This is a genomic window from Rania fehmarnensis (genome assembly GCF_056494185.1).
In genome coordinates this window covers 6187463-6418148 of record NZ_CM151398.1, presented here as the reverse complement: position 1 = coordinate 6418148, position 230686 = coordinate 6187463, and the positions used below count along the sequence as shown (strand labels likewise).

Below are 230686 nucleotides of genomic sequence, written 5' to 3'. Positions count from 1 at the left end.
GGAGATCAACAGGCTGCTGCGGAATTGTTGCCTCTCGTCTATCAAGAGTTGCGGCGCCTCGCGACCGCGAAAATGGCGCATGAAAAACCAGGTCAAACTATCGATGCTACAGGGCTGGTCCACGAGGCCTACTTAAAGCTGGTCGGCGACCGGGGATTTAATGACCGGCATCACTTCTTCCGAGTTGCCGCGGAGGCCATGCGTCAAATCCTCGTCGACCGTGCGCGAAAACGCAAACGCTCGCGGCATGGTGGCGATCGCCAGCGAGTCAGCTTGTCCGAAGCGGCAAGTCTCGCCGAAATGCCTGACGATGATCTGCTGGCCCTGGATGAAGCTTTGTCGCAGTTTACCCAGCAAGATCCACAGAAATCAGAACTGGTAAAGTTGAGATACTTCGCGGGTTTGTCAGAACAGGACGCTGCCAATGCCTTAGGTATCTCGAGAGCCACTGCCAGTCGCCATTGGGCGTTCGCCAGAGCATGGTTGATTCAAGCCATGGCGGCTAACAGCTAGCGATTATCTGCGAGCGAATTACGGCTACCTGGACAAGGGAGCCACAAAACGCAGAGGATCGCAGAGAAGACCCCTGCCAGATAAGACCCCTGCCGGAAAAGACTCAGATGACTAGAGCGACAACAAATCAGCCACCATTGTGAAGGTTAGAGATTGTGAGTCATGTCCTTTATCTGTTGGGTCGCGATGCCAATGGGGCGATCGAGCGGGATGCCAGCGCAGGCTAGGATCGTGGTGAGCAGGTCGCCTTGATTGCCTTTGGTGTCTGGCAGGAAGCGGCCCGTGTTGATCGTGCCACCACCCTTGCCGGCGATGATAAAGGGGAGGTTGTCGCGCGAGTGTTTGTTGCCATCTTCGAGGCCCGAGCCCCACATCATGATGCAGTTGTCGAGCAAAGTGCCGTCCCCTTCGCGGAGACTGGCCATCTTCTTGACCATGTAGGCGAACTGGGCGATGTTGAACGCAGTGATCGCGGCGACTTTCGCGACTTGCTCGGGCCTGTTCTCGTGGTGAGTCTGAGAGTGATGCTCGTCATTGAACCCAAGCTCGGGATAGGACACACCGTTGGGCGTGGAGCCGATGTAGGTGCTGACGCGAGTTGTGTCGGTCTGAAAGGCGAGCACGTTGAGGTCGCACATGACCTGCATGTATTCGCTGCGTTTGTCGCCTACAGGAATCTTGATTTCGATCGGTGGGGAATCGGAGGCATTGCGTTTGCTCGCAGCTACTCCGGCCTTTTCCAGCGCGGCCTCCTTTTGAAGATACTCGATGGCGGCGATGCGACGCTCCACGGCGCGCACGCTGTCAAGGTATTCATCCAGTTTGTGCTGGTCGTCTCGTGGGAGTTTCCGGCGCAGATTTTTGGCGCCATCAAGAACCAAATCGAGCATCTGACGATCGAGCGGGTCTACTCTTTCGAGTTGTCCAGGTTGATCAGTTTTGCCGAACAGTCGGTTGAGTACGTTGCGAGGATTCGTTTCGGCAGGGACTGGCTGCGTCGGCGAACGGAAGCTGCAGTGCGTGTAGTATCCTTCGTTCAAGCCTTCCTGGTTCTCTTTGTGCGTCTGCGGCATCGTAGCCAACTCCAGCGAACGCAGCGAAGTGAAACCACCTACAAAGTTGGCCGCGATCTGGTCCGCAGATATCGCTATGTTGATCTGGCTTCGCGTGTCCGCATCGGGTAGCTGCGCCGTGAGCCAAGTCGACAGCTCCAGCGCATGCGGCGCGCCACCGAACGGCATGATCGGTACGCCCGAGATGCCCTTCATGAGCAAGCACTGATCAAGTATGGGCCGCAGCGATTCCAAAGCAGGCGGCGGCGAACTCAGAAAACTCTCCGCACTGGCCGGCCAGAACTGATCTGGAATGACACCGTGCGGCATGTACATGAAGCTAAGTCGGACGGGTGGTTTGACGCTCTCATCCTTGTGTTCATCAGCCCAGCCCATCGTTTCCAAAAGCGGTAGCGCTAGGGCGGCGCCGAGGCCTTTCAAATGTGTACGACGATCGATACGGAATTTATTGACCATTGGTCTGCGTGGCCTCGGGTTCATGAACGCGGCGATTAATGAATGGATAACTGGTGACGATCTCAGAAATCAAGTCCTGCATGCGGTAGCCATCGTTCGCGATGGCCTCCATCAATTGATCGACCACGATCTCATCGTAGCCTTCGAGCTGGCGGCACAAGGCATAGGCGAGCAATTTTCGAGTGAGGTTCCTAGCCAACTCTTCCTTGCGCGCGGCGATGATGGCTTTCAGTTCGCGTGGCGATGAAAAATGTTGGTCACCCGGTAACTCGCCCGCGGCGTCGATTGCGCCGCCCGTATCGTCTTGATCTCGCCAGCGGCCGATGGCATCAAAGTTCTCCAAACCAAAGCCGATCGGGTCGAGAATCTTGTGGCAGTTCGCGCACACGGCGTTTGTTCGATGGAGTTCGGTGCGCTGCCGCAGAGTCAGACTCTCCACCGCTTGCTGGTCTTGCTTTTCCAATGGCGGAACGTTCGGCGGCGCCGGCGGCACGTGTTCTCCGAGCACTTGTTCAAGCACCCACACGCCGCGCTTCACGGGACTGGTCCGATTCGGGAAAGAGGTCGTCGCCAGGATGCCGGGCATGCCGAGGATTCCGCCTCGATTCCTGTCCTCCAGCTGTACTTTGCGCATCTCGGGGCCAGTAACCGTTTTTTCCAGACCGTAGAGCGCGGCCAGAGTGCCGTTGAGGAAAGTGTAATCGCTATCTACGAAGTCGATCACGCTGCGGTTCTCGCGGACGATACTGTCGAAGAACAACCGCGCCTCGTCCACCATCGCCGCGCGCATCTCGGCTGTCATTTGAGGAAACATCGCGGTATCAAACGTCTTGCTCTCCAAGTCCATCATGCCAAGCCACTGCGCGCCGAAGCCATCGAACAGCGCCCGCGACCTGGGATCGGCGAGCAACCGCTTCACCTGTGCGCGGAGGACCGACTGGTCGTGAAGCTTCCCCGCATCTGCAAGCGCGGATAGTTCCGCATCGGGCATCGTCGCCCAGAGCAGATACGACAGGCGCGAAGCGAGTTGATAGTCATCCAGCGGCGCAATGGTCTGTCCCACCTCCGGCTCCTTCTCCGGTGTGATGAACAGGAACTGAGGAGAAACAAGGACTGCCTTGAGCATCAGACGCAGCGACGCTGCGTAGTCGAGCTCGTTCTCCTGCGCCAGATCGAAGACCTGTAGCAACATTTCCAGTTCCGCTTCCGATGCTGGCCGGCGATAGGCGTTGCGGGCCAAGCGGGTCGCGACCGTTCTGGCGGCCGCGCGGAGATCGCTGCCTGGCGCGGGCGTGTCACCAAAAAGACGCTGTTGTATTTCCGTTGGTGGCTGATCTTTGGTCGCCAAAATATTGTTTAGCACTTCATTGGCGATGGCGAGATATTGTTCCGATTGAAGCGGCGATAGCGTATTGAGATACCCCTCGCCGAACACCTCATCTGGCAACGCTGCGGCGATGGCCGGATCCACTCCGAAAAGATCCCGCAGGGTGTTGCCATATTCCATCTTGGTCAGCCGACGGATTACAAACGCGCCTGGGTCCTTCGGGCTGAGAAATTTAATCGTATCCATCCAGTCTATGAACATCTGCCGCTCGTCATCGGTCGGCTGCATCTTCGCATCGTCGGGCGGCATGTCGTGCGCCTTGATATTGGCGAGTGCCTGCTTCCAAGTTTTGGTCGAGGAAGATGCTCCGGGTGCTGCTAGCGTCGGGGCAAAGTTGATACCGCCCTCCATTCTGTGAATACCATGGCAGTCCGTGCAGTAGGACTTGAAGAAGGGCGCGACGCGCTCCTCGAAGACCTTCTTTGTCTCAGCCTCGAGCGCCACAAAATCTTGCTCCTGGGCCGTTGCAGCCGCGGCCATGGTCAGGGTCAATAAAAAGCACAGGAAGTTTCTCAAATTTGCATCTTGAAGAAAGTGTCAGGAAGTAGGCAGGGCGGAAAGGTGGCGGGGTTGTTCCATCATAGCAACTCGGCTTGCCTTAGTCATCCTGCTTGGGGTGCAGCTCATGTTCCGGGGATTTTTCATTCATTGGTCGGTTTGTTGCCTGAGAGTTGCCAAAAAGAACGGCTCGGCACTACCGCCGCTTGCGAATCCCCCGATTGCAGCCTCGTTAATTGCTTTACGCGTAAATGATTGATGCGTAAAGTAATGGTGCTCGATTCCTTGCGTATCTTGCGTGGGTGGGAGCATGACTCAATTTACCCATGCTAGTTTCCAAGTTTCGAATGCCGGGTGGGCGTGCTGGCCCAAGTTCTATTAAAATGGGCTCTCAACTCCCCAAGGCCCTTTTGCAGAAAGCTCATCATGCGTGCGTCGATCGTTTTATCGCTGTGTGTGCTGTTTCCCATCAGTGAGGATTTGGGCCGTCGCCTAATCGCTCAGGAAACAACTCCCGACGATCTGAAGAAGCAGACCACAACTGTGGTGACATTCTCTACTCAAGACGATCATCGCGATATGCAGCAGCAACTCGGCATCACGAAGTTGCGTCCTGGTCCAAGTGGTGATCCAGACAATCCCAATGCAGCCAATACCGACGAAACGAAAGCCAATCCTTTTCCGAACCTCCCGGAACTCATGACGTTGAAAGACGGCACGAAGGTCACCACATCCCAGCAGTGGTGGAAGCAACGTCGTCCAGAAATTGTGGAAGACTTTGAACGCGAAGTGCTTGGGAGAATTCCCAGTGGTGTGCCTGCCGTTAATTGGAAAGTGGTAAAGTCGATAGAGAAGAAATTGGGCGAGACCGACGTCATCGAGAAACGACTGGTTGGTCAAGTTGACAACTCTGGTTGCCCAGAGATTGAGGTCAACATCATGATGTCTATCATCCTACCGAAAGAAACCCAAGGGCCGGTGCCTGCCTTGATGCAATTCGGTTTCACTGCTTGGGGTCTCGATGGGGAAGATGTTAACTTTGGCGGTCGCAGATTCGGAGAACCTCGTCCGGGTGGCCCGCCTTCGAAAGAACAGCAACTGGTCGAAGCCGGGTGGGCGGCTGTGACCATCAATGCCAACAGTATTCAGGAAGATTCCGGAGGCGAACAACAACGACGATTTGGCCCACCTCGGCCAGCAGGACAGACCGGCGGCGGTTTGACTCGCGGCATCATCGGCCTTTCCAACAAAGGGCAACCGCGCAAACCGGATCAGTGGGGTTCGCTGCGCGCCTGGGCCTGGGGAGCTTCTCGCGGACTTGATTACCTTGAGACCGAGCCGGCAGTAAACGCGAAGAGGGTCGGCATTGATGGAGTCTCGCGTTACGGCAAGGCAGCACTCGTTACCATGGCCTTCGACGAACGATTCGCCATGGCACTTGTCGCTTCGTCAGGTGAAGGCGGTGCGAGTCTCTATCGCAGGAACTTTGGTGAAGCCGTCGAGAACCTGACAGGTTCGGGTGAATATCATTGGATGGCTGGCAACTTCTTGAAATACGGTACGGCTGAATCTACGTTTGGCTCGAAGAACGCCAGCGATCTACCCGTTGATGCTCATATGTTGATCGCGTTATGTGCTCCGCGAATGACTTTCATCAGCTATGGCGTTCCCGAGAAGGGAGACGCATTGTGGCTGGATCAACAAGGCAGCTTCATGGCAACCATCGCAGCTCAACCAGCTTTCCGCCTACTCGGCGCGCGAGACCTGGGCCGCAGCGACGACTACAACAACGAGAAAATGCCGCCGGTCAATACGGACCTGCTCAGCGGCGAACTGGCCTGGCGGCAACATGATGGTGGTCATACCGATGTGCCAAATATTCCACACTTTATCAAGTGGGCCAATCGGCTGTTTGAAGAGTCGAAAGCCAAGTCGCGACTACAGCCGCAGCCAATCGTAACCTATCCACTGGGCGACCAATCGAAGGTGGACGGCGACTTGAGAGGCAAGCTGAACGGCCCTTTCCTGTTCCACAGCCAGATCCTTGAAAACACCGTGCGGAAGTATTGGGTCTATGTTCCTTCGACCTATACCGCAGACAAGCCAGCGGCCGTGTTGGTATTTCAAGATGGTGCCCGGGCCACCAATCCCAACGGCGTCTTGAGAGTGCAAAATGTCTTAGAGAATCTGAGTGTCAAGAATCAGATACCGACAACCATTGGCATCTTCATAACACCAGGTCAACGTGGCGCTGAGTTTCCCGAGGACATTGGCACAGGCAATCCCAATAATCGCGATCGCGAGTACGACGTACTCGACGACAAGTACGCGCGGTTCATTATCGAGGAGATGTTGCCCGAAGTTGGCAAGAGTTACAACTTGACATCCGATCCTGCCTTGCGAGCCATTGGCGGATCGAGCAGTGGAGCGATCTGCGCTTTCACCGTTGCCTGGCATAGACCTGATCAATTCAGAAATGTCGTCAGCATGATCGGTAGTTTTACCAACATCCACGGCGGGCATGTCTACCCTGACCTTATCTTAAAAGAGCCGAAGAAGCCGATTCGCATTTTCTTGCAGGATGGAATTCATGATCTGCGTAGTCCTCAGAACTTGGAACGCGATTGGTATCTTCAGAATCAAAAGATGAAAGCGGCGTTTACAGAAAAAGGTTACGATTTTGCGTTTGTCTTAGGCGAGGGCGGCCATTCCGACGATCACGGCGGCGCGATGCTGCCTCAAATGTTGCGATGGATTTGGCGAGACGCGCCGGGCATCGAGCCGCCCACCGACGACTTGGTGGCAGAAGCGGCCGCAATCAAACCCAACATTGCAGACCCGTTCCCAGGCTTGGATGAATCCAAGTCAGTGGACATGACTGGAACGTGGAAGTGGGAAAGAACCTTTGGCCCCAATCGAACACAATTCACTCTTGAGCTCACGATGGCGGGCGACAAAGTATCTGGAATTTTGATAACAAAACGCGGTGACGAAGAGCCTGCCTCACAGTCGATTTCCAATGTCGAACTTAACGGCAACCAGCTCGTCTTCGATGCTAATAGCCAGTTCCGCAATGTGAATGTTCCCACAACGTACGCCGCGATTGTCACAGATAACAAGATGGTTGGTTGGACGATGAGTGAATTCAACGGCAGCCAACGTGACACTCGCTGGGAGTGCAATCGGCAGTAACCCAAGCTTACCGCAGCCTGCTCGAACCAGGTTACTCCAAACTTTCAGAGTGACTCAGGCTGCGGCATAGGACTTTACTTACATCAAAGCGGTGCCAGGTGGCCCCGCACTCCAAAGGTGACTCCTTGGAGTGCTGCGGCGCAGCCGTAGCTTTGATGTGATAACCAAACTATACCGCGGCCTGCTCGAACCAGGTGACTCCAAACTTCCAGAGTGACTCAGGTTGCGGCTAAGGACTTTAGTTACATCAAAGCGGTGCCAGATGGCACCGCACTCCAAGGCTGACTCCTTGGAGTGCTGCGGCGCAGCCGTAGCTTTGATGTGAGAACCAAACTATACCGCAGCCTGCTCGAACTAGGTGACTCCAAACTTTCAGAGCGACTCAGGTTGCGGCTAAGGACTTTAGTTACATCAAAGCGGTGCCAGATGGCCCCGCACTCCAGGGGTGACTCCTTGGAGTGCTGCGGCGCACCGTAGCTTTGATGTGCTAAATCAAGGACAGGTCAAAAGGTCGATGTGTGCCTCAGCTATAATCAGTCTCATCTGCACCGGCAACCGCGAGAACAGTTAGAAGATAATGTGAATTGATCCCTGGCCGGCTGGTCGGATCTGCAGTCGTATCTACCGTAGGATGATGCTGAATGTCGAGTTACCCGCTCACCTATATCGAACACCCTGTGGATGGCCCAGTTGGCGATCTTCTTCTGTGTGGCTGGGAATTTACTGCCGACAGCAACTTGCCGGGTGTTTACGCACATCATGTTGTACCAGATGGCTGCGTAACACTGCTTTACAAAGCATATCCTCAACTGCCTCATGCGTTTCTGATGTTCATGGGGCCTCGCACCCGCGAGCACCGTGTTGATATTCGGGCGGGCGATCATTATTGCGGCATTCGCTTTTGGCCGGATTGTGGTGGTTTGATATTGGGCGTCTCCGCTCTTGAACTATTCGAAAGGTCCGAGCCATTGGTGAATCTGGCGCCCCATCTCTCAGGAGCTCTTGAAGAACAACTCCGCAATTGTCGACCACTAGATGCGATTTCGATCTTGTGTCGGTTTGTGGCTCGACGTCGCGATCAATGTCCAGTCGTAGATCCAATTGTTCGACGTTGCTTACAGGCGATTCAAGCGAGTGATGGAAACTGCTCGATACGTGAGATCGCGGATCAACTAGAAATCAGCCCACGCCAGTTGCAACGTCGCTTTCGAACCCGAGTTGGGATAACACCTAAAGAGTACTGCCGCATTCGGCGAATGCGTCACGCTTTGTCCAACGTCGTGCAGCCCAAACCCAAGGGTTGGAGCATTGTCGCCGCGGAAAGTGGTTTCGCCGATCAATCGCATCTGACGCGTGAAGCGATCGACCTAACAGGCATGTCGCCGTCGCGTTTTGAAGATCGTGTCCAGCCCATTCACCATCGCAATATCAAACCGTGAATCAGACTGTGGATGTCGCAATTATTCAAGACATCGCCAAACCCTGACGGAATAATATCTCGAACGTTCATCGCAGCGCTGTGTGATTTCAACTCGCTATCGTGCCCGTGCATCCAAGCCACGTCCGAAAGTAGAGGTCGAAAATTGCTGCAACTGAACCAAATCTGTCTCACGATTTGATAGTCATCGCTTCCCAAAATTAGGAGTTCTACAGATGCAGTCGATCCGCTGGTTCTCGCTCTTGATCCTCCTCAGCCTTGTCTCGCTACCACTTCACTTGGTCCGCGCTCAATCGAATCCTAATCCGGAGGTTGGCAAAACAGCTATGGCTAAACTCTCGTCACTCATCGGACGCTGGGAAGGCGAGGCAACGATCATGCAAGGTCCAGGTCGCATACTAAAAGTCAAGCAATCCGAGGTCGTGCAGAAGAAACTCGATGGTAATGTCCTGCTGATTGAAGGAACAGGGCGCGAGAACTCAGCTACAGATGGCGAGAAGATCGTATTTCAAGCCTTAGCCGTTTGCAACTTCGATCCCATCAGCCAGAAGTATAAGTTCCATGCCTTTCGAGATAACGGGATGTCGATTGTGGCAGATGCCGAGCTGACCGATACCGGCTTTATCTGGGGCTTTGAAGATGGTCGTGGAGGAAAGATCCGCTACACCGTGACGCTCAAGGGCGATACTTGGACAGAAATCGGTGAATATCTCGTCGAGGGCCAACCCGCACGAAAAACTTTTGAAATGACGGTAAAGCGTATTTCGGAAGCTCGTTAATCGCCGCGTAGTCAATGGTCTAATGGAAACAAAGCCTGGCCCTTGCGCAACTGGGCGTCAGCCTTGGGCTAGGACGCATGCCTCAAAAATCAGCGCCAAACTTTTAGCTTGCCAAATGAAATTTCCCCACCTGGCAATTTCGTTTACGAATGCGATAAGGGACAAGCGCCAGCAGTCCGGTGGCTATTAGGAACATCGAAGAAGGCTCCGGTACGGTATGAACCCCACTGGCAAAGCCCACCTGTGGATCCGTTAAACTGTTTACTGCACCCATTCGTCGGTACAGAGGAACTGGCGGATTAAGTGGAGGCGGAATATGACTACCGCTCGGCGGCAGAGTAGTGATGCCCGGCAAGGACAGCGTGTGGGGAATGCGATTGTAGAAGGTGCTACCACCTGCATCGACTTCGAAAAAAACATCAAAGAAGCTATCGCCTGATACAAAACCGGTTGGACCAACAAGCACAGGCAAGCCGATCGGCGAAGAGACCACGTTGGTGATCTGGCCCAATGTGGGCGCCTGCTGCACGCCGTTGTCCGCCCCGATCCGCACAACCATGGGCCCGACATTAACACTGGTTCCCGTCAATGTCAAACCGAGAATCTCCGTATCAATGAAGCTAGACGCCGTACCATCGCCTAAACCTTGTTGCTGTTGTCTGACAATGGAAAAAGGACCCGAAGTCAGTGTGACCAATTCAGTAAAACCACCCGGAAAAAATGGATCGTTGATTTGAATGGTAAAGTCAGCTGTCGAATTGGTGACTGTATCAGTGCCCGCGATAACGATACCAGCCCTCGCTAACGATGGCATCTGACTTGCCATCCCAAACATACATACGAAAGCAATAAGTCGACTCGTGCAGTTGCTCATCGCCTTTTCCCGTTTGGAGTAGAGATTTTTGTGGACGCGTGGCAAGACGTCATGGCCGCGTAGAGTTTCTTTCGCTCGGCCCGACGAGCTACCAACACTTCAATCACTTCGAACATCTAGATCATTCTTACGACAAATGCGTCCGACCGGAATCAATAGACCTGCCAAAACGTGCATCGAGAAATCCACCATAATTCGAAAAAAATGGGGCAGGTCTGGGTCAGGTCTCATTTAATGGAGCATTGATCCTCCTCGCTAGTGATGGTTCGATTGGTGATGGTCAGTTCCGCTTACGTTTCGGGAACGCCAAGCAGTCGTTCGCATAATTTTTAACCAGGTCAGTTACATTCACAGAAGACCCTCGCGACCGACCATTTACGATGGGGTTGATCCATTGTTATCCGAACGTTGTGGTGTCCTCCAAACAAGGCGGAATCTTGTACCACCGTCACTGCGTGCGACGAGTTTAGAATGACTTGGACGTAAAAGCCGCTAGAATTAGCAGTCGGGGATTCAAGTCTGCCCTGCATTACTCGTGGAGCGTATGCAGATTTCAGACTGGATCGGGTCAACGTAAGCTCTCACTTTCGATAGCAGTAGAACATGTGCGATCAAGATCATTTTGACGAAGATGTAAAAAAGTACTCCCGCAGAGATTTAGGCGTTATGGTTTCAGCCGGAGTTGGGGCCGCCCTTTTGTTACCGAAATCGGCTTTTGCCGCGGAAGTGGCTGAGAACGAAGTAGAAATCAAAACGCCGGATGGTGTTTGTGATGCGTACTTCGTAACACCTAAAGAAGGCGCCCATGCAGCAGTGATTGTGTGGCCCGATATCTTCGGCTTGCGTCCGGCGTTCAGGCAGATGGGCAGGCGGCTAGCCGAATCTGGTTACAGTGTTCTGGTAGTCAATCCATTCTATCGATCCAAGAAAGCGCCTGTCGCCACGGACGCTAGCAGCACACCGATTCAAGAGGTCTTTCCGCTAGCGAGAACTTTGAGCGAGAAGACGCACAACGTAGATGCCAAAGCACTGATCGAGTGGCTGGACGCCCAGCCGCAAACCGACAAGAAAAAGAAGATCGGTACGATCGGCTATTGCATGGGGGGCCCCATTGTCATGCGAACCGCAGCGGCCGTACCTGAACGAGTTGGTGCTGGTGGGACATTTCATGGTGGTGGACTCGTTACCCAAAAGCCAGATAGTCCTCACCTGTTGATACCCAAGATGAAAGCTCAGTTTCTGATTTGCATTGCCGAGAACGATGACCAGAAAGAACCAGAAGCTAAGGATGTGCTGAAGGAGTCGTTTGCTCAAGCCAAGCTTCCTGCGGAGATCGAAGTCTATAAAGCTGGGCATGGATGGTGTCCACCTGACACGAAGGTCTACAACCAGGAGCTCTCCGAAAAGGCTTGGTCTCGTTTGCTTGTTTTGTTCGAGAAGGCGTTGGGGTAATTTTAGTGGGTGGACGCTTTCAACTGGCAGGTATCGGCACGCAAGATCGCGGCAAACCTTTTGAGGAGGTCCGAAAGTGTGCAAGTCGGGGCCTGACCCGGGCCTGACCCCGTTTATTCAAAGTTTGCGATCTTTGTTTGCACCGCTTCGAAGCAAAGTTCGCGCAAAGTCTGCCGGATTCCAGAGCTAACCACAGAGGCACTGAGACACAGAGAAAAACCCTGTTGCGGCAGAGTATATCCGGCCGGAACCCGCAACACACTCTCACTCCAAGGCGCTGACGCGCAAAGGCGGAAGCACGAAGCTTTGCGCCTTGGCGCCTTGGCGTGAGACCTCTTCACAATGCCTTTACTGCCATATTGTTTTCCTCTGTGTCTCTGTGTCTCTGTGGTTAACTCTTCGCTTGCTCAATTCTGGCATCGTGACGAGTCAGGTACTCAAAGTTTGCGATCTTTGTTTGCATCGCTTCGAAGCAAAGTTCGCGCAAAGTCTGCCGGATTCCAGAGCTAACCACAGAGGCACTGAGACACAGAGAAAAACCCTGTTGCGGCAGAGTATATCCGGCAGGAACCCGCAACACACTCTCACTCCAAGGCACTGACGCGCAAAGGCGGAAGCACGAAGCTTTGCGCCTTGGCGCCTTGGCGTGAGACCTCTTCACACTGCCTCTACTGCCATATTGTTTTCCTCTGTGTCTCTGTGTCTCTGTGTCTCTGTGTCTCTGTGTCTCTGTGGTTAACTCTTCGCTTGCTCAATTCTGGCATCGTGACGAGTCAGGTACTCAAAGTTTGCGATCTTTGTTTGCACCGCTTCGAAGCAAAGTTCGCGCAAAGTCTGCCGGATTCCAGAGCGAACGTCAACTCTTGTCACCTGTCCCTGCCGAACACGGCTTGCCCGTGAAATGTACGGTATCTCAATTGATACTTTTTCCGAGATTTTTTTTAATTCTCGGTGCCAAAACCGCTAAAAGGTCTTGGCAGGTTCCCTATAAAACAGTGTAGCCGCGTTGCAAGCTGCAAGATGTGCGTGGCACAATGCTGGCACAAATGCTGGCAAAAATGCTAGCCATGTTTGGACCCTTTCCCGAAAGGATGCCTGGCCGATGTTGGCGAAACTGAAGACGCTCTCGCTGTTGGGAATTGATGCGCCGCAGGTGGAAGTGGAAGTCGATGTCTCGCCGACATCGATGCCCAAGACCATGCTGGTCGGTTTACCGGAAGCGGCCGTGAAAGAGAGCACACATCGCGTTGAGCGGGCCTTGGTCAACAGCGGCTTCATGCGCGCCAGTGATCGCATCGTTATCAACCTTGCGCCGGCTGAGCTGCCCAAGCAAGCGGCTTCGTTTGACCTGCCCATCTCGCTAGGGATCTTGGCCGCTAGTGGTCAGATGCAGTCGGAGAAGTTCGATGACTATGCCGTCGTGGGAGAGCTGGCGCTGGAAGGTGCGACTCGGCCAGTGAAGGGTGCGCTATCGATGGCGATGGCCGTGCGCGAAGCGGGTTTGAAAGGGATTGTGGTCCCCAAAGAAAACGCCGGCGAAGCTTCGGTAGTTGAAGAAATCGAAGTTATCCCAGTGGCGTCGCTCACCGAAGCTGTGGGCTTCTTTACCGGTATGCTGGACATCGATCCTCATCCGTCGAATTTGAACGAACTGTTTGCAGAGTACAGTCGCTATGACATCGACTACGCCGACGTCCGCGGCCAAGACGTCGCCAAACGAGCTCTTATAATCGCCGCCGCGGGCTCACATAATTTATTAATGCTAGGGCCACCAGGGTCAGGCAAGACAATGCTGGCCAAGCGTTTGCCTACAATTATGCCTACGCTGACGGCTGAAGAATCCATTGAGACCAGCCGGATATATAGTGCGGTGGGGCGTTTGCCACCTGGTCAACCGTTGATGGCGACTCGACCGTTTCGCTCGCCGCATCATACGATTAGCGATGCGGGTCTGGTTGGTGGCGGCAGTCCGCCTTCGCCCGGTGAGATCAGTTTGGCTCATCATGGTGTGCTGTTCTTAGATGAACTGCCCGAGTTCAACCGGCGGACGCTCGAAGTGATGCGGCAACCGCTGGAAGATCGCATCGTGACCATCTCGCGAGCCCTGCGCAGCACGACCTTTCCCGCTAACTTTATGTTGGTGGCTGCGCTTAATCCGTGTCCGTGCGGTTTTCGCACCGATCCACGCCGGACATGTAACTGCACACCCGTGCAAGTTGAAAGATACATGGCTCGCATCTCGGGTCCGCTGCTCGATCGCATCGACATTCACATCGAAGTGCCCGCTGTGCCTTTTCAAGAACTATCAGCCGGCACGCCGGGCCAGTGTTCCCAGGAGATGCGCACCGACGTGTTGACAGCTCGCCAGTTGCAATTGAAACGTTTCAAAGGCGAGTCAATTCAAACCAATGCGCTAATGAATAGTCGTCAACTGCGTCAATATTGTGTGCTCGACAACATCTCGCGCAACGCGCTGCGTGACAGCGTACACGAGATGGGATTATCAGCTCGCGCCCACGACAAGATCCTCCGCGTGGCCCGCACCATCGCCGACCTTGCCGGCAGCGACTCCATCGAACTTCACCACCTCCACGAAGCCATCAACTATCGCATGCTCGATAGACAACTCATGCAATAAATGGGGCAGGTCTAGACCTGACCCCGTTTATCGCGCTGGAAACGGTGTTGCGACATCTGCGGAATCGCCACCGGAAGATTTGATGGCTAAGTGTTGAGCTACCGAGTTACACCTGGAACTGCTTCACTGTGGCTCGTTCGCCATTTTCTCGAGGACTTCGCGTACACCCTTGTTGGCATTGCCCAGGAACTTCTTTTCTTCGTCACCTGCGAGCTCCAGATAATCCTCCATGGTCATGTCTTCGTCCATTCTCGCCTGGAGCACGAACAGCACTTCCAGTTGCTTTATGCTCAGGTTCTCAAATAAGTTAAGTCTGGGCGGCGGGGTAATCTCTTTCGGTGGTTTTCTCAGAACATCGGCTTCCAGAAACTTCTGCTTCTTGATCTTATTGACAAGCTGCTCCTGCTGTTCTTCACTGAGCTTGCCTAAACGCCAAAAAGCAGCTGAGTAAAAAATTGCTAAACCAAGGTCCCGAGCGTTTTCTGTAATAAAGGCAGCTTGTTGATCTGGAGGCAGCGCCTCGCTAATTAGCTCGCTCATCTTCAACTCAGAGTCAATTTCATCTGCGACGACCTTGGTCCAAAACGCTGTATCAGTCTTGCTTAGTTTTTCGGCCTCGGTCATGTGAGTTTTGCGTTTGTCCAAACAACGTTCCACTTGCGCGCGAAGCTGACTTCGAGCCTCTCGCTCAAATTTCCAACCACGACCTGAAATCCTAACGCCTTGCAAAATTAGCGTTAGTCCACCATTCGATGCGTAGAATGTCTTTAGTTGAAGTGCGGGTGCCATCGGCTGGTCCTCCGTACCGAGCGCGACTGGCTGGGATGGGTCTTGGGATTTCGACTGAGATGCAAGAGTCGCCAAAACCAGAGTACATGCAACGAACGCAATCGCTTTTGAGCAGACCATCTGAATAGACTTCCATCTCTATTTACTCATATACTCATCGGTACGGAAGTTGCGAAATAGGCGAGTTTTGTCTTGATAACCAGCGAAAACCAAAGTACCTGTAAACTTGTCATATGTCCAGATCGGCACTTGTATTCTGAGGGTCACTAAGTAGACGCGATGTGTTTTCTTCGTTGCAGCGAAACAATTTGTGTGGTGCATTCTGCTGCAGACACTTCCACTTCGGTAACGAGCCCCCTCCCGGAGCCTAGCTTAACGCTGGCTCCGACCTCCCCCAAGCAAAGCTTGGGAGAGGTGACGTAAAGCCCTCCGCACAACTGACTGAAAAGCTGTACGATCTGAGTACATTGTAGGAAAAGGAGAGAACCGGTGACCACGCATTAGTTTACACATAAAGCAATTGCCAATGAAAGTAACTTGATTGCATTACGCATAAAGTATGAGCTAACCGCACGGGCCGTCTTTCTACCCTTTGTAATCAAAGGGGAAAAGGGAATTGAAGGGTTTCGCGTTCATGGGGATTAACTCTTGTTCTGGCGAAGTTCATGGAAAGAAAAAGCATAGCGCAATCAAGTTGAAGCAGAGATGTTAAGCTTTATAAAATGTTCTGCAAATATCCAAAGTTTATGAGCGCTAGCAAGTTGGAATTGTGTTATCTTGCGTTTTGGTCTGCTGGTTTTCCAAAAGGACATTCGAATCCGATACGGTTACCCACAATTTTATATATTGGGCTGTACCGGAGGGTGTGCGAGTGATCTACCCTTGGTTTGGAGCAAAAGCATGTTTCGATGTGCTATCGCGTTTCTGCTCGGTGTATTGGCATGTCCCGTCTTGGCAGTCGATCCGATTCAGTATCAAACAGCGTATTTGCAGAATGGGCAAGAAGTTGAGTTTGCTTTAGACGATGCAGCGATACGCAAGACGCATCGAATATCCCTTCAAGGAGTGCTCGGCGGTAAAGGTAGGTTGCTACTAGATGGCAATGTCTGTGCAACCAATGGGTTCGGTGATACGAACGGCTGCACGAAAGTTTATTTTCCCCCACTAGATGTGGAGCTCCTGGAACTGCAGGTCGACGACCCGCTGGTGCTGAACAGAAAGCTCTATGCTGTTAACACGTTCGGGAAGGTCAAGAATTACACGCTGCGTCTGGTTGTTCCCGCTGACGCATCCGCTGCACCCAGGCTACTGTTGAATTCGCACATTGCGCCGGACATCGTGCTACGCACGTTAACGTTGGAACCAGGCGTGGTGAAACCGGAGCAGCGCGGCGGTGGTAACGGCGAAACGAAGGTGGTCACGATCGCTGACTTTGCTTTCTCACCTCCAATTGTGACGATCCATGTGGGAGACTCGATCAAATGGGTCAACAAGGATGCGAGCATTCACACCGCGACCAGGGAAGACGATCCGGCATTTGACACCGGAGCTCTGTCGCAGGGCGAAGAGAAGACGATCGTCTTCAACGAGTCGAGCGGCGAATCTGGATTTGAATATATCTGCTCGCCTCACCCATTCATGAAAGGCCATGTCGTCGTGCTGTCGGCGCCCTCCAGCACGGATGGCATTGAAAGGCATTCCCAAGGGTTAGAGCTAGCTCGCAAGCATGGTTGCCTGAAATGCCATTCGCCCGACCAGAAAAAAGTGGGGCCAGCCTATTCGGCTGTCGCCGATCGTTATCGCGACAGTGCCAAAGCGGAGGAACTGTTGACGAACAAGATTCTCGGCGGAGGTAAAGGCAACTGGTCCGAAGTCACCGGTGGCGTGTTGATGCCACCGCATTCTCGCTCGCTCTCAGACGATGAGGTGAAAGAGCTGATCGCTTGGCTGTTGTCTCAGTAGTTGAGCAGGCCGAGCACGACTGAAGAAGTTTAGATAACGCGAACACCCGGTAGTATGAGGATTGAACTCGATGGCGATTTTCAGTCATAAGTTGTACAACGGTATTCTGCCTTTGGTCACCCTGGCCGTTAGTTGCGGGATGCTGGCCAAGTTGGCATCGGCTGAAGACTTGAAGGTCATCTTCTTTGGGTTAGGAGAAGGGACTGTTACGTCCTCGCCTGGGGGCGTCAATGCGCCGGGGGATTGTGACGAGTCCTTCGGTACTGGTGCAGCGGTCACCTTAACGGCCACTGCGTCGCCTGGTTCATCGTTTGTCGGATGGGAAGGCGATGCGTCGGGGGCGGCCAATGTCGTCACCGTGACAATGGATGCAAACAAAGCGGTGAGAGCGGTGTTCGCGCTCGACACACCGATTCCGACTCTGCGCGACTTCTTGAAACAGACCTTCGAAGACAGCGACGTGGACATCGGATCGGACGTGATCACGATACCAGGTCATGGACTGGCTGACGGACAGAAAGTTCGCTTTGAATCGGCTTCGCTTCCGCCAGGGATTCAGGCCAATACAACGCATTTCGTCAGGCGTGTCGATGCTGATCGGTTTGGAATCGTGGCTTGGTCTGTAGCACCTCCAAGGAGAATGGCTGTCGATATTACCGCTGCCAGCACCGGCGCGATTCACACAGTTTATCCCGAAGGGCCATCGCCCGAACAACTGCAACGCTACTTGGATGCCAACCCGATCGTCACTACAGCAGATCGCTTTCTGGCCGCGCTCGATCCAGAATACAAGTTCAACTGGATTTTAATGACTCGTTCAGAAAGTCTGCAAACGGGCGTAGCCAAGTATCCACGCATCCTGTTGCCCAGTAGTCGAGCGGACTTTGTGTTTACGATTGGGTTGGTGACGCACGGTTCGTTTCCTGGGTCACATCCCAACGCAGTGGAATATATGCAGTGGGATCCGGGTGAGAAGAACTTCAGGTTCCATGAAGTCGTCCTGAATACTATTCCAGACCTGCCCATCGGCGGCCCCACTGATTTCCCTGCTCGCGTGCGCGGTGTGATCAAGGATGACACCAAGTGCTCCAAATGCCATTCGACCAGAAATGTTTTTAATGATGACAGCAGGCACGGTGGGACGACTGGATTTCCGGTTGGATTGGTGAAGGTCAAGAACAAGCCCAACTGGGATGCTTACGACAGTTGGGGCGGGATGTTGCCGTTTAATCGCGATCGAATTTATCAAGGCACGGTGGAAGCGGCCGCGTTTCGGCAGATCTTTAATCTCTGGAACTGGCGCAACAGTTCCGAAAACGACTCGATCCGGCGCATCCTCGAGCAATTAAGGCTACAGGCGAATGATGCGGCGGATCAACACAAGATCACGCGTCTAGCCGACGGTCGAATTCGATTCGGATTTGATCCTGAAGATCCGCCAAGCGAGGAACTACTTCCGGTTGGCTCTTTTCCGGATGTGATGATCAACTACAGTTTCAACCGCAATGTTGGTACTGGATCTGGCACGGAGGTAAAACGAGGCGGCAGCTTTGTCACGCTGCAGCATTCCGACTTCCCAAGTGATGAAGGCAGAGGTGTACAGCTGTTCGATTTTCTCGGCGGTTTGGACGGGCAATACAGTGCTTATCCAAACCAGACGCGCGTCGCTGACGAAGTTATCTCTCATAAATATGCACTTGGCAACGTACCGATCGATGTTCGTCCGATTGCCTTGGCGGTCACGCGTTTCGCGCGAATGGGCGGCAGTGCTCAAATATTGCAAATTAGCGGTTCCAATGTGATCAGCGCTGTACCGGGAGCGCCACTCCGCATTGATATGTCATTTTTTGATGATAGGAGTGGATTAAACATCGAGCAGATGATTCAAGACACACGGACGCGGGCACAGGTGTTGGCACCGCAGCGCGATCGTGCGCAAAGCCTAACTCGTCGCCGAGCGGATATCCAGAAACTGAATCTTGATCGGACGGGTGATTTTTATTTGGATCGGACACCCATGCCGGGTGAAAATCAAAATGGTCTGATTCAGCAATATGGCGAATTCACAATGCAGAGGGACAGCACGGGCATTGACAGATTGCGCCAGGAAGTATTTCGTCGTTTCTCAGATCTTAGCTTGGCTATAGAGGGTAGCATCACTTCACCCGACCAGTCGGAGATGGGAGGCTACTATGTTGATCGTGAAGAGTACTCCAACAATATCCAACCGATGGCTCTGTACCGATACTTTCTGGAGCCACTGGGAGTTTCGGTTGACAAGTGGTCGATGAGCGTACGCGGACGCTCACGTGCCTACAATTTTGCCGATATTTTTGGGACGTATACCAATATCCTCAATGGCGATTTGAGCGATAGCTTGACCAACCAATACAGAGATCCAGCGGATCCGATGCGTTTCTTGGATCCCAATGTGCCAAAGGACTTGATTGAGATGGTCAATATCACCTTGGGTTCTCTGCCAGACCCGAGTGAGGTGCCCACTTTCACTGACATCCAGCGGATCCTTAACAAGAGCTGCATCGAATGCCACGGCGGACTCAACTATCCGCCTTACAGCAATGCAGGCAGGTTTGTCGATCTGTCCGAACAAGAGAACCCGCCAACGTTGACCCCTGTGGAAGATTCTCGATTGTCGCGGTCCCATACACGCACATCCGCCCTGGCCGATCGAATTCGAGACCTGCTCAGTCAAACCAGTGAGGACTGCGAAATTGGCGGCAGTGTCCCCGATGACCTGATGCCCTGCCAAGGCCCACCGCTAACAAGAGCCGACATTCAGACGTTTGGGCGGTGGGTGGACGGGGGCAGTCCGTTTTCGCATGGCGATCCGCATTTGCGAACTGTCGACGGGACACGCTACGACTTTCAAGCCGCTGGTGAGTTCGTTTTGCTGAGCGGGCTAGGTACCGAAATCCAATCACGCATGACAGCGGTCAACACTGCCGGACCATTGGGGCCCGACGGTCACACGGGACTGACCACGTGTGTCAGCGTCAACTCGGCTATAGCAATTCGCACTTTTAATGATCGTGTAACGTACCAACCGAATTTGAGTGGTCAGCCAGATTCAAAGGGAATGCAGTTGCGAGTCAACGGTAAGTTGGTGTCGCTGAACGACCTGCCGATGCGTTTGCCGTCGCGTGGAAGAATTGTACGCACCGACAGCCAACACGGGATCCAGGTCCATTTGTTCGGTGGCGGTTCAATCATTATCACGCCCACCTGGTGGCCGCACCAATCGATTTGGTACATGAATATCGATACCCTGAACATACGCGCCACGCGTGGACTGATGGGTGTGATTGCCCCCAAGAACTGGCTGCCTGCGTTGCCCGGCGGCGAGTTGCTGGGACCAAGACCGGCGGATTTGAACGATCGATTTCAGATGCTGTATGAGAAATTTGGAAACGCCTGGAGAGTCACCGACGATACGACACTCTTCGACTATGCTCCGGGTACCTCGACAGCTACGTTCACTGAAAAGTTGTGGCCACGAGGTGAATCAGGCGATTGCAAAGCCCCAATCCCCGGCCGTGCCCCAGTACAGCCGCTACCGCCGATTGCGCGAGAAGAAGCCACGAAACTAGCGGCCGACATTGTAGATCCTGCTCTCCGGGAGAACTGCATCGCTGACTTGATGGCCACCGGCGATCGAATTTTCTTAGAAACCTATCTCCAAGCCGATAAGATCCTTCGAAGTCGACCCGCAGCTCCGACGCTGATTTTTCCGATCGACAACCTGGCGGCTTTGTCAGCACCGATCGACTTTCAGTGGGCTCCACTGGCAAACCAGGACGTGGATGGCGTGACCTACAAACACTACGTTTGGCCGGTCGAAGAAATGCCGGATGATAACGACGCAGTCCCGATTGCATTGCCGGAAGGTGAAATCAAAAATTCCTTTACCAGGACACTTGGTAAATTCGATCCAGGAAAGTCCTATTACTGGAAGATCATCGCTGAAGACAAACATGGATCGCGCAGCGAAAGCCAAATACGTCGCTTCCAGTTGAGGCCACCGAAAGCTCCTAGTCCATAAACGGAATTGTAGGACGGGTCTCCAGGCCCGTCCGAGTTGCATGTAGTTTCTGTTCTCGACTTGATCGTTCACGTTCGTGCCGATGCGCCATGGGATCCACCATGAATGGATCGTCCTGATTTGAAAAACGGGGTCAGGACTGGGTCAGGACTCAATTGCAGTCCGAAAGCGTGCAAGTCGAGACCTGACCCAGACCTGCCCCCACTTTCTCAGCGAAGGCTTGGAATTGGGAAAATCTCAGCCCGTTCGATTGGATTTATGCACACCAAGCCCTGAACTGCTCCCTATAAGATAGTGCCGCAGTTAACGCGTAGCTGAATTTGAGAGATTGATGGCAGGTTCGTAGCTCGACTGGTAAGAGTTCAGAGGCTCGAGCTGCGCGCATACCGCGGGCGATTCCCGCCTACCTTATGCTCGATAGGCAACTGATGTAATAAAAGGGGTGACCCAGATTTTGCTATGCGCCGAGTCAAAAACGGGTCGTTCTTCTTTTTGCTTAACTAATTGCATCGATCCGGTTCCTTGCTTCAGGCCGCCGTGCGCCCCTCATCCCCCGGCCCCTTCTCCCCCAATGAGTACATTGAGGGAGAAGGGGAGAACCGAGTCCGTTGCACTAGTTTACACATAAAGTAATCACAAACTGAAGTAAGCTTAGTTACTTTACGCATAAAGGAAGAGCTAACCGCAGGAGTTTAGGCAACCGGCGCTTTGGTTGGATCGTGCTGGACCCACCAGTCATTGACACAGCCAGGCACGGGGATAGCAGTCGCGTTGGGCAGCTCGATCATGAACGCTTTGTCGATGATGTGCAGCTTGAGTTGATGCACTGCCGAATCATGAACATGCTTCAGAACGCTCGAGCGCAAGTCAGGCGTCGGGTCCGATGCCAGTTTAGCTCTAGCGACGATATTTAGAATTACTGCATGAGCCTGGATTGAGCGTGGAATCAGATGCAGCACGGCTCGGCCGGCGATCACCAGGTAGATCCGTAATGCATCAGCCGTCCACACCGAAAATATGTGCGTTGCCTGCTGCTTGAACGCTGCATCCAACAGACGCGTCACCAATTCATCTATCTCGTTATCCATCTCGCGTAAAGCTGGGCTCACGGCACCAAGACTTTGCAGAACGTGAGGTACCTTGCGCGATAATCGAAACTTGGGGCCCCGCGGCTCTAGCTTGGAACTATCAAGGCTGTCAAGATCGAATGGTGCCACATGCTCATCGCATGAGACTATGTTCTCGGGGACAGTGTCGTAATTCGGAGGCATACTGCCGAGCGATAGGAAATCTCTACGGGCGAAACTCGAAACGGCACCGCATGAAATATCCCCGCACAAATCGTCTTCAACTTCGTTTTGATGGTCTTTCGTGGAGATCAGGCTAGCCGAATCAAGTTGAGGGATAAGCATATCCCAGCCTTCGGGCATTTCGCTCGGCACGACAACTGAGTGGAGCGGGCCAACTGACCTTACCTGGTGGGTATGGTCCACCGCGACGAAAGCGGTCAGTCGCGACAAAACATGGCACTCGAGCGAGCAGGCTACAATGTCTCGCTGCAAGTGCTTGTCACTCCTGGCAAGCGAACACAACCGATCCTCCAGGCTCCGCACCCGCTCTTTGCCCCAGAGCGGCAAGAGAATGGATGCTGTCGAGCCCGAGAGACTCTGTGCACCAACCTGCTCGTCATACCACTTGCCATCCGACAAGCGCCCGCGAACCTTTATTGACAATTGCTCCGGATTTCGACAACGCCCATAAATGACCTGAGTGCGACCTTCGTATAAGGTATTGATACCCAGAGGGGCCAAATCTAACGACTCATTTGAAGTGTTGGTAATGGTAACTTCGGTAAGCGCCGGGTTGCCAATTTCGTTGCCGAATCGGTTGAGAGCAGCTATCATCCGTGCTTCGGATTCCACCAACTCGGCAGTACCAGAAGTGCGATCGGCAATTCTCTTCAAAAGCCCTCCGTTGACTGCTTCATCGATTCCGAGGCAATACATTCGCGGCAAACATTCTTGCGGCAACGCCTCGATGACGCGGAGAATGGAGTCTTCGCCAGTTATCTGGCCATCGGTGATCAGTACGATCGCACCAGATCGCTTGTCACTGAAGGATGGTTGACTTTGGAAGACCGAAAGGCCAGCGTGAATGGCAGTGCCCAGTTCGGTACCACCGTTGGCATCAATCGTACGCAACCAGGTGCGGGCCTGCAGAATAGTCTGATCGGTTACCTCGATCCAATCTTCCGTGCCTTTGCTGTGATGGGCTGCGTGATATGCATCCAAGCGGTCATCAAAGGCAATTAAGCGAAAGCGGTCACCTGGTTGCAAGCTACCGAGAAGGTCGGCCACACCGCGTCGCGCCGCGGCGATTTTCCAACCCGACATGCTGCCGCTGCGATCGATCAGGTACAGGACGTCTTTGTGCTGAACACCACTGCGACGAGGTGGAACGAGCGTCAAAGCAAAGGCTGCGCGTTGATCTGTGCCTGCACTGGATGCGGTTGATTCACATACCAGACTACTAGCCATTCGATCGGTCAGAAGCTGGCCCCGGAGAATGAAATCGCGATTGACGCGTTCGCCGGGGTTGATTTGCAATCGACAAGTCTTACCGCCGCCTGGTTCGCTGGTGGCAGTTTCTTCAATGACCACCGTATGCAAACTGCTGGTCACCTGCTCGATCCAATTCTCGACGCACGGCAACTGTCCCATGTCCAGATCGACGACGATGCGCAGATCGATGGGGCTCTTAAAGCCCTTCAACCAAGTTGGTGGAGTTACGGTCGAGGCATCGGGCACCTGGTCCGTATCGGCGGTCACACCCGGGCCACTCGCAGATCGAGGTAGCGGAATGCCGGAGGTATAGCGAGGCGCTACGACCAGTGGTAGCCTTAGCGTCCATTGGCCATCGACCGCCGTCAATTGATGCACGGTCTGGATGCAGACCTGTACCGCTTCCCCGGGCGCGATGTTACCGACTGACATCAGAAATGTTTCGGGGCGATTCTCTTCCAACAGCGCTGCACGATGTCCGCTTTCAATCGCCTGCTGGTATTTCTTGCGAGCGGCTTGACGCTCCTTCAATTCGGCCACGATAACGCGCTGGCCAACTCGCATCTCGCAAGCTACGACCGCTTGACCGATCGCCATCGGAAAGAGGTACTTTGCTTCGATCGATTCGCTGAACGGATTGACAAAGGTTTGCACAAGCGTGGTGTGCGTGGCCAGGGCCAGCATACGCGTGTGATAACTCAACTGGCGCAGCGGTAGATTTCCGCAGTCAGATTCCAAGGCGCCAAAACCACGGGCAGGTTCAGTTGAGCTATCGTCAAGAAACTGATTGAACTGAATATTCATTCGCAGGGCTTCCAACGCAACGGGTAGAAACAAAGTCATAACCAAATTACGCGCTTAGGGTCGAATGAGTTTTTGTCGAATCAGCTCCTCAATAAGTGGTTGGGCTGCGGCTTGGATAGCAGCAGCATCTATTGCCGGCTGGTCGCCGCTAGCAGTTAGCGTAACATTCAGCCGAACACCTGTCCTGAGCCACAATTCCACCGTGGCCTGCACCTGCAGTGGCTGAACGCTACCTGAGAGCCCTTCAGCCACGATGGGCTTTGTGCAACTCTCAGGTAGCGCCGCGGGCGTAAGCCAAAAAGGCTCATCAGCCGCTGAGGGAGGGGCAGCTACAGTCTCAGTCGTTTTGGACTTCTGACGAAATCGATCGGTTCTTTGTCGCTTGCGTTTCTCCAGTTGCTTATCGGCCGCTGTCCAAAAATCCGCGGGTAGTCCCGCCAGGCTGGCCAAGCGACTGTTGGGCAGTCCCACCATTCGCTGCTGAATGTCGGACAGTGACATCTCCTGAGCTTGCAGACGCTTGATGGCCACCAACTGCAGGACATGCGATTCGTTATACAGGGCCGTCCTGCCTTGCATTTTTGCAGGCGGCTTGAGCAATCCCAGCGTCGTGTAGTAGCGAATCGTTCGCGTATCGGGCACTGGCCGAATGCGAGCCGAGTCGGCCGGCGAATAATCGCCGCTAACGAGCGCCGAAGCCACCAACTCTTGCAAGTCCGACATCCCGAACAGTCTACTCATGCCCGGTATCTTACACTGTCATATGACAGTGTCAATAGACCTGACGACCTCTCGCCAATCGCTTGGTTACTCACCGCGAGCGTGTCGCCAAATGTCTCCCACGACCGTCAGTCGCTCTTTGCATGGACCGCTCAGGATGAAGTCATCGCCCATACGCCGAGCGTCATCCAGATTTTTGACGGCACCGATCCTGTAGATCGGTAGGCTATTGGCGTGCGCGTCGACAGCACGTAAGTCGAAACACAGCCCTTCTTCAGCCCGGGCACCAAGCTGTTGGCGATCGCCTCTTCCGCCTTCTGATAACCAACATGATTTCAGCAAACGTAATCCCACTAATCCAATACCATGAATTCTCTTTGTATAGGGAAATCATGTTAGAGAGTTTTGGATATGCCAACTGCCGTGGGTCAGGCATGCGTCTTCCTTCTGGCTATCGTTGTTCCATTCGTTAAGGTTGCCCGATGAGCAACTCGGAGAGACGCTGCTGCTACGTGGCACGTAGCCGAGTCTCTCCGAGACTCGAATCGCGAATGATCGCAAGACTCTGCCAGTAGATAGTCAGCGTCTCGGAGAGACGCTGCTACGTGGCTTACTCGTAGCGCAGGGCGTCGATGGGGTCCAAGCGACTGGCGCGCCAAGCTGGATAGTAGCCAAAACCTACCCCAACCAGGGCTGAGAATATCAGAGCGCCAACCGCAGCCATGTAACTAACGACGATCGGCCAGGGCCGGCCCGACGAGATCGCATTGATCAAAGTCGTCAAGCCTACCGAGGCACCGATACCAATCGCAATTCCGATGATGCCACCGATCATCGATAGCACCATCGATTCCACCAAGAACTGCATCAAGATATCCCGCGGCGTCGCGCCCACGGCCATGCGAATGCCAATCTCGCGCGTGCGTTCAGTGACGGAGACCAGCATGATATTCATAATGCCCACGCCGCCGACCATCAGCGAAACACCCGCAATCGCAGCGAGCAACATGGTCATTGTGCCCGTGATGATGCCGAAGACGTTGGCGATCTCGGTGGTGTTGGCCACTTCGAAATCAGCCGGTTCACCCGGGGCGATCGAATGGCGATCAAGCAGAATAGATTTGATCTCCATTTCAGCCGACTTCATTAGCTGTGTAGTTCGCGCCGATGCCAGGATAACATTGACTGTATCAAAGTTGTTGCCTTGAAGTCGTTTGCGAACAGTGGTGTAAGGCATGATCAAGACATCGTCTTGATCTTCACCAACCATGTTGGCGCCTTTGGTTTCCAGCACGCCGATTACTTCGAACGGGATGTTCTTGACACGAATGACTTGTCCCAAGGGATTGCTGGTCTGAAACAGATTCTTGACGACCGTCTGTCCGAGCACGCAAACTTTATTGCCGCTAGCCACATCACGCTCGGAAAAGAAGATGCCCGAACGCACGTTCCAGTTGCGCACCGTGGTGAATTTCTCGTCGACGCCAAACATCTCCCGAGCGGTCCAGTTGCTGTTGCCGTAGATGGCCGGCGCGGTGGTTACCACGACCGGAGTTGCAGCCAGCACGCTAGGACATTCTTTCTCGATCGCCTTGGCATCCAACGGCCGCAGCGACTGAATTTGGCTGCGCACGCCACCGCGCGTTTGTTCGTTACCAGGAATGACCACGATAACGTTGGTGCCCAAGTTAGCGAACTCGCCTTGCACTAAAGCGCTGGCCGAGAGACCAACTGAGACCATAGCCGTGACGGCCGCGATACCGATGACCACACCCAGAATGGTCAATCCAGCTCGCATCTTGTTCTTGCTCAAGGCGCGAAGGGCAATGCGAAGCGTGGCGTTCATAGGATTTTCGATTTTAGATTTTAGATTTTAGATTTCAGATTTGCTGATGATAAGTCTCAGATTTCAAATTGCAAATCATGTAGCGATGGCCGCGCGCAGTTGGCGGACTTTTTCGACCGCTTCCTCTGCCGAGTCGGCAGTGCAGGTCAGGTGCCCCATCTTGCGTCCGGGCCGCGGCTGAGCTTTTCCGTAGAGATGCAAGTGAGCATCCGGGGTACTGAATATTCGTTCCCATGCAGGTGCTTCTTGCTTGACGAACCACAAATCTCCCAGCAAATTTGCCATCGCGGCTGGTCGAAAATGATCGGTTTTGCCCAGCGGCAAATTGCAGGTAGCGCGAAGTTGTTGCTCGAATTGGCTAGTCGGAAAAGCTTCGATCGTGAGATGCCCCGAATTGTGCGGTCGGGGTGCAATTTCGTTGACCATCAAGCCCCGGCGGGCATCGATAAAAAACTCGACGCAAAAGATGCCTTCCACTTCGAAGCGCTGGGCAACTCCAGACACGATCTCACGCGCCTCAGCTTCGTAACGCATGAGTTCAGGGCTGACCGGACAGCGTGAGACATCCAAGATGTGATTGGAGTGTGCGTTCTCCACCAGCGGATAGGTGACCACTTGCCCGCGTGCATTGCGCGCCCCGAGCATCGAAACTTCCGCGACGAAATCAATCCGCTGCTCAGCGATGGCATCGTCGGTCTTGAGCGATTCCCACGCGGCGGCGACCTCGCTGGCCGAGCGCACGACGGCTTGCCCTTTTCCATCGTATCCCGAACGACTGGTCTTCAAGATGATGGGCCAGCCAAGCTTTTCACCCGCAGCCAGCGCGTCGGCCGGTTGACGAACAGGTGCAAAGGGCGTCACTGGAAAACCAGCCGCTTGTACGGCGGTCTTTTCCTTGACGCGATGCTGACAGATTTCAAGAAACTCAGCTGCCGGTCGAGTAACTGTATGTTTGACCGCCGCGCGCAACCAGTGGCTGGGTACATTCTCAAACTCTAGCGTGATGGCTTGCACGCCTTGAGCAAATGTCTCGACCAGGTCCAGCACATCGCCCTGGACATCCGTTGGACACAAGTGGCGATCCGCAGCTTGGGCTGCAGGACAATTCGGCTCGATCTCAAAGACCACCACGTGATAACCACACGCCTGCGCCGCATGCGTAAACATGCGTCCCAGTTGTCCGCCGCCGAAGATACCGAGCCAACTGCCTGGATTGATCTCTGTCAACTTAGCGACCGCTCCCTTAGCTCAACTCGTTATCCGACATGACCGCTTGCGTCTGCTCAGTCGCCCAAGCTTGATAGCGTTTGGTCAAGGCCTGGTCATTTAAAGCCAAGATGCGTGCCGCCAAAAGACCCGCGTTCTTGGCACCGGCTGTTCCAATGGCCAAGGTACCGACCGGTATGCCACCTGGCATTTGCACGATTGATAACAGCGAATCTAAACCGCTTAGCGTCTTGCTCTGCACCGGCACACCCAACACTGGCAGATGCGTCATCGATGCCACCATGCCCGGCAGGTGTGCCGCTCCGCCCGCGCCGGCAATGATGACTTGTAGTCCACGATCGGCCGCCGACTGCGCATATTCAACCATCCAGGCAGGGGTCCGATGAGCCGAGACGACTCGACATTCGCAAGCAATCTGCAATTGTTCTAAAACCTCGGCTGCCGCTTGGAGCGTTTCCCAGTCCGAACGACTGCCCATAATGATTCCAACGGCAGGTTGAGCGGAAGATGTCATGGACGAGATTTTACAAAGCGGAGCCGAACTAGAGAATAACTCTCGGAATTGTATAGTCTCGCCCGCATCCGCGAAAGCAGTCGTTAGACTCGACTAAGCCGTAGGCGTTAGCCTCGGTTGCCTCTTCACTAACGAGATCGTACAGCTTTTAACTTTGGAAATTTAAAGGACTTCGGGTGGCACTGGCAATGCGCAGCATAGGGCTAACGCCGTCGGTTTAGAGGGCTTCGAACTTTTGCTCGGCGAAGGCTTTGAAATTGTCGGCGATCTTGGCTGCTTTCTCATCGCCTGCGTGCAAGATCACTCGGTAACGGAACGTTAGCTCTTCGCCCTGCTTGATGCGTGCACCGTCGGTCATCTCTTTGGCATTGATGAAATGAGACACACCAAAGGGATTCGCGGCAAACAGTCCATAGGTGCGCACGTGCCAGCGGTTGGGATAGTGAAAGGTCGTTGGATGACACAGGATGGCAATCCCGACCGTCTTGTCAGCCACCGGTCCATGATAGTCAACCCAGTCGGCCGGTCGGCCCCAAGCTTGACCATCGGTTTCACCTTGACTGTTGATAATTTTGCCGCCCTGCTTGGCTTCGACCTTCATCGACTCGGCCACGCGCACCGCGAAAGTGCCTTCTTTGGTATCACCGAAATGCAGATCGCCTTCGCTAGCGATCAGTAGTATTTCGCAATCAACAAAGCGGCTGCCTTCGGCAGTTACTCCAAAGGTAAAGCGGCGTCGATCGCTCAACACCGATTGGCCGTCGGCCGATTTCCAAATGTTCTTGGAAGCCACTACGGCTGTCTTGCCTTCTGAGAGTTGAGTGAACTCCACGTGATGAGTCTTACCCATCTTTTCGCCTTCGGCCCAAAAGTCGATGCCGTTCACTTCACCGTGAGTAAACCACAGCGATCGATGGTGAGGATGGTCATGAGCTTCGTTCTGGCTATCTTTGACCATCGGATAATCGCGAGTCATCTTCTGGCCATCGGGTCCCAGCAGTGGCCACAGGATCGGCTTGGGACCGTTATTAATGGCATAGTCGGCGATCAGTTTGTCTGATTCCAACACCCGCACCCCGCCCTCGTGTTTCTCAACGCGAAACTGAGCCAGCGCGGGAACCGCAACCAACGATAAGGTGACCGTAAACAATAATCGCAGCCAAGAATGTGTGCGGTTCATGAATCACAAGTCCTGTGGGGTGATGAAACTAGGTGGGTGATGAGATAAAATCAAGCTGCATGTCCGGGTCAGGAGCAGCTTCCTTCAAAGCTGGATGGTTCGTCGACTTTAGAAGTTGAACAACTACCGCTCGCACTTCGAATAGCATACCCTGTCCAGCTCCACCAAACAAACAACCTACCTACAAACGCATTTCGATGCGCGGTGTCGTGCACAACTTCGCACCGCGTTGCATCTCTTCTCACCCCCCACGGCTATCGGAGTCCAGCTATGCCCTGCCTCGGAGATCGGCCTGTGCCTTTTTCGACAATAGTCCTTTGCTTGATAGTCTGGACCATCTCCAGCAGCCTGGCGAGCTCAGTTATGGCGCAGACCAAAAAGTTCGAAGCCAACTATGACGAGGCCAAGGTGGGCAACTACCCACTGCCGCCCCTTTGGGATAAGGCTCCGTCCTCAGATTCAACCGATATCAACGCGGCTTGGAACAAGCGCCGAGCGGAGCTGTTGGAACTATTCACCAGCGAGATGTTTGGCCGCGCACCCAGCCAACCGGCGCGGCTCGAGTGGCAAGTAGTTGAAGAAGGCACCGCCTTCGACGGCGCAGCCCAGCGCAAACAGATTCGTGTGACGCTCAGCACCAGCGCTGCTGCGGTACCAATCGATCTGCTGCTGTACACTCCTGCCAAGAAGAGTACCCCATCGACAACTTTTCTGGGACTGAACTTTCGCGGCAACCACGCCGAGACCACCGATCCGGCCGTATTGATTCCCAGTTCGTGGGTCACCGACAGTACGAAAGATGGCACCTCCGATGGTAACAAGGCCATCGAAAAAGGACGTGGCTCGCAAGCCCATCGTTTGCCGGTCGAGTTGATTATTGGTCAGGGGTGCGCCGTAGCCACAGCCTATTACGGCGACATCGATCCGGACTTTGATGATGGTTTCAAAAATGGCGTGCATGCACTTTTCCCAGATCATGTCTGCGATGAAGCCCATCCCGATCGCTGGGGATCGATCGCCGCGTGGGCTTGGGGACTTTCGCGTTTGCTGGATGTTCTCGAGAAACAACCCGAAGTCGATGCACAAAAGGTGATCGTCTACGGCCATTCGCGACTAGGTAAAACATCGATTTGGGCAGGCGTTACCGATCCACGTTTTGCCGGGGTGATCTCCAACAACTCTGGTTGCGGTGGCGCGGCGCTGAGTAAACGCATTTATGGCGAAACTGTGTGGCGCATCAACAATTCTTTTCCGCATTGGTTCTGTCGCAACTATCGTCAATACAACGACAACGAAGCCGAGATGCCGTTTGATCAACATCAACTGCTGGCCCTGGTGGCTCCACGGCGGCTGCACGTCGCTAGCGCTACTGAGGACCAATGGGCCGATCCGTATGGTGAATTCCTGGCCACGCAGTTGGCTGAACAGATCTATGTGCAATTGGGAGTCTGTGAGGCCAAACTGAAACAGTACCCTGCCGCCGATCAGCCGATCCTTGGCCCGGTCAGCTACCATCTGCGCACCGGCAAACATGATTTGACCGCCGACGATTGGCAACAATACTTGCACTTGAAATAGTGTCTCCTTTCGCTCCGCGAAAGGCCCACAGCAAAAGGCGATTTGCGTAAGCTACCCAGCGTAAGGCGGCACTTAAGTCATCCATAATGCAACTCATGCAACGCAGAAATTTTCTCAATTCGATCGGCAACGGCTTTGCAGGCCTGGCACTGTCGCAAATGCTGTTGCGTGAAGGGTGTGGAGCAGGAGAGGAGCTGCCTGGTGGTTTGCATCACCCTGCCAAGGTCAAGCGGGTGATCCAGCTATTCATGACCGGTGGCGCTAGTCCGATGGACTTGTTCGACTACAAACCGATGCTCGACAAGTTGCATGGACAAATGCTGGGCCCCAAAGAGAAACCCGAAGGTTTCGTGGCCCCGGCCGGCGCGATCATGAAGAGCCCCTTTCGCTTTGCACAGCATGGCCAGTGCGGACGCTGGGTCAGCGAACTGTTTCCGGAACAGTCTGCCCACGTCGATGATATGGCATTCTTGATGGCTATGGCATCCAAGACCAACGTCCATGGTCCCGGCACTTACATGATGAACACCGGTTTTCTCGTACCGGGTTTTCCCTGTTTCGGTGCCTGGATCTCGTACGGTCTGGGCAGTATCGTCGATAACTTGCCCACGTTTATCGTGCTGCCCGATCCCAAGGGTTTGCCGTATAACCAGAAAGGCCCCTTCAGCGCAGGCTTCTTGCCAGCGGTGCATCAAGGCACTGTCATCGATTCCGGTCGACCAGAACCAATTAATGATCTGTTCCCCAGCCCACAATTCCCTGAAGCTTCGCGCCGGGCCAGCGCGGCGGGACTGGAAACACTTAGACGGCTCAATCAAGAACATGCGCGACTGCGCTCCAGCGGTGATCTCAATCGCGACGATTCGCGGTTGCAAGCACGCATCGCAACGTTTGAACTGGCCGCCAAAATGCAGTTGAGTGCCCCAGAGGCTTTTGATCTCACGGGTGAAACAGCTTACACGCAGCAGGCGTACGGCATCGATCAAGCCGAGACTGCTGATTTTGGGCGGCGCTGTTTGCTGGCACGTCGATTGATCGAACGAGGTGTTCGATTTGTGCAGTTGTGGAGTGGTCCACAAGGCGCAACGGGTAACTGGGACAACCATGCCAACATTCAAACTGAACTGCCGCCGATGGCCCGCAGCGTCGATCGACCTATCGCTGGCCTGCTACAAGACCTGAAGGCTCGGGGACTGATGGAAGACACGCTGGTCGTTTGGACCACTGAGTTTGGGCGCACTCCATTTGCTCAAGGATCATTGGGCCGCGACCACAATGGCGGCAGCTTTGTCACTTGGTTAGCAGGCGCAGGCGTACGCGCCGGCACCACTTACGGTCAAAGCGACGATTGGGGATATCAAGCCGTGGAAGGCAAAACGTTTTGCTACGACTTGCACGCTACTTTATTGCACCTAATGGGCATCGACCACAAACGCTTGACCGTTCGCCACAACGGCATCGACCGCCGTCTAACCGACGTCCACGGTCATGTGATTGGCGATATTTTGAGTTAAGCAGTACGTTTCCACCGTCTGGCGACGGTGGCTACGGGTTTACTTGCGTTCCCGCAACAAACTTTCCAGTTCGGCGACGCGTTGTTCGAGCGTCATCATCTGCTCGCGAGCTTCTCTCAGCTCGCCACGCAGACGCTGCACTTCGCTGGCGTCACCGATAACGGGACTGGGAACTGTGTTGTCTTGTGACGCGATCATGGCCGCATCAAACGGATCCGCCAGCACAGGTCGCTCGGCGCTGGTGGGCATTAGCTTGGGATCGCCACCAAGTGTGGTCTCCAGCAGAGTCGAGCGTGTGCCGCGCATGACGTTCAGTTTGACAACTTCCCCAGGGCGTTTGCTGGCCATCCAGTCCAATAAATCGCGGGCTGATTCGATCGGACGGCTATCAGCGCCCACGATCGCATCGCCCGGTTGGATTCCCAACGCATCAGCTGGCGAACCTTTGGTAACGTTGGTCACTGCGGCTGCACGATAGGTGCGCAAGCCAAACTGATTGCGAAACGCATTGGACAAGTCGGCCACCACCACGCCCAGCCAGGCACCACCGCTGGGTGTCAGTGGCGAGGGGATGGGCGAGTTTGGATTTACCCCGTGCAGGCGCTGCGCTAAGTTGGCGTCTTGCAGCACCGCAGTCAGCTCGACATTTTTGTTGGCTCGCAAGAGCAACACGCGAATAGTGTCACCAGGCCGGCGCAGCGATAATCGATCGACCATCGTATCCAGATCGGCAATGGCAAAGCCGTCGATGGCCAGTATCGTATCACCCACTTTGAACCCCGAACGCCAGGCGGGCGAGTTTTCGGTCACGCGGGCAACTCGCACTCCAATACCACCGCCAGTCAGCGATTCGGCTTCCAAGCCCAGGTAAATTCCGCCTGCTGCAGGCTCTTCGTCGGGCGTCGGCTTGGCAGCTTTGACATTGGGATTATCCGAACCCAGCAGCGGTGCGTCTAAGATGCTGCGCGGACTGGCTGGGGTCGGCGGAGGCGGTGGTGTCCGCTTGCCGCTACCTGTGTTGGTAGTACCTGCGGGTTGTGTTGGAGCAGGCAATTCATTGTCGGCTGCATTGTCTTGCGCGGTCGCCGTTTCATTCGAACTATTCAGTTCCAGTCCATCGCGAACCTTCTGCTCGAGCTGTTCCAGAATGGTCTGGGCCCGCACTGTATAGGTGGTCATACCTGACCCCATGCAGGCTAGAGTCACGACCAAAGCGCGATTCCAGTAGTGCAACATTCTGAAACTCCATCGATTTGAATGCGTTATGAGGCCGAGGCGTGAATACTCAGCTGACGCTTTCATTGTACGACTCTGGACTTTTTGAGTCGAGCGCAATGATGCGAGGTTCTGTCTCACCTGTGATCAGCCGCGCCGCCCGATCGCGCGTAAAGAATGTCCAACCCCATTGGACCAACACCAGCAGACGGTTGCGAAACTGGGTAATCTCGATGATGTGAATCACCAACCACATCAGCCAGGCTATGATGCCAAAGAACTTGCGTTTTCCAACCTGCGCGACTGCTTGGTACCGGCCAATAACAGCCATCGATCCGCGGTCGTTGTATTGAAAGGGAGGAGTTGTTCGTCCGCCGAGCGAGTTCTCGATGCGCTGGGCGCAGTACCGGCCCTGTTGCATGGCCACTGGAGCCAGGCCTGGCAGCGGTTTGCCGTCGTGCATACATGTGCACATATCACCCACGACCAAGACATTCGGAAATCCCGGCAGCGACAAATCGGCGTTGACAGCTACACGACCGGCGCGATCGGTGGTTGTTCCACAAGCGGTCGCCAGTTTGGCTGCCAGTGCCGAAGCTTTCACACCAGCGGCCCACACGACTGTTTCGGTTTCAATGCGTTCGCGCTTGCCCCCTGATTCCAATTCTACGTAGTGGTCTTGAATGTCGACCGCTTTGGTTAGCGTGCGCACTTCTACGTGCAGCTTGCGTAGCGCATCGAGTGATCTAGCTGGCAAGTCACCAGAGTAGACATCCAGCGGATATTGGCTGGCCTCGACCAAAACGATGCGGGCTTCTGACGAGCGGATGCTGCGGAAGTCATGACGCAGCGTGTAATGTGCGATATCCGACAAGGCACCGGCCATCTCCACGCCGGTCGGTCCACCACCGACGATGATAAAGGTCAACCAGGCTCGGCGTCGCTGCGGATCATTTTCGGCTTCGGCGGCTTCGAAAGCATAGAGAATGCGCTTACGAATCTCCGTCGCATCTTCGATCGTCTTCAAGCCAGGTGCATACTTGGCCCATTCATCGCGACCAAAGTAACCGTGAGTTGCGCCCGATGCGACGATTAGCCAATCATACGCAATCGGATCGCCTTCCTTCTGCAACACTCGTTTACCTGCCAAATCGAAATCGACCACTTCGCCCAGTAAAACTTGGGCGTTGCGTTGATGACGCAAGATTCCACGCAGCGGTGAGGCAATGTTGGCAGGCGAAAGTACGCCAGTAGCAACTTGATATAGCAGTGGCTGAAACAAATGATAATTGCGTCGATCGAGCAGCGTCACTTGCACCGGCACCGACCGCAGTCGTTTCGCCGCCGCCAGTCCTCCGAAACCACCACCGACTATCACCACCTTGGTTGCTGCTGTCATCGCGTTGCCCGTTCTAAGGTTGCTGTTTCGGAAGCTGCTTCAGCCAGGCTCGCAGATCGTCACCTTCATAGAACCGTAGAAAACCGCTGACTTCAACCGTCTGGCCCGGGTCGCAATCTGGAAACACAGGATCGGAGTGAATGCAGGGGACCGGCGGATTCTGCCATACGCGATCATTGGGTAGCCAACTGGTAATCAGCCAGCGATTGGCGTCGCGACTACGCACTGCAATCATGGCACCTTCGGTATGCGATTCCAATGGCTCTTGGTTGTTGAAACCAATTAAGCCGCCGAGCATCGTGCAAACTTGTACTCGCAAGCCACGCAATTTATCCGCGGTTCCATTGGTCAGTTGTATGCGCATCTGTACAGCTTCGTTTTCGATGCTGACCTTCGAAGCAAAACTGATACCGTTTGGCAAGCGGCGATTAAGCGAAAGACCGTTTGGACCATCTTGCCACTCAAGCCTCGGAAGCTTGATCTTCTGCTCGTCCCAGATCGTGGGGATGTGCTGATGAGCCAGATACGTCAGCCCCAAATTCGAAAAGATCGCTTCGGGCACATCAACCACTACATACCCCGCTTCACCACCTTTGTCCCAAGGTGGAAATACACTGACTTTGGTCTCGCGTTCTGGATTGATCGCTCCATCCAAAAAACCACGTCGAGGATGCCGACCGCCTGGATACGGAAGAATCCGCAGGCCACTCTGCTCAGGTCCATACGCTGCGCCCTTGTTCGGAGCAGCGCGATCCAGTGGTAACCCCGTGGCAGCTCGAACTTCATCGGCGCTCAAGCGGTGCATCTCGAAGTTGCTAGTCCAGCGCAAGGCATCCGCCTTGCCACCCAGCGGTCGCCCCGAAGCGTACACTTCAACTGAATCATCGTACATCGGCAGCGATTGATAGTACTTCAAACCTGCTTCGTATTCCGACAATGCAGCGGAGCTGAGCACATCGCGCGAACGCTCCAGCTCGTTCGACATACGCTCTATCAAATATTGCTTTTCATAGTTCCGTGGCTTCACTGGTTGCTTATCGACTTCGAAGTACCACGGCGCGGTGTGTGCAAATCGCACCTGGCCATCGGGCGACTGCTGCCAGAATTTGATGGCGGCCCAGCCAGAACGCGTGGGGGCAATCGAGTGACGGATGAGCGTGCGATAAACGCCATCGATATCGGTCTTGGCATTCTGCGCACGCAGCAACAGCTCGGGGCGACCGTTGATGATCACTTCCCCGTAGAGCAGCGGTTGCAGCGAATCGACTTGTATATTCAGTTCGATACTTTGCGTTTGGTCGCTCGACCAGCGAAAGACTTCGCCCGGTTGCTGGCCGTTGGCAGTTGCCAATAGCATCGGTCCAGTGGTAACAAAGGATCGACCGGCCTTTAATCCCTGCATCCACTTGTCAAAAGAAAACTCATCGGGCACCTGCACATAAACTCTGCCAAAGCCTGCGGGTACTGGATGCACTCCATTGGCTGTGCCTGCCGAAGGTGGCAAGCGCAGGCCACAATTGAGCAGCGTGTAGTACATGCCATGGGTATAGTCGAGCCACTGACGATGGTCGCCTGAATTGGTACCGTAGGGTGGCTGCAAGAAGTTGGGGGCAGGTGAATTCCATTGCCGAAAGGCAAACTCGGTTTGCCACACATGGTTGTTAGCCAGTTCGTAAAGCGCATGCGGGGCCAGCGTGGGCAAGAGCATGGCGAAAGGCCAATCGAGCTTGTCCATGTCCAAAGCGACATTTGAATTCTGCTGGAGCGACGATTCGATAACCGTCTTCCAAGGCGGCACACCTTGCTGCAACTGTTGCTGATGACCGAGCACAAAGAGAGCACCTAACGTGTGCGCCTTGCCGCCCACGGTGAAGATCTCGTATTCCGTGTTCTGCGGCCAAATCACATGCAACGGATCAACGGCGATCAGGTCCGATCGCGCCGCATCAGCGATGTTCTTGTCGCCGCTGGTAGGTGGCTTGCCAGCGATCGTGACCCAATTGGTCAGCGGCAACACCACGTTTAAGTCTTCAGCCAGAACAACGTTTCGCAGCTCTTCAACACCGCGATGGATATGCGTATCACCGGCATACCAACCGGCGGCTGCGGGATTAAGCCAGCGCTTTAGCTGAATGTCGATCCGCTGATCACGCTCCACGGAAATTGTCTGGCGATACGGTATATAGGCATGGCCGTGATCGACCGACAACAGATATTCGCCCGACGGTACTGTTGCCACGGCCGAATGCGCCGAGAGTGTGGTATGCCGTTCGATCGAGCGCTGGTTGATCCAGTTCTGCTTGTCGTAAGTTACCGCAGTCCCGTCTGGATGCTCGCTTTGAAAGAAATAGTAGGTTTCGTCTGGGCCAGTGGATTTGAGCGTTACCCGAGCAGGCAACGGCTGAGCCGTATCCACATCATTGACAGCCACTCGCACGGCGAAGGACTGCGCCCAAATCTTTTCAGGCACAGTCAGTAGCGCGATTAATGTCAGAAGTATGGCCAAGCGCTGATTGTTCATGAGCGGGTGCTCACTCGTCTGCGGCCCGCAAGCATGGAGTCAGACGCAACTCATGCTCGCAGATCTCGTCGGGCTTGAAATAAAGCTTCAGTTCACGGGCGGCGCTCTCTGGACTATCTGAGGCGTGAACCAGGTTCATCTGCCGCGAGCTCGAAAAGTCACCGCGAATGGTACCCGGTGCAGCCTTCAGGCCATTGGTTGCCCCCAACATTTCACGGATCACTCGAATCGCATCCAGTCCTTCGATAGCCAAAGCCATGATGGGTGCCGAGGTGATGAAGTCTTCCAGGCTCTTGTAAAAGGGCTTGGAGACGTGTTCGGCGTAATGTTCCTTGCTCAGCTCGGGCGTCACGCGCAGCATCTTGGCAGCGACGATGTTGAAGCCCTTGGCTTCGAACCTCGCTATGACCGTGCCCATCAAACGACGCTCAACGCAATCGGGTTTCAGCAAAACAAGCGAACGTTCCAACATCAGCGGCCTCCAGGGTCTTGGGCATAATCGGGTGGTTTAAGTATCGCACCAAATTGTGCCCGCTGAGGCCACTTGCGCGAAGTGGGCGGCGGAAATTCAGTTCGCAGTCGGATATGCCTACTGCTGCAGAATTGAAACGACCGGCCGACGGCCAATTTGCGTCGGGGTAGCAACGCTCTCTTGCGGTGAGAGCATGATATAGGCCCCGCGCTGGTCGCTTGGCGAACTGTCGTTTAGCAGACTATCGTTATCCTCAGGTGTCGAGGGAGCAGGAGTCACCGCTGGCTGAGAGGCCGGTGGTTGAGAGGCCGGTGGTTGATCTTTCAGGAAACCTTTCAGCCAGGTAGGTGGCGGCACCACGGGCTTGACGGGCTCAGCGGGCGGCGCCGGCACAAACGACTGGCCCCCCATGTTCATAGGCTGCGCCGTCATGGGCTGTGACAATTGTGGAGCCAACATGGGCGTTCCCATCGAACTGGTGCTGGGCTGGCCATATATGACTCCTGGCTGGACATGACCATAAGCAGCGGGCATAGCGGGCATAGCGGACATGCCGCGGGGCGGCTGGGGCACAACGTTATGAGTGGGGACATAGCGATGCATGCCGAAGCGGCTTTCAGCTTGCGCATGGTAGCCCGCGCTGTAACCAAACCCGAAGAAGCGGCCGATAGCATTGGCCACAGGCGCTCGTTCCTCTTGGCCCAATACCTGATTGCCAGTCGAAAAGCTTGCCCCTAAGAGGCTTAACGCCAATATTGCTCGACGCATCGCAACTGACTCCATTTCGCTAGCATCAGAAAAATTAACCCATCCTGGCCTATCGTTTGCAATCGGCAGGCTCTGTAGGTCCGCAGCAGCGGTATAAGAAATTCTCGGCCGGCTCCCAGTGAGTGCGGGTCAAATAGTCCGCTAGGGCAAAAGATTAGCTTTGGCCGTCAGGTCAAGCCACTGGACTTTTGGGCACGATTTTCAGGCGCAACTTGCGCCCCAATTTAGCCACGCTCGGTGCAAATTTCATTCCAGCGGAGCTTGTCTGCGTGCTTCGAGCTGTAAAAATGGTATAGTTGATGGGCACCGCGAGCTCGGGTGGCGACTGGTTGCCAGCTCGCTACGTGATAGTTTTGGATCAGCGGAAATGAATCGCCTTTAAACCGTTAGGGCGCGTGAGGAAACGAAAATGCGTTTGTCATTCGGCATGGAAACCAAGCAACTGCAGACGCAGAAGCTGGCCCCGAAAATGATCCAATCGATGGAAATCCTGCAGATGCCCGTGATGGCTTTGCAAGAACGCATCGAACAGGAGATGAACGAGAATCCAATGCTCGAAGCGTTGGAAGCCGATCCCAATCTGCCCGAAGAGATCGATGAAGAAGACGAGCAGGTCGATCCCAATCGCCCAGCTGAAGATGAAAGAGAATTGGTTGTCCAGGACAACCAGTCCAACTCAGAGGACTTTGAGCGCCTGGCCAACATGGATTCGGAAATGCCCGATTCCTTCGACGACTTTCGTCGCTCTAGCAACCGCATGCAGGAAGCTCAGGATCGTCAGCATGATTTGATGGCCAATGCCCTCGAACGGCCCGAGTCCCTCAACGATTATCTCGATCACCAATTGGCTGAACTGGATATTGATAGCGACGTGGAGAAGTTGGCTGAGCGTATTATCTCCACGCTTGATGCACGCAACGGTGGCTACTTTAAAACCAGTTTGCGCGATCTGCTTCCACCCGAACATACTAGTGAAGACTTGAAACGGGCCGAAGAAGCTTTACTGATCGTGCAATCGCTCGACCCACCTGGCATTGCCGCCCGTGACCTGCGCGAGTGCTTGCTCAATCAGCTTAAACCCGACACCTATCTCTACGAGGAGTTGAAGGTCCTGATTCAGGATCACTTGGAAGACCTGGCTGAAAATCGGTTGCCCCTGATCGAAAAGAAGACGGGCTTCAGCATCGAGATGATCCAAGCAGCTCGCGAAGAGTTTCATCATCTCAATCCCAAACCCGGTGCGGCTTTTCTGGAAGCTTACGTGCCGATCGTAACACCGGACGTTATGGTCGAAGCTGATGCTGACGGCAAGTACACCGTGCGTTTGGAAGACGATCGTTTACCGCCGCTGCGAATCAGCGAATATTATCGCCGACGTCTGGCCGATCCCGCCGCAACGACGGAAGAAAAAGAATTCATTCGCCGCAAAATCGAAGCCGCCAACTGGCTGATCGAAGCCATTCAGCAAAGGCGATCGACCGTTCTAAAAGTATCGCAAGAGATTGTCGATTATCAAAAGCGATTTCTAGATGACGGTCCTGAGTTCATTGAGCCGCTGAAGATGCAGCAGATTGCCGACGCCGTTGGTGTCCACGTGACTACCATTTCGCGAGCCGTCGATGATAAGTGGATTCAAACTCCACGCGGTATCTTTCCACTGAAGCGATTCTTTGTCGGTGGTACGCGCAGCGAAGATGGCGAAGATGTCGCCTGGGACACGATTCGCATCCGGCTGAACGAGCTGATCGACAAGGAAGATAAGCAAAATCCGTACAGCGACGACGACCTGGTGAAAGAGCTGGCCAAGCTGGGTCTGACCGTGGCTCGACGCACCATTACCAAATATCGCAAGAAGATGGCCATCCCCAGCAGCCGTCAGCGTAAAGACTGGTCGAAAGTGAATCATAAGTGACCGAGCCTGAGAGTTCTGCCAACTCGGGACGAGCGAGCCATAGCCCAGCGGCCCAGCATCGACAGCAAAGCGCAGGCAAGAGCCTGCGCATTATGGTGCTGACGGTCAGCGACTCGCGCACTCTGGAGACCGACACCAGCGGTCAACTGCTCGTCGATCGCTTCAGTCAAGCTGGACATGCAATTGTCGATCGCCGCATCGTGAAAGATGAAATCGAGGCCATTCGAGCTGTCGTCGCCGAATCGCAAGTCTTCGATGCCGATGCGCTGCTGATCACGGGTGGCACTGGTGTAGCTCCTCGCGATTGCACTCCCGAAGCCGTAGAGCCGATGATGGAAGTCAAACTGCCCGGCTTCGGCGAATTGTTTCGCATGCTCAGCTACGCCGAGATCGGCGCCGCTTCGATGCTCAGTCGAGCCATGGCTGGCCGTGTCGGCAAGGTGCTTGTCTTCTGCCTTCCCGGCTCAACCAACGCCGTGCGCTTGGCCACCGAAAAGCTTCTGCTATCTGACCTGGCACACTTAGTCCACCACTCCCGTTCATAGTCACCTCTTTCCCAGGCTTTGCCCTGGGGAGGGTGAAGGCTCCTTCGCCCTCCCGGACCAACGGTCGGTGAGAATCTGGTTAACAGGATCCCATATTTAAACGCAGAGACGCAGAGGCCCGCAGTGAAAATTCTCAGCGGACTCTGCGGACTCTGCGTTTCAATAAGCGGCATCCCCGGGACATTGTCCGTGCTTCAGAGCAGTGTTTGGCTCAGGAGGACCTTCGCCCTGCCGGCGGAACAACTAAGATGGAGATGATCGTAAAACTTCTTCTTGTCTTTGGGTCGGTATATGTTTCAAGCACTTCTTCGCAGATGGCTGCGCAAATTTTCGTTGGCTGGTCGTGGGCTGGTCTTTGGGGTAGAGGATCAGAACAGTTTCTATGTCCATTTCTCAGTGGCTGCCTTGGTGCTGATCGTGGCCAAGATCTTGCATGCTCAGTTGTGGCACTGGTGCGTGCTCATTCTGTGTATAGGGATGGTGTTGGCTGCTGAACTGGCGAATAGCGCGATCGAAGAGCTAGCCGCTGGCTTGTGTCGCGAGCATAACGCGAAAGTTGGGCGAGCGCTCGATATATCGGCGGGCGTCGTTTTGCTGGCCAGCATCACGGCCAGCTGCATTGGCCTGCTCATCATTGGTTCTTTGTTGTTGACGACCACACGTGGCAACCTCCCATAAGGCTCAACTTGGTCATATCGAGTGGCTTGAGGCCCACGCTGACCTTGATGCGGCGCGCCCTTTGCGATTGCACAGCAACCTATCAACGCTCGTAGTTTTGCAAGCGTTCCCAGGTCCCCTTGTCTGTCACTCTAAAAGGAGTTTCGCACATGCTTCGTTCAATCAGCCGTTTGGCTCTCGTCGCTGCCATCGCTAGTACAACCTCGTTGGCCACAGCCCAACAACCTGGTGCTCAGGTTCCCGCTCAATCGCCAACACAGCGTCCCACAGCACCAGTTCAATCAGCCCAAGATCCCGCTGGACGTCCAGCTGCTCAAGCCCAGGCCGGTCGCGCCCAAGACGCTCAAATGGCTCAGGGCGTTAGCCTCAATGCCTTCATCGCACACAAGCTCAAACGCGGTAACGAAGCCGAAGTCGAACTCGGTCAGTTGGCCTCAGAACGAGCACGTACTGACAGCGTGAAGCAATTTGCCCAGATGATGGTCAAAGAACATCAGCAAATGATTCAGCAGTTAGAACAATTCGACCAAGGCGTAGGCAATCCTCGCCGCTCGGCCGATGGCAAGTCCACCAACGTGCAACCAGGCCTGCGCAATCCCAATGACAACCCAGCCGCAGATCGTGCCGGCGATCAGCCAAATAAGGACCTGCAGGAGCGAGCGCGAAATCAAGATAATACTCGGAACTCGGATTCCAATACCGATGGTCAAAATCGTGACCAACCTCGCACCGCAGCCCAAGATCCAGGTGCTGCAATCAATCCAGGCACTGCGCCCATTACGCAGTTGCAGGGTGGTCTGAACGACAATCGAGTCCAAAGCAACATGAGCGGCAATGTCCCGCAACAACTGGTCGCGTTAACCGATCAGACATGCGACATCGAACTACAAATGACCCGCCAAATGCTCGAAAAGCATGAAGGTGGCGATTTTGAGATGGCCTATATTGGGCAACAGATTGTCGCTCACACCTGCATGCTGGCGCACCTGCAAGCCTTGAAGAATTCGGGACCGCAAGAGCTTCAGCAACTTGCCACCAAGGGCGAGCAATCGACACGCCAACACCTGGAACAAGCTCAAAAGATTGCCATGTCGCTAGCCAGCCATGGCGAAAAGGGTGACAGCCAGAAAGATAAGCAAGACAAGAGCGACAAGAACGATAAGTAATCGTCAGCTCAATCAATGTGGCAACCTTCAGCGTAGCGATTGAAGTATACGTTGAAAGCCATTTGACTTAATTCAACTTGAGGTTTGGAACAATGCGATTCCAAATCTCAAGTGAACTTAACTGTAGCTGCAGTTGGATTCAACGCTTCCACCGTCTGGCGACGGTGGCTACGGCTTATACATGCAGCTCGACAATATCTTTGTCCAACGGCTGGTAGTCGGGTTTGACGGTGGTCCCGTCGTGCACAGCTTTGCCCCACACTCGCGCGCCTTTGAGCGAATCGACCATCTCGCGATGCACGCACTCTGCGACCTCGACTAGGGTTTGACCCTGTCGAATGGTAAACGGCTTGGTCATATCCGGGTCTTTCTGCTTCGGATGTTTGGTGTATACGCGTACGATTTCCAGACACTCGAATACTCGTTGCCGCAGTTTCTCCAGTCCGGTGCCTTCGGTGGCGCTAACTTGAAAACGTTCCATCTTCATGGGGCCGAGCACATATTCATCCAACATCTCTAAGCGCTCGTTGGCGCCGGGATCATCGCACTTATTGAGCACCATAAAAGTACGCGTGTAGCAGACACCCAGGTCATCTTCATCCAAATAACTTTCGGCTGCCAACCTGGTCTTGGCATCAAAGCGTGCCAACACGGCTTGCGTATCCTCCAGCACACTATCGCTTGCCAAATCAATAACCAGAAAAACAATATCGGCGCCGCGTACCAGTCCAATGGTACTTGGGTCCATGAAGTCAGCGGTTACTGGCGGCATATCGATCAGTTGAAAGGGACAATCTTCGAACAACATCATGCCCGGCATGGGACTTTGGGTCGTGAACGGGTAAGGTGCGATCTCGGGTTGCGCGCGGGTCAGCGCGGCTAGCAGTTGACTCTTACCCGTATTGGGCGCTCCAATCATGATGATGCGACCAGCGCCTTGCCGCGGAATTTTGGTAGCCGCCTTGCCCGTGGCCGGACTGGAGGCGGCTTTCAGCACTTCCGTTTTCAGCTTGGCAATCTTGGCTTTTAAATCCGCTTGTAGTTTATCGGTGCCCTTGTGTTTGGGAATCTCGCGCAGCATAACTTGCAGACAATCGAGTTCCTCCTGCGGGCTTTGCGCTTGTCGATAGGCAGCCTCGGCCTTGTGATATTGCGGAGTTAGATTAGCGGGCATACTCAAGTTCTTCCTGTGCGCGCCATAGCCAGCGGACGCCTTGATTGAGTGGCGCCGTTACCAGAACGCGGACTGTCTCGTCACTAAACTGTTGGTTGAGCTTTTCCGCGGCGCTGGTCGCTGCCAACTCCGTGGGAGCAAAACCAAACACGGTTGGTCCCCAACTACTTTGTCCAACTGCAGCCAAACCGGCTTGACGCATCTTCTCGACGCGCTGGGTTGTCACTTCATCGCGATAACGCCCTGCTTGCACAGGCGCAAACAAGCGAGCCGCCAGTTCCATGTATTGATCAAGTGCCTGCGTAAAGGCTTCGAAGTGCTGGTTGCTGGCCGCCTCCGCGCAGGCGCTCGCTAGCGCCAACATCTGCGCGCGATTGGGATTGGGCGCGATCCCAGCTCGATCGATCAAGCGATCTTCATGCACTCCACACATATCACCGGTACACACCGATGTTAGCAGCACAACTCGCCATTGATTGGGCATCGCCGTCGACTGTGTATGGATTGGACGCACCGCTGGGGTAGGGCTGGAGTCGGAGCGTGGGAAACTATTGTATCCCAGGTCCTTGACCAGGCCACCGAAGAGAAAACCGTGCAAGCCAATGGCCGAGCGTTTGCCGCGACCCGCCAGATGCGCCAGCCTGGCCACTGCCTGTTCTATGCGCTCGGCACTGGATGAACCAAAGCGTGGCAGTGGCACATCCGTCCACTTGAGCAAGTAAGCCCGCTCAACGAGTGTCGCCACAGCGGATGCCAATTGAGTGCCGACGCCCAAACCACTATGCATCGGTGGACAATCGATCAACTTGATGTGTGGTTTCCATGAGTCGGCTGCGCCCAATGCTTCGAGCGTGTGCCGCGTGGTCATCTCAATGCGCCGCTGCACTTCGGAATGGTTACCCGGCTGAATTGGTGGCTGTGTAGGGTACTGGTCTGACAGACGGAGTTGGAGACTGGGCAAATCGATCATCATGCCCAAACCACCATAGCGGTTGGGCTGGTTCTCGGCCAATTCCAAGAGGCCAAAATGCAAACGCGAGCCAGTCAGCACATGCAACACGTTGGAAGTATTCCCTTCTCCAACTTCAGACAAGTTTCAAGCAGCTCCGCGACGGCTGGCAAAACCAGCCAGGCCCTCGAGAATCTTATTGGTCGCTTGGGATTTGTTCAGCACATAAAAATGAACGCCCGGCACGCTGGCATTCATCAACTCTTGCACTTGAGCGCGAGCGTATTCAACGCCGACTTCGAATTGCCACTGCTCATCTTCTTTTTGAGAGAGACGATTGACAAAACTGTCCGGCAATTTGGCTTTGCACAAGGCAGTGATGCGCTTGATTTGGGCCAGGTTGGTCACTGGCAGAATGCCTGGCACGATAGGCACATCGATTTTGGCTTTGATGCAGGCATCGCGGAAGCGATAAAAATCTTCGTTGTCGTAGAACAGCTGCGTGATCACGATATCGGCACCGGCATCGACTTTGCGTTTGAGGTTTTGCAAGTCGAGCTCGGCATTGGTGCACTCCTGATGGACTTCGGGATAACCGGCTACCGCGATTCCCAAGTTCTTGAACTCAGCCCGAATCATCTCGACCAGTTCGTTGGCGTACCGCAGACCGCCTTCGGTCATCTGAAAAGTGCTTTCACCTTTGGGCGGGTCGCCGCGCAAGGCCACGATGTAACTGATGCCGCGCTCGATCGCTGTATTCAGATAAGCTCGCAATTCATCGCGTGTCGATCCAACACAGGTCAGGTGCGAGGCGACAGGTACCCCAAACTTTTCAAGCACGCTGGTGGCCACTTGCAACGTGCGATCGCGAGTTGATCCGCCGGCGCCATAGGTGCAAGTCATGTAATCGGGACGAAATCGCATCAGTTCCGAGACGGTGGTCAGCAACGTTTCCATCAGTGCATCGGACTTAGGTGGAAACAGCTCAAACGAAAGGGCACATCGCCCCGGTGCGTAGAACTGAGCTAACTGCATCTAAAATCACCTCTAGCGTAAATTCGCGGGCCCAAAACAGGGTAGGTCGAAGGCCGACCCATAGGTGCCTCATTTTAGTCGTGGCCAGCCAGATTGTCGAAGCGCCCGTCGGGGTCTGAGATTTCAAAATTCTATATTCTGGCGGGATTGCTCGGATTGCTCCAAGCGATCGGTCGACTTGGCCAGGATTTCTGCCTGCCGGGCCAGACTTGCCGAGCTCCACTCGCCGATTTCCCGGCGTGACCGACCGCACCCGATGCATATATCCTTGCGATCAAGTTGGCAAATACGTTTACAGGGTGACGGCACACTAGATTGGTCCATGGTTAGCTTCGATTGTAAACCGCAAGCCAAAAGTTGCCACAACCGTTCACCAGCGTACCGCGGCTTTACCGGCCGGCAACAGAGCCAGGAACTGCCGTTCGCTCAAGACGCGAATGGTAGGCGTCGCGGGCGATGGTGGTTGAGTGCTCAGCATTTGATTGGCATCGTCCAGCAACACGCCACCACAGGCCACAACGTAATCTACCTGCGGACCGATGGCCGTGTGCAGTTGACCACCCAAGGCCTCGATCAATATCCGCGTCTCGTCCAACGTCAAACCTCGCAGGGTTCCCAAGCACACAATCGACTTGCCAGCCAGTGGCCGATTGCCGGCTGCGGCATCGATAATCGTCAGCGGATCGATGGTGCCGCGACTGGTTGGTCGCGCTCGATGAAATCCAGCTGGGGCAGTCGCGGGTGCATCTGTGGCCAGCGACAGACCGGGCTGAACATGCGCGTGCGGCCTGATCGCGTGGGCCGAAGGCGGCGACAAGCTAGTGGTGCTTCTCAGGAGCGGCCTGCGCCCGATGGCTTTAGGTCCGCTGATTCGACCCAAGCTATATTTGCCGCGCGATAGTCTCAACCGCTGCTCGAAATCCGCAAACGACGAAAACGCTTCGGACGCATAGGCCTGGGCGGCGGCCAGCGCGATTTGCGCGCAGCAGCGTGCATCTTCCAGCGCGTCATGATGTTTGAAGTCGATGCCCAGCCACGTGCCCAGTGGCTTGAGTCCGTAACGACTGCGTCCCGGCCACGCGCTGCGGGCGATGGCCCGCGTACAAGAAAATTCGAGATACGGACAAGCGATATCAAATGCCGCCAGGCTAGCGACCAAAACGCCAATATCAAAGCCGGCGTTGTGAGCCACTAATAACTGACCATCGATCAGCGGCTGGATCTGAGGCCAGAGCTGCTGCATGTTGGGGGCACGCTGCACATGGTCGGGCTGGATGCCATGGATCATGATATTGCGTGGCGAGAAATACATGCGCGGAGGACGCACCAACCAGCAATGTTCATCGACGATCTGGCCGCCTTGCACAACTACCATGGCCAGTTGACATGCGCTGTCGGATCGGCTGTTGGCCGTCTCAAAATCCAGGGCGATGAAATCCATTTGCTTGCCTCAAAGTGTGGCATAGGCTTCTAGCCTATGTCACATCAACACGTTCAATTCGACCCAAACGAACCAACAGAATTTAAATCAAAAAGCACCGAAAGTGCGGTCGGTGGTTAGAAAAGCTCGTGCTCATTTCGATAAAAGTTGTGTGAGGAAATTTCTTTCGCCACGGAGTTGTCCGCCCGCCGGTGAGGGTTTAGGTGCGCGTTGAATCCACCGAAACAGGCGTTTTATCCAAGGCCGCCAGTTTTCGGGCTGCCAAAGCTTCGCTGCGCCAAGTGCGCACTTTCATCAAGGCCGTGGTCAATAACCCCAACCCGTACCCGATGATCAACGCTCCAAGTAGTAGTGCGGCCAACGGCGGCTGCACAGTCCAGATAAGCACGTTGGTTTTGACCGGTTCCCAGTTCTGGAGCATGAGCAAACCGGCAACTAACGTCAAAACGATGAGCGCTATCAGCTTAACTTGCCGCATTTATCCTAACCTGTCTTGAACGCAAGAATTCTCCCGTGCCAGTTTAGCACACCCGCCTTTGGTAACAAAGCTCGGAGTGTGGTTGCCCTTCGGTGCGGGAAGTTTATCATACTGCAGTATAGAGATCCTGCTCTGATTAACTTGCCCAGCAACCCGAGGGTTTTATGGCTGACAACTCGAATTCATGGTCCAAACTGGAAGAAGGCTTCTTCAGAAACGTCGACCAGAAGCTGCTTGATAACCTTCGAGCTCAGGCAGCCAACGAAGAACGCGCTGCAGCCATTCAACGTTTGACGGGCCTGGAGAGCGACAAAGTGTGCCAGGCGATCGCCAAGCACAATATTTCAGTCGAAACGCTAGCAGCCTTGCGACTGATCCCCCTGGTCGCCGTCGCCTGGGCCGATGATCGGCTGGAAGAAAACGAACGTTTTCGACTGTTGCAAGCAGCGGAAAAGGCAGGCATGTCCACCGAAGATCCATCGTACCAGTTGCTCAAGAGCTGGATGTCGACTCGCCCACCGCTAGAACTGTTTGAGACGTGGGTCGAATACGCCAAGTCGCTGGCTCGTTCGCTCGACGGCGAATCGCGCGAGAACTTGCAAATGACCATCATGCATCAAGTCCGCTGCATCGCCACCGCCTGCGGCGGCCTCTTCGGATTCGGCAGCATCAGCCCGAGCGAACAAAAAATCATCGACGCGGTAGAAAACGCGCTGAATTAAACGTCCTTGGAGTGCTGCGGCGCAGCCGTAGCTTTGATGTGATAACCCAACGTTACCGCAGCCTGCGCGAACTGGGTTACTCCAAACTTTCAGAGTGACTCAGGCTGCGTTTCGAGACTTCTCTTACATCAAAGCGGTGCCAGATGGCACCGCACTCCAAAGGTGACTCCCTGGAGTGCTGCGGCGCAGCCGTAGCTTTGATGTGATAACCCAACTTTGCCGCAGCCTGCACGAACTAGGTGACTCCAAACTTTCAGAGTGACTCTGGCTGCGTTTGGAGACTTCGCTTACATCAAAGCGGTGCCAGATGGCACCGCACTCCAAGGAAAAACTCAGCTTCTTTCGCGCACTGGTCTGTAGGCTAACCTAAGCTAGACCAGGAACTCTCTACCGGTTCATCGACTTTTCCAACCTTAACGGTTGTACTGTGGCAAACGCATACCAGCTGGTCGAATTCGAGACGCAAGCTGCGATGGCTTGGGCCGCATAAACACTGGCTGGAAGCCTATGCCACCCCAATCACCCCGCATTAATTCAGATCATCAACGTCGGGCTGCCGAACTGCGTAGACGATTGTCTGTGCCGCAGTCGACGGGACTGGAAGCCTGCGAGCCACGCCTGGTCCTGTCGGCACAGCTGCTGAGCGATGTCGTTGATCCCTGGCAACTGCAGCATCACGGTCTGTTGGGGTCGCAATTTAATCCCACTGCTGACCTGACTCTTCCTAGCAGCGAAATTGGTTCCGCTCCTGGCCTTGAACCGCAATCCTCCAATGCTCATCAGCAGACCGGTTGGAACTCTGTGCAACAAGAGTTCGGACTGAAAGGGACTGGTCAGACAGTAGCCGTCATTGATAGCGGCATCGCCTGGAATCACGTAGCCCTGGGCAAGGGTTTTGGCGCAGGCTACCGCGTGGTGGGCGGTTGGGATTTCGCAGAGAACGACAGCAATCCTTACGACGATGGCCCGACTGGCTTTCATGGCACTCACGTCTCGGGCATCATCGGTAGCGATAGCGCGCAGACACCTGGCGTGGCCCCAGATGTGGACCTGGTTGGACTGCGTGTCTTCAACGATGCCGGTCAAGGCAACTTGGAATGGGTCGAACAAGCCTTGGCGTGGGTGCATCACAATCGCAATTCGTTTGCCAATCCTATCACGACCGTTAACTTGTCATTGGGCTCGACCTGGAACGCAGATACCGTTCCCGGTTGGGCAACGCTGGAAGACGAACTGCGGCAACTTTACAACGATGGCATCGTCGTTACGGCTTCGGCTGGCAACGCCTTTAAACAATACAACGCTCCTGGCCTCAGCTATCCGGCCGCCAGTCCTTATGTTTTGCCCGTGGCCAGCGTCGATGACAATGGTTCGCTGAGCGACTTCAGTCAGCGCAGCCAGCGTGTCCTGGCCGCGCCTGGTCGCAATATTCTGAGCACTGTGCCTGATCATGTGCTCGGTCGCGATGGCAAGATAGACGACTTCAGCACGGCCACCGGTACCAGCATGGCTGCTCCTTACGTGGCAGGCGCATCGGTACTGGTGCGTGAAGCCATGGAGATGGTCGGAGTCGAAAACATCACGCCCGCTCGCATCATGGATTGGTTGCATACCACAGCCGATACGGTTTACGATTCGATCACCGGTGCCAACTATGATCGACTGAATCTGCAGCAGGCCATCGACTCACTGATTCCAGATGACAACGTCGGTGCAAGCGCTGGAACTGCGCAAGCTCTGTCGCTCTCTACTAAGTCTTTTGATGGGTGGATCAATCATCTGGGTGATACCGATGTATACCGCTTTACAGCCGATCAATCCGGTCGCTTGACGCTGGATGCCAACAGCGACTGGCTGGATGGTTTGCAGTGGAATTTGACTAGCGGTGATCGAACGTTGGCCAGCGATTCACTCGCACCTCAAACTTTGAATATCCAAGCGGGGCAGAGCTACGAACTGCGAGTTGTTGCCGATCGGGAGATTGGACCTTTCCAATTCAATCTGGCTTTCCAAGCCGATCAGAGCCCACCTGTTAATCCCAATCCGAATCCACCGCCCGGTTCTGCTCAAGACTTGGGCACCGTTGATCTGCTGTCGCGCGATGTATCTGCCGGCACGCTTTATCGCGCGGTGGCTCGTCATGATGGCATCTTTACCTTCCAGTGGCACAATCCAGATGCTGCCAGCGGTGCCTTGGCGGTGCGCGATGCCAGCGGCGTTTGGCATAACGATACAACCTGGTCCGATGGCAGCCTGCGCTTGGATTTGAATGCCACGGTAGGTCAGTCGTTTGATATTCTGCTGCCCGGACCTGCCAACGATACTGGTCATTTGACTCTAGTCGACTTGGTGCAGTTGAAAAACAACGAACTGACGGTTCGTGATACGGCCCAAGCTGACAGAATCGATGTCGACTTGAGTCACAATGTGGCGCTGCAAGTTGGCAATGTGCAGTACGACTTCCTCAACAGTCAAGTCAGCCGCATCTCGATCGATGGCACAGCCAATAGCGATACGCTGAACGTAATCGGTTCGGCGCTGGCTGATAAGGTGGAGATGAAGCTCGGATCCTTTACGCTGGAGAACACGCAACTGGTTCTCACGGCGCAATCGATCGAGATGGTGAACTTCGATAGTGGACTGGGCGTCGAAGACCGCCTGGCCATGTTCGATTCGGAAGGCGACGATATCCTGACGGTGAATTCAGACCGCGCCGAGATGACTGGCTTGGGGTATAAATTCACAGTTCAAAATATGGATCGCTACCTGGTCAACGCCACCGGCCAGGGCCAAGATGTGGCCTACATGTACGATTCGGTGGGCGATGATCGTTTGAGCGTAAGGCCGCAGTTCACCAGTTTGTCCAGCGACAATTACTTCGTATCCGTGCGCGGATTTGAACGTGTCTTTGTGTACGCCAACTCAGGCGGATTCGACACGGCCGACTTGTACGATTCGGTTGGAGATGATCGATTCGCCACCAGTGGTGATGCCGCTTCGATCATCGGTCCCGGCTTTCACAGTTCGACCAAGTACTTTGAACAAGTCTACGCACATGCCAGCGCCGGCGGTCGCGACATTGCCCAGTTGTTTGGCTCGAGCCAAGAAACTCAGTGGCTGCGCGGAAGTGACTTCGTGAGCTTTAGCGAAGGCAGTTGGAATCGCAACGCACAAGGCTTTGAACAAACCGAAGCCTTTATCAATGGCCTGGCCCAGTCAATTCCCGATGCCTCCGCACTTCACCGGCAATCGATCGACACTACTACTTCAAACTCTAACTTGAGTGATGCTGAATCCTCGCCCATAACGGCAGCACCCATGATCGAAGCGAATGCGTCAGCGGTTGATTTCCTAGGCATAGATTCAGGTCAGTCGAACTTCATCGCGGCTGAGTCCATTGCACAGATGTCGCTGCAAGATGTCGATGAAGTCGACCTGGCTTCGCAAATCTTGATGGACGTGATGGAGCTGCAGGAAATCTCGCGGGGCGCAACAGCCGCAGAAGATCTGCAATATCACCACGACCCCGAAGCCGAACGCGACTTGTTAGATCAGATCTTCGCGGATCTCTAATATCTCGTAGCGGAAGCCGTCAAGGCTTTCGATCTTTCGAGATGCTGCCCGAAATGCTTGACGCATTCCGCTACGGGTTCACTTGCGAATGAGGATCAGGCTGCGAAGTTCCATGACTTGTTGGCCGACGACCTGGGTGGCCTTCAACGTTAAATCATGGCGACCGGCGTTCAGTTTGATTTCACCCACGCGCATGGGGCGGAAATCTTTGACCAGTGATTCGCTGTCCCGCGGCGCGCGGTCGTTTTCGTTGCCACGAGCCGGTGGTTGGTGAGCTTCACTGACCACTGACTTCAGCTGAGCTGGTCCGCACTGAACCACAAACTCACTGCCTACATCGCTGGCTGGACAAGCGTACATGATGCTGACTTCGTAGTTGCCGCTGCCGAGTACTTCCACCGGCCAGACGATCGAGTCTTCGGTGCTCTTCCAGTTGGTAAAGTACGAGCAGTTGGGTGCCTTGGCAGAGCGCTGGACATTGCCTGTGCCCCGACCATCACGGGCAGGCAACTGAGTGTAGATAAAGTCAGGGTGACCGACTGGGAATGGTCGTTCGTCAGTCGGTGGCAATTCTCCCAGCACGTTGAACTTGAATTGGTTGACCTGAACTTGCAACTCGTGGGTTATGTCCGGAAATTTGGTTGTTACATCTTTCTTCTGCCCCGGGTCGGTCGTCATATCGAACAGCTGCCCAGAATCATCCAATCGGAACTGTTGCGTGCGAGCGCTGACTTTGCCGGCCCAAGTTGAAAAGAGCGTTCGCTCGGGAATGGCAGCAGCCGTACCTTCCAGTAGCACTCGCAAACTTGAACCATCCAGCGGTTGCGTACCAATGACTGGTACTTCAGCCAAATCAGTTAGCGTGGGCAAGAGATCTATGGCTCCAGCGATTTGTGTGATCAAACGCCCCGGTGCGATTCGTCCCGGCCAACGCACCAGCAGCGGTGAACGCACACCGCCTTCATCGGTCGAACCCTTGCGGCCCTTCATGCCGCCATTCCAGCGATCACTGTTGGGACCGTTATCACAAAAGAATACAACGATTGTGTTCTGATCGAGCTTCAAATCTTTGAGTCGATTCAACACGCGGCCGACGTTCCCATCGATATTCTCCACCATCGCCAAGGCAGCGCGAGTGAAATTGACGTCTTCTTTATCGCTGCCCTTCATCGCCAATGGTCGCTGCCGAAACTTGTCCCAATACTTGTCGGGCACTTGCATGGGCGAATGTGGCGTGTTGAATGGCAAGTACAGAAAGAATGGATGCGTTTGATTGTTGTCAATGAACTTTAGCGCATGGTCGGTCAAGTCATCGGCAATAAAACCTTTGCCGGTCGTCGGCCAGCCATCTTCCTCCAGCGGCGGCGCAAAGTAATCGCCCCAGTGTCCAGAGGTGAACCCATAATACTGATCGAACCCCCGGGCTAGCGGATGATAAGGATACTGCGAACCGTTATGCCACTTGCCAATCGCAGCGGTGCGGTAACCAGCTGCCTTGAATAGCTGCGCCACCGTGCGCTCATCCAAGTCCAAACGCTCGCCACCGGTTGATGTCGCATACACGCCGCCGCGAGGGTGATAACGACCGGTCAGAAATTCCGCTCGAGTTGGTGAGCACACTGGACAAACATAGAAGCGATCGAAACGGGCGCCATCCCGCGCCAGGGAATCGATGTTGGGCGTCGACAAGTTGGAATTGCCGTTCAGACTCAAGTCACCCCAACCTTGATCGTCCGTCAAAATCACAACGACGTTGGGTCGCGCAGCTTGCGCGTTGGCTTTGCCAGCAATCAGTAGTTGGCAGAGAAGAGCACAGAGCAGGATCGGCAGAATTCGCATAGCATAGCAGTCCAAAGAGAAGATCGATGCCGATATTATAATTGGCTATCCTCTCGGTTCGACTGTGTTTACTTGCCTAGCACGTCGACACGTCCAATTCGGGATTAGGGCACAAACAGGAATCGAGGACGGTGGCATGAACAAACCAATTCCGCGGTGAACAACACTTAGACAGCGTAAAAATACCCAATAAAGCCTAGAGGCCTCATGGCGTGAAGTTCGTGGCCACTATGGCCCTGCACGGCAAGTCCATGAGGTGGTCGAAGATCGGCATGTTCGACCAGCAAAAGATCTTCGGATTGTAGCTCAGGTTGGTTACGAGGCATCTTCGTGGTCAGGTGGTATTCCCAAACCACCGCTTTGCGCCCTGACTTCGACCTCATCTGTCGGCAGAACACACTTTCAATTTTTTTGTCTTAGATTGTTTGGTTCGTCCTGGGCTTTACTCCCCCTGACGCGAAGAGTGCCCTAATCCCGAATTGGACGTGTCGACGTGCTTAGTCAAAAAACCAACCATATCGCTACTGGACATGGTATTTGCTTGACGGACAACGCCACCCTGGGTGTCGAGAATGAAGATGGCCGGGATCCCCTGCACTTGATATCGGTTGACCAGACTTTCATTTTTGGCCTCGTCCACATCGATATAAACTGGCACATAACTGGCCTGAACGGCCTGGCCGACCGCCGGGTCGGGCCAGACTTCCTGTTTCATGCGCTTGCACGGCGGACACCAGCTGGCGCTGAAGACTACCAGCAAGTTTTGCTGTTTTTCCTCGGCGATCTTCTGGGCAGAGGAATAATCATGCTGCCACGTGAAGGCTGGTTCGGGAAACGTCTCAGGCCAGACCATCGATTTGATCTTCGGCCACTGCAACGCTAGCAGCATAACCGCAAACAGCAGAATTGGCGTGACATAGCTAGTTTTGGATGGGGTGCTCATATCTTTAAGTTTATTCTCGTCATACCCATCGTGTACAGTAGTCAAATAGTCCTGCGTTCCTACTCCTAATCGTCGTCGTACTCGACTCGAGACCATTTCGAGCACGAGCACGAGTAGGAGTAGGAGTAGGAGTAGGAGTAGGAGTAGGAGTAGGAGTAGGAGTAGGAGTAGGAGTAGGAGTAGGAGTAGGAGTAGGAGTAGGAGTAGGAGTAGGAGTAGGAATCACTCCCGGGTTAGCGCTTCGTCCAGGTTCAGCAGCGCCAAGCAGACTTGCGTCATGGCGGCGTGTTGTGGGGCCGGTAACGACCTTTCGCGCGTGGCAGCTCCGACGCTCAGCAATTGTTCACAGGCTGATTGGTCACCAACGTAAATGGTCAATTGCTTGTCATAAGCTCTGGTCAGCATGTCCAATTCGGTACTGGTTATTTGCCGACATAAGACGCGCTGAGCGGCGAAGCGCAATTGTGCGGGCAGATCACTAGCATGTTGCAGAGCGTGCTGGGCTAAGACGCGGGCCGCTTCAACCCACGTCGGGTCATTTAGCGTTGTCAAGGAGTGCAGTGGCGTACTGGTCGTAGACATGCGCACGCGGCAGGTCTGTCGACTCGATGCATCGAACATGTTGACCGGACCAACTGTTCTGCGCCAGAACGTGTACACGCTGCGTCGATACAAATCGGCACCACTGGATGCAGGGTAAGTGAAGTCGCGTTCTTTGGTTATGGCCAGCGCTTCCCAAACTGCTTCGGGCTGGTACGGATACACCGGTACTCCGCCCAAACGTCCGTCGAGCAGTCCACTGGCGGCCAAGGCCCAGTCGCGCAGCAACAAACTGGGCATGCGAAAGCGCGTGGCCCGTGCAAATAGTTTGTTATCGCTGTCGAGCGATTTCAGTTCAGGCGATACGCGACTTGTTTGGCGATAAGCCGCGCTTAATACAATCTTGCGATGCATCCACTTGCTACTCCAACCGCTGTCGCGAAACTCAACCGCCAACCAGTCGAGCAATTGACCGTACAGTGGATATTCACTCTGCACTCCTAAGTCTTCCGTTGTTTTGACGATGCCCAAGCCAAAGAAGTGTTGCCACATCCGATTGGTCTGAACGCGCGCCGTGAGCGGATGATCTGGCGCCATCAACCATTGGGCGAACCCCAGTCGATTGGGCGGTGCACCGTCGGGCAAAGGCGGCAGAAACTCCGGGGTGGCAAACGATACTTTAGTCGTGGGGTTGAGATATTCGCCGCGCTCCAAGATGGCGGTCTCGCGCGGTTTGTCATCGCTCATAATCATCGCGCGCGGAATCTGATCGGCTTTGTATTCCGCCAACTCTCTGCGTAAGGATTCTTGCTTGGCCAAGTCGGGCAACTTGGCCAAAAGCGTGGGACGAACTTTTTCGTCAAAGTATTTTCGCAGCCCACCATCGAGCTCCTTCTTTTCATCTTCTGTTCGTTCGGCCTCGGCTTTCTTTAAAAGCTCCTTCGCACGCTCAGGCAAATTCTTCACCGCCTCGGCGGTTAGCTCAGATGTTATGGCAGCGAGCCAACCACTCCAAGCAGCCTCGATCTGTACTGCGGCGCTGGGTTGAAGGGCGTTGATCTGCTGTTCGAAGGCGGCGATGCGAGCGTTGTTTTCTGCGGTGGGCAATTCGATCAGCGGCGGAGCCACACGAATGCGCGATGAAAAACGTTGTGGAGTACCCGATTCGGGAACGCGATTAAACGCGTCCAACATGCTGTAATAGTCTTTCGAAGTTAGCGGATCATATTTGTGATCATGACACTGCGCGCATGCCATCGTCAGCCCCAACCAATTGGTGGCGGTCGTATCCATGCGATCGAATAAATTGACCCAGCGTTGCTCTTCGGCAATTGCTCCGCCTTCGCCATTCAATAAGTGATTGCGATTGAAGCCGCTGGCTATCTTTTGATCTTCGGTCGCATTGGGCAAGAGGTCTCCGGCCAGTTGCCAAATCGTAAAATCATCGAAGGGCATATCGGCATTCATCGCGCGCACGACCCAGTCACGCCACAGCCATTGCCAGGTATCGCCATCTTGTTGAAACCCGTTGCTATCGGCATACCGCGCTGCATCCAACCATGGCAGCGCCATGCGTTCGCCGTAACGCGGACTAGCTAATAAGCGATCGACCAACCGCTCATATGCATCGGGGCGGGGATCTTGTTCGAACTCTTGTACCTCGACGATGCTCGGCGGCATGCCCAGCAAGTCGATCGACAGGCGTTTATAAATGGTCGCCCGCGAGGCCTCGGGGGAAAGCGTCAAGCCATGGCTATCCAACTTGCTTAAGATAAAACGATCGATGGCCGATGCGGCGGACAGTGGACTGTCAATCTCCGGCAGGGTTGGACGGCTGGGAGTAACGAATGCCCAGTGCTGCGAGTAACCCGCTCCCTCATTAACCCAGCGCTCGAGCAACTGCTTTTGCTCGGCAGTCAGCCGACGATTCGACTTAGGTGGTGGCATCAACGTGTCAGGATCGGCGCTGCCAATGCGGGCGACCAGGCTACTGGCGGCCGCGTCACCTGGGACAATCGCTTTCGCGTTAACAGCCGCCTCACGCACATCCAGTCGCAAATCGGCTTCGCGTTTATTGCCGTCTTGGCCGTGGCAATAGAAGCAGTTCTCGGACAGAATCGGACGAATATCGCGATTGAAATCAAGCGGCTCTTCGGCAGCGATCGGCACGGCCCACAAACAGGCCAGCGTCAGGAAGGTGGTTCGCAGAATCATAGGTGGGATCGGTAGGGTGGGTGGGGAATCGGCGATCTTCCTTTATTATAGTCCAAGTCGGCCACTTCGGGCTGCCAAAATCGCTCACGCATTCTGGTGGCCCACTAGCGCTCCGGCGCCATTGTCCCCTAGGCTTTGCCCGGAAACAAAAGGAAAGCGACCTTCGTTTAATGACTGCGGAATTAATCACCGATCCGCTGCGCGCGGCCGAAATGCTCCGCTCAGGCAAACTGGTCGCGTTTCCCACCGAGACCGTTTATGGCTTGGGCGTGGATCCAACGGACGCTCGCGCGGTCGAGCGACTGTTCAGCGTCAAAGGGCGACCGACGAACAATCCACTCATTGTCCATCTGCCCGCCCTCGGACATATTGTGCTGGCGGCCCGCGACATTCCCCAAGTCGCGTTTGACCTGCTGATGCATTTTGCCCCAGGGCCGCTTACAGTCGTGGTGCCCAGACGTGACGATATCGTGCCCGCAGTCACTGCAGGCTTGGGAACTGTCGGCGTGCGTATCCCCGATCATCCATTGACGCTGGCCATGTTGGAACTAGCCACGATTCCTATTGCGGCCCCGAGTGCCAATCGCTCCGGACGTCCCAGCGCTACGACCTGGCAAGCCGTACTGGAGGACTTTGGCAATGCCATCGACGGAGTGCTGATCGGCGATCCAGCCCGAGTGGGATTAGAGTCGACCGTGGTGGATTGTATGAGTGATCCGCCACGCATCTTACGGCCAGGTAGCATATCGCTGGCTGAGCTACGGCAAATCGTGCCGTCGATGATCATGGCTGGCTCCATAGCCCAGAGCGGCGAAAATTCGCCGGGACGTTTGCATCCCCACTATCGTCCACAAGCCCAAGTGGAACTGGTCGATCATGCAGGCCAGGTTCCAGCGGCTAGTGACACCGCTTATGTCGGCCTGGAACCACATACGGCAGCCGCAGAGTTTGGGTGGGTCGAGATCTTTGCCACTAGCGAACAGTATGCGCATCGGTTGTACGAAGCCTTGCGCGAAGTTGATCGTCGTGGATTGCGCGTCGTGTATCTGCAGCGCGTGACACCCGAGGGCATCGGCGCCGCCCTGAACGATCGCATTCAGCGGGCTGGTGAGAAGTAATACTAAGGCACTGCAAAACAATAAACTACCGGACTTATCGTAACGGGGTAACTTGTCTTAAATTCAAACTTGTTGGCGTTCATGGTTCGATGCAGATGATCCAACCATGCCGAACATCATACTGTGGCTACAGTCGCGTCAAGCGATCCACTGCCGCTTCGCTTTTTCCGCAAACTGCATTTTGACTTCGTTTTTCGCAGATAGAATTCAACTGAACTGGCTTTGATGTCAACATCATTCGAGTCTCGAGCACTGGGTGTCCGGTAGTTTATTGTTTTGCAGTGCCTTAGCAGCGTGGGAGTATCCACACTGCTCAAGCTCGCGATCAGTAGGCCCACTTCTTCATCGTCTGAATATTCTTTTCAATTTCAGGGTTGCCTTTGCCAACGTAAACCGCCATGTCACTATCGTACATGGCTTCGGACTCGGGGCCCTGATCGCGCGTGCTGGTCATCCAGTCGTCCAGTCGCTTACGCATATTGGCCAAGGCGGCGGCGTGCTCGGTGTCACCGGCCAGGTTGGTGATTTGCCACGGATCGGCTTGCCAATCATACAGCTCTTCGGACGGACGTTTGTCGGCGAACAACAACTGCTCAGACAATGTTGATAGTGAACCCGCTTGGTGTAACTGGCGCAGTTCTTGGATGATGCTCTTGCCATCTTTATAGGCGTTGGGTTGCAAGTGCGGCTGATCGGGATAGAAGTTGCGAATGTACAAGTAGCGATCGGTACGGACACTGCGCAGACGCTCGATGGTCTCGTCGCAGCGATCGCGAGCTGCGAACACTGCTTCGCGCGGTTGATATTCTTTGGCCAGAATGTCTCGGGCCTGCATGGTCGGAGGCAATGGAATGCCGGCAGCGGCCAAGGAGAGGGCCGCCAGATCGATATGTTCGACCATGTCATCGCGGACCTGGCCCGGTTGCAGCCTGGCCAATAGTTCTGGGAAGTTACGCGGCCCGCGCATAACCAGTGGGACATGCGTACCTTCGTTGTACAGAAACTGCTTTCCGCGCGCATGACTGATGCCATGGTCAGTCATGAAGATAACCAAGGTATCTTCCAACACTCCCTCGCGTTCCAACCGCGCGAGCACCTGGCCAACATGTTTATCTGTGAAACGCACAGAATCGAGATAGGCGGCCCAATCGCGGAGCATAATGGGTGAGCGCGGATAAAACGGTGGCAGGCTGACTGCTTCAGGCGCAACTGCCTGGCCAAATTCTTTCTCGGCGCGGGTCGAGAGCCTTTTGCAAGACACATCGGTGCCGCCGCGCAGTTTTCCACCCGGCAACTGAACTTGCATGAAGAAAGGCTGGTCCGCCTGGCGCCCCGACCAATCACTGGCATCATACATGCTCAGATCGTGTTGAAAGTTGTAATCCGTTTTGCCGAGCGGCTGCTTTGCCGAAAGGCCATCGCCAATGCAGGTGTAGTAGCCCGCTGCGTGAAAGAGTTCGGGAATCGGCCGCACACCTTGAGGCAGTTCGATCTTCAACTCGCCACGACCGCTGCGATGTTGATGAGCCCCAATCGAAGTTTGGTACATGCCGGTGATGAGTGCCGATCGACATGGCGAACAAACCGGCGCGGTAACAAACGCGCGAGAAAAGCGCACGCCTTCGCGGGCGAGGCGATCGACATGCGGCGTCGTAATTGTGGACTCGCCATAACACGAGAAGTTGGCCGACATATCGTCGACGATGAACCATAAGACATTGGGCCGCCGGCTCTGGGCTTGCGCCGGAGCAAACGAGGCATACATAGCCCAACACAAGCAGCCGATGAGAATCGCGCGAATCATGAGTAGTCTCCTTTGGGGGTGTCCCTGTTTATAACGCGCTCTGAGCCGCGCGGCACCGTGTGGTTCGCAGATAGAATCGAGCCGGTATAATGCCACCTCGCCAGGGGAAGAGGTCGTCCAGCTATTCCTGCGCATACTTACGAGTACGAGTAGGAGTAGGAGTAGGAGTGTCACCTCCCCCGGCGAAGCTGGGGGAGGTCGCAGACGAGGCGTTAGCCGAAGTCTGCGGGAGGGGGCCCGTTCCGAAGCGGAAGTGTTCTGCAGCCAGAATGCAAGGAGAGAATTATTAACGAGTTTTTGGGTATCTTAGTTCTGGTGCTGATTGTCGCCAAAGTTTGCGGTGGGCTAGCGCAGCGTTTGGGCCAGCCTAGCGTGTTAGGTGAACTGGTCGCTGGCGTTATTCTGGGCGTGTCTGGTATGCAGATTTTGGACACGCACGATCATGTATTGCACTTTCTGGCCGAGCTGGGCGTTATGATATTGCTGTTCGAGATTGGACTGGAGACCGATCTGAAGCAACTCTTGCGAGTCGGTGGCAGTTCGATCGTGGTGGCTATCGTCGGTGTGGCCCTGCCGTTTGTGTTTGGTTACATGGTTACTAGTTGGTTAGGTTACTCTAGCCTGGTATCAATCGTGGCGGGCGCGACTTTGACGGCGACCAGCGTGGGCATCACTGCCCGTGTATTGTCGGATCTCAATCGATTGGGCGAAGCCGAGAGTCAAATCATTTTAGGGGCGGCGGTCATTGACGATGTGATCGGCCTGGTCATTCTGGCTGTCGTTGAAAAGTTGGCTGATGGTGCCGAGGTCGATGCGTGGATGATTGGTCAAACCACGCTAGTGGCCTTTGGATTCTTGCTGCTGACTTTGCTAGTTGGAACACACGTCTTGCCGCGCTTAATCGATTGGATAGAGCGCAGTCGCTTTGCCGGGACGCCCACATTGATGGCGCTGATATGCGCGATAGGTTTGGCGTTCTTGGCGTATAAAGCAGGTTCAGCGACGATCATCGGAGCGTTTGCCGCCGGCCTACTGCTGCGCAAGTCGGATAACTCGCATGCCATTGAACATGGTGTAGCACAGGTCGGGCAGTTCTTTGTGCCGATCTTTTTCGTTTTCGTCGGGGCTTCGGTCGATATTCGAGTACTCAATCCGTTTGTGACTGAAAATTTAGCGACGATCAAGATCGGTAGTCTGCTGATCGTGGCGGCCATCCTGGGTAAGTTTCTGTGCGGCTATGCGCCGTTTTGGTTTAAAGGCAAGAAGCACGTCATTGGTATCGGCATGATCCCGCGCGGGGAAGTGGGACTGATCTTCGCACAGAAAGCCCTAGCCACCAAAATCTTCGACACCGGCATGTTTAGCGCTGTAACCATTATGGTCATGGTCACCACCTTCATCGCCCCGCCGCTGCTGCGCTGGACATTCCCGCCTGCTAAACCAACCGGTCCCAAAGAAGAACAAGGCATCGAAACCTTGGTCAATTAGCACCCGTAGCGGAATGCGTCAAGCATTTCGGGGCGTAGCGGAATGCGTCAAGCATTTCGGGAATTCCCGAAACCCCGAAAGCCTTGACGGCTTCCGCTACAAAGCGGTGAAAGCCTATTTGCAAAAGTCCTGGCGTTTTAGGACAATGCACCATTCTAGTTTGACTCCTCATACTTCCCTCCTGCCCTACGAAAGGCTCTGCTTGATGAACCTTCCTCCTGAGAAGGCCGATTTGTCGCGTCGGCTGTTTGTGAAAGAAACTGGCATTCTGGCTGCCGCGGCAACCATGATCAGTGCGCCTCGCGTGCATGCTGCCGAAGACAACACGATTCAAGTTGCCTTGATTGGTTGCGGTGGTCGTGGCACGGGTGCAGCTACCAATGCGCTGCGCGTGAACAATGGTCCCATGAAACTGGTCGCCATGGCTGATGTGTTTCCCAATAAACTCAACAGCAGTCTCGCACAGCTCACCAAGGATACCAACGAGAAACTCGATGTTCCCGAAGATCGACGCTTTATCGGCTTTGATGGTTACAAAAAAGCCATGGACGTGCTCAAGCCTGGTGATGTGGTGATTCTAGCCACACCTCCTGCGTTTCGTTGGGTGCACTTCACCTACGCCATCGAGAAGGGCTTGAACGTCTTCATGGAGAAACCTGTCACGGTCGACGGCCCGGGCAGTCGCCGGATGCTCGAGCTGGCTAAGAAGTCAGTCGAGAAGAATCTGAAGGTAGGCGTCGGTCTGATGTGTCGTCACTGCGCAGCTCGCGGTGAACTATACGACCGCATCAAGGCTGGCGAGATCGGCGATATCGTGTTGCTGCGAGCCTATCGCATGGCTGGCAAGACCGGCAACTCCGATGTGCTACCCAAGCCCGAAGGCGAATCGGAACTGCTGTATCAGATTCGTAACTTCCACGGCTTCTTGTGGGCCAGCGGCGGCGGTTACAGCGACTTCTTAATTCACAACATCGATGAATGCTGTTGGATGAAGGATGCCTGGCCCGTTGAAGCCAAGGGCAGTGGTGGTCGCCACTTCCGTGGTGATTATGTCGATCAGAACTTTGACTCGTACTCCGTCGAATATACCTTCGATGACGGTACCAAGTTGATGCTCAACGGTCGCACCATGCCTGGTTGCCACAATGAGTTTGCCAGTTATGCGCACGGCACTAAGGGATCAGCGATTATCTCGACCGCTTCCCACACGCCTGCCAAGTGCCGCATTTACAAGAGTCAGAAACTCAGCGGCAAAGACAACCTGGCTTGGCAATATCCACCCGATGAACCCAACCCCTATCAACTCGAATGGGATCATTTGATTGCGGCCATTCGCGAAGACAAGCCTTACAACGAAGTCGAACGTGGTGTGAAGGCCAGCGTCGTGACTGCCATGGGACGCATGGCCAGCCATACCGGTCAAGTCATCACCTATGACGACATGCTCAACTGCGAACATGAATTTGCACCGGAGTTGGACAAGCTGACCATGGAGAGCGAAGCTCCACTGAAGGCCGACAAAGATGGCAAGTATCCGATACCGCAACCCGGTATTATCACCGAGCGCGAATTCTAACGGTCGATCCGTCGCTGATGAGAGCGTGCAGCTTTTAACTATCGTAATTTAAAGGACTTCGGGTGGCACTGGCAATGCGCAGCATAGCCAGTGCAGGGAACGAAGTGGTGCAGTTGGCGGGCTCTGTGACTGTACCAATGGTAGCGAAGTTTTTGATACAGCATCCTTGGGTACTGCCTGTGACGGGTTAGTTCCTTGGCCAATGAGCCCAGTTAGGGTGCTTGGAAACTTCGGTTGCATTGGCGTGGTCAACCGCAGGAGCAAATCGGAACGCTTCGTTTGGAACACTGGCTATGCTGCGCATTGCCAGTGCCACCCAAACCTTAAACACCTTACTGCAAGCTGCTTTACACGCAGGGCGCGCTGAAGGAATCGCTTCAGCGAGCCCTGCGTTTTTGATTATTGCGATAGACGGTTCGCCCACGGCATTACCCATAATTCCTGTTGGTGCCCTTATCCCGAATTGGACGTGACGACGTGCTGAGTCCCGATACAGGATTGGTGTTGGCAACCTACGCGCTGCAACTGGGCTTGCTATCGCGCGAGCAACTGTGCCAGGCTCTGCAGCTGTGGCTTCAAGACACCACGCGGTCCATTGGACAGGTTTTAGTGGAACACCGCTTCTTGTCTGAGGACGATCGACAGACGCTGGAGACCCTTGTGCAGCGGCATCTGCGGCAGGGAACATCAGTGGTCGAAGAATCATTGCGTTTGCTGCAGTTTGGATTGGCGGCTTCGTCCGACGTGCCTGACGAACCTGACCGGCCTGCGATCGCAACCGAAGTTGCCAAGCGGCCGGCGGAGAGTCCTGAAGAGATGGCCCGGTCCATCATTCGCACACTGCGCGACGATCGATCTGCCGCGCAGCGCAGCCGCAAGATTCCGCTCTCGGTGCTGAACGTTTCGCATGAACGTTTCCGCGTGCTGCGTCCGTATGCGATGGGCGGGCTGGGTGTAGTTTCGATTGCGCACGACATCGAGCTGGATCGCGAAGTTGCCATCAAGGAAATGTTGCCGGGCAATGATAACGGCGCCGATGAACTGCAGCGTTTTCTGTTGGAAGCTCGACTGACCGGCCAGCTCGATCATCCGGGTATTCCACCCGTGTATGCGCTAGGCTATTTCGAAGATGGTCGGCCGTTCTATGTCATGCGACTGATTGAAGGTCAGACGCTACGCGATGGGATCAAAGCATTTCATCAACGCTACCCGTACCCCAATCGATCGCGGCAGCGCACGCTGGAACTTAGGAAGTTGCTAGGCTGCATCGTCAGTGTCTGCAATACGCTGCGCTTTGCTCATTCGCGCGGCATCTTGCATCGCGATGTCAAGCCATCGAACATCATGCTGGGTGATTATGGCGAGACGATTGTGTTGGACTGGGGGCTGGCCACAACTCGCGAGCAAGCCAAGCCGCTGTCGATCGTGGAACCCAAAGCGAACCAAGGGCGGCATCGCGCCAGCGAACTCGAAAGTTCAGAATCAGGCTCGGTGATGGGGACGCCACACTACATGAGCCCTGAACAAGCCAAGGGCGAAATGGAATTGATCAACGTTCGCAGCGATGTCTATTCCGTGGGCGCGACGCTGTATCATCTGCTGACCGGCAAGGCTCCGTTTCATGGTTTGACGCGCGATGCGATCTTTGAACGCTTGAAACTCGGCGGGCTTCCCAAACCTTCATCGCTCGACACACGCATCGCTCCGGAACTGGAAGCCATCTGTTTGAAAGCCATGGCCCCCGAGCGCAGCGAACGCTTTGCCACCACTGGTGAAGTGGCTACCGAACTGGAGCACTGGCTGGCCGACGAACCGGTGAAATGCTACCGCGAACCACTGGTCAAGAGCTGGGGACGCCAGTTGAAGACTCATCGAGTACTGGTCGCTTCACTCATGGCGCTTATGGCCACCGGCCTGGTGGCCCTCACCGTCGGTACGGCGATCGTCACTTGGGAACGCTTCGAAGCGATCAAACAAGCGGATCTGGCCAGACAAGCCAAGAATCAAGCTGAGCAAGTTGCTGATGAATCTCGAGAAATCATCTCTAAGTGGCTCATTCTGGGGTACAACAGCCGAGTCGAGCACATCAAGGGCACCGAGCCTGCCCGCTTAGAATTTCTAAACAAGACTCTGCCACTATTAGCGAAGCGGGCTATAGAGGTGCCGTATGATGTAACCAGTAACGTCGACTGGGCGCTGACGATCAGCGAGCGCGCGAGGATTAATTTCGCACTGGGTCAGTTGGATGAAGCCTGGCAAGACTACGCCCAGGCCATCTCGATCCTTCAGGATCTGAAAGAACCTATCAAGGACACGGATACCGGATTCGTCAAGTACAACCAACTCTATCTAATGATTGAACTTGCCGAGTTCTTGCACGCCACCGAACCCGATTCGGCACGCACCTACAATCAAATTGCACAAGCACTCCATGCCGCCCGCATTACCTATGAGAGCCATCCCACCGTCGAAAACGCTATGTTCGCTTATTGCCGCGCCCAAGTGCTGGTAGCGATGAGCTCGCAGAGAAGCCAACCAACGCAAGCCCTCAGTCATGCTAGTGAAGCTAGCACGATTCTCTCAAAGCTCAACTTAAACTGCACCGAGTTGAACCGGCGTATGATCGATGGCTGCCGCACTTCTCGCGAGCTTGCTTGCCGATCTGGAGCCCTTGAAGCAACGATTGTCGCGGATCTAAACCAACCTGCTTTAGCAATCGAAATCGCAAAGAAGTCTTTGGCTATATCGAAAGCTCTGAGCGCTGAAGCTCCGGAGCTACTCGACTTGCGGCCACTCCAATGGAATTTGCAGTTATTGATTAACAGAATAGAACGAAACACATCGTCCACTCCAGAGGATCATCGCGTCGCTTTGAAGGTTCTTTGCAAAGAAATTGACAGGAGCGAACAACGCTTGAGCGAACTTGGAACTAGAGCGTCGCTTGAGCTTGCTGAATCAGAATTTGCCGCGGGCCGCCCGGCTTCAGCGGAACGCGAACTCATGAGGGCTCATGTCAATCGCTCTGACACGAACCTATTTACCATCAGGTTTGATGCGCTAATGGCGCATCTGTCGAATCTCTTAGGTGATGCCCTTCAACGCGAATTGCATCAACACTCGATGGATCATCAAATGTTCGAAATGAAGGAGAGCGTGAGCGAAAGCAGATCAATTCGTCTGCTCTCGCCATCAATAGAACGTCAGTATTCTCAAGGCCTAATCGAGTAGCGGAAGCTCGAAATAGGCACCTTCAATTTCGGTTAAGTCCACGCCACGCGTATAAAGGTGGACATAGCCTTCGCCAGGGTTGCCAGTGGCATAAGCAACTATATAGACGGAATTTGGGCTAGCCGAGACTCCTTGAACTGACCATAAGATTTCTGGCCCAGAGTCCAGTTCGATTTCTGTGACGCCCTGCAGATTGCTGCCGTGCAGCAGAATTTCGATCGGGGTTCCCGTTTCGATGTCGAACGACAATGGAATCACGTCGCCAGTCGACAGTTCTACACTGGTTACGGTCGGTTTGGGCACGGTCTGCTTCTCCAAGATTTCAGGACTGAAAACCACCCAATGGTGGTGCATGGCTGTGTTGTGTACTTATTCCAGACAAAAGTCAAGTCCAGAAGTTGGTTACATATTTGAGCACAAATCATACTTTCGGCAAAATCAATCCAGCCGTACAGTCTATTTAACCGATAAAGTTTACCAGGCAGTGCTTTTTAGTCCCTTTTGCAAAACCAGGTGATTCACTGTGTCTACCGAGCTCGGTCGCGCGAAACAGCCTACGCTGCTCTCAGGTTGGGTAGGCGACTGGGGCGGCGTGGCCATCGACGCGATCAACACGGTTGGCGACATGGCGATTTTCGCCTGGAAAATGTTTGTCTGGCTGTTCACCGCCCGCCCGCGCCGCGGCACTATTCTGCCGAATTTCTATCATGTCGGCGTCCTCAGTTTGCCGGTGGTAGCCCTTACCGGCACCTTCATCGGGATGGTTTTGGCTGTGCAGAGCTTTCCTCAGTTCAACGAGATTGGACTGGAGACGAAACTGGGCGCAGTCATTAATAGCTCGCTGGTTCGCGAACTAGGACCAGTGTTGGCCGCCACGATGTTGGCTGGGCGCGTCGGCAGTGCTATGGCAGCCGTCTTGGGCACGATGCGCGTGACCGAACAGATCGATGCCCTGATCAGCATGGGTGCCAATCCAATTCACTACCTGGTTGTGCCGCGGTTCTTGGCATGCATCCTGCTAATCCCCGCGCTAACGATCATGGCTGATTTCATGGGTATAGTCGGCGGATACTTTTACAGCGTCGTCGTCTTGGACATCGATCACTATCAGTACCTAAACAACTCGCGCAAGTTTGTGGGCAGCTGGGACTTCTTTACCGGAATCTTCAAGAGCTTCTTTTTCGGTGGTACCATCGCGATTGTCAGTTGCTATCGCGGGTTTCACTGCCAGGCAGGAGCTGAGGGTGTCGGCCGCGCAGCCACCGCTGCTTTCGTTTTCAGTTTCGTGTTGATTTTGGCCTTGGATTTGATGTTGAACATTTTCCTCAACGGAGTGTACGACAGAATCTGGCATCGCAGCCCCGGACTGTTTTAGTCAGCACTTACACCAGACAAACAATGAACGCCAAAGACTTAGCCCTCGACGAATTGACCGCTCCCGATGGACGACCGGTGCCGACGCCACCGAACCGACCCCTAGTCGAACTGCGCGATGTGACGATCCGCTTTGGCAAACAGATCATTCTGAACAAGATCAACCTTTCCATACCGCGTGGGGAAACGCTGGCGGTAATTGGTGAAAGCGGTTGTGGCAAAACGATGCTCCTGAAGATCGTCGTGGGTCTGGCCAAGCCGACCAGTGGGCAAGTGCTTTACGATGGCGAAGACTTGACGCAACTGTCGGATGTCGAACTGACCAAGATGCGTCGCAAGTTTGGTTTTGTGTTTCAGAACGCCGCCCTCTTTGACAGTATGACCATTGGTCAGAACGTTGCGTTTCCCCTGCAACAACAAGGCCTCTATGGTGGTCGCCGCGCCGAACAAATGGTGCTGGAACGCTTGGCCGAAGTTGGTTTGCCCGATAACGTGGTGCCCAAGCGTCCCGCACAGCTATCTGGCGGCATGCGCAAACGCGTGGGCTTGGCACGGGCACTCATCTTGCAACCCGAACTGATGCTCTACGACGAACCGACCACGGGACTCGACCCGATTATGAGCGACGTGATCAATGAACTGATCACACGCACGCGACAACGACAACCGGTGACCAGCATCGTCGTAACTCACGATATGCACTCGGCCCGCAAAGTGGCGGATCGCATCATCATGTTTTATCCCTACGCTCGTGTGCGACCAGGCGAGAGTCAAATCGTTTACGACGGACCGCCCAGCCAGATTGATCGCGCACCGGATAAACGCGTACGTCAATTTGTTAAAGGCGAAGCTGGTGAGCGTTTGATGGAGATGCGTCAAGCGGCGCAGAATCATCTCGACGAAACCCCAATGTTTGACGCCCTTACTTAGAGAGCCCGTTCATGGACGAACAGCGTTATCGCTTTGGTGTCGGCGTCTTGGTTGTCGCCTCGGTGGTGATCGGCGTCATCCTGATCATGTTTTTCGGTGCCGCACCGAATTTCATGACCAGTCGCTATCGCGTGACCGTCAACTTTCCAGCTGCCCCAGGTGTCGAACAGGATACACCTGTCCGCAAAAATGGCGTGGATATTGGTCGCGTCAAGTTGGTCAAACTGTTGCCCGATGATAATGGCGTGGATCTGGAACTGGAACTTGATTCCGCCTTTCAAATCCGTAGCGGCGAACAGTGTCGCGTGGCCACCGGCTCGTTGATTACCGGGGAAGCGGTAATTGAATTTGTTCCCCCTACTCAAACCAGCTTGATCACGCGTTTCGATGGACGCGATGGAGTAGCGCCTGACGGCCAATTGAGCGAAGTGGAAAAGGAGATCGCAGCCGCCTACCTGAAAGACAGCGATTTTGTCCGGGGTGGCACCGTCGCTCCCGATCCGCTAGCTTCGTTTGTAACCTTGCAAGAGAAATTCACGCCCACGTTTATGGCCGTCGAGCAAGCCGGTAATCAAGTGGGACTGCTGGCTCGCGATCTGCGCTCGTTAATCAATGGTGACTCAGGCCAGCTCCGTCAAATCGTCCAGAAGACCGAACAAACGATTGACAACTTCAATCAAACGCTCGACGCTATCGAAGGCGTCTTCGGTGATGAGAAACTGCGTCAGTCGCTGCAAACATCTGCCGAACGTTTGCCCCGGTTGCTCGACTCAGCCGAAGGCGTGTTGTCGGAAACCAAACGCACGATCGCTTCCTTCGAAGGCGTGGGCAAGGCGGCGGAAGAAGCCATGCAGAATGTGGCTGCCTTTACCGAACCGCTGGGTGAAAACGGCGAGCGCCTGGTCGGAGATGCCATGCGGACCATCAACAACTTGGATGGTCTACTGTCGGATCTGCGCACGATTTCCGTGCGACTCAACAGTGGTCAGGGCACGCTCAATCGGCTTATTAACGACGACGAGATGTACTATACGCTCAAGTCCACCTTGGAGAATGTGGAGCAGTTGACCCGTCGCCTGCAACCAGTAGTGGACGATGTCCGCATTTTCTCGGACAAAATCGCTCGCGACCCACGGCAACTAGGCGTCGCCGGAGCCATCCAGGGCCGCACGATAGGGCTGGGAACCAAGTGATCTTTGGGGTAGGATTTTCTTCCAAGCATTCTCAACCCCATGACACGCCAGCGGTCCTACAGCTTTCTCGATAGAACAACTTGAGTTCCCATGAAATTCACCAAAATGCATGGCGCCGGCAACGACTACGTCTATGTCGATTGCTTTGCACAGGCCACTCCGCTTAATCCCGACAAACTAGCAATCGATATATCGCATCGTCGCTTCGGCGTGGGCGCTGATGGGCTGATTCTGATCGAACCGTCCAAGATCGCCGATGCCCGCATGCGGATGTTTAATGCTGATGGCAGCGAATCGAATATGTGCGGCAACGGCATTCGTTGCGTCGCCAAATTCGTTTACGACCATGGTATTTGTCAGCGCGAGAGGCTGACGATTGAAACCGGCGCAGGCCTGCGGCACTTGCATCTACAAATCGAAGGCGGCAAGACGCAGTTGGTAACCGTCGATATGGGACAACCGCAAACCAATCCTGACTTGGTGCCCACCACACTCTGCACCAGTCCCGTAGTTGACCTGCCAGTAACCTTTGGAGGTCGCGAGTTCCGAGTCACTTGCGTCTCGATGGGCAATCCGCATTGCGTGATTTTTGTGCCGGAGGCCACCGATGAGTTGGTTCTGGGATTGGGGCCGCAGATCGAAACCGATCCCCGCTTTCCACAGCGCACCAATGTTGAGTTCATCGAAGTGATTTCACCCACTGAAGTAAAACAGCGCACCTGGGAACGCGGCTCGGGTGAGACCTGGGCATGTGGCACCGGTGCCAGTGCTGTCTGCGTGGCCGGAGTCTTGACCGGGCGTACCGAGCGATCGGTGCTGAGCCATCTGCTGGGTGGCGATCTGCGTTTAGATTGGAATGAGCAAACCGGTCGCGTGATGATGACCGGTGGAGCTGTCGAGATCTTTACTGGCGAGTGGCCTTGAATCGCCTGCGACAATATTTGAGAGATCATCCGCCCAAACGCCTGGCGTGGCGTGGCGGTGGCATGTTGATGATCCGAGTGGTGAATGCTTGGATGTCGACACTCAATTACCGCTGCGCATTCTATGCACCAGGCGTCGATCCCACCTTGCCCGACTATGGTGGTCCAGCCATCTATGTCCTATGGCATGAGTATATCCCGATCCCACTGTACTTGCGCCCTAACTGTCAGTTCGCGGTGCTACTGAGTCAACATCAGGATGCGGAACTACTGACGCATGCCGCGCATTTTGCTGGACTGGAAACGGTGCGCGGGTCCTCGTATCGTGGTGGAACTGCGGCGCTGAAGACTCTGCTTAGCCAACGTGGTAGTAACCTGGCGATCACTCCCGATGGACCTCGCGGACCACGTCGGCAGTTGGCCGCGGGCTGCATTTACTTGTCCTCGCGACTGCAAATCCCTCTGATTTGCTTGGGGGTCGGTTACGATCGCCCATGGCGTTATCGTCGCGCTTGGGATCATTTTGCGATTCCCAAACCATTTTGCCGGACGCGAATATTAACCAGCCCGCGTTTGCAAATACCACCGGATTTAGAGAGGGATGATATCGAAGCGCACCGGGTGTGGATCGAGAATACGCTCAATCAGTTGTGCGATACGGCTGACCAATGGGCGCGAGGCGAGATACAATTAGAGGGTGAACTGCCCCTGTCGCGCGGCCCCCGCTATGTCTGACAGGTACCAAGGCTGGTCAGTGGCAGTGAACTGCCTTTCGCGGAGCGAAAGGAGACTATGATCCTTCCCGCATACCCCCTGCCTGTTACTGATGTCCTACGACTACTCTCAAGAAGATCCGACCTCAGGTCCCGGCCTCGACCAGGATAGTCCGCTCAGTGTCTCGCAATTGACGCTGTGTATTAAGCAGTTGGTTGAAGGATCGTTGCCTCAAGTCTGGCTGGAAGCGGAGATCTCGGACCTCAGCCGACCGTCCAGTGGTCACTACTACATGACGTTGAAAGACCAGCATTGCCAGATCCGCGCCGTCATGTGGCGCTCAGCGGCCGCCCGCTTGCCATTTCAATTGGAAGATGGTCAAGCCATCATTTGTTTAGGCGGCGTCGAAGTCTATCCGCCGCGTGGCACTTACCAAATGGTCATCCAGCGGGCTCAACCCAAAGGGCAGGGCAGTCTGCAGTTGGCCTTTCAGCAATTGCACAAGCGACTGTCAGCCGAAGGGCTGTTCGATGCGCAGCGCAAGCGTCCATTGCCACGTTTCCCGCAGCGTGTGGGCTTTGTGACCAGCCCCAGCGGCGCTGCGGTGCATGATTTTATCGAAGCAGCTCGACGTCGCTGGCCGGCCATGAACTTGATGATCATTCCTGCCAAAGTCCAAGGCGCGGGGGCAGTTGAAGAGATTGTGCGCGGCATTGAATTGGCCAAACGCATTCGTCCCAAGCTGGACCTGCTAGTAGTGGGCCGGGGTGGTGGCAGTTTGGAGGACCTGTGGTGCTTCAATGACGAACGCGTGGTACGGGCCTTGATCGCTTCGCCGATTCCGACGATCTCGGCAGTAGGACACGAAGTCGATGTGACGCTGAGCGACCTGGCGGCTGACGCGCGGGCGCTCACGCCGACCAACGCCGCCGAAGTAGGCTTGCCCAGCGCATCGGAGTTGGTTGGCTTGTTAGCTCAAAAACGCGTGCGCATGGCGACGATCATGCACGCACGCCTGCGTCACTTGCGCGAGCGACTGGACACCTTCGCTCTCTCACGGGCACTCAGCGGTCCGCACGAACAGATCAACATGCGTCGCCAAATGCTCGATGAGCGCGAAGTTCGATTGCGCTCAGCTATCTGGCATAACTGGCGCTCGCACGGTCAACGCTTGGAAGGCCTGGCCCGGGCGGCCCATGCGCTCAGTCCACTGCAAGTCATCGGTCGCGGCTATAGCTTGACCACGCAAACCGACAACGGTCGCGTGGTTGAAAGCGTGGACGATGTGGTTATTGGCCAACACATTACCACGGTTCTGAAACACGGAAAAATCACTTCGGAAATTACTCGCCTGGAGCGAAATACCTGATGAATGCCCCACATGTTGACCATGCTAAACTGGCTGGTGTCTTTGCCGGCAACGAAGCGCGAGCCCATTGGCACGATGGCGCTCTGTGGTTTGTGCGTCAGAAGCGCGATCGCATGGCCAGGTCGCTGCCTGAGTGGGAACAACTGCGAACCTTGGCCGCGCAGATCAAAGCCCATACTCTCGCGCGCTTGCCCGATTATCTCGAGGAGTTCGAAGCCAACGCCACACGATTAGGAGCGGTCGTTCACTGGGCCGCTGATGCTCAGGAGCACAACGAGATCGTGCATCGCATCTTGGCCGAGCGTGGTGTCAAGAAAGTGGTCAAGAGCAAGTCGATGCTAACCGAAGAGTGCCACCTCAATCCATACTTGCAAGAGCGTGGTATGACGGTGGTCGACACCGACCTGGGCGAGTGGATTGTACAACTGCGCGGCGAGTCGCCCAGTCACATCGTCTTGCCAGCTATTCATATCAAGAAGGAAGAAGTTGGCGAGACCTTTCACCAACATATCGGTACACCAGCCGGCAACTCCGATCCCAGTTATTTGACTGGGCAAGCGCGCGGACACCTGCGTGGTCGATTCATGGATGCCGATGCTGGCATCACCGGCGTCAACTTTGCTATCGCTGAGACCGGTGGTTTTGTGGTCTGCACCAATGAAGGTAACGCTGACTTGGGCGTTTCGCTGCCTAAGATACATATCGCGTGTATGGGCATCGAGAAATTTATTCCGCGATTGGTCGACCTGTCGGTATTTACCCGCTTGTTGGCACGCAGTGCTACTGGGCAACCGATCACAACTTATACATCTCATTTTCACGGCCCGCGCCCGGGTTGCGAATTGCACATTGTGCTGGTTGATAACGGGCGTTCGAAATTGCGCGCCAGCCAGACGTTCCAAGAATCGCTGCAATGCATTCGGTGCGGAGCGTGTATGAATACCTGTCCCGTATATCGCCGCAGCGGTGGCCACAGTTATTCAGCCGTGGTGCCCGGTCCGATCGGCAGCGTCCTGTCGCCGGCCAACGATGCCGCACAGCATCATTCGTTGCCTTATGCGTGTACTCTGTGTGGCTCGTGTACCGATGTGTGCCCAGTCAAGATTCCGCTGCACCATCAGTTGTTGGCCTGGCGCGGCGAGCTGGCTGAACGCAAGCTGATTCCGTGGACCAAGCGAATGTCGATGAAGGCGCTGTCGCACATCTTGATGCGTCCCTGGCTGTTTCGCACCGTCGGCGCCATAGCGCGGACCAGTTTACGTTGGCTCCCTAAAGCCTTAACGCACAACCGGCTGAACACCTGGGCTCGACAACGCGATCTCCCCGACGCACCCGCCCAGACATTTCGCCAGCTGTACAACAACCGCAAAAACGGCGACGCGTAGAGCAGCTGTCCCCAGCTGCTCAGCACCCTCTAACCAAATTGTCTACCGATCGAAGGTCCCGGGAGGGCGAAGGTCCTCCTGAGCCAAACACCGCTCAGAACATCGGACAAAGTCCCGGGGATCTAATCAGTTGGCATCATTGAACCAATGCTGGTGCTTCCATCACCACTTTCCCCCGGGATCTATGTCCGTTGTTCATAACGGTGTTGGGCTCCGCAGGAGCATTCGCCCTCCCGTTCCAGCATGCAATCGCTCAGAGTGGGTGCTGAGCAGCTGAGGACAGCTGCTCTACGCCCCCGGACCTATGTCCGATGTTCGTGACGGTGTTGGGCTCAGCAGGAGCATTCGCCCTCCCGTTCCAGCATGCAATCGCTCAGAGCGGGTGCTGAGCAGCTGAGGACAGCTGCTCTACGCCCCCCGGATCTATGTCCGTTGTTCATAACGGTGTTGGGCTCAGCTGGAGCATTCGCCCTCCCGTTCCAGCATGCAATCGCTCAGAGTGGGTGCTGAGCAGCTGAGGACAGCTGCTCTACGCCCCCCGGATCTATGTCCGTTGTTCATAACGGTGTTGGGCTCAGCAGGAGCATTCGCCCTCCCGTTCCAGCATGCAATCGCTCAGAGCGGGTGCTGAGCAGCTGAGGACAGCTGCTCTACGACAGAGGGTAGAACCTTGCGACGCAGTGGCTATAATCGGCTGGCAATACCCTTCCACCCTTCTGACTCACAATGGCTTTTTGGAGATTGAAACTATGACCAATGGTCCGCTAAATCGTAAACTTCGTATGGGGCTGGTCGGTGGCGGTCAAGGGTCATTTATTGGACGTGTGCATTCGATTGCCGCTTGTCTAGACAATCGGGCTAGCGTGGTGGCCGGTGCACTTTCGAGCAACCCAGAACGTTCCAAGGCCTCGGCGCCCGATTACGACATTCAATCCGCTCGGGCTTACGGTTCCTACAAAGAGCTCATCGAAAAAGAATTGGCTCTGCCCGCCGATCAGCGCGTAGACTTCATCAGCGTGACCACTCCCAACCATACGCACTATGAAATTGCCAAAGCGGCGGTTGAAGCAGGCATCAACGTCGTCTGCGATAAGCCGATGACCTTCGACCTCAAACAAGCCGAGGATCTAGCCGCGGCGGTCGCCAAATCCAATGTTGTCTTCGCGCTCACACACAATTACACCGGTTATCCGCTCGTGCGCCAGGCTCGTGAAATGATTATGAGCGGCGAACTTGGTGAGATCCAAGCCGTGCGCGCGTTCTACATCCAAGGCTGGTTGCGCACACGTCTGGAAGAGTCCGATCAAAAACAAGCCGCTTGGCGCACCGATCCATCCAAGAGCGGTGCTGCGGGTTGCTTCGGTGATATCGCTACCCATGCTTACAACTTGGGGCGCTATATGACTGGCCTGCTGCCAGCGGAAATCTCTTGCCATCTGAAGACCTTCGAAAGCGGCCGCAAACTGGATGATTACGGTACTGCCATCGTGCGTTATCAAAATGGTGGCCTCGGTACCGTCACCGCATCGCAAATCAGCCATGGTCGTGAAAACGATCTGTCGATCGAAATCGATGGCACCAAAGGCGCGATTCAATGGCGCCAAGAAGAACCGAATGTCATGATCGTTCGCCGCAATGGTCAACCGCACCAACTGTATACTCGCGATCCCAACGCTGCCTTCATGAACGCTTCCGGCAAAGCCGCTTGTCGCTTGCCCAGCGGTCACCCAGAAGCTTTCTTCGAAGCGTTCGCCAACATCTACGCGTCAGCCTACGACGCCATGATCCAACGCAGCCAAGGTGAAAAGATCGAAACGCGCGATACCGTCTACCCCAACGTACATGATGGCGTTGAAGGCATGCTGTTCATCGAGCAGTGCGTCGCCAGCAGCCAACAAAACGGCGCCTGGCTAAGCATGAAACATCCCGCTCCACGGAAGTAAGTGCTAGGGAGGGCGACCGGGAGGGCGAAGGTCCTCCTGAGCCAAATACCATTATGAATGACGGACAACGTCCCGGGGATGCAAACCGCCGACATCAAACGAACCACCGCTCATCCTTCCATCACCATCTTCCCCCAGACCTATGTCCGTTGTTCGTGACGGTGTTGGGCTCAGCAGGAGCATTCGCCCTCCCGTTCCAGCATGCAATTGCTCAGAGCGGTGCTGAGCAGCTGAGCAGCTGAGGACAGCAGCTCTACACCCCCGGGTTCTGGAGCGCTGCGATTTAGTACCCGCTAGCGCCAACGGCGCCGGTGAATTGAATTGCACTCAGCCCGAGTTGCTTTCTGGCGGCGTCGAGCATCTCCTGCGTGCGACTCGCACCGCAGCGGGTAACGCCTAGAGCCCGCACTTGTTCCAGCGTTTCAAAATCGCGCACTCCACCGGCGGCTTTGACTTGAACGCCAGGGCCCACGTTGGCCAACATCAATTGCAAGTCGGGTATCGTCGCTCCACCGCCACCATACCCAGTGCTGGTCTTGACCCAGTCGGCACCCAGATCGGTACATATTTGACATAGCCGAATCTTGTGGTGATCTTTGAGGTGGCAGTTTTCGAAGATCACTTTCACCTTTCGACTGGCCGCATGAGCCGCCTCGATGACGACGCGAATGTCCTGGGTGACATAGTCCCAGTCTTCGCTCAAGACTTGCGAAATGTTGACGACCATGTCTAGTTCTTGACAACCATCTTCGATGGCCCGATCGGCTTCCAGACGTTTGATATGCGTCGTATGACCTCCATGCGGAAAACCGATCGTGGTGCTCGGCTGGACCGTCGATCCGGACAGGATCTCGCTGCAACGCTTGAGGTAATAGGGCATGATGCACACGCTAGCCACATCATAGGCCAGGGCCAGGGCGCATCCCTGTTCCAGCTGGGCGGTGGTCATGGTGGGCGCCAGCAGCGAATGATCGATCATCTTGGCGTATTGCAAATAAGTCGCGGGCATAAAGGTCTCGCAGTTTTCAAACATTCAACTTCAGAGGCGAATCGTGGAACTTCTCGTCTGATCGTAAGCCTTATTGGGAATGGATAAGCTTACCAAGTGTTGTTGACCTCGAACATGGATTGTGCCCTCGATTCGACCTCCCCATGCTGCGCATGGAGAGGTGACTGTCACCTCCCCCGGCGCAGCTGGGGGAGGTCGCAGACGAGGCGTTAGCCGATGTCTGCGGGAGGGGGCACGGCGCTACGCAAGTCTCCCGCGGTACTAACCACCTTCACTGCCAAGACCCCTCCCGAATCTCGCTAAGGCTCGATTCGACCTCCCCAAGGCGAAGCCTTGGAGAGGTGACTGTCACCTCCACCGGCGCAGCTGGGGGAGGTCGCAGACGAGGCGTTCAGCCTTCGTCTGCGGGAGGGGGCAGTGCATTAAGCAAGACTTCTGCGGTACTAACCACCTGTACTTCCAAGACCCCTCCCGAATCTCGCAAAGCCTCGATTCGACCTCCCCAAGGCGAAGCCTTGGAGAGGTGACTCAGCGCATCAATCGCCGCCTCCCTAGTGGTGAACCGAACTGCTACAATTCGGCTCTCAATCCTTATGGAGAAAGGAATTAATGACGCCACGCAAAATCCTGGTCACCGCCGCCCTGCCCTACGCCAATGGCCCTATTCACATTGGCCATTTGGTGGAGTACATCCAGACCGATATTTGGGTTCGCTTTCAAAAACTGCGGGGCCAGCGGTGCATCTTTATCTGTGCTGATGATACGCACGGCACGGCAATTATGATCCGGGCCCGGGCTGAGGGTCGCAGTGAAATCGAGTTGATCGCCGATATGCAGGCCGCGCATCAGCGCGACTTTGCAGCCTTCGATATTCGCTTTGATAATTACGGCAGCACCAACAGTCCTGAAAACTATCGGCTGTGTTGCGAGTTCTGGACCGCCCTGCGCCAAGCCAGCCTGATTGCCGAGCGTGATGTCAGCCAATTGTATGATCCCAAGGCGGGTACTTTCCTGGCCGATCGATTCGTCAAAGGCACTTGTCCGGTCTGCAAATCGCCTGACCAGTACGGCGACAACTGCGATAAGTGTAGCGCCACTTACTCGCCGGCTGATCTGATTGATCCGGTCAGTACTCTCTCGGGCGCTCGGCCCGAAGTCCGCTCGAGCCCGCACTTGTTTGTGCAGCTAGAAAAACTACATGGCTTTTTAGAACAGTGGACACAATCGGGCAAACATCTACAGCCGGAAGTCGCCAATTACTTAAAGGGACACTTTTTGGGTGAACCGCTGCGCGACTGGGACATCTCGCGGCCCGCACCTTATTTTGGATTCGAAATCCCCGATGCACCCGGCCATTACTGGTATGTGTGGTTCGATGCGCCGATTGGTTATATCGCCAGTTCGTCGGAGTGGTGCGCCAAACATGGTGAGCAGCTGGACTCGTGGTGGCGCGATCCGGGCACCGAGATTCACCACTTCATCGGCAAGGACATCACATATTTTCATACGCTGTTCTGGCCTGGCATGCTCAAGACCGCCGGTTTCAATCTGCCAACGATGGTCCACATCCATGGTTTCTTGACCGTCGGTGGTGAGAAGATGTCGAAATCGAAGGGCACGTTTATCAAAGCGGAAACATACTCCAAACATTTGGACACAGCCTTCTTGCGCTACTACTTCGCCAGCAAGCTCGGTCCGCGTCTGGATGATCTCGACTTGAACTTGAATGAGTTCATCGACAAGATCAATGCGGACCTGGTGGGCAAAGTCGTCAATCTGGCTAGCCGTACGGCGCGCTTCGCACATCAAAGTGGCCTGGCCACAACTTATCCGGATGATGGTGGACTGTTCGCACAAGGCGCCGCCGCCGGCGATGAGATCGCTGCGGCTTACGACAGTTGCGATTATGCCAAAGCCATGCGACTGATCATTGAATTGGCGGATCGCGCCAATCCGTTTGTCGAATCCGCGGCGCCCTGGGTTTTGGCCAAGGACCCAGCCCGCGCAAGCCAATTGCAAGCTGTGTGCACGATTGCCCTGAACCTGTTCCGACAAATCGCCGTGTACTTGTCGCCTGTGCTGCCGCGGTTGGCTGAACAGTGTGGGCAGTTGCTAAACGATCCAATCACCAATTGGCAGCAAAGCCAGCAACCCTTGCTCGGTAGTCAGGTCAATTCATTCCAACATATGTTGCAACGCGTTAAGAAAGAGGATGTAGAAGCCATGATCGAAGAGAGCAAAGACGTTACCGCGGCCGCCGCTGCCCCAGCCGCCGCTGCCGACCAGTGGAACGATTCTGCCGATGCGTTGGCTGCGGAACCGCTGACCGAAACTTGTACGATCGATGACTTCACCAAGATCGACCTGCGCGTGGCCCGCATCATCAACGCCGAACAAGTGCCCGAGGCTCGCAAGCTCCTGAAGCTGACCGTCAGCTTGGGAGGTGAAGAACGTCGTACGGTCTTCGCCGGTATCAAAGCTGCGTATGAACCAGAGAAGCTAGTTGGGCGACTAGTCGTGATCGTCGCCAACCTGGCACCGCGTCAAATGAAGTTTGGGCTCAGCGAAGGCATGGTCACCGCCGCTGGTTCGGGCGGCGAAGAAGTGTTCCTGCTGTCAGTCGACTCGGGTGCCAAACCTGGACAGCGAGTGCATTAGTTCGACATCGCCACACACACCGTAGCCACCGTCGCCAGACGGTGGAAATAGCGTAGCCATCGTCGCCAGACGGTGGACAAAACTCGCTTCACCGCTTGGCAGCGGTGGCTACGTGAAAGTGCCTTAGAGCACGCCGGGAATCAATCGGCTCTTCACACGTTCGCAATAGGCGGCGTATTCTGGATCGCGGCGGAGCAGACGTTCCTCCGCGAAAATGCGTGGGATCATCAGGCTATAGGTCACGGCGTACATTGCCAGGTTCCACAGCGAAGGCGAGATGATCAAGAATCCGATGTGCGTCAGAAAGTAGCCCATATAAATCGGATGGCGCACGAGGCGATAAGGTCCCGACGCGCAAATACCGCGGTTGGCTGCGACGATCCCAAAGCGGCGACCCAACATACTCTTGGATACGATCTGAAATAGAATGCCCGCCGCCATCAAGAGCGCAGCCATGCCCACAAAGGCATGTTGAGGGCCATCGATGGGCCGGACCATGGTTGGAGCCAAAGTGGCTCCAAAGGCCAGCAGCCAATCGGTTGGACGCTGCGACAGCACTTGTGCTGGCTTGCGAAATAGCACCAAAGCCACCACCAGCGTTTCTGAAATCGCCAGCAGCACGGCTCCCATGTCACCACGCAGTAGCACTGCTTCGAGAATGGGAATCAAGAAGTAAGTGTAAAACGTAAGCAGGACCAACTTTTCGAAAACATCCAAGCCACGGCGCAGCCAGGCCGAACGATCTTGGGTCAGCAGGGTCGGGGCAGCGGAAGTCAGCATCGAAAAGTGCCTTGGCAAGGGAAAGAAAAAGGGGTCTAAGAACTGTAGGTCGTCTGCCAGAAATTGTTGGAGCTTGAATTGCCCAGCCACTACAGATTTCCACTTTGAAAGCTCTATAATCGTTATGCACGTCAAGTCAGGCATCTTCCGCTACGAACTCCGTAGCGGAATGCGTCAAGCATTTCGGGAATCGCCAAAAGACGAAAGCCAAAGATCGAAAGCCTTGACGGCTTCCGCTATTTCCACCACCCCCGGGGAGAACAAGCATGCGCAGCACCGCCGTTGATCGACGTAAGTTTCTGGTCATAGCCGCAGCAACTGGGGCCGTAACGTTGCCGCTAGCTGGCGCTGAAAATCTGCTGGCAGCTGACAAGCCTAACAAGATGAAGTTTGGCCTGGTCACCTATTTATGGGGCCAGCACATGGACTTGCCCACGGTTATCGCAGCTTGCCAGCAGTCTGGCCTCAGCGGCGTCGAATTGCGCACGCAACACAAACACGCCGTCGAACCTTCGCTCAACAAAGCTCAGCGCGCAGAAGTTAAGCAACGCTTTGCCGATTCGGGCGTGACGCTGGTCGGTTACGGTTCGAATGCCGAGTTTCATTCGCCCGATCCCGAGAAGGTCCAAGCCAATATCGAACTGGCCAAAAGTTACATTCAACTGATGGCCGATTGCGGCGGCAGCGGAGTGAAAGTCAAACCTAATGCACTGCTGAAGGATGTACCTCACGAAAAGACCATCGAACAGATCGGTAAAGCTCTCAATGAAGTGGCCGCTTATGGCCAGCAGTACGGTCAAGAGATTCGTGTGGAGGTGCACGGTTCTGGTACCAGCCAACTACCGATCGTCCGCGACATCTTTCAAGTGGCCGATCATCCCAACGCCAAAGTTTGCTGGAACTCCAATGGTGAAGATCTGCAAGGCGATGGCTTAGAGGCCAACTTTCGCATGGTGCAAAATCGCTTCGGAGCCACCTGTCACGTGCGGGAACTCGATTCCACTGACTACCCATACGCCGAACTGTTGAAGCTCTTTAAAGACATTGACTACGCCGGATGGATCCTCCTGGAAGCTCGCACCGACCCCACGGACAAAGTCGCCGCCATGATCGAACAACGCAAGTTGTTTGAGAAACTGTAACCTCCCCCGCGCAGCGTGACAGTCACCTCCCCCGCTGCGCGGGGGAGGTCGCCGACGCGGCGTTCAGCCGTCGTCGGCGGGAGGGGGCACTGCGCTAGGCCAGACTCCTGCGGTACTAACCTGTAGCCGAAGTCGCCAGACTTTGGATGCGTCACCAAACGATTTCCAATCTCTGGCGAGATCGGCTACGTGCTAAGACCCCTCCCGAATCTCGCAAAGCCTCGATTCGACCTCCCCAAGGCGAAGCCTTGGAGAGGTGACAGGCACCGCCATAAACTTTGTATAATGAACAGACAGGAGGACGAACATGGCTGCTGGTGCTGTTCACGAACCGAAGTGGGAAACACATCCGTTGGCATGCGAGCTCATTCGCAATAGCCTGGACGACTTGTGTCGACAAAGCCAATTCTTGGCCAAGTTATCCGTGCGCATGCTGCGCGAGACCGGCACGCGTCTGATCGACTGGATAGATCGCTTGTCCAGCAGCGCGAGTCAAGGGGAGCTGGAGGCAGCTGGGTATGTGCTAGATCCAACGCAACTGCCCTCAGTAATGCGCCATCCTGATGCTCAACTGCCGGCTATCGTGTGCGACTATGGCAAGCAACTAGTGGCTATTAAGGTTGAATCAGTCATCGATTTCTTGATTGCGCATGGACTGGATGCCCGCAGTCAGATCTTTGGTAATGCAGGGTCTGCGATTCGTCGTGCTTGTGTGGACTGCCATCCCAATCTGGAAGTGTGGATCGTTGAGCGACATGGCCATCAGGGTTGGCAAACGGAAGACGCCTCGGTCGAAGCACTTGGTGCGATCGCGTATCACCGCGAGCGGTTCTTTTTGCGGCGGCGCAAGTTTGATTCGTTTGTAGATGGTTTTTCGCACGCGCGGCAATTGATCGAAGTCGCGATTGGGGACTTGGGACGCGATCGCACTTGCGATTTGTTCTTTCAAGCGGAACGGGCATACTGGCAGTCTCGCAACGACGCTGGAGCCATGCAGCGCATGCGTCAACAACGCTTGGGATTGGGTTGGGCCAATCACGATCACCACACCTACCGCAGCAGCCGGGCAGCATTTAGCCCGCTGGTTTCGATCTTGGAGCATTTGGGCTTTCAATGTCGCGAGCGTTTTTATGCTGGCCGCGAAGCCGGTTGGGGCGCGCAGGTCTTGGAACAACCGCATACCGGCGTGGTCATCTTTGCCGATGTAGATTTAGCGCCCGATGAAGTCATGCAAGACTTTGCCCACGAACCGCTAGCCGAACGATCCTCGCTGGGCACGGTCGGCTTATGGTGCGCGCTGCATGGTGAAGCGTTTTTGGCGGCAGGCATGCATCACTTGGAATGTCAATTTTCGTTTGAACAAGCTCGTGATCAATTAGCTCAGAGCGGCATTGACACGATGAAGCCCTTCACGGATCTGCCTTACTTGCGGCAAGCGTTCACGCAGGGTCATCGCTGGCCGGTTTCAGAAAATGCCATTGGGCACGCGCTTGAGCGAGGCTGGATCACCGCTGAGCAAGCTGCCGCCTTTCGCCAGCAAGGCGCGATCGGCTCGCACTTGGAACTGCTCGAGCGTCAAGATGGATACAAGGGTTTCAATCAAACGGGCATCAGCGACATCATCTCCGCCACCGACCCCCGCAAGCAGTTGACCTAACGTCTGCTTTCGCTCCGCGAAAGGCTCTTGGAGCACTACGGCGTTAGCCGTAGCTTTGATGTGCTAACACCACGTTACCGCAGCCCGCGCGAACCAGGTGAGTCCAAACTTTCAGGGTGACTCCTTGGAGCGCCACGGCGTTAGCCGTAGCTTTGATGTGATAACCCCACGTTACCGCAGCCCGCGCGAACCAGGTGACTTCAAACTTTCAGGGTGACTCAGGCTGCGGCTGATGACTTTCCTTACATCAAACCTGTGGCTGTGCCACAGCACTCCAAGTTCGCGCGAACTTTTTCCTCAGCTATAAAACTCCTTACGGAGTTTTGACCGCCAAAGAATCCCGTTGTCGGCTCTCATTTTCCCAATAGATGACTGTTCTCCGCAATCGACTGTGTTGCCTCTAATTTTCGGATTGCACTTTCGCTAGTAAAGGAAATAATTTTGACCAGTTAGGGAAATTGTGTGCCTGCACTTATTTCCCTGCTCGTTTAACTTCGATGATCATTTCTTCTAGTGAAGGTGCTCTCCAATGGCCTTGGTTCCGCTGCGCGTTGTACTGGATCATGCGGCTGAAAACGGTTACGGCGTGGCTGCGTTCAATGTGAACAACATGGAACAAATCCAAGCCATCATGGAAGCCGCACAAGAGACTGATTCGCCAGTCATCATCCAGGCCTCCCGGGGCGCTCGCTCTTATTCACAAGATGCATACTTGCGTCACTTGATGCTGGCCGCCGCCGAGCTATACCCGCACATTCCGATCGTCATGCACCAAGATCACGGCAACAGCGTAGAAACGTGCCTCAGCGCGATCGATAATGGATTCACTTCCGTGATGATGGATGGTTCGCTGAAAGAGGATGGTAAGACGCCGGCGGATTTCGACTATAACGTTCAAGTCACGGCCGAAGTGGTCCGTATGGCTCACGCTCGCGGTGTGAGTGTCGAAGGTGAACTGGGGTGCCTGGGATCGCTCGAGCACGGCTCGGGCGAGCAAGAAGATGGACACGGCGCAGAAGGCGTCCTCACGCACGACCAGTTGCTGACCGATCCTGAAGAAGCCGCACGTTTTGTCGCGGAAACTGATGTCGATGCCTTGGCTGTGGCCATCGGTACCAGTCACGGAGCGTACAAATTCTCACGCAAGCCGGACGGCGAAGTCTTGGCGATCTCACGTATCGAAGAGATTCATCGACGTTTGCCTAATACGCACCTGGTCATGCACGGCAGCTCGTCAGTGCCTCAAGAATTGCAAGACATCATCAACAAGTACGGCGGCAAGATGAAGCAGACCTACGGCGTGCCGGTTGAAGAAATCCAACGCGGCATTAAGTTCGGTGTACGTAAAATCAACGTCGATACCGATTGCCGTATGGCTATCACTGGGGCAATTCGCAAAGTCTTAGCAGAAAGCCCAGAGAAGTTCGACCCACGCGACTATCTCAAACCAGCCCGCTCAGCCATGAAGCAGGTCTGTGTCGATCGCATGGTATCGTTCGGACAAGCTGGCAACGCGTCCAAGATCCGCGCAGTTGCCGTATAGTCTGAAACTCAAAAGTTCAATCGCTGCGAAACAAAAAAGAACCCCTTCGCCAAAGACTGTCGAAGGGGTTCTTTCGTTGACTTTAGTTGCAGCAACCACCGGCGCGTCGAGCTTGACGGCGATGATGCTTGCGTCCACCACCGCAGCCATCGTCGCAGCAGCTTGGCGCTGGCGCTGGACAGCACACAGGTGCTGGCGCTGGACAGCAAACTGGGGCTGGAGCTGGACAGCAGACTGGGGCAGGCTTGGGGCAACAAACCGGCGCAGGTGCTGGGCAGCAAACGGGTGCTGGCGCTGGGCAACAAACCGGGGTTGGCTCGCAGCCATTGCCGCGGCGATGATGACGATGACCAGCTTCGGCCACAGGGGCCATAAACGCCAGGGCGGCCAGGACGGCCAAAGCACGAACTACATTCTTCATTGCGGTACTCCTTGGAAGTGAAACGTGTCTCGGCTTAGCTGGAATATAGGGCCGCTCTTGGACTAGTAAAGCGGGTAAAAGGCGGGCTTTCGCGAAGTTGCGTAAAATTTTCCGCGCTCGCAATCTTTTGGATTTCAGTGTGAAATGCGAACTAAGCCGGAGGCGTTAGTCTCGGTTTCTGTGGAGTGCTGTGGCGCAGCCACAGCTTTGATGTAATAACCAAACGTTCAGGACGATGGCTGCGCTGGCCGCAGCGGCGCTACGGTTGAGTAGGAACCGGGGCTAACCCCTCGGTTTAGTTGCAATTGGAACCGGGGCTAACGCCGGCTAACGCCGGCTAACGCCGGCTAACGCCCTCGGCTAACTGCTGGGTTTGTGGTAAAACCCGACAAGCAGTTCTTTTTCAATCAAAAACATAGCGCACCAGAAGATTCGCAGCATGAAAGCGTTGGTCAAGAGCAAGCGTGAAGTCGGGTTATGGCTGGAAGATGTCCCGGAACCGACTTACGGAATTAATGACGTCCTGATTCGCATTGATCGCACGGGCATCTGCGGCACGGATCTGCATATCTACAAATGGGACGCATGGGCACAGCAGACAATCCCGGTGCCGATGACCGTGGGCCACGAATTTGTGGGCGAAGTTGTCGCCATTGGCAGTAATGTCAACGACTTTCGCGTGGGTGATATTGTCAGTGGCGAAGGGCATGTCGTTTGCGGCCGCTGTCGCAATTGCTTGGCTGGTCGGCGGCACTTGTGTGCGCATACCAAAGGGATAGGCGTCAACCGTCCCGGTGCTTTTGCAGAATACCTTGCTCTGCCCATGACCAATGTGTGGCATCACGCCCCCGGCGTTGACTTGGATGTGGCCAGCATCTTTGATCCTTTTGGCAACGCCGTCCACACAGCTCTGAGCTTTCCGGTCCTGGGCGAAGACGTGCTGATCACGGGCGCGGGGCCTATCGGTTGCATGGCGGCAGCGGTGGCCAAACACGCCGGGGCGCGCTATGTCGTGGTTACCGATGTAAATCCTTGGCGGTTGGAATTGGCCAAGCGTATGGGGGCCACTCATGTGGTCGACGTCCGCAGTGAAGAGCTGGCCGATGTACAGAAGCGACTCGGCATGCACGAAGGCTTCGATGTTGGTTTGGAAATGTCTGGTAACCCTAGTGCGTTTCGCAGCATGCTGAGCAATATGGCGCACGGCGGCAAGATCGCCATGCTCGGCATTCCCTCCGAACAGATGGCCATCGACTGGAACCTGGTCGTCTTCAACATGTTGACGATCAAAGGCATTTATGGCCGCGAGATGTATGAAACCTGGTACAAGATGACCGTCATGATCCAAGGTGGGCTGGACATCGCCCCGGTCATCACCCATCGCTACCACTTTACCCAGTTCCAAACGGCCTTTGACGCCATGAACACAGGCCAAACCGGTAAAGCCATCCTGTACTGGCGCGATCAGCCCCCAGCTTCTGTTGGATAACGCTAACCAATGCCCGTGAGCATCCGTTACGCGCGGCGGCTGATTCACTTAGTTCCCCCAAAGTGATGACCAGCTCATATACTTTATGCATAAACTAATTGACTGACATAAATACTTTACATATAAACGAAATTGCGTAGTAATCAATTCGCATAATGCCTTGGAGGTCTGGCCAGTGTACGGACAGTTTGAGAATCATTTGCAGCAGCAACTCGAGTCGATTCGCTCAGCCGGACTAGAAAAGCGGGAAAGGGTGATCACGACGCCCCAAGATGCCCATATTGCTGTGAGCAGTGGCCAGAAAGTGCTGAACATGTGCGCCAACAATTACCTTGGCCTGGCCGAGCATCCGCGAGTGCTGGCCGCTGCCCGAGAGTCGCTGGACCAATGGGGCTTTGGGATGGCGAGCGTGCGCTTCATCTGCGGCACGCAATCCATCCATTGCCAACTGGAACAAGCACTCAGCGAATTCTTGCGCACCGAGGCCACGATTCTCTATTCGTCTTGTTTTGATGCCAATGGCGGCTTGTTCGAAACGCTCTTGACCGCGGAAGATGCGATCATCTCGGACGAACTGAACCACGCCAGCATCATCGACGGTGTACGCTTGTGCAAAGCCTCGCGGTATCGCTACAAGAATAACGACATGCAGGACTTGGAAGAGCAACTGCGCCAAGCCTCGGCGGCCCGTTTTCGAATGATTGCTACCGATGGCGTGTTTTCGATGGATGGTACCATAGCCAACTTGCCAGCGATCTGCGAACTGGCTGACAAGTATCAAGCACTGGTCATGGTCGACGATTCCCATGCAGTGGGCTTTATGGGCAAGCACGGTCGTGGTACGCACGAGCACCATGATGTCATTGAGCGCATCGACATTCTCACCGGCACGCTGGGCAAGGCTCTCGGTGGCGCCAGCGGTGGTTACGTTTCAGGTCGCCAGGCAGTCATCGATCTGCTGCGTCAGCGTTCGCGCCCCTACCTGTTCTCCAATTCGCTCGCGCCGCCGATTGCGGCCGCTTCATTGGAAGTTCTAAAAATGCTCGGCGAATCGACCGAGCTCCGCGATCGCTTGGAAGCCAACACCCGCTTCTTCCGCCAGCACGTCGGTTCGCTTGGCTATACCGTTGTGCCCGGCGAACATCCAATTGTGCCGCTGATGCTTGGCGATGCTCGCCTGGCCGCCCAGGTGGCCGAAGCCATGTTGCGATTGGGTGTCTACGTCATCGGCTTCTCTTACCCTGTGGTACCCCAGGGTAAAGCTCGCATTCGAACTCAAATCTCCGCGGCCCACTCGCAAGATGACCTTCAGCTAGCACTAGATTGCTTCGCCAAAGTCCGAAAAGAGCTCGCATTGTCTTAGCTGCAGACAAAATGTAAAGCTGTAACGATTCGGACGACGATAACGAGCTTAAGCCGTCAATGGATTGATAGCTAGCATTGTCGTCATGTTTGGCTAAGGACGTTGCAGAAGATGAGCGAAGCAGGCAAGGAAGCCAGTACTCGCCCTGACCCAGCCCCTGGTGGCTGGCAGCCTGCGAGCACCTTGGCTCGTGTTGCGCCGCAAAGCGTGCAGCTAGCCAAGGATCATGCGCTCCTGGGGCAATCGGTCTGGTGTGGAATCGTATTTGCCTTGGCGGTGGTGATCGCGGTCATAAACCTATTGCCGCCCGCCAAGGTTGGATATCGCGTAACGGCGCAAGCATTGATCAGCCCGGCTCGCTACCAGTCGCTTGAGCGGCATTTGCACACTCGAGCATCGTCAACGGGCGACGCTGCTCTGGTTGATATCAAATTGCTGGATGACGCCGCGCTAAAAGCTCTTCGACCCGGCGCAGTTCAACCTGATGCGCAGGTTTTGATTGAAGTCAGTTCGTTGTGGGATGGCCGAACCAGCAGTGGCCGAGTTCAACGCTGGCTCGCCGATATCTCGAAAGTGGATACGCAATCGGTCGCGAAGTTAGATGGTGCCCGAGTTGAACGCTTTGCTCGCTGGGAAGTGGCCACACGTCAAAACTATTTGAATCAGCATCGTCAACAAGTCCTCGCCCGAAAATCGCAAGCCAAAGCGGCTGGGACTGATTCGGTCGCGGCTCAGGAGACGACTGGAACCAACGGAACCAACTACGCGGATGTTCAGTTAGGCACGCCCAAATCACAACCTCAGATGCGTTTCGCTACCTTGGGAAACACCAAGCCAAAATTCTCGACCACTTCGACCGGTGTGAACCAGCCTCGAACACTGGAAGCCCCCAGCGCGAGTACATCTTCGCTATCGATTGAAACTGTAGAACCCGATGAGATCGAACATCAACTGACTCAAACGCTGCTGGAGGCACAGCAACGGCAGAACGACGTCGCGGCCGAAGTCGCTTCTCAAGTCAGTCAGCTTGCGGGCTCGCTAACATTGTCCAGTGCCCCGCGTGTGCGAGCGGTGGCAATGCGCTTGCCTGAAACTCAAGTCGTGTCGATTCTCGTGCTGGCGCTAGCCTGTGGCGCGCTGGGCGGTTGGGCCAACCATCGGGCGCAGTCCGGTGGCACCTACCGCGCGGTCGATGTGGGTGCCAACATGGCTTTGTTAGGCTTGCCCATCCTGGGACACATCAATGTGCCTGATGCGCAGGCAGCTGGAATAGATGTTCAGGTCGGTCGACGAATCACTAACTGGCGCCGCTGGATTGTCACCCAGAGCCTGGCACTAAGCGAGCTGGCGGTGCTCTTTTGGTGCGTGGCGATTGTGATACGAGTGGCGCTTGATCCGTTATGGCGCGCGATGTTGTGGGACAATCCGCTCGCAGCCCTCGCCCGGTTGTTTATTGGTTTACCTTGAGGTTCCAGGACGCTGGTTAACCTTTGCCCCTTCCCTCAGCCTGTGGTTGAAACGCGATGTACGAAGAGATTTTCCAAACCACCAATCGTCCCTTCCGGGCCACACCAGACGTTCGCTTTTACTTTCCGTTTGAAAGTATGGAGCAAACTCGGCAGACGGTATTGCGGGCAGTCCGTCGGGCGGAAGGTCCAGTTGCGGTAATGGGTGGCGTGGGCTTAGGCAAGAGTTTGCTATCGGCCCTCTTGACCGAGGATTTATCCGACCGCTTTGATGTGGTTCGCCTGCACGCTACCCGACTGTGCAGTCGCCGAGCCATGTTACAAAACATCTTGTTTGAATTGCAATTGCCCTATCGCGACCTGTCCGAAGGTGAATTGCGTCTGTCGTTGATGGAACGCATGGAACCATCGCCAGCCCACGCCGCAGAAGGACTGGCGCTGATTGTCGATGAAGCCCAAACGCTGCCCACCAAGCTATTGGAAGAGTTGCGACTGATCACCAACTTTGCGCGGCAAGGTCAATCGCGGGCTCGCCTGGTCTTGCTAGGCAGCCTGCACCTGGAGGAAACGCTAGCGCTTCCCGAGATGAGTTCGTTCAATCAGCGTTTGGCAGCGCGTTGCTTCTTGCAACCCATGAACCGCGTGCAAACGGCTGACTTTGTACGACATCAGTTCACGTGCGCACAAGTTGATCCCAAGCAAATGATCACTCGCGATGCGCTGGAGAACGTTTACATCGCCAGCGAAGGCATTCCACGACTGGTCAACCAGGTGATGGACCACGCGCTCATCCTGGCCATCGCCAGCGACCAATATCCCATCTCAGCATCGCTCATTCAGGAAGCGTGGGCCGATTTGCAGCAGTTGCCGATGACCTGGAATCAACCAGAGCCGCTGGAAAGTACTCCAGTTGAATTTGGTTCGATCGATGACATGGATCAAGATTTCGAACTCGAGCCAGAAGGACTGGACGAATTGGAATCGACCACGACTGGACATCTCGATTGGCCGGCACCCAGTGACCTGGAGGACTTCGGTCCGGTCAGTGCCAGCAACTCGGTCAAAAGTTCGGCAGCCTTCAAGGCACCCACTCCTAGTCAGCCCATGCCACGCGTCGTCTTCGATGCCAGCACCATGTTTGGCTCAAAAACCCAATCATCTACCACAAATTCTATCGCACCTGGTTCCAAGACAACCGGCTCGGCCGCGGTCAAGTCAGCCGCGCCCGTTCAACCACGCGCAGCCGCTCAACCGCTCTCGATCAGCGACGCAGCCGTTAGTGATCAAGACATGTTCATCTTCAACGATGACCCCATTAGCGAACCAACCAGCAGCGGTGAGTCGATGGCTGGTGGCAACATGTTCGCCGCTTGGAATCCGCCATCGGAAACGTACACCTATGAGTTTGATGTACCTCGCAGTCAAATCAATCAGGCTGACGAATACCAACTGGCTCAGAGCGATGATAGCCAATACGAAGCCAGTGACTATCAATTAGCTGCCTGGCCTGAAGAAATGAGTGCGCAAAGCCAGCCAGTCCCGATGCCGCTGGCTAGTCACGATTCATCCAACAGTGAAGATCCGTTCGGTCAAGACTTCGATGAGGAGTTTACGGTTGAGGCAACCGATGTGCGCCGCTGGCAAGCTCGACAACTGGAACGCAACGCAGCCTTGGCCCATACAGCTGAGCAGAACGAAGAGCCCGATGATCAACAGGCTAGCTTGCGTTATGAGCCAGTGGTCTACGACCTGAACGATAGCCAACCGCTAGTCGTGCAACCCAACTTTACCGAAGATGCGCCGTTTGTGGCCGTGACCGCCTCAAGCGCTGTCGACGAGCAAGTGGTCGCCGAGATCGAAGACCTGATCAGCCAGTTGAATTTTTCGGCCTTCTCGGTCGAAATGGATTCGGTTGAGCAAATTTCCCCAGAGTGTATTCGTCAGGCCGCCATGGCCGCGCAGTATAACGGGCAAGACAATGACATGCCCCATGAGCAGGCCGATGTCATTCCAATGCATCGCGCCCAAGCCGAATCTACGGTCGCCTCGATGGACGATGACCGCGATTTGCTGATTATCGAAGAAGAAGTGCCGGCCAGTATGCGTCATCCAGTACCGGTTCCGCCCGTACCGACGCCGCACACGATGTCGTATCCAGATCTGTTTCAACAGCTTCGCGGTTAATGGGAGCGGCAATGGAGTCGGAACTTGGTCCTTGGACTGAATTGCTCAACTCACTAGACACTGGTGCTGTCAACACCACGGTGGGTTTGGTATCGGGCAGTCGCCAAGCCAATCAGCGCGGCGTATTGGACACGCTTGCCCAGTGTGGACTTTCGGCGACTGATGGCAAAGGCTTGCTGGTCCGTTTGAATCTGGGTAATGAAGCCTTGCCCAGACGCCAACTGCGCACGGCTCGCGCCAGCGAGCAACCGCCCACCGCGATCCCTTCGCCTTTGGGACCATGGCACGAGGTATCGGTAGCCATGAAGTTAGGTGTCACTGCACCGCCGTCGCTCGAGCGCTTGCCACGCTGGTTAGCCGGTTGGAAACGAAACTTTCGACGCATCCTGATCGACCTCGGTCCGCTCGATCAGCCGATCTGTCGCAGCTTGGGTCGCTACTGCGATGCCAGCTTGTTGTTATTGGGGCCAGAGACCTGTGCCAGTCCCAGTTGGCTGCGCAAGCACATTGACCATCTGACCCAATGCGATGCTCGCCTGTCTGGCTCAATTGTCATCTCGGCTATCGCCCTCGCCTCGTAGCCGAAGTCGCCAGACTTTGGACGAATTACCGGTAGCCGAAGTCGCCAGACTTTGGACGAACCACCACTACGCCTCCAATCTCTGGCGAGATCGGCTACAAGACTCCTCCAATCTCTGGCGAGATCGGCTACAAGACTCCTCCAATCTCTTGGCGAGATCGGCTACAAGACTCCTCCAATCTCTGGCGAGATCGGCTACAAGACGCCTCCAATCTCTGGCGAGATCGGCTACAAATCAAGATAGGCACACAAGCTCCGTGGCATTACAATGCTCGGTGTTAAGTGGAATCTTGATTGCCAAAAGGGAGTGTGCAAATGCTACGGTTGTCTTACCGAGCCGTGGGTCTTGGGGTCTGTTTCGCGATTGCTAGTATGGCGACTGGTCAGTCCGCCTGGGCACAAGCCAGAAACCCTGTTAGCGCCGTGCCGGCCAGTACTTCGTCCAGTCAAACGGCCAAGCCCAATAACCAGGCTGGTACGCCAGCTGCCGCTGCCAAGGCAGCCCCACCGGCCGGCGTCCAAGAACTGGTGGCCATGTTAGGTGGCATCGATCCCTATCGGCCACATGGCGAGCAGTCGGGCAAAGTACATGTGTACGGCTCGACAGCTATGGACAACATGGTTCATAGCTGGTCCGAAGAATTCAAGTTGTTCTATCCGCAAGTGACCATCGAGATATCGGCGGCCGGCAGTGGAGATGCATTTGAAAAGCTGCAGCAGAATCCCAGTGCATTGGTCATGCTCTCGCGACCCGTCAAGCCTGAGGAATTGAAGAACATCACCACGGGTGCGATTAAGGAACCGGCTGCTTTTGTGGTGGCCCGCGAAGCGCTGGGTGTGTTCGTGCATGCCTCCAATCCCGCGACTTCGATTTCAGCCGAACAGATGCGTGCCGTATTTACCATGGCCACGCCGGAGGCCGATTTGAAATGGAAGCTACTAGGACTAACAGGGCCGATGGCTGAAGAACCGATTCGAGTGGTCTCGCGGTCGGAGACCAGCGGAACGCAATCGTTCTTGAGAGAATTTGTCTTTGGCGGCATGGAAATGCGTGCCAGCAAAAAGGCTCATGGGTCCAATGGCGACGTTTTGGGAGCCCTGGCTAGCGATCCCCTGGGTATCACCATTTGCGGTTTGCATGCCAATGGCCTAGGCGTACGCGTACTCCCGCTGGTCACGCGTGGCGTTACGATCCCCAGTGATGATGCGACGGTGCTCAGCGGCAATTATCCGCTGACACGCAATTTGACGTTGGTCTTGGATTTGGCCCAGAAAGATGCAGCCGCCAAGGCAGCTCAAGAGCTTGTCCACTTTGCACTCTGTCGATCCGGACAGGTCTCTGCAATTCGAGCAGGTTTCTTTCCTGCTGAGTTATCCACACTGCGAGCTGGTGTCAGCCGGCTTGATCGGGACCGAGTGCGCTAAGGCAACACTTGCCAGTCCGTCATTCTTATCCTCTTCGATGCACCGAGAACTCTAGGATCGACCATCATGGCTGTTAGAAGTTTGTTTGCTCCAATATTGCAACTCACCGCCCTAATGTTTGCTCTGGGCCTGGTGTCGGTGGCTCGGGCGCAACAGAGATTTGCCGGTCCAATCAACAGCAACGATTTGTACAACAGCATGCCAGCCTGGCAAGGCAACAATTGGCTGAACAATTCGTTGCCGCCTGCCAACGATTGGAAGCTGGGGGTGCAATGCGATGACTTAGAGACGGGAGTCTTTGTACGCCAGGTCGCACCCGGCAGCGCGGCCGCGCGGGCTAATTTAGAAGTCAATGACGTGATCGTAGCAGTCGGTGGCCAACAAGTTGGTATCGTCGATGGCAGCTATGTCGACATGAGCACGGAAATCCGTCGCAAGGCAGACCCCAACGGAAATGTATCACTACTGGTACAAGATGGCCGCTCTGGCAAGCTGGCGTCCATACGTGTCCAATTAGATGGCAATCAGTCGTCCATTCGCGGAGTATTGGTGCGACAGGACCGAGCCCTGTTCCCTAGTGATGCAGTTGTGACCGTTTACATCGAAAATGCGTCGCGCAGGTATTTTGCGGTCCGCAATGATCGCGTCTCATTTGTGCCGACCACGCAAAACAACATTCCGTTTGAAATCAACTACGATGCTGCTTACATCTCACCCGGCGACCGCTACGAGGTGAAAGCTCAGATCGCATCTGGCGGTCGAGTCATCTATCGTTCCGTGCAGGGTGTGCGGGCGTTGGGCGGAGCGCCCAGCGACGGTTTGCGCATCGAATTAGTCCCTGAACAGGCTCTGGCATCTTCCACTTCGTACGGACCAGTTGTTACGGCTTCAGGCTATGGTTCGAGCGACCCCAACGCGATGCTGCAATTTCAACAGATCTACCGCAAATACTTGGGTCGCGACCCGTACCAATTGGAAATCGCGGCTTTCACCTATTCATCCAATACAACCGAAGAGTTGCAGAACTTGCCACTAGTGTTGATGGCCAGCCAACAGTATTTCGATGCTGTGGGCAACAACAACGCTGCGTGGATCACCTCAGTGTTCCAACAGATCATCGGTCGGCCAGCGACCATTCAAGAGCGCGACCAGTGGATCAACTATTTCAATGACCTGCGTGGCTCGCGCATGGAAGTGCTGCGTCAGCTATACAAATACAAACGGTAAGCTGTAAGCGTTACACCTTACTCCTTACACCTTACTCCTTACTCACAGCGTTGCCAGCGCCGAATCGATTTCTTCTAGCGATCCGGTGCCATCAACCAACTGGTCGACTTCACTGCTGGCCAGTGTGAGTGTATCAATCTCGCTTAAAGCGCTATCGACTGCTCCTGGCGGCAGCTGCGTGGTAGCTGTTATCAAAGTCGACGTGCTGTCATTGGAATTGGAACCTAGTGCACGTCGCAACGCTTCGCTGGGCGAGAGCATGCGACTAGCCGCTTCGATCGGTGGAGCAGCTTCCCCTTCGGCCACCAATCCGTTGGCCATTGTTGTTCTAGCCGCAGCACTATTGGTCGATGCTGCTGAACCACCTTCGCCTTCGCCGCTACCAGTGCTGCTGGTAGTAACGTTGGTAAAGCTGATCGTATTGGTTCCGGTGACGCGCAGCAGGCGCGTATTGCCGTCGCTAGCTAGCACTGAAACTCTCGAAGTGCTGCCTGTCAGTGGCAAAGTGGCCGATACATTTTGATTGGACGCGTTGGTGGCGGTCACCGTCAGGTTGGTAGCCGCGGCATCCAAACGAGCTTGAATATTGGAGAAACCGGTCATGCCATTGCGGATTGCATACCAGCTTTCGCTACTACCCGGGGCCACGGCTAACGTAATCGAATTGGACGAAACCGAACCGAGGAAATCGCGAATGCTGATGTACTGCGACTTTAGTCCACCGACCATGCTCTTCAGCGTTGAAATACTGGTGTCAGTAGCCGCTGAAGTTATCGTCATCGAGTCTCCGCTGTCTTCCAAGAAAGGCAGAGCAGAACGAGTGACGGTATAAGTTCCAGGTGCCAGGCTGTCGCTGACAAAGGCACCGGTATGATTGGTCGACAGCGTCAGAGACTTATTAGCTCCAGTAAGGTCCACGCCTTCCAGTTGCAGATCAACACCGCCCAGAGATGCTGTGCCGGTGTTGGCCGCCAGTGTTCCGCCAATGGTCCGCGTCACGTAGTTGTTAACCGTTAGCACCACATTGGCAGTATCGGTCAACGTGCCATCGCTGATGGTATACGTGAAATTCACCGTACCGGCAAAACCAGAACTTGGTGGCGTATAGATCAAAGTCTTGCTGTCACCGGAGATGGCAATTGTGCCTTGGCCACTAGTGGGCTGAGTAATAGCCGTAATCGTCAGCGTCGCTCCTGGATCAGGATCGGTGTCGTTGGCCAGAACACTGAGATTCGTGGTGCCAGCGGTCGACAGTGCCGAGAGCGCATCGTTGACTGCATCGGGTGCGTCGTTGCTGCCCGTGATTGTAAAGGTGATGGTGCCAGTTGCCGTAGCCCCGCCGCTATCTTTCACGACATACGTTAGAACTTCGGTGCCACTGACGTTCAGCCCTGGTTTGTAGAGCACCTGGGACTTGTCGGCTGAAATCTTAAACGAACTGCCGCGAGTAGAGGCTGAAACGCTGTCGATGGTCAGTGTTTCTCCAGCATCCGTCGTATCGTTGGCTAGCGGATTAAAGCTGGCTTCGGCTGCATCTTCTAAGACAGTAAACGCGTCGGCCACGGCTACTGGTGGTGGGTTGGCAATCTTGACATTGACTGAAACAGTAGCGGTAACTGCGCCACCGCGGCCATCACTCAGCGTGTAGGTGAATGTGTCGGTGCCTGTGAAGCCGGATTTCGGCGTGTATAGCACGTTTAATCCACTAGAGCCAATCGTGACCGTGCCGCCCTGGCTGGGTGTACCCACTGCCGATACTTGCAGCGTTTCGCTGGCAGGTGCGTCAACGCCCGTGGCATCGTTCAGAAGCACATTCAACACGTTGTTGTTGCTTCCGATGTTTACATCGAACGTATCGTTATTGGCAACTGGTGGATCGTTCACATCAGCCACTTGCACAGTGACCGTGGCTGTCAATGAAACGTTGTCTTGATTCCTAACCGTGTAGGTAAACGTTTCAGCACCGTTGAAGTTATTGCCTGGTGTGTAGTTGATCGTCTGGCCGTTGGCCGCAATTGAAATCGTGCCTGAGCCCGAAGGGTTGGTAGTGCTGACAATCGTGAGGGTGCCGCTGCCGGTGATCGTATCATTGGCTAAGACATTCAACGACTGCACGCCGCTGTCTTCGTTGAAGTTGTAGGTGTCGTTGGTCGCCACGAAGTTGGCACCCACAGCCAAAGTGGCTGCGCCGTAATCGACTTGCGTGGCGGGAATCGCGGTCGAGCGATTGAAGAACAGGATATCACTACCGGTCAAGTCGGCAGCTTCGCTGCGAATATTCGCATTGCCGGCTGCCTTGGCCGTGAACGTCACGGTCGCAATTAGCTTGGGATCACCATCCGTGGGAGTTAGACCACCGAAGGCACCCAACTCGTTAATCTGTCCGGCCACCGTCGGTGTACCGGCGTTAGGCAGCTTGCCGTTAACAAACGGATCAGCGTAGGTGATGGCATTGGTAGCGATCGGTTCAACTACGGCTGGATCGTATAGCAGATCGATGTACGAACCAAAGACCCCCGTGGCTTGGATTCCGCGCAAGTCTTGCGTCAAGAACCTCACTTGGAATTGTTGGCCGGTGGAGATCTGCGTGATTGGATTGCCTTGCATGTTGACGACTTGTAACGTCACCTTGGCCAGCGGTTGTTCAATGGCGTTAATGGTTACCGACTGAGTCTTGGTATTGCCAGCTTTGTCGGTCAATTTCAAACTAAAGGTGCGTGCGCCCAGTTGAGCTTGAGTGGGGGTCCAAGTCAGCACGCCCGTGGCTGCGTCGATGGCCATGCCCGTAGGTGCATTCTCAAGTGCATAGACCAACCCGCCGGTGCCTTCCTCGGAGTGAGTCAGATTGAGGCTCAAGGCTTGGGCTACAATAGCCGAGGTCGGGAATAAACTGCTAGTCACATCAGCTGGTGCCACCGTATCGAAGGTCACTGACAGGCTGGGCGAAGCGCTGCTCTCGGCGGTACCGACCGTTTGAGTAGCTGTCACCAACACAGCACCTTGGCCGAGCGAGGAAATATTGTTCGCTGTGACGACCGTCGTCGTACCCGTTGCCGTAGCTTGTCCAATGACAGTGTTGCCGACTTTCAGCTTGACAACTGCGCCCGAAGTCGTGCCCGTAACAGTAAAGGTTGGCGAAGTGGCGCTAGTAATGTTATCGCTGTTGCTGGCGCCTAGGTCACTGGTGGTGTCCAGGTCCACCGCTGTAGGCGCGGCGGTCGAAGCCACTGTCACGTTTACCAACTGCGTATCGGTGGTCGACTGAGTATCCGTAGTCGCACTCTGTTGTACGGTAGCGCGGAACTGAGCGGTACCGGTGAAGGCGGCTCCCGGTGTGAAGGTAACCACACCGGTCGATGCATTTACCTGAACCGTATAGTCACCCGACGAGACTTTGGCCACGCTGTAGGTCACCGCGTTGTTCTCGGCGTCCTGCGAAGTCAAATTGATGGTGGTCGGCCCACTGGCGGCCGCTGTTACCGTAGGGATCGGGTTGAGGAACGGAGCACCATTCCTTGAATCGGCCGCCGCAGTAGCCGTAAACGACGTCGATGTTGAGTTGCCCTCGTTATCGGTGATCGTCACGGTAATGGTCGATGTGCCCGTAGCCGCCAAAGCTTTTAACCGAATCAAACCGTTTTCGTTATCATCAAAAATCGTGGCGCTCTCGATGACAATCGCCGTCGTGGGCGCATCGCTGGAGTTGGTGGCCACGTTACTGATCGCTTCACGAACCGCATCGCCTTCAATCAACTGACCAAACACGGGGTGATTGAAGTCCAGGTGGCGAGAAGGCGCTTCGGTGATAAAGAACTGCGAACTGCCCGTATCATCTTCGCTGGTCTTAGCGTACGACAACACGCCTGAGCGATTGTGCTGCAGATCGAGATCAAATTGGTCGTCGATGTTAGCCGTCGTGGCGCCCGTGGCACTAGTGCCTGTTTGGATCATGAATCCATTGATGATGCGATGGAAAGCCGCATTCGTATAAAAGCCGGAATTGACCAGGTCGATAATCTTTTGCACAGGCACCGAGGCTTCAGTCTGAAACAACTTGAAAGTCATTTCGCCAAAGTCTTTCACCCGAATACGCAGAGTCTTGTCGCCCGTAGGCATCATCTCAGCAGTAATGACGCTCGGATTGCTGGAACTAACGGTGATCGTCAGTGGGTTGCCATTAGGATCGTAGGCATCCACTGGGATGTGCATGGGAGCGCCTACTTCGACGCTCGTGTTCGGAATGGTAGCGACGCTAGGCGTGGAAGACTGCGGTATGGCCACTCCCACCTTGGCTGCCAACGTGGCCAGGGTTTGCTCGCCCACTAGTCGTGAGCCATCCAAGAAGACCCAGGTCGGATAGGACGTAATATTGTTCGCTGTGGCGATGCTAGTGGGCTGACGATTGGCGTCGGTTACTTCCGTGTACGGCAAGTACTTCGCCCCGTCCTGGAACAATTCTTTCTGAGCCAGGCAGTGGGGGCACCAATAGGCACCATACATAATGGCCCCAGAATCCCTAATGGCCTTGGCCAAAGCAACCAGGTCATTGGCGGCTTCCCCTTCGCCTTGCAGTCCAGCCGTGCTCATGCCGGCCACGGGCTGGGCCAGGTAGGCCGATCCCAATAGCGGAGAAAGCGTATCGCCGGCCATCAGGGCACGGTGCTCGAGGGATTCCAGCTTGACCGCACGATTCAGACTAGCTGACGTGCATTGGCCCAGTTCGGCCGACTCTTGCCAGCCCAAGCAATTTCGCAACCACTGAACAAAACGATTACGTTTTTGGCGACGCGACATATTCAATCGTAGTCCTAGTTGTAAGACGAGGTGGTCCTCTGGCCGCTCGATTGCCAGTCAGCTTTTAGACTAATCTAAACGCCGATAGTTCCCTGTCGACAACCTCCCAAGATTGAGTCGGTCGGCTATTCGGGAACTGCAATTTCAGCATAAACGGAGCTGGCCGCACCATTTTGCCACCCTACCCAAAGGCAGCATCTCCCCCAGTATACGAATCTGGGTCCCAACCAGCCGGGATTTTTCCCCCAGTCAACCTATACATTCTGCCGCAGAGCAGCTCAGTTGCCCAGAGTTCCCCAGTTTGTAGGGCCGAAATGAAATGCCTGCGCCACGGGACATTTACAAAAATGTGGATTATGTTGCCTTTGGAAGCAGGCCCGGTTAGAAGGCTGAGACGCGGAGGGTCGCAGAAAAGACCCACCGGACCCACTGGGTTTTCTCCGCGGGCTCTGCGTCCTCAGCGTTTTAGAATTTGCGCTGGCAACCGTCGAAGGTACCTACTTGCCAGCGGCAAGGTACGCCAGGATCTCAAAGATCTCATCCTGAGTATATTGGTCCATCAACCCGGCAGGCATGATCGACTTAGACGACCGATTGAGCTCCTCTATGTCATCTCGCTCGATGCGCAAGGGCTGCAATTGCTCTGGACTGGCGATCAGCGAAATGGTCTCTTTGGTCTCTTCGATCACGATTCCGTTATAGACTTTGCCGTCACTTAAGAGCACCTGCTGAACTGCATATTTGGGATCGACCTTGTGCGAGGGGTCGATGATCTCTTGCAGAATCGCGCGAGTGTCCCCTTTCAGGCGCGTGGCGATATCGGTCAGGTCGGGACCAACCACGCCACCTTGGTCACGCATTTTATGGCACTGCAAACAAGTTGCCTCTTGAAGCAGCTTGGCCCCGATCTCACTCGAACGTCCACGCAGGCCAGATTCCAGAGCTGGAGCCAGATCGTTGACTGACCACTTTTTGACAAACGACCGGTTGTTACCAATGGGGTCCGCCGGCGGCTTGGGATTTTTCTGCCAGGCATCCAGATCCGGCACCACAACCATCACTCCGTACATCCGCATCCAGTGATTAGGAAAGGTGCACACAAACGGATATTCCCCCGGTTCCAGGGGAGCTTCAAAGGCTAGTCGATCTTGCTTGCCCGCCGCCACCATGTTTGTAGCCCACAAGACTTTATCGCTCTTGGGAACGTACTGCTTGCCCAGAGGCGCTTCGTCGGGCGCCATCTTGGCCGCGGTGAATGCAACTTCCTTGAGTGCCCCTGGCATGGTGATCACCAGGTTGTGCGGCATCAAGTCTTCGTTCTTCAGTACGATTTCCACCGGCTTGCCAGCCTCGATGGCAAAGTACTTAACGTCGTAGCGCATCTCCTCTTCGACGGTCCGTACACGCACGACGCGAACAGCCACATCGCGCAAGCGCTGTCGGTAGCTGCGCGACGTTTCGGCATCGAGCGCAGGCAGCAGACTTTCGGTCAGCTGAGCGATATCCAGAAAGGCATCACTAGTGCGCTGCTCGATGGGCGTGGCTTCAACAATCGTCATCAGTTTGACGGCCAACTGTTGTGATAACTCCGCCTCGCGATCCCCAGCGGGTATCGACAGCAAGCTACGAATGGCATCGGGCCTGAGGTCTACATCTTCGATCACCTTGTTCAGCAAAACGAACGATGCCCTTCGATCGGTAGAGATGGTGGAGAGCGTTCGAATAGCCTGCTGCTGGACGTCCTTGGGCTGCGCATCGTCGATGAAGGAGACCACATCGCCGCGCAGTCCATCTCGAGCCTCTTGGGCAACCATCCAACTGACCGCAACTAACATATCGATAGCGTCGGCTGATGATGTGGCGGCATGCGCGCGCACGGTTTGCAGATCCTGGGCACCGGTCAACATGGCCGTGGCCGCAGCGCGCCTGGCCCAAGGCGATGCGCTCTGCAGCGACTGGCTCAGCAGTGCCCCACTGGCCGACAAGGCTGTCTGGTCTTCCGCCAGCAAAGCGGCCAACAGATCTTTGGCCGAACGCGAGGACTCGAGCGATTCATCACGAAGCGCATCCAAAGCCGCCAATAACTCTGCGATTACGCTGGTCGATTTCAGCCTGGCCAAAGCCTCGGCCGCCGCTCGTCGCTCGCCTGCAGGAATACCAGCTCGCGATAGAATCGCCGCGAAAACCGGAATGTACTTCTGGTCGTCCGCACTGCGCTCGGCCAGCAACAACTCAGCATTGCTCAGGCGTTTCAGCTGATACTCGACAACCTTGGGGCTCTTGTCCAAGAAGAGTTTTGGGGCTTTGATGCCCGGTGGTGTCGAGGCATGATGATCGTGCTCCTGAGCCCAAAGGGTATTGCTCAAGAGCAGAATTAAAGACCAGGCTGCAATGGATTTGGGAATCAAGATTGGAAACTTGAAACAAGAAATTTGTAAGTTCTGAAATCCAGTTTTGAAATCGACGGGTCTACTGCCGTTCCCAGGTCGTGCCTTCTTTCAAGTCTTGAATGCTGATGTTCAGCGCCGTCAAGCCATTGCGAATTGCGTCGGCTGTTGCAAAGTTCTTGCTTGTCCGCGCTTCGGCGCGCAGTTTGATCAGGAGTTGCATCAAATCGTCCACCAATTTCGCGCTACCATCGTCCGTCTTCTTGGGCGGCTTGATGAACAGGCCCAGGATGGCTCCCATTTCGCGTAGCACGGACATGGCTACTTGAAAACTCTCGAGCAGTTCCGACGTGCGTTTGCCGGTTTCTTCCAGTTTGTTTTCATCGACGTGCCGATTGACGGTGCGGGCCAACTCGAACAGGTCGCTCACCGCCCCACCTGTGTTGAAATCATCATCCATCTTTTCGAGGAATGAATTGCGCAGGGCCGATACCGCTTGAATCAGGACCGAATCGCCGGCTTGGGCCAGCCTCGCATTGCCCTCGGCACGACGCTGCGGATAGTCGACCTTTTCGAAGAAGTTTACCCCCGTGATGCGTTCGAAGCGACCAATCAAGCGCTGAAAACTGGCCAGTGCTTGCCCAGCCTCTTCCAAGCCTTCATCATCGAACACGATCGTGGAACGGTAATGGGTGCGCAACAAAAAGAAGCGAATGCGTTCGCCGGTCTGTTTCTCGATCAAGGCCGCCAATCCGCCGGCGCCTTTACTGCGGCTGAACTTTTCCGCAGTAGCGGTTTCCACGGACGCCGGTTCGCTGCTGGCGTCAGCGCCATCGCTGCGTGTTGCCCGACCACCGACTTTGCCGATGCCGCTGCCAGCTTTTACCAATCCATTATGCATCCAGTATCGCACCATGGGTTGCCCATGGCAGCAACGACTCTGCGCTAGTTCATTTTCATGGTGCGGGAAGATCAAGTCCAAGCCACCACCGTGAATATCAAACGTTTTACCCAGAATGCGACGACTCATGGCGGAACATTCGATGTGCCAACCCGGTCGTCCCGTTCCCCAAGGACTGGCCCAAGATGGTTCCCCTGCCTTGGCCGACTTCCATAAGGCAAAGTCGCCCGAGGAACGTTTTTTGGAAGCCGCTTCACCGCCTTCGCCTTGCTGGCTTTCCAGCGTGCGATTGCTCAGTTGCCCATAGTCTGGGTCGCGGGCTACGTCGAAGAACACATCACCGCCGCTGGCATAGGCAAAGCCGCGCTCGATCAGCTCTTCGATGAAGCGAATGATCTCGTCCATGTTATCGGTCGCGCGGGGCATATGGTCGATCTGCGTTACGCCCAACGCTTTGAGGTTCGAGAGATAATCGGCGGTCATTTCCGTGGCCACCTGATACATCGAAATCCCGCGTTCAATACTCTTGTTGATCAGTTTATCATCGACATCGGTGATGTTGACAACCCAATTTACATCGTAACCGCAGTAGACCAAATAACGCTTGATCGTATCGAAGATGACCGGCCCGACCATGTGCCCAATGTGCGACTCGGCGTAGACCGTTGGTCCGCAGAGGTACATGCCGACCTTGCCCGGCTCAACCGTAGTGAACGGTTCTTTCTGCCGAGTCAGCGTGTTGTAGATGCGAATCGATCCGGTAACGGTTGAATTGGACTTCGGGCCAGCAACTGGGGCGGCAACAGACACGGCATAACTCCCTACATGCTCTATCCTGAAACAAACAGCCGGATTATAGCCGTTAGCCTGGTATTATGGCATAGGCCCCGGAGGTGTCGATGTGCTTACGCCCAGTCCAGCGGCTTGAGCCAGGCGGACTTCAGATCATGCCATAGGCAATCGCAACAGGTCTCCGCACCGGAGCGAATGGTCAGGCGATCCGAACCATTGACCTGGCCCAAGAGCGCCAGTGGCAAGCCGCTGAAATGCGCTTCGAACTTGGCCTGAGCCGCTGGAGTAACTTCGATCACAAAGCGACTGTTGGACTCAGCGAATAGCAGTTCGGTTACCGACAGACCAGCCTGCCCGGCCGCGGCAGCAATATCAACTTCGACACCCAGTTGCCCACCAAACGCCATCTCGGCTAGCGCCACCGCCAGGCCACCTTCGCTCAAGTCATGGCACGATCGAATCGCGCTTTGCTCAATTGCTGCATGCACGGCTTTGAAGATCTTCAGCGCCCCGGTCGGCTCAACGGTCGGCACCTGACCACCATCCAAGCCCAGCACTTTGAACAAATGCGAGCCACCAAACTCCGATTGGGTATTGCCAACCAAGTAGACCAGATTGCCTGCGGACTTGAAGTCCATCGTCACCGCGCGGCGCACATCGGCCATCTGGCCCATGGCGCTAATCAGCAGCGACGACGGGATGGCCATCGATTGCTTGATACCTGCCTCATCAATCCAAGTGAATTCGTTGTTCAAGCTGTCTTTGCCGCTGATGAAAGGCGTTTGCCAAGCCACCGCCAGGTCATGACAGGCCAGGGCTGCGCGCACCAACGTGCCCAGTGTCTCGGGTCGATCAGTGTTGCCCCAACAAAAATTATCCAGGATCGCCAGGCGTGACGGGTCGGCGCCTACGGCCACCGCGTTCCGCACTGCTTCGTCAATGGCGCTAGCGGCCATGTGATATGGATCGTAATCGCCGTAGGCTGGATTCATGCCGCAGCTGATAACCACCCCGCGCTGACTGTTCAGTCGAGGTCGCACCACGGCCGCGTCGCTGGGGCCTTGGCACGCTGGACCAACAAACGGCTTGATCACGCTGCCACCCTGAACTTCGTGGTCGTACTGACGCACGATCCAATGTTTGCTGGCCACGTTCAACGACCCGAGGATCTTCAGAATAGCCGACTCGCAATTCGACTGATCCAGTCTCGGGACCGGCGTCTGAGGACTTGGTTGAGGTTGATATACGGCCGAGCGGACCGTGGGTGGCCGACCATCGTGCAAGAAGTGCATTGACAGGATGCCGACTTCGTGCTCCTTGTACATCAAACGCAACGTACCGGTGGGTACGAACTGGCCAATCACGCTGGCTTCGACACCTTCCGCAGCACATACGGCTTTCAGCCGTTCCAGCTTTTGCGGTGGCACAGACATCACCATGCGCTCTTGAGCTTCGCTGATCCAAATCTCGGTGTAGCTGAGGCCTGAATACTTCAGCGGGGCTCGATCCAGCCAAACTTCGGCACCAATCGATTCACCCATCTCACCAACGGCGCTACTGAAACCACCCGCGCCACAGTCGGTCACCGCCGTGTATAGCCCTTCATCGCGAGCTTGCATGAGCACATCGAGCACCATCTTTTCGGTGATCGCGTTGCCGATCTGCACCGAGCCGCCCGAGATCGATTCACTCTGACTGGTCAGTTCTGCGCTACTGAATGTCGCTCCGTGAATACCGTCGCGGCCAGTTCGTCCTCCGATAGCCACAATCCAATCGCCGTCGCGCGGCATCTTATCCGCTTTGTCGACCGGCAGCAGGCCTGCGTTACCGCAATAGACTAGTGGATTACCCAGATAGCGAGGGTCGAAATACACCGCGCCGTTGACCGTGGGAATACCCATGCGATTTCCGTAATCGCGCACACCAGCAACTACGCCTTTCATCACCCGGCGCGGATGCAGGACACCCGGCGGCAGTGTGGCTGGATCGGTATCGGGTGGCGCGAAACAAAATACGTCGGTGTTGCAAAACGGTTTAGCCCCGAGTCCCGTGCCTAGCGGATCACGAATTACACCGCCGATCCCCGTGTTAGCTCCACCATAGGGTTCAATGGCGCTGGGGTGATTATGCGTTTCTACTTTGAACACAATGTGGTATTCATCGTCGAACTTGACGATACCCGCATTGTCTTTGAAGACCTTGACGCACCAATCATCTTTGCCCAACTGGTCGCGAATCTTCTCGGTGGCTGCAAAGATGGTCTCTTTCAGCATGTTCTTGAATTGTCGCGAACCGTTTTCGTCAACATACGCGATGCGGCCGGCCAAAGTTTTGTGGCTGCAATGTTCGCTCCAGGTTTGCGCTACCGTTTCCAGTTCGATATCAGTCGGCTCGCGACCCAGATCTTTGAAATGTCGCTGAATCGTTTGCATCTCTTCTAGCGACAGGTACAGTTGGCCTTCGCGACTAAGACGTTTGAGGGCTTCGTCATCCAGCGAACGAATCGGGACGTGGACTAATTGGTAGGCGTAGGCGGTTCCAACATCCAGTTTTTCCAAATGCAGCGGACCAACGACAACTTGTTCGATCGAATCGTTGGCCAGTAATTTGTTGCACAGTCTATTCAACGCAGCTTGATCGAGATCGCTCAGCCAATATTTGCGTAAAGTGCGCACCTGGTCGACCGGCAGCTTTAAATCTTGCAGAGCTTGCAACGTGCTTTGCGCGACTGGGTCCATCACGCCGGGCTTGGGCATGACGTACACGATTTGATTCAAGCCGCCATTGGCTGACTGCAATCGCTGATCACCTACGGGTGCGACGGTGACGCGCTCAGTAATGGGATCGGCCAAGAGCTGCGAAGCAGCCTGCGTTACGTGAGCTTCACTCAGTTGACCGGAGAGCAAAAAACCGTGTGCGGCCGCGATTTTGAGGTGATCACCTAGACCCAGGTCACGTGCCTCGGCGGCCAGTGCCAGACCAGTGGTATCGACCTGGCCATCGGCCGGGAGCACATCAACTTCCCAAAGCGTCACGTGTTGCTTTTCCTTCTTGCAGGAGTCGTTCGATTTCAGGTCCATCACCCGATTGCAAAGCTGCGAGCCACTGTTTGAGCACAGCGTCAAAGTTCTGTAAAGCCTCTAAAGCTGGCAAGCGATTTTCTTCGAGTATTTGACGCCACAATTGAGCATTGCCTGCGGCGATGCGCGTCGTGCTGCGCCACCCGGTGGCCACCAAGGGCAACAAATCAGGCGGCGTGGCACCCGCCAAGGCCGCCGCCAACATATGTGGTAAATGACTGGTAATGGCCACCGCTTGATCATGTGCATGCGGCGACATCACCAGCGTGCGTGCGCCGAGAGCTCGCCATAAGACTAGCGATTGCTCGAGTAGTCTCGGCGGTGTAGAGTCCACTGGAGTGATCACTACCAAACTACCGTCCAGCAAATCAGCTTGTGCATGTTGAAAGCCGGTGCTCGTGCCACCGGCTAGCGGATGGGCGCCCACGAACGGGGCACCAGCAGCCGCTTGATCGACCGCCGCCACGATAGATTCTTTGGTACTGCCCACATCTGTTATCAGACTCTCTGGGCTGACAACCTCAGCAGCCTGCAGCACATGATCGGCGATTTGTTGCACCGGTGCACAACAGATAACCAAGTCTGCACCCTGGGCCGCATCCGTAATGTGCTCGAACGCTTGGTCAATGACGCCTGCCTCAACCGCCAGCTGAGGCGCGCGGCCCGGCCTGCCCACGCCGAAAACCGACTTGGCCAGATGGCGCTTTTTAAGCGCAAGAGCAATCGAACCGCCAAGAAGGCCGACACCAACGATGACCGCTTTGTCGTAGATTGGGCTCAATCGGTTCGCATGGCAAATGAGGAAGCGCTCACCAAAAACAGCATGATATAGTTTTCGCCAGCTCTGCGAAAGGATGCACGCCACTGTCACCTCCCCCGCGCAGCGGGGGAGGTCGCAGACGAGGCGTTCAGCCGAAGTCTGCGGGAGGGGGTCATGCGCTACACAAGACTCATGCGGTACTCATCTGTAGCCGAAGTCGCCAGACTTTGGACGCGTCACCCATCGACATCCAATCTCTGGCGAGATCGGCTACTGCCAAGCCCCCTCCCGAATCTCGCTAAGGCTCGATTCGACCTCCCCAAGGCGAAGCCTTGGAGAGGTGACAGTCACCTCGCCCGGCGAAGCTGGGGGAGGTCGCAGACGAGGCGTTCAGCCTTCGTCTGCGGGAGGGGGCCATGCGCTACACAAGACTCATGCGGTACTCATCTGTAGCCGAAGTCGCCAGACTTTGGACGCGTCACCCATCGACATCCAATCTCTGGCGAGATCGGCTACTGCCAAGCCCCCCTCCCGAATCTCGCTAAGGCTCGATTCGACCTCCCCAAGCTGCGCTTGGAGAGGTGACAGAGAAACGAAAAAAGGCTCGCACCTTGCGGTACGAGCCCTTTTCTTGCAATGGGTGTGGAGGGTCAGCCCACACTCAAGTTTCGTTGGACTTCGTCTTTGTTACTTGCTGGTAAAGTCGAGGTACCACAGGCCGTCATCCCATTCCAGGGCGACTTTGCGCCATCCCAGTGGAACTTGAGGATACGGATAGAACGGTCCGATGTAGGGCCAAGCCGAAGGGCTGTATTGCTTCGGATAGGTCACAGCGGCATAGTTCGGGTAAGCTGCATAGCTAGGCCAGGCATAGTTAGGCATGTAAGGTTGATCGTAGCGTGGTGCGCCTTGACCATAAGGCACGCCACCGGCATTCATAGCGACGGGCATGCCGCTTGGGTTGCCGCCCATTTCACCGTGATTGACTACCATCGAAGGAGCCATGGGGTGAGGAATGCCGTTGCCCACGACTGGCATGCTCGATTGGGGAACTGGTTGCAGTCCACCAGGAGCCGAGGTCGAGGCTTGACGAACTGCCGAGCCTACCGACACATCGTCGATCACTTTGCGAACGCCTTTAACGCGGCGTGCAATGTCCAGCACCAACGCTTTTTGTTCTGGCGAATTGACTCGACCACGCAGGGCGACATCGCCATTGGTGGTGGTCACATCCAGATCGAAACCACGCAACGAGCCAGCTTGCTTCTGAGCTTGCAGCTTGCTGATGATCGCATCGGTAATGGTTACGTCGGCTGCGCCTAAGCCAACTTCTTCGTCCGCCGATGCAGGTACAACTGCATTGGTGTTGAAGCTCTTGGCCGTGTGGCCAGTGACTTCTAGATCATCAACTAGCTCAGCCACACCGGCTGTGCGTTCAACGGCGCCGAGCACTAGATCGTGCTGAGCGTTGCTGCGCACATTGCCGCTCAGGTAAACGACGCCCGATTCGACCTTCAGGTCGAGATCAAAGCCTTTCAGTTTGCCTTGAGCCTTGGCTTGCTGGAGTTGAGACATAATGCTTTCGGCGATCTCACGGTCACCGCCCAAAGCCCAAGTGGGCATGGCTGCTGCAACCGTCGCGATCACCACGCCAAACAAGAATTTTCGCATGGGAACCCTCCTACGTTCTTTTACGTCTAGCCACATTCGTGCAGCCTTGCGAGACGAACGGACAAGTGCTCGGGCTCGATCGCTCCGCAGGCTTAGCCTCGGAGAAGATCGAAATAGTTCAAGCACCAGTCGCTCGGCCCGCAGTTCTGCGTGCGGGAAATGGCATCGTGCGGCGGCCGTTGCCGCAAATACGAAACTTTTAAACCGTTGGTTGCGAATCAACGGGAGGGTACTGTAGCCACGGAACGCCGGCGCACACGATCTACGGAGAAACATGCAGGCACGATGTGCCGGCCTGAATACGACCGTAGAGCAGCGCCCGCATCCGCTTACGCCAAGATTCCCCCCTTGAGCGCAATTGGACTGCAAGTCTGTCCGGAGGTAAATTTCGGCAAATCCCCTTAGCGCCTGGTAGGGTTTTTTTCGATTTTGCGGCTCTTCTCGCCAGTAACGGCTGTATCAGGCGCGTTAAAGATGACGCCTCTCACCCAACCCAACAGGCTCAGCACTACCAAGCCCCCAATCGCTAAACCCGCCGCAATGGCACCCAGCCGCGGACGCACTGCAGTCAGTCCACCAATGACCAACATGATAGCTAAACCGGTACCCCGCAACCGCTGCCAGCCCAACCGCTCCAACTGGGGCGCAGCCAACCACCCCAGCACCAGGACGATCCCGACTTTAATCAAGGTACCGGAAGAAAACTCGCGACTGCCCGACTCCATCGAAGAACCAAAGCGAATAAACAGCCCGGCCCCAATCATAAGGATGCTCAACGCCAGTAACACGCCGCGCGCAAATCGCGTCGAGCTACCGTGAGTCTCTGCGGGCCGTGGTCCGGTGTCCATTGAAGTGGTCCTGAATTTGGTACAATGCTCGATCCACAAACCCCCGAGCGGGGCACAAAACGTGAAATCGACCTACCGACCAATCATAACCGTATGCCTGACGTAAACACACCCAAGCCGAACCACGGGGCCGATGATCCGGCGACCTACACTGTCGTCGCCCGCCGCTACCGACCCAAGTCCTTTCAAGAACTGGTCGGCCAAGAGCATATTGCCCAGGCGTTAGGAAAAGCCATTGCCACCGGTCGCGTCGGGCACGCGTACCTGTTTACCGGAGCCCGCGGAGTCGGCAAGACATCTTCAGCCCGTATCTTTGCCAAAGCCCTCAATGCGCCCGGCGGCCCCACTGCCGATCCAGTTAATGATTATGACTCAACGGCCATCGATACCGGCGAAGATGTCGACGTCATCGAAATCGACGCGGCCAGCAATCGTGGTATCGACGAGATCCGGCAACTGCGAGCCAACGTCAGTGTGCGTCCCAGCCGCTCACGCTACAAGATCTACATCATCGATGAAGTGCACATGCTGACCAACCAGGCCTTCAATGCTCTGCTAAAGACGCTGGAAGAACCACCTGAGCATGTCAAGTTCATCTTCTGTACGACCGACCCCGAAAAAGTTCCGATCACCGTCCTGTCCCGCTGCCAACGCTTCGACTTTGCCCCAGTTCGACCCGACGCCATCAAGCAACGCTTGATCGAAATCTGCCAGGCCGAAGGGTTCGAAGCTCAGGACGATGCGCTGGCACTGATTGCGCGTCGAGCCGCTGGTTCGATGCGCGATAGCCAATCGCTGCTCGAACAAGTGATGAGCTTTTCCACCGGCGTGATTACGGTGGAACAAGTGCACGCACTCTTGGGCACAGCCGATGAAACTCGCCTGCGCGAACTGGCTGAAGCCCTCGTCAATCGCGATGGCGTTGCTGCCTTGACGATCGTCAACAAAGCCATCAACGACGGTACCGATGCTGGCCAATTCGCCGAACAAATGCTCGGCTACCTGCGAGATTTGATGGCCGTAGCGGTGGGCGGTAGCGCCGACCTGCTGAAGGTTTGTAATCCAACTGGCTTCGATGCGCTGAAAACCTTGGCCGACCGTTGGGGCCTGCAAACGATTCTGGCGGCGGTTCAGCTGTTGGATGAATCGCTGGTCCGCATGCGCGTCAGCGTGCAATCGCAAGCGCTGTTCGAAGTGGCGTTGATCCAGATTTCGCAATTGCAAGACCTGGCCATGATCGCCAAGATCATCGAAGCGGTTCAGCACGGCGGCCCTTTGCCCTCAGCACCCGCCACTCCGGCAGCTGCGTCCCAAGCCAGAGCTACAGCCGCCCCAGCGACAACCGCTAGCCCAGCCGCTGCTCCCGCGAGCAGCGAAAAAAAAAACGTTGAAGGGCTAGACCTGAGCCAGCTCAAATCCACTCGACCTCCTACTCCTACTCCTACTCCTACTCCTACTCCTACTCCTACTCCGGCGACGAACGCAGCGGTGTCCTCCCGACCGCCGGCGGTGGCATCGACGATTCAGATTCAAGCGGCCCCTCTGGTTTCAACCTTTGTTAGCGGGACCAGCGAGACTAAGGAAGCGCAAGTCTCCAGCAGCGTCAGCAGTTCCATAGCCTCATCGCCGCAAGCTCAAACGGCGCTCCAGCAGTGGAGGCAAGCGGCCGGAACAACCGAAGGCATGCTGGCCGATTTTGCACTGCGGGCAGTGGCGGTGGAAATTTCTGGGCAAAATGAATGGACGGTGGTTTTTCCACCCGGCAGTGGCAAGACGGTCGACTACTGCGAAGGCCCGACTCGCAAAGAGGTGATGCAAGCCGCTCTGGTACCGCTAACGGGGCAAACCCTCAAGATCAACTTTCGAGTTCAACCGGGCCAGGCAACTCGGACCACCACCGAGCTACCCGTTTCTTCTTCGGTAGCGCGCTCGCAGCGTATGCGGCAACTAGCCGAACACCCGCTGGTTAGTAAACTATGTGAACTCCTGCAAGGCGAAGTTGTCCGAGTCGATCCACCTGCGGAACCACCGATCGGTCCTCCTCATCAATCGTCAGCGGGCGCGGCATCCAATACTTCAGTATCGACTGCTCACGAAGTGGTCAATGTCGGTTAACAATCCGAGGTGATGTGTGATCGTTGGCGTACCCCGAGAGATCAAGCAGGACGAATATCGCGTAGCCATGTTGCCCGTGGGTGTTGAAGAACTCACCTCGCGCGGACACAAGGTTTTAGTTCAAGCCGGTGCGGGGTTAGGCTCGGGCATCGCCGATCATGCCTACTTGCATGCCGGTGCCAAGTTAGTGGCCAGCTTGGAAGACGTCTATCGCACTTCGGATTTGGTGGTCAAAGTCAAAGAGCCGCAGCCCGAAGAGTTTTTGCTGCTACGCTCCGGTCAAACTCTATTCACTTATTTTCATTTTGCTGCCAGTCGCGAACTGACCGAAGCCATGGTCAACTCCGGCGCGAACTGCCTGGCGTATGAAACTTTGTCCGATGCCCAAGGTCGTTTACCGCTGCTGACACCGATGAGCGAAGTAGCCGGGCGCATGAGCATTCAAGAAGGCGCCAAATATCTCGAACGGCCGCAACAGGGTCGCGGAATTCTACTAGGTGGTGTGCCGGGCGTTGCCCCTGCGCACATTACGATCCTCGGCGGCGGAGTCGTCGGCGCCAACGCGGCCCGCATCGCCGCTGGTTTCCAAGCCGACGTGGCGATCCTGGATGTGAACCTCGATCGCTTACGCTACCTGGACGACGTCATGCCACCCAACGTCAATGCACTCTTCAGCGATCGCCATACGATTCGCGATCAATTGAAACTGGCTGACCTGGTGATCGGAGCCATCTTGATCCCCGGTGCCAAGGCTCCCTATTTGATTCGCAAGGAAGATCTATTGCTGATGAAGCCGGGCTCGGTGATCATCGACGTCGCTATCGATCAAGGCGGGTGTGTTGAAACCAGCAAACCTACCACGCACCTCAATCCAACTTACATGGTCGATGATGTCTTGCACTACTGCGTGACCAACATGCCCGGTGCCGTAGGCCGTACCAGCACGTTTGCCCTGTGCAACGTCACCTTGCCGTGGGTCTTGCAGTTGGCCAAACACGGCATCGAAGAAGCCGTGCGACAATCCAAACCCTTGACCACTGCCGCCAACATTATGGGTGGTCGCATTACCAACGCCGCCGTCGCCGAAACATTCGACCTCGAATTCGCGCCGCTCTGACCAACGTCTCCTTTTGCTCCGCAAAAGGCGATCCCACACCTTCACACTCCTTCCAAGTAGCGATGCCATAATGTGCCAGGACTTCTTTATGATAATCCAACCTTTGCCGATAGGCGCTCAGCCATGCGGTCGTCCACCGATGTAACGCTGCCTCGCAGTGTAGTGCCGGTTTTTCCAGAATGCTGTGTTGTTTGTGAGGAGCAAACCAATGCCACTGCGAAGATCGTTCAGCATTCGCAAAATCCGCTGGTGACTTTGTTCGCGCCTTTCATGTTGCTCTTTGGCTGGTCGCGAGTTGCTTTTCCACTTTGCCCCAAATGCAGGATGAGGTTTTATTTGCAGCGCTGGGGGCGGACAATTCTTTGCTGGACGATCTTGGGGATTGCTGTGGTGGTGGTCATGCCTTACTTTCGCGATTGGAACCCCACGACGCGCAAACTGGCTGTCGTAGCGATCTGCATTGGAATTGCCATGCCTTACTTTTTGTTCGAGGTCTTCTTCCCGCGTGCCTTTGAAACCACGGCATATTCACGAACAACTATCTACGAGTTTCGCTCTCGCCAGCTGGGCCTGGAGTTTTATGCGCTGAACAAGGCCAAGCATCCTTACTCGCGCATCGACATCACGCTGGGCAATGACTAACGCCGACTCGCACCCCGGCTCTGCCTGGGTACGCACTGCCTTGGAGGCTCCGCCTCCGGTGCTTTAGCGGCACCACTCCCTATCAGACGCGCAGGCGGAGCCTGCGGGGCAGTGGGCTCCCAGGCAGAGCCTGGGGACCAGGGTTTCATTGGCCACTGGACGCCCGCCCCAGTCCTCGCAGCTTCGGAGAAACCGGGGTCGGCCAGGCTCGCAAAGTCGACTTTCAAAAGGTAAAACTTCAGTTTAGTAATGAACCGGATGCGATCTTTAGCATTCGATACAACAAACCGCCGAGCGACAAAAAGAACTGAATCGCAACTACTTTACATATAAAGTAAGTGCATCTCACGTAGCAGCGTCTCACGTAGCAGCGTCTCTCCGAGACGCTGAAAACCTTCAGCGCATAGGATAATACGGTGGATGCTGCGAGTCTCGGAGAGACTCGGCTACGTGATACGTAGCAGCGTCTCTCCGAGACGCTGAAAACGTTCAGTGCATAGGATAATACGGTGGATGCTGCGAGTCTCGGAGAGACTCGGCTACGTGATACGTAGCAGCGTCTCTCTGAGCCGTTGAAAACGTTCAGTGCATAGGATAATGCGGTGGATGCTGGGAGTCTCAGAGAGACTCGGCTACTTGGGGTGATTTCGATGCGGTATAATGTGGCTGGGCCCGTTTCAGAATTCTTCTCTTCGTTTGAAATACTCGCCGAGCTTGACGCTCGAGCCAGCGTTATCCGGAATCACCAACAATATGCGTCGAGCAAAAAACGTTTTAGGTACCGAACTTGAAACCTGCAGTCTGGATCCCGTGACTGGATTCTATCGCGATGGCTGCTGCAATACTGGGGCCGATGACCTGGGCTTGCACACCGTCTGTGCTGAGATGACCGATGAGTTCTTGGCCTTCTCCAAATCTCGTGGCAACGATCTGAGCACTCCCAACGAGATGTACGAGTTTCCAGGCTTGAAAGCGGGCGACCGCTGGTGCCTGTGCGTGCTGCGCTGGAAAGAAGCCTTCGAAGCCAATATGGCTCCACGCGTGAACTTGAATGCCACGCATATGTCGGTGCTGGAGTTTGTAAATTTAGAAGACCTTCAACAGTTTGCTGCTGAGTGAATTGATTGGCGTGTAGCATAGGCTTCTAGCCTGTGTCTGCAGTATTTCTGTTACACAGGCTGGAAGCCTGTGCCACATTACACAATACACAGGCTGGAAGCCTATGCCACACTACACACCACACAGGCTGGAAGCCTATGCCACAACATAGCCCGAATGTGAGCGAAACACCGAAGACTTCTTTGACGAAGCGCAAGGTTCGGCTTGGACGTTGGCTGTTGGGGATAGTCGTTTTGCTGTTGGTGGTGATTGGATTTCTGCCGACGATCGTGGGCTCGCGCTGGATCTATCAGCCGCTGATCGATCAATTGGCTGCCGATGATTTTCGACTGACGATCGACAGCGTACGTCTGCGATGGTTTACGCCACTGCAACTCAGTGGCATTGGGCTGAGCGAGACCAATGGCGGTCCACCTCTGTTGCAGATTCGCCATGTGAAGACCGATCGCAGTTTGTTTGGATACTTGATCGGCGGTCGCAAACTTGGACGCATCGAAATCATCGAGCCAGTGGCCTCGGTGGAACTGCTGAAGGATGGTACCAATCTGGATCGACTGGCGCAGGCGATCGAGCGCACGCGACAGAATCCGCGCCGGCGTGACAAGTCTCCATTGGCAATCGATGTGGACGTTATCGTGCGCAGTGTGGTGGCCAAGGTCCTGCAGAGTTCGGGAGCCGACCCACTGGTGGTTGTACCGGCGTTTGACCTGGAGGCCAGTTATCAAGCCGCCTCGCCCGATGCGCCGGCTCGCCTGGTCATCCAACCAACGCAAGTGCTCAACCAGGTCAAGATCACCAAAGACCTAATCGATTTAGGTTTGGGGCATGCCGTGCCACTACTGGCCAAGTCCGCGTGGTTCGATGGCAACGTGTCGCTGGCTATTGGCAAGATCGAAGTGCCGCTGGCCACTCCCAAGTTGACCAGCGGCAGTATGCAATTAACTCTGCATCAAGTTCGCAGCGGTCCGAACCATCCGGCGATTATTGGTATGATCGATTTCGTAGGACGCTTGCGGCAAAAGGAGCCGGTCCATGAACTGATCTTTGTCGATGGTTCGGTGATCAACCTGAGCCTGGCCGAGGGGCGAGTAACGCACGACGGGCTGCAGTTTGGTTTGCCGAAGATGGATAGCCGTTTTCAGATTGCGACCAGCGGTTCGGTGGGACTGGAGGACAAATCGCTCGATTTGCTGGTCAATATTCCAGTACCCATCGAACAATTAGCGCGGCGTGAAGAAGTTCAGAAACTGGGCGTGCCCACGCTGCGCTTACCAATCACTGGGACCCTGGACGACCCCAACATCAATTGGACAGCCATGCGCGGTGATGCAGCTGCATTACTTGGTTCGATTCGCCAGGCATTAGGCGATGAAGCGCCAGCCGCCGCTCAAGTGGTAGGCGCGCTAGAAGGCTTGGCCGATGGCAAAGCGGACCAGGCGATCGGGGCGGCAGTTGATGTCATCCAGCAGTTGCGCGAGCGCCGTCAAGAAAAGGAAGCTGCAGGCGACGGTCCCCCCAAACGCCCCATTCGCGATGCTCTCCGCGGGCTGCTGCGTCCAAAAGAATCCCCTGCCCCCGCCGAGCCGAACTAAGCATTTTTCGTAGCGGAAGCCGTCAAGGCTTTCGTCATCCTTCGTAGCGGAAGCCGTCAAGGCTTTCGAGAAAGTCAGTTGTACGAAGGGCTGTATGTCACCTCTCCCAAGCTTTGCTTGGGGGAGGTCGGAGCCAGCGTTAAGCTAGGCTCCGGGAGGGGGCTCGTTACCGAAGTGGACGTGTTTGCAGCAGAATTAAGTTCGGCTATGGATTCGAAACGCTTGACGCGTTCGGCTACGGATTCGAAACGCTGGATGCGTTCCGCTACGGGCTTATGCGTGGACCAATAGCAGGACAGGGGTGAAGCACATGGCGATGGTAGGCCAACCGAGCGCTGTGCCTTCGCGACTGATGCGCCACAGGACGCCGGCCAGGATAACGCCGCTGGCGATGGTGGTCGCCATGACCGACCCATGCAGGCTCCACCACGCGATCAATGGATAGTTCAGAGCCGCATTGAGCACCAGGCCGATGACCAGAATGATCGCTACTTGCTTGCCCTTTTCGACGCAAAACAAATAGGTCTGTGCCAGCAAGAACAGGCTCATCCAAATGCACTGTACCAAGGCCACGGGCAAGATGCGTTGAGCTTCTTCGTAACGGCCGCCTAGCATCCAATCGAACATAACTGGCGAACCAATTACGGCGATCGCAGAGCACACACCGAACAGCACAGCCACGCTCTGCAACACTTGACGCATGCGTTTAGCCATCTGTTCACGATGACCGCTTTCATAATCCGCACTCAAGTACGGAAGCACAATGCCGCTGAGCAAAGCTGCGACGGAAATCAATAGGCTGGGAATTAAGCGACCGCAGTGATATTGTCCGATGAGCGCTTGGCCCAATTGCATATCGCTGGTCAAGTGCAACAGCAGTGCTCGATCGCAAACATCAAACAAGTTGGTCAGCAGGTTCATGCACCACAGTGCTACGGCAAACGGAACGACGCGTTGCCACATCCCAGGTGTCGAAGAGAGACCCCGTAACTCATGGGAATGAACGGTTCGCAGCACCCATAAACCTGGCAGCAACGCGATGGTGCACGAGAGCGTATAGGCCGGCAGTAGGATCGTCCACGATTGCACCCACACTAGCCCTAGGGTCCCCAGCACCGCGAAGGCCAGGCTATTGATGAACTGCATCGAGCTCACCACGCGCACTTGCCGGAGAGCCGACATCAGCTCGTTGACAAAGTTGAAGATCGTAACGGCTGCGAGAGTCGATATCAGCCAACTGATCTGCTGAGCTGCATGGACATCGTTGAACACGAGCCAGGCAAATCTTTCAGGCATGGCCGCCATCACTATTGATACGCCGACCAGTCCACAAGCACTGGCAATCGTTAGTGAGCGCAAATAAGTGCCCAGGGCCCCCTGACGTCGAAAGATCTCGACGAACTTGCCAAACGAACCGGGCAGACCCAAGACGGCAATCGGCGCGGCGATGACAAAGAAGCTATTGGCTAGCGACCAATGCCCCAACTCCGCGTCGCTCAGAAAATGACAGAAACCCAAATTGCGCAGCAGCCCAACCATGCGTTGGAGCACGTTGGCCACCAACATCACGCTCAAGCCAGTCAAAAAGCGATCACCCGCTGCTTGCAGCGTGCGCTGGGTGGTCGGGTTGGCAATCTGGTTCATAATGCATTTAATCTCGGGCTGGGGCACGCAAGTGTCCGCTTCAATGCCTGGTCAACCGTCGCGCAACCGAGGCTAACCAAATAGAAGACACTTTGGGCCACTTTGGACCCTAGAACATAACTAAGCAAACGCTAGCAAAAAACACGGAAAACCAAGTGAGTTTGCCTTCCAGGTAAGCTGAATCGGTGGCTTTTGTGGCAAATAGGGGGGTAATCTCGCGTTTTGACTTGTCTGTGGGACCAAACGTGTCACCATAGAGCTTTAGGATTTGCAGCCTTTATGCACGAAAGCCAGTTCCTCAGTTCGATGCGTCGCGAAAGTTTGCGAGCCTTTTTTGAGGCTTCGCCAACCGCTCGGCTATTGCGCAGCGATCTAGCGCCTCTGGTTATCGACTTTCTCAATCGCACTTTCAAATCCGGGGAACTGATTTCAGTCGGCCAGTCCGATCTGCGGGCGCGGTTGGCGATCTACCAAGACGAACTGCACGAAGCCGATCCGGCGCTGCTGATCGGCCCCCCGGAGCGTTATCTGACTCAGTGGGCCGATGCCGGTTGGTTACAGCGTTTCTTGGAATCGGCCTCGACCGAGCCACAATTTCAATTGACGCGGCATGCCGAAGAAGCGATTCGTTTTGTCGATTCAGCCGTATCGCGTGGTTCCAACATGGTCGGCACCGAAAGCCGGCTGCGACTGGTGATCGAGACTCTGGAAGATATCGTCCGCGGCGCATCGGCAGATCCCGATCGACGGTTGGAGTATCTGCGAGCCCAGCGAGCGAGCATCGATGCGGAGATTGCGGCGATTGAATCCGGCAAGAGCGTGCAAACGTATCGCCCGGCCCAGATACGCGAGCGATTTCAAACTGCTGTCGACTTGTTGAAGGCCTTGCAGTCGGATTTTCGAGCCGTTGAAGAACGCTTTCAAGCGATCGCCCGCGAAGTGCAGCAACTGCAAGCCCAAGGTAACGACTCGCGTGGTGGCATCTTGGGTTACGCACTTGATGCCGAAGACATGCTCAAGACTCAGGACGAGGGCATCAGCTTCTATGCCTTCGTAGCGTTCTTGTTTTCGCCAGGTCAACAAGCTCAACTGCTCAAGAACATTTCCGAGATTCAGCAACTGGCGGCGCTAGCCGATCAACACGAGTCGCTCTCGCGGGTGCGGCGGATGGTGCCTGCGTTGTTGGCCGAAGCAGAGAAAGTCATGCGCACCACTGCGCGGCTGTCGGCGACCCTGCGACGCTTGCTGGATGCGCGGGCGGCGGCGCACCGCGTGCGTTTGGCCAACGTCTTGCGCGATATTCGGCAAGCAACGCTGAAGCTGGGTGGCGATCCAGACAAGACTCAAAATATTCAACTCGCGATCGAGACGGATGCAGATATCGTTTCGCCACTGACGCGGACCTTTTGGACCCCGGCCCAGAGTTTCACCAGCGAAGAGATCGTCTTGCATCAGTTCGATCAAAATCAAGCCGCGGCGATCGCTTCGGCCTTCGCCCGCATGCAGCGACTGGATTTCCGTCGCTTGCGACGCGCGATTCGCGACCTGACCAGTCAAGGTCATAGCCGCACGCTGGCCGACCTGGCTACCGAGTATCCGATCCAAGGCGGCGTTGTCGAACTGCTGGGTTATTTGCAGATCGCGCACGACGATGGTCACAGAATTGAAAACGCGCTGCGCGAAACGATCCAGATAAAAGCAACTACACCAGTCCGCAGTAGTGACGAGGCTGAACAGAGCACGCAGCCCGATGGAGATTCCCTGAGCGTGCAAATTCCACTTGTCACATTCCTGCCAAAAGCACTATCCAGCGAGAGTGGGCGCAAACCCCGATGAACGATTTCTCTGAGCCCGATAACGACACCGGTTTTGACGTCAACCGTGAATCCAACCAATCGCCCAGCGACGGCACACAGAGCGACGGCACACAGAGCGACGGCACAACGAGCGACGGCACACAGAGCGACGGCACACAGAGCGACGGCACACAGAGCGACGGCACACAGAGCGACGGCACAACGAGCAGCGTGCACAATGCCTTGCGGCCCGAGATGGCCTATGAGCATCATTTGACTGAGCCGGCCGAGTGGAGCAGTGCGGCGGTGCGCTTGTTGCAAGGTGTGGTTTACCATGATGACAACCAACAGGTATGGGATACGCTGCTGCGATCGGTGTCGCCCTTGACCGACTACTTCGGCAAGCTCGGGTTACTATTGATTGTCGACGAGGCTGACGGAATGGCTTACTTGAGGCAACTGGATGAAGAGGATATGCCACCGGAGTTCCACGGCATACCACGTCTCTTTCGCCGCACGCCGCTGAGTTACGACACGACGCTGTTGTGTGTGCTGCTGCGCGATGCCTTGCGTGTCTACGAAGAAGAGGACGTGCAGAATGAACGGTGCGTGGTCTCGCAGAATGATTTGTTGGCTCTCTGGCAAGCTTTCTTTCCCAATCAAAGCGATCAAGTGCGTTTAAATCGGACACTGGTCGCGTCTTTGCGCAAACTCGAAGAGCTGAAGTTTGTTCGGCAGTTTGAACAAGAGCCACCATCGTGGGAAGTGCGACGCATCATCAAAGCCAGATTGCCTTTGGAAGATCTAGAACGACTGCGTAGCAGTTTAGTGGCAGCAGTTGGTGAAGCGTAAGTCGAACACTTGGCAATCGATCCGGTCGGTCAATCTCCGAAACAGGACCGTGGAAAGACAACTCAAAAAGCACGAACTATGGACTTACCGTTAGACGATCTACCGCCTCCACCACCTGGGTTTCGCCTGGCCAAGCTGGAGGTTTACAACTGGGGCACCTTCGATGCGGCTGTGTATTCTGTGCAGCCGCGCGGGCAGACCACGCTCTTGATCGGTGAAAACGGATCGGGCAAATCAACGCTGGTCGATGCATTGTTGACCTTGCTGGTCCGTCCCCAGACACGCAATTACAACGTGGCTGCAGGCGCGACTAAAAACGAGCGCGACGAACGGACCTACATTCGCGGGGCCTACGATCGCACCCTGGGCGATGGTGGGCGGCCGCAAGTTCAATATCTGCGTACGGGTCGCAATCACTACACCGTTATCCTGGCCGCCTTTGAAAATGCCGGCTCAGGCAAGATCTTTACGGTTTGTCAGATCCTGTATTTGGATGCGGAAAATGCAGTTGAGAAGATCTATGCCTTTGCCGAGCAGGAACGCGGGATCGTCAGCGACTTGGGGGACTTGAGCACTTCCAGCGGCATGGCGAGGCAATTGCGCGAGCGTGGTTTTAAGACGACGACCAGTTACAAAGAATATTTTCAGTGGCTGCAAAAGGCCACCGGCTTTCGTCCCAAAGCGATGGACATCTTCAATCAAACCGTGGCCGTCAAAGATGTGCAGCGGCTGGATGTGTTTATCCGCCAACACATGCTCGAACGCAAACCGTGGAATGAGCGCGTCGGTCAGTTACTTCGCCACTTCGGCGAGTTGAGCGAATCGCATCGCATGTTGGTTCGTATTCGCCAGCAGGACGAGTTGCTGCGACCAGTGGTCACCGAAGGCCAGCGCTACGAAGCACGCCTGGCTGAAGTCACGCTGGCCCGCCGGCGGCTCGACGCTACCCAATTGTTCTTTGCCCGCCGACAAGTCGATTTGTTGCAGCCCATGTGTGCCAAGTGGCAGGAGCAAATCGATTACCTGGCTGGCGAAATCCTTCGATTGGACAAGTTTCAAGACAAACTGCGCAAAGAGATCGCCCAGCTGGAAGTGGAGATCGATAGCGCCGGCGGTGAACGGCTGCGATCTCTACCGGGTTTGATTTCTCAGCAAGAAGAGTTAGCACGCATCAAAGAATCGCGGCGCAAGACTTTTGAATCGCAGCTCAAAGCGGCTGGTATCACCACACCGATCACTTCACCAGAACAATTCGCCAAGGTGCGAGCGGTGATCGGCCAGCGGCGTCGAGAATTGATCGACGAACGCAGCCAGGTTCAACAGAAGTACGACGCTTTGCAGTACCAGATCGGTAACTTGCAAAAGCAACTGGCCGACGACAAGGCCGAAACTGCCGCACTGGAACGTCGCAAAGGCAATCTACCTGAGTCGTTTATCTCGTTACGTGAAAAGATGTGTCGCGATTTGAAGCTTGCCCCCAGCGATCTGCCCTTCGTGGCCGAATTGATCAGCGTGGGCGAGGGCCAGCGCGACTGGGAAGCCTCGATTGAGCAGGTGTTGCATGGCTTTGCTCGCAGCTTGCTGGTATCGAGCGATGTTTACGCGCGAGTGGCCGGCTACGTCGACCGCACGCGGCTGGTCGATGGCTACGGCCAAGGGCAACGGCTGGTTTACCTGCGTGTCAGTTCGCGGACCGATTCCGATCAAGGCGCTGACGCGGCGCAGACCAAGAGCAAACGCGGCGCGACACTGATCGAAAAACTCGAGTATCGCCAGCATGAACTAACGCCTTGGGTGCGGGCCGAAATTCTGAACAAATACAACTACCAGGCGTGCGAAACTATCGAAGAGTTCCAACGGGCCACCGGCGCAGCCATGACGCGCAATCGCCACTTCAAAAGTGGTCATACGCGACACGAAAAGAACGACCGCAGCGCGCCCGATGATCGTCGCTACTTCGTCTTGGGCTGGGACAACCGCGCCAAACGCCTAGCCTTGGCCGAGTCGATTGCCCTCAGCACGCGCGAGTTGGAAGATTATCAACTGCGAGCCCAGCAAGTGCAGACCGAAGTCACGCGCTTGATTGCCGCTTTATCCGCTCTGGAACAAACGGACCTGGTCGATGACTTCGACGCTATCGACAACGATCGACATGCCTGCGAAGCCGCCAAGATGCGGGTGGAACGCGAGAAGTTGGAACAAACCGATGATACGATCCGCCAACTCAAATTGATGGTGGCCAAGCTGCGCGAAGAGGCCGATGGCTACAAGTCGGATCGCGACGCACACATCGCCACCCGCACGATGCGCGAAGGGGAATTGAAACAAGGTAGGCGCTGGTTGGTCGGTGCCCAGGAACGACTGCAGTCAGCGGAGAGCGACGGACGGTTGGCAACGGCTGAAACCGAATTCGAAGCTTTAGCCGAGTTAGTCGGCGGGCCGTTGACCCTGGACAATGTGGCAATTTTGCCAGAAGCTTTCGAACGACAACTCCGTCAGAACTTCGATCGCTTGCAAGACTCGCTCGTGCCGGTGGCCAAAGAACTCACCAGCGCCATGACACGCTTTCTTAAAAAATTCCCCGATGAACACGCTGACTTGGATGCGCACGTGGCTTCGCTCTCCAGCTTTGTCGCCTTGCACGCACGTATCGCGCACGATGATCTGCCACAGCACGAAGAGCGTTTCAAGAAACGGCTGAATGAAAAAGTGCTGCATGAAATTGGACTGCTGCATGGCGGCTTGGAAACGGAGCGTCAGGAGATTCGCGACAAGATTTCCCAATTAAACGTCGCCTTGAAGTTGTTGCAGTGGAAACCAGGCACCTACATGCAACTGGAACCCAGCGATGTACAAGATCGCGAAATCCTCGATTTTCGACGCGAGTTGTCGGGCTGTTTATCGGGGACCTTTGACGGTACGCCCGAAGCCAACGAGGCTACGTTTGTGCGAATTGAAAAACTGGTCGCCAAGTTGCGCGACGAAAACAATGTTCGTTGGCGCGATAAAGTGGTCGATGTGCGGAATTGGTTTTCCTTCGCCGCTCGTGAACTGGTCGCCGAGACTGGCGAAGTACGCAGTTTCTACGACGGCGGCACAGGGCAGTCCGGTGGGGAGAAAGGCAAGCTGGCGTTTTTGGTGCTGGTTGCGGCCATCGCATACCAATATGACTTGGAACCCGATGCCGAAAGCAGTGATCGTTTTCACTTTGTTATGGTCGACGAGATGTTCTCGCGCAGTGATGACCAGCATGCCGAGTACGCGCTCGAACTGTTCGAACGTTTTCGTTTGCAACTGCTGATCGTCGCTCCGCTGGATGCCAAGGCGCGCGTCACCGAACCGTATGTCGGCACTTACCTCCACGTAGTGAAAGACAAGCAAACGCATCGCAGCCAGTTGCTGTCGATCACCGCGGAAGAATTACACCAATCCGTAGAACAGAGTTGATCACACCAGAGGAAATTCGGTCCAAGGCGGAACGTTTGTATCCGCAACTGGTAGCGGCTTGGATAGCTGGCCAGGAAACGTATCCCATCGGTTTGCGCGGGAACTTCAAACCATCGCCAGTGGTCAGTCAAGCAATTGCCGAGCAACAGTTGCTGCGCGAACATTCGAAAGATGTGCGCGGGTTTGGATACTCCTTGATCTTTGAAGAACGCAACTCACGCGGCTATGGTCAGCAACGTTTTGCGATCGGCGCGAGGTTTGATTCGCGCGACGATGTCCTGCGATTGATCGGTAAACTGACCGAGTTCCAACGGTTGACACGCACGATCCAAGAGGTGCGCACGCGCCAGCCACTGCTGGAGTCATGGCTGCTGCCGCGAGGCTGGAAACGACTCATCAGTCTCGGCCCCGAAGTTTCGCAGTTGCTGGATGTCGTTGAATATCTGCAAGCCCATCCATTGCCTGGGTGCTTTATTCGCGAGTTGCCCTTGGCGATATCAACGAAGCTGGTCGAGGCGCACGAGAGCTTGCTGGCTCAGTGGTTGGACCGCGTGTTGCCCGCCAGTGCCATCGACTTTGATTTTGCTCATGATCACTTTGCCAGTCGCTACGGCTTTCGCGCCAAAGACGATCAGTTGTGGTTGCGAGTACTCGACCCAGAGATGCAGCGGGAACTGCAATGCCCGGGCAGCGAACTGGGACTGCCCTTGAAGACGCTCGCTGCTCTCCCGGTTCACGACGCGCAGGTGATCATTGTGGAGAACAAGATCAACCTGCTCACCTTGCCGATGCGGCCGCGTACGGTGGCCTTGGGTGGATTGGGCAATGCGGTCAGTCGCTTGTTTCGGATTCCTTGGATCGATACTTTACCCATCAAGTATTTTGGTGATTTGGATATCGAGGGCTTGAGGATTTTGGGCAACGTGCGACGGCAGTGGCCGCAAACCGTCAGCCTGCTAATGGATGACGCTACTCTGCTGGAGTACCAGGCACTGGCGATTCCCGGTATGGAGCACCCGCCGGGGACCGAGCCGCCTGCAGAACTGACCGCCCCGGAGCGGGCCGCTTTTGAGATTTGTCGCGATCGCAATTGGCGACTGGAACAAGAGCGTCTGCCCCAGCGGGCGATCGAGGACCGAGTCTAAGATTCCAAATTCCGAATCTCAAATTGGGCTCGAGCCCGGCAGCGTACCACCCGGCAGCGGTACACTCAGGCAGCGGTTTTAGCTAAAGACTTGGTAAACTGGCGAGGATAGTAGCGCGCGTTTTGGGTAGTGGTGAGTATGATGAAGGAAGCGCGGCAAGCCGAGCTTGCTGGCGTCCTTGTGCCTTCGTTTCCTGCCCAGGTTTTTCGCTCTGAGGCAGCTTTAGCTCGTCGTCCAATTGAAGCGTTGGGAAGCAGACCGCCATGTCGTTAGGTGGAATACTAATTCTGGTGCTCCTGGTAGTTTCTCTGTTCGTATTTATCTACTTGATTGTAGTTACGAACAAAGCCTGGGGCGTGTTGCAGACGGTCTTGCTCTGCTTTCTCTTTATCGAGTGCTGGGTATTCCTGCTATTTGCCGGTCGAGCTCTCGACAAACGCCTGGCCATGCTGAAGGATTACTCGACGACTGCAGCCAACGTAGAAAAGCTGAAGAAGGATGTTGAGAAGCTGACCTATGGCGGCGACAGTGTTAGTGAAGATCAGGAGGCGTTTATTCCTCTGTCGGGCAAAGCGCGACGATTGGCCGCCGACCGCGGTCGAGTATGGCGCAATGTTTCCAAGGCGGGATACGACAATGGTACGTTGCGATTGGAACTGACATCGGCGGCAGCCGCCGGTGCAACCGATCCAGCGGTGCCACCGGCTGAAGGCGACCCTGCCGCCCCTGCCCCTGCAGCAGCCGGGGCCACCATCCCCACCAACATGATTGTCTACGCGTTCGGCCAAGGTTCGCTCGACCCAGCGCCAGCCGCCGCGGCACCGGCCGAAGCCGCTTCGCCGGCCGACGGTAGCGAACCAGCTGCTGAAGATGCGGCCCCAGCCGAACCCGCTGCAACGGAACCCGCCGGCGATGCGACCGGTGGCAAGCAAGTGCCTAAAGCCTACATCGGTGAATTCCGAGTGGCGGAAAGTGCTCCTGGGACCGTCTCACTGCAAGCCGTTGTTCCGTTAGGCACCAATCAAGCCAAGAACATTGATGATGCCGACTCGTTTGTGCTGTACGAAGCTTTGCCGCAAGACAGCCATGATACCTTCGTCACGCCGGGTTCACCCGCAACCGAACAAGCTGTCTTTGGACCTGCCAACCAGGCTGCGTTGAGCCAACTACTGCAAACGGTACCAGCCGATCGCCGCGAGGCCTTGCTGAGCGCTTATCTCCGCGACGGCACCGATGCCAACGATAATGATCCATCGATCAATGTGTGGGTACATGTCGAAGTCGTCAAACCCATCAAGATGGACGTCGATGGCGGCAAGACCAGTGCCACCGAGGGAACCTACTTCGATATCAATGGTCGCACAGTCGATAGCCGTCTAATGTTAGGCGCCGACAGCAAAGAAGTGACTGTGGCTGAAGGCAAGCAATTGCTGCTACCCCAGAGCACTGATGTGACCAACTACATCAACAATGGTGACCTGAAAGTCCTGCGTCGTGTGTATGTGCGACCGCTAAACGCTTATGAAACCGGTTTAACCGAGCTACGCGTGCGTTTAGGCGAAGTGACCCGCCTGCTCGATGCGGCTGATCGCGAAGCCGCGCTGATGCAGCAAGCCAACACTCTAAATGAATCGACGCGTCAGTCCTACATTCAACTGTCGCAACGTTTGGCGGCCGATCGCGACATGTATCAGCAAGAGATCGATGCTCTCAATAGCGAAGTCCAATCAGTTAATACTCGCGTGCAAGCGACTAAGAACGAGATGATCAAGTACTGGCGCGCCGTGCATTCGATGCGCGATCAGATGGTCGGCCAGTAAAAGCGCATCAGGCTCATCGTCCTGAACACTGGCAGAGCTAATGCTCAGCCAGTGATTCCCCGGCCAGGAACTTGTGCAGTGGTACTGTGCAGTGGCACTGTGCAGTGGCACTGTCTTTAGGCCACAAATTCTTCTTCTTGATCGGCGCTGGGTCGCGAGAGTTGTCCGGCATCTTCCAGCGAGCGAACGATGTCGACCACCTTTTGCTGGATGGCTTCGACTTCGCTGAGCCGTACTTTGCCCAGGAACTCCATTTCTTCGCGGAGCATATCGGCGGCGCGTTGGGACATGTTGCGCATGATCTTCTCTTGTAGCGCCTGGCTGGCACCCTTGAGCGCCATGGCCCATTGGCTGGTTTCGACGTTCTTGAGCACGGCTTGGATGTCTTTGTCCGACAGCTTGCCCACATCTTCGAAGACGAACATCAAGCGGCGGATTTCGTCGACCAGTTCAGGTTTGTCGCGCGACAATCCATCCAGGATATTGCGCTCCGTTGCGCGATCGCAGACGTTCAGCATTTCGGCCACTGCGGGCACGCCCCCGGCCTTCTGGAACGACTGGCTCATAAAGAGGCTCATGCGTTGAGCCAAAGCGTCTTCAACTTCTTCGATGGCTTCGGGGCTGGTCTGACCCATTTCGGCGATGCGTTGGATGACCGCCAACTGTCGCGCGGCGGGCAGACCATTCAGAATCCCAGCGGCGACTTGCGGTGGCACGTGGCTGAGCACCATCGCAATGGTTTGAGGGTGTTCATCGATCAAGAACGAGAGCACGTTTTGTGGATCGGCCTTGTGCAGGAAGCCGAAGGGCAGCGCCTCGAGGGTCTGCTGCAGCAGCGAGAGCATATCGCCGGCGTCTTTGCCCAAGGCTTTTTTGACCAGGTTCTTGGCGCGATCTAACCCGCCCGAGTTCGGGGACAGTGCACTGGGTTTGCCCTGCAAGAACTCGGTGATCACGCGCTCTTGGTCGCGTCCGGAGACCGTGTCTAGCTGGGCAATGGCCAACGAAACGGTCTCGACGTAACTGCGCGGCAACTTGGCCAGCAGTGACGCTGCATCGTCCTCTTCGAGGCTCATCAGCAGAATCGCGGCCTTACGCACGCCATCGCTGACCAATCCAGTGACTGACATTGTTCTTCGCTGAGCGCTCCGAGTTACCCTGGGGCCGATCCACACAGGCTGGAAGCCTATGCCACAATCCACACAGGCTGGAAGCCTATGCCACAATCAGGCGAGTGGACCGCCATGCGATCATCATCTGAGCTAGGGCAGTGCGGTCTGCGGGAATTCTTCTCAAGCTAGCATTGGCGGAACCATGGCAAAAAGATTGCAGACAGTATCACAAAGCGCAGACATCGCTCAGGATCGTTTCAAGAGCCACGCTCGATACAACCGATACAATCGCCAGACGAACATGTCGCTTTATGCGCCCAGAGGGAATTCAACCTTTGGCGAGCAGTGTCTTGGCAGGGGACGGGAGAAGGGAAAGATGATGTCCGAATCGAAACGCTACGGATGGCGCTTGGCGCTGAGCGGACTGGTACTGATGGGTTGCGTTGCGTCGTCAACTGGCTGTCAGGTTTCCGTATCCGGCCAAACGTTGCCCAGCCCATATTATTTGCTGGACGATGTTCAGTATTTCCCAGCTGGGCCAGAGAACAAATTAGCCAATGAAACAGCCGCGCTGAAGCGCGCACAAGTCGAAGCCGCCCGCGCCAAACAACAGCGCTAACGTTCGGCAAACTAATTTTGAATCACCGGAATGCTGACCGCATTCCGGTTTTTTAGTAGCGGAAGGCGTCAAGCCTTTCGAGCTTGCCATTGCCGAAAGCCTTGACGGCTTCCACTACCCTAGGGCCCTACACCTTGGCCCCCATTCCCACCCAACTGTCTGAGCAGGTTGGAGGTCTTTTGCAACTGGCGAAAAATGGGGAAGATTTTTTCGCCAACTCTGTAGCGATTGCTGTAAGCCTTTGTCAATCATGGACTTAGAGCAAAACAATCGATATTGACCCAGTCTCCTCATCCGCTATAATCCCGCAATCGTGTCAAGCTTGGCAAGCTTGGCAGGAGCGGAGATTGATAAAGGATAGATGTAGTACGAGAGCTTTGCGGCTTTCGACAACAAGATTTTGAGGGAGCGTCGAGCCAACCAGCCGTCTACGGTGGACGGGTCGGATTAACGTCACCAGCGCGTGAGAAACCGCGCAGGACATGTTCTGTGGACGTTGATAGGTTGGTTCAGCCATCAAAGAGGAAGGATGGTTCTGAGCAATGACCAGTACAAAGACGGTATTTACCACCGGTGAAGCAGCTAAGATCTGCAAAGTAAGCCAGCAGACAATTATCCGTTGCTTTGACAACGGCAGCCTCAAGGGATTTCGAGTCCCTGGCAGCCGATTTCGCCGCATTCCGCGCGATCAGCTGTTCAGCTTTATGAAAGACAACGGCATCCCTACCGATGCCTTGGAAGACGGCAAGAAGAAACTGCTGATTGTCGATGACGATCAAGATTTGGTAGAACTGATGCAAGACGCGTTCGAACGCGATGGTCGGTTCGAAATTCGCACCGCCAACAACGGCTTCGCAGCCGGGATGGGTGTGAAAGAGTTTCGACCTGATATCGTAGTCTTGGACGTGATGTTGCCAGATATCAATGGCAAAGAAGTTTGCCACCGCGTGCGCAGCGACAAGACGCTCGACTCGGTCAAGATCATCTGTATCTCAGGTATGATCGAACAGGATAAGGTGGGTGATTTGCGTGCGGCTGGCGCAGATGATTTCCTGCAAAAGCCTTTCACGGTGGATCGCTTGATCGATCGCGTTTGTGATTTGTTGGATATCGAAAAGCCGGTATCTGCCTGAGCGTAATCCCAAGTGAATAGAAGTCGCCATGCTCAAGGTTCCACCTGACGGTAGCCGCATGTACTCAGATCATGCAGCGCCGCAGGACGCTCTTGAGCGCGCCGCGCGCGAAATAGCCTACCAGATGGCTTATGGGTTGAGTCATGAACTGAACAACCCACTAGCCAACATCGCGGCACGTGGGCGATTGTTGGCTGAGTCGGAGTGCGATCCGCAGCGGCGTCAACAACTATCAGCCATCGTCGATCAAGCCATGCGTGGTTGTGAAATGATCGCTGACTTGATGCTCTATGCGCGACCACCGCAGTTCACTCCGCAAGTCTTTGCGGTAGATCAACTGGTCACCAGGCTGGTGCAGTGCGCCGGTGCTGGCTGTGCACCCAGTGTGCAAGTCAACTTGGTAGTCGTGTCAACCGAGAAGTCTTGGCTTGTTCATGCCGATGCTCAGGCAATTGAAGAGTCCGTGTGGGCCATATTGCGCAATGCCTGCGAAGCCGCTCATTCGCGTGTTGAGGTCGAGCTCGACCAGAACTCGGTGGCGGGAGAAATTGTCATCGAGATCATTGATGACGGTCCAGGGCTAAGCCCAGCCGCGCTTGAGCACGCCTTTCATCCCTTCTTCAGCGGCCGCGAAGCTGGTCGCGGAATTGGTCTGGGCCTCAGCAAGGCTCGCCGCTTCCTGGAGTTGCAAAACGGCAGCGTGACGATTGCCAGTAGCGATTCGCCAGGCTGCCGCGTGCGTGTTTCGCTGAAGAAAGAGCCATGAGGCTTCAGTGCGAGCAAAGTTTGGTCAGAGGGTGCACCTCGCCGCGCGATCGTTTAACCCGTAGCCGCCAGGCGAGGAGAACCCGCTAACCATCGTTGCCTACAAAGTGGCGGAACCTGCTAACCATCGTTGCCTTCCCAGTGGCAAAGTTTGGTTAGAGGGTGCACCTCGCCTGTCGGCTACGGGTTAAACGAACCACTCTATTCGCTGGTAGGGCGTTGGGAGCGCGTGCCTTCTTCGGCTTCTGGCCCCTCGCCACGTCGTCCTTCACCGCGACCACCTTCACCGCGAGCGCGGCCCATTTGGCTGGCGACTTTTGTCAGTTCTTCTTTGGACAACTTGCCGTCGCCATCGGCGTCCGCGCGAGCGAAGATGGGTTGCATGCCTTCAGGCAGTTCTTCTTTTTGTAGGAAGCCATCGCCGTCTTTGTCGCTGGCCATCAAGCGGTTGACAAACGCGGTTGGATCGCCCCGTCCGCCGAAACCACCTCCGAATCCACCACCAAAGCCGCCCATAGGGCCGCCTTCCGGCATGAGCTCTTCTCTGGTCAGTTTGCCATCGCCGTTTTTATCTAGCTTCTTCAAGGCGGCAACCGCGCCGTCGATTTCAGCCGTTGAGATTTCGCCATCGCCATCGGCATCCAGCGCAGCCATCACCGGCATGCGCATCATGAACATGCCTGGACCACCTCCCGATCCACCGCCAAAACCACCGCGACCGCCACGTCCACCTTCCCCACGCTCGCCGCCACGTCCACCTTCACCGCGTCCACGCTCGCCGCGTCCACCTTCACCCTCGCGCGGTGGTTGTGCCAAGGCGACCGAACCGGCCAGTGCCAATGAGCAACAGGCGATGCGTACCGAGTTTTTGAAACGTGTTGAGAGGCTCATAGTATTTACTCCGAGAGAGGATATACGTAAGGGACGGAGGCCCGGTACCACTTGGCGCGCCGGTGTCGCACTGGGATTACTAAACCCATTGGCTCGGTGCTAGTTTCGGTGCGGGGGCTGCCGATTTCGGCTTTGGGCGCTTAAACTTGTACCTTTCCTTTCCCCTGCGGTGACCTCCCCAGAAGTAACTGATTTGCAATGGCAATTGGACTGGCATTCCGGGCATTCTTTAAAGTCTTGTTCAACCAGGATGTGGCCAAACGCGTCAACGCGGCCTTATCCGACCAGGCAATCGCCGCACCTCAAATAGCAATTGCAGAGAAGCCTGTGCCGAAAAAAGTTGACGTGACTGCTGCGCCGCCCAAAGCCGAGCGCAGTGACGCCCTGACGTTACTTAGTACTCTGCAGCGTGAAGCCCGCTTGTTGGATCTGGTCGGCGAACCGCTCGATCAATTCGACGATGCACAAGTAGGCGCTGCGGCTCGGCAAGTCATCGGTGATGTACGCAAATCGCTCGAGCGCATGTTCGCTATCGGGCCGCTGGCAGCCACCGACGAGGGAAGCACCGTAGATATTCCGCGGCCCACCTCGCCCGCGCGATACCATCTGATGGGTCGCGGAACCGAGCAAGCGGCTCGCGGTACGATCGTTCATCGAGGTTGGAAGGCGGATCGCTGCCAAACACCATCATGGAATGGTGCACGCGAGGATGCTTTTGTTCTTTCGCCAGTAGAGATAGAAGTTGATGGTTAGTAAATTTTCGGTGGGCATCGACTTGGGCACCACCAATAGTCTGCTGGCCTATGCGCCGCTAGACTCGGAGACCGCACAAGTCAGCCTGTTGCCAATCGCGCAAGTCGTTGCCCCCAATCAGATCGAAGCTCGCGAGAGCCTGCCCAGCTTTCTGTATTTGCCCGACGAATCCGAGATCGCCAGCGGCGCGTTGGTCATGCCCGACGGCAATCCTCGCGATCCGGTTGTAGGCAGCTACGCTCGGCAAATTTCCGCCGAACAACCTGACCGCACGATTGCCGCAGCCAAGAGTTGGCTGAGCTATGCGCGCGTCGATCGCAAAGCCCCGATCTTGCCTTGGGGCGCAGGCAGTGAAATCGCCAAACTCTCGCCAGTGGAGGTCTCGCGCATCCTGCTGCGCCACATCGTCAATGCCTGGCACGCGCAATTTCCCGATGCGCGTTTGAATGAGCAATTGGTGACGCTCACAGTGCCGGCTTCGTTTGATGTAGTGGCTCGAGAGTTAACGCGCGAAGCGGCCCTGGCCGCCGGACTGCCGGACGATTTCATTCTTTTAGAAGAGCCTCAAGCGGCCGTGTATCACTGGCTGGCCGTCAGTGGTGATGCGTGGCGTAAAGCGGTCAACGAGCGCGACTTAATACTCGTGGTCGATGTTGGCGGCGGTACGACCGACCTGACGCTGGTACGCGTTGAACAAGAAGCCGGTGAACTCGTGCTACGCCGACTGGCCGTGGGCGACCACTTATTGGTTGGTGGCGATAACATGGATGTCGCCTTGGCTCACTATGTTGCCGGCCGCTTCAAAGAGAAGGGGCTCAAGCTAAACGCCTGGCAATCGGTATCGTTGTGGCATGCCTGTCGACGCGCCAAAGAGAGTTTGTTATCCGCTGGTGGTAAAGAGACAGAATCCATTGCACTGCTAGGACGGGGATCGCGATTAGTCGGCGGCACAGTCACCATCGATGTCAATCGCAGCGAAGTACAAAAGCTGTTGGTTGATGGCTTCTTTCCGCTTTGCTCGACCGATGCGCGTCCCGAGCGCGGTACGGTCTCAGGCTTTCAAGAACTGGGGCTGCCCTACGAAGCCGACACGGCCATCACGCGTCATGTGGCTGCCTTCGTAGCCGACAATCACCAGCGCCAGGCTGCTGAAGAGACTGGCAGTCAAGCGATTGCTCATACTCATTTGTTACTCAACGGCGGTGTCTTTAAAGCCACACAATTGCGCGAACGTTTGAGCGAAGTTATTGCGGGCTGGAATAGTGGACAGCCAACCAGTACGCTCAGCGATACCGCGGATCTTGATCAGGCGGTGGCTTGTGGCGCGGCCTGGTATGGTTGGACCAAGCAACATGGTGGCGTGCGCATCCGCGGTGGTACGGCTCGCAGTTATTACATCGGCATCGAGACCGCAGGCCTGGCGATTCCAGGCATGCCACGTCCACTGCAAGCCGTGTGTGTTGCCCCGCAAGGCATGGAGGAAGGCACCTCGCTGGATGTGCCTTCGCGCGAGATTGGCCTGGTGGTAGGCAAGCCGGCTCGCTTTCGCTTCTTTTCATCGACCCAGCGCAAGCAGGATCGCGTCGGCACGGCGCTGCGCGATTGGGACGAAGATGAATTGCAAGAGACAGCGCCCATGGAATTGGAACTGCCCGCTGGCGATGGCAACGACGAGAACTTTGTGCCCGTGCGTTTTCACAGCCAACTATCGGAGCTAGGAGTCTTCGAACTCTGGTGTTACAGCTCACGCGACGATCAACGTTGGAAATTGGAGTTCAACGTCCGCGAGGATGCAGGTGAAGCGTGAACGCCGCAGCTACCGACGAATCGACCAGCGCACTGGCTGCGTTTGAAAAAACGCTCAGTCGCTATATCGTTGGCATCGACTTGGGCACCACCAACAGCGCCGTGGCTTTCGTCGATACACTCAGCGGCCAGCCGCCGGTGGTCGAACCATTTCACGTGGAGCAGTGGGTAGATTTTGCGTCGCGCGAGCCGCGCGATGTACTGCCATCCTTTCATTACGAACCCACGACAGAAGAGGCCAACAGTCTATCCAAGATTGCGGGCTACCCGGTAGAGTACGTGGTGGGCGAGTTGGCACGCGACGGCGGCGCGCGTCAACCGGGACGCCAGATTGCGTCGGCCAAAAGCTGGTTGTGCCACGATGGAGTCGATCGGCAATCACCTTTATTGCCCTGGCATAGCGATCCGGGGGTGAACAAACTCTCGCCTGTTAGCGCCAGCTCGCGCACCTTGGCTCATCTGCGCGCATGTTGGGACCACGCGCATCCTAAACATCCACTGGCTCAGCAGGATGTGGTCCTGACATTGCCAGCCTCGTTCGATGAAGTGGCCAGGCAATTAACGATCGAAGCGGCCAAGATCGCTGGCCTGCCGCGCGTCTTGCTGGTCGAAGAACCTCAGGCCGCCTTCTATTGGTGGCTGGTGCGACATCAGGCTAACTGGGAACAAATCGTTTCCGTGGGCCAAACTATATTGGTATGCGATATCGGGGGTGGCACCACCGACTTTACGTTGATCCGCGTGCGTAGGGCGGCTGGTCAGTCGCAATCGTCAGCCGAAACTCTGCATGAGGTCGATCGTCAACAGTTGTCTTTGCATCGAGTGGCTGTGGGGCAGCACTTGATCCTGGGCGGGGACAACATCGACTTGGCCTTGGCCAAGTTGGTCGAAGCCAAACTTCCCACCGGACAGAAACTGAGCGCTCGCAGTTGGGATATCTTGCGCTCGACTGCGCGCAATGCCAAAGAACAGCTGCTTGGGGCAGCACCGCCGGCTCAATACTCGGTCGCAGTGGCCAGTGGCGGCTCGCGATTGATCGCTGGGCAAACTCGCGTTGAACTGAATGTGACAGACACGCAGTCGCAGTTGCTCGATGGCTTCTTTCCTTGTGTGGGAATTGATGCGCGACCTATCGAGCATCAAAGCGGATTTCAAGAGTTTGGTTTGCCCTACGCAAGTGATCCGGCTATCACCAAACACCTGGCCGCTTTCTTGTGGGATCATCGGCGGGCTGGGCGCACCGATGAGGAAACGACCTTCAGCGAGCTGGAAGCCGCGAAACCTGACTGGGTTTTGTTCAATGGTGGCGTGCTGGCTTCGCAGCAGATTCGCCAGCGCATTCTCGACGTGCTGGGAGCATGGTTTACACCGCCAGGCTTGCCGCCTTGGCAACCAGGCGTACTGGAAAATGATCGTCTCGATTTAGCCGTTGCGTGTGGCGCGGCCTACTTTGGACTGGTGCGTCGTGGATTGGGAGTGCGTATCGAAGCCAAGCTGGCGCGGTCGTATTACCTGGTCGTTTCCAACGATCCGCCCACGGCCATGTGCATCGTGGGTGGCGATGCCAGTCCGGGTGACAAGAATCGTATCCTGCAACCGCCACTAGAGTTGGCCGTGGGCGAACCGGTTCAGTTTCCAATCGTCTACTCCAGCACACGCCTGGCGGACAAACCCGGACAACTGGTGGAGATAACACCCGATCAGTTCACACACCTGCTGCCGATCCGCACCGTGTTGCAGTTGCCAAGCCGCAAACGCTCGGACTTACTGCAAGTCGTTTTAGAAACCGAACTGAGCGAAGTGGGCACGTTGCAGTTATGGTGTGCGACACCCGATGGTGCACAGCGCTGGCAACTAGAGTTCGATGTGCGCTCGACGACCGAAACCGATCGTGATGCGGTCATGACCAGTGGCGCTCAGTTGGGTGTGGTGGAACATTCGCTGCGGCAATCGGCACAGCAAGTCTTGATACAGGCTTTCAACGGCAGCTCACCCAGCGATGTAGTCAAGCAGCTGACGCAAGCGCTGGGTATGCCCAAGCATCAATGGCCGCCCAGTTTACTGCGAAGCATGTGGCAAGATCTGCTGGAGCTGGATCAAGGTCGCAAGAGCAGTGCGACGGCGGAAGCTCGTTGGCTGAACTTGTTGGGTTATTGTTTGCGTCCTGGCTATGGCATGGCGGCCGATGATTGGAGAGTATCGCAGACGTGGCGCACTGTGTATGGCAAGCTGACTTTTGCGACGCCCAGTTCACGCAGTGAATCACTTATTTTGTGGCGGCGAGTGGCCGGTGGATTCACTGCTGGCCAACAAATGGCCGTCTATCAACAGGTTGCTGGCCCCTTGCGCGGTTTGCTGGATCCAGTTCGGCGGGCCAAAGGCAGCGCAGGCAGTTTGCAGCCAGCAGAATTGGTCGAGATGTTGCGCCTGGTGGGTTCGCTGGAATTGTTGCCACAGTCCGAAAAGCAATTGCTCGGTGATTGGCTATTGCCGCTGGTTGACAACAAACGCTGGCAAGCGGCTCGCGATGCCATGCTCTGGACTATCGGTCGGTTGGGCAATCGCGTGCCGACCTACGGTCCCTTGAACACTGTCATTGGCGTCAACGCGGTAGAACAGTGGCTGGAGAAACTCTTGCGCGTGGCACCCCGCACTTCGGCCTGGCAGCTAGCGATCATGCTCTGCGCCCGACGCACAGGCGATCGCTATCGCGACATCGATGAGCGCTTGCGAGCTTCGCTAGTCAATCAACTCCAGGATGCCCCCGAGCACTATCGCCAGCTGATCACTGCAGGTGGCCAATTAGCCGCCGAAGAATCGACTCAGATCATCGGTGAATCTCTGCCCCTGGGTTTACGGACTTCTTCGTAGCCGAAGAGATCGTACAGCTTTTAATTCAGTTGTACGGAGGGCTTTATGTCACCTCTCCCAAGCTTTGCTTGGGGGAGGTCGGAGCCAGCGTTAAGCTAGGCTCCGGGAGGGGGCTCGTTACCGAAGTGGAAGTATTTGCAGCAGAATACACCACACAAATTGTTTCGCTGCAACAAGCTAAAATCTGGACGATCTCCGAAGACCAGACTTTGGATGAATACGATTACGCCTCCAATCTCTGGCGAGATCGGCTACCTCCCAGTCAAACGTCACGCAACCGAGGCTAACGCCTACGGCTTAGTTGATCCACTGACAAAATATTCTGCGATTTCGGCAACTTTATACGGCAAGCTGCGACAACCCTTGTAGGTTCTTGTCTACTCAGCCCCAACTGTGGGAATCCATTCGACATACGAGGCCGATATGTCCGATTTCAATATTGATGTTAGTTATGTCGTCATACCCACCCGCGACGGCGAGATCAACGAGTATGTGTGCCGCGAGGCGGCGGCGATTTCCAGTTACTTTACCTATTCACGCCAAGTCATATTCGTCAACGGCATGCAGAACAGTGGCAAGGCTCACGCTGAGTCGGCCATTTCATTATCCTTGGTCCAAATGTGTCCAGTCATTGGCGTGTTCAATCAGTCGAGCGGTTTTGTAGCGGACCTGTGGCAGTGTTTGATGGACAAGAATCAGTTTCAGGGGCTGTCGAAAACGGCGCAGTCCAAGATCGACTCTCGCAATAGTTTGTGGAACCTGATCTTGCAAGGTAATCGCACTTCGGCCCAGGCTGCAGCTGATGCCTTGGACCGCAATCCAGCTCAAGTCTCGCTGTTTCATTTGCTGCGTCAGCCAGAAAATCGATTTCGCGAAATCTTTGCTCATAGCCAAGGCAATTTGATTCTCAGCAACGTGCTCCAAGCGATTGCAGCCGTCGACGGGCCGGAAAGCCTGCGTGGGCGAACCGTACATACGTTTGGTTCGCCGGCGGTCGTCTATCCGCCTGGGATTCTGCTGTACGAACACGGCTATACGTTTGACCCAGTTAACTGGCTGTCGGGACTGGATACTAGCTTCACTATTTCCAAAGTCGGCGTACCAACCGGCAGCAAGAACCCGATCACGCATGGTTTCCTGTGGTACATGCGCGACGACCCACGCTTCATCATCAATCGCTTTCGCACAGGTGGCTGGGGCATGACCTTCAACATGGACGAGGCTGGTCTGGCTGAGTGCCTGGTGGCCATGGGTGCCAACTTGCCACGCGTACAACGTATCGTTGACTACCTCGATGCCAACCACAACAGCGATGCAGATGACGTGGTGCTGCTGTACTTGCAGCAGATCAAGGACAAGCCGGAGATTGTAACGGCGCTCAAAGGCAATGCGCCGCTAAAAGAGCTGCTGGTCAAGACGCTTGACGAAGGATGGACCAGCAGTGAGGAGAACGACGAAATTCAGTGGCTGAAATCGCTCAGCTGAACCCTTGCATTTGCCTGGATTCCTCTGCGATTCTCTGCGTTTTTAAATGGAACCCCTAATGCCGCGTGCGGATGGCATTCAAATACGAGAAGATCAGGCACAAACCAGCGATGACTGCTGTGTAGAACATGACTTCGCGAATCGAAGTTCGCCGACGGCCAACCACAAACTCTCCTGTCCGTTGCAACAGTAGGTAAACCAGCCAACACGACAATCCAAACAAGGCCATGATGGAAACGCACGAGATGGATTTGGACTCTGCTGAATTGGTCTGGGCCAGCAACAGTTGCGCGGCACCATAACCCCCTAAATCAACCAGGCGGTAAACTCGACTTAACTTCAATTGATTCATCGTTTCAGCTTTTGCGAAATTGCTAGCGACCGTCAAAATCTTTCGGCGGTGCGACGGGCAGGCACTTCTAATAGCGTCATCATTCTGCTACCATGCCGCGCTTGAATCCACCCGAGCTTCAACATAAAGGATTAGCCCGATGAGTCTGATTAAAGAGTTTCGTGATTTTGCCATGCGTGGCAACGTCGTTGATTTGGCTGTAGGTGTCATTATTGGTGGCGCATTTGGCAAGATCGTCTCGTCCTTGGTGGGCGACATTGTCATGCCCGCAGTCGGCAGTTTGGTTCAGGTCGACTTCAGCAAGTACAAGTATGTCATCACCCCTGCAGCGGAAAAGGTCGACGAAGTAGCAATTCGCTTCGGGCAATTTGCTCAAACGATCATCGACTTCACCATCGTGGCAGCCGCCATTTTCATGGTGATCAAGCTAATGAACGCAGCCAAGAAAAAGCAAGCTGAGACACCTGCCGAAGTCCCAGCCACGCCGGAAGACATCGTGCTGCTCCGCGAAATCCGCGATAGTCTGCGCATGCGATAAGCTTCTCAAGTCAATGACTGTTATTTTGCGCTGCTAACGCTTCGCCAACTTTACTGTAGCGGAAGCCGTCAAGGCTTTCGAGCGTTAGTTTGGGCAACTCAAGCTCAGCTCACGCACAGATACCGCTGACGATATCTCCGTGGATATCGGTCAGTCGGTATTGCCGACCTTGATAACGGAATGTCAATCGTGTGTGGTCGATGCCGCACAGGTGCAGCAGCGTGGCTTGCATGTCGTGTACGTGCACAGGGTCGGCAGTGATGTTCCAAGCGAAGTCATCGGTCGCGCCGTGCACATGTCCGGGTTTGATGCCGCCGCCGGCCAACCACCAACTGAAGGCACGTCCGAAATGGTCTCGGCCCTTGGGGGCACTGGGATCCCCTTGCCCAAACGGCGTGCGACCAAATTCTCCGCCCCATACGACAAGCGTGTCGTCGAGCAAGCCTCGTTCTTTTAAGTCCATCACCAGTGCTGCAGAAGGTCCCTCGGTGTCTTTGCACTGGGCTTCCAGTTGAGTGAACAAGTTGTTGTGCTGGTCCCAGCCGGCATGCATCAACTGCACAAAGCGCACCCCGCGTTCCAGCAGTCGTCGCGTTATCAAACAGTTGTTGGCAAAGGTGCCCTTTACCAGCGCGTCTGCGCCGTAGCGGTCCAACGTGGCTTGCGATTCATCGGAGAAGTCAACCAGATCGGGAACGCTCGATTGCATACGAAAAGCCATTTCGTATTGGGCGATACGAGTATCGATCTCGGGATCGCCGTACTCATTCAAGTGAGCTGCATTCATAGCCGCCAGGTCGTCCAAGATAGCGCGCCGCGCCGCGCTGCTGACGCCCGGCGGATTGGCCAGGTACGGTACCAGGTCACCTGTGTTGCGAAAACGCACGCCCTGATAACGACTGGGCAAGAATCCGCTGCCCCAGTAATAGTCGAAGAACAACTGGCCACACGTCTTGCCCTTATCGCTGCTGGTCATGACGACGAAGGTCGGCAAGTTATCCGTCTCGGATCCCAAACCATAAGCCAACCAGGCACCGAAACTGGGTCGACCTGGTACCTGGGAACCGGTCATAAAGAATGTCACACCCGGCGCATGATTGACCGCTTCAGTGTGCATACTGCGCACGACGCAAATGTCATCGGCAATCGAACCAACACCTGGCAACATCTCGCTCAGCTCGATGCCCGACTTGCCGTAACGTTGGAACGGTTTAATCGCCGGTACACAGGGCCACTTGCCATAGCCGCTGGACATTGTGGAGAGCCGTGTGTTGCCACGCACCGAGTCGGGAATGTCCTTGCCAGCCATTTCGCGCAAGACAGGTTTTGGATCAAACAAGTCAACATGCGATGGACCGCCTCCTTGCCAGAGGACGACCACGCGTTTAGCTTTGGGTGCGTAGTGTGGCACGCCGGGCAACCCCGGAACCTTGCCCGTAGTGCTGGTCGATTCGTCAGTTGCCCCGGCTTCGCGGCCCATCAAACTGGCCAAGGCCGCCATGCCGACTCCCGCCGCAGTCCGTCCAAACAACTGCCTACGAGTGACCCGGGCACTATTTTGCTGCACAAGTTCGCTGAGATGTAGTGAGTGCATGATCGATGGCGGGAAGAAATAGGTGGGAAGTGGGTATCCATATATTATAGTCAAAATCCTAAGCCGACGGCGTTAGCCGCGGTTGAATGACCCAACGTAGCGGAAGCCGTCAAGGCTTTCGAGAATCCAGCGTTGCGCTCGAAATGCTTGACGCATTCCGCTACGAGGTCCGAAATGCTTGACGCATTCCGCTACGAAGGGGCCTGCGACAGATTGGCCAGCCCGCGGAGCACTAGTTGATCGACTACCTGCAGCGGTGCGCGGAGATGAGGCGATAAACGTGGTCCATCGCCTCCGCTAATGACGACCAAGACTTCAGCACCATAGGCAGCTCGATAGCGCTCGATCAAATGCTGCACGCCTCCGACCACCGCGCTGCTAACACCAGCGGCCATGGCGGCGCTGGTGTTTCGCCCCGGCAGTGGTGGCAAGTCAAGCAATTCGTCGGCGGCCACTTCTGGCAACAAATCAGCCGCCTGGCTAAGTAGCCGCAACATCATTGGGACGCCCGGCATAATAGCGCCACCACCGAAGCGATTTGGTGGTTCAACCCAATCCACCGTGATCGCCGATCCAGCTTGCACCACAATCAGCGGCTGGTCTGGAAAGCGAGCGGCAGCAGCCGACGCAGCCAGTAACCGGTCGATACCAACTCGGTCAGGCTCATCCACGTCTAAATCCCATCGCAGGTCCTGATGAGTGACTAGGTGGAAGTGATCATGTCCGCGGCTGGTCACGTAATCTGACAACAACGATTGCATCGTTCGCTGCACACTACTGACTAGCCAACGGCAAGTTCCGAAGTCAGAACCTAGCCAGCCATCGAGCGATTTGTTAATTAGCGAGAGATGCCCCTGGGGGTCGCGATCAGCCGCCTGCCAGTCGACCCGCAACAATTTCGAGTACCATGGGCTTTGCTCATCCCAGAAGGGTTTTAATAGGACACAGCGCATGCCGCTGTTGCCGATATCTACGCAGATGGTTTGTGCCATGCGAATACTTTACACATCAAGCTTTTAATCGTAGCGGAAGCCGTCAAGGCTTTCGTATATTACTTTACGCCCTCGAAATGCTTGACGCATTCCGCTACCCAGCCCGAAACGCCTGACGCGTTCTGCTACCAAATACGAAACGCTTGACGCGTTCCGCTACGAGTGTTAGTTAGGGCGTTACGAGGCTACGGCTTTGTTGTTCCTTCAGGACCGTGGCGATGCGTTGGATTAGTTTGTTCAGTCCGCTGCCAGTCACGGCGCTGATTAGCTGAACCTCGCGACCGATCTCTTGCGCCAGTTGCTCGGCGATTTCGTTGGACCCTGGCAGTTCCGCTTTGCTGACGACGATGATCTCGGGACGCTCGGCCAGTGCGGGGTCGTACTGGACCAATTCGGCTCGGATGACATGATAGTTCTGGATCGGGTCTGTGCCATCGGTGGGCATGGGTTCGACCAGGTGGACCAATATACCTGCGCGCATGATGTGGCGCAGGAAATCATGACCCAGGCCTACACCTTGGTGAGCACCCTCGATCAAACCCGGTATGTCCGCCATGACAAAGCTGCGATCGATATCGACGACGACCTGGCCCAAGTTAGGAAACTTAGTGGTGAACGGATAGTCGGCAATTTCGGGTCGAGCTCGCGAGAGGCGGCTGAGCAGGGTGCTCTTGCCTGCGTTGGGTTTACCGACCAGGCCTACATCGGCGATGACTTTCAGTTCCAGGATGATGCGACGTTTTTCGCCATCGCCACCGCGCGTGGCTTCGCGCGGAGCCTGGTTGATCGACGATTTGAAGTTCGTGTTGCCTTTGCCACCGGCACCGCCGCGGGCGGCGATCACTTCTTCGCCCGACTTGACCAGGTCCTTGATTACCATGCCGGAGGCGGAGTCAATCATCAGGGTGCCAGGCGGAACGTGGATCACCAGATCTTGGCCGCTGCGGCCGCTACGATCGCTGCCTTCGCCATTGGAGCCGCGTTCGGCGCGCCAATGTTTTTGATGTGCGAACGAGACCAGGCTGTTCACGCCTTCGACTGCGCGAATGATGATGTTGCCACCGTGACCACCGTTGCCGCCGTTGGGGCCGCCGTTGGGTACGTACTTCTCTCGGCGGAAGGAGACGCAGCCGTCACCACCGTTACCGGCTTCGATTTGAATTTCAGCACGATCGACAAACATAATGACTTCATTCCTAATGAATGCTTGTGCCATACAAAAACAAACACCGCGGCAACCGAATGAACAGTTGCCGCGGTGCGGTGGCTATTAATTTTCAGGCCAGCACTCGCACCTGGATAGGTTTAGCGAGCGGCGACCAATTCCTTCTGTTGCTTCTTGCGTTCGGCGATAATGTCTTCTTGAACATTAGCAGGTGCCTTGCGATAGGTTGCTAGTTCCATCGTAAAGGTACCTTGTCCCTTGGACATACTACGCAGGTCGGTCGCATAACCGAAGGTTTCGGCCAGCGGCACTTCCGCGTTGATGTACGAGATACCATCGCGGGTATCGGTTTGACCGATCAGACCGCGACGACGAATCACGTCACCGACGACGTCACCCTGGTAGATCTCGGGGCACTCGATTTCGACTTTCATGATCGGTTCCAGGATGATCGGCTTGCTAGCCCGCATCGATTCACGGAAGCAATCGCAAGCAGCGATATAGAACGCGCGTTCCGACGAGTCAACGTCGTGGTAGCTACCGTCGGTTAGATCGATACGAACACCGACCACTGGGTAGTCAGCCAACGGACCCTTGGGCAGCGAATCGCGGAAGCCTTTTTCCACAGGCGGAATGAACTGCTTGGGAATGCGACCACCGACGATGTGCTCTTCGAACTCGAAAGCCGCTTCGCCTTCCGATGGGATTGGGCTGAGCGAACCGACGATGTGAGCGAACTGACCCGAACCGCCCGTTTGCTTCTTGTGCTTGTAGTTGAACTCGACCTTTTGGCCAGGTGCTTCGCGGTAGCTGACCTTCGGTGCGCCGACTTCGACTTCGACCTTGTACTCGCGTCGCATACGCTCGACGTAGATGTCCAAGTGCAATTCACCCATTCCGCAAATGATCGTCTCGCTGGTTTCTTCGTCGTTGTAGACTTGGAAGGTTGGATCTTCTTTACGGAAGCGTTGCAGAGCCTTGCTCATCTTGTCAGCGTCAGCTCGGCTGGCAGGAGTCACCGCGACCTTGATAACAGGATCGGGTACAAACATGCTTTCCAGCGAGCAGTAATTGCGTTCGGTCGAATAGGTATCACCGCTGGCGCAGTCGATGCCCATAATGGCGACGATATCGCCGGCCTCGGCCGAGTCAATTTCTTCGCGCTTATCGGCATGCATCCGCACAATGCGGCTGAAGCGTTCTTTGCGAGCGGTACGTTGGTTGGTGTACATCTCGCCTTTGTTGATCCGACCTTGGTAAATGCGCATGAACGTCAACTGACCATAGGGATCTTCGACGATCTTGAAGGCCATGCCCACAAACGGTGCTTCGGGATCCGGCTTCAGCGGCATGCGTTGGGTTTCGTCATCGACGCGACGAGCCATGATCTCGCGATCCAGCGGGCTGGGCAAGTAACGCGTTACGGCGTCCAGCAGCAGTTGAACGCCCTTGTTCTTAAAGGCCGAACCAACGAATACCGGCGTGGCGCCTTGCTCTTGAGTGGCTTGGCGAACGACCTTGTGGATCAGTTCTTCAGGCACTTCTTCTTCGCTCAGAAGCAGTTCCATCAACTCGTCGCTGTACATCGACAAGCTTTCCAACATGGCATGACGCTCTGCTTCAGCTTCGTCGGTGTACTCAGCTGGAATGGGCTCCTCGCGGACCTTTTCGCCATCGTTACCGTCGAAGTAACAAGCCTTCATGGTTATCAGATCGATAACGCCGGCAAAATCATCGCCAGCGCCCATGGGCAATTGCATCAGGATCGCGTCTGTATTGAGCTTTTCCTTCATCATCTGAACGCCACGTCGCGCGTTGGCACCGGTGCGGTCCATCTTGTTGATGAAGCACAAGCGCGGCACTTTGTATCGACGCATTTGGCGGTCAACCGTCAGCGACTGGCTTTGCACGCCACCGACGGCGCACAAAACTAAAACCGCACCGTCAAGTACGCGCAGCGAACGTTCGACTTCAATCGTGAAGTCCACGTGGCCGGGGGTATCGATCAAGTTGACGTGATAGGTACCGGGATTGATTCGATGGGTTTGCCACTGAACACTGGTGGCGGCGCTGGTAATGGTAATACCGCGTTCCTTTTCCAGTTCCATATGGTCCATCGTAGCGCCGTCGCCGCCGCCTTTGACTTCCTCAATCTTGTGAATGCGGCCGGTGTAGAACAGGATCCGCTCGCTGAGTGTCGTTTTACCTGAGTCGATGTGAGCACTAATGCCGATGTTGCGAACTTTTGACAGATCCATTTTTCACCTAAACAACCGAAACACACAGGACAAAACCAACCATTACAGGTCTCGTTGCGATGGCATCTGGAAGTCGGATGAACCAACAAGTTCTCCGCAGACGCCTCCCCAACATACTTTCCGCCAACCGACCTGGTGAGCTACCACAGCTCATTGCCAAAGCGCGGCTCTAGACTGTTTCTCGCGGTCTACAAATACCCGATAAACAATAGACTAACGCGGTGCCTGAAGCGGTTCGCGACTTTGGGGAACAAAACTTGCCAGCCGCTAGCCCAACCATTGCGTAAGCCAAGGGAGGATGGGGTGCCGTTCCCCACTACCACGAAACTCAACTCAGATTGCCAATCCGTTAAAACCTCTTCCGACCAGAATATCTTACAAGAAACAGTGGGGTAGAAAAGGCCAAAATTTTTTGCTCTGCCACCCAAGAGCAAATTGAAATATTAAGTTTCAGGTTTCAAATTCCTGAATTGAGATCGGAAAGTTCAATTTTAGCCACCAGTTTTTTCAGCACCTCTTGCAACTGCAGTTCATCGCTAGGCGAAAAAACCATGGAAATTTCCACTGCCACTAGCGGCAGGCCACCCAGCTGTGGCACCTGCAATTTGACCCAGTCTTTCATCGTACAGACCACGGCTACGCATTCCGGGTGCCCTGCCGCCCACGCCTGAAGGTCGGCAACGTCGTCGGAAGAAAAGGCATGATGGTCGGCAAATATTCGCCGCTGAACGACATTCTGTTTTGTCAGGGCTGCCCAAAATCCGTCAGGATGGCCAATTCCACAAAACGCCAGCACGGGTTTCCCATCCAGTTCGTTCAGCCGCGACCAGGGGCAATTCAAACCCTGCAGACCGACCGCCGCGTGATCCGACTCCACGCAAACCGCTTGCGGCGCGCAGCGAGCAATGCGCGAGCGCAACTGTGCTATACGCTCACGTTTGGCCAAGCCGGCACGCGTCAGTACGATCAGGTCGGCGCGCTTCAGCCCCGACCACGGTTCGCGCATCAGTCCAGCCGGCAGCGGCCAATCGGTCGAAGTCGGCTGGCTGGCATCGATTAGCACCACATCGACTTGCCTGGCCAGCCGCCGATGCTGGAAACCATCGTCCAGGACCAATACTTGCATGTCGAGTTCCTCGAGGGCCAGCGTCGCGGCAGCCACTCGATCGGGATTCTGCAAATGCGGAACATCAGGCAGTCGCAGCTCCAACTCGAGCGCCTCGTCATTGCGACCACTGTCCAATTGGCCATAGCCACGACTGAGGATGGCCACGCGCAAGTTCTGTTGGCGAAGCCAATGGCATACCCAAGCGACCATTGGCGTCTTGCCGGTCCCACCCACACTCAAGTTCCCAATGCAGAGAATGGGCACATCAACTTTGGTCGCTTTGAGCCAGCCGAAATCGTAGCCGAGATTTCGCGCACGCATCCATACCCAATACGGCACACTCAGTGGCCGCAGGCTCCATTGCAACAGTCGAGCTGCCAGGGTAGCCCTGGCAGCATGGAGCCAATGCCGGATCATCGTGGGTCCGTTAGCTTATTTCGCGCCCAGCTTGGCACAGATAGCCTCAGCCATTTCCTTGGTGCCCACGGCGGTTGGATCGTCCCGATTATCCTTGAGGTCATAGGTGACATGTTTGCCTTCGGCGATCACATCGGCCACAGCTTTTTCCAAGCGAGCCGCCGCATCCTCTTCGCCCAGATGTTTGAGCATCAACATGCCGGAGAGAATTAGCGCAGTGGGATTAACTTTGTTAAGGCCTTTGTACTTGGGTGCCGAGCCGTGCGTGGCTTCGAATACGGCTCCGTTGGGACCGATGTTGGCACCTGGTGCAACTCCCAATCCGCCCACCAATCCCGCTCCCAGGTCGCTGACGATATCGCCGTAGAGATTGGGCAGTACCAGCACGTCATACAGCTCGGGCTTTTGCGTTAACTGCATACACATGTTGTCGACGATGCGCTCTTCGAACTGGATCTCTGGATACTCTTTGGCCACTTCCATGGCTGTTTTGAGGTACAGACCATCGGTGTACTTCATGATGTTGGCTTTGTGGACCGCGGTTACTTTCTTGCGGCCATTGGCTCGCGCGTAATCAAACGCCGTCTTGACGATGCGCCGCGAACCGGAAATGCTGATCGGCTTGATCGAAATGCCTGTTTCTTCCGTCTTGGACTTGATCTTGCGGTCGGCTGGCAAGCCATTGATGAAATCGATCAACTGCTTGGTCTCAGGCTTGCCGACTTCGAACTCGACGCCAGCATACAGGTCTTCCGTGTTCTCGCGTACGATGACGATGTCGACCGCGGTTCCGCTAAAGAAAGTGCGCACACCGGGGTACGTTTTGCAGGGGCGAATGCAAGCGAATAGTCCCAATTCTTGACGCAGATAAACATTGATGCTGCGGAAACCGGTGCCCACCGGCGTGGTGATTGGGGCCTTCAGGGCGCACTTGGTGCGACGAATCGACTCAACGGTACTATCCGGAATCGGAGTCCCCAAGCGTTCCATGACATCGATGCCGGCTTCTTGCACGTCCCAGTTGATCTGTATGCCGGTGGCATCCACACACTTGCGGGCTGCAGCGGCCAATTCGGGACCAGTGCCGTCTCCGGTGATCAACGTAACGTCATAAGCCATGGTTTGCTCCGGCGGATTGCCAATCGGTGGCACAACAAGGGAGAGAAGGACAGCGCAGGTCGCGCGTCCGGAAGGAAAAACAAGTCAGAAAATCTAACAAACAGCCGCCAGTAGTCAACCGTAGAGCTGCTCTCACAGCTGCCAGAACGCGCTAACTGGATCACCGCTTTATCCACAGCGGGCGTCCCAGGCGGCCTGGATGCTGGTCAATATAGAGGTCAGACGCCACCTGATACGCCGACTAGAGCCACGGTCCCGGGTTTGGTAAATTGCTAGCATGCGTAAAGGAATTGCTGTTTCTCCCGGAGTCACGATCGGTACGGCCTACTGCATACACGAAGTATTCGTAGCCCCAGATCGAGAAACGCTCCAACCCGACGAAATTCCCAGCGAGTTAGCTCGCTTCGAAGCGGCACGCAAGAAATCGGTGGCCGACGTTCGCGCGTTGCATTCAAAACTGGAACGTCAAGTCGGCAAAGAAGCTGCCGCGGTCTTTGCCGTCCACGAGTCGATTTTGCAGGACACCGCTCTGGTCGGCCGCGTTCGAGATTGGATGACGCATGACCACTTGTCGGCCCAAGCTGCCCTGTCGCGACTGCTGGATCATTATCGAGGCATCCTGGAACGCACCCCGGATGTTTACTTGCGCGAACGTTTTGCCGACATTCGCGATGTGGTAATGCGACTGTCGAGCTACCTCAGCGATGCCTTGCGCGAAGATTCCCCGCTACTGCATGGGCCCGTGATCGTCGTGGCCGATGAACTGCTGCCCAGCCAGGTCGTGATGCTGGGTAACAAACCGGTGCACGGCATCGTCACCGAAGCTGGCAGCCAGACCAGCCACGCGGCCATCATCGCTCGCTCACGCGGTATCCCAGCGGTCAGCGGTGTCCCGGGCATCCTGCGGCAAACCAAGACCGGCGATACGCTGATCGTTGATGGGCGCGATGGTCATGTGATCGTCAACCCCGAACCAGAGACCCTGGCGGCGTACCGCAAACTGGAACGCGAGTTCTTCAATCTGCGCGATCAACTGGCGCATAATCGCGATCAACCTGCTGTCACTGCTGATGGTGTAGAGCTGGAGTTGCTGGGCAATATCAACGGAGTCAGCGACGCACAGGCTGCGGTGGCCATGGGCGCCTCTGGCGTGGGCCTCTATCGAACCGAGTATCTGTTCCTGACTCATCACGACGTGCCCGATGAAGAAGAACAAGTCGCCATTTACAAAGCCGTCATCGCGGCCAGCCCCAATCGCACAGTCACCATTCGTACGCTAGACATCGGTGGCGACAAGACCGTGCCGTTCCTGGGTCGCACGCAACATGAAGCCAATCCGTTCATGGGTTGGCGCAGCATTCGGCTTTCGTTTGAACATCCGCAATTCTTCATGACGCAAATTCGCGCGATTCTGCGGGCCGCGGCGACCGTCAAACACGGCGGAGCGGTGAGCTTGCTCTTTCCCATGGTCACCAACCTGGAAGAGCTTCGGCGCCTGCGCGCCTTTGTCAAACGCGCTCAAGATCAACTACAACGCGAACGCAAACCGCGCGGCAAAGTCGCTTTCGGTATGATGGTCGAAGTACCAGCGGCAGCCATCATGATCGATCAACTTCTGGGTGCCGTCGATTTTGTTTCGATCGGTTCCAACGACTTGGTTCAGTATCTAATGGCCGCCGATCGCGATAACCCCAAAGTCAGCCATCTATGCCAACCACTGGCACCGTGCGTCCTGCGCGTGCTCGAGTCAGTCGTCTCCATTTGCAATAAAGCCAACCGGCCCGTGACCCTGTGCGGTGAAATGGCTGGACAACCTCAAGCTGTCGTGCTGCTGCTGGGCATGGGACTGAGACGTTTCAGCATGAGTCCCGCCTTTATACCAACAGTAAAAGAACTAGCCGCGCACGTTACGATCCCCATGGCCCAAGCGCTACTAAAGAAGGCGCTCAAACAAAAGACCACCACCAAAATCAAACGCATGCTCAACCAAGAACTGCTGCGCATTGCTCCCAACCTGGCCCCGATCATCTCGCAGCAGTAGCACCTCCGTAGCCGAAGTCGCCAGACTTTGGACGTGTTTCCGTAGCCGAAGTCGCCAGACTTTGGAGGAGTCAACGCACCGCTTCCAATCTCTGGCGAGATCGGCTACCGCGCTTCCAATCTCTGGCGAGATCGGCTACAGCGAGATCGGCTACACACAGATTTGCCCGACGCCCTATAATAGTGTGTGGGACATAAGTGCTACTGCCTTTAAGAAGAAATCCGAGCGTTTGACTCGATGATAACATCTGAAAGTTCTCTGTACAGTTCGATCCAGGCGGCGGTTGATGCGATCCGACGTGGCGAAGTGGTCATTGTGGTCGATGCCGAAGACCGTGAAAATGAGGGCGATTTTATCTGCGCGGCTCAATTGGTAACGGCGGAGACGATCAACTTTATGCTGCGTGGCCGAGGTCAACTCTGCTGCCCGATTCTGCCGGCAGTTTGCCAGCGATTGGAACTGCGGCCCATCGTCGAAAACAATACGGCTCCCTTGCAAACGGCCTTTATGACGCCGGTGGACTATGTCGGAGCCAAGACTGGTATAACGGCCGCTGAACGCGCTGAGACGATCCGCCGATTGGCCAACGACGCCAGTACCGTTCATGACTTTGTGCGCCCCGGACACGTTTATCCTTTGCTGGCGATGGAGGGCGGAGTCCTGCGCCGCGCCGGTCACACGGAAGCAGCTGTCGATCTAGCGCGGATGGCCGGCCTGGCCCCGGCAGGTGTGCTGACTGAGATACTCGACGAAACGGGTGACCGAGCCACGCGCGACGATTTGATCGCTCTGGCTCAGAAGCACAAGTTGGAAATCATCTCGATCGAACAGTTGATCGCCCATCGACGCGTCAATGAGAAATTGGTCTCGCGCGTGGCCGCTGCCAAGTTGCCCACCAAATTTGGCGAGTTTGATATCGCTGTCTACGATGTGCAATTCGAGACTCAAGAACCAATAGCCATCTATATGGGCGACTTCAGCGATGCGGCAACTGGTCCGGCACCGTTGGTTCGCATGCACAGCAGTTGTTTTACCGGTGATCTCTTGCAGTCGCTGCGCTGCGATTGTGGTGATCAACTGCGTATGGCTCTGGAGATGATTGCCGCAGAAGGTCGAGGGGCATTGGTTTATCTGCCACAAGAAGGTCGAGGCATAGGACTGGCTCAAAAGATTCGGGCTTATGCTCTGCAAGAGCAGGGGCTCGATACGGTTGAAGCCAATCACAAGTTGGGATTCAAAGCCGACATGCGCGACTATGGCGTCGGTATGCAGATCTTGAAAGACTTGGGACTGCGCGAAGTGCGTTTGTTGACCAACAATCCCAAGAAGACCGAGGCCTTCAACCTGCGTGGTTACGATCTAAAGGTTGTCGATCAAGTGCCGATCGTTTCCCTAGCCAATCCGCACAACGCCGCTTACCTGGCCACCAAACGCGAGAAACTCGGACATAAATTGCCCGAGTAATGTTCAGTAGCCGATCTCGCCAGAGATGTAGCCGATCTCGCCAGAGATTGGAGGCTTGTAGCCGATCTCGCCAGAGATTGGAGGCGCTACGCTGGTTCGTCCAAAGTCTGGCGACTTCGGCTACGGGGAAAGGTCCAAAGTCTGGCGACTTCGGCTACGGGGAAAGGTCCAAAGTCTGGCGACTTCGGCTACGGGGAAATGTCCAAAGTCTGGCGACTTCGGCTACTAGAGAGGTTTGATTTATAGATGGAACGCACAACTCGTCAAGGAATCATCGGTCAACTAGTGATGCTGGTCGTTGGCCTGGTGGCGGTTGCGTCAGCCCAGGCAACGGACCGGCCGGATCTACGGCGTCCGTATCGCTCGTGGTGCGATGTGGTGTTTGCGGAAGCGGGTGGCGAGAAATTGCGGGCTGACATTTATAGCCCGGAGTTGGCTGCCGAAAATCAAGAGAAACTGCCGGCGGTCTTGATGATTCATGGCGGTGCGTGGAGCGCGGGCGACAAGTGGAACATGCGGGATCATGCGCGGCAATTGGCGCAAGCTGGCTATGTGGCCATTTCGATCAATTATCGTCTGGCCCCGATCCACAAGTACCCAGCTCAGTTGGACGATTGCAAAAGCGCGTATCGTTGGCTGCTATCGGTGGCCGACCAGTACCAGATCGATACCAGTCGCCTGGCAGTGTATGGTTACTCCGCCGGCGGTCATTTGGCCGGACTGCTGGCCACCAATCCCGAGCCTGATTTACCGCGATTCAAGGTGGCCGTCTTGGGTGGCGCGCCATGTGATCTAACGTTCATCCCAGAAAAGAACAAAGCGATCGCCCATGTATTCGGTGGCACGCGCGGGCAACTACCACTGGTTTACCAGGACGCTTCACCGGTAAACTACTGCACCGGCGATGATTGCCCGATCTTCTTTTACCATGGCGAAACTGATTTGATCGTTCCTCCTGAGTCCAGTCGCGTCATGTATGACAAGCTGGCAGAACAGGGGGTCGAAGTCAAATATTTTTCTGTCGAGAAACAAGGGCACCTTATCACCTTCATCGATAGCCAGGCTCGTCTGGCTGCGATCGAGTTTCTCAACCGTCATCTGAAGCAGGAACGTTGATGCTGCCACGCGAAGAGTATGTTGAGCAGGCTCACTTTTTTCGCATGCTGGTCGAGCGCGTCGGTCAGAATTTGCCTTTGCAAGAACTACTCGAACAGTCGCGTCACGAAATTCTAGCCACCACCAAGCTGCCACTGGCCATCGATCTTATGTTGGCCGAACTGAAGCATCGTGGCCAGATGAGTAGCGGCATGGCGCTGCTGCGTCATTACTTCACGCCCTTTCAAACGTTCTTGGTGGCCGAAGCCGAAACCGATCGCGGGCGATTTGATTATCGTACAGCTCTGCGAATTCTGGCGGCCGAAGCCGATTATCGCAGTCGCGAAATCAACAACCAGGGTCTGTTCTTTTTCGAATTCGAAGCCATGTCGCGCAATCGACTCAACTATGATCGCGGCCTGAAGGCCATGGCAGACGATGTAGTGTTCAACCAGGATTGGAAGACTTGGATCCTGAACGTGCGCCGGCAATTGGGCTTGATCGACCTGGCCGATATGATCTACGCCCGCAGTGAACTGTTTCACCTCAAGGCTTCGCAGGTCGATGACGATCGCGTGCTGGACCCGGTGCTCTTCGGAATGCAAGAAGGCAAAATTGCCCAAGCCAACCGACGCAAAGAAACGCTGTTCTTGTTCGCGGCCATGCAGCGACACTTGGGTTATCCCGGTGTCCCCATTCAAGAACCAGTCGATACACTGCCCACGTTGATTCCTCAAATCCAGCGACGGTTGGAACGTTTGGAGTCGCGAATTAAACTGCTGGAAGATGAGCAGCGAGGTGGTATCGATATCACCAAGTTCTATGGTGGCAAAGCGCCCGAGCCACCCGACGATGTATTTGGTTAGGCAACCGCAGAAAAACATTCCATGATTGAAGTCGCCGTCGCTCCCGAGTTAGCCCATCTGCATTTGATCGTCATTGAAATGGAGGAGGTGCAAGTGGCACCAGCTCCGGTCAAACTGCGACTATGGGCCGATGCCATGGTGGCCGATGCGCTGCGAGAATCCGCCCTGCCAGAAGCTGACAAGCTGCGATCCGCCGTCCGCAAACTGCTCAAGCACGGTAAGTTCAAAGCGACCGGCCGCAGCAAACCCGCGCAAGAATATCTGCTGCGATACGCTCAAGAAGAAGGTGCTCTGCCGCGCATCAATGGACCGGTCGATGTGCTGAACGCCTGCAGTCTGTGGGGTGGTCTGCCTATTTCGCTGCTGTCGCTGCGCAAAGTCGGCTGCCAACTGCTGGTGCGTTATGGGGCCACTGACGAAGGATTCATCTTCAATGCTAGTGGTCACGTGCTGGATGCCGAAGACCTGATTGTCATCTGCGATGCAGCCCATGATCCCACGCGACCCGTGGGCAGTCCCGTCAAAGATTCCATGGCCGGCAAAATCGAAAGCTGGGATAATCAACTGGCCGCTATCATCTATGCCCCACGCGACCCTCTAGGCTTGGCCGCCGCCCAGCGCACTGCCAGTCTGCTGACTGAGAACTTGGTCGCCCATTGCCAGGCAAAGTTGATACAGACGATTACGATTTAAAGTTCGAGTTTGAAACGGCAATTCAATACGAACTGCAGTTCACCAACTACAAACTACAAACTCTAGCGAACGACGGTCGCTGGCAGACCAGCTTGATTCAGATCTCGCGCCGAGATCGATGGCAGCGTGGCTATCGTTGTCGGAGCGCCGTAGCTGGCTTGGGTTTGAAAGGGCGCGGTGGCGGTGCGCACGATGCTGCGCAACCCACTCACTGGTGCCGTCAACAGCGTTCCAGGTTGGAAGGACGCCAGCGGTCGCTGTTGAGACAAGACTGGAACGCTCGCCAGCAACGGGCGCGAGTTATTGGCGACCGGTTGGTAGACAGGTTGATAAACTGGTTGTGGTTGAGCGTATGCCAGTGGATTGGTAACCACCGCCCCTCGGGGCAAACTGTTGCTGGCTAAGGTGCTGGATGCAAGTGCGTTGGTCGACAATGGTCGCAGGACGACCTGAGTGACCTTCTGAGTAGTTTGCACCGGTTCATCAATGGGCACTTGCTCGGTGCGCGAGATCATCTTGATCGTTGGCACCTGGCGGGTGATCATCTGCGTCTGAGGCACCCAGCGCGTCACGGGCACGTACTCGTAAGCGTAGGTTGGCTGGGCGAGCGGATTCCACCAACCCTTTAGCTTGGATTGCCAGACATATTCCGTCTTGGCCACGTACACGGTTTGAGGAACTTGTTGATTCTCATAAACGGTTTGAGGTGTGATCACGGTGCGGTCGACCACCTTGCGTTGCCAGGTCGTGACCGGTTGATCGACAGTCTGCAGTTCTTGTTGATAGAGTAGACCGGTGCGCGGATCGCGTACGATCGTCGGTTGACTACTATTGGCACTAGCATTACTTGCAGGTGCATTGGCATTGGAATCTGCAGTCTGGGCAACTGCGGAAAGAGTGCTAGCGGTCACCGAGCCCACCAAGCCTGCGATTGCTAGCAACTTTCTCATATGTCTTTCCCAGTCTCAAATCTCAGGTTTGAAAGCCGGAATGTTTCATCGGTCGGCATGCGCTGGTTTACTGAGGCGTTTTTAACCTAAGACGCCTCGGACTACAAAAACGTCCGTTCAGCTCTGAATGATGGCTGGTGCGGGTCGGCTGCACCGCTTCGTTGGGTGCACTGGCAATGCTGCGCATAGCCAGTGCCACCCCGAGACCCTTAAGGCGATTTCTTTCAGTAATTGGGTGGCAATTGGATGGGCGAAGCCGTTTGCAGAGGAACCGCGCCTGGGGCTGGATAGTCCAGCGCTGGCGTGATTTGTTGTGGGCTGTTTGCAAGCGGATCGATACTGGGACGCAGTTCGATGGGTGCATCGGTGCCCGTATTGGCTAGTTGCTCTTGCAGTTTCTGTTCGTCAGCTGTCAGGCCAAAATTCTGCACGGCCTGACCCATGGTTCCGCCCACTGTATCCGAGCGAATTGGACCTGGATCGATCCACAAGCCTTCATTGTCGATCTGCATGGTGCCCAGGTCGAGGTCCAGGTTGCGTCGCAGCGCTTCGTAGTTCACCCACACACCGATGAAAAGGTTTTGTGCTTGTACCAAGTCACCGAGAGCTTGCACGGTATCGCGTGCCGCGGTGGGTCCTGAGGCCTGATTGAGCGTTTCACGAATCTGCCGCAAGTCTTCGTTGATGCTGATCTGCAGTGCGGCTCCGCGAACTGCATAACGCTGCAATTCGAAGTTGTATTGATTCAAACGAATCGTGCGCAGCGCAGTTCGCAAGTTGGTCCAGATCGTATCTTCAAACAGATAGTACGAGCGTTTGGCCTGCTGATACTCAATTAACGATTGACGATAGCGGTTGCGTTCTTGCAGTCGCGTAATCGGCGCGTCCCAGGCTAAGCCGGCGCGCAAGCGACCGGTCGCACTGCGCAGAGCCAGTGGGTTGTCGCCATAATTTTGGACGTCACCACTGAAGACGACATCCAAGGTGCTCTCGAGGTCATCGGCCACCACTTCGATAGCCCGCCAACTGTTGACTAGAGCAGCGCGGTTGTTCAGCCAGTCATGGCGATAGCGACGGGCGATCTCAATGGCTTCGCGTGGTTCGATATCGACTTCGCCTAGCAGCGCCGTTTCGGTCCGAGCCCGAGCTTGTACCAGTTGCAGGGCTAGCAAGTCTTCGGACATGCTGGCGATCAAATCTTGGCTGGCCAGCAGGACCTCTGTGCTCAACTTGCCGAAGCGTTTTTCATCACCATCTGCGGATTTGGCGTCGCTCTGCGGTTGGTCGCTGGGTGACGCTGGCGATTTTCCGTCCAGCATCGCACTGGTGTCCGTGATGCGCTTCTGCAAGTCCGTGATGCGTTTTTCATAGGCGTCGAAGCTCTTACCTAGTTTTTCCAACTCGGCCAGCAGTTGTTCTGGTAACTTCGACAGATCATCGTCTTTCAGTAACGCCAGATCGAATTGCGGTAATGGTAGTAGTCGGCAGACGGTCCCGTTCTCACGCTCGGCAATGTCGCGCAAGCGCGCCAATTGTCGGCGGCGGTCGGGAATCACACTCCGCAAGTTCTCGATGTCTTTCTTGACCTGGCTGATATCAGTTGTAGCAATCTGTTGACGAATCTGGTTCATCGGCGCTACGTCGGTTTGTAGCCGTTTGAGTTCGCCAGAGAGTTCCGCGCTCGATTTGATCGAGCGTGAAAGGGCGCCGGTCTTAGGATCACGCTGGCTAGTCGATAGATCAAGGATCCGCGTGTTAGTTTGACCAATTTGGTCACGCAAGTCGGCCAACTCGACGCGGCGCATTTTGAGATCCGGCGTGATCAATTTAAAGCGATCAAGCAATTGGTCTCGAATTTCCACGCATAAGTATGGCGGCATACCGAGCAACCGCTTGAAGGTATCAAGCTGTTGCTCGTAGGTCGAAGAGAGCGTGATCAAGTTGTTCTGAGCAATGAAGAGTGCCTGCCTAGCTTGAGCTACTTGCAACTGTTGAGTCGGGATAATGTCTTGGCTGAGCGGAATGGTCTGCAAGAGTTCTCGATAGGTGTCTTCTAATCGCAGCAGGTTTTCTCGCAAGCGCGCGATGTTCTCTTCCTGGTTCTCGATCTGCAATTGCTGCTGCAGAAGACCTAGATAACCGCCAGCGCCGGGAGTACCTGTGTCTTGGAAGCCGCCAGTCTGGTTGGTGGTCCCAACTCGACCGAAGCCACCACCCAGAGCCGTAAAGCCTTCCAGACCAGCACCGCCGAACAGACCACCACGACGCTGTGGCCCTTGTTCCGCCTGACGACCGGTAACCACTTGCATATAGAAACCACGACGGTAACGTTCAAAGGCGCGCACGTTGGCTAGCAGCGTTCGCTCGGCCAAGGTGAGTCGTTCCAGCACGACGTCGCGGCCAGCCTGACGCAGGAGCGGCTGGACCAATGAAAAGTCCATCACCGTGTTGGCCGATTGGTTATTGGGGCCGCTGACTTGCCAGGTGAGCGAGTTGGCCAGGCCCACAATCAAATCCGCTCCCGTAGCAAAGCTGCGCGTCATGGCCAGTCCGCGGGGACCAGCACTGCTGAGCGAGCCGTTGATGGTTGAACTGCTCGAGGGCGTCGTGGCTTGATCGCGCAGCGGTCCTGACGTCGTACCGGTAACGGAGTAGCCACCGAAGAACTGCGAATCCAGCAAGAAGCGTTCACTGCTGACGTCCAGTGCCGACAAGTACAACGTTTCAAGGTTCTGTTGGTACGTCGACGAATGTAATAACGCGGTGCGCACGGAATCTTCGAGCGATAGAACTAGCACTCCGCGTTCATCCAACGGCAAGAAACTCCACCACTGCGGATTCTCGGCTGTGTTGGTTCGGCCATTGGCTTCCCACAACGGATAGCCGCGTTTATTGTCGACCATTCGCATGTAGGTATTGGCCACCGGATCGTCCTCGGGCATCGGAGGTCGATCAGGATTGAACGGGTCGAAAAAGCGGCTGCGCGGATCGACTTCGATGCGGTAGGGCGCTGTCTGCTCGCAGCTTTCAGCGATCTTTTGATCGATCAGATAGTAGACCTCGGCATTGGTCTTGGCGCGATACGCTTGCCGAGTGCATCCGGCTTGTGTGAACACAGTCGTACTAGCCAAACCTAAAGTCAACAGTGCCAGTGCCCTGCGCAGTCGCCGCCGGGCACGGCTAGGGCGAGGTGTGGTGACAACTTGATCGCTGAGATTACGGCCAGCGCGAGGGAACTTTGTTTGCCTGGGTCGAAGCATGATCGGTCCGGTTGGGTCGTAGACTTGCGGGCGGCCGAAAGGAGACCTTGAGTCAAGCTGGAAAGATTCGGTTCATCCCGATCTTGCCAGACTTAGCTGTACATCCTTGATTTCGGATTCTGCCGGTGATGCCTCCATGATTACAGTCATCTAAGCTACCAATGCCGCAACCCTCACTCGTTGCCTATCTTGCCAATCTCTGCATGCGCTGAAACGAACTGCATGGACTTCAGCTGTACGCAGCTCCTCTTTTTTGAAACGCAGAGGCCGCAGAGTCCGCAGAGAAAACTCCGAGGAAATAGCTTTCGTCCTGCCCCGTCTTCTCTGCTGTTCTCTGCGTTTTTACGAGCTCCGCTAAATCACCGCAGCTTAACCAGTTTGCCTAACAGGAATCTTCAGAAAGATTGATTCAACCGTTAATGAGTTGGCAGCCGATATCGGTAGAGGAGATTTCGTGTACTTATGACTTGATTGGCTGAAGTAGTTAGCAGTCATTGTTAATAACAAGCGGCCTGGAGTAGAGCGGCAATGATGGCATTGAACAGAATCAGCTGGCTGAACTTGACGCTGCTGTCCGCCCTGGCTTGCTCTGTATTGCCAGCCACAACCGGTTGGGCCCAACGCAATGGCGATACGGATTCGTTGCCTGCCGATCGTGCGCACAACTCGGAACCACCGCGCTTGATGCGAGGTGGGATCATGCAACAGCTGCGCTCGGTAACTGAATCCGTCATGGGAACTTCTGAGGAAAAGCAGGCCGAGAAGAACCAAGCGGCGCGAGCTCAGAATTCCAATATTCCATCTCCACCTCCCTTAGGTGCGCAACTTCGTCGAAACCCCCAAGCGTCGGAAATCAACCCAGTAGATGAACCAGTCGCTCGCAATGCCCCGCAACGGCAGAGTCCGTCAGCGGGTGGTAATCCGGTACCGAGCCGCGCGTGGGCTGGTCAATTTCTGATTCCCAATTATCGCCTCCGCGATCAAGTCGGAACCAAACCGAGCAATACGCGGACAACCGCCAAGCGTCCGTCTTCGCAGCCGTCGGATTCCGTCGAGATGAATTTGGCCGATGCGGGTGATCCAGCCACCTCTGCTGGCACCAGGTCTGCACCCCGCAGACCTCAGGGGCCGCCTTCGCCGTCGCGCGTCTATCTAGGCCAGCGCAGCCCGGTTCGATCAGAGCTCAACGATGAAGAGCCCAACGAGGACGAAGAAGAATTGCCAGCGGTGCCCTACGAGGCGCAACGACCAGCGGCGACGCGAATTGCACAGCGCACGTCGCCGCAACCGACATCAAACTCTGGCGAAGCGGAGTCCGTAAACCTAACGCTTTCCGACGCTACTCAAACCACCGCGCAGCAACCAGCTGACGAACAGACTGAAGTCTTGGTCAGCCACGTACCAGACATTCCTTACGTGCCCCGTAAGCCTGTCCCCAAGCGTGATCGCTCCAAGCTGCTCGAGAATACGCTCAACGCACAGGAAGCCCCAACCGGCACTCCTCGCACCAAATCGATCACCAGCACCACAGCTAAAAAGCCACCTCAAGCATCAACTCCTACTCCTACTCCTACTCCTACTCCTACTCCGGACGCGGCATCAGCGCCTGCAGCTTCGACCGCGCTACCAACCTTGCCACCTCCGAGTTCGACACCCAGATCGAGTGATCCGCCTAGCATTTCATCGTTAGAGCTTTCTAGCGACTCTGCGCCTAACCAGCGCGGTTCGTTCAGCGATGCATCCAGTTTGGCTGCGCCCACGCAACTGACTCTGCCGACGCCTCCTCCTGCCGCGTCCAGTCCTACGCTGCCTGAACCCACCGTGCCAGGTCTGACGCCTGTGCCGCGGCGAGCGTTGACCTCAGCCAATCAACCAGCCAAGGTGTCCAGCATTCCATCGCCGCCGCAGTCCACGCTGCCGCTAACATCCGTAACCAGCATGCCTCAGGGTACGACCAGCACGCCCAACTTGACTTTGCCAACGCTGCCGCCGGCGCCCGAACTGGCAGCCATACCACCTGCATTGATGCCATCACTACCCACGTTGCCACCAACTCCACCGGCGATGCCAACTGAATTGCCAAGTGCAACTGAAGTCGTTTCTCAGCCGCCTGTTGCGCAAGTTCCATCTCTGAAGTTGCCCGCGCAGGCGGTCAGCACACCAGCCAATATGCCTTTGCCCGCCGGTCCCACGACCACGCCAGCGCCACCAGCCATAACATCTACGCCAATTCCACCGCGCAGCCCGGCCAATAAGACAACCACTACTCTGCAAAGCAAACCCGCGGTCCAAGCTCCGGTCGAACAAGTGGCGGTCGACAACACACGGATGCAGATGGACATTCCCCATGTGCAAGTCAAATTGCTCGGCCCGGGTGATCTGACCGCTGGCACATCAACTACTTATGAACTACAAGTTCAGAACAATGATCGCATTGCGCTGAGCGGATTGATCCTGCGCATGGAAACACCGGCTGGCGTCGAGGTAACGCCGACCGTGGTGGGCGCCAACTCGGCCGACACCGAAAAAACCGAGGATGGATCTACCATGCTCACGTGGAATGTATCGCAAGTAACCGCAGGTGGTCAGGCCCGCTTGCCATTGCAATTGAAAGCTCAAGCGGCGCGCAACTTTGCAGTGGCCATCGAATGGACTGTGCTGCCACAAAGTGGTCTGGATGAAATCATCGTAAAACAAGCGGACCTGCAAGTCGCCTTGGAAGGTCCCGTCGAAGTCGAGCGCAATGCAGCCAATGCTTATCGCGTACGGGTATCCAACCCGGGCAGCGCCACGGCACGCAATGTTAAGTTGCAAGTCACGGCTGGTCCGCAACCGAACAGTCAAGTTGATGTGGGCGACCTGGCACCTGGCCAGACCGAAGTCATCGATATGGATCTGACGTTCGAAAAGGCTGGACAAGTTTCGATCGGTGTTCAAGCGGTTGCTGGTGAACTCAATCGAGCAGCCAACATCAACGTCAATGTGCGTCAAGCTGTATTGGTCGCGGGTATCTCGCTGCCTGAGACAGTGCCGCACGGTTCATCCTTTTTGGCCAATATTGAACTCAGTAATACTGGCGATGCACCCGCTCGCAAGTTGCAGGCCGGCGTCGCTCTACCGACTGGCACGCAAGTTGGACAACTGCCGGCCGGTGTTTCACGTCAAGATGACAAACTGCTGTGGGACGTTGATCAAGTTCCACCGGGGCAGGTCATTACCATTCCTTTGGAATTGGTCATGCCAACTCCTGGCCGACATGAACTGTCATTTGCGTGTGTAACCGGTGAGGGAACAGTTACGACCTCGGCCGCCAGCATCAATGTCCAAGCCTTTGCCGATTTGAAACTGCTGGTGAATGATCCAGCCTCGCCGGCTCCAGTTGGTTCGCCAGTAACCTACGAGCTCACGATCACCAATCGCGGTAGCCGTGAAGCGCGGGGCTTGGTCATCGTGGCTCAATTCTCCGATGGCATCGAACCGGAATCGGCGTCGGGGCTGGGTCATAGAGTGGTACCTGGTCAAGTGCTTTTCGAAACTCTGCCACAAATCGCAGCTGGCCAAACGATCACGTTGAAAGTGGTCGCCCGCGCGGTGACCGGCGGTGTTCATCGCTTCCGGGCTGAAGTACGATGCGATGAAAACGAAGCTCGGCTTATTGAAGAGGAATCGACTCGTTTCCTCGAATCACCCGGCCGCGTCGCCACGCAACCTTCGACGACCATTCAACGCTAAGACGTTATTTGTCCACCGTCTGGCGACGGTGGCTACCCCGCTTCTGAAAGTCTTGCACAGCTATGACCAACTTGCGCATCGGACTGGGACACGATACGCATCGACTGGAGCCGGGTGGACCACTGCGCGTCGGTGGCATCGACATTCCATTTGATATGCAAGCTGTCGGACATTCCGATGCCGATGTCTTGCTGCACGCGATCACGGATGCCATCTTGGGTGCGGCGGCCTTGGGTGATATTGGTCAACTGTTTCCGGATACCGATCCAGCCAATCGTGGCAAAGATTCGGGCCAAATGCTACAAGCGGCCGCGGAGAAGATTGCTGCTGCAGGTTATGCGATCGTCAATCTCGATTGCGTTATCATGGCTGAACGTCCAAAGATTTTGCCCCATCGCGAAGCCATGCGCTCACGCATTGCCCAGTTGCTTTCGATCGATGTCAATCAAGTTAGCCTCAAAGGCAAAACCGGTGAGTCGGTCGGCGAAGTCGGCCGCGGCGAAATCATTCAAGCCATGGTCGTATGCCTGTGCACTCGGTAGCCACCGTCGCCAGTAACCGAAGTCGCCAGACTTTGGATGCACTATTTCCCCGTAGCCGAAGTCGCCAGACTTTGGATGCACTATTTCCCCGTAGCCGAAGTCGCCAGACTTTGGATGCACGACCACAAGTCTTGTGCGAGTACTCGGTAGCGGTGACTACCTAAAATCGCTATCCAAATCGCTATCGTGCCTTAGGCTCCATCGAACAGCGGCTCTTTAGCGTATCTCGACCCGTAGCTCACCCGAGTTATCATCCAGTCCCGCTCCCAGTTCATTGATGCGGAGCAGCACGTGGCCCGCGCGTTCAGCTGTGATGGTTTTGTGGCTGCCGATAGGAATAATGGGCAGAGTCATCGAGTGTTCGGGGTCAGCCGTCTGTGGTGATGCAATAGCCATGATCAGTTTTCCCAGCGGCTGGCCTTGCACGTAGCGCAAGGTGACTCCGTCGGGTTGGCACAGCCAATCTTGTGGCTCGCGGCCCACGATGTACTGACCATCGGCCTTGACTTTAATTTCCTCGCCAACATCGACCGTCACGCCTGTCGTTTGCCAACCTCGGTTGGCTGCAATTGTGACCTCGACAGGCTGGCTCAACTTGGTCGAGCGGTGATCCAGACGCACCAGTTCGCGATCGGGTACAAAGCCATATTCGAGTCCCGTTAGCATGGCTGACCATTCCGCGCGTACGAGCGGTTTGCGTGGTTGAAGTTCGCGCAGCAGTTGTCGTGTGTTGGTGCCATCGCTGCGCAGCTTGTCGCTCAACATTTCATCGAACGCTTTCTTGGTTGCGGGATGGTGATGCAAGAAGATCACCGCAGCCCAACTCCAGGCGTAGGCATCCACGCTCTGATGCGCGCGACTGTCGTAACGCAGAATCGTTTCCAGCGACGGCGCGACCCCTTCGTTCAATTGCTTTTGAATGAGCGAGATGCGTCCCCACATCGGCACATCTTCGCGTGAGTGAGGAATGATGCCGAGCTGCAATTTACCAGCTTGCCAGCGGTGTGTGGCCAGCCATTCCGCGGTTCCTTCCATCAGCCAAGGTGGACCAGCCGATCCAAAACACCGGTTCATAAACCAGTGGGTGCCTTCGTGCAGTAGGAGGTGCCTGCGATAGTACTGAGTTGGTTGCTCGACCACCCACATGTCATCCAGATACTGAAACCCGTGGGGGAAGTCTGGCAACGTGCCTGGTAACAATCCTGCCGTCTTGAATCGCTGACGGTCGAGCATGACGCAGGCGCGTGGCTTCCACTCAGCTACTTTCTCGGGTTCAACGCCAAAGAACTCGCACCATATCGGAATCGCAGCATCAAACACCTGCGGCAATTCTCTTAGTGAATCATCCAGCGGCAGATCGGTTACTAGTTCGAGATATTTGCCAGAGACTGTCTGAAAGCCCTCCTGGGCTGCGACAGATACGCCCAGGAAGATCAACAGCAATCCGGCTTGCGCAGAGCGTAATATTGGGCACACTTCGTGAGTTCCTCGTTGACTTGTCCCTTATTATACGTGACCTCCACATGGGCGTTTTGACGCGAAACTGTCTACGAGGCTATTTTCGACAGACTTTGGGCTAGTCTTAGCGAACAATTACAACGAAAATGGCAGCGAACTGTACCAAACCCAAAACGTACTAACAACTCAATACCTTTCCCACAGGAAATGCCGTGGCCAGTACGATTGAGCCCGAAGCAAACCAGGCCGAACCCCAAGCGACCAATTCCACCGAACACGTGCTGGTACCCCTAGGTGCCGGGGCAGATTACTTGCCCGAGACGGTCAAGCCCTACCACGTGAATTGGATCTACTCGATCACGATCGGTGCGATTCACCTGTTATCGCTGCTGGCCTTTATCCCCTACTTCTTTTCGTGGACTGGTCTGATCGTGATGCTGTTGGGCATCCATGTTTTTGGCCAAGGCATCACCATTGGATATCATCGCCTGTTAACCCACCGGAGTTTCAAGTGTCCTAAGTGGGTCGAGCATTGCTTTGCCATTTTGGGTATCAGCTGTTTTGAAGATTCGCCGGTTCGCTGGGTCGTGGTCCATCGCATTCATCATGTGCACTCCGACGAGCAACCCGATCCGCATTCGCCGATCGTCAATTTCCTGTGGTCGCACTTTGGATGGTTGATGATCCGCAATCGTCAAACACATTCGATCTCAGCCACCGACAAGTTTGCCAAAGACCTGCTGCGCGATCCGTTCTACATGTATTTGGAAAAGCGACCCTACATGCAGTTGGCCGTGGCTATGGCTCAATTTCCTGTATTTTTCCTGGCCGGATATATCGGTGGACTGGTGGCCAGCGGCGGCGATTTATGGGCTGCATTGCAGTTGGGCTTGAGCATGGTCGTGTGGGGTGTGTTGGTTCGCGTGGTCGCGGTGTGGCACATCACTTGGTCCGTCAACTCGCTCAGCCATATCTTTGGTTATCAAAATTATGACACCGGCGAGCACAGCAAGAACAACTGGTTCGTCGCCTTGTTGACCGTGGGCGAAGGTTGGCACAACAATCATCACGAAGACCCATCGGCTGCCAGCGTCCAACATCGCTGGTGGGAAATCGATATCAGCTACTACGAGATCAAGATTCTTGAAAAGCTGGGCTTGGCCTGGGACGTTATCATTCCTCGACATTTGCGGCGCAAAGAAGTTACCCCGTAGCCGAAGTCGCCCCGTAGCCGAAGTCGCCCCGTAGCCGAAGTCGCCAGACTTTGGACGCGTCACCCTGATGCTTCCAATCCGTAGCCGAAGTCGCCAGACTTTGGATGCGTCTCCCTGATGCTTCCAATCTCTGGCGAGATCGGCTACGAAATACCAATCTCTGGCGAGATCGGCTACGAAATATCAATCTCTGGCGAGATCGGCGACAGCTTTAGCAGCAACTGTCGGCGACGGTTGTGGGTGCGCCGCGGCGTCGCGGGCCGGGGATCTCGCGACCGACTCGCACGATTTTGTTCTCGCCATCGACAAAGACTACTCGTGGATCGGGCGGAATCGTCTCGAGAGTATCGCTGACCAGAAAGTTAAACGTAGCCACAATGATCAAGTCGCCGGGGCGAATTAGATGCGCGGCGGCACCGTTGGCGCAGATATCGCGGCTGCCTTCAACGCCTTCGATGGCATAGGTCTCGATCCGCGTGCCGCGCGTTACATTCCAGACATGTACCGCTTCATAAGCGGCGATATCCGAAGCTCGCAACAGGTCAGGCGGCAGGGTTAATGAACCCTCGTAATCCAAGTCAGCTTGAGTAACCGTTGCGCGGTGGATCTTGGAACGCAGGAATTTACGGTACATGGAAACTGTGTCACCCGAGGTCAAATGCCAGCCGAGCCGATGTGGCTCTGGGCTACTCGCCTGTGTCTGAGCATTTCTGACGCTCCTGACCCACAGGCTGAACTTCGTTCTCTACCGGCGGAGAAGCCGATCGCCTGACCGTATTGTACCGAAACTTTAGTCTAGATAAGGGGTTTGGAAGAACCGTAGCTTCTGAAACTGACGCCCCAGGCGGGAAATCATTGCACTTTCCGGGCGAATAGCCCGGTGGGTTTCGGGAGCTGCCTAATTAGACTTGGAAACTGAGTCGGTGGCCGTTCGCGCTGCCGACCACATTGACCTCGACGACGCGACTCCCCAAAAGAAGTACGTGAAGTCGAGGCAGGGCCGTGCGTGACTGTTGCTGGCGGAACCTTATCTGCCGCCGGTAGCGAGTCAAATTATTCATTGGAGCGAATTGGATTCATGAACAAGTCCTGCGGAAAACTCGGACTGCTGGCGCTGCTGTGCTACGCTGGCCTGACCTTTGGACCGGCGCGAGCCCAAGATACGATTGGCGTTATCGCCGAAGCGGTCAAGCCCGACGTGGCTGACAAGCTGAAGCTGACCGACGATCAGCGAACCAAGATGCAGCAGTTGCTCAAGCGACGCCAGGGCGAAATGCTGGATTTGGCTCGCGAAGAGCGCGCCTCACCGCCGGACCAAAAGGCGCGCCTGCGCAATGCTTTCCGGCTCGAGACTGAACGCTTGGGCTATGCCATTCTGGATGTCGAGCAACGAGCCATGCTGGAGCACCTGCGCGTCGAGCGTCTGGGGCTGCTCTCCCTGGATGAACCCGGCATCGCTAGCGTGCTGAACCTGGCCGACTGGCAGAAAGCCAAGGTGGGAGAATTGGTCGCCCGCGCCCATTCGTCAGCCAGAAGTCCCGATGCTGAAAAAGTTCGCGCCGACGTTGAGCGTTCGATTCGCAATGAAATATCGGAATCGCAATGGGCTACCTGGCAAGTACTGGCTGGTCGCAGCCCCGGGGCCGACGTGGGCAACCCGCAACCACCTGAACGTCCCGATCCAACCCTGGTCGCTCGCACGCCCAACGCAGCGGCGCCTGATGCCGAAGGTGGTCAGCCCAAGGTTGCACGCGATCGGATGCCGGTCGACAAAGTGCGCCTGAAGATGAATTTCCAAGGCATGCCATGGTCCGAAGTGCTGCGCTGGTTGTGCGATCAAGCCGACCTGTCGCTCCAACCGGGCGTGATGCCTCCAGGCTCTTTCACCTATCGCGATAACTCACGTGACTACTCCGTGGGTGAAGCTCTGGACATTATGAGCGCTTCGCTATTGGGTAATGGCTATTCACTCATTCGCCGCGATCGCCTCCTGATGGTCGTCGACCTGGAAGCCCCGATGGCCAAGAACTATGTCAAAGAACTAGCTGAGTTCGTGCCACTGGAATCGCTCGACACGCGTGGTGACTTTGAACTGGTCAAGTGCCTCTTCTTCCTCTCGCGGCTTAATCCCGATGATGCCAAGAAGGAAGTCGAACAGTTGCTCAGCCTGCAAGGTTCGGTCGTCAGCTTGCCCTCTGCTGGTCAGATTCAAGTCATCGACACCGCTGGCGTGATGCGCGCCGTCCGCGAACTGATTCGCCGCGCTGAAGATCCCGAATCCGTGCGAGGTAGTTCAATCGTAGCTATTTCCCTCAAGCACATTACGGCCAACGAAGTGCTCGATGTGGCGCGTCCGCTACTGAGCCTGCCGGATGGGGCTAACGGTAATGAAGACATCAGCCTCAGCATGGACACCTTCGGCAACACTCTGTTTGTCAGCGCCAAGAAACCGGAAGATGTGCAAAAGCTCCGTGACTTGGTGCAGCACTTGGATTCAGCGCCCAGCGAGTTGGAAAAAGGCACGGTTGGTCGTGAACCATCCGAGGTTCAAATCCACGAGATCAAAGGTTCCGATCCTGAATTGGCTTTTCGAGTTCTCTCACAACGTTTGAGCAGTGAACCAGACGTGCGCATGGAACTCGACAAAGAGACTAGCAAGTTAGTCGTGCAAGCGCGACCATCGACCCACAAAGAGATCGATGAAATGTTGCGCGTCCTGGGCGGCCAGGGCAGCGAATTCGAAGTCATAGACCTTAAAATGGATACTCAGCTAGCGATTGCTTCGATCGAGAAGTTCTTTGGCCTCACCAAGTCGGGCACGGCTGATCCATCGCAACCAATCATCGATGGCGACCTGCTGACACGCCGCTTGTATGTTAAAGCCAACCCACAGCAGATGGAGCAGATCAAGACGCTCATCAACAAGATGGAAGCCAGCACGGCCAACAACGATCTGGGTGGCAATGTGCGAGTGATCCCTTTGCCACCTCGCAAAGTCGAGCGCGCACTGGAGCAAGTCGAACGCCTGTGGATGGCTACCAAGAAGAAGAACCGCATTCGCGTGGTCACGCCTGGCTCTAGTGAACCCGATAGCAGCTTTGAACAGCGCTCGGTTGCTCCACCTGAAGACGATGTTCGGCCTACCTTTCAGCCCGATCCGCCAGCAGCCGAAAAAGAACGACCAGTCGCTCCCGAAAAAGATCGCAAGACCAGCAACCTAAATCGCCGGCCTCAGGCGAGCATGGCTCGGCTGGTCAGCACCGAGCAACCACCTGCCGAAGCACCTGAAGCAGCAGGCGTAGATGTTGCCGCAGACGAAGTCGACTCAGAAACGATTGCAAACGTGGTCAATGAAGTCGAACCACCGGCCGATGTCGCACCTGACTCTGCTGCTGAAGACGTAGCCAGGTTGGGTCAACCAGAGCTACGCCGTCGCGGTCCTGGTCCGCGCCGCAATCGAGACGGCGACGATCAGTTCAACGGTCAATACGATTCCGAGCGGGCCAGTGCACCAGAGGATGACGATGGCGATATCGTTATCATGCCCGGTCCGGGTGGATTGATCATCACCTCGTCCGATTCGGACGCGTTGGCCGAATTCGAAAAGATGCTGCGGATGATGATGGATCAAACTTCGCTCAGCGCAGAGCCAACCTTTTACTATCTGAAGTACCGCAAGGCAGCAGCTGCGAAAGAACTTCTCGAAGCGATTCTCTCCGGCACAACCTCCTCCAGTGGAGGTGGCGGTGGTAGCGGATTGCTGGGCAACATGGTCAGCGAAATTGGTGGCGGCATGATTGGTTCGCTGCTGGGTGGAGGAGGTGGTGGTGGAGGTTCCTCGGTCTCCTCGAGCGGTTCGTCGATGACGACCGGCGATGTGATCATCAGCGCCGACCCACAACTGAACATCCTGGTCATTCGCGCCAATGCGATCGATTTGGAGACTTGTGATCAACTTTTAAAGATAATTGACCAGCCTGACAGCATCATCTCTGTACGCACTCGAGGCGAGCCTGCGGTGATACCAGTTCGAACTCAAGATGCAGACACAGTTGCTGGCGAAATTCGCAACCTGTTTGGTGACCGCATCGAAGGAGCTGGCGGTGGTGGTGGAGGCGGCGGTGGTGGTGGTCGCGGACCTGACCCAGCCCAGATCCTGGCAGCCCTGGCCGGCGGTGGCCGGCGTGGCGGCGCTGGTGGAGCCAATAGTCAACTGACCGAAGCAAAAATCGCTTTGACCGTCGACAAGAAAATCAATGCTCTGCTGGTGATGGCACCACCACAGGATGTAGACCTGATTCGCCAATTGGTGGATGAACTGGATACCGCCGGAGGAGATGTTGAAGAGGGCGTGGAAGTTGTTTCGCTCAGCGGCACCAACTTGAATGTTGGTATGATAGACACAGCCCTTAAGAGCGTGTTGGGGTCGAAGGCTCGGACCAATACCAATGCTAGCAACACGGCCAACAGCAACCCGGCGCCTCAGGGCGGCGGCAACTTTGATCCCGATCAGGCTCGCCGCGCCGCAGATGCCATGCAACAACTGCGTCAACGCTTTGGCGGTGGCCAAGGGGGCGGCGGTGGTGGTGGCGGTAATCGCGGGTTCGGCGGTGGTGGTTTCGGTGGTGGCGGCAACCCCTTCCAGGGCTTTGGTGGCGGCGGCTTCGGCGGCGGTAATCGAGGCGGTGGCGGTGGTGGCGGTGGTGGTGGCAATCGAGGTGGCGGTGGCGGCGGACAGGGCGGCCAACGAGGGGGAAGATAAACGATGGTGATGCTGGAAGCTGGCGAAATTCTCAAGCGTCGTGGTTTGCTCGATGCCCAACAGCTCGACAAACTGCGGGCCGATGGTTCGCGCAACATAATCGATAACGCGATTCAGCAAGGTATCGTTCAAGAAGAACCCGCCTTGCGCGCTCTGGGTGACGAACTCGGTATGGACTTTGTTGACCTGCGCGAAGCGGCCATCGATCTAGAACTAGTCAAGAGCTTTCCACAAAAGCTCATCTATCGCCATTCGCTGTTTCCATTGCGCCGCGAAAAAGGTGCGCTCGTCCTGGCCACTAGCGATCCACTAGATGTTTACGCCTTGGATGAAGCCGGCGCGGCGACGGGCCTGGCCATTATTCCCGTCGTGGCCGAACGAGCTGAAATTGCGCGGCTGGTCAAGAAACATCTCGGTGTGGGTTCTGAGACGGTCGAAGGCTTGCTGGCTGCGCGCAACGAAGACGACACGATTCAATTGCTAGAAGAATTGCAGACCGATGGTAGCGAACTGAGCGAAATGGCTCAGGAAGCGTCGGTGGTGCGATTGGTCAACGAGATCCTGGTCGAAGCCATCGACTCGCGCGCCAGCGACGTGCACGTCGAATCGCAAGGGTCGGGCCTGGTGATTCGCTATCGCATCGACGGCATTCTCCACACGCAACCAGTGCCACCTGAGATCAATCGCTTTCAAGCCGCGATCATCAGCCGACTGAAGATTATGGCTCGGCTGAATATCGCCGAAAAGCGTTTGCCACAGGACGGCCGCATCAAGCTGAAAGTGCATGGTCGCGAGATCGATATTCGTTTGTCAGTGATCCCGATGATCCACGGTGAAAGCCTGGTCATGCGTATTCTTGACAAAGGCGCCATGAAGTTCGACCTGCGATCGCTGGGTATGGAAGAACATACCTACAAGATTTTCAGCGAACTGATTCGACTGCCGCACGGTATCGTACTAGTGACCGGCCCAACTGGTTCTGGCAAGACGACCACGCTGTATAGTTCGCTGATTGAAATCAAGAGCGACGAAAACAAGATCATCACTACCGAAGATCCTGTTGAATATCAGCTGGAAGGTATCAACCAGATTCAAGTGCATGCCAAGATCGGTTTGACGTTTGCCGCGTCGCTACGCAGCATCTTGCGTCACGACCCCGACATCGTGCTGGTCGGTGAAATTCGCGATGCGGAAACGGCTGAGAACGCCATTCAAGCTTCACTGACCGGTCACTTGGTGTTCAGCACCTTGCACACCAACGATGCGGCTGGTGCCTATACGCGTATTGTCGATATGGGCATCGAACCATTCTTGGTCGCCAGCACAGTCGAAGGCGTTATGGCGCAGCGATTGGTGCGACGACTGTGCAAAGAATGCAAAGAAGCCTACTATCCCAAAGTCGATGAATTGCCGAGCGATTTTCCGTGGGACGATCTGGGTGGTCAACCACTCTATCGCTCAGTCGGTTGTCGTACCTGCCGCAACGTCGGTTACATGGGACGCTTTGGTATTTATGAACTGATGGTGACGACGGAAGATATTCGCCAACTGGCCCATGATCGGGTCAGCAGTTGGACAATCAAGCAAGCTGCGTTAAAACAAGGGATGCGGACCTTGCGTCACGATGCCTGGGTCAAAGCCATCGCCGGCAAGACCAGTATCGATGAAGTCATCCGCGTCACCAAGGGCGACCGCCTCGGGTAGTGCAACACAGCTCGCAGCCCGTGATTCCAAACTTCAAACTTCAAACTTCAAACTTCGTCTCCCATGCCTGACTTCGCTTATGTAGCTCGCGATACTCGCGGCCAGAAGACCTCTGGTACGCTGACGGCCAACAGCCAACGTGAAGCCATTGCGCAGTTGGATGCTCGGTCGCTGTTTCCGGTGGAATTGAAAGTCGCCAAGTCCAGTGGCGATTCGCGTGGCAAACGCGTCTCGGGCCAGATCATGGCCAACGTCTACATGCAAATGGCTGCGCTGCTCCGCAGCGGTGTGCCGTTGCTGAGGGCGATCACCGTGATCTCCAGCCAGGCGCGCAAGCCGGCGTTAAAAGTAGTGATGGAAGAGATCAAGGCGCGGGTCGAAGAGGGCGAACCACTGCCAGCGGCCATGGCGCGTTTTCCGCGCGTCTTCAGTGATATGGCCGTCAACATGGTACGAGCCGGAACCGAAGGCGGTTTCCTGGAAGATGCGCTGGAGCGCGTGGCTGCGTTCACCGAACAGCAAGAGGAATTGAAAGGCCGCGCCATCGGCGCTTTGGCTTATCCAGTTTTCTTGGGCTGTGTCGGTACATCGGTCGTGAGCGTGTTGATCGTGTTCTTCGTCCCCAAGTTCGAAACCTTATTCGCTTCGATGCGCGAAAAAGGTGAATTGCCGTGGGCGACTGATGCACTTCTAAACCTAAGCGCCTTCTTGCAGGGTTATTGGTTTGTGCCCATCATCGCGATGGTAGTGGCCATGTTCGCCTTTACGTATGCATTGCAGAGCGAAGAAGGCAAACGCACCTTCGACTGGGTCAAGATTCGCATGCCCATGTTCGGCAACATCTTCTTGAATCTGGCCGTAGCTCGTTTCTGTCGCGTGCTGGGAACGCTGCTCAACAACGGCGTGCCGATATTGAAGTCGCTCGACATCAGCGCTTCGGCGGCGGGCAATCGCATTTTGGCCCAGTCGATCAAAAAAGCCAGCGAGAACATTACCGCTGGTGAGAAACTAGCGACTCCCTTGGCTGCCTCGGGGCACTTTCCGGGTCAGGTCGTAGAAATGATCGCAGTGGCCGAAGAGTCCAATACGCTGGACAAAGTCATGGTGCAAATTGCGGACACGCTCGAACGCTCGACTTTTCGGCGTTTGGACATCATGGTCAAGTTGCTCGAGCCGCTAATGTTGTTGATAATGGCTGGCATCGTATTTTTTATCGTTTTAGCTCTAATGGTACCGCTACTTAATAGCTCCAGCATGGTTTCATCGTAAAGAGCCTTAAGAGCAATGGCTTACTGAAAAACTCACCTGTATTGTTAAGGAATCCATCCATGAAAAGAACGCGTCGCCCGCTACGCCAGGCCCGAAATCGGCGTGGCTTTACCTTGCTCGAAGTTATGCTGGTGCTAGTCATTCTGGCCGCCATCGCTGCCATCGCCGTGGTCAACATTGGCGGGATGCAGAACAAGGCTTACAAGATGACTGCATCGACCCAGATCTCCCGACTCAAAGACGGTTTGGAAAGCTACAAACTCTTCATGGGCAGCTACCCTCCGACGCTCGAAGCCATGCACGAGCCACCTAGCGACGTCGATACTTCGAAGTATGAAGTGATCTACAAAGATGGTATCCCGAAGGATCCATGGGGCAACGATTACCAATATCAACTCAACGGCGACAAATACGAACTCAGCTCGATGGGTCCCGATCGCCAGCCTGGCACCAACGACGACATCACTGGCTAACCTTTTGGCCCGCCGGTTTCAGAAACCGATTGTCAGATGAATCATGAAAACCAATTCGCGAAATGTGATTCATCTGAATATTGAGGGCCCCCGTGTAGATACGCGTTGGAGTCGCTCACTGAGTCGCATACTGGGGCGTTCTGCGGGTGTGACGCTGCTGGAACTGATTTTAGTTTTGAGCATATTGGTGGCGGTGGCCGCAATCGTAGCTCCATCGGTCGGCAGTGCGTTCAAGCGCCATCATTTGATTGCCTCAGCTGACAAGCTCCGCAACGTGTGGGATCGAGCCCGGCTGACGGCGATGAAGACCGGACAGATTCAAGTCTTCAACTGCACAGTTGGTTCAGGAAGTTATTCGGTCGCGCCGTTCATGACCGGCGAAGACGTGACGAACTCGTCAGCCGGAGCGACCATCATGACTTCGGCCGGCACGGTGGCCGAAGCCAACAAGTATGGGACGATGAACATCCCCGCTCCCGAGGAACCCGCAGAAGCGGAGTCCGGCGAGACGCTGGAAGAAGAGATCACTTTCGTCAGTTGCATGGTCGGCAGTGACATGCGTTCCTACTCGCTGGCTCAACAGCAAGGTGGTATGGCTGGAGTCGCCGCCGCCAACCAGGCCGTCATGTTTTATCCTGATGGCAGTACCAGCACTGCCGAAGTCACCATTCAAACTCCGACGGGTAAACAAAAGAGTGTTCGCATGCGCGGGCTGACCGGGGCTACGCAGGTGCTAACTCCAGGTGAACAACCGCTGGAGATCGCGCCATGAAAAATGCAACTCGCAGCCTGTCCAGTCGTCCGGCTCTATCGCTGCTGGAGGTCATCTTGGCTTTGGCCATTTTAGGCGTGGCCAGCACGGTGTTGATGCAAGCCATGCAGGTCACGGTCATGAATGCTCTGCATGCCCAGCGCGAAGCTGAAGCAGAGATCTGTGCCGAATCAGTGCTCAGCCAAATCGTGGCCGGTGCCATACCTATGCAGCCCTCGTCCACCTGGACACCCGTCGGCATCTCCGCGTCGACTTCCAAGTGGTCATACATGATCGCGCAGGTCAATGCCGAAGTCGAAAACATGATCGGCATTCAGGTTTTGATTCGCGACATGACCAAACAAGATGTTGAAGCCCCCGCGGACTTGAGTGTCATACGTTGGATCATCGATCCTTCCCTGGGCCTCGATACGCCACCGGCGGAAGAAGGAACCACCACAGACTCATCCGGCACCGGTACCGGTAGCGGAACGGGTACAGGAACTTCATCTACCGGAGGTCTAAGTGGCCAGATGTAATCCCGTAGCGGAATGCGTCAAGCATTTCGAAATCAACGTAGCGGAATGCGTCAAGCATTTCGAAACTACGAGTTCCGTTCCGATGCGAGCCGCTTCGAAAGCCTTGACGGCTTCTGCTACCAAGAGCTCTGTTTCGAAAGCCTTGACGGCTTCCGCTACCGAGGGTCGCGCTACGAAAAGAATCACACAGCGGCGAGCTGGCTTTACGCTGTTGGAACTGATGTTGGCGTTGGCTTTGTCGGTGTTGGTGGCTGGATTGATTGCGAACTTAGTCGGGATGTATTCAACGGCTTATGCCACGCGCGGTGAAGATATTCGTCGTGTGGCGTTGGCGCGTAGTGTGTTGAACATGATCGCGGAAGATTTGCGCAGCAATGTGACAGAACAGAAATTTGATACCTCTGTACTTACGCAGATGCTGACCGGTCAAAGTGCCGGGGGAGCCTCTGGGCAAACTGGCCAAGCATCGGGAACTGGTTCTGCGGGTAGCACTGGTGGTTTAACGGGAACGGGTACTGGTACCGGTGCTACAGGCTCGAGTACTGGCGCGACAGGCACTGGCGCAGGCAGTTCAACTGGTACAGGTACTTCTGGCACCGGTACCTCTGGCACAGGTGCAGAGACCACCGATGGTAGTGTAACTTCGACGGCCTTGCCGCTGGGCATTTATGGCAGCGCCACCAGTTTGTCGCTGGATATCAGTCGACTGCCGCGGCCCGATGAATACATTGCCCAACAAACAGCCATGCTGACTGGCACACTGAACGATTTGCCGGGCGACATCAAGAGCGTGGCTTACTGGATTCAGTTGCCCACCAACATGGGCGTGACCGACACCATGAATTCAGTGACTTCCACGCCAACTCAATCGGGCAATACTAGCGGTCTGGTGCGGCGCGTGCTCGATCGCGCCGTGCTGGCACATGCCGAAGAGCTTGGGCAAACCGATCAGCTTGGTCGCACTGGCGATTTGATTGCTCCCGAAGTGCTGTCGCTGGAGTTCATGTACTACGATGGCACGCAGTGGCTGACCACATGGGATTCATCGACGCAGGGCTTGCCCTGGCTGGTCGAGATCAGCTTGGCGATGCAATCCAAGTCGGGTGAAAAACGTGGGATCGTCCAGCCCGGTATCTCGCTGAGTACGATGCCCATCGATCAGCGAACCCAATATGGCATCGAAGTTTATACGTTAACCGTGGCCATCCCAGGTGCCCAGTTGCAAGCGGCAACTACCGATGGAACTGGAACTGGCACCGGCACGGATTCAGGCATGAGCTCGGTGGGATTATGAAATTGCAGCACACATTCAGTAATGCACCATTATCAAATCGCAGGCGCAGCCAGCGCGATGTGCGTGCGGTGCGATCGCTGCGTTCACCGCGTTCGCGTCGTGGATTCCTGTTGATCGTGGTGCTGCTGGTGGTCTCGGTTGTCTCACTGGCGTCGCTCAACTTTTCGCAATCCATGTTGATCGCGCATGAGGCAGCCAAACTGGACAGCCAGCGATTCCAAGCGCGGCAAATGGTTGAATCAGCCATTCAGGTGGCGCGAGTTTACGCAGCCATCGCGCCTGTTTTGCGCGAAGAGCAAGGCGGCGCATGGGACAACGCTCAGAAGTGGCAAGCCATCAACATCGTACCGCAATTGGATCCTGCCTTTCGCGGTAACGTCACGTTCATGGCTCCCAGCCTCGATCAAACTGGGATCATCAATGGCTTTCGGTATGGTCTGCAGAACGAATCAGCCAAGCTGAATCTGAATGCCTTGGTTCAAATCGATAAACTGGCCACTTCGATGGGCGCTAGTTCCCTGGGGGCCATGGCCGGCACTGGGGCAAGCGGCTCGACGGGCGGCACTCCAGGTAGCACGCCAGGTAGCAGCACCGGCGGCGGCCCGAGCGCGCAGTCTGGTCCACCGCAATTGACCGGCGGAGCGGGTGGTCCGGCGGCGGGCGCTTTCGGTAGTCTGGGTTCCGCGGCTTCGTCGCTGGCCAGCGCGGCTACAGGCTCACAAAATCTCGGGGCTACCATGCTGATGGGCATTCCTGGTATGACCGAAGATGTCGCCGATGCGATTCTAGATTTCTTGGATGAAGACGACGAGCCACGTCAGTATGGCTGTGAATACTCCGACTACTACCAAAGTTTGCAACCAGCCTATCGACCGATCAACGGCCCGTTGACTTCGATCGAACAACTGCTGCTAGTGCGCGGCGTGACTCCCCAGTTGCTATACGGTTATGATCAGAATCGCAACGGCGTGCTCGACGCCAGCGAACAACAAAACATGATGATGGGAGTGCAGCCGGGTGCCGGTCTGGGCGCGACTCCTGCGGCCACTGCCAACACGGGCACTGGGATGAGCAGCGATGGGCAGACGGAACTGACTCCACCGAGTCCACTGGGGTGGGCGCCATACTTGACCCTGCACAGTCAAGAACGCAATGTCGCAGCCGATGGAACTCCGCGCGTCAACATCAACATGGATGACCTGCAGCAATTGCAGGCTGATTTGGCAGCAGCCGGCGTCAATGAATTGTTCGCCAGCTATATCATTGCCTATCGCATCGGAGGTCAGCCGCCCCCGGGCGCAAGCACTCCGCTGCAGTCATTGCTGACGATGATGGCCACCACTGTCGATGAAGATGGCGTACTCGGCCAGCAGCTCAGTTCCATGCAACAGGCATCCCAACAATTAACCGGCTCCGGCGCAGCCGGCCAGGCGCAAAAACAACTCTGGACTTCCGAAGCCCTCGCATCGGTCGATCTGGCCACAGCTCAAGGCAGTGTCAAGTTCAATCAGATCCTCGACCTGGTCGACTCGTCGGTAACGCTGGGCGGCGCGCAAGGTGGTGGTGGCGGCGGTGGAAGCGGTGGCAGTGGTGGCGAAAACAGTCCACCTGCTGGCGATCAAGGTGGTGGGAGCGGTGGTGGCAGTAATGGCGGTGGTCAAAACCAACAGGGCCAAGGCAACTCCTTCGCTTCGCCGATCAATTCAGGTCCGCTAGCCTTGGCGGATGCTCTACCGATTCTGATGGACAAGCTGACCACAGTGGATTCGCCGGCCATGCCCGGTCGCATCAACATCATGGAATGTCCACGCGAGATATTGGCCGGCATGCCAGGCATGAACGATGAACTGGTCGAAAAAATTCTCGAAGCCCGCGTCGATGGAGCTCAGTCGGAGAACCGCAAGTTCGAAACTTGGCTAGCGGTCGAAGGCTTGGTCACGATCGAACAGATGCGTGGGTTCATGCCACTGATGACCTGTAGTGGTGATGTTTTCAAAGCTCACATAGTCGCGTATTACGAGGGCGCCGCTCCCTTCTGTCGCGCCGAAGCCATTATTAGTGGAGTCGAAGCGACTCCTAAAGTGCTCTTCTTCCGCCGCCTGGATCACCTGGGCCGAGGCTTCGATGTGGTGACCTTAGGGCAACGCACCGACGTAGGTATCGCGCCAAGCACGATTAAACGCTAACGCAGTCCAGCTTTAAGGGTTCTGGGTGGCACTGGCTATGTGCAGCATTGCCAGTGCTCCAAACGAAGCGTTTGATATTCGGTCTGCGGCTGCAGAAACCAAGGAAATCGAAGTTTGTGAGCACCCAGACGGTGGTGCATGGAGAGGTGACCATGGAGAGGTGACTGTCACCTCCCCCGCGCAGCGGGGGAGGTCGCAGACAAGGCGTTCAGCCGAAGTCTGCGGGAGGGGGCACAGCGCTACGTAAGACTTCTGCGGTACTAACCACCTTCACTGCCAAGACCCCTCCCGAATCTCGCTACGGCTCGATTCGACCTCCCCAAGGCGAAGCCTTGGAGAGGTGACTATCACCTCCTGCACCGCTGACCGAAACTTCCGCCAGCGGGCGTTGTTAAGTAGAATGAGAGTACCCCAGCCTATGGGCTTTACCCCCTAACTAGTTGAGAACCCAGCGAGTGTCCAAACAGATAATCATCGATTGGCAGCGAGACGGGTTGTTCGTGGCCATGGGCACACGGCGTGGCACGACGGTCTCGATCGATACGTTGGTAACCACAGGCGGCCAAGGCACGACCGGTTCTTCGACCGCCATCTCGACACAGCTCTACGCTCTAGCCAAGCAACTCGACTTGGCTCGGAGCGAAGCGACGGTGATCGCGCCGCGTGAAGTGCTCGAGTTCCGCGCACTGACCATTCCGCGAGGCGATGCGGATGAAGTGCCCGATATGGTTCGCTTTCAAGCTCAGCGTCAAATGGCCAACATTGGCGATACCTGGCCGCTAGATTATGTGCTCCTGCCCGATCAACCAGGCTCCGATGGTATCTCGGCATTGGCAGCCACGATCTCGCCGGCGCATATGGCTGAGATAGAAGCGACCTGCTCGGATTTGGGCATCAACTTGGTAAAAGTGTTGGCTCGTCCGGTCGAGATCGCCCGCTGGGGTGTATCCGTTGGCGGCTTGGCGAGTGCGGAAGCTGCGATGGTGATCGCCGTATCGCAGACGCATGCCGACTTGCTGGCCGTTAGTTTTGGTAGTCTGGTTCAAGTTCGCGCAGCACGCTTGCCCGAAGATCCCGCCGCCTTGGCCTCGGCCCTGGTCGCCGAGATCCGCCGCGGTTTGATGGCTGCTTCGTCGTTTCTGAACAATCAACCGGTGTCCAAAGTCGTTTTGATTGCGGCACCGGACATTGCCGAACGCGTTGAATCACAGATTGCCGAAGCGACCTCCGCCAGCGTCATGGTTGTTGATCCCTCATCGGTATTGCCAGCCAAGTTGCCGGAGCGACATGAGCTTGGACAAAGGGCCGCCAGTCGCATCGCCGCCTTGGCTGGCGTCGTCAGCAACAACAGTTCTGACAATCGCAACATCATTGACTTGAAGAATTTCAAGAAGCGGCAACCCAAGAAGGGTCGCACACGCGAATACATTTTGGCCGGCGCCGTGGCAGCGCTGCTCTTAATGGGCGGGACGTTTTGGTACTGGAGCACACACGCCAACCTGGACATGATGATCGCTGCGGAAAGCCAGCTGGAAAAAGAGAAGGCCAAGGAAGTTAAAGATCGGGCTGTGCAGGTCAAGCAGCGTGAAGATGTCGATCGTTTCCTGGCCGGATCGATCAACTGGCTCGAAGAACTGAATTATGTCGCCGCTCATGCGCCCAGCAGTCGCGATGTCATGCTCAGCAATCCTCAGTTCGAACTGAAAGAAGATCGCAACGGGGCCACGGGAAAGATCAGCTTCACCGCTGAGGCTCGAGATTCGGCTATGTTTGCCAAGCTGAAAGACGAGATGAGCGACACCGAGCATCAAGCTTTTGGGAGCGGCGTAAATCAAATGCCGACCAAGAAAGGCGAATATGCCTGGGCGGAGCGCGAAGAAATTCGAATTGGTGCTCAGGGCTGGGACCCACTTGCCAAACCGAAAAAAGCCAGCAACAACTCTAAGCCAGCTGTAAAAGATCCCGAAAAGCCGGTTGAGCAAGCTGCAGATAAAGCTACAGACAAGGACTCGGACAAGGACTCGGACAACTCAGTTGAGAAATCTGTCGAGGAAACAGCCAAGGAAACAGCCAAGGAAACAGCCAAGGAAACAGCCGACGAGCCGGCGACCAAGGCCACCGAGAGTGCTGAGGCATCCCCGGCGGCCCAGGCTTCCTCCCGTCCTTCGCGGCGCAGTCGTCGTGCACCTTCGAATTAGTTGATGCATAAGCTAATTTACTTGATACATAAAGCAATTTTGACAGCGTTCACATAAGCGGTAACAGATATGGCCATGTCACAGCGCGAAAAGTTCCTGGCGATTGCCGTAGGTGGCATCGTGGGTTTACTGGGCGTGCAGTTCGTATACAGTCGCATTCAAGCTGGTATCACGATCAAAGAGAATCAGCTAGCCGGCATCAAGAACAAGATCGACGAGCACAATCGCAAGCTGACCGATGCCAAACTGGCCACCAAGCGTTTGATGGACCTGCAAGCGCGTAGCTTGCCGGGCAGTCCTGAAAATGCCAAGAAGCAATATTCAGCTTGGCTGATGGAGCTGGCCAAAGAGTGCGGCATGGAAAATACGAAAGTGACCGACTTGGAGACCGGCGGTCTCAATAGCACGGCGTTTAAGGGATACACTTTTTCGCTCAGCGGAGACATCCGACTGGATAACCTGGTCAAGCTGCTGCATGGTTATTACAACCGTGACTACTTGCAGCGCATTCGCGGCTTGCAAGTCACACAGTTTCGCGATAATCCCGAAATGGCCAAGATCAAACTTGATACGCAAGCCATCGGTTTGCTGAAGGCTGCCGCCGACAAGAAAGCATCCTTGGCTGCCTCTGGCCGCGTTACTAAAAGTGCCGACGAGTACATCAATGACATCCTGGGTCGCAACCCGTTTGGTCCACCCAATCAAGCTCCCAAGTTTGGCCTGGCTGGTTCGATCGATGTGCCCCGAGGTAGCGAATATGTGCTCGATTTGAAAGCCACCGACCCGGACAAACGCCACTCGGTGAAATATGTACTTGTGTCCGACACGCCTGACGGCATGCGATTCGATGGCGACTCGGGCAAGATCACTTGGACTCCCAAAGAGAATGGTAGTTTCGATTTGCAAATCGAAGCCGTCGATACGGGACTGCCACCCAAGAAGAGCGAGCACAAATTAACTCTGAAAGTTATCGACCCACCGCCGCCACCGGTGGTCAAAGTCGAACCGCAGTTCGACGTGGCTTCCCAGTCGTACGTTTCAGCGGTGCTGGGCGGTCGCGATCGCAACGAACTGTGGATCCGCAGCAAGACCGATAACCAGAAGTGGATCGTGGGTGCTGGCGATGAAATTGCGGTGGGCTCGGTTAAAGCCAAGGTCGTCGAAGTCAACGTCGACGAGCAATTTGCCGAGCTAGAAACCGACGGCCGCCGCTGGATCCTCAGCATGGACGACGCCTCGCTCCAAGCCGCTTACAAGAAGTCGATAACCGACTAAGGGTACGGCATGTAGCCGATCTCGCCAGAGATTGGATGAGTCTAGCTTGGTGCATCCAAAGCCTGGCGACTTCGGCTACAGCACAGCCACCAACGAAAAAAGGCTGCCTTTTGGGCAGCCTTTTCCGGTAGCAGCAGAAAGCTACTTCTTTTTCTTCTTGTCGTCGGCTTCTTCCGTCTTGACCTTCTTCTTCTTCTTCAAGCTGAGCTTGATGACGCGGGTCTTCGGAATGCCCAGGACGTTATCGCCTTCGCTCCAACGCTCGAGTTCTGTAAGTCGCTTGATGCGCTCGACGCGCGTCATGACGTTGCGAGCCTTATTCGCCCCGGCACGCACTTTGAGGCTTTTATCTAAAGTCATCGAAAACTTCCTGAAGGCAATTTCTCTTATGTGGTCGAGGCGAAATTGTAGGCCAATCACGAAATTCCCACAAGCCCCAGATTCATTCTGGTGGCGGCGATCAGCGCTTTTGGGGCCGCGAGGCAACGGTGGGTTGGCGTGCGTTTACTACACAGGCTGGAAGCCTATGCCACAGTCACACAGGCTGGAAGCCTATGCCACACAAGCTACACAGGCTGGAAGCCTATGCCACACAAGCTACACAGGCTGGAAGCCTATGCCACACACACAGGCTGGAAGCCTAGGTCACACAATTTTGGAACTCCCACCTTTCGGTGACTAAGTGTCCAACAAGCCCCTTAATTGGCGAATCTACGCCGCTGAATTCGCTGCGGCATTGCGTCGCGCAGTTGCAATCATTTGGATGTTATTCGAGGCCATTGCAAACATCCACCCGAGGGACCGACTTTTGAGTCGTCGGCGCGGCCACAATGCGATCTCGAGCCAATGGCTTGTCAAGTGGGGGATTCATGATGCCATTGCGCGACGTTAGTGGATCGCAATCGCACCCACTGACAACTGGCGGGCACCCGCTTGGTACTGGTCGCCATTTGACCAACGATTAATCGAGGTAATCGGACCAGTTTCGCTCAGCGGTCTTGCGCGGACATCGCTGGCGCAAGAGCGCCAAAACACTCGGTATATTTAGCGCAAAATTCTTGACAGCAGCTGTTCTGAGGAAATAATCGCATGATCAGCACCAGAGATCGCCCCTGATGAACGTCGAGGGGCTTTCGTTCAGTCGCCCAACTCAATAAATCAAATCTGAATCCAGAATCGAATCGACCGCGCCGAGGTGGCGCGAGCACCGGTTCGCTGAGCATAATGTTTCCATTTCCTCGAGGGACCTTTTAATGTCAGTTTGTAAGAACGTTTTTGAAGCGATCCTAAAGTACGGTCACGACGAAGACTTCGATCCCGCACACAACGAATACTTCTTGCCTACCGATGCACCAGCTGGTTCATCTGAGAAGATCGAGATTCTTCGCCGTCGCGTCGAACTGGGCCAACCGCTGTGGCACGGCGATGACCGCGTCGATTACGCAGGCTTGACCGGCGTGATCCGTCCGCGCGAGTAATCCGCACGGCTAGCAGCGCGTGTGGTCAGAGCTTCCAGCTCAGAGCCACACCTTGGTAGACTATTGAAACCCTCTGGAGATCACTTGGTATCCAGGGGGTTTTTTGTTTCCCCAACCACTCCCCCGCTATTCAGCATTTCACACACGTCGAATCTCAAATTTCAACCTACCAGATCGATAAACACTTCCAGCAACTGCGTCGTTGGCTGGATATGGAGACCCAGGCCGAACGCCAGCGACTAATGGAACGCCGTCGCATCCGTTCGCCTCAAGAAGCCGAGCGCCGCGGCGAAACGCTGATCAATTTGCTGATCGTGGACCATGATGTCGGCTTGGGCGGTCGTTTTTTATTGACATTCTCCAAGATTGGGGCCAGTGAACTGCCCTGGAATCGCTTTCGAGTTGGTTCGCCGGTGGTTATTACTTCCAATGATCTGGAGTCATCGGCCTCCACAGCCGGAGTGGTCAGCAAACGTACTCAATCCATCATTCAGGTGGCAACCGAAGACTGGCCCGAAGGCGACACATTTCGGCTGGACATGTCCAGCGACGAAGTCACGCGGGGCCGACAATTGGCGGCGATGAACGCAGCCGTCGATGCCCGCGGCCGTCCAGCGGTGCTCCGCGATGTGCTGCTGGGGCTGCGCGAGCCTCAGTTTCCAAAATCGCCAGCTGGACTATCAGCTGCAGAAGGGCCCGGTGTCCGGTCGTCGCATCTAAATGCTTCGCAGGAGTCAGCGGTGCAGTTTGCACTGGAGGCCTTCGATATTGCGATCATTCATGGACCTCCCGGTACTGGCAAGACTACCACCGTGGTCGAACTGGCTCGGCAAGCTGCACTCAGTGGCCAGAAAGTGCTCGCCTGCGCGCCAAGTAACACGGCGGTCGATAATCTGCTGGAGCGATTGGCCCACTTTGATTTGCGGGTTGTGCGCATCGGCCATCCGGCTCGAGTTCAAGAAGAACTGCAATCACATACGCTCGACGCATTGGTTGAGAGTGATCCGGCGATGGAACTCGTACAAGATCTAATGCGCGAAGCTGAGCAACTGGCGCGTAGTGCCAGCAAGCCCCGTCGAGCCAGGCCTGAACCCGGCGAACGTCAAGCCAGTCGGCAAGAGATCAAACGGCTAAGAGAAGATGCGCGGCGCCTAGAGAAACAAGTCATCGCTGGTTACCTCGATCGTGCCGATATCATTTGCGCGACCACTACGCTCGACCCTGAGATGTTGGGTGATCGCAAGTTTGATTTGACGATTATCGACGAAGCGTGCCAGAGCACCGAACCGGGATGTTGGCCGGTAGTGCATCGCACTGGCCGCCTGGTGCTGGCCGGCGATCATTGCCAATTGCCGCCCACGGTGCTGTCGGTCCCCGCGGCCAAAGAGGGTTTTGCGATCAGCCTGATGGAGCGGCTAGTGAAATTGTACGGGCCGTTGGTCACACGCCAGTTAAACGTGCAATACCGTATGCATGAGGACATCATGGAGTTCTCGTCCAAGACCTTTTATGGCGGGAACTTGATAGCCGACGATAGTATTGCGCTTCGCGATAGTTACACCGTGGCTGATGGGGCCGGCCATGGCGATGCGCCTCTGAAGTTCATCGACACAGCCGGCGCGGGCTATGACGAATCGCAAGAGCCCGACGGCGAAAGTCGCTTCAATGCCCAAGAGGCGCAGTTGGTAATCAAACAAGCTCAAGAGTTATTGGCCGCCGGCTATGCACCTGCGGACATCGCCATCATCGCTCCGTATGCGGCGCAAGTGCGACTGCTCAGGCAACTCGCGCCCGACCGCGCAATCGAAGTCGACACTGTCGATGGCTTTCAAGGTCGCGAAAAGGAAGCGGTCATCATTACGCTGGTGCGCTCCAACTCCACCGGCGAAATCGGTTTTCTAGGGGACACTCGGCGCATGAATGTCGCTCTCACGCGTGCACGCCGCAAACTGATCGTGATCGGTGACAGCGCCACGCTCGGCGGGCACCCCTTCTATTCAGCACTGCTGGATTACTTCGAATCCAAATCCAGTTACCAATCGGTATGGTGCAGCTAACAGTCACCTCTGCAAGGCTTCGCCTTGGGGAGGTCGAATCGAGCCATAGCGAGATTCGGGAGGGGTCTTGGGAGATGCGAGTGGTTAGTACCGCAGAAGTCTTGCTTAGCGCGATGCCCCCTCCCGCAGACGAAGGCTAAACGCCTCGTCTGCGACCTCCCCCGCTGCGCGGGAGAGGTGACAGTCACCTCTGCAAGGCTTCGCCTTGGGGAGGTCGAATCGAGCCTTAGCGAGATTCGGGAGGGGTCTTGGGCGTTGCGAGTGGTTAGTACCGCAGGAGTCTTGCTTAGCGCGGTGCCCCGTCTCGCAGAAATCGGCTGAACGCCTCGTCTGCGACCTCCCCCGCTGCGCGGGAGAGGTGACAGTCACCTCTCCAAGGCTTCGCCTTGGGGAGGTCGAATCGAGCCTTAGCGAGATTCGGGAGGGGTCTTGGGCGTTGCGAGTGGTTAGTACCGCAGGAGTCTTGCTTAGCGCGGTGCCCCGTCTCGCAGAAATCGGCTGAACGCCTCGTCTGCGACCTCCCCCGCTGCGCGCAACGCTGTGAAGCATTTTAACTTGCAAAAACTGGGCTTCCATAAATTGCCAAAGGATGAAAAAAGGCCAGATTCCCCCAAGCACTAACTGAAACCTATCAGTCAGAAAGGAATCTGGCCGTGAGTCGCAAGCAACGAGCAAAGAATAGATCACGAGTTATCAAACGTAGGGCCAAACTCGAGCTGGTCAAGAATCGTGCATTGTTCAAGGAGCTCGTGGAGCTCATCCTTCCCTCAGGAGCATTATTTGCCAAAGGCCAGTTCCATGGCAATGCCACTTGGCAGGGAGAACAGTTAGCCGCACAAGCTTTGATTTGGACATGGCAAGAGTGTAAGAATGTGACCGATTCATTTGCCCAGTCGATTGAGACTTGTCATGGCTTGGGACTCACGAAAATTGCCCGGTCTTACACTGGGATGATGAACGTATTGACCAACAACCAGGAAGTTCTCCGAATTGGCATTCGCGCTCGCCTTCATTTGCTGGCGAAACTGTGGGGAGATCGTTTTTACCGCACCGATGGCTGGGTACTAATGGGCTTTGACGGTTCTAGAGCGACGGTACCACGTTCGGTTTCAAATGAAGAGGCATTCTGTGCGCCTAACTACGGTAAGGGAAAAAAAGCCCGTTACAACGACAACAAAGCGCAGAGGCAGAACAAGAACTCCACGTCGATGAACAAGCCACGCAAGAGAGCCGAAAAGCCTGCACCGCCAGAACCGCAAATTTGGATGACAATGGTGTGGCACATGACTATGCGATTGCCATGGACCTGGCGGTTCGGGCCTTCTAACTCCAGTGAGCGTCACCACGTTCGCGACATAATTGAGCAAGAGGAATTTCCGACAGGCACCCTATTCACTGGCGATGCAGGTTTCGTTGGTTTTCAATTATGGAAGTCGATTGTGGAAGCGGGGCATGACTTCCTAGTACGAGTCGGGGGCAATGTAAAATTGCTCAGTCAAAACACGGATTCTAGAACGCAGGATGATGGAACGGTTCTGTGCTGGCCTAAAGACCAAATGGATAAAGGTGTTCCGCCACTGCGACTTCGCTTGGTTCGCGTAACGGTTGGAAAAACGAAAATGTGGATGCTGACCAGTGTGTTGAATGAGGACGAACTAACCATCGAACAGATTGCAAACTTCTACAAGCAACGGTGGTTGATCGAGGTCGAGTTTCGTGGGCTAAAGCAAACGGTCGACAAACAAAAACTTCGTTGCCGCAATCCCGAACGATCATTGGTTGAAGTCGAGTGGTCTTTAAACGCGATGGCATTGGCGGAACTGTTTGCACTGCGAGCCCAAATATCAGCAGCGACGAAAGAGAAGAAAAAGAAAAAAGACAAGAAGGAGAAGAATCGAGACTATACCCCCAATGACCGAAGTCTGGCAAACACGCTACGAGTATTGCGCAAATACATGCGTAACTTGAATGAGAGTAGCCAACCAAACCAGCTAACGCTGGATCTGATCAACGCAGTAGTACAACGATATAACAACACCACCGACAAACGCGCGCGCCATAGACCCAAAGACGCTGAAAAGAAATCGCTGGGTGAACCAACCATTCTCAAATTGACTTCTCGGGAACGGAAGAAATTAACGGAACTCGAACTCAAAAACGCCGCATAAAATGCTTCACAGCGTTGCGCTGCGCGGGAGAGGTGACAGTCACCTCTCCAAGGCTTCGCCTTGGGGAGGTCGAATCGAGCCTTAGCGAGATTCGGGAGGGGTCTTGGGCGTTGCGAGTGGTTAGTACCGCAGGAGTCTTGCTTAGCGCGGTGCCCCGTCTCGCAGAAATCGGCTAAACGCCTCGTCTGCGACCTCCCCCGCTAAGCGGGAGAGGTGACAGTCATGTCGTCGGGGACGGTTGTGCGGGCCGGTGGCGCGTAGTCGCGCCTTGCGCAAGCGGATTTATCAATTGCGCCAAGCTCTAGTGAACTAATGTTCCCTTGGGAGTTGGCCCGGCTCCGACTGGTATGATTTAACGTGTAGGTCTTGTGAGGTTCACGATGAGTTCCCCACTTCAGCCATCGGATTTAAAAGAGTTGCTGGCTTCGGCGCAGCTGCCGGCATTGCCGCAATCGGCTATTAAACTAATTGAGCTCTCCCAAGACGCCAGCAATGGTCCTAACGAGTTCTCGAAACCGATCGAAGCCGACGCGGGTCTGATGGGCCAGGTGTTGCGATTTGTGAATTCGAGCTACTTTGGATTCTCACGCGAGATTGCCAGTGTCAAACAAGCTATCGCGCTGGTGGGCGTTCGAACGATCAAGAACTTTGCACTCTGGAGTGCGGTCTTCAGTCTGATTCCCAATCCCAAGTTCGGTCCCTTCGACTTGAAGAACTTGTGGCAAGACTCGCTGCGTCGAGCCATCTTTGCTCGCCTGGCAGGGCGCCATTTAAAACTGTCCAACGCAGAAGATCTATTTGCAGCCGCCTTGTTGCAAGACATGGCCATTCCGCTATTGCTCAAAGAGCTGCCAGAACAATATCAAGGTTTAATCGAGCGCTGCTCGCAGGAACGCATGCGATTGTCCCAACTGGAACGACAGCTATTCGGTTGGGATCATGCCGAAGCGGCCGCTGGTTTGGTGCGCAACTGGCGATTGCCCGAAGAGTTTGCAGTGCTGATTGAACGCCATCCCAACTTGGACGCTCTATTAGGTGCGACGCCACCGATGCGGGACGCAGCCGCTGTGGCTCTGGCCGCCCTATTGCCCAGCTGTCGCGATGACCAATGGGACGAACGTGATGAATTTCTGGCTGGCTGGGAACGGCTGATGCCCGCAGCCACCAGTCTTTTGGGCGAACTATTGGTCGAAGTCGACCAATCGTTCGAAGAGTTTGCGCCCATACTCAAGCTGCCTGTACCGGATCGCAACCTGACCCAGTGGGTGACCACAACTCCAGTTTGAGCTGGCGGCAAAGCGGTAGCGGAATACGTCGAGCATTTCCGGTTTGGCGTAGCGGAATGCGTCAAGCATTTCGATCATCCGCATCGACGTTCCCCCGTCATTCTCGAAAGCCTTGACGGCTTCCGCTACTTCGAAAGCCTTGACGGCTTCCGCTACCCTCGCGCGGGCAGCGTTCGTCTATTAGGGGGGCAGCGCCCTGATTTCGGCCTGAGCTGGAACCCGGCTTTTGGGCAAGTATAATGAGAAGCGGTCGATCCTCTTCTTTTTTGCTGCCCACCTTCGCGGGATGGTCTTATGTTGAAATTGCTTGGCGTAGTCTTGGCCTGGGCTGGAATTCGGAAATTGCAACCTGCCTACGCCCCGGCTCGACGAGTTGCCTGTGCGCTGGCTGTTCTGGGCACGCTGGCTTCAGTGGGCTCAGCCCAAGTGGCTGATAATCAGTTGAAACTCATGGGTTTGCAATCCATGTGGCGAACTCAATTGGATATGCCATTGGAGTCGGGCAGCATTGTCTCGGCACAACTGTGGACCAATCCCAGTGCCAAAAAGGTCTACGCCGAATTGACGTTGCCGGTCGGTTCCGGAGCGGGCAATCGCACGCTTCGCGCCCAGGCCAAGCTGGCCGAGGACGGCACGACTTGGTTGATCGATGAAGCCAAAAAAGAAGTCGAGACTCGGGCTGCCCGGATGCTTGGTCGGTATGCCGGCACACCAGCCGTCGAAGTCAGCGAGCCGCTAATCTACTTGGTTTTTGTAACTAGTGACGGGATAGTTCAGACTTACGATGCCGAGACCGGCGAGCAACTTTGGCAGAACTCTTGCGGTTCGGTGACGCATCCAGCGGCTCCGGCTGGGTTGGGTGACTTGGGCGTTGCCGTAGCGCAAGGCGATACACTGTTTCTGCTGGACTGGAAAACCGGTGAACACATTCAACGTCGGCGCTTGGATCGAGCGACTTCGACCGGTGTGGCGGTGGTAGGTTCGATGGTCTTTACCTCCAGCCACGCTGGTCAAATTCAAGGTTTCGACTTGACCGAGGAAGATGCACCGCCATTTTCATTCCGCCTTTACGGACGTTGCATTTCGCCTCCGGCTACCAGCGATCGCGCTCATCATCTGGCTGCCTTTGCCACGGATGCCGGTTTAGCAACGCTGATATCGGCGGCAGATAAAGTTGGACCTTGGTTCAACGTAACCTCGCGCGAATCAATTGCCGGCCCGCTCACCTTCATTGGTGATGCACTCTATCTGTGCGACTCCGGCGGGCAATTGTCCAAGGTTGCCTTGGATCGCGTGGGCAAAGTCGAATGGCGATTTATGATCGGTGACGCCATGCTCGCTCCGCCGATGGTCATTGGTAAAACTATTTACGTAACCAACGAAGTGGGACAATTGAGCGCCGCTGATGACACCAACGGCTATCCAATTTGGCCACAAGCCACGTCACGCGTCAAAGCGATTCTGGCTGGCAACAAAGACCGAATCTACTGCCGCACGTTAACCGACCGCCTGTTGATCGTCGATGCGAAGAGCGGCAAGGAGTTGCAGTCTACCGGTGAATCGCTCGTCGGATATACGCTGGTCAACCAACTCAACGATCGGCTGTACCTGGTATCGGCAGCCGGACAGGTTCAATGCGCGCGACCGATGGGCAAAGAATACATGACGCCTATCTTCCACCAACCGCTGCCGGTGGCCACAGAAGAGGACAAGCCCAACGCCACTCAGGAAACTCCGGAAATGGAAGCCGACGATACGGCACCGGCGACCGGAGAAGACCCGTTTGGTGCTGACGCGATGGAGCCAGCCGAAGCCACCTCCGATGCATCGGATCCCTTCGCTCCCTCGGGCGGCTTCTAAGCTGGCTTCCGCATTTGATAAGTCAGAACGACGAATACAACTAGCACAGTTTCGCTAGTCGAGCATTTTTGGTTGCTGGGTAGGCTTTGCCCAGCAAGTTTTTCAGCCACCGGTAAGCCGCTTCTTTGATGGCGGCCACGACTTTTGCTAGCATTTGCCTCAGGCCTGGTTCGATGAACTCAGTCAGCCTGAGTGCACGACTGATTGCCTACCGCTCCCACGATTTACGGCAAGACAGTCTGGCAAGGACAGGTGTTGAAATCCGTGGAGAACAAAAGATGATTCGAACTGCAAGTTGGCGGGCGCTACCCTGCCTGGCGGTGTTGCTGGCCATTGGTGCCAGCGCCGTGCGGGCCGACGATCCAGGCGTCCCGAAGTCGTTGCCACTTTCGACAACGACCAGTCTAGGTGGCTACGATGCCATCATTGAAAAGCCACTCACGATTGCTCAGCAACGCGCCCGATTTGAGGCCGATCAGCGCATGTTGCGGATGCAGTGGAACAAGTGGATTGGTTACGAACCGTTGCGGCCTAGCATGCCCAACGCGCTGACCAACAACGAGATGAATCCCAACTACATGCAACCGGTGCGCTACCGACCGGTGTGGAGTGTTTGGAATTACGGATCTCGTATCTGGTAAGCCTTACTGGAACCCCGCTTGGCCGGTGCACGACCTAGGTTTGCGGCATCTTTGTGTGCCCCGAGGCCATACCCGTCGCAGTAGAGTGTGTCTGAATGGACCTCGCAGCTTTCGAATCTGCCCGAAGATTTGAATGAGACAGTGGACGCCGAAGTTGCAGCAAGTGGTTCGTTGCGGCGAACCAAAAGTGCTGCTGGCCGTGAGCGGACGCTGTCGCGGGAGTCAGCGATGAGTACACTTGACAATTTGCTGGCGGGCACCTACCTTCAACATGAGTTTTCAATCGCAGAGTTCTTATCGACTTCCTATTCGCTGGTCGCCGATTCTGCCCTTGGAAGTAAAGCACCTTTTGAGAGTTAACCTACGCGCTATCAATTATGACGCAAACCGGCTCGCTGTTGATTATTACCCGACATATTATCAGGCAGCGCTGATCCAGGGAGCGTAGTTCGTTCAGTTGAACGCGAAGAGACATTCAAACCCCTGGAGCCCAAAAGCTTCAGGGGTTTTTTATTTAAAGAACTGTGGTTCCGCTAACCCGTGATCCCATTGGTAAGTCCCTTAACTTGGCAGTTCGCCCGTGAGCCATACTACTGTCCAAAGCCGAAAGTCGCTTTCCATGAGCCTTGACTCGCCACGCACGATTGCCATCTACGACACTACGCTGCGCGATGGATCGCAAGGAGAAGGCATTAGCTTTTCCCTGCAGGACAAGTTGGCCATTGCCAGTCGCCTGGCCGAGTTCGGTGTAGACTACATCGAGGGCGGTTACCCGATGTCCAATGAAAAGGACGCCGAGTTCTTCGCTCAGGTGCGCAAGCTCAAACTTGGCTCTTCACGGGTCTGCGCCTTCGGCATGACGCGGCGGCGCGGATTGAAAGCGTCCGAAGATCCCGGCATGCAAGGGTTGCTATCGGCGGAGACACCCGTGTGTACGGTCGTAGGCAAGAGTTGGGACTTTCATGCCACCGAAATTCTGTCGGTGTCGTTGGAAGAGAATCTGGCCATGATCGGTGACAGCGTGGAGTTTTTGGCGCGGCACTGCGAAGTGGTGTATGACGCTGAACACTTTTTTGATGGCTACAAAGCCAATCCCGAGTATGCATGTCAAGCGATTCACACAGCAGCCCAAGCCGGTGCCAAGTGGATTGTCCTGTGTGATACCAACGGTGGTACGTTGCCTGAAGATGTGTCACGGATCGTCATCGCTGCCCGCGCGGCGATCGCGGATATCAGTGGAGTTCAATTTGGCATCCATTGCCATAACGACGGTGAACTGGCCATCGCCAATACTCTCTCGGCGGTGGATGCCGGCTGCAATCAAGTCCAAGGAACGATCAACGGCATTGGGGAACGCTGCGGCAACGCAGACTTGATCTCAACCATGGCTAACCTGGCCTTGAAGAAGAAAGGCTATCGAGTGCTCGATGGTCGTTCCCTGGAACACTTAACCGAACTATCGCGGTTTGTTTATGAGACAGCCAACCTGCAGACACGCAACGGGCAACCCTTCGTCGGTCAAAGTGCCTTTGCACACAAAGGCGGCATGCATGTGCACGCGGTCAACAAAGCGGCCCACACCTATGAACATATGTCGCCGGCCCTAGTCGGCAATGAACGACGCATTTTAGTCAGCGAGCTGTCGGGCCGATCCAACATTGCCGCCTTAACTACGCGGCACAATATTCAGAACGATCGCGGCTTGATGGAAAAGATCCTGGCTGAAGTGGTCCGCTTGGAGAACCAGGGTTACCAATACGAAACCGCTACCGGTTCTTTCGACCTGCTGGTGAAACGCTGTGCCGGGCAATTCACTCCGCACTTTGAAACGATCAAGTATCGTGTAGTGGCCGGTGATCGCGATGCGATTCACCATCGCGAGTTTGCAGAAGCCATCATCAAGCTCCGCGTCGGTGACATCGAGAGGTTCGAAGCCGCTGAGGGCCATGGTCCGGTCAACGCACTCGACGCCGCCTTGCGTAAATGCCTTCATGACTTCTACCCAGAACTAGCCAAGATGCAGCTGGTCGACTACAAGGTGCGCGTCGTCAACGGCCGTGAAGGCACCGCCGCCAAGATCCGAGTCAACATCGAAAGCAGCGACGGTCATCAAAACTGGGGCACTATCGGAGTCAGCGAAAACATCATCGAAGCCAGTTGGAGCGCCCTGGTCGACGCCGTTGAATATAGACTGCTCAACGTCACCCAACGCACCGCCTCGTAGTCAGTAGCGGAACGAGGTAGCGGAACGAGGTAGCGGAAGCCGTCAAGGCTTTCGGCATTGATTTACAACGACGAAACGAATTGCCGAAATGCTTGACGCATTCCGCTACGTGAGTTCGAAATGCTTGACGCATTCCGCTACGTGAGCATTCCGTTAACGGTTGGCTAGTTCCTGGGTCAGTTGCTCGGCTTCAGCTTTTGTGAACTGCGTTTGTTCCAGGCTGACCTGTTTGAGCTTGGGTTGACTCTTCAACCACTGACTGCTGGCAGCACTGACCTGGGTGCCGCTGAGCCATAAAGTTTCCAGGGCTGGCAAGCGATCGATGGCTTGCAGTTGGCTATCGGACAGGGTGCAACTGGCCAGGTCGAGCTCGGTCAACTTGGGATGCTTGGCCAACTGTTTGAGAAACTCAGCGTCGGCTGGCAGCCCTTCCAGGCTGAGCCGCTGGAGATCTTGCAAGTCGCTTAGCCAACCAAGATCGCGCGGGTTGGCATTCGTGAATGACAAGTCCAACCACTGCCAGTGTTTTAATTGGCCAACTCGTTGCCAAGACTCAGCGGACAGATAACTTCTGCTCAGCACGAGGTCTGTATTTTGCTCAGTGGCACACGCGAGCGGTGCCATTGATTGCACGTGTCGATCGCGAACTAGCAAGAAATGAACATAGGCGCGCTGCGCATCACTACCGAACAGTTCCCATAACTGCTTGTCAACCGACTGTCCCTGATAGGTAGCCACGATCGCTCGAAAGAATGCGGCTCTCGAAAGCTCCGCATCATACTGGTCCAGGTGCTCGCGGCCTTGGCGGGCGTTGTCATCATCCGGTGGCAATAACTCATCCGTGGACGCGGGTAAGCGCCGGTCCAGAAAAAAGTGCGCTAAACCGGCAGCGTGTGTATAGAGCTTGCCCAGATCTTTTTCATTCTTCCAAGTTTCCAATGTCAAGGCCTGCAGTTTCTCGGGCTCGACCCAGTAGCCATCATGTAGCGATCGATAGCGGGCGGCTTGCATCCGCGGCGCGAGCCAACCGCCCAATCGCCAATGGTTGTCGCAATCGGTTAGCGATTCCATGTACAGCGCGATCGCTTCGACCAACCAAAAACCGTCGCGCTGTCCGGCCTGCGTGCTGCCTTTTAATTGAGAGGCTTCAGCCAGTAACTGGTGAGTCAACTCGTGATACAGCGTGGCGGAGAGGTTGGGGTCGGGATAGAAGAAAGACATTTGTCCATCGGGACTGTAATAACCGACCGAGACGCCGATATTGCTTTCGCTTACTCCGAGTGTCTTCAGATAGTCGTCACGATCCTTGCAGATGACTACATCGATCTGATGGCGTTTACTCCAACTGGTATTGCGGCCAGCCAGGCGACTGGTGGTCACGTTAGGTGGTGCCCACAATGGATAGAAGGCTTGAGTCCACAACACATAGAACTCTTCAAGTTGCCTGGCGATTTCCAACGTAGATGTCGCATCGCTGTGGCTGGTGACTTTGAAGTTGGTGGTTTCCATGCGCAAGTAGGAGCCGCCCGGCCAACCAAACTTGGGATGTACTGTGTTAACTGGACGCGGTCTACCTTTGATATTCAGGCCGGCCAACAACGTGCCCAACACCCGTTTGATATCGGCCTGAGCCGCATCCTCACGGGCTGCGTGCCACAAAGCCAGGTAGGCTTGCCATTCATCGCCTGAGCCCGCATGCTGCTTGGCCTGGCTAAACCAGTGCTGCGCGTGTCGAGTGCGCGCGCTGTTAAACGCGTTCAACCACTTGGCGTGCGCGCCCTGGCTGGCCTGATCGTCAGCGGCGGCCGTGTCGCTTGCCAGTGGATTGCTTGCCAGTGGATCGTTAGGCAGTGGCAGGTAAAGCAGGTGCGCATCGGACTGATTGCTTACTAGCCACCGTTGCATAAGCTGGCGTTCGGCCTGGAGATTCAGTTTGACGCAAATTCCATCCAACCGTGCGAGTTCGGCCGCCATGCCCGTTGGGTCCAGCGGCGGCGCTTCTTGAGCCACCGCCCAGTTCTGGACCAGGCAATTAATGATCGATAGTAGTAGGCACCAGCCTGTCAATTTCACAGATGCACTCCGTTTTGGTCCCTAAGCACGACGACACGTAGTTGACGTCGCCAGACTTTGGCTCTTCCCAGACTGTAGCAGAAGTCGCCACCTGTTCATCATAGCCTCATTCGGTGTAGCCAGATGATGAGTATGCCGATGCAGGCAACTGGGGGGCCTTCCAGGGCCACCCAGTACCATGGCAGTCCGACTTGGCTGTCGATCCATAGCAGCGACAAGCCTAAGGTGATATTGAGCCAACCTAACACACCGATAAGAGGTTGATACCTGACAATGTTCGTCGAGATGGCTCCGACGAATACGCCGTGAGCAAAGTACATCAAGGCGCATGAACGCGCCAGGTATTCAAAGATTGGTTCAGATGGCGCTGGGCCGAGCCCCAACAGTCGATGGCCTGTGTCCATCCAACTGAGCGGCATAAAGGCGGGGACGATGGCCGAGCATAGGAATGCACACGACAGCCAGAGCAGCCACTGAGTCCACTGTTCAATCGAGGGAGACCGAGGCGATATTTCTTTCGACATAGGTACAGTGCCTTCAAAAACACCCAAAACCGGCTAGATGCCTCTTGTATTAAAGCTGAAAAGCTGGCAAATTTCACACGCCCCGACGACTCAATTGGTGCATTTATCTACGAGAGGCCCGCAATATGTCAGACGCTCCGGTGAATCGTCCCGCTGGTGATGACCAGCTCTGGTTTGGTCACCCCCCGCAACTCGCACGACTGTTCACGACCGAGATGTGGGAGCGTTTTGGTTATTACGGGATGCGGGCCATCCTGGCCTTGTACCTGACCAAACACTTCTTGTTTGGTGATCATACGGCCAATGGCTTATATGGTGCATACACTTCGCTAGTCTATTTGACGCCGTTGATTGGCGGTCTGCTGGCCGATCGCTTCTTAGGCAGCAAACGCTCAGTTAAGCTGGGCGCGATCCTCATGGCCATCGGCTACTTCGGCCTGTGTTATGGGGGCCAACAGGCCAAGCCCAAACTGATTCTCCATCCCAATACCGACAAGAGCGTGGTCTACGATGTCTCGGTTGAGAAAGTCGACGGTGCGTCGAAGTACAGTGTCAAAATGGATGGAGTCGATTACACGTTCAGCGGTTTGGAAGATGGCAGTCTGGTGCTGACGCCCAAAAGCGCGACGCCAGCCACCTCCGATGCGCAACCCGCAGCCCCAGCCGATACGCCACCGATCGTTTATCCCAAAGGCAGTTTCCGATCCAACGGCGAGCGTGATCCGTTTTGGGTTAACCTGCTGTTCTTGTCGCTTTCGTCAGTGATCGTGGGTAATGGGTTCTTCAAGCCCAACATTTCGACGATGGTGGGTTCGCTGTACGAACCTGGTGATACCAGGCGCGATGCGGGCTTTACGATCTTCTACATGGGTATCAATCTGGGTTCGACGCTATCGCAGTTTTTGTGTCCATGGCTAGCCGAAAACGTGGGTTGGTGGGCAGGCTTTATGGCGGCAGCTGTGGGGATGTTGGTTTCCTGGACGCTGTTCCAGTTCGATGCCGGACGGCTGAAAGGATATGGTGACCCACCACCGGACGCTACGCGCAGGGCAACGATGACCATTTACATCGGGGCCTTGTTGGCGATTCCATGCATGTGGTTCCTGCTTCACAACACGATGGTCAGCGCCGAGGCGGCTTCGCTATCAGCCGAGGAAGGCACTGGTCTGATTGGTTACCTCGCCTCATTGCCACTACTAGGCAAAGTGTTGTTTGCGGTGTTCTTGGTTTCCACCATTGGCATACCGCTGTGGGCATTTACGGCTGGCACCCGCGAAGAGGGCGAGAAGATCTTGGTCGCCATTGTGCTGATCGTCTTCTCGGTAGTGTTCTGGATGTTGTTCGAGCAAGCTGGTTCGTCGCTGACGTTGTATGCTGATCGCAATACGGATCGTCGGATTTGGTTAGGCTTTTGGACTTACGAAATGCCTGCGGCCCAGATCCAAATTTTCAATGCGCTGTTTATTGTGATGTTCGCACCAGTCATGTCCTGGCTATGGGGCGCGCTGGCGCGACGCAAAATGGAACCCTCACTACCAGTCAAGTTTGCGATCGCGCTGATGCTGGTTGGCTTGGGTTTCTTGGCGCTGGTGTTCGGGGCCAGGTTCGCTGATAGCAATTTCCAGGTTGGTTTGTTCTGGTTGGTACTAGCTTATTGGTTTCACTCGATTGGCGAGCTATGTCTATCGCCAGTTGGACTGTCCATGATTACCAAACTCTCGATGGCCCGCATCGTGGGTCTGATGATGGGCGTATGGTTTCTCTCATCCTCGGTCGCACAATATGTTGCTGGCGTGGTAGCTCAAGTGGCCGCTGTCGATACAGTTGCGGGCCAAGTGACCAATCCCGAGTTGGCGTTGAAGACTTACCTGGGTGTCTTTCAGATGATTGGCATATGGGGAATCGGATTCGGATTTGCCTTGCTCATAATGGCCCCTTTCCTCAAACGCATGATGCACGGCGTCCGCTAACTGGAGTCGTAGAGCGGCTGTCCCCAGCCGCTCAGCACCCTCTAATCAATTCTCGACCGACCGAGTGGTGTTTGGCTCAGCAGGAGCATTCACCCTCCCGAGACCAACGGTTGGTTGAAAATGGGGTTAGAGGGTGCGGAGCGGCTGGGGACAGCCGCTCTACAACAACTTCACAGCGGTCTGCTTATGCGGCGCGCTGGACGGATGCTGAACTCTCAGAGACTTTGCTCTGGCGCGCGTTCTGGCTGGCGCGTTGCCATAGTTCCCAGATGGCGCCGCTCAGGCTGACTCGTTCGCACTGGTGATAGAGCGAGTCTGCGGCCAATCCGGCTTGCAGGCGACGATGAGCCTGGCCCAAGCTGTGATAGGGGATGCTGGGGAACAAATGGTGCAGCGCATGGTAACGCGTGCCCACTGGCCCCCACAGTTCGGTAATCCACGCTCGATGTGGATAATTCAAACTGTCTAACAACTGTTCTTCGAAGGACAGCTCGTCGCCCTGACCAACCCAACGATGTGCGCCCAGCGTACGGATGTTGTTGAGCATGATCAGCGAAACGCTCAGTGCATAAGCATGCAGCCAAAACTGTCCGAAGAGCGTCCCCTCGACGAGTGGCCCGCGCACGATCAGGAACATACACCAGGCAAAACAAGCCACTTCTTGTAGGGTCATCAAGTGTCGCGCGCGTGGTCCAAAGTCACCCCGCATGTAAAACACATCCACTACGAGCGTGCTGGCATGCGTCTCTACCAATTCGCGGAGCTTGGGCCAAAACCAGGCGATAGGCGTCAACACTAAAAATCTGAAAAATGCCAAGGGTGGAACCACAAATGCCGCCAGGATAAACAGCACGATGTAGATAGGATGTTTGTGGCTGAGTTCCAGGTACTCGCCATCGTGATCGGTTCCGTAGCTCTTGCGGCGATGGTGATCGACATGCGGGTAGTACATGAATGACGGAATCAAACACGGAATGCCGCACAGTAGATTCCAGACGATGCGAAAGGCGCGAAAGGTATCGCTGCGCAGGTGCACCAGTTCGTGGATAAACATCACTGCCCGCATGTACAGTATCGCGGCCACCGCGAACATCGCCAGGCGCACAAACCAAAACGCTACTCCGCTCAGCGGCAGCCAATCCGCCGCCCGAATCTCAGCGCCCAACAGCACATGAGCGCAGCAAATCGTGGCCAAGAAATCCGTCCAGTAGATCCAGGGATTGGGCCGTCCCAAATCCTTCACTAAGGCCTTGGCTTCTTTGAGCGAGAAAGCATTCATATTTCCTTCACCGGAAAAATGGAGTCAGCGGCGCAAGTCTGGTTCAACGGGGACGGTGAAGCACCTGCTGAGCCGTACACCGTGTTTACAAACCCATTTTCGGAATTCCGACACTTTATGATTTAAAAAACTTCACCCGGCCGGCCTCAAATGCACATGGGGCGGCGTTGTGCCATAATGTAGATTGGCCGCAGAGTTTTTCCAGCTTGACCAACTTTGAAAGGATACGATCCGTGGTGCGTGGCATTTCAGCCTGGGGGCTGTTCTTCATTCTTGCGATCTTCCATGCCAACGCGTCACGTATGATCGTTGCTCAAGACGCCGAATCCTTGCTGGCCGACGAGCAAGCCGCCTTCAATGCGGCAGCTGACGCGGCGGCGGTTTCGGTGGTGCAGATCGAGACCTTCGCAGGCCTAGAAAAAGTCGAAGGCGAGATCATTTCCGACGGTCCGACTACCGGCACCATCGTCGGCAAAGATGGTTGGATCATTTCTAGCTTGTACAGCTTTCGTCAGCAGCCCGCCTCGATCCTAGTGGCCATGCCCGACGGCACCCGGTTGGCTGCCAAGATCGTGGCTCGCGACCACAGCCGCGAACTGGTTCTGCTGAAAGTCGAACCCAAAGCAGAATTGACGGCTGCGACAGCCTGCCCAATGAGCGAAATAAAGATAGGCCAGTGGGCGATCGGACTGGGACGCACCTTTGAACGCGAAGCGGTTTCGCAATCGGTCGGCATCATCAGCGCTCTGGACCGCGCGTATGGCAAAGCGGTGCAAACAGATGCAAAAGTGTCACCTGTCAATTACGGTGGACCACTGGTCGACCTGTATGGACAAGTAATTGGCATTCTGGCCCCCATCTCTCCAGGCGCGATTCTGGAAGGTGATTCTTCTCAACTGTACGATTCGGGCATTGGCTTTGCAATTCCCCTGGTCGACATACAAGCGCGTCTGGCCACACTCCAAGCTGGCACTGACATTCACTCAGGCAAATTGGGAATCGTCGTTTCCGATCAGAATGAACTAGCCGGTCCGGTCAAAGTCGCAGGCGCTGCGCCGGGTTCGCCGGCAGCCAAGGCAGGGCTCAAGCCAGGTGATACGATCATCGAAGCGGCTGGCCGCAAAGTTGAGTTGCTGGCGCATCTGCGTCATGCACTCGGAGTCTCCGATGCCGGATCCGAGTTCTCCTTCAAAGTTCGACGCAAAGGCGAAATTCGCGAATTGAATTGTACGCTGGTAGAACAGGTGCCCACCTATCGACTGCGATTCTTAGGAATCGAAGCGGAGAACTTGAGTGAGGGTGGCGTGGTCATTAGCAAAGTTCTACCCAAGTCACCGGCGGCGGAAGCCAAACTGGAAGTCGGGATGCAGATCACCAAAGCGGGCGATCTCGACATCAAGTCAACTACGCAGCTACGCCAACAACTGTCGATCGCCGAACTCGATTCACCTTGGCGCATTTCCGTCACTCAGAAAACCGGCTCCGATGCTGCGCAGACGAGCAACGTTGACCTCAAGGTAACGACCTGGCCTAATGAAAGTGATGCACCAGCCAGCGGTAAGGGTCGCAGTCGTGCTAACGAGGTTGAACGCAAAATCGAAGACATCGAATTGACGCTCGGCGATTTTCCCAACAAAGCGTGGGCCTGGTGCCCCGAACCCAAACCGGCGGATGCAAATGAAACGGAGCCCAAAGTCCGCGAAGAGTTTGGCCTCTTGATTCTGTTGCCCGAACCTGGCGAAGTCGATCGAAATAAGTTGCGTGAAGTCTGGATGCCGCTGCTACGCGAAGGCTGGTGCGTCGCCGTGGTTCAGTCGGCCAATAAGAGTCGTTGGTCCAGCGAAGAGATCGAACTGGTTGAGCGGGTGCGATTTTTGGTTGACGAAAAACGACCGCTCGATGCCGCCCGCACAGTTGTGGGTGGTCAAGGCGTTGGAGGCCGACTGGCCTTGATCGCAGCTCGTGTTTCCAAAGGCAAAATCAATGGCGTGTTGACCATCGGTACGCCGCTCGAAAATGCCAAGCTGCAGCGTGAGAATTCGCCGGGCGATAACTTGCACTTCATGCTGGTTGGCTCGCGCGAAATGTACACCGACTTGCTGAAACAACTGCAGCAATTCGGCTATCCCGCTCAGGGCAGTCCCGCCCCGGATATGGCACCCGGCAAATGGGATACGATTCCTGTCGAGCGAATCGTCGTCTGGCTGCAGGGACTGGCTCGTATCTAGGTAGCCACCGTCGCCAGACGGTGGACGCGTGATATCCACCGCTTGGCAGCGGTGGCTACTGAAAATCGCTAACCTATAACGACTCAATGAACTTATCAGCCCGTGTGAGCAGATCGCGTTGGCGCTCACTGGTCATGCGGTCAAAGGTGCCAACCAACATACCCAGCCGTGGGTTCTGCAAGAAGAACTCGCGGTGCACGTGCATGAATCGCCAGAAGAGCGCATCCCAAATATCTTGCCACGCTCCTTTGGGAGCATCGCTCATCTTCATCAGGTAGTTGCTGCCACTGATGTAAGGCTTGGTCGCCATCAGTCCGCCATCGGCAAACTGGCTCATGCCGTACACATTCGGCACCATGACCCAGTCGTAGGCATCGATGAACAGTTCCATGAACCAACGATACACTTCGTCGGGATCAAATTCGCATAGCAACATAAAATTGCCGAGCACCATCAATCGTTCGATATGGTGACAATACGCATTGCCGACGACCTTGCCAATAACCGCATCCAAGGGCGCGATACCAGTTTCGCCAGTCCAAAACTGTTTAGGGATTTTGCGCTGGAACTGCCAGTAGTTTGTCGTGCGTTGTTGCCGACCTTTTAGATGGTACACCGCGCGGATAAACTCTCGCCAGCCGATGATTTGCCGCAGGAAACCCTCCAGGCTATTCAGCGGAATTTTGGCTGCCGCAGAAAACTCTGTTGTGCGCTCGATGACTTCAATCGGTGTTATCAGACCGATATTCAGCATCGGTGTAAGCAATGAGTGATGCAGGATCGGTTGATCGAGCACGATGGCATCTTCATAGATGCCGAATTCAGCAAATCGCTGTTCGAGAAACTGGTCGAGCCAACTTAGAGCTTGCTGGCGAGTAACCGGATAGCGAAACGGAGAATCGTTTGAGCCATAATTTGTGGCAAAGTGGGTCTCGATGTACTGAGTGGCATCACGCGTATGCTCCGACGCGCGGGGCCAACGCACTTCGGGCGGTTGTTGCCGTTTCGGATATCGCAAACGATTCTCGGCATCATAGCTCCACTTGCCGCCTAGGGGTTTACCTTTTGGATCCAGTAGCAAGTTCAGTTGCTTGCGTTGATCGATATAGAAATCAGTTTGATACAGTTTGCCTCGGCGCTCGTACCACTGGTCAATCTGGTTGGTCGTGTTGATGAACAGCGGAGAATCATAGACGACCATCTTGATTTTGGCTTTGCCCAGAGAGCTGGTTAGTCGTCTCATCAGCCAATCATCGACGGGATCGCACAGATGAACTTCGGTGATTTGCTGTTGGCGAAGGAATTTGCCCAGGTGCTGCGCGTCCGCTGACTTTTGGTCCTGCTCCAGCAAGCTCACCTGGTAGCCACGGCGTTTTAAGTCATGCTGATAATGTTGCATGCTGGCGCGGTGATAGGCCAGTTTCAGCTTGTGAAAATTGTATTGACGGAAAAATAACGACTCTTCCACCAGCAGGATGGGACGCTGGCGGTCCACTGCCGGCGAGTGGGCGAACAATTGATGGGGGAAGACGAGCGTGATACTGGGCATTTCAAATTTCAAATCTCGATTTTCAGTTTTTCACCGCCACCTGCGCGCCGGTGGGGACCTCGGTTAGCATTAACGCTGCAACCTGCCAAGCAAATGTCGCAGACAGTTTTCTATCTCCTCGGTTCGTCGTCCATCCATGCCAATAATTGAACTTCAGCAGCTCAGTAAATCCTACCGTGTCTATCAAAAGGCGGAGGGGCTAGCCGCTGCGATTCGCGGTTTGTGGCATCGTGAATACCGCCAGGTCAATGCGGTCAACTCGATTGACCTGACGGTCGAACAAGGCGAGTTTGTGGCTTTCCTGGGGCCCAACGGCGCAGGCAAGACGACCACACTCAAGCTACTGTCGGGTGTGATCACGCCGACCAGCGGCACCGCCCGCGTGATGGGGTTTGTACCCTGGGAACGCGATAACGAATATCGCCGTCGCTTCGCCCTGGTCATGGGGCAGAAGAATCAACTCTGGTGGGACTTGCCAGCCCAAGAATCGTTTCGCTTGCACCAACAGATATACCGCATCGATCCAGCCATCTTCACACGCTCGCTGGATGAATTGACCGAGCTTTTGAAAGTCCGCGGCTTGCTCGGCCGCCCAGTGCGCGAACTCTCACTGGGCGAACGCATGAAGATGGAATTGATCGCTGCGCTGTTGCACTCACCCGAAGTGTTGTTTCTAGACGAACCCACCATCGGTCTGGATGTGGTCGCTCAACACAACATTCAAAAATTCTTGAGGTATTACCAGGAAGAACGCGGCGTCACCATCCTGCTGACCAGCCATTACATGAAAGATGTGGCCGCTCTGTGCAAACGCGTAGTCGTCATCACGGACGGCGCGATCAAATACGATGGTTCGTTGAGCGGCATTATCGACAGCTTTAGTGGTCAGAAGATCTTGCGACTTTTGCTAGCTGATGGTCAATCGGCAGCCGGCTTAGAAAAACTGGCTGACGTTACCGATCAAGATCTACCCAAAGTTACTTTGCGATGTCCACGGGCTGACGTCCCCCGCGTACTCGAGCAGATATTGAAAGAGTACGAGATTGAAGATGTGGGCGTCGAAGATCCACCGCTGGAAGACGTGATCGCCAGCATCTTTGAAGAGAGTCGCCCAGAGTAACGCGGCCCACGGCTGGTTAGTCGGCCGCAGTTGCATTAGGTGGCAGCTCGGAGTACATCGATCATAAGGTTCGTTTATGTCGTCGTTAGTGGAAGTTCGATATCGGCTGAGCAGTTGGTGGGTGATCCTGCGCATTGCGTTGGAAGAGCGCCTGGTTTATCGCGGTGATTTCGCGCTGGGAACCTTGATGCGTTTCCTGCCGATCATCACGCAGATTTTTTTATGGCGGGCCGTATTTGAATCGATTGGCGTCTCCGCCACGCTGGTAGGCTACACCTTCGAAGATATGGTCGCTTATTACTTGCTGTCGATGCTCGGTCGAGCATTCTCGAGCATGCCGGGATTGGCATCGACGATTGCTCGACAGATCCGCGAAGGCGAGATCAAGAAGTTCATCGTCCAGCCGGTCGACCTGTTGGGCTTTATGCTCTTGGGCCGCATAGCGCACAAGATTGCGTACTACACCGTGGCTACGGTGCCTTTTGCAATCGTGTTCTTTTTGTGTCGCGGCTATTTCACGCAAGGCTGGCCACCCCTGCCACAGTTTAGTGCCTTTGTGATTTCGCTTTTGTTAGCGTTCATGCTGGGCTACTTTATCGAAGTCTGTATCGGTTTGATTGGATTTTGGTTTCTGGAAGTCAGTTCGCTTCTATTCGTTTATATGTTGTTGAACTTCTTCCTTTCGGGACACATGTTCCCGCTGGACATGTTGCAATCGCTGCCGTGGCCGTGGGCGGATCTGATTAGCATCTTGCCGCTGAAGTACCTGGCTTATTTTCCGGCGGCTGTGTTTCTGGGCAAGATTCCCGCTGATCGACTATGGATGGAAATCGGCATTGAATTTTTATGGTTAGTCTTCTTTGTGCTTTTGGCTCGTTGGATGTATGCTCGCGGGCTGAAGCGATACTCGGGGTATGGTGGTTAACGCGATGAACAACCCAGCAACACCGTCACCGCTACCAGCGACATCCTCCAGTGGTCCAAGCTATTGGCGCGTCTTCGCGACCTTTGCCCGCAACTCGCTGGTTCGCAATATGCTCTTTCGCACGAACTTCATTATCGAGGCCATTTCGAGTGTGTCGTGGGCACTGATGAACGTCGGCTTTTATTGGCTGATCTTTCAGCATGCACCTTCGATTGGCCGCGATACAGGTTGGGAGAAGTACGAGTTCTATGTTTTCCTGGGCACGACATGGCTAATCAATTCCTTCGTGCAAACGTTTTTCATGCCCAACGCGGAAGAGTTCAGCGAGCTCATTCGCACCGGTGGTCTCGATTTCGCTTTGTTGAAACCGATCGACACCCAGTTTCTGATTTCGTTTCGCAAGATGGATTGGTCTAGCCTGACCAATGTGATCGTCGCCTTTACGTTGCTGGGCATCAGCCTCTCGCACCTGACCCAGCGCACCACGCATCCTTGGAACATCGAACCGATCACATGGATTCTATATCCATTTTATGTGATGTGCGGCGTGTTGATTTTGTACAGCCTGATGACTTGCCTGGCCGCTACCAGTATTTGGCTGGGCCGCAATCAAACGTTGTATGATTTTTGGTTTTACATTACCAACTTCTCGCGTTATCCGATGGAGATCTACCAGCAAGGATGGGGCATGCCGCTGTGGGCTACTTTTACGTTTGTGATTCCCGTGCTGGTCGTTGTAAACATCCCGGCCCGGCTGTTGGCCCAGCCGTTAACACCTCGTGCCAGTTGGGAATGGCCCCTAGCCGCCTTTACCGTGCTAGCCACTGTTGCCTCGCTACTCTTCAGCCGCTGGGTGTTTCAACGCGCGCTCCTGTCGTACCGCAGCGCTAGTTCGTAACCTCGGAGTGCTGCGGCGTTAGCCGGGAGGGCGAATGCTCCTGCTGAGCCCAACACCGCTCAGAACAACGGACATAGACTCTGGTCGGCAATCAGTTCGCATCATCGAACTAAACTGATGCCTCCAGCACCACATCCCCGAGTAACTTTGTCCGTCATTCCAGGCGGTGTTGGGCTCAAGAGGACCTTCGCCCTCCCGCGCTAGCGGTAGCCTTCGAGACGACGATCAGCACCAAGAACGCCAGCGGAATGGTTACGATGCCGGGTTGGCTGAAGGGCATCGGGGCCAGGTCGGGTTGCCAGCCGTAAACTTTCTCGAATGTGTCTCGGGAGAGCAATATCCAGGTTAGTGAGCTAACCATGCCGACGACCACACTGGCGATCACACCTTGTCGCGTCGTGCCTTTCCAGAAGAGCAACATCAGCAAGGCAGGTAGATTGGCGCTGGCTGCCACACTGAAGGCCCAACCGACCAGAAAACTGACATTCAGCTTTTCCCACCAAATACCCAATACGATCGCGATCATGCCCACGACCACCGAGGCCATCTTGGCCACGCGCACTTGTTCGTGTTCGGTCAGCTTCATTCCGCCAACGCTGAGCAAGAGATCGTGGGTTACCGCGCCGCTGGCGGCTAAAATCAAACCACTGACGGTGCCGAGGACCGTGGTAAAAGCGATGGCCGAAATGATCGCGAACAACACGGGATTGATGCTCTTGGCCAGCAGCGGGGCCGACATGTTATCGTTGGTGACATCCAGCGCACCAGAGGTCATCGCTCCCAGCCCCAAATACAACGTCAGCACATAGAACGTACCGATACTCGCAATCCCGACGATCGTGCTATTGCGCGCAGCCGCGGCGTCACGCACGGTGTAGTAACGAATCAGGATATGTGGCAGCGAGGCAGTGCCGCAAAACAGGGCCAGCATCAACGAGATAAAGTCCAGCTTGGCTGTCCAGCTATCACCGCGAATACCTTTGAACATCGTCGATTCACCAGGGCGTAAGACTTGTGAACCTGGAGTGGGCTTCTGGATATAAACGGTGGTCTTCGATCCGTCGGCGTGCACAACATCGCTGCCCTTGCGCCACAGGATCACACGACTACCGCTGAGCACGCGGAAAAATTCGAGTGGTCCAACGGCACCGGTAGCTGCCTGTGAATCGGGCAATTGCTCAATGTGTCCTACCGGATGCAGTTCGGGTTCACCCTTGCTGCGGCCCATGAGTTGACCATTGACCAGCTTTTGTTTGTCGGCCGTGATGGTGACTGTCTGCGCCTCGCGCAGTTCGATCCTGTCGCCGGGCTCACCGGCCTCTTCAGCGACCGGATACACGTTCATGACCGACGTGGCATCACCAACTTTCAAACGCACGTAATTGCTTTTCTCCCAACCGTCATCGCCTGGCACAATCTGATAATCACCGCCATTCAGCGACAGGCTGGCACCCGCAATGATCTCAGATTTTGCAATCGGCCCAAGTTTGAGAAAGCGATGATTGTCGATGCCGCCGTCGGTAGCTTGAAACCCACGCATCAGTAGCAGCACGGTCAACACACCACTAAAGAAGACGAGCAAAGTGCCTTTCAGGAACTGAACCCAAGTTGTCGACACCATGCCTGCGGTGACCACGATCAGAATCACCACTGTGCCGACCATCAACACACCGACCCAGTGCGGAAAGTTCAGCAGCGGCTGGACAAGTGCACCGGCACCAACCATTTGAGGTATGAGGTAAAACAAACTTACCGCGAGTGTGCTGATGCCTGCGGCCAATCGAATACCGCGTGAACCAAATTTGGCATCCAAGGCATCGGCGAAAGTATATTTGCCTAAGCGCTTCATCGGCTCAGCGATCACAAATAGCGCAACTACCCAGCCCGCCAGAAACCCGATCGAGTACAGAAAGCCGTCATATCCAGCAGTAGCGATCATGCCACAGATGCCCAAGAACGAAGCGGCGGATAGGTAATCGCCAGCAAAAGCAACGCCATTGACGACCCAAGGTATCTGTCCATGCGCGGCGAAGTATCCGGCGGATGATTTAGCTTTGCTGCCTAGATAGAAGCTCAAACCAAGCGTAACTGCCACGAACAGCGCAAAGACACTGACCGCTAAAAATGAGAATTCATAAATCATGCGTATTCAGTTCGACAGTTTGTGGCTGGAGGCCAGTGTGGCATAGGCTTCTAGCCTGTGTGGCAGACCAGTGTGGCATAGGCTTCTAGCCTGTGGAACTGTGAATTCACAGGCTGGAAGCCTATGCCACATACAGGCTGGAAGCCTATGCTACATACAGGCTGGAGGCCTATGCCACCTAAAGGGACATCGCGGGCAGTAGCATACCCCAAGAGCCGCGAAATGTCATTCGATGGGAGCGCATGTCTCTTTGAATTTGTCGATTGCCCGCAGCCACAGCATACGCACGGCTCCGACCGACTTCTCCATGCGCTCAGCAATCTCTTCGAAACTCAAGCTCTGCAGGTTGCGCAGCATGATTACTTGGCGATAGTGATCCGGCAATTTGGCAAGCTCGTTGGCTAGGGCTACGGCCCGTTCGCGGGCGTGGACTGGGCCGCTGGGCGAGGTGCCATTGTTGGCTAGCATGGCCCCGAATCGCACGGCCGATTTGTCCATCGAGGTCGACATTTCGTCCAGGGACACTTCGCGCCGCAGGTCGCGTTTCCCGGCTTTTAAGTGGACTTCGATGGCGCGGTGCAGGCTGTTGATCAGAATTTGCCTGAGCCAGCCGAGGAGTTCGCGTTCGCATTGGCCGCGAAAGTCAGGGAAATCTCGCTGAGCCGCCAAGAGCGTATCCTGGACCAAGTCCGATGGACTGAGCCGTCGCTGCAAGCGTTTGTCCAGTTGGGTCGAAGCCAGAATCGTCAAGTAATTACAGTACCATTGCAGCAATTCGCCCAGGGCATCGCGGTCGCCGCTACGAGCGATTTCCAGCAATGTCGCAAAATCTCGCGAAGTATCGGCGTTCACTGAAACTTCATGACTCATGGGATCAGACTTCGGATTTGGTATTTAGACTGGATGAGGGTCTGCAACAATTGCGATCTCTCTTCATAATACTGAATACTCGCTGACCGATTACACAGCTTTCGAGACAACTGAATTGGACTATCTGCCCAAAGTGCTGAATTGGCTACCCAAGTTGGGTTGGCCGGTAACCATGTTAGCGCTATGGGGCATGCTGGGGTTGGTTGGTCACGGCCTACTGGGAGTCGCCTGGCGGGCGGCTCAAGTCGGAGAATTTCAGCGCAGTGTGCGGGCAGTGGCGCAGCTGGCCAGTTCGCAAAGCTGGCAAACACCTTGGGAGAGCGATCCGGACTGGCAATCGCTCGAGAAACAACTCGACATCGACCTGGTCCCACTGACTGAAAACCTGTCCGTCGATACGACTTGGGTACGCACTCCAGCGGGCCTGTGGCGAGCTAGCGTTACTGTGCCACTGGATGGCAGCACCACAGTCAAAGCGATCCGTGGCACGCGGACCTACACCGATCATGGCATCGATGTCGCCTGGTGGTCAGCCTGGACGCTGCTGTGCGGATTAGTTTATAGCGCAACGTGGTTAGTGATCAGCCGCAGTCAAAAACGCTTGAAGTTGGAACGCGAAGATCTAGCGCTATGGCGGAAGTCCAGCAGTAGCGAAGACAAGCTAGTTCAAGCGGAAGGTCAGCTGCGGCAATTCCAAGCCATTTTGGCCAACTTGCACGAAGGCATCTTGGCAGTGGATCACAACGGTCGTGTTCTGCTGGTCAACCGGGTGTTGATCGAGCAGCTGGGTTTGAGTCCACAGGATGAATACTATGGACGCAAAATGTTGGAAGCCGTGCGTGTACCTGGCGTCGTCGAGTTAGTGGAACATACCCTGCGCACCGGCAATCCCAGTCAACAAACGATCGAAGTTGGTAACACTCCGCGTTATCTGCAGTTGCAAGTATCACCCCAGTCGATCGATCAAGCGCCCAATGGTGTCTTGCTAACGGCCACCGATGTCAGTTCCAGTCAACGCAGCGAACTGGCGCGACGCGAGTTTGTTACCGGTGCATCCCACGAATTGAAAACACCTTTGGCAGCCATTCGCGCGTACACCGAAACTCTGCAATCGATGCATAGCGAAGATCCAGCGATGGCTGATCGCTTCTTGCAGAATATTCTCGATCAGGCGGATCGGATGGATCGCTTGGTCAGTGGCATGCTGCAATTGGCTCGGGCGGAGTCGGGCGCTTTGAAGTTGAAAGTCCAGCGTATCGATGCCGTGATGACCCTCAAACCCTGTATCGAAGCCGCGCAGGGCATGGCCCGCTCGAAAGGCATCGAGTTCATATCGCGAATGCCTGCGGAACGCACGCTGGTGTTGGCCGATCGCGATGCGCTGCAAACCATTGCCAGTAATTTGCTGTCCAATGCGATCCGCTACACCCCTGGCGGCGGGCGCGTAGAAATTGAACTGCAAACTGGCAAAGCCCAGAATCCGAGCCCCGACCAAAACAGTTCGACGCCGACGGTGGGCGGCGGGCCCAGCTCAAGTGTCTGCCTGGTCGTAAGAGACACGGGCATTGGCATTCCGGAAACCGAGCAAAGTCGGATTTTCGAACGATTTTATCGTGTCCAGAAGGATCGCTCGCTCGACTCCGGTGGCACTGGGCTGGGACTGGCGATCGTCAAACAACTTGTCAACGTACTGGAAGGTCATATTGAACTTGTCAGCGGTCCTGGGCAGGGAACCCGTTTCGAGATTGTCTTGCCAGCGGTAGGATTTACACAATCTTCATCAAATGTCGGTGGCTAGCGGACGGCAAAGCAAGGATAACCGTACGCGTGGCTGCTGACCCCAATGGTCGCAGTTATCACAAGGATATGACGCGGGATGTCACGACATTTACAGCACGACTTGGAACAAGCCTATCATCATCTGCTAACCATCTCCGGACAGGTTGAAGAGATGATCAATACGGCCGTCAAGTCGCTTGTGGCGCGGCGCCGCGATCTGGCCGACGAAGTCATTGGACGCGACCGCGACATCGATCGCCAAGAAGTCCGTATTGAAGAAGAGTGCCTGAAACTACTGGCTTTGCATCAACCGGTGGCGGCCGACCTGCGGCGCATAACCACCATGATGAAGATCAATAACGACCTGGAACGCATGGCAGACCTGGCCTGCAACATTGCCGAGCGAGGTTACTGCCTGGCTCCGATTCCCGATTTTCCGATTCCTGAAATGATCAACGAGATGGTCAACTTGACCACGCGTATGGTGCATGATGGATTGAATGCGTTTGTCAATTCCGATATCGACCTGGCCTACAGCGTTATCGGTCGCGATGATGCGGTTGACAGTTTGAACGTGAAGGTCATCGATCAGATCACTGAATTGATGACTGGCAACAGCGCCTGGGTCGAGGCCGGCCTGCATTGCTTTTCAGGTGCGCGTCACCTGGAACGCATCGCAGATCACGCCACCAATATTGCGGAAGATGTTGTGTACATGGTTAATGGCGTTATCGTACGCCATCGGTATCACCAAACTGGAGAAGGTGGCGATTTGCGATTCGGCTCGCGCTGAACCGACGATCGTTGCTGTGGCCGCAAGCCATGCGGGCTCCGGTAGCCTTGTTTGTCGACTGAATATATGCCGACTCCTAAGATCCTGATTGTTGAAGACGACCACGCACTGTCGGAAGTGCTCGAATACAATCTGACCAAGGAAGGCTACGATGTCCATCGAGCCTACGAAGGCCGAGACGGACTAGTGCAAGCCCGGCTGAAGATGCCCGACATCGTGATTTTGGATGTCATGTTGCCGCTGGTCGATGGTATCGAAGTCTGTCGGCAACTGCGGGCCTCGGCCGAGACTCGCAACACCGTCATCATCATGCTGACGGCCAAGAGTGAAGAGGCGGATCAATTGGTCGGTTTCTCGGTGGGTGCCGATGACTACGTGTTGAAACCATTTAGCATTCGCGTCTTGATCGAACGTATTCGCGCCCTGCGGCGACGACGCGATGCGGCCGAACGCATTGATGATGACATCGTCACTTCGCAGCGGATCACCATCGATCGCCGACGCCATCGCGCCTTGGTCGATCAACAACCGCTCGAACTGACACGCAGCGAGTTTCGTTTGCTCGAGACGCTCATTCGTCAGCCCGGCCGGGCTTTCGACCGCAGCGAACTGATCGATGCCGCTCTGGGCGAAGACACGCTGGTGCTGGAGCGAACCATCGACGTTCACATTCGCGCTCTACGCAAAAAGCTCGGCGATTTGGCTGAGACCATCGAAACGGTGCGCGGAGTCGGTTACCGCTTCCGAGAAGATTTTGAAGCCTAAATCATCAATCATCAATCACAAATCGGCAATCGGCAATCGGCAATCACAAATCTATCTCGCCAGGCTCACACCTGCTCCGTTTCCGACGAGCGCTTCAACTTCGCTGCGCGAGACGATGGGCAAATCGCCTGGAATGCTGTACTTAAGAGCTGAGGTGGCAGCGCCCCAGCGCAGCGCCGTAGCCACATTGCCGTGGCTTTCCAAATAATGGGCTAAGAAGCCTGCACTAAAGGCATCGCCACCACCGAGCCGACCGACTTCGTCGGAATCAAAGATGCCTTCCACAAAGAATTGTCCCTTGGCAATGGCCGACGAACCCGTGCGACCACGCGTCATAATCCAGGTAGCTTGTGTGTAGCGCGAAGCCAGGGTTTCGAGGGCTGATTCGGGTTCATCCACTGCGGGCAAACCAAACAGCGTCTGCACGTCGCGATCTGGTATGAAAACCACATCCGCCAGCTGTAGCATGGCATGACAATGCTCTGCAGCGGCGGTGGGTGACCAGAGTTTGCTGCGGTAATTAATGTCAAAACTAACCAGCGCGCCGGATTGCTTAGATAGCTGCGCAGCCAGCATGGCCGTCTCGCGGGCTGCAGGACTGATGGCCAGCGTGATACCAGTCGTATGAAACAGTTTGAAACGTCCCGGTGCAAAGAGCTCGCGCGGCAATTCACTGGGCTGCATTCGACTCATGGCCGAATCAGCGCGATCGTAAATGACTTGGCTACCGCGTGGCGGTCCCGCTTCTTCCAGAAAGTACAAGCCGAGCCTGCCTTGTTCGGTCCAAACGATGTGGGTTGTATCGACACCGTGCCGAGCCAGTTCACCGCGGACCATGCGTCCCAGGGCGGTGTTGGGCAGACGCGATAGCCAGGTTGTCTTCAAGCCTAACCGGGCCAATCCGACCGCCGTATTCGATTCGCTGCCACCGACGTGCACTTGAAGTTGATCGGTGCCTTCCAATCGATTGCGACCGGGCGGAGTGAAACGCAACATGGTTTCACCGAAGGTCACTACGTCGTAGGTCGTCGCGCTGGAACTAGTCATCCACATAATCCTTGCTATCGGTAGCAAAACCCGTCAAGGGTTTCGTTCAGTACGTTTCAATTGGTAGCGGAACCCGTCAAGGGTTTCGTGCTGTAGGTTAGATTCAATTCAATTTATTCGAAAGCCTTGACGGGATCCGCTACGGACACTCGAAAGCCTTGGCGGCTTCCGCTACGAGGGCGGCGGCGGTGTTGGTAATGGCTTGCCACTGGCCGGCTTTGATCGCTTGAGGATCGACCAGGTTACCACCTATACCCAGGGCAACTGCACCGCATTGGAAGAAGGTGCGGATGTTGCTCAAATCCACGCCGCCGGTGGGCATTAGTTTTAGATAGGGCATGGGAGCCAGTACATCTTTAATGTAGCTGGGTCCAAGTTGGCGGGCTGGAAAGACCTTGACGACATCGGCACCGCACTGCCAAGCGTGGGCAATTTCGGTGGGAGTGTATGCACCGGGCATCACGGCCACGCCGGCCGCGTTGCAAGTTTGGATGATAACTTCATTGGTAATTGGGCTGACGATGAAGTCAGCACCGGCACGAAGCGCAGCGTCGGCTTCGTCGCGATTGCGGACGCTGCCGATGCCAATGACCGATGGATGGCCATCGTCCTGCAGCGCCTGTTTGACACTTGGCAGAATGGTTAGCGCGTCGGGATTGGTCAGGGTAAATTCTTGAGCCACGATACCGCCGGCTGCCAAAGCTCGACTAAGGGCGATAGCTTGAGAGAGATCGTCCAAGCGCACAATGGCGACAATGGGATGGTCTTGGATAAGCTGGAGAACTTGTGACTTCGTAAGTTGAGGCATCTTGTAAGCTTGAGTGGAATGGCGAAGGACTATCGCTTGTGGCGGTCTGGAGGGAGGGCCGAAGGACTTGAGAAAAATTCGTGCGCTTGGCCAAATTATTTCGCTTGCCCGTGGCTAACTGCGGCCTAAGATTCTACACGCATTCTTGCGGAATTCTCAGTGGAGTGCTGCGCACGTCATAACCTGCACATTCGTCGGGCGATGACAACCAGCTGCCGGAAAATTTTCGCAAAGACTGCAGAACCTGCACGGACGCATAGACACACTGGCCGGTTATCGCCTCAAGTAACAGCTGGTTGATCCGCCACCTTTGATGCTCCGTCGGAGTGCTTTAATGTTGATGCGCCAATTCGTACTGCTGAGTGGTTTGCTGGCCGGTCTATGGGTCGGCGCTCCCACGCGCACTGCCCAGGCGGGGCCACTGTTGGATTGGTTGTTTCATCGACCAGCCTACGGCCAGCCCGTTCCGGTGGGTGCACCGTACCCGGTGACCGCGGGCTATTCGCCTTATGCTACTGGCTACGCGCCGTATTCAACTGGCTACTCGCCCTACTCGACTGGCTATGCGCCTTATTCGACCGGCTATGCACCTAGCGCTCAGTACTCTACAGGCTACACACCTTATGGAGTGGCGTTGCCCGGCAGCGCCTATCGCTATTCGACTGGCTACACGCCCAGCACTAGCTATGCTGCGCCCAGTTACGGCACCTATTATGGATCGTCCGCGCCTATCGTAGGTGCTGGCGGTTATGGGTACATGGCCCAGCGACCAACCAATGACTCGCTGAACATGCCGCCCGCGGTGATGCCGCCCAATTCACCAGTGACACTGGTACCGGATTATCGCAGTACGGCCTCGCGAGTACCGGTGACCTATTATCGACCTGTGTTAACTACAGATCCGAACACAGGGGCACAAGTGGTTACCTTGGCTCCATGTAGTTCGTATGAATATCAAACTCAGCGCGTGCCAACCTGGGGATTGACGCAGGTCTTCAATGGCGGCGCAACGCTGCCAGGCACGGTGCCCAACGCCCCGCCGGTAGCTTCGCCGACCTACTCGCTGCCGCGCGGAGGAGTGCCGCTAGCTGGACCGATCGTTTCCACTCAGCCGTACTCGACTGCCTATGGTGCTTATCCAACCGCACCGACATCGACGGTGATGCCATTGAACTCGGTCCCCGGCAGTATCATTACACCGGCCGCGCCAGCGACGATACCAGCGACACCATACTCGAGTGGTTACTCGGGGTATGCCTCCAACTATGGTAACTATTCGACGATGCAGCCTCCGGCTTACGTGCCACCGCAGAGCAACTATCCGACGGTGCCCTACAGTGGCACAACCACTTATTACGGAAGTGGTTCCACCGGTGGTGGATCGACCGGGACTTTTGCGCCCGGTGCATCCGTGCCTTACGGTACCAATCCCTACCCGGCAACTGGTGCCACGGGATTGCCGCCACTGCAGTCGACGATCACGCCTGCAGCTCCCGGTGGTTATCCGCCTGCAGGGCTGAACGCGCCAGGGACGGTCATGCCACCGGGTGCACCTAGCAGCGACCCAGCCGCTGGTACCGTGCCATCGCTGCCACCGATTTTCAATTCGGGCGCACGCCTCGAATCCAAACCTCAACTGCAAAACATTGTGCAGCAACCGCTCAATAGCAGCCGCGGATTCAGTCCGTCGCCGACTCAGTCCCAGCCGCAATCAATCAACAACCAGAAGAGCGTGGACAGCGATGGATTGTTGCCAGTACCGGTACCGGTACCCGATGACTTTGATTTTCAACCGCGATGGAATCCAGGTCTGTTGAAAGAAAAAGATGCAACTGCCGCCATGGCACCTGCAAGCGATGTTCAGACTGCTTGGGGTTCCAAACCGATTCGTTGGGCTAGCCTGAAGCGAAGCAGCGTAATACAGCCCAAGTCAGAAATGCAGATTGAATTGCCGCCTGCGGAGTTCCGCGACAAGCCGCGAGCAATTGAGGCTCAAGTGAACATCGAGATTCCAGAAGTGAATTTCCCGCCTGTTCAACCTGCCGCTGCTCTGCAACCGGCTCAGCCACCTGCGCCACCGCAGGCTCAACCTAATGCTGCTCAAAAACCGCAGCTGCGATTGGATGTTTGGCAAGCAGTCAAGTGATGCAGTAAACTGACGGGTCCTTCATCCACCGCTTCCCAAGGACCCGCTCATGACCAACCTCACGCTTGCTCAAACTTGTTCGGTCAACCGTCGACAGCTAATGGCCATGTCATTGGCTGCTGGTACACTGGCCGTCGGGTCGACAACTACCGCTAACAACGTACTTGCGCAGTCGCTCAAGGCTGCCGATGAGCGCCGCGCCAGTCCCAAACGTTACAAGATGCGCAAGAGCATTAACCTGTGGGCATTTCCATATCCACAACGCATGACGTTGCTGGAGTGTCTGCAGTTGGCCAAGCGCGCGGGCTTTGATGCCATCGAACTGAACTACGATTTGGATAACGATCTCTCGCCAAAAGCTTCACCTAGCGATCTGGCCGCCATTCGGCAGCAAGCGGACAAGGTGGGTATTGAGATCAGTGGTCTATGTTCGTTTCTGTTTTGGCCTTATCCGCTTTCCAGTAATGACGCCGCCAAACGCAATCGCGGCGTCGAACTGGCCGGCTTGATGGCGCAAGCCGCGGGTCACATGGGCGTTGAGAATCTGTTGGTCGTGCCCGGCGCGGTCCACATTCCATGGCGTGACGACCATGAACCGGTGCCCAACAATGTATGCGAGCAGCGAGCCAAGGAGGCCGTTGCCGGGATGCTCAAGTCCGCTGAAAAGCACAAGGTCTCGTTGAACATGGAGAACATCTTCTTCAATGGATTCTTGATGACGCCCATGGAGATGAACGCGTTTGTCGACAGCTTTTCCAGTGAGCACATCCAGGTTCACTTTGATACCGGCAATATCTCGATGTTTCAGTTTGCAGAGCACTGGATACCGATCTTGGGCAAACGAATCAAGAACGTGCACTTGAAAGAGTTCACCAAGAAGGGCACTGACTACTCGCTTGAGACCTTTCGGCCGCTGCTTGATGGTACGACCAACTGGCCGACGGTTATGGATAACCTTGAAAGCGTGGGCTACGAAGGTTATGTGACTTTCGAGTATTTTCATCCGTATCAACATTATCCCGAAGCCCTGATCTATCAGACGTCCGATTCGCTCGATCGGATGCTCGGCCGCATATGAACGCAAAGATTCCCCAGGCCCCGATACTCTTGTTGATATTGGGCTTGAGTTTGCCGACGTTGGTAACCTGGATCTACTTTGATTTGTTGGCCACTTCATCGCCTGCGATTCAGCAAGCCGCTTATGCCGTCGGCAAGGCGATCCAGTTTGCGTTACCGCTTGTCGCCTGGTTTTACTTTTCCCGACCCAGCAAAGCGTCAGGTGAAGTAACTACGAGCCAGCAGTCGGTAAAGCTGCGCGAGAGCGTGGTGTGGGGATTGGGAAGCGGGCTAGCGATTGCAGCGACGATTCTGGCCACGTACCACTTTTGGCTTGTTCCGAGCGGTTTGGCTACTGGGGCCGTTGAAGCGGCGCGAGAAAAAATTGCGTCGATGGGGCTCAAAAGCCAAGGCATTTTTCTTGCGGTGGCGCTGTTTTATTCGTTATGTCACTCAGGATTGGAAGAATATTATTGGCGTTGGTTCGTCTTTAGGCATCTTGAAGGGCGCCTTAGCTTGGCAGGGGCCATCCTGGTTTCTAGTCTGGGATTCATGGCTCATCACGTGTTGGTCCTGGCTCGGTACTTCGGCTGGGCATCGCCACTAACGTATGGCCTGGCTTTGGGAGTGGCCGTAGGTGGAGCAATTTGGGCGGGACTGTATCGACGGAGCGGTAGCGTGCTCGGTCCTTGGATCAGTCACGCAGCAGTCGACGCCGCGATCTTTATGATTGCCTGGCAGATGATTGACTGGAATTAGGTGCCGCAATTAATAGGCGAAAGAACCATTGGGTGCCGCGGTATGCTTGCCTTGCCTGAACGAACAACTCGCATTCCAGCTGCCGTCTACTGGATCTGTTTCCTGATCATGATGGTTGGAGTCTTCTCTGGTCCGCTGGATATTGCCGAAGGCGTGACCACTCACGGGGAAGATCCCGTGCGTATAGGCAAGACCCCCAGCATCTTATTGAAATTGCTAAACGCGGTCGCGGCTGGTGGACTGGGCGTGTGGGGATTGGTCGCCTTGCCCAGAGCTCGAGCGTACCTGGTATCCATTCCAGGCATGCTGCTGTGTACCATCGCGCTGATCTTTGCGTTGACATGTTTGACCTCGGTGACCGGTTCATCGATTCCCATAACGATTGTATTCATAGCCTATCTGCTGTTTGTGCCGACGGCGTTAACCGTACTTCAACTGCGAGGTACGGCGGCAGCGACGCTGGCGGGCTGTTTGCTATTCACTGTGCTTTCGCTACTGCTGTACGTCCTGGTTCCGCGAATCGGAGTGTTTGTCGAAGAGTTCAATGACGGCGTGCGTATCGAGCGGCTGGGAGCGTTATCGCAGCCCAACCACACTGGGCGCACTGCCATGATGGGCTTTCTGCTCACGACATACTTTCTACGCCTGCGGTCGCTGAAGTGGTGGATGAGTGCTTTGTTGCTCGGGCTATTTATGATTGGTGGCGTGCTGGCGATGAGTCGAACGGCGCTACTGGCCGTGTTGATATGTCTGGTCATTTTGAATCTCGATCTACTCTTTACGCGGATCGGTGCTGCTCTCACCTGGTCGATGATGTTTGGTGGTGTAGCGATATTGTTTTTCTTGTTAGCCACGGGTCGCGAAGACATGGTCGCCAAGAAGTTGCTGGGAGCCGTGACCAAGACCGGCGACCTGGAGGAAGTAACTCAAGTCACAGGACGATATGACATCTGGGAGCGTGTGGTCAAACTGATTAAAGGCCGACCTCTCCAGGGTTATGGGATGGGGTCCAACAAAGTCATGCTGGTCGATCATTTGCAGTCGACGCATAACATTTTGCTGCATCCCACCCTGGCGGCTGGTGTGGGAGCCGGTGGCTTGACATTGTTGTTGTTGCTGTGGAATGCTTTTAACGCCATCAGTTATCCCAATCTGCTGATTCGCGCCCTATCGGCCTATTTGATAATCAGTGGACTAACGGAAGATACGATCTACGAAACTTTCCCGGGCCCTTGCACCCTTCTGTGGCTAGTCTGTTGTCTCTGGCCCATCAGCTACTATCGCGATGAGCAATCGGTCGTTCTCCAGTGATACTCCTTCACTAACCTCGTACAAGGTGGCTTTGGATGTACGGTCTTCATCCGAACGGTCTTCTCTGCGACCCTCTGCGTCTCTGCGTTGTATAAAAATGGAACCAACTAACGCATGGCTTGCGTACGTCGACTGAGCTTGTGTACTTGGTCGGTCGAGAATTGGTTAGCGGGTGCTGAGCGGCTGGGGACAGCCGCTCTACATTTACGCATATTCTTGGCTTGACCCTGACGCGTCATTTCACTAAAGGTACGCTGCAGGTCCTTCCCAATCGTTTCCCGTTAGGTCGATCCACTTATGTCACCAGCTGAGACTGCTGCCGACGATCTTCAACTGTTGGTGTGGTTGCCTACGTTTCGGCAAGGCGATTGGTTGGATGCTTGCTTGCTATACGGTGGTGGACACGAAATTGAGACGACTCAAGTTGCCTCCGCCCAGCAGATGGCTGGCCAGCTACGACAATACACATTCGATTTGTTGGTGTTCTGGTTCGAAGGCATGCAGGGACCGGCGCCTGCACTCTGCGAGCAGCTAACGGAACTCGCTGACCAATCGGCCTACGTGGCTTTGGGAATGCATGCTGCGGAAGGTTGGCAACATGCTTTGCTGAACAATGGTGCTGCAGCCTGTTTGGACATGGACTCGGCTGACCCAATTGCTCTGGTGCATGCCATTCGCAGCGCTTGTGAACTGGTTTCGCTGCGTCAGCAGAAAAAGCAATGGCTTGTCGAGCAACAGCGGGCACAGCAGCGCGATGCCCGCGATGTTCAGCGTTTGTTGGCAGGCCAACGTCAATTGGTCAGCCGGCTTGATCAACTGGGCAGTGGTCCGGGCGTAATCGGCCAGCCATTCAGCCTGGAATCGGATTTGGAATCGCTGCAAGCCAGCGATCAACAACTGTTGTCGACTCCGCTGGGGCACAGCTACTGCACGGTTCTGCAAAATTACGTTTTCGATGAAACGCAAGTATCCACAGCGGCCATGGCATTGCTGGCCGAGCATTTTTTGGCGACTGGATTACCCAGCAGCGATATCATGCGCATGCACCTGGCTGCGGTCACGCGCGTGACCATGCATGCCGGCAGCGGCGCGTTGCGACACTGCCTAGCCAGCGCCGATCGCTTTCTGGTGGAACTGTTGATGCGGTTGGTCGATCGTCGCGGCATGGATCTGACAGCATCCTCGAGCGAAGCTGCTGAGATTTCGGATCAAGTTCACGCGCGGACTAGCCCCCTGGCAGCAGCCTGATTCTCGGGTGAAAATACGGACACTGTGCGAATTGCGGCCCCCAAGCGCCCCAACGCGTCGGCTTCAGTCCCCTTTTCGAAATGGTCCAGTATGCCCCGTGGTAAGACATTTAACAGCGTGACACAAACCATTGGCGATACGCCGATGATCCGCATCAATCGCTTGATTCCCGAAGGCCAGGCGACGGTCTTTGCGAAGTGCGAGTTCTTTCAACCGCTCAATAGCGTGAAAGATCGTATCGGCGTAGCCATGATTGAAGCCGGTGAGCGTGACGGCAAGATCAACAAAGACACGCACATCATCGAACCGACCAGCGGCAACACCGGTATCGCCTTGGCTTTCGTATGCGCCGCCAAAGGTTACAAGTTGACCTTGACGATGCCCGAGTCGATGTCGGTCGAACGCCGCAGTTTGCTGCGCGCCCTTGGAGCCACCCTGGTGCTCACGCCTGCCGCTGAAGGCATGCGTGGAGCCATCGCCAAAGCCACGGAATTGGTCGGAACCAATCCCAATGGTTTTATGCCGCAGCAATTCGATAACCCCGCCAACCCCGCTGTCCATGAGGCCACCACAGGTCCAGAGATTTGGGAAGACTCAGGTCACGATATCGATGTCATCGTGGCAGGCGTCGGTACGGGTGGAACAATCACGGGTGTCACTCGGTACATCAAAGCTCGCAATCCCAACTTCAAAGCGATTGCCGTTGAACCCAAACACTCGCCGGTGATCAGCGGTGGACAACCTGGCAAGCATCGCATTCAAGGCATCGGGGCTGGCTTTGTGCCACGCAACCTGGATACTTCGCTAGTCGACGACGTCATTCAAGTGGACGACGAAGTCGCTTTTGAATGGGGTCGGCGCCTGGCCAAGGAAGAAGGCATCATGGCCGGCATCAGCAGCGGAGCCAACATGTGGGCCGCGGCGCAAGTCGCTGCTCGTCCAGAGTTCCGTGGCAAGCGCATCGTCACCATTATGTGCAGCTTGGGCGAACGTTACCTATCGACGCCGCTGTTCGGCGATGTCGCCGGCTAACTGTGGCATAGGCTTCCAGCCTGTGTCCTAGTGTGGCATAGGCTTCCAGCCTGTGTCCTAGTGTGGCATAGGCTTCCAGCCTGTGAACTTGTGTGGTATAGGCTTCCAGCCTGTGAACTTGTGTTACATAGGCTTCCAGCCTGTGTCCTCTTGAATTGCTCTAATACTCTTCGAAATGCTTGACGCATTCCGCTACCAATGGCCGGAGGACGGCAATTTGTTTGACCCAGCTCTGCTCTTTCGCACGCAGCTGCAACCGATTCGAACCAATCTTGAATTTGGCAAAGCCAATTGGCGCTTGCCTGCGGAAGCGGTGCTGCCCGATTTGGGCGTGTGTCTATCAGGGCAGAACAATTTTGCGCAGTTGCGTTTAGCGGTATCGGACAAGGCGCTGTTTATGACAGTCGAGGTGCGCGGCAAACGCCAGCTGCCCTGGTGTCGTGAATCTCGACTCGAAGATAGCGATGGACTGCACATCTGGATCGACACTCGCAACTCGCGCGATGTACACCGCGCAACTCGCTTTTGTCATCGTTTTGTTTTCGCGCCACTTGGGCGCGGCGCTAAAAACGAACGACCATTTGCCAGTTGGGCACCGATCAACCGCGCGCGTGAAAACTCACGACCGCCGACCGAAAAGCAACTCGATGTGCAGGCCACCTTAAAGGGAGCAGACTATGACCTCTGGGCCGCGATCTCCTGGCCCGCCTTAACCGGCTTCGATGCCAAAGACTTTCCCATCATCGGCTTCTACGCAGCGGTCGTTGATCGTGAACTGGGCTGGCAATCGCTTGGCCTGGCTCCGCCCTATCCAGTGGCCGAAGATCCCAGTTTATGGTTGGAGTTGAGTATATGAGTATCGAAATTCAATCGCTTGAACAACTGACTGAAAAGCGCTGCCAGGCATGCGAAGGCGGTGTGCCCAAGTATTCGCATGAGGAAGCCGTCAAACAACTCGAGCGATTGGGCGACTCATGGCAACTCAGCGATGATGGCCTAATGATCTCGCGCAAGTGGAAACTGAAGAACTTTGTCCAAGCCATGGAGTTGGCTAGTGAAATTGGCCGCCTGGCTGAAGAAGAACAACACCATCCCGACCTGCACATCACCGGTTACCGGATGTTGCGCGTCGATTTGACCACCCATGCCATCGGTGGTTTGAGTGAAAACGATTTTATATTGGCTGCCAAGATCGACCGCTTGGGTAAATGATCTGCCTCAAGCGATGCCTTGGCCGCGCGGTGAACAAGATTTGGATAACACAGGATGAATGATTCAGCTGTGCGCAGTGTGGCTGTCATAGGCGGCGGGATTGCCGGCTTGTCAGCTGCGCTGCATTTGAGTTGGAAGCGACCTCAGTGGCACATAGTCGTGCTGGAAGGCTCGTCCCGCAGCGGTGGAGTCTTGGAGACAATTTACGATCCACCGTATTTGATTGAACGCAGCGCGGACAACTTTGCTACGCTGATCCCCGATGCGCTCGAACTGTGCAAAGCCACCGGATATGTTGAGCACTTGACGGGCCCTCAGCCCGATGGACGGCAAGCCTTCGTGCTCAATCGTGGTCGAATACTGCCCATCCCCGTCGGTTTTAGTTTGGTGCAGCCCACGCGTATCTGGCCAATCCTGACCACCGGGACGCTCACTCTGCCTGGCAAGTTGCGTATGCTGAGCGAGTACTTTGTACCGCGACGCGAGTCGCACGAGGACGAGAGTTTGGAGAGCTTTGCCTCGCGGCGCTTGGGCCGGGAGGCATTCGAAAATTTGGTCGAGCCGATTGTCAGTGGCATCTTCACGGCGGATCCAGCGCGACTGAGTATGCAGGCCACGTTACCTCAGTTCGTCAAGATGGAGCGCGAACATGGTGGTTTGATTCGCGGCTATTTGGCGGCGCGACGCGAAGATTCCGCCGCCGTGGCGCGGAGAGCTAGCGGTGCCCGTTACGATCAGTTCATGGCGCCTAAACAAGGTATGAGCCACTGGATCGATCACTTGAACTCACAATTGCCATCTGGGTCGCTGAAACTGAACACACCGGTGCAATCAATTGAGCGCATATCACTGAATGCAAGCGCTACGACCAGTCCTGCGCGCTGGCAATTGACGACATCGGTCGGCACCGAGAGTTTTGATGGCGTCATCGTCGCACTGCCCACCCGCCCTGCTGCCAAGCTTCTACAACGTGTCGACGCTGAACTCGCCTCCAACCTGGCGGGAATTGAATATGCGTCCAGCGCTGTAGCCGTTGTTGTCGCCGATCGCAGTGACATCCAAGGCCGAGTCGATGGCTTTGGCTTGATCGTGCCCGCTAAAGAGCGCCGCCCAATTTTGGCCATCAGCTATTCCAGCAATAAATATGCGGGCCGTACACCTGATGATCAGTTGCTGCTGCGCATTTTTCTCGGCGGTGCCATGCATCCAGAGTTATTGGAACAATCCGATGAACGCCTGTTGGAAGTTGCGACCACTCAACTGCGTGAAGTGATCGGCTGGCAAGGTCACAAGTTTCGCTGGCAGGCATTGGTGCGTTGGAACCAGGCGATGCCACAGTACCACGTGGGGCACACGCAACGCGTAGCCAAAGTGATGGAGCAAGCTCAGCTGGCAGGTAGTTTGAGATTATGCGGCGCCGGCTACAGCGGTGTCGGCATTCCCCAAACCATTCGCTCAGCCCGCATCGCCGTCGAAGAACTAGTCAACGTCATGACCTAAGCCCCGGTTATTGCATTCATCGTCGCATTAGTTTACATATAAAGCAAGCGCAAGCCGAAAGAAGTCTTCTCGCGGCACTCTAATACCTCATTCCAGCCAGCATTGCAGAGTCGCTCACATGAACACACCGAAGAGGAACTGCGAGCGTTACTGCCAGGGTTAGCCTTCTTGCAGGCAACGCGGGAACTTAGTGAAATTCGTGAAGTAACGGAGCAAAAGCAAATGTACGATTCACGCGAGAAGGCTGCCTTGGATCTCCAGTCCGGATTGATCGACGCGCGAGAGCAAGGACTTGAGCAAGGACTTGAGCAAGGACTTGAGCAAGGACTTGAGAGAGGCGAAATCAAACTAATACGGACCCTTCAAGAGATCCTTGGCGAACCGATGACGACTGAGTCCGATCTCGGCCAGCATAGTCTGGAGCAGTTGCAATCGATAGCCGAAGAACTGCGCAGCCGAATTCTCCGTCGCTCCTAGGTGCCCTAGGTCCCTCAGCGTTTCAAAATTTCTCAACGCATTAGACGAAGGGGATTCGTCGATCGCCATAAAGGTACGTAGGTGAACGGCTAACGCCTGCGACTCATACTGAGTGAACTGGCTCGCCGAGCGAGGTGTTGTGGTAATGTCGTGGCAGCGTAACGCAGAAGATGCTGCCTTTGCCTACATGGCTGCTTAGGCTAATTTCTCCGCCGAGTAGCTTGCATAATTCTTTGACGATCGACAGGCCCAGACCAGTGCCGGAATACTGACGAGTCAGGTTGTCGCCTTGTAACAGGGCGTTACTTTGACGGAACTTTTCGAAGATGATTTCGAAATCTGTTTCGGGAATACCCACTCCGGTATCGGCAACAGTGATCTGAAAATAATCGGTTCCTTTGGTCCCCGTTGAAATCGTAATCAGACCACCTTCGGGCGTGAACTTGATCGCGTTGGAGAGCAAGTTATTGATGATCTGCTGGATCTTGGGTGCGTCCTGAAAGACCAACTGCAGTGAGTTGTCGGGTATCAACTGCACATCGATATTCTTGACTTCGGACAAACTGCGCATCATATCGCATTGAGCTTGCAAGACCTGGTTGATATCGAACAGCAGCGGTTTGACTTGCAGTTTCCCGGCTTCGATCTTGGCTAGATCCAGAATGTCGTTGATCATCTCCAACAACATCCGGCCGCTCTTTTGAATGTTAGCCGCATAGCGACGCTGCTTGTCGGTCAGCGAACTGATGTCTTGGAGAACATCGCTGAAACCGATAATGCTGTTGAGCGGGGTGCGCAGTTCGTGGCTCATGTTGGCGAGAAAATCGCTCTTCAGGCGATTGGCTTCGTACAGATGCAAGTTGGCCTGTGCAAGTTGATCGACTTTCAAATCCAAGGTTTGATTGAGACTCTGCAATTGCTGCTGGCTCTCAGTCAAGTGGCGTAGCATGCGGTTAAACGCGTCAGCCAATTCGCGAAACTCGTCATCAGTGTCGATCTGCGCGCGACGATCGAGTTTGCCACGAATGATCTCTTCGCTCACACCACGCAAGTGACGCAAGGGATAAACGACCAGTTTACGCATGATCAAATGCATCAGCATCAAGGTCACGGTCAAGGTGACCATGGCTACGGAGATCATCGTGGCCAGAATGCGGACTGACCACACAGTCGTCTCTTCTTCCGGCAACATGATGCGCATGACGCGAAAGGGAGTGACGTGTGAGGCACCGACCTTTCCGTGATGACATGATAGACAGACTTGGTTGAAACGGATTGGATGATAGTAGGTATACCAACCATCAACTGGCCCAAATTCGCGATAGAGCCCAGGATCATCTCTATCGGTGCTGGTGAATCGCGCGTCGGAATTTTCGGGCGCAGTGGCCGCTGCATTCGCGGCGGCGTCGATCGGCAGGGGATTGGCAGCTGGTGGATCATTGCCGCTGGCAGCGGAGGCTTCAATTCGGCCGGTCGAGTCTTTCGAGGTGTTCGGCACCGGGACTGCTGCAGTTGGTGTAGTTGGCAGCGAGGATGTAGCACCCGTCGAAAGTGGCGGGATGCCAGGTGGGGGCAAGGCGGGAGTTGTCAAATTGTCGGGCAGCCACTCGGACTCACGACGCCGAAATTCTGTTTCCAATCCAATCAACAACTCGCGTTCGCTGCCGGTAACCGGTTCGTTTAATCGATCGGGCAGCAAAAAATGACTGCTGGACATATCCAAGGATAAGACGCGGGCCTTGAATCGAGGATTGAAGATGAGCGACTCGTAGAGCTCTTTGCGAACGGTCGCATTGAAATTCTCGCCCTGCAAAGTCTGTTTCGGTTCGCGGGCATCGAAGTTGATCATGTGCACGTTGTAGACCTGCAACATGGCATAATCTTGTGCCACCCGCCGGGTGGTTTGCATCACCAGGCGCTGCGTGACTCGATGCATTACCCAGGAAGAAATGGTGACTGAGACCAGCAAAGTGGTACCAAAAAACAGAATACTCTTGCGTTCCAGCGTCCAACTTCCTGTTGCGCGGCGCAAAAGTTTAATCACCATACTTCGTATCCCTTTCCTCCCGTTGCCTGCGGAATTAGCATAGGCAGAACATTCTGCTCACTATATCGGTTCTGTGCCAAAGGTTGGGCCAACTGAGTTTGCCTTGTCTAACTTAAAGCGCACTATTGCATGATCCTAAACTCTACCCATTACGTACAGAGCGCGAAATCACGCAAACCAGCCGAATGGACGGCCGGATGCAGCTGGGTGGGGGATCGACCCAGGCCTCCCGAAATACGCTGCTTGCCCAAAGCAACGTTCGAGACTAGCATAAATCGATTCAGATTCTCGCCACACAAGTCTAACTTTGCATAGCACACTCGGAGACTTCTCCAATGACCAAGAGTTTTCGCTTCTGGGTACGTTGTCACACCGTGGCTTTAATGTGTGGCGTGTTGATCGTGAACCCAGTTTGGGCTGGCCGTGGACTGCGTGGCTGGTTCAAGAAACATCATGAACAAACCAACTGTTGCCCAGTTGAAACCAGTTGCCCCACGACTTGCGAAGTCGATCCATGTGAAGTCGAGTCCGCTCCGGTTTGCTGTGGCAGCGAAATGTCGGCACCAGTTGAAAGCAGCGGTTGCTGCGGCAGCTTGAGCGACGGCGTCATTAGCGAAGGCACCATCATTGAAGGCGCTCCAGCGCCGCATGTTGACTCGACGCCGATGATCGGTGGCGAGTCCGGTTCAATCGGCCAAATTATCGAGCCGGCTGATAATTCGGTACCGACTCCATCAACACCTGCCAGCCCATCCGACGCCGCACCGCCAGCAGTTGCCAACCCTCCCGCACCTGAGAACACCGCACCTTCGATCGTCGAACCCGAAGTCACCAAGATTCCGGAACAAACCGCACCAGCTGATCCGGCACCAGCGGAGCCAGCTCCCGCCGACCCGTTTGGCGCACCAGCACCAGCCGATCCAGCACCAGCCGATCCAGCACCAGCCGATCCAGCACCAGTAGATCCAGCACCAGTAGATCCAGCACCAGCCGATCCAGCACCTGCCGATCCGTTTGGCGCACCAGCGCCGGCTGATCCAGCACCTGCTGATCCAGCGGCTGCCGATCCGTTTGGCGCACCAGCACCTGTTGAACCAGCGGACCCAGCGCCTGCCGATCCATTTGGCGCGCCAGCTCCAGCCGATCCTGCACCTGTTGATGCTGCACCTGTTGATGCTGCACCTGTTGATCCTGCTCCAGCTGACCCGTTTGGCGCTCCAGCGGCACCAGCCGACGCTGCACCAGCCGACGCTGCACCGGCCGATCCGTTTGGTGCGCCAGCTGATCCTGCTCCGGCTGATCCTGCTCCGGCTGATCCTGTTCCGGCTGATCCATTTGGCGCACCTGCAGCGCCAGCTGGCGATGCACCAGCCGATCCATTCGGTGCACCAGCTGCTCCGGCCGGCGATGCACCAGCCGATCCATTTGGTGCGCCTGCAGCGCCTGCTGGCGATGCACCGGCAGATCCGTTTGGCGCGCCAGCTGCGCCTGCCGATGACGCTGCACCCGCCGACCCGTT

At 55.5% G+C, this 230686-nt stretch carries 163 protein-coding genes (2 of these 163 cut by a window edge); 103 read left to right on the top strand and 60 right to left on the bottom strand.

Annotated elements, in window-relative coordinates; translation table 11 throughout:
- On the top strand, positions 1 to 513 hold the 3' portion of the coding sequence (locus SH573x_RS22000) for an ECF-type sigma factor (RefSeq protein WP_479349946.1). 30 nt of this gene lie to the left of the window's left edge; the window shows 513 of its 543 coding nt (coding positions 31-543); the start codon falls outside the window, past its left edge; it ends in the stop codon at positions 511 to 513.
- 146 nt (positions 514 to 659) lie between these two features.
- Here SH573x_RS22000 and SH573x_RS21995 read toward each other — a convergent pair whose 3' ends face one another.
- Entirely contained in the window at positions 660 to 2042 is a 1383-nt protein-coding gene (locus SH573x_RS21995; RefSeq protein WP_479349945.1) for a DUF1552 domain-containing protein, read from the bottom strand.
- The gene (locus tag SH573x_RS21990) at positions 2032 to 3945 is read right to left on the bottom strand and encodes a DUF1592 domain-containing protein (RefSeq protein WP_479349944.1); all 1914 of its coding nucleotides are present in this window, start codon (positions 3943 to 3945) and stop codon (positions 2032 to 2034) included. The genes SH573x_RS21995 and SH573x_RS21990 overlap by 11 nt, the downstream gene beginning before the upstream one ends.
- Before the next feature lie 408 nt (positions 3946 to 4353).
- Between SH573x_RS21990 and SH573x_RS21985 the strand changes: the two genes are divergently transcribed.
- The 3 genes from SH573x_RS21985 (at position 4354) to SH573x_RS21975 (ending at position 9336) form a co-directional block, all read left to right on the top strand.
- The gene (locus SH573x_RS21985) at positions 4354 to 7119 is read left to right on the top strand and encodes a glucuronyl esterase domain-containing protein (RefSeq protein ID WP_479349943.1); all 2766 of its coding nucleotides are present in this window, start codon (positions 4354 to 4356) and stop codon (positions 7117 to 7119) included.
- Between the two features lie 641 nt (positions 7120 to 7760).
- Positions 7761 to 8558, top strand: coding sequence for a helix-turn-helix transcriptional regulator (locus tag SH573x_RS21980; RefSeq protein WP_479349942.1), 798 nt, complete (start codon positions 7761 to 7763; stop codon positions 8556 to 8558).
- A 214-nt stretch (positions 8559 to 8772) separates the two neighbouring features.
- Positions 8773 to 9336 (top strand): hypothetical protein, encoded by a 564-nt coding sequence (locus SH573x_RS21975; protein WP_479349941.1) that lies wholly within the window; start codon positions 8773 to 8775, stop codon positions 9334 to 9336.
- Positions 9337 to 9439: 103 nt separating this feature from the next.
- On the opposite strand, the gene SH573x_RS21970 is transcribed toward SH573x_RS21975, so the two are convergent.
- Positions 9440 to 10255 (bottom strand): PEP-CTERM sorting domain-containing protein, encoded by an 816-nt coding sequence (locus SH573x_RS21970; RefSeq protein WP_479349940.1) that lies wholly within the window; start codon positions 10253 to 10255, stop codon positions 9440 to 9442.
- Between the two features lie 558 nt (positions 10256 to 10813).
- On the opposite strand from SH573x_RS21970, the gene SH573x_RS21965 reads away from it, so the two are divergent.
- Positions 10814 to 11662, top strand: a complete 849-nt coding sequence (locus SH573x_RS21965) for a dienelactone hydrolase family protein (protein WP_479349939.1) — start codon at positions 10814 to 10816, stop codon at positions 11660 to 11662.
- Between the two features lie 1102 nt (positions 11663 to 12764).
- Positions 12765 to 14300 (top strand): YifB family Mg chelatase-like AAA ATPase, encoded by a 1536-nt coding sequence (locus SH573x_RS21960; protein WP_479349938.1) that lies wholly within the window; start codon positions 12765 to 12767, stop codon positions 14298 to 14300.
- A 123-nt stretch (positions 14301 to 14423) separates the two neighbouring features.
- Here SH573x_RS21960 and SH573x_RS21955 read toward each other — a convergent pair whose 3' ends face one another.
- The gene (locus SH573x_RS21955; protein WP_479349937.1) at positions 14424 to 15089 is read right to left on the bottom strand and encodes a hypothetical protein; all 666 of its coding nucleotides are present in this window, start codon (positions 15087 to 15089) and stop codon (positions 14424 to 14426) included.
- Between the two features lie 900 nt (positions 15090 to 15989).
- Between SH573x_RS21955 and SH573x_RS21950 the strand changes: the two genes are divergently transcribed.
- A complete protein-coding gene (locus tag SH573x_RS21950) occupies positions 15990 to 17051 on the top strand; it encodes a c-type cytochrome (protein WP_479349936.1) in 1062 nt (353 codons plus the stop codon).
- Positions 17052 to 17121: 70 nt separating this feature from the next.
- Positions 17122 to 21111 (top strand): InlB B-repeat-containing protein, encoded by a 3990-nt coding sequence (locus SH573x_RS21945; RefSeq protein ID WP_479349935.1) that lies wholly within the window; start codon positions 17122 to 17124, stop codon positions 21109 to 21111.
- A gap of 692 nt (positions 21112 to 21803) precedes the next feature.
- Here the strand turns inward: SH573x_RS21945 and SH573x_RS21940 are convergent.
- The 7 genes from SH573x_RS21940 to SH573x_RS21910 form a co-directional block, all read right to left on the bottom strand.
- Positions 21804 to 24515: a VIT domain-containing protein gene (locus tag SH573x_RS21940; RefSeq protein ID WP_479349934.1), complete on the bottom strand. Its 2712-nt coding sequence runs from the start codon at positions 24513 to 24515 to the stop codon at positions 21804 to 21806.
- Positions 24516 to 24530: 15 nt separating this feature from the next.
- Entirely contained in the window at positions 24531 to 25217 is a 687-nt protein-coding gene (locus SH573x_RS21935) for a helix-turn-helix domain-containing protein (RefSeq protein ID WP_479349933.1), read from the bottom strand.
- A gap of 66 nt (positions 25218 to 25283) precedes the next feature.
- Positions 25284 to 25550, bottom strand: a complete 267-nt coding sequence (locus tag SH573x_RS21930) for a hypothetical protein (RefSeq protein ID WP_479349932.1) — start codon at positions 25548 to 25550, stop codon at positions 25284 to 25286.
- Between the two features lie 256 nt (positions 25551 to 25806).
- On the bottom strand, positions 25807 to 27042 hold the full coding sequence (locus SH573x_RS21925; protein WP_479349931.1) for an ABC transporter permease: 1236 nt from the start codon (positions 27040 to 27042) through the stop codon (positions 25807 to 25809).
- A gap of 75 nt (positions 27043 to 27117) precedes the next feature.
- Positions 27118 to 28269: a 5-(carboxyamino)imidazole ribonucleotide synthase gene (locus SH573x_RS21920; protein ID WP_479349930.1), complete on the bottom strand. Its 1152-nt coding sequence runs from the start codon at positions 28267 to 28269 to the stop codon at positions 27118 to 27120.
- 16 nt (positions 28270 to 28285) lie between these two features.
- Positions 28286 to 28783 (bottom strand): 5-(carboxyamino)imidazole ribonucleotide mutase, encoded by a 498-nt coding sequence (gene purE, locus SH573x_RS21915; protein WP_479349928.1) that lies wholly within the window; start codon positions 28781 to 28783, stop codon positions 28286 to 28288.
- A gap of 217 nt (positions 28784 to 29000) precedes the next feature.
- Positions 29001 to 29963, bottom strand: coding sequence for a DUF6807 domain-containing protein (locus SH573x_RS21910; protein ID WP_479349927.1), 963 nt, complete (start codon positions 29961 to 29963; stop codon positions 29001 to 29003).
- A 363-nt stretch (positions 29964 to 30326) separates the two neighbouring features.
- Here SH573x_RS21910 and SH573x_RS21905 point away from each other — a divergent pair, with 363 nt between their 5' ends.
- Positions 30327 to 31541, top strand: a complete 1215-nt coding sequence (locus tag SH573x_RS21905) for an alpha/beta hydrolase family protein (protein WP_479349925.1) — start codon at positions 30327 to 30329, stop codon at positions 31539 to 31541.
- Positions 31542 to 31627: 86 nt separating this feature from the next.
- A complete protein-coding gene (locus SH573x_RS21900) occupies positions 31628 to 33055 on the top strand; it encodes a DUF1501 domain-containing protein (RefSeq protein WP_479349924.1) in 1428 nt (475 codons plus the stop codon).
- Positions 33056 to 33094: 39 nt separating this feature from the next.
- Here the strand turns inward: SH573x_RS21900 and SH573x_RS21895 are convergent, their stop codons facing one another.
- The 5 genes from SH573x_RS21895 to SH573x_RS21875 form a co-directional block, all read right to left on the bottom strand.
- The gene (locus SH573x_RS21895) at positions 33095 to 34291 is read right to left on the bottom strand and encodes a PDZ domain-containing protein (protein WP_479349923.1); all 1197 of its coding nucleotides are present in this window, start codon (positions 34289 to 34291) and stop codon (positions 33095 to 33097) included.
- A 49-nt stretch (positions 34292 to 34340) separates the two neighbouring features.
- Positions 34341 to 35669, bottom strand: coding sequence for an NAD(P)/FAD-dependent oxidoreductase (locus SH573x_RS21890; RefSeq protein WP_479349922.1), 1329 nt, complete (start codon positions 35667 to 35669; stop codon positions 34341 to 34343).
- A gap of 13 nt (positions 35670 to 35682) precedes the next feature.
- Entirely contained in the window at positions 35683 to 38190 is a 2508-nt protein-coding gene (locus tag SH573x_RS21885) for a CehA/McbA family metallohydrolase (RefSeq protein WP_479349921.1), read from the bottom strand.
- Positions 38191 to 38200: 10 nt separating this feature from the next.
- Positions 38201 to 38659, bottom strand: a complete 459-nt coding sequence (gene ndk / locus SH573x_RS21880) for a nucleoside-diphosphate kinase (RefSeq protein WP_479356787.1) — start codon at positions 38657 to 38659, stop codon at positions 38201 to 38203.
- A gap of 120 nt (positions 38660 to 38779) precedes the next feature.
- Entirely contained in the window at positions 38780 to 39430 is a 651-nt protein-coding gene (locus SH573x_RS21875) for a hypothetical protein (protein WP_479349920.1), read from the bottom strand.
- A gap of 409 nt (positions 39431 to 39839) precedes the next feature.
- Between SH573x_RS21875 and rpoN the strand changes: the two genes are divergently transcribed.
- From rpoN to SH573x_RS21855, 4 genes are all read left to right on the top strand, one after another.
- Entirely contained in the window at positions 39840 to 41342 is a 1503-nt protein-coding gene (gene rpoN, locus SH573x_RS21870) for an RNA polymerase factor sigma-54 (protein ID WP_479349919.1), read from the top strand.
- Positions 41339 to 41887 (top strand): MogA/MoaB family molybdenum cofactor biosynthesis protein, encoded by a 549-nt coding sequence (locus SH573x_RS21865; protein ID WP_479349918.1) that lies wholly within the window; start codon positions 41339 to 41341, stop codon positions 41885 to 41887. The genes rpoN and SH573x_RS21865 overlap by 4 nt, the downstream gene beginning before the upstream one ends.
- A gap of 291 nt (positions 41888 to 42178) precedes the next feature.
- Positions 42179 to 42565 (top strand): diacylglycerol kinase, encoded by a 387-nt coding sequence (locus SH573x_RS21860; protein ID WP_479349917.1) that lies wholly within the window; start codon positions 42179 to 42181, stop codon positions 42563 to 42565.
- Positions 42566 to 42714: 149 nt separating this feature from the next.
- Positions 42715 to 43731, top strand: coding sequence for a DUF4142 domain-containing protein (locus SH573x_RS21855; protein ID WP_479349915.1), 1017 nt, complete (start codon positions 42715 to 42717; stop codon positions 43729 to 43731).
- 175 nt (positions 43732 to 43906) lie between these two features.
- On the opposite strand, the gene SH573x_RS21850 is transcribed toward SH573x_RS21855, so the two are convergent.
- The 6 genes from SH573x_RS21850 to SH573x_RS21825 all read right to left on the bottom strand — a co-directional run bounded on the left by SH573x_RS21850 (position 43907) and on the right by SH573x_RS21825 (position 48808).
- Positions 43907 to 44905: a GTPase gene (locus SH573x_RS21850; RefSeq protein ID WP_479349914.1), complete on the bottom strand. Its 999-nt coding sequence runs from the start codon at positions 44903 to 44905 to the stop codon at positions 43907 to 43909.
- A complete protein-coding gene (locus SH573x_RS21845) occupies positions 44895 to 45998 on the bottom strand; it encodes a hypothetical protein (RefSeq protein ID WP_479349913.1) in 1104 nt (367 codons plus the stop codon). Before SH573x_RS21845 ends, SH573x_RS21850 begins: the two co-directional genes overlap by 11 nt.
- Positions 45999 to 46001: 3 nt before the next feature.
- The gene (gene metF / locus SH573x_RS21840; RefSeq protein WP_479349912.1) at positions 46002 to 46889 is read right to left on the bottom strand and encodes a methylenetetrahydrofolate reductase [NAD(P)H]; all 888 of its coding nucleotides are present in this window, start codon (positions 46887 to 46889) and stop codon (positions 46002 to 46004) included.
- Positions 46890 to 47012: 123 nt separating this feature from the next.
- Positions 47013 to 47213 carry a DUF1289 domain-containing protein gene (locus SH573x_RS21835; RefSeq protein WP_479349911.1) on the bottom strand — a complete coding sequence of 67 codons (201 nt, stop codon included), beginning with the start codon at positions 47211 to 47213 and terminating at the stop codon, positions 47013 to 47015.
- A gap of 46 nt (positions 47214 to 47259) precedes the next feature.
- A complete protein-coding gene (locus SH573x_RS21830; RefSeq protein ID WP_479349910.1) occupies positions 47260 to 48330 on the bottom strand; it encodes a 3'-5' exonuclease in 1071 nt (356 codons plus the stop codon).
- A 199-nt stretch (positions 48331 to 48529) separates the two neighbouring features.
- Positions 48530 to 48808: a lipopolysaccharide assembly protein LapA domain-containing protein gene (locus SH573x_RS21825; RefSeq protein ID WP_479349908.1), complete on the bottom strand. Its 279-nt coding sequence runs from the start codon at positions 48806 to 48808 to the stop codon at positions 48530 to 48532.
- A gap of 164 nt (positions 48809 to 48972) precedes the next feature.
- Here SH573x_RS21825 and SH573x_RS21820 point away from each other — a divergent pair, with 164 nt between their 5' ends.
- Both SH573x_RS21820 and SH573x_RS21815 read left to right on the top strand, forming a co-directional pair.
- Positions 48973 to 49530 (top strand): hypothetical protein, encoded by a 558-nt coding sequence (locus SH573x_RS21820; protein ID WP_479349907.1) that lies wholly within the window; start codon positions 48973 to 48975, stop codon positions 49528 to 49530.
- Between the two features lie 507 nt (positions 49531 to 50037).
- Positions 50038 to 53103 carry a S8 family peptidase gene (locus tag SH573x_RS21815; RefSeq protein ID WP_479349906.1) on the top strand — a complete coding sequence of 1022 codons (3066 nt, stop codon included), beginning with the start codon at positions 50038 to 50040 and terminating at the stop codon, positions 53101 to 53103.
- A 78-nt stretch (positions 53104 to 53181) separates the two neighbouring features.
- Here SH573x_RS21815 and SH573x_RS21810 read toward each other — a convergent pair whose 3' ends face one another.
- From SH573x_RS21810 to SH573x_RS21800, 3 genes are all read right to left on the bottom strand, one after another.
- A complete protein-coding gene (locus SH573x_RS21810; protein WP_479349905.1) occupies positions 53182 to 54942 on the bottom strand; it encodes an arylsulfatase in 1761 nt (586 codons plus the stop codon).
- Between the two features lie 442 nt (positions 54943 to 55384).
- Positions 55385 to 55885 carry a thioredoxin family protein gene (locus SH573x_RS21805; protein WP_479349904.1) on the bottom strand — a complete coding sequence of 167 codons (501 nt, stop codon included), beginning with the start codon at positions 55883 to 55885 and terminating at the stop codon, positions 55385 to 55387.
- 222 nt (positions 55886 to 56107) lie between these two features.
- Entirely contained in the window at positions 56108 to 58639 is a 2532-nt protein-coding gene (locus SH573x_RS21800; RefSeq protein ID WP_479349903.1) for a PSD1 and planctomycete cytochrome C domain-containing protein, read from the bottom strand.
- Between the two features lie 170 nt (positions 58640 to 58809).
- Between SH573x_RS21800 and SH573x_RS21795 the strand changes: the two genes are divergently transcribed.
- Entirely contained in the window at positions 58810 to 59757 is a 948-nt protein-coding gene (locus tag SH573x_RS21795; protein ID WP_479349902.1) for an L-threonylcarbamoyladenylate synthase, read from the top strand.
- 325 nt (positions 59758 to 60082) lie between these two features.
- Here the strand turns inward: SH573x_RS21795 and SH573x_RS21790 are convergent, their stop codons facing one another.
- Positions 60083 to 61561, bottom strand: coding sequence for a sulfatase family protein (locus tag SH573x_RS21790; protein ID WP_479349901.1), 1479 nt, complete (start codon positions 61559 to 61561; stop codon positions 60083 to 60085).
- 297 nt (positions 61562 to 61858) lie between these two features.
- On the opposite strand from SH573x_RS21790, the gene SH573x_RS21785 reads away from it, so the two are divergent.
- The 3 genes from SH573x_RS21785 (at position 61859) to SH573x_RS21775 (ending at position 67853) form a co-directional block, all read left to right on the top strand.
- The gene (locus SH573x_RS21785) at positions 61859 to 63049 is read left to right on the top strand and encodes a cation:proton antiporter (protein ID WP_479349900.1); all 1191 of its coding nucleotides are present in this window, start codon (positions 61859 to 61861) and stop codon (positions 63047 to 63049) included.
- A 205-nt stretch (positions 63050 to 63254) separates the two neighbouring features.
- On the top strand, positions 63255 to 64625 hold the full coding sequence (locus tag SH573x_RS21780; RefSeq protein WP_479349898.1) for a Gfo/Idh/MocA family protein: 1371 nt from the start codon (positions 63255 to 63257) through the stop codon (positions 64623 to 64625).
- A gap of 447 nt (positions 64626 to 65072) precedes the next feature.
- Entirely contained in the window at positions 65073 to 67853 is a 2781-nt protein-coding gene (locus tag SH573x_RS21775) for a serine/threonine-protein kinase (RefSeq protein WP_479349897.1), read from the top strand.
- Here the strand turns inward: SH573x_RS21775 and SH573x_RS21770 are convergent.
- The gene (locus SH573x_RS21770; RefSeq protein WP_479349896.1) at positions 67842 to 68207 is read right to left on the bottom strand and encodes a hypothetical protein; all 366 of its coding nucleotides are present in this window, start codon (positions 68205 to 68207) and stop codon (positions 67842 to 67844) included. The genes SH573x_RS21775 and SH573x_RS21770 overlap by 12 nt on opposite strands.
- Positions 68208 to 68478: 271 nt before the next feature.
- Between SH573x_RS21770 and SH573x_RS21765 the strand changes: the two genes are divergently transcribed.
- From SH573x_RS21765 to SH573x_RS21730, 8 genes are all read left to right on the top strand, one after another.
- Complete coding sequence (locus tag SH573x_RS21765) at positions 68479 to 69228, top strand: MlaE family ABC transporter permease (RefSeq protein WP_479356785.1); 750 nt, start codon at positions 68479 to 68481, stop codon at positions 69226 to 69228.
- Between the two features lie 23 nt (positions 69229 to 69251).
- A complete protein-coding gene (locus SH573x_RS21760; protein ID WP_479349895.1) occupies positions 69252 to 70157 on the top strand; it encodes an ABC transporter ATP-binding protein in 906 nt (301 codons plus the stop codon).
- Positions 70158 to 70168: 11 nt separating this feature from the next.
- On the top strand, positions 70169 to 71350 hold the full coding sequence (locus SH573x_RS21755) for an MlaD family protein (protein WP_479349894.1): 1182 nt from the start codon (positions 70169 to 70171) through the stop codon (positions 71348 to 71350).
- A 90-nt stretch (positions 71351 to 71440) separates the two neighbouring features.
- Positions 71441 to 72274, top strand: a complete 834-nt coding sequence (gene dapF, locus SH573x_RS21750) for a diaminopimelate epimerase (RefSeq protein WP_479349893.1) — start codon at positions 71441 to 71443, stop codon at positions 72272 to 72274.
- Positions 72271 to 73008, top strand: coding sequence for a lysophospholipid acyltransferase family protein (locus SH573x_RS21745; protein ID WP_479349892.1), 738 nt, complete (start codon positions 72271 to 72273; stop codon positions 73006 to 73008). Before dapF ends, SH573x_RS21745 begins: the two co-directional genes overlap by 4 nt.
- A 91-nt stretch (positions 73009 to 73099) precedes the next feature.
- A complete protein-coding gene (xseA, locus tag SH573x_RS21740; protein WP_479349891.1) occupies positions 73100 to 74356 on the top strand; it encodes an exodeoxyribonuclease VII large subunit in 1257 nt (418 codons plus the stop codon).
- Positions 74356 to 75741: a lactate utilization protein B gene (locus SH573x_RS21735; RefSeq protein ID WP_479349890.1), complete on the top strand. Its 1386-nt coding sequence runs from the start codon at positions 74356 to 74358 to the stop codon at positions 75739 to 75741. The genes xseA and SH573x_RS21735 overlap by 1 nt, the downstream gene beginning before the upstream one ends.
- A gap of 749 nt (positions 75742 to 76490) precedes the next feature.
- Positions 76491 to 77684 (top strand): Gfo/Idh/MocA family protein, encoded by a 1194-nt coding sequence (locus tag SH573x_RS21730; RefSeq protein ID WP_479349889.1) that lies wholly within the window; start codon positions 76491 to 76493, stop codon positions 77682 to 77684.
- 283 nt (positions 77685 to 77967) lie between these two features.
- Here the strand turns inward: SH573x_RS21730 and deoC are convergent, their stop codons facing one another.
- Complete coding sequence (deoC, locus tag SH573x_RS21725; protein ID WP_479349887.1) at positions 77968 to 78717, bottom strand: deoxyribose-phosphate aldolase; 750 nt, start codon at positions 78715 to 78717, stop codon at positions 77968 to 77970.
- A 585-nt stretch (positions 78718 to 79302) separates the two neighbouring features.
- Here deoC and metG point away from each other — a divergent pair.
- On the top strand, positions 79303 to 81351 hold the full coding sequence (metG, locus tag SH573x_RS21720; protein ID WP_479349886.1) for a methionine--tRNA ligase: 2049 nt from the start codon (positions 79303 to 79305) through the stop codon (positions 81349 to 81351).
- Positions 81352 to 81474: 123 nt separating this feature from the next.
- Here the strand turns inward: metG and SH573x_RS21715 are convergent, their stop codons facing one another.
- Entirely contained in the window at positions 81475 to 82131 is a 657-nt protein-coding gene (locus SH573x_RS21715) for a methyltransferase family protein (RefSeq protein ID WP_479349885.1), read from the bottom strand.
- 266 nt (positions 82132 to 82397) lie between these two features.
- Between SH573x_RS21715 and SH573x_RS21710 the strand changes: the two genes are divergently transcribed.
- The 11 genes from SH573x_RS21710 to SH573x_RS21660 all read left to right on the top strand — a co-directional run bounded on the left by SH573x_RS21710 (position 82398) and on the right by SH573x_RS21660 (position 96628).
- A complete protein-coding gene (locus SH573x_RS21710; protein WP_479349884.1) occupies positions 82398 to 83273 on the top strand; it encodes a sugar phosphate isomerase/epimerase family protein in 876 nt (291 codons plus the stop codon).
- A gap of 307 nt (positions 83274 to 83580) precedes the next feature.
- Positions 83581 to 84930 carry a hypothetical protein gene (locus SH573x_RS21705; RefSeq protein ID WP_479349883.1) on the top strand — a complete coding sequence of 450 codons (1350 nt, stop codon included), beginning with the start codon at positions 83581 to 83583 and terminating at the stop codon, positions 84928 to 84930.
- Positions 84931 to 85459: 529 nt separating this feature from the next.
- The gene (gene fba, locus SH573x_RS21700; protein WP_479349882.1) at positions 85460 to 86473 is read left to right on the top strand and encodes a class II fructose-bisphosphate aldolase; all 1014 of its coding nucleotides are present in this window, start codon (positions 85460 to 85462) and stop codon (positions 86471 to 86473) included.
- Between the two features lie 162 nt (positions 86474 to 86635).
- A complete protein-coding gene (locus tag SH573x_RS21695; RefSeq protein WP_479349881.1) occupies positions 86636 to 86848 on the top strand; it encodes a hypothetical protein in 213 nt (70 codons plus the stop codon).
- 485 nt (positions 86849 to 87333) lie between these two features.
- Positions 87334 to 88383, top strand: coding sequence for an L-threonine 3-dehydrogenase (gene tdh, locus SH573x_RS21690; protein ID WP_479349880.1), 1050 nt, complete (start codon positions 87334 to 87336; stop codon positions 88381 to 88383).
- 175 nt (positions 88384 to 88558) lie between these two features.
- A complete protein-coding gene (locus tag SH573x_RS21685; RefSeq protein WP_479349878.1) occupies positions 88559 to 89746 on the top strand; it encodes a glycine C-acetyltransferase in 1188 nt (395 codons plus the stop codon).
- A gap of 111 nt (positions 89747 to 89857) precedes the next feature.
- Complete coding sequence (locus SH573x_RS21680) at positions 89858 to 91213, top strand: hypothetical protein (RefSeq protein WP_479349877.1); 1356 nt, start codon at positions 89858 to 89860, stop codon at positions 91211 to 91213.
- 56 nt (positions 91214 to 91269) lie between these two features.
- Positions 91270 to 93396 carry an ExeA family protein gene (locus tag SH573x_RS21675; RefSeq protein WP_479349876.1) on the top strand — a complete coding sequence of 709 codons (2127 nt, stop codon included), beginning with the start codon at positions 91270 to 91272 and terminating at the stop codon, positions 93394 to 93396.
- Between the two features lie 11 nt (positions 93397 to 93407).
- Positions 93408 to 93977: a hypothetical protein gene (locus SH573x_RS21670; protein WP_479349875.1), complete on the top strand. Its 570-nt coding sequence runs from the start codon at positions 93408 to 93410 to the stop codon at positions 93975 to 93977.
- 314 nt (positions 93978 to 94291) lie between these two features.
- The gene (locus SH573x_RS21665) at positions 94292 to 95401 is read left to right on the top strand and encodes a substrate-binding domain-containing protein (RefSeq protein WP_479349874.1); all 1110 of its coding nucleotides are present in this window, start codon (positions 94292 to 94294) and stop codon (positions 95399 to 95401) included.
- A gap of 66 nt (positions 95402 to 95467) precedes the next feature.
- Positions 95468 to 96628: a YbaY family lipoprotein gene (locus tag SH573x_RS21660; RefSeq protein ID WP_479349873.1), complete on the top strand. Its 1161-nt coding sequence runs from the start codon at positions 95468 to 95470 to the stop codon at positions 96626 to 96628.
- A 42-nt stretch (positions 96629 to 96670) separates the two neighbouring features.
- Here SH573x_RS21660 and SH573x_RS21655 read toward each other — a convergent pair whose 3' ends face one another.
- The 7 genes from SH573x_RS21655 to SH573x_RS21625 all read right to left on the bottom strand — a co-directional run bounded on the left by SH573x_RS21655 (position 96671) and on the right by SH573x_RS21625 (position 111861).
- Positions 96671 to 101422 carry an Ig-like domain-containing protein gene (locus SH573x_RS21655; RefSeq protein ID WP_479349871.1) on the bottom strand — a complete coding sequence of 1584 codons (4752 nt, stop codon included), beginning with the start codon at positions 101420 to 101422 and terminating at the stop codon, positions 96671 to 96673.
- Between the two features lie 497 nt (positions 101423 to 101919).
- Positions 101920 to 103830, bottom strand: a complete 1911-nt coding sequence (locus tag SH573x_RS21650; protein ID WP_479349869.1) for a plastocyanin/azurin family copper-binding protein — start codon at positions 103828 to 103830, stop codon at positions 101920 to 101922.
- A 61-nt stretch (positions 103831 to 103891) separates the two neighbouring features.
- A complete protein-coding gene (gene cysS / locus SH573x_RS21645) occupies positions 103892 to 105520 on the bottom strand; it encodes a cysteine--tRNA ligase (RefSeq protein ID WP_479349868.1) in 1629 nt (542 codons plus the stop codon).
- A 95-nt stretch (positions 105521 to 105615) separates the two neighbouring features.
- Positions 105616 to 108537 carry a phosphoribosylformylglycinamidine synthase subunit PurL gene (gene purL / locus SH573x_RS21640; RefSeq protein ID WP_479349867.1) on the bottom strand — a complete coding sequence of 974 codons (2922 nt, stop codon included), beginning with the start codon at positions 108535 to 108537 and terminating at the stop codon, positions 105616 to 105618.
- Positions 108518 to 109363 (bottom strand): prephenate dehydrogenase, encoded by an 846-nt coding sequence (locus tag SH573x_RS21635; protein ID WP_479349865.1) that lies wholly within the window; start codon positions 109361 to 109363, stop codon positions 108518 to 108520. The genes purL and SH573x_RS21635 overlap by 20 nt, the downstream gene beginning before the upstream one ends.
- A 666-nt stretch (positions 109364 to 110029) precedes the next feature.
- Positions 110030 to 111013 carry a BON domain-containing protein gene (locus SH573x_RS21630; protein ID WP_479349864.1) on the bottom strand — a complete coding sequence of 328 codons (984 nt, stop codon included), beginning with the start codon at positions 111011 to 111013 and terminating at the stop codon, positions 110030 to 110032.
- Between the two features lie 401 nt (positions 111014 to 111414).
- Positions 111415 to 111861, bottom strand: coding sequence for a hypothetical protein (locus SH573x_RS21625; protein ID WP_479349863.1), 447 nt, complete (start codon positions 111859 to 111861; stop codon positions 111415 to 111417).
- A gap of 24 nt (positions 111862 to 111885) precedes the next feature.
- Here SH573x_RS21625 and dnaX point away from each other — a divergent pair, with 24 nt between their 5' ends.
- From dnaX to SH573x_RS21600, 5 genes are all read left to right on the top strand, one after another.
- Entirely contained in the window at positions 111886 to 113976 is a 2091-nt protein-coding gene (gene dnaX / locus SH573x_RS21620) for a DNA polymerase III subunit gamma/tau (RefSeq protein WP_479349862.1), read from the top strand.
- Positions 113977 to 113992: 16 nt separating this feature from the next.
- A complete protein-coding gene (ald, locus tag SH573x_RS21615) occupies positions 113993 to 115093 on the top strand; it encodes an alanine dehydrogenase (RefSeq protein ID WP_479349860.1) in 1101 nt (366 codons plus the stop codon).
- Between the two features lie 324 nt (positions 115094 to 115417).
- The gene (locus tag SH573x_RS21610) at positions 115418 to 115735 is read left to right on the top strand and encodes a hypothetical protein (RefSeq protein WP_479349859.1); all 318 of its coding nucleotides are present in this window, start codon (positions 115418 to 115420) and stop codon (positions 115733 to 115735) included.
- 753 nt (positions 115736 to 116488) lie between these two features.
- On the top strand, positions 116489 to 116854 hold the full coding sequence (locus tag SH573x_RS21605) for a DUF2237 family protein (RefSeq protein ID WP_479349858.1): 366 nt from the start codon (positions 116489 to 116491) through the stop codon (positions 116852 to 116854).
- A gap of 137 nt (positions 116855 to 116991) precedes the next feature.
- Positions 116992 to 118446, top strand: a complete 1455-nt coding sequence (locus tag SH573x_RS21600; protein ID WP_479349857.1) for a hypothetical protein — start codon at positions 116992 to 116994, stop codon at positions 118444 to 118446.
- 273 nt (positions 118447 to 118719) lie between these two features.
- Here the strand turns inward: SH573x_RS21600 and SH573x_RS21595 are convergent, their stop codons facing one another.
- Positions 118720 to 120090: a lipopolysaccharide biosynthesis protein gene (locus SH573x_RS21595; RefSeq protein ID WP_479349856.1), complete on the bottom strand. Its 1371-nt coding sequence runs from the start codon at positions 120088 to 120090 to the stop codon at positions 118720 to 118722.
- A 279-nt stretch (positions 120091 to 120369) separates the two neighbouring features.
- Between SH573x_RS21595 and SH573x_RS21590 the strand changes: the two genes are divergently transcribed.
- From SH573x_RS21590 to SH573x_RS21570, 5 genes are all read left to right on the top strand, one after another.
- Positions 120370 to 121926, top strand: a complete 1557-nt coding sequence (locus SH573x_RS21590) for a DUF3375 domain-containing protein (RefSeq protein WP_479349855.1) — start codon at positions 120370 to 120372, stop codon at positions 121924 to 121926.
- Positions 121923 to 122738, top strand: a complete 816-nt coding sequence (locus SH573x_RS21585; protein ID WP_479349854.1) for a DUF4194 domain-containing protein — start codon at positions 121923 to 121925, stop codon at positions 122736 to 122738. The genes SH573x_RS21590 and SH573x_RS21585 overlap by 4 nt, the downstream gene beginning before the upstream one ends.
- Before the next feature lie 78 nt (positions 122739 to 122816).
- Positions 122817 to 126185 carry an ATP-binding protein gene (locus SH573x_RS21580; protein WP_479349853.1) on the top strand — a complete coding sequence of 1123 codons (3369 nt, stop codon included), beginning with the start codon at positions 122817 to 122819 and terminating at the stop codon, positions 126183 to 126185.
- Positions 126182 to 127330 (top strand): Wadjet anti-phage system protein JetD domain-containing protein, encoded by a 1149-nt coding sequence (locus SH573x_RS21575; RefSeq protein WP_479349852.1) that lies wholly within the window; start codon positions 126182 to 126184, stop codon positions 127328 to 127330. The genes SH573x_RS21580 and SH573x_RS21575 overlap by 4 nt, the downstream gene beginning before the upstream one ends.
- A gap of 263 nt (positions 127331 to 127593) precedes the next feature.
- Complete coding sequence (locus tag SH573x_RS21570) at positions 127594 to 129150, top strand: hypothetical protein (RefSeq protein ID WP_479349851.1); 1557 nt, start codon at positions 127594 to 127596, stop codon at positions 129148 to 129150.
- A gap of 116 nt (positions 129151 to 129266) precedes the next feature.
- Here SH573x_RS21570 and fliG read toward each other — a convergent pair whose 3' ends face one another.
- The gene (fliG, locus tag SH573x_RS21565) at positions 129267 to 130280 is read right to left on the bottom strand and encodes a flagellar motor switch protein FliG (protein WP_479349850.1); all 1014 of its coding nucleotides are present in this window, start codon (positions 130278 to 130280) and stop codon (positions 129267 to 129269) included.
- A 358-nt stretch (positions 130281 to 130638) separates the two neighbouring features.
- Here fliG and SH573x_RS21560 point away from each other — a divergent pair, with 358 nt between their 5' ends.
- The 3 genes from SH573x_RS21560 (at position 130639) to SH573x_RS21550 (ending at position 132780) form a co-directional block, all read left to right on the top strand.
- A complete protein-coding gene (locus tag SH573x_RS21560) occupies positions 130639 to 130881 on the top strand; it encodes a hypothetical protein (RefSeq protein ID WP_479349849.1) in 243 nt (80 codons plus the stop codon).
- Between the two features lie 542 nt (positions 130882 to 131423).
- Entirely contained in the window at positions 131424 to 132014 is a 591-nt protein-coding gene (locus tag SH573x_RS21555) for a response regulator (RefSeq protein ID WP_479349848.1), read from the top strand.
- Positions 132015 to 132042: 28 nt separating this feature from the next.
- Positions 132043 to 132780, top strand: coding sequence for a sensor histidine kinase (locus SH573x_RS21550; protein WP_479349847.1), 738 nt, complete (start codon positions 132043 to 132045; stop codon positions 132778 to 132780).
- A 200-nt stretch (positions 132781 to 132980) separates the two neighbouring features.
- On the opposite strand, the gene SH573x_RS21545 is transcribed toward SH573x_RS21550, so the two are convergent.
- Positions 132981 to 133670 carry an EF-hand domain-containing protein gene (locus SH573x_RS21545; RefSeq protein WP_479349846.1) on the bottom strand — a complete coding sequence of 230 codons (690 nt, stop codon included), beginning with the start codon at positions 133668 to 133670 and terminating at the stop codon, positions 132981 to 132983.
- Positions 133671 to 133868: 198 nt separating this feature from the next.
- Here SH573x_RS21545 and SH573x_RS21540 point away from each other — a divergent pair, with 198 nt between their 5' ends.
- The 4 genes from SH573x_RS21540 to SH573x_RS21525 all read left to right on the top strand — a co-directional run bounded on the left by SH573x_RS21540 (position 133869) and on the right by SH573x_RS21525 (position 140585).
- Entirely contained in the window at positions 133869 to 134423 is a 555-nt protein-coding gene (locus SH573x_RS21540) for a DUF2760 domain-containing protein (protein ID WP_479349845.1), read from the top strand.
- A complete protein-coding gene (locus SH573x_RS21535) occupies positions 134416 to 136230 on the top strand; it encodes an Hsp70 family protein (RefSeq protein WP_479349844.1) in 1815 nt (604 codons plus the stop codon). Before SH573x_RS21540 ends, SH573x_RS21535 begins: the two co-directional genes overlap by 8 nt.
- The gene (locus tag SH573x_RS21530) at positions 136227 to 139100 is read left to right on the top strand and encodes a hsp70 family protein (RefSeq protein ID WP_479349843.1); all 2874 of its coding nucleotides are present in this window, start codon (positions 136227 to 136229) and stop codon (positions 139098 to 139100) included. Before SH573x_RS21535 ends, SH573x_RS21530 begins: the two co-directional genes overlap by 4 nt.
- 423 nt (positions 139101 to 139523) lie before the next feature.
- On the top strand, positions 139524 to 140585 hold the full coding sequence (locus SH573x_RS21525; RefSeq protein WP_479349842.1) for a hypothetical protein: 1062 nt from the start codon (positions 139524 to 139526) through the stop codon (positions 140583 to 140585).
- Positions 140586 to 140640: 55 nt separating this feature from the next.
- On the opposite strand, the gene SH573x_RS21520 is transcribed toward SH573x_RS21525, so the two are convergent.
- Positions 140641 to 140937: a hypothetical protein gene (locus SH573x_RS21520; RefSeq protein WP_479349841.1), complete on the bottom strand. Its 297-nt coding sequence runs from the start codon at positions 140935 to 140937 to the stop codon at positions 140641 to 140643.
- 139 nt (positions 140938 to 141076) lie between these two features.
- Here SH573x_RS21520 and mscL point away from each other — a divergent pair, with 139 nt between their 5' ends.
- Positions 141077 to 141475, top strand: coding sequence for a large-conductance mechanosensitive channel protein MscL (gene mscL / locus SH573x_RS21515; protein ID WP_479349840.1), 399 nt, complete (start codon positions 141077 to 141079; stop codon positions 141473 to 141475).
- Between the two features lie 109 nt (positions 141476 to 141584).
- Here the strand turns inward: mscL and SH573x_RS21510 are convergent, their stop codons facing one another.
- The 6 genes from SH573x_RS21510 to SH573x_RS21485 all read right to left on the bottom strand — a co-directional run bounded on the left by SH573x_RS21510 (position 141585) and on the right by SH573x_RS21485 (position 150128).
- Positions 141585 to 143069 carry a DUF1501 domain-containing protein gene (locus SH573x_RS21510; RefSeq protein WP_479349839.1) on the bottom strand — a complete coding sequence of 495 codons (1485 nt, stop codon included), beginning with the start codon at positions 143067 to 143069 and terminating at the stop codon, positions 141585 to 141587.
- Between the two features lie 191 nt (positions 143070 to 143260).
- Complete coding sequence (locus SH573x_RS21505; RefSeq protein ID WP_479349838.1) at positions 143261 to 144061, bottom strand: type III pantothenate kinase; 801 nt, start codon at positions 144059 to 144061, stop codon at positions 143261 to 143263.
- A gap of 169 nt (positions 144062 to 144230) precedes the next feature.
- Positions 144231 to 145244: a GTPase ObgE gene (gene obgE / locus SH573x_RS21500; protein WP_479349837.1), complete on the bottom strand. Its 1014-nt coding sequence runs from the start codon at positions 145242 to 145244 to the stop codon at positions 144231 to 144233.
- Positions 145245 to 145366: 122 nt separating this feature from the next.
- Positions 145367 to 147484 carry an elongation factor G gene (gene fusA / locus SH573x_RS21495; RefSeq protein WP_479349836.1) on the bottom strand — a complete coding sequence of 706 codons (2118 nt, stop codon included), beginning with the start codon at positions 147482 to 147484 and terminating at the stop codon, positions 145367 to 145369.
- A gap of 457 nt (positions 147485 to 147941) precedes the next feature.
- On the bottom strand, positions 147942 to 149009 hold the full coding sequence (gene lpxK, locus SH573x_RS21490) for a tetraacyldisaccharide 4'-kinase (RefSeq protein ID WP_479349835.1): 1068 nt from the start codon (positions 149007 to 149009) through the stop codon (positions 147942 to 147944).
- A gap of 15 nt (positions 149010 to 149024) precedes the next feature.
- The gene (locus SH573x_RS21485) at positions 149025 to 150128 is read right to left on the bottom strand and encodes an isocitrate/isopropylmalate dehydrogenase family protein (protein ID WP_479349834.1); all 1104 of its coding nucleotides are present in this window, start codon (positions 150126 to 150128) and stop codon (positions 149025 to 149027) included.
- 277 nt (positions 150129 to 150405) lie between these two features.
- On the opposite strand from SH573x_RS21485, the gene ptsP reads away from it, so the two are divergent.
- The 5 genes from ptsP to SH573x_RS21460 all read left to right on the top strand — a co-directional run bounded on the left by ptsP (position 150406) and on the right by SH573x_RS21460 (position 156287).
- Positions 150406 to 152169: a phosphoenolpyruvate--protein phosphotransferase gene (ptsP, locus tag SH573x_RS21480; RefSeq protein WP_479349833.1), complete on the top strand. Its 1764-nt coding sequence runs from the start codon at positions 150406 to 150408 to the stop codon at positions 152167 to 152169.
- 237 nt (positions 152170 to 152406) lie between these two features.
- The gene (gene ribA / locus SH573x_RS21475; protein ID WP_479349832.1) at positions 152407 to 153633 is read left to right on the top strand and encodes a GTP cyclohydrolase II; all 1227 of its coding nucleotides are present in this window, start codon (positions 152407 to 152409) and stop codon (positions 153631 to 153633) included.
- A gap of 246 nt (positions 153634 to 153879) precedes the next feature.
- Positions 153880 to 154749, top strand: a complete 870-nt coding sequence (locus tag SH573x_RS21470; protein WP_479349831.1) for an alpha/beta hydrolase — start codon at positions 153880 to 153882, stop codon at positions 154747 to 154749.
- Positions 154749 to 155594, top strand: a complete 846-nt coding sequence (locus tag SH573x_RS21465) for a hypothetical protein (RefSeq protein WP_479349830.1) — start codon at positions 154749 to 154751, stop codon at positions 155592 to 155594. Before SH573x_RS21470 ends, SH573x_RS21465 begins: the two co-directional genes overlap by 1 nt.
- 21 nt (positions 155595 to 155615) lie before the next feature.
- Positions 155616 to 156287 (top strand): hypothetical protein, encoded by a 672-nt coding sequence (locus tag SH573x_RS21460; protein WP_479349829.1) that lies wholly within the window; start codon positions 155616 to 155618, stop codon positions 156285 to 156287.
- 62 nt (positions 156288 to 156349) lie between these two features.
- On the opposite strand, the gene SH573x_RS21455 is transcribed toward SH573x_RS21460, so the two are convergent.
- Both SH573x_RS21455 and SH573x_RS21450 read right to left on the bottom strand, forming a co-directional pair.
- The gene (locus SH573x_RS21455; RefSeq protein WP_479349828.1) at positions 156350 to 157237 is read right to left on the bottom strand and encodes a hypothetical protein; all 888 of its coding nucleotides are present in this window, start codon (positions 157235 to 157237) and stop codon (positions 156350 to 156352) included.
- Positions 157238 to 157461: 224 nt separating this feature from the next.
- Positions 157462 to 160497, bottom strand: coding sequence for a hypothetical protein (locus tag SH573x_RS21450; RefSeq protein WP_479349827.1), 3036 nt, complete (start codon positions 160495 to 160497; stop codon positions 157462 to 157464).
- A gap of 528 nt (positions 160498 to 161025) precedes the next feature.
- Between SH573x_RS21450 and SH573x_RS21445 the strand changes: the two genes are divergently transcribed.
- Positions 161026 to 164229, top strand: a complete 3204-nt coding sequence (locus SH573x_RS21445) for a CARDB domain-containing protein (protein ID WP_479349826.1) — start codon at positions 161026 to 161028, stop codon at positions 164227 to 164229.
- Between the two features lie 62 nt (positions 164230 to 164291).
- Positions 164292 to 164771, top strand: coding sequence for a 2-C-methyl-D-erythritol 2,4-cyclodiphosphate synthase (gene ispF, locus SH573x_RS21440; protein WP_479349824.1), 480 nt, complete (start codon positions 164292 to 164294; stop codon positions 164769 to 164771).
- A gap of 216 nt (positions 164772 to 164987) precedes the next feature.
- Here ispF and SH573x_RS21435 read toward each other — a convergent pair whose 3' ends face one another.
- Complete coding sequence (locus SH573x_RS21435; RefSeq protein WP_479349823.1) at positions 164988 to 166247, bottom strand: hypothetical protein; 1260 nt, start codon at positions 166245 to 166247, stop codon at positions 164988 to 164990.
- A 194-nt stretch (positions 166248 to 166441) separates the two neighbouring features.
- Between SH573x_RS21435 and SH573x_RS21430 the strand changes: the two genes are divergently transcribed.
- Positions 166442 to 167443, top strand: a complete 1002-nt coding sequence (locus tag SH573x_RS21430; RefSeq protein ID WP_479349822.1) for an acyl-CoA desaturase — start codon at positions 166442 to 166444, stop codon at positions 167441 to 167443.
- Positions 167444 to 167654: 211 nt separating this feature from the next.
- Here the strand turns inward: SH573x_RS21430 and panD are convergent, their stop codons facing one another.
- The gene (panD, locus tag SH573x_RS21425; RefSeq protein ID WP_479349821.1) at positions 167655 to 168077 is read right to left on the bottom strand and encodes an aspartate 1-decarboxylase; all 423 of its coding nucleotides are present in this window, start codon (positions 168075 to 168077) and stop codon (positions 167655 to 167657) included.
- A gap of 444 nt (positions 168078 to 168521) precedes the next feature.
- Here panD and SH573x_RS21420 point away from each other — a divergent pair, with 444 nt between their 5' ends.
- The 10 genes from SH573x_RS21420 to SH573x_RS21375 all read left to right on the top strand — a co-directional run bounded on the left by SH573x_RS21420 (position 168522) and on the right by SH573x_RS21375 (position 183894).
- Positions 168522 to 172205, top strand: coding sequence for a secretin N-terminal domain-containing protein (locus SH573x_RS21420; protein WP_479349820.1), 3684 nt, complete (start codon positions 168522 to 168524; stop codon positions 172203 to 172205).
- 9 nt (positions 172206 to 172214) lie between these two features.
- On the top strand, positions 172215 to 173909 hold the full coding sequence (locus SH573x_RS21415; protein WP_479356783.1) for a GspE/PulE family protein: 1695 nt from the start codon (positions 172215 to 172217) through the stop codon (positions 173907 to 173909).
- A 63-nt stretch (positions 173910 to 173972) separates the two neighbouring features.
- Positions 173973 to 175178 carry a type II secretion system F family protein gene (locus tag SH573x_RS21410; protein ID WP_479349819.1) on the top strand — a complete coding sequence of 402 codons (1206 nt, stop codon included), beginning with the start codon at positions 173973 to 173975 and terminating at the stop codon, positions 175176 to 175178.
- A gap of 59 nt (positions 175179 to 175237) precedes the next feature.
- On the top strand, positions 175238 to 175651 hold the full coding sequence (gene gspG, locus SH573x_RS21405) for a type II secretion system major pseudopilin GspG (RefSeq protein WP_479349818.1): 414 nt from the start codon (positions 175238 to 175240) through the stop codon (positions 175649 to 175651).
- A 43-nt stretch (positions 175652 to 175694) separates the two neighbouring features.
- Positions 175695 to 176423 carry a pilus assembly FimT family protein gene (locus tag SH573x_RS21400; RefSeq protein WP_479349817.1) on the top strand — a complete coding sequence of 243 codons (729 nt, stop codon included), beginning with the start codon at positions 175695 to 175697 and terminating at the stop codon, positions 176421 to 176423.
- On the top strand, positions 176420 to 176941 hold the full coding sequence (locus tag SH573x_RS21395) for a type IV pilus modification PilV family protein (RefSeq protein WP_479349816.1): 522 nt from the start codon (positions 176420 to 176422) through the stop codon (positions 176939 to 176941). The genes SH573x_RS21400 and SH573x_RS21395 overlap by 4 nt, the downstream gene beginning before the upstream one ends.
- Complete coding sequence (locus SH573x_RS21390; protein WP_479349815.1) at positions 176928 to 178235, top strand: prepilin-type N-terminal cleavage/methylation domain-containing protein; 1308 nt, start codon at positions 176928 to 176930, stop codon at positions 178233 to 178235. The genes SH573x_RS21395 and SH573x_RS21390 overlap by 14 nt, the downstream gene beginning before the upstream one ends.
- Positions 178232 to 180421, top strand: coding sequence for a hypothetical protein (locus SH573x_RS21385; protein WP_479349814.1), 2190 nt, complete (start codon positions 178232 to 178234; stop codon positions 180419 to 180421). Before SH573x_RS21390 ends, SH573x_RS21385 begins: the two co-directional genes overlap by 4 nt.
- A gap of 455 nt (positions 180422 to 180876) precedes the next feature.
- A complete protein-coding gene (locus tag SH573x_RS21380; protein ID WP_479349813.1) occupies positions 180877 to 182619 on the top strand; it encodes a hypothetical protein in 1743 nt (580 codons plus the stop codon).
- Between the two features lie 69 nt (positions 182620 to 182688).
- The gene (locus tag SH573x_RS21375; RefSeq protein WP_479349812.1) at positions 182689 to 183894 is read left to right on the top strand and encodes a cadherin repeat domain-containing protein; all 1206 of its coding nucleotides are present in this window, start codon (positions 182689 to 182691) and stop codon (positions 183892 to 183894) included.
- A gap of 141 nt (positions 183895 to 184035) precedes the next feature.
- On the opposite strand, the gene SH573x_RS21370 is transcribed toward SH573x_RS21375, so the two are convergent.
- Positions 184036 to 184254 carry a small basic protein gene (locus SH573x_RS21370; RefSeq protein ID WP_479349811.1) on the bottom strand — a complete coding sequence of 73 codons (219 nt, stop codon included), beginning with the start codon at positions 184252 to 184254 and terminating at the stop codon, positions 184036 to 184038.
- Between the two features lie 893 nt (positions 184255 to 185147).
- On the opposite strand from SH573x_RS21370, the gene SH573x_RS21365 reads away from it, so the two are divergent.
- The 8 genes from SH573x_RS21365 to cimA all read left to right on the top strand — a co-directional run bounded on the left by SH573x_RS21365 (position 185148) and on the right by cimA (position 195608).
- Positions 185148 to 185372 (top strand): hypothetical protein, encoded by a 225-nt coding sequence (locus SH573x_RS21365; RefSeq protein WP_479349810.1) that lies wholly within the window; start codon positions 185148 to 185150, stop codon positions 185370 to 185372.
- Between the two features lie 212 nt (positions 185373 to 185584).
- Entirely contained in the window at positions 185585 to 187429 is a 1845-nt protein-coding gene (locus SH573x_RS21360; protein WP_479349809.1) for an AAA domain-containing protein, read from the top strand.
- A gap of 749 nt (positions 187430 to 188178) precedes the next feature.
- Positions 188179 to 189597, top strand: a complete 1419-nt coding sequence (locus SH573x_RS21355) for a transposase (RefSeq protein WP_479349604.1) — start codon at positions 188179 to 188181, stop codon at positions 189595 to 189597.
- 380 nt (positions 189598 to 189977) lie between these two features.
- Positions 189978 to 190883, top strand: a complete 906-nt coding sequence (locus SH573x_RS21350; protein ID WP_479349807.1) for an HDOD domain-containing protein — start codon at positions 189978 to 189980, stop codon at positions 190881 to 190883.
- 294 nt (positions 190884 to 191177) lie between these two features.
- Entirely contained in the window at positions 191178 to 192743 is a 1566-nt protein-coding gene (locus tag SH573x_RS21345; RefSeq protein WP_479349806.1) for an outer membrane protein assembly factor BamB family protein, read from the top strand.
- Between the two features lie 278 nt (positions 192744 to 193021).
- The gene (locus SH573x_RS21340) at positions 193022 to 193384 is read left to right on the top strand and encodes a hypothetical protein (protein WP_479349804.1); all 363 of its coding nucleotides are present in this window, start codon (positions 193022 to 193024) and stop codon (positions 193382 to 193384) included.
- A gap of 228 nt (positions 193385 to 193612) precedes the next feature.
- The gene (locus SH573x_RS21335; RefSeq protein ID WP_479349803.1) at positions 193613 to 193744 is read left to right on the top strand and encodes a hypothetical protein; all 132 of its coding nucleotides are present in this window, start codon (positions 193613 to 193615) and stop codon (positions 193742 to 193744) included.
- 259 nt (positions 193745 to 194003) lie between these two features.
- Positions 194004 to 195608, top strand: a complete 1605-nt coding sequence (cimA, locus tag SH573x_RS21330) for a citramalate synthase (RefSeq protein WP_479349802.1) — start codon at positions 194004 to 194006, stop codon at positions 195606 to 195608.
- 153 nt (positions 195609 to 195761) lie between these two features.
- Here cimA and SH573x_RS21325 read toward each other — a convergent pair whose 3' ends face one another.
- Positions 195762 to 197681, bottom strand: coding sequence for a leucine-rich repeat domain-containing protein (locus tag SH573x_RS21325; protein ID WP_479349801.1), 1920 nt, complete (start codon positions 197679 to 197681; stop codon positions 195762 to 195764).
- A 98-nt stretch (positions 197682 to 197779) separates the two neighbouring features.
- A complete protein-coding gene (locus tag SH573x_RS21320) occupies positions 197780 to 198205 on the bottom strand; it encodes a hypothetical protein (protein ID WP_479349800.1) in 426 nt (141 codons plus the stop codon).
- Positions 198206 to 198330: 125 nt separating this feature from the next.
- On the opposite strand from SH573x_RS21320, the gene SH573x_RS21315 reads away from it, so the two are divergent.
- Positions 198331 to 200175 (top strand): peptide MFS transporter, encoded by a 1845-nt coding sequence (locus tag SH573x_RS21315; protein WP_479349799.1) that lies wholly within the window; start codon positions 198331 to 198333, stop codon positions 200173 to 200175.
- Between the two features lie 184 nt (positions 200176 to 200359).
- Here SH573x_RS21315 and SH573x_RS21310 read toward each other — a convergent pair whose 3' ends face one another.
- Positions 200360 to 201454 carry a fatty acid desaturase family protein gene (locus SH573x_RS21310; RefSeq protein ID WP_479349798.1) on the bottom strand — a complete coding sequence of 365 codons (1095 nt, stop codon included), beginning with the start codon at positions 201452 to 201454 and terminating at the stop codon, positions 200360 to 200362.
- A 233-nt stretch (positions 201455 to 201687) separates the two neighbouring features.
- Between SH573x_RS21310 and SH573x_RS21305 the strand changes: the two genes are divergently transcribed.
- Positions 201688 to 203682: a PDZ domain-containing protein gene (locus tag SH573x_RS21305; RefSeq protein WP_479349796.1), complete on the top strand. Its 1995-nt coding sequence runs from the start codon at positions 201688 to 201690 to the stop codon at positions 203680 to 203682.
- 73 nt (positions 203683 to 203755) lie between these two features.
- Here the strand turns inward: SH573x_RS21305 and SH573x_RS21300 are convergent, their stop codons facing one another.
- On the bottom strand, positions 203756 to 205231 hold the full coding sequence (locus tag SH573x_RS21300) for a cryptochrome/photolyase family protein (RefSeq protein ID WP_479349795.1): 1476 nt from the start codon (positions 205229 to 205231) through the stop codon (positions 203756 to 203758).
- A 136-nt stretch (positions 205232 to 205367) separates the two neighbouring features.
- On the opposite strand from SH573x_RS21300, the gene SH573x_RS21295 reads away from it, so the two are divergent.
- The 3 genes from SH573x_RS21295 to SH573x_RS21285 all read left to right on the top strand — a co-directional run bounded on the left by SH573x_RS21295 (position 205368) and on the right by SH573x_RS21285 (position 208174).
- Complete coding sequence (locus SH573x_RS21295; protein WP_479349794.1) at positions 205368 to 206351, top strand: ABC transporter ATP-binding protein; 984 nt, start codon at positions 205368 to 205370, stop codon at positions 206349 to 206351.
- 76 nt (positions 206352 to 206427) lie between these two features.
- Entirely contained in the window at positions 206428 to 207276 is an 849-nt protein-coding gene (locus tag SH573x_RS21290) for an ABC transporter permease (RefSeq protein WP_479349793.1), read from the top strand.
- 4 nt (positions 207277 to 207280) lie between these two features.
- Positions 207281 to 208174, top strand: coding sequence for an ABC transporter permease (locus SH573x_RS21285; protein WP_479349792.1), 894 nt, complete (start codon positions 207281 to 207283; stop codon positions 208172 to 208174).
- Positions 208175 to 208349: 175 nt separating this feature from the next.
- Here the strand turns inward: SH573x_RS21285 and SH573x_RS21280 are convergent, their stop codons facing one another.
- Together SH573x_RS21280 and SH573x_RS21275 are read right to left on the bottom strand one after the other, a co-directional pair.
- On the bottom strand, positions 208350 to 210317 hold the full coding sequence (locus SH573x_RS21280) for a sodium/solute symporter (RefSeq protein WP_479349791.1): 1968 nt from the start codon (positions 210315 to 210317) through the stop codon (positions 208350 to 208352).
- 225 nt (positions 210318 to 210542) lie between these two features.
- Entirely contained in the window at positions 210543 to 211187 is a 645-nt protein-coding gene (locus SH573x_RS21275) for a sigma-70 family RNA polymerase sigma factor (RefSeq protein WP_479349790.1), read from the bottom strand.
- A gap of 115 nt (positions 211188 to 211302) precedes the next feature.
- Here SH573x_RS21275 and SH573x_RS21270 point away from each other — a divergent pair, with 115 nt between their 5' ends.
- The 3 genes from SH573x_RS21270 (at position 211303) to SH573x_RS21260 (ending at position 214524) form a co-directional block, all read left to right on the top strand.
- On the top strand, positions 211303 to 212985 hold the full coding sequence (locus SH573x_RS21270; RefSeq protein WP_479349788.1) for a sensor histidine kinase: 1683 nt from the start codon (positions 211303 to 211305) through the stop codon (positions 212983 to 212985).
- Between the two features lie 78 nt (positions 212986 to 213063).
- Positions 213064 to 213759, top strand: coding sequence for a phosphate signaling complex protein PhoU (gene phoU, locus SH573x_RS21265; RefSeq protein ID WP_479349787.1), 696 nt, complete (start codon positions 213064 to 213066; stop codon positions 213757 to 213759).
- A gap of 66 nt (positions 213760 to 213825) precedes the next feature.
- A complete protein-coding gene (locus tag SH573x_RS21260) occupies positions 213826 to 214524 on the top strand; it encodes a response regulator (protein ID WP_479349786.1) in 699 nt (232 codons plus the stop codon).
- Between the two features lie 51 nt (positions 214525 to 214575).
- Here the strand turns inward: SH573x_RS21260 and SH573x_RS21255 are convergent, their stop codons facing one another.
- Both SH573x_RS21255 and SH573x_RS21250 read right to left on the bottom strand, forming a co-directional pair.
- Positions 214576 to 215571: a PfkB family carbohydrate kinase gene (locus tag SH573x_RS21255; RefSeq protein ID WP_479349785.1), complete on the bottom strand. Its 996-nt coding sequence runs from the start codon at positions 215569 to 215571 to the stop codon at positions 214576 to 214578.
- A gap of 139 nt (positions 215572 to 215710) precedes the next feature.
- The gene (locus SH573x_RS21250) at positions 215711 to 216379 is read right to left on the bottom strand and encodes a bifunctional 4-hydroxy-2-oxoglutarate aldolase/2-dehydro-3-deoxy-phosphogluconate aldolase (RefSeq protein WP_479349784.1); all 669 of its coding nucleotides are present in this window, start codon (positions 216377 to 216379) and stop codon (positions 215711 to 215713) included.
- Positions 216380 to 216713: 334 nt separating this feature from the next.
- Here SH573x_RS21250 and SH573x_RS21245 point away from each other — a divergent pair, with 334 nt between their 5' ends.
- The 10 genes from SH573x_RS21245 (at position 216714) to SH573x_RS21200 (ending at position 227120) form a co-directional block, all read left to right on the top strand.
- Positions 216714 to 218525, top strand: a complete 1812-nt coding sequence (locus tag SH573x_RS21245; RefSeq protein ID WP_479349783.1) for a hypothetical protein — start codon at positions 216714 to 216716, stop codon at positions 218523 to 218525.
- A gap of 49 nt (positions 218526 to 218574) precedes the next feature.
- A complete protein-coding gene (locus SH573x_RS21240; RefSeq protein WP_479349782.1) occupies positions 218575 to 219603 on the top strand; it encodes a sugar phosphate isomerase/epimerase family protein in 1029 nt (342 codons plus the stop codon).
- Entirely contained in the window at positions 219600 to 220340 is a 741-nt protein-coding gene (locus SH573x_RS21235) for a CPBP family intramembrane glutamic endopeptidase (protein WP_479349781.1), read from the top strand. Before SH573x_RS21240 ends, SH573x_RS21235 begins: the two co-directional genes overlap by 4 nt.
- A 42-nt stretch (positions 220341 to 220382) precedes the next feature.
- Positions 220383 to 221651, top strand: a complete 1269-nt coding sequence (locus SH573x_RS21230; protein WP_479349780.1) for an O-antigen ligase family protein — start codon at positions 220383 to 220385, stop codon at positions 221649 to 221651.
- Between the two features lie 297 nt (positions 221652 to 221948).
- Positions 221949 to 222899, top strand: a complete 951-nt coding sequence (locus tag SH573x_RS21225; protein WP_479349779.1) for a hypothetical protein — start codon at positions 221949 to 221951, stop codon at positions 222897 to 222899.
- Positions 222900 to 222989: 90 nt separating this feature from the next.
- Complete coding sequence (gene cysK, locus SH573x_RS21220; RefSeq protein ID WP_479349778.1) at positions 222990 to 223931, top strand: cysteine synthase A; 942 nt, start codon at positions 222990 to 222992, stop codon at positions 223929 to 223931.
- Positions 223932 to 224106: 175 nt separating this feature from the next.
- A complete protein-coding gene (locus tag SH573x_RS21215) occupies positions 224107 to 224787 on the top strand; it encodes a DOMON domain-containing protein (protein WP_479349777.1) in 681 nt (226 codons plus the stop codon).
- A complete protein-coding gene (locus SH573x_RS21210) occupies positions 224784 to 225143 on the top strand; it encodes a 4a-hydroxytetrahydrobiopterin dehydratase (RefSeq protein ID WP_479349776.1) in 360 nt (119 codons plus the stop codon). Before SH573x_RS21215 ends, SH573x_RS21210 begins: the two co-directional genes overlap by 4 nt.
- Before the next feature lie 54 nt (positions 225144 to 225197).
- Positions 225198 to 226643 (top strand): protoporphyrinogen oxidase, encoded by a 1446-nt coding sequence (gene hemG / locus SH573x_RS21205; RefSeq protein WP_479349775.1) that lies wholly within the window; start codon positions 225198 to 225200, stop codon positions 226641 to 226643.
- A gap of 102 nt (positions 226644 to 226745) precedes the next feature.
- Complete coding sequence (locus tag SH573x_RS21200) at positions 226746 to 227120, top strand: hypothetical protein (RefSeq protein WP_479349774.1); 375 nt, start codon at positions 226746 to 226748, stop codon at positions 227118 to 227120.
- A 103-nt stretch (positions 227121 to 227223) separates the two neighbouring features.
- Here SH573x_RS21200 and SH573x_RS21195 read toward each other — a convergent pair whose 3' ends face one another.
- Positions 227224 to 229167, bottom strand: a complete 1944-nt coding sequence (locus tag SH573x_RS21195; protein ID WP_479349773.1) for a sensor histidine kinase — start codon at positions 229165 to 229167, stop codon at positions 227224 to 227226.
- Between the two features lie 335 nt (positions 229168 to 229502).
- On the opposite strand from SH573x_RS21195, the gene SH573x_RS21190 reads away from it, so the two are divergent.
- Positions 229503 to 230686, top strand: partial view of an SHD1 domain-containing protein gene (locus SH573x_RS21190; RefSeq protein ID WP_479349772.1) — the 5' portion only. 478 nt of this gene lie beyond the right edge of the window; only the first 1184 of its 1662 coding nucleotides appear in the window; its start codon is at positions 229503 to 229505; its stop codon lies off the right edge, out of view.

What these genes read in the sequence shown, in the direction of transcription:
- SH573x_RS21995 (WP_479349945.1), bottom strand. Translation starts at nt 2,042, where the DNA reads ATGGTCAATAAATTCCGTATCGATCGTCGTACACATTTGAAAGGCCTC.
- SH573x_RS21985 (WP_479349943.1), top strand. Translation starts at nt 4,354, where the DNA reads ATGCGTGCGTCGATCGTTTTATCGCTGTGTGTGCTGTTTCCCATCAGT.
- SH573x_RS21980 (WP_479349942.1), top strand. Translation starts at nt 7,761, where the DNA reads ATGTCGAGTTACCCGCTCACCTATATCGAACACCCTGTGGATGGCCCA.
- SH573x_RS21975 (WP_479349941.1), top strand. Translation starts at nt 8,773, where the DNA reads ATGCAGTCGATCCGCTGGTTCTCGCTCTTGATCCTCCTCAGCCTTGTC.
- SH573x_RS21965 (WP_479349939.1), top strand. Translation starts at nt 10,814, where the DNA reads ATGTGCGATCAAGATCATTTTGACGAAGATGTAAAAAAGTACTCCCGC.
- SH573x_RS21960 (WP_479349938.1), top strand. Translation starts at nt 12,765, where the DNA reads ATGTTGGCGAAACTGAAGACGCTCTCGCTGTTGGGAATTGATGCGCCG.
- SH573x_RS21955 (WP_479349937.1), bottom strand. Translation starts at nt 15,089, where the DNA reads ATGGCACCCGCACTTCAACTAAAGACATTCTACGCATCGAATGGTGGA.
- SH573x_RS21950 (WP_479349936.1), top strand. Translation starts at nt 15,990, where the DNA reads ATGTTTCGATGTGCTATCGCGTTTCTGCTCGGTGTATTGGCATGTCCC.
- SH573x_RS21945 (WP_479349935.1), top strand. Translation starts at nt 17,122, where the DNA reads ATGGCGATTTTCAGTCATAAGTTGTACAACGGTATTCTGCCTTTGGTC.
- SH573x_RS21940 (WP_479349934.1), bottom strand. Translation starts at nt 24,515, where the DNA reads ATGACTTTGTTTCTACCCGTTGCGTTGGAAGCCCTGCGAATGAATATT.
- SH573x_RS21935 (WP_479349933.1), bottom strand. Translation starts at nt 25,217, where the DNA reads ATGAGTAGACTGTTCGGGATGTCGGACTTGCAAGAGTTGGTGGCTTCG.
- SH573x_RS21925 (WP_479349931.1), bottom strand. Translation starts at nt 27,042, where the DNA reads ATGAACGCCACGCTTCGCATTGCCCTTCGCGCCTTGAGCAAGAACAAG.
- purE (WP_479349928.1), bottom strand. Translation starts at nt 28,783, where the DNA reads ATGACATCTTCCGCTCAACCTGCCGTTGGAATCATTATGGGCAGTCGT.
- SH573x_RS21910 (WP_479349927.1), bottom strand. Translation starts at nt 29,963, where the DNA reads ATGAACCGCACACATTCTTGGCTGCGATTATTGTTTACGGTCACCTTA.
- SH573x_RS21905 (WP_479349925.1), top strand. Translation starts at nt 30,327, where the DNA reads ATGGCGCAGACCAAAAAGTTCGAAGCCAACTATGACGAGGCCAAGGTG.
- SH573x_RS21900 (WP_479349924.1), top strand. Translation starts at nt 31,628, where the DNA reads ATGCAACTCATGCAACGCAGAAATTTTCTCAATTCGATCGGCAACGGC.
- SH573x_RS21895 (WP_479349923.1), bottom strand. Translation starts at nt 34,291, where the DNA reads ATGTTGCACTACTGGAATCGCGCTTTGGTCGTGACTCTAGCCTGCATG.
- SH573x_RS21890 (WP_479349922.1), bottom strand. Translation starts at nt 35,669, where the DNA reads ATGACAGCAGCAACCAAGGTGGTGATAGTCGGTGGTGGTTTCGGAGGA.
- SH573x_RS21885 (WP_479349921.1), bottom strand. Translation starts at nt 38,190, where the DNA reads ATGAACAATCAGCGCTTGGCCATACTTCTGACATTAATCGCGCTACTG.
- SH573x_RS21875 (WP_479349920.1), bottom strand. Translation starts at nt 39,430, where the DNA reads ATGCGTCGAGCAATATTGGCGTTAAGCCTCTTAGGGGCAAGCTTTTCG.
- rpoN (WP_479349919.1), top strand. Translation starts at nt 39,840, where the DNA reads ATGCGTTTGTCATTCGGCATGGAAACCAAGCAACTGCAGACGCAGAAG.
- SH573x_RS21860 (WP_479349917.1), top strand. Translation starts at nt 42,179, where the DNA reads ATGTTTCAAGCACTTCTTCGCAGATGGCTGCGCAAATTTTCGTTGGCT.
- SH573x_RS21855 (WP_479349915.1), top strand. Translation starts at nt 42,715, where the DNA reads ATGCTTCGTTCAATCAGCCGTTTGGCTCTCGTCGCTGCCATCGCTAGT.
- SH573x_RS21850 (WP_479349914.1), bottom strand. Translation starts at nt 44,905, where the DNA reads ATGCCCGCTAATCTAACTCCGCAATATCACAAGGCCGAGGCTGCCTAT.
- metF (WP_479349912.1), bottom strand. Translation starts at nt 46,889, where the DNA reads ATGCAGTTAGCTCAGTTCTACGCACCGGGGCGATGTGCCCTTTCGTTT.
- SH573x_RS21835 (WP_479349911.1), bottom strand. Translation starts at nt 47,213, where the DNA reads ATGGACCAATCTAGTGTGCCGTCACCCTGTAAACGTATTTGCCAACTT.
- SH573x_RS21830 (WP_479349910.1), bottom strand. Translation starts at nt 48,330, where the DNA reads ATGGATTTCATCGCCCTGGATTTTGAGACGGCCAACAGCCGATCCGAC.
- SH573x_RS21825 (WP_479349908.1), bottom strand. Translation starts at nt 48,808, where the DNA reads ATGCGGCAAGTTAAGCTGATAGCGCTCATCGTTTTGACGTTAGTTGCC.
- SH573x_RS21820 (WP_479349907.1), top strand. Translation starts at nt 48,973, where the DNA reads ATGGCTGACAACTCGAATTCATGGTCCAAACTGGAAGAAGGCTTCTTC.
- SH573x_RS21815 (WP_479349906.1), top strand. Translation starts at nt 50,038, where the DNA reads ATGCCACCCCAATCACCCCGCATTAATTCAGATCATCAACGTCGGGCT.
- SH573x_RS21810 (WP_479349905.1), bottom strand. Translation starts at nt 54,942, where the DNA reads ATGCGAATTCTGCCGATCCTGCTCTGTGCTCTTCTCTGCCAACTACTG.
- SH573x_RS21805 (WP_479349904.1), bottom strand. Translation starts at nt 55,885, where the DNA reads ATGAGCACCCCATCCAAAACTAGCTATGTCACGCCAATTCTGCTGTTT.
- SH573x_RS21800 (WP_479349903.1), bottom strand. Translation starts at nt 58,639, where the DNA reads ATGATTCTGCGAACCACCTTCCTGACGCTGGCCTGTTTGTGGGCCGTG.
- SH573x_RS21795 (WP_479349902.1), top strand. Translation starts at nt 58,810, where the DNA reads ATGACTGCGGAATTAATCACCGATCCGCTGCGCGCGGCCGAAATGCTC.
- SH573x_RS21790 (WP_479349901.1), bottom strand. Translation starts at nt 61,561, where the DNA reads ATGATTCGCGCGATTCTCATCGGCTGCTTGTGTTGGGCTATGTATGCC.
- SH573x_RS21780 (WP_479349898.1), top strand. Translation starts at nt 63,255, where the DNA reads ATGAACCTTCCTCCTGAGAAGGCCGATTTGTCGCGTCGGCTGTTTGTG.
- SH573x_RS21770 (WP_479349896.1), bottom strand. Translation starts at nt 68,207, where the DNA reads ATGCACCACCATTGGGTGGTTTTCAGTCCTGAAATCTTGGAGAAGCAG.
- SH573x_RS21765 (WP_479356785.1), top strand. Translation starts at nt 68,479, where the DNA reads ATGGCGATTTTCGCCTGGAAAATGTTTGTCTGGCTGTTCACCGCCCGC.
- SH573x_RS21760 (WP_479349895.1), top strand. Translation starts at nt 69,252, where the DNA reads ATGAACGCCAAAGACTTAGCCCTCGACGAATTGACCGCTCCCGATGGA.
- SH573x_RS21755 (WP_479349894.1), top strand. Translation starts at nt 70,169, where the DNA reads ATGGACGAACAGCGTTATCGCTTTGGTGTCGGCGTCTTGGTTGTCGCC.
- dapF (WP_479349893.1), top strand. Translation starts at nt 71,441, where the DNA reads ATGAAATTCACCAAAATGCATGGCGCCGGCAACGACTACGTCTATGTC.
- xseA (WP_479349891.1), top strand. Translation starts at nt 73,100, where the DNA reads ATGTCCTACGACTACTCTCAAGAAGATCCGACCTCAGGTCCCGGCCTC.
- SH573x_RS21735 (WP_479349890.1), top strand. Translation starts at nt 74,356, where the DNA reads ATGAATGCCCCACATGTTGACCATGCTAAACTGGCTGGTGTCTTTGCC.
- SH573x_RS21730 (WP_479349889.1), top strand. Translation starts at nt 76,491, where the DNA reads ATGACCAATGGTCCGCTAAATCGTAAACTTCGTATGGGGCTGGTCGGT.
- deoC (WP_479349887.1), bottom strand. Translation starts at nt 78,717, where the DNA reads ATGTTTGAAAACTGCGAGACCTTTATGCCCGCGACTTATTTGCAATAC.
- metG (WP_479349886.1), top strand. Translation starts at nt 79,303, where the DNA reads ATGACGCCACGCAAAATCCTGGTCACCGCCGCCCTGCCCTACGCCAAT.
- SH573x_RS21715 (WP_479349885.1), bottom strand. Translation starts at nt 82,131, where the DNA reads ATGCTGACTTCCGCTGCCCCGACCCTGCTGACCCAAGATCGTTCGGCC.
- SH573x_RS21710 (WP_479349884.1), top strand. Translation starts at nt 82,398, where the DNA reads ATGCGCAGCACCGCCGTTGATCGACGTAAGTTTCTGGTCATAGCCGCA.
- SH573x_RS21705 (WP_479349883.1), top strand. Translation starts at nt 83,581, where the DNA reads ATGGCTGCTGGTGCTGTTCACGAACCGAAGTGGGAAACACATCCGTTG.
- fba (WP_479349882.1), top strand. Translation starts at nt 85,460, where the DNA reads ATGGCCTTGGTTCCGCTGCGCGTTGTACTGGATCATGCGGCTGAAAAC.
- tdh (WP_479349880.1), top strand. Translation starts at nt 87,334, where the DNA reads ATGAAAGCGTTGGTCAAGAGCAAGCGTGAAGTCGGGTTATGGCTGGAA.
- SH573x_RS21680 (WP_479349877.1), top strand. Translation starts at nt 89,858, where the DNA reads ATGAGCGAAGCAGGCAAGGAAGCCAGTACTCGCCCTGACCCAGCCCCT.
- SH573x_RS21675 (WP_479349876.1), top strand. Translation starts at nt 91,270, where the DNA reads ATGTACGAAGAGATTTTCCAAACCACCAATCGTCCCTTCCGGGCCACA.
- SH573x_RS21670 (WP_479349875.1), top strand. Translation starts at nt 93,408, where the DNA reads ATGGAGTCGGAACTTGGTCCTTGGACTGAATTGCTCAACTCACTAGAC.
- SH573x_RS21665 (WP_479349874.1), top strand. Translation starts at nt 94,292, where the DNA reads ATGCTACGGTTGTCTTACCGAGCCGTGGGTCTTGGGGTCTGTTTCGCG.
- SH573x_RS21660 (WP_479349873.1), top strand. Translation starts at nt 95,468, where the DNA reads ATGGCTGTTAGAAGTTTGTTTGCTCCAATATTGCAACTCACCGCCCTA.
- SH573x_RS21655 (WP_479349871.1), bottom strand. Translation starts at nt 101,422, where the DNA reads ATGTCGCGTCGCCAAAAACGTAATCGTTTTGTTCAGTGGTTGCGAAAT.
- SH573x_RS21630 (WP_479349864.1), bottom strand. Translation starts at nt 111,013, where the DNA reads ATGCGAAAATTCTTGTTTGGCGTGGTGATCGCGACGGTTGCAGCAGCC.
- SH573x_RS21625 (WP_479349863.1), bottom strand. Translation starts at nt 111,861, where the DNA reads ATGGACACCGGACCACGGCCCGCAGAGACTCACGGTAGCTCGACGCGA.
- dnaX (WP_479349862.1), top strand. Translation starts at nt 111,886, where the DNA reads ATGCTCGATCCACAAACCCCCGAGCGGGGCACAAAACGTGAAATCGAC.
- SH573x_RS21610 (WP_479349859.1), top strand. Translation starts at nt 115,418, where the DNA reads ATGAGGTTTTATTTGCAGCGCTGGGGGCGGACAATTCTTTGCTGGACG.
- SH573x_RS21605 (WP_479349858.1), top strand. Translation starts at nt 116,489, where the DNA reads ATGCGTCGAGCAAAAAACGTTTTAGGTACCGAACTTGAAACCTGCAGT.
- SH573x_RS21600 (WP_479349857.1), top strand. Translation starts at nt 116,992, where the DNA reads ATGCCACAACATAGCCCGAATGTGAGCGAAACACCGAAGACTTCTTTG.
- SH573x_RS21595 (WP_479349856.1), bottom strand. Translation starts at nt 120,090, where the DNA reads ATGAACCAGATTGCCAACCCGACCACCCAGCGCACGCTGCAAGCAGCG.
- SH573x_RS21590 (WP_479349855.1), top strand. Translation starts at nt 120,370, where the DNA reads ATGCACGAAAGCCAGTTCCTCAGTTCGATGCGTCGCGAAAGTTTGCGA.
- SH573x_RS21585 (WP_479349854.1), top strand. Translation starts at nt 121,923, where the DNA reads ATGAACGATTTCTCTGAGCCCGATAACGACACCGGTTTTGACGTCAAC.
- SH573x_RS21580 (WP_479349853.1), top strand. Translation starts at nt 122,817, where the DNA reads ATGGACTTACCGTTAGACGATCTACCGCCTCCACCACCTGGGTTTCGC.
- SH573x_RS21570 (WP_479349851.1), top strand. Translation starts at nt 127,594, where the DNA reads ATGTCGTTAGGTGGAATACTAATTCTGGTGCTCCTGGTAGTTTCTCTG.
- fliG (WP_479349850.1), bottom strand. Translation starts at nt 130,280, where the DNA reads ATGTCAGTCACTGGATTGGTCAGCGATGGCGTGCGTAAGGCCGCGATT.
- SH573x_RS21560 (WP_479349849.1), top strand. Translation starts at nt 130,639, where the DNA reads ATGATGTCCGAATCGAAACGCTACGGATGGCGCTTGGCGCTGAGCGGA.
- SH573x_RS21555 (WP_479349848.1), top strand. Translation starts at nt 131,424, where the DNA reads ATGACCAGTACAAAGACGGTATTTACCACCGGTGAAGCAGCTAAGATC.
- SH573x_RS21550 (WP_479349847.1), top strand. Translation starts at nt 132,043, where the DNA reads ATGCTCAAGGTTCCACCTGACGGTAGCCGCATGTACTCAGATCATGCA.
- SH573x_RS21545 (WP_479349846.1), bottom strand. Translation starts at nt 133,670, where the DNA reads ATGAGCCTCTCAACACGTTTCAAAAACTCGGTACGCATCGCCTGTTGC.
- SH573x_RS21540 (WP_479349845.1), top strand. Translation starts at nt 133,869, where the DNA reads ATGGCAATTGGACTGGCATTCCGGGCATTCTTTAAAGTCTTGTTCAAC.
- SH573x_RS21535 (WP_479349844.1), top strand. Translation starts at nt 134,416, where the DNA reads ATGGTTAGTAAATTTTCGGTGGGCATCGACTTGGGCACCACCAATAGT.
- SH573x_RS21525 (WP_479349842.1), top strand. Translation starts at nt 139,524, where the DNA reads ATGTCCGATTTCAATATTGATGTTAGTTATGTCGTCATACCCACCCGC.
- SH573x_RS21520 (WP_479349841.1), bottom strand. Translation starts at nt 140,937, where the DNA reads ATGAATCAATTGAAGTTAAGTCGAGTTTACCGCCTGGTTGATTTAGGG.
- mscL (WP_479349840.1), top strand. Translation starts at nt 141,077, where the DNA reads ATGAGTCTGATTAAAGAGTTTCGTGATTTTGCCATGCGTGGCAACGTC.
- SH573x_RS21510 (WP_479349839.1), bottom strand. Translation starts at nt 143,069, where the DNA reads ATGCACTCACTACATCTCAGCGAACTTGTGCAGCAAAATAGTGCCCGG.
- SH573x_RS21505 (WP_479349838.1), bottom strand. Translation starts at nt 144,061, where the DNA reads ATGGCACAAACCATCTGCGTAGATATCGGCAACAGCGGCATGCGCTGT.
- obgE (WP_479349837.1), bottom strand. Translation starts at nt 145,244, where the DNA reads ATGTTTGTCGATCGTGCTGAAATTCAAATCGAAGCCGGTAACGGTGGT.
- fusA (WP_479349836.1), bottom strand. Translation starts at nt 147,484, where the DNA reads ATGGATCTGTCAAAAGTTCGCAACATCGGCATTAGTGCTCACATCGAC.
- lpxK (WP_479349835.1), bottom strand. Translation starts at nt 149,009, where the DNA reads ATGATCCGGCATTGGCTCCATGCTGCCAGGGCTACCCTGGCAGCTCGA.
- SH573x_RS21485 (WP_479349834.1), bottom strand. Translation starts at nt 150,128, where the DNA reads ATGGCTTATGACGTTACGTTGATCACCGGAGACGGCACTGGTCCCGAA.
- ptsP (WP_479349833.1), top strand. Translation starts at nt 150,406, where the DNA reads ATGCGTAAAGGAATTGCTGTTTCTCCCGGAGTCACGATCGGTACGGCC.
- ribA (WP_479349832.1), top strand. Translation starts at nt 152,407, where the DNA reads ATGATAACATCTGAAAGTTCTCTGTACAGTTCGATCCAGGCGGCGGTT.
- SH573x_RS21470 (WP_479349831.1), top strand. Translation starts at nt 153,880, where the DNA reads ATGGAACGCACAACTCGTCAAGGAATCATCGGTCAACTAGTGATGCTG.
- SH573x_RS21465 (WP_479349830.1), top strand. Translation starts at nt 154,749, where the DNA reads ATGCTGCCACGCGAAGAGTATGTTGAGCAGGCTCACTTTTTTCGCATG.
- SH573x_RS21460 (WP_479349829.1), top strand. Translation starts at nt 155,616, where the DNA reads ATGATTGAAGTCGCCGTCGCTCCCGAGTTAGCCCATCTGCATTTGATC.
- SH573x_RS21455 (WP_479349828.1), bottom strand. Translation starts at nt 157,237, where the DNA reads ATGAGAAAGTTGCTAGCAATCGCAGGCTTGGTGGGCTCGGTGACCGCT.
- SH573x_RS21450 (WP_479349827.1), bottom strand. Translation starts at nt 160,497, where the DNA reads ATGCTTCGACCCAGGCAAACAAAGTTCCCTCGCGCTGGCCGTAATCTC.
- SH573x_RS21445 (WP_479349826.1), top strand. Translation starts at nt 161,026, where the DNA reads ATGATGGCATTGAACAGAATCAGCTGGCTGAACTTGACGCTGCTGTCC.
- ispF (WP_479349824.1), top strand. Translation starts at nt 164,292, where the DNA reads ATGACCAACTTGCGCATCGGACTGGGACACGATACGCATCGACTGGAG.
- panD (WP_479349821.1), bottom strand. Translation starts at nt 168,077, where the DNA reads ATGTACCGTAAATTCCTGCGTTCCAAGATCCACCGCGCAACGGTTACT.
- SH573x_RS21420 (WP_479349820.1), top strand. Translation starts at nt 168,522, where the DNA reads ATGAACAAGTCCTGCGGAAAACTCGGACTGCTGGCGCTGCTGTGCTAC.
- SH573x_RS21415 (WP_479356783.1), top strand. Translation starts at nt 172,215, where the DNA reads ATGCTGGAAGCTGGCGAAATTCTCAAGCGTCGTGGTTTGCTCGATGCC.
- SH573x_RS21410 (WP_479349819.1), top strand. Translation starts at nt 173,973, where the DNA reads ATGCCTGACTTCGCTTATGTAGCTCGCGATACTCGCGGCCAGAAGACC.
- gspG (WP_479349818.1), top strand. Translation starts at nt 175,238, where the DNA reads ATGAAAAGAACGCGTCGCCCGCTACGCCAGGCCCGAAATCGGCGTGGC.
- SH573x_RS21400 (WP_479349817.1), top strand. Translation starts at nt 175,695, where the DNA reads ATGAAAACCAATTCGCGAAATGTGATTCATCTGAATATTGAGGGCCCC.
- SH573x_RS21395 (WP_479349816.1), top strand. Translation starts at nt 176,420, where the DNA reads ATGAAAAATGCAACTCGCAGCCTGTCCAGTCGTCCGGCTCTATCGCTG.
- SH573x_RS21385 (WP_479349814.1), top strand. Translation starts at nt 178,232, where the DNA reads ATGAAATTGCAGCACACATTCAGTAATGCACCATTATCAAATCGCAGG.
- SH573x_RS21375 (WP_479349812.1), top strand. Translation starts at nt 182,689, where the DNA reads ATGGCCATGTCACAGCGCGAAAAGTTCCTGGCGATTGCCGTAGGTGGC.
- SH573x_RS21370 (WP_479349811.1), bottom strand. Translation starts at nt 184,254, where the DNA reads ATGACTTTAGATAAAAGCCTCAAAGTGCGTGCCGGGGCGAATAAGGCT.
- SH573x_RS21365 (WP_479349810.1), top strand. Translation starts at nt 185,148, where the DNA reads ATGTCAGTTTGTAAGAACGTTTTTGAAGCGATCCTAAAGTACGGTCAC.
- SH573x_RS21360 (WP_479349809.1), top strand. Translation starts at nt 185,585, where the DNA reads ATGGAGACCCAGGCCGAACGCCAGCGACTAATGGAACGCCGTCGCATC.
- SH573x_RS21350 (WP_479349807.1), top strand. Translation starts at nt 189,978, where the DNA reads ATGAGTTCCCCACTTCAGCCATCGGATTTAAAAGAGTTGCTGGCTTCG.
- SH573x_RS21345 (WP_479349806.1), top strand. Translation starts at nt 191,178, where the DNA reads ATGTTGAAATTGCTTGGCGTAGTCTTGGCCTGGGCTGGAATTCGGAAA.
- SH573x_RS21340 (WP_479349804.1), top strand. Translation starts at nt 193,022, where the DNA reads ATGATTCGAACTGCAAGTTGGCGGGCGCTACCCTGCCTGGCGGTGTTG.
- SH573x_RS21335 (WP_479349803.1), top strand. Translation starts at nt 193,613, where the DNA reads ATGAGTACACTTGACAATTTGCTGGCGGGCACCTACCTTCAACATGAG.
- cimA (WP_479349802.1), top strand. Translation starts at nt 194,004, where the DNA reads ATGAGCCTTGACTCGCCACGCACGATTGCCATCTACGACACTACGCTG.
- SH573x_RS21320 (WP_479349800.1), bottom strand. Translation starts at nt 198,205, where the DNA reads ATGTCGAAAGAAATATCGCCTCGGTCTCCCTCGATTGAACAGTGGACT.
- SH573x_RS21315 (WP_479349799.1), top strand. Translation starts at nt 198,331, where the DNA reads ATGTCAGACGCTCCGGTGAATCGTCCCGCTGGTGATGACCAGCTCTGG.
- SH573x_RS21310 (WP_479349798.1), bottom strand. Translation starts at nt 201,454, where the DNA reads ATGAATGCTTTCTCGCTCAAAGAAGCCAAGGCCTTAGTGAAGGATTTG.
- SH573x_RS21300 (WP_479349795.1), bottom strand. Translation starts at nt 205,231, where the DNA reads ATGCCCAGTATCACGCTCGTCTTCCCCCATCAATTGTTCGCCCACTCG.
- SH573x_RS21295 (WP_479349794.1), top strand. Translation starts at nt 205,368, where the DNA reads ATGCCAATAATTGAACTTCAGCAGCTCAGTAAATCCTACCGTGTCTAT.
- SH573x_RS21290 (WP_479349793.1), top strand. Translation starts at nt 206,428, where the DNA reads ATGTCGTCGTTAGTGGAAGTTCGATATCGGCTGAGCAGTTGGTGGGTG.
- SH573x_RS21285 (WP_479349792.1), top strand. Translation starts at nt 207,281, where the DNA reads ATGAACAACCCAGCAACACCGTCACCGCTACCAGCGACATCCTCCAGT.
- SH573x_RS21280 (WP_479349791.1), bottom strand. Translation starts at nt 210,317, where the DNA reads ATGATTTATGAATTCTCATTTTTAGCGGTCAGTGTCTTTGCGCTGTTC.
- SH573x_RS21275 (WP_479349790.1), bottom strand. Translation starts at nt 211,187, where the DNA reads ATGAGTCATGAAGTTTCAGTGAACGCCGATACTTCGCGAGATTTTGCG.
- phoU (WP_479349787.1), top strand. Translation starts at nt 213,064, where the DNA reads ATGTCACGACATTTACAGCACGACTTGGAACAAGCCTATCATCATCTG.
- SH573x_RS21260 (WP_479349786.1), top strand. Translation starts at nt 213,826, where the DNA reads ATGCCGACTCCTAAGATCCTGATTGTTGAAGACGACCACGCACTGTCG.
- SH573x_RS21255 (WP_479349785.1), bottom strand. Translation starts at nt 215,571, where the DNA reads ATGACTAGTTCCAGCGCGACGACCTACGACGTAGTGACCTTCGGTGAA.
- SH573x_RS21250 (WP_479349784.1), bottom strand. Translation starts at nt 216,379, where the DNA reads ATGCCTCAACTTACGAAGTCACAAGTTCTCCAGCTTATCCAAGACCAT.
- SH573x_RS21245 (WP_479349783.1), top strand. Translation starts at nt 216,714, where the DNA reads ATGTTGATGCGCCAATTCGTACTGCTGAGTGGTTTGCTGGCCGGTCTA.
- SH573x_RS21240 (WP_479349782.1), top strand. Translation starts at nt 218,575, where the DNA reads ATGACCAACCTCACGCTTGCTCAAACTTGTTCGGTCAACCGTCGACAG.
- SH573x_RS21235 (WP_479349781.1), top strand. Translation starts at nt 219,600, where the DNA reads ATGAACGCAAAGATTCCCCAGGCCCCGATACTCTTGTTGATATTGGGC.
- SH573x_RS21230 (WP_479349780.1), top strand. Translation starts at nt 220,383, where the DNA reads ATGCTTGCCTTGCCTGAACGAACAACTCGCATTCCAGCTGCCGTCTAC.
- SH573x_RS21225 (WP_479349779.1), top strand. Translation starts at nt 221,949, where the DNA reads ATGTCACCAGCTGAGACTGCTGCCGACGATCTTCAACTGTTGGTGTGG.
- cysK (WP_479349778.1), top strand. Translation starts at nt 222,990, where the DNA reads ATGCCCCGTGGTAAGACATTTAACAGCGTGACACAAACCATTGGCGAT.
- SH573x_RS21215 (WP_479349777.1), top strand. Translation starts at nt 224,107, where the DNA reads ATGCTTGACGCATTCCGCTACCAATGGCCGGAGGACGGCAATTTGTTT.
- SH573x_RS21210 (WP_479349776.1), top strand. Translation starts at nt 224,784, where the DNA reads ATGAGTATCGAAATTCAATCGCTTGAACAACTGACTGAAAAGCGCTGC.
- hemG (WP_479349775.1), top strand. Translation starts at nt 225,198, where the DNA reads ATGAATGATTCAGCTGTGCGCAGTGTGGCTGTCATAGGCGGCGGGATT.
- SH573x_RS21195 (WP_479349773.1), bottom strand. Translation starts at nt 229,167, where the DNA reads ATGGTGATTAAACTTTTGCGCCGCGCAACAGGAAGTTGGACGCTGGAA.